Annotated in this window: 227 protein-coding genes, 3 tRNA genes and 3 rRNA genes (2 of these 233 cut by a window edge); 155 read left to right on the forward strand and 78 right to left on the reverse strand. The window is 37.1% G+C overall.

The window, feature by feature from the left end; translation table 11 throughout:
- Window positions 1-640, reverse strand: the 5' end (the start) of a protein-coding gene (locus MZO21_RS02375) for a MacA family efflux pump subunit (protein WP_248101603.1). It extends 680 nt beyond the left edge of the window; the window shows 640 of its 1,320 coding nt (coding positions 1-640); it begins with the start codon at window positions 638-640; the stop codon falls past the left edge of the window.
- Between the two features lie 362 nt (window positions 641-1,002).
- Between MZO21_RS02375 and MZO21_RS02380 the strand changes: the two genes are divergently transcribed.
- The gene (locus MZO21_RS02380) at window positions 1,003-1,452 is read left to right on the forward strand and encodes a bacteriohemerythrin (RefSeq protein WP_154772092.1); all 450 of its coding nucleotides are present in this window, start codon (window positions 1,003-1,005) and stop codon (window positions 1,450-1,452) included.
- Here MZO21_RS02380 and holA read toward each other — a convergent pair.
- The 4 genes from holA to MZO21_RS02400 all read right to left on the reverse strand — a co-directional run bounded on the left by holA (window position 1,449) and on the right by MZO21_RS02400 (window position 6,284).
- Window positions 1,449-2,447 (reverse strand): DNA polymerase III subunit delta, encoded by a 999-nt coding sequence (gene holA, locus MZO21_RS02385; protein ID WP_154772093.1) that lies wholly within the window; start codon window positions 2,445-2,447, stop codon window positions 1,449-1,451. The genes MZO21_RS02380 and holA overlap by 4 nt on opposite strands.
- Before the next feature lie 16 nt (window positions 2,448-2,463).
- Window positions 2,464-2,979: an LPS assembly lipoprotein LptE gene (gene lptE, locus MZO21_RS02390; protein ID WP_154772094.1), complete on the reverse strand. Its 516-nt coding sequence runs from the start codon at window positions 2,977-2,979 to the stop codon at window positions 2,464-2,466.
- Between the two features lie 202 nt (window positions 2,980-3,181).
- Window positions 3,182-5,803, reverse strand: a complete 2,622-nt coding sequence (gene leuS / locus MZO21_RS02395; RefSeq protein WP_154772095.1) for a leucine--tRNA ligase — start codon at window positions 5,801-5,803, stop codon at window positions 3,182-3,184.
- Between the two features lie 160 nt (window positions 5,804-5,963).
- Complete coding sequence (locus MZO21_RS02400) at window positions 5,964-6,284, reverse strand: DUF4124 domain-containing protein (protein WP_248101571.1); 321 nt, start codon at window positions 6,282-6,284, stop codon at window positions 5,964-5,966.
- A gap of 684 nt (window positions 6,285-6,968) precedes the next feature.
- On the opposite strand from MZO21_RS02400, the gene MZO21_RS02405 reads away from it, so the two are divergent.
- The 17 genes from MZO21_RS02405 to der all read left to right on the forward strand — a co-directional run bounded on the left by MZO21_RS02405 (window position 6,969) and on the right by der (window position 22,920).
- A complete protein-coding gene (locus MZO21_RS02405) occupies window positions 6,969-8,696 on the forward strand; it encodes an acetolactate synthase 3 large subunit (RefSeq protein ID WP_154772096.1) in 1,728 nt (575 codons plus the stop codon).
- Complete coding sequence (gene ilvN, locus MZO21_RS02410) at window positions 8,693-9,184, forward strand: acetolactate synthase small subunit (RefSeq protein WP_154772097.1); 492 nt, start codon at window positions 8,693-8,695, stop codon at window positions 9,182-9,184. Before MZO21_RS02405 ends, ilvN begins: the two co-directional genes overlap by 4 nt.
- A 111-nt stretch (window positions 9,185-9,295) precedes the next feature.
- Entirely contained in the window at window positions 9,296-10,312 is a 1,017-nt protein-coding gene (gene ilvC / locus MZO21_RS02415; RefSeq protein ID WP_154772098.1) for a ketol-acid reductoisomerase, read from the forward strand.
- A 72-nt stretch (window positions 10,313-10,384) separates the two neighbouring features.
- Window positions 10,385-10,585 carry a hypothetical protein gene (locus MZO21_RS02420; protein ID WP_216071073.1) on the forward strand — a complete coding sequence of 67 codons (201 nt, stop codon included), beginning with the start codon at window positions 10,385-10,387 and terminating at the stop codon, window positions 10,583-10,585.
- A gap of 23 nt (window positions 10,586-10,608) precedes the next feature.
- A complete protein-coding gene (locus MZO21_RS02425) occupies window positions 10,609-11,232 on the forward strand; it encodes a DUF2971 domain-containing protein (RefSeq protein WP_154772145.1) in 624 nt (207 codons plus the stop codon).
- A gap of 84 nt (window positions 11,233-11,316) precedes the next feature.
- On the forward strand, window positions 11,317-12,591 hold the full coding sequence (locus MZO21_RS02430) for a glycosyltransferase family 4 protein (protein WP_154772099.1): 1,275 nt from the start codon (window positions 11,317-11,319) through the stop codon (window positions 12,589-12,591).
- A 32-nt stretch (window positions 12,592-12,623) separates the two neighbouring features.
- Window positions 12,624-13,175, forward strand: coding sequence for a phosphatase PAP2 family protein (locus tag MZO21_RS02435; RefSeq protein ID WP_154772100.1), 552 nt, complete (start codon window positions 12,624-12,626; stop codon window positions 13,173-13,175).
- A 141-nt stretch (window positions 13,176-13,316) separates the two neighbouring features.
- A complete protein-coding gene (gene iscX / locus MZO21_RS02440) occupies window positions 13,317-13,517 on the forward strand; it encodes a Fe-S cluster assembly protein IscX (RefSeq protein ID WP_154772101.1) in 201 nt (66 codons plus the stop codon).
- A gap of 106 nt (window positions 13,518-13,623) precedes the next feature.
- Complete coding sequence (ndk, locus tag MZO21_RS02445; protein ID WP_120401584.1) at window positions 13,624-14,055, forward strand: nucleoside-diphosphate kinase; 432 nt, start codon at window positions 13,624-13,626, stop codon at window positions 14,053-14,055.
- 124 nt (window positions 14,056-14,179) lie between these two features.
- Complete coding sequence (gene rlmN / locus MZO21_RS02450; RefSeq protein WP_248101568.1) at window positions 14,180-15,412, forward strand: 23S rRNA (adenine(2503)-C(2))-methyltransferase RlmN; 1,233 nt, start codon at window positions 14,180-14,182, stop codon at window positions 15,410-15,412.
- Window positions 15,413-15,430: 18 nt separating this feature from the next.
- Entirely contained in the window at window positions 15,431-16,234 is an 804-nt protein-coding gene (gene pilW, locus MZO21_RS02455; RefSeq protein WP_407061070.1) for a type IV pilus biogenesis/stability protein PilW, read from the forward strand.
- The gene (locus MZO21_RS02460; protein ID WP_154772103.1) at window positions 16,225-17,019 is read left to right on the forward strand and encodes a helix-turn-helix domain-containing protein; all 795 of its coding nucleotides are present in this window, start codon (window positions 16,225-16,227) and stop codon (window positions 17,017-17,019) included. Before pilW ends, MZO21_RS02460 begins: the two co-directional genes overlap by 10 nt.
- A gap of 23 nt (window positions 17,020-17,042) precedes the next feature.
- Window positions 17,043-18,164: a flavodoxin-dependent (E)-4-hydroxy-3-methylbut-2-enyl-diphosphate synthase gene (ispG, locus tag MZO21_RS02465; RefSeq protein WP_154772104.1), complete on the forward strand. Its 1,122-nt coding sequence runs from the start codon at window positions 17,043-17,045 to the stop codon at window positions 18,162-18,164.
- Window positions 18,165-18,167: 3 nt separating this feature from the next.
- Window positions 18,168-19,463, forward strand: coding sequence for a histidine--tRNA ligase (hisS, locus tag MZO21_RS02470; RefSeq protein ID WP_154772105.1), 1,296 nt, complete (start codon window positions 18,168-18,170; stop codon window positions 19,461-19,463).
- Window positions 19,464-19,493: 30 nt separating this feature from the next.
- Complete coding sequence (locus tag MZO21_RS02475; RefSeq protein ID WP_248101565.1) at window positions 19,494-20,195, forward strand: YfgM family protein; 702 nt, start codon at window positions 19,494-19,496, stop codon at window positions 20,193-20,195.
- Window positions 20,195-21,343, forward strand: coding sequence for an outer membrane protein assembly factor BamB (gene bamB, locus MZO21_RS02480; protein WP_248101562.1), 1,149 nt, complete (start codon window positions 20,195-20,197; stop codon window positions 21,341-21,343). Before MZO21_RS02475 ends, bamB begins: the two co-directional genes overlap by 1 nt.
- A 167-nt stretch (window positions 21,344-21,510) precedes the next feature.
- Window positions 21,511-22,920 carry a ribosome biogenesis GTPase Der gene (gene der / locus MZO21_RS02485; protein WP_248101559.1) on the forward strand — a complete coding sequence of 470 codons (1,410 nt, stop codon included), beginning with the start codon at window positions 21,511-21,513 and terminating at the stop codon, window positions 22,918-22,920.
- Window positions 22,921-22,980: 60 nt separating this feature from the next.
- Here the strand turns inward: der and MZO21_RS02490 are convergent, their stop codons facing one another.
- Window positions 22,981-23,754 (reverse strand): SDR family oxidoreductase, encoded by a 774-nt coding sequence (locus MZO21_RS02490; protein WP_248101556.1) that lies wholly within the window; start codon window positions 23,752-23,754, stop codon window positions 22,981-22,983.
- 92 nt (window positions 23,755-23,846) lie between these two features.
- Here MZO21_RS02490 and mazG point away from each other — a divergent pair, with 92 nt between their 5' ends.
- From mazG to yjgA, 9 genes are all read left to right on the forward strand, one after another.
- Entirely contained in the window at window positions 23,847-24,641 is a 795-nt protein-coding gene (gene mazG / locus MZO21_RS02495) for a nucleoside triphosphate pyrophosphohydrolase (protein ID WP_248101553.1), read from the forward strand.
- Between the two features lie 19 nt (window positions 24,642-24,660).
- Entirely contained in the window at window positions 24,661-25,053 is a 393-nt protein-coding gene (locus MZO21_RS02500; RefSeq protein WP_248101550.1) for a ComEA family DNA-binding protein, read from the forward strand.
- A 135-nt stretch (window positions 25,054-25,188) separates the two neighbouring features.
- Window positions 25,189-26,649, forward strand: coding sequence for a polynucleotide adenylyltransferase PcnB (gene pcnB, locus MZO21_RS02505; RefSeq protein WP_248101547.1), 1,461 nt, complete (start codon window positions 25,189-25,191; stop codon window positions 26,647-26,649).
- A complete protein-coding gene (gene folK / locus MZO21_RS02510) occupies window positions 26,646-27,131 on the forward strand; it encodes a 2-amino-4-hydroxy-6-hydroxymethyldihydropteridine diphosphokinase (protein ID WP_154772113.1) in 486 nt (161 codons plus the stop codon). Before pcnB ends, folK begins: the two co-directional genes overlap by 4 nt.
- A gap of 42 nt (window positions 27,132-27,173) precedes the next feature.
- Window positions 27,174-27,983, forward strand: coding sequence for a 3-methyl-2-oxobutanoate hydroxymethyltransferase (gene panB, locus MZO21_RS02515; protein WP_154772114.1), 810 nt, complete (start codon window positions 27,174-27,176; stop codon window positions 27,981-27,983).
- Window positions 27,984-27,985: 2 nt separating this feature from the next.
- On the forward strand, window positions 27,986-28,831 hold the full coding sequence (gene panC, locus MZO21_RS02520; RefSeq protein WP_154772115.1) for a pantoate--beta-alanine ligase: 846 nt from the start codon (window positions 27,986-27,988) through the stop codon (window positions 28,829-28,831).
- A 24-nt stretch (window positions 28,832-28,855) separates the two neighbouring features.
- A complete protein-coding gene (gene rapZ / locus MZO21_RS02525) occupies window positions 28,856-29,707 on the forward strand; it encodes an RNase adapter RapZ (RefSeq protein ID WP_154772116.1) in 852 nt (283 codons plus the stop codon).
- Complete coding sequence (locus MZO21_RS02530; RefSeq protein ID WP_154772117.1) at window positions 29,704-29,973, forward strand: HPr family phosphocarrier protein; 270 nt, start codon at window positions 29,704-29,706, stop codon at window positions 29,971-29,973. The genes rapZ and MZO21_RS02530 overlap by 4 nt, the downstream gene beginning before the upstream one ends.
- A gap of 2 nt (window positions 29,974-29,975) precedes the next feature.
- Window positions 29,976-30,509 carry a ribosome biogenesis factor YjgA gene (gene yjgA / locus MZO21_RS02535; RefSeq protein ID WP_171501209.1) on the forward strand — a complete coding sequence of 178 codons (534 nt, stop codon included), beginning with the start codon at window positions 29,976-29,978 and terminating at the stop codon, window positions 30,507-30,509.
- A 75-nt stretch (window positions 30,510-30,584) separates the two neighbouring features.
- Here the strand turns inward: yjgA and MZO21_RS02540 are convergent, their stop codons facing one another.
- Entirely contained in the window at window positions 30,585-32,225 is a 1,641-nt protein-coding gene (locus tag MZO21_RS02540) for an acyl-CoA synthetase (protein WP_154772118.1), read from the reverse strand.
- A gap of 375 nt (window positions 32,226-32,600) precedes the next feature.
- Here MZO21_RS02540 and thrS point away from each other — a divergent pair, with 375 nt between their 5' ends.
- The 5 genes from thrS (at window position 32,601) to MZO21_RS02565 (ending at window position 36,748) form a co-directional block, all read left to right on the forward strand.
- Window positions 32,601-34,523 carry a threonine--tRNA ligase gene (gene thrS, locus MZO21_RS02545; protein WP_154772119.1) on the forward strand — a complete coding sequence of 641 codons (1,923 nt, stop codon included), beginning with the start codon at window positions 32,601-32,603 and terminating at the stop codon, window positions 34,521-34,523.
- Window positions 34,524-34,528: 5 nt separating this feature from the next.
- Entirely contained in the window at window positions 34,529-35,077 is a 549-nt protein-coding gene (infC, locus tag MZO21_RS02550) for a translation initiation factor IF-3 (RefSeq protein ID WP_171501212.1), read from the forward strand.
- Between the two features lie 267 nt (window positions 35,078-35,344).
- Window positions 35,345-35,962, forward strand: a complete 618-nt coding sequence (locus MZO21_RS02555) for a glutathione S-transferase family protein (RefSeq protein WP_154772121.1) — start codon at window positions 35,345-35,347, stop codon at window positions 35,960-35,962.
- Window positions 35,963-36,025: 63 nt separating this feature from the next.
- The gene (locus tag MZO21_RS02560) at window positions 36,026-36,313 is read left to right on the forward strand and encodes a hypothetical protein (RefSeq protein WP_154772122.1); all 288 of its coding nucleotides are present in this window, start codon (window positions 36,026-36,028) and stop codon (window positions 36,311-36,313) included.
- Window positions 36,314-36,319: 6 nt separating this feature from the next.
- The gene (locus MZO21_RS02565) at window positions 36,320-36,748 is read left to right on the forward strand and encodes a YqaA family protein (protein ID WP_154772123.1); all 429 of its coding nucleotides are present in this window, start codon (window positions 36,320-36,322) and stop codon (window positions 36,746-36,748) included.
- Window positions 36,749-36,797: 49 nt separating this feature from the next.
- Here the strand turns inward: MZO21_RS02565 and MZO21_RS02570 are convergent, their stop codons facing one another.
- Window positions 36,798-37,529: an energy transducer TonB gene (locus tag MZO21_RS02570; protein WP_154772124.1), complete on the reverse strand. Its 732-nt coding sequence runs from the start codon at window positions 37,527-37,529 to the stop codon at window positions 36,798-36,800.
- A 288-nt stretch (window positions 37,530-37,817) separates the two neighbouring features.
- Between MZO21_RS02570 and rpmI the strand changes: the two genes are divergently transcribed.
- Both rpmI and rplT read left to right on the forward strand, forming a co-directional pair.
- Complete coding sequence (rpmI, locus tag MZO21_RS02575) at window positions 37,818-38,012, forward strand: 50S ribosomal protein L35 (RefSeq protein WP_004278281.1); 195 nt, start codon at window positions 37,818-37,820, stop codon at window positions 38,010-38,012.
- Between the two features lie 12 nt (window positions 38,013-38,024).
- Complete coding sequence (gene rplT, locus MZO21_RS02580) at window positions 38,025-38,384, forward strand: 50S ribosomal protein L20 (protein WP_152874823.1); 360 nt, start codon at window positions 38,025-38,027, stop codon at window positions 38,382-38,384.
- 91 nt (window positions 38,385-38,475) lie between these two features.
- On the opposite strand, the gene MZO21_RS02585 is transcribed toward rplT, so the two are convergent.
- Window positions 38,476-39,519: a hypothetical protein gene (locus MZO21_RS02585; RefSeq protein ID WP_154772125.1), complete on the reverse strand. Its 1,044-nt coding sequence runs from the start codon at window positions 39,517-39,519 to the stop codon at window positions 38,476-38,478.
- Between the two features lie 157 nt (window positions 39,520-39,676).
- Here MZO21_RS02585 and pheS point away from each other — a divergent pair, with 157 nt between their 5' ends.
- From pheS to MZO21_RS02600, 3 genes are all read left to right on the forward strand, one after another.
- Entirely contained in the window at window positions 39,677-40,657 is a 981-nt protein-coding gene (gene pheS, locus MZO21_RS02590) for a phenylalanine--tRNA ligase subunit alpha (RefSeq protein WP_154772126.1), read from the forward strand.
- A 146-nt stretch (window positions 40,658-40,803) separates the two neighbouring features.
- Window positions 40,804-43,185: a phenylalanine--tRNA ligase subunit beta gene (gene pheT, locus MZO21_RS02595; RefSeq protein WP_154772127.1), complete on the forward strand. Its 2,382-nt coding sequence runs from the start codon at window positions 40,804-40,806 to the stop codon at window positions 43,183-43,185.
- Entirely contained in the window at window positions 43,182-43,478 is a 297-nt protein-coding gene (locus MZO21_RS02600) for an integration host factor subunit alpha (protein ID WP_004649746.1), read from the forward strand. The genes pheT and MZO21_RS02600 overlap by 4 nt, the downstream gene beginning before the upstream one ends.
- 141 nt (window positions 43,479-43,619) lie before the next feature.
- Here MZO21_RS02600 and MZO21_RS02605 read toward each other — a convergent pair whose 3' ends face one another.
- From MZO21_RS02605 to trxA, 3 genes are all read right to left on the reverse strand, one after another.
- Window positions 43,620-43,853: a hypothetical protein gene (locus MZO21_RS02605; RefSeq protein WP_152874828.1), complete on the reverse strand. Its 234-nt coding sequence runs from the start codon at window positions 43,851-43,853 to the stop codon at window positions 43,620-43,622.
- A 415-nt stretch (window positions 43,854-44,268) separates the two neighbouring features.
- Window positions 44,269-45,537, reverse strand: a complete 1,269-nt coding sequence (gene rho / locus MZO21_RS02610) for a transcription termination factor Rho (RefSeq protein WP_154772128.1) — start codon at window positions 45,535-45,537, stop codon at window positions 44,269-44,271.
- A gap of 327 nt (window positions 45,538-45,864) precedes the next feature.
- The gene (gene trxA, locus MZO21_RS02615; protein WP_154772129.1) at window positions 45,865-46,191 is read right to left on the reverse strand and encodes a thioredoxin; all 327 of its coding nucleotides are present in this window, start codon (window positions 46,189-46,191) and stop codon (window positions 45,865-45,867) included.
- A 267-nt stretch (window positions 46,192-46,458) separates the two neighbouring features.
- On the opposite strand from trxA, the gene ppx reads away from it, so the two are divergent.
- Genes ppx through MZO21_RS02640 form a run of 5 tightly spaced genes read left to right on the forward strand, consistent with a single transcriptional unit; the run spans window position 46,459 to window position 51,574 of the window.
- Window positions 46,459-47,979 carry an exopolyphosphatase gene (ppx, locus tag MZO21_RS02620; protein ID WP_154772130.1) on the forward strand — a complete coding sequence of 507 codons (1,521 nt, stop codon included), beginning with the start codon at window positions 46,459-46,461 and terminating at the stop codon, window positions 47,977-47,979.
- 31 nt (window positions 47,980-48,010) lie between these two features.
- Window positions 48,011-48,835, forward strand: coding sequence for an acetyl-CoA carboxylase carboxyltransferase subunit alpha (locus MZO21_RS02625; protein WP_248101544.1), 825 nt, complete (start codon window positions 48,011-48,013; stop codon window positions 48,833-48,835).
- On the forward strand, window positions 48,772-50,136 hold the full coding sequence (gene tilS, locus MZO21_RS02630; protein ID WP_248101541.1) for a tRNA lysidine(34) synthetase TilS: 1,365 nt from the start codon (window positions 48,772-48,774) through the stop codon (window positions 50,134-50,136). The genes MZO21_RS02625 and tilS overlap by 64 nt, the downstream gene beginning before the upstream one ends.
- A 10-nt stretch (window positions 50,137-50,146) precedes the next feature.
- Window positions 50,147-50,977, forward strand: a complete 831-nt coding sequence (proC, locus tag MZO21_RS02635) for a pyrroline-5-carboxylate reductase (protein WP_248101538.1) — start codon at window positions 50,147-50,149, stop codon at window positions 50,975-50,977.
- Between the two features lie 27 nt (window positions 50,978-51,004).
- Entirely contained in the window at window positions 51,005-51,574 is a 570-nt protein-coding gene (locus MZO21_RS02640; protein WP_154772134.1) for a YggT family protein, read from the forward strand.
- A 145-nt stretch (window positions 51,575-51,719) separates the two neighbouring features.
- Here MZO21_RS02640 and polA read toward each other — a convergent pair whose 3' ends face one another.
- The 8 genes from polA to MZO21_RS02680 all read right to left on the reverse strand — a co-directional run bounded on the left by polA (window position 51,720) and on the right by MZO21_RS02680 (window position 60,538).
- Window positions 51,720-54,485, reverse strand: coding sequence for a DNA polymerase I (gene polA / locus MZO21_RS02645; RefSeq protein WP_248101535.1), 2,766 nt, complete (start codon window positions 54,483-54,485; stop codon window positions 51,720-51,722).
- A 156-nt stretch (window positions 54,486-54,641) separates the two neighbouring features.
- Entirely contained in the window at window positions 54,642-55,562 is a 921-nt protein-coding gene (locus MZO21_RS02650) for a mechanosensitive ion channel family protein (protein WP_154772136.1), read from the reverse strand.
- 8 nt (window positions 55,563-55,570) lie between these two features.
- Window positions 55,571-56,392 (reverse strand): hypothetical protein, encoded by an 822-nt coding sequence (locus MZO21_RS02655; RefSeq protein ID WP_154772137.1) that lies wholly within the window; start codon window positions 56,390-56,392, stop codon window positions 55,571-55,573.
- A 230-nt stretch (window positions 56,393-56,622) separates the two neighbouring features.
- Entirely contained in the window at window positions 56,623-57,015 is a 393-nt protein-coding gene (locus MZO21_RS02660; protein WP_248101532.1) for a DUF4951 domain-containing protein, read from the reverse strand.
- Between the two features lie 93 nt (window positions 57,016-57,108).
- Entirely contained in the window at window positions 57,109-57,933 is an 825-nt protein-coding gene (locus MZO21_RS02665) for a carbon-nitrogen hydrolase family protein (protein ID WP_248101529.1), read from the reverse strand.
- Between the two features lie 24 nt (window positions 57,934-57,957).
- Window positions 57,958-58,476, reverse strand: a complete 519-nt coding sequence (gene gigB, locus MZO21_RS02670; protein WP_154773798.1) for an anti-anti-sigma factor GigB — start codon at window positions 58,474-58,476, stop codon at window positions 57,958-57,960.
- 112 nt (window positions 58,477-58,588) lie between these two features.
- Entirely contained in the window at window positions 58,589-59,557 is a 969-nt protein-coding gene (gene gigA, locus MZO21_RS02675; protein WP_248101526.1) for a PP2C family protein-serine/threonine phosphatase, read from the reverse strand.
- A gap of 102 nt (window positions 59,558-59,659) precedes the next feature.
- Window positions 59,660-60,538, reverse strand: a complete 879-nt coding sequence (locus MZO21_RS02680; protein ID WP_248101523.1) for an MlaA family lipoprotein — start codon at window positions 60,536-60,538, stop codon at window positions 59,660-59,662.
- Between the two features lie 539 nt (window positions 60,539-61,077).
- On the opposite strand from MZO21_RS02680, the gene MZO21_RS02685 reads away from it, so the two are divergent.
- From MZO21_RS02685 to hisG, 10 genes are all read left to right on the forward strand, one after another.
- Window positions 61,078-62,614 (forward strand): 16S ribosomal RNA (locus MZO21_RS02685).
- Window positions 62,615-62,674: 60 nt separating this feature from the next.
- A tRNA-Ile gene (locus tag MZO21_RS02690) sits at window positions 62,675-62,751 on the forward strand.
- A 68-nt stretch (window positions 62,752-62,819) separates the two neighbouring features.
- Window positions 62,820-62,895: transfer RNA gene (locus MZO21_RS02695), tRNA-Ala, on the forward strand.
- A gap of 374 nt (window positions 62,896-63,269) precedes the next feature.
- Window positions 63,270-66,164, forward strand: a 23S ribosomal RNA gene (locus MZO21_RS02700).
- 187 nt (window positions 66,165-66,351) lie between these two features.
- Window positions 66,352-66,466 (forward strand): 5S ribosomal RNA (rrf, locus tag MZO21_RS02705).
- The 16S, 23S and 5S rRNA genes sit together here with 2 tRNA genes alongside, the layout of an rRNA operon.
- Before the next feature lie 196 nt (window positions 66,467-66,662).
- A complete protein-coding gene (locus tag MZO21_RS02710; RefSeq protein WP_248102165.1) occupies window positions 66,663-68,120 on the forward strand; it encodes an RNA polymerase factor sigma-54 in 1,458 nt (485 codons plus the stop codon).
- 172 nt (window positions 68,121-68,292) lie between these two features.
- Window positions 68,293-68,625, forward strand: coding sequence for a ribosome hibernation-promoting factor, HPF/YfiA family (gene hpf, locus MZO21_RS02715; protein WP_248102162.1), 333 nt, complete (start codon window positions 68,293-68,295; stop codon window positions 68,623-68,625).
- A 137-nt stretch (window positions 68,626-68,762) separates the two neighbouring features.
- Complete coding sequence (gene ibaG, locus MZO21_RS02720) at window positions 68,763-69,014, forward strand: BolA family iron metabolism protein IbaG (RefSeq protein WP_154772656.1); 252 nt, start codon at window positions 68,763-68,765, stop codon at window positions 69,012-69,014.
- 7 nt (window positions 69,015-69,021) lie between these two features.
- Window positions 69,022-70,278, forward strand: coding sequence for a UDP-N-acetylglucosamine 1-carboxyvinyltransferase (gene murA, locus MZO21_RS02725; RefSeq protein WP_248102159.1), 1,257 nt, complete (start codon window positions 69,022-69,024; stop codon window positions 70,276-70,278).
- On the forward strand, window positions 70,278-70,973 hold the full coding sequence (gene hisG, locus MZO21_RS02730; RefSeq protein ID WP_154772658.1) for an ATP phosphoribosyltransferase: 696 nt from the start codon (window positions 70,278-70,280) through the stop codon (window positions 70,971-70,973). The genes murA and hisG overlap by 1 nt, the downstream gene beginning before the upstream one ends.
- Before the next feature lie 51 nt (window positions 70,974-71,024).
- Here the strand turns inward: hisG and MZO21_RS02735 are convergent, their stop codons facing one another.
- Window positions 71,025-71,792, reverse strand: coding sequence for a hypothetical protein (locus tag MZO21_RS02735; RefSeq protein WP_248102155.1), 768 nt, complete (start codon window positions 71,790-71,792; stop codon window positions 71,025-71,027).
- 184 nt (window positions 71,793-71,976) lie between these two features.
- Between MZO21_RS02735 and hisD the strand changes: the two genes are divergently transcribed.
- Window positions 71,977-73,281: a histidinol dehydrogenase gene (gene hisD / locus MZO21_RS02740; RefSeq protein ID WP_248102152.1), complete on the forward strand. Its 1,305-nt coding sequence runs from the start codon at window positions 71,977-71,979 to the stop codon at window positions 73,279-73,281.
- Between the two features lie 167 nt (window positions 73,282-73,448).
- Window positions 73,449-74,537, forward strand: a complete 1,089-nt coding sequence (hisC, locus tag MZO21_RS02745) for a histidinol-phosphate transaminase (protein ID WP_248102149.1) — start codon at window positions 73,449-73,451, stop codon at window positions 74,535-74,537.
- Between the two features lie 73 nt (window positions 74,538-74,610).
- Here the strand turns inward: hisC and MZO21_RS02750 are convergent, their stop codons facing one another.
- Both MZO21_RS02750 and MZO21_RS02755 read right to left on the reverse strand, forming a co-directional pair.
- Window positions 74,611-75,909 carry an anthranilate synthase component I family protein gene (locus tag MZO21_RS02750; protein ID WP_248102174.1) on the reverse strand — a complete coding sequence of 433 codons (1,299 nt, stop codon included), beginning with the start codon at window positions 75,907-75,909 and terminating at the stop codon, window positions 74,611-74,613.
- Window positions 75,910-76,066: 157 nt separating this feature from the next.
- Complete coding sequence (locus MZO21_RS02755) at window positions 76,067-76,615, reverse strand: NUDIX hydrolase (protein WP_248102170.1); 549 nt, start codon at window positions 76,613-76,615, stop codon at window positions 76,067-76,069.
- Between the two features lie 124 nt (window positions 76,616-76,739).
- On the opposite strand from MZO21_RS02755, the gene MZO21_RS02760 reads away from it, so the two are divergent.
- The 9 genes from MZO21_RS02760 to MZO21_RS02800 all read left to right on the forward strand — a co-directional run bounded on the left by MZO21_RS02760 (window position 76,740) and on the right by MZO21_RS02800 (window position 85,043).
- Complete coding sequence (locus MZO21_RS02760) at window positions 76,740-77,339, forward strand: CoA pyrophosphatase (RefSeq protein WP_154772662.1); 600 nt, start codon at window positions 76,740-76,742, stop codon at window positions 77,337-77,339.
- A gap of 24 nt (window positions 77,340-77,363) precedes the next feature.
- Window positions 77,364-77,894 carry a gamma carbonic anhydrase family protein gene (locus MZO21_RS02765; protein WP_248102145.1) on the forward strand — a complete coding sequence of 177 codons (531 nt, stop codon included), beginning with the start codon at window positions 77,364-77,366 and terminating at the stop codon, window positions 77,892-77,894.
- Window positions 77,895-78,030: 136 nt separating this feature from the next.
- Complete coding sequence (tsaB, locus tag MZO21_RS02770) at window positions 78,031-78,693, forward strand: tRNA (adenosine(37)-N6)-threonylcarbamoyltransferase complex dimerization subunit type 1 TsaB (RefSeq protein ID WP_154772664.1); 663 nt, start codon at window positions 78,031-78,033, stop codon at window positions 78,691-78,693.
- Window positions 78,694-78,705: 12 nt separating this feature from the next.
- Window positions 78,706-79,530: an undecaprenyl-diphosphate phosphatase gene (locus tag MZO21_RS02775; RefSeq protein ID WP_248102142.1), complete on the forward strand. Its 825-nt coding sequence runs from the start codon at window positions 78,706-78,708 to the stop codon at window positions 79,528-79,530.
- Window positions 79,531-79,535: 5 nt separating this feature from the next.
- Window positions 79,536-80,339, forward strand: coding sequence for a class I SAM-dependent methyltransferase (locus MZO21_RS02780; RefSeq protein WP_407060872.1), 804 nt, complete (start codon window positions 79,536-79,538; stop codon window positions 80,337-80,339).
- A gap of 125 nt (window positions 80,340-80,464) precedes the next feature.
- A complete protein-coding gene (locus MZO21_RS02785) occupies window positions 80,465-81,874 on the forward strand; it encodes a C13 family peptidase (RefSeq protein WP_248102136.1) in 1,410 nt (469 codons plus the stop codon).
- A gap of 17 nt (window positions 81,875-81,891) precedes the next feature.
- Complete coding sequence (fghA, locus tag MZO21_RS02790; protein WP_248102133.1) at window positions 81,892-82,728, forward strand: S-formylglutathione hydrolase; 837 nt, start codon at window positions 81,892-81,894, stop codon at window positions 82,726-82,728.
- 146 nt (window positions 82,729-82,874) lie between these two features.
- Window positions 82,875-83,981, forward strand: coding sequence for a YjgN family protein (locus MZO21_RS02795; RefSeq protein ID WP_248102130.1), 1,107 nt, complete (start codon window positions 82,875-82,877; stop codon window positions 83,979-83,981).
- 12 nt (window positions 83,982-83,993) lie between these two features.
- Entirely contained in the window at window positions 83,994-85,043 is a 1,050-nt protein-coding gene (locus MZO21_RS02800; protein ID WP_248102128.1) for a M48 family metallopeptidase, read from the forward strand.
- A gap of 73 nt (window positions 85,044-85,116) precedes the next feature.
- Here the strand turns inward: MZO21_RS02800 and MZO21_RS02805 are convergent, their stop codons facing one another.
- On the reverse strand, window positions 85,117-85,398 hold the full coding sequence (locus MZO21_RS02805) for a DUF2218 domain-containing protein (RefSeq protein ID WP_248102125.1): 282 nt from the start codon (window positions 85,396-85,398) through the stop codon (window positions 85,117-85,119).
- A gap of 196 nt (window positions 85,399-85,594) precedes the next feature.
- Between MZO21_RS02805 and rpe the strand changes: the two genes are divergently transcribed.
- From rpe to MZO21_RS02850, 9 genes are all read left to right on the forward strand, one after another.
- Window positions 85,595-86,281 (forward strand): ribulose-phosphate 3-epimerase, encoded by a 687-nt coding sequence (rpe, locus tag MZO21_RS02810; protein ID WP_154772672.1) that lies wholly within the window; start codon window positions 85,595-85,597, stop codon window positions 86,279-86,281.
- Window positions 86,282-86,678: 397 nt separating this feature from the next.
- Entirely contained in the window at window positions 86,679-87,122 is a 444-nt protein-coding gene (locus MZO21_RS02815) for a hypothetical protein (RefSeq protein WP_248102122.1), read from the forward strand.
- Between the two features lie 45 nt (window positions 87,123-87,167).
- Complete coding sequence (locus MZO21_RS02820; protein WP_248102119.1) at window positions 87,168-88,940, forward strand: multicopper oxidase domain-containing protein; 1,773 nt, start codon at window positions 87,168-87,170, stop codon at window positions 88,938-88,940.
- Complete coding sequence (locus MZO21_RS02825) at window positions 88,927-89,757, forward strand: copper resistance protein B (protein WP_248102116.1); 831 nt, start codon at window positions 88,927-88,929, stop codon at window positions 89,755-89,757. Before MZO21_RS02820 ends, MZO21_RS02825 begins: the two co-directional genes overlap by 14 nt.
- 232 nt (window positions 89,758-89,989) lie before the next feature.
- Window positions 89,990-90,307, forward strand: coding sequence for a DMT family transporter (locus tag MZO21_RS02830; RefSeq protein WP_248102114.1), 318 nt, complete (start codon window positions 89,990-89,992; stop codon window positions 90,305-90,307).
- Between the two features lie 157 nt (window positions 90,308-90,464).
- On the forward strand, window positions 90,465-90,944 hold the full coding sequence (locus tag MZO21_RS02835) for a methylated-DNA--[protein]-cysteine S-methyltransferase (RefSeq protein ID WP_248102110.1): 480 nt from the start codon (window positions 90,465-90,467) through the stop codon (window positions 90,942-90,944).
- A 295-nt stretch (window positions 90,945-91,239) separates the two neighbouring features.
- On the forward strand, window positions 91,240-92,883 hold the full coding sequence (locus tag MZO21_RS02840) for a nitrite/sulfite reductase (protein WP_248102107.1): 1,644 nt from the start codon (window positions 91,240-91,242) through the stop codon (window positions 92,881-92,883).
- On the forward strand, window positions 92,876-93,367 hold the full coding sequence (locus MZO21_RS02845) for a DUF934 domain-containing protein (RefSeq protein WP_154772679.1): 492 nt from the start codon (window positions 92,876-92,878) through the stop codon (window positions 93,365-93,367). Before MZO21_RS02840 ends, MZO21_RS02845 begins: the two co-directional genes overlap by 8 nt.
- A 187-nt stretch (window positions 93,368-93,554) precedes the next feature.
- Entirely contained in the window at window positions 93,555-94,541 is a 987-nt protein-coding gene (locus MZO21_RS02850) for a diaminopimelate dehydrogenase (protein ID WP_248102104.1), read from the forward strand.
- Window positions 94,542-94,714: 173 nt separating this feature from the next.
- Here MZO21_RS02850 and MZO21_RS02855 read toward each other — a convergent pair whose 3' ends face one another.
- Both MZO21_RS02855 and MZO21_RS02860 read right to left on the reverse strand, forming a co-directional pair.
- Window positions 94,715-95,890: a thiolase family protein gene (locus tag MZO21_RS02855; RefSeq protein WP_248102101.1), complete on the reverse strand. Its 1,176-nt coding sequence runs from the start codon at window positions 95,888-95,890 to the stop codon at window positions 94,715-94,717.
- Window positions 95,891-95,999: 109 nt separating this feature from the next.
- On the reverse strand, window positions 96,000-96,419 hold the full coding sequence (locus MZO21_RS02860) for a GspH/FimT family protein (RefSeq protein WP_248102098.1): 420 nt from the start codon (window positions 96,417-96,419) through the stop codon (window positions 96,000-96,002).
- A gap of 474 nt (window positions 96,420-96,893) precedes the next feature.
- Between MZO21_RS02860 and omp38 the strand changes: the two genes are divergently transcribed.
- Together omp38 and MZO21_RS02870 are read left to right on the forward strand one after the other, a co-directional pair.
- Window positions 96,894-97,937 (forward strand): outer membrane protein Omp38, encoded by a 1,044-nt coding sequence (omp38, locus tag MZO21_RS02865; RefSeq protein WP_248102095.1) that lies wholly within the window; start codon window positions 96,894-96,896, stop codon window positions 97,935-97,937.
- 121 nt (window positions 97,938-98,058) lie between these two features.
- Complete coding sequence (locus tag MZO21_RS02870; RefSeq protein ID WP_248102092.1) at window positions 98,059-98,520, forward strand: OmpA family protein; 462 nt, start codon at window positions 98,059-98,061, stop codon at window positions 98,518-98,520.
- 74 nt (window positions 98,521-98,594) lie between these two features.
- On the opposite strand, the gene MZO21_RS02875 is transcribed toward MZO21_RS02870, so the two are convergent.
- From MZO21_RS02875 to MZO21_RS02885, 3 genes are all read right to left on the reverse strand, one after another.
- Window positions 98,595-100,064: an amino acid permease gene (locus MZO21_RS02875; protein ID WP_248102089.1), complete on the reverse strand. Its 1,470-nt coding sequence runs from the start codon at window positions 100,062-100,064 to the stop codon at window positions 98,595-98,597.
- A gap of 9 nt (window positions 100,065-100,073) precedes the next feature.
- Complete coding sequence (locus MZO21_RS02880; protein WP_248102087.1) at window positions 100,074-101,099, reverse strand: class I SAM-dependent methyltransferase; 1,026 nt, start codon at window positions 101,097-101,099, stop codon at window positions 100,074-100,076.
- 63 nt (window positions 101,100-101,162) lie between these two features.
- Window positions 101,163-102,533 carry a uracil-xanthine permease family protein gene (locus MZO21_RS02885; protein WP_248102083.1) on the reverse strand — a complete coding sequence of 457 codons (1,371 nt, stop codon included), beginning with the start codon at window positions 102,531-102,533 and terminating at the stop codon, window positions 101,163-101,165.
- Window positions 102,534-102,707: 174 nt separating this feature from the next.
- Here MZO21_RS02885 and typA point away from each other — a divergent pair, with 174 nt between their 5' ends.
- A complete protein-coding gene (gene typA / locus MZO21_RS02890) occupies window positions 102,708-104,546 on the forward strand; it encodes a translational GTPase TypA (RefSeq protein WP_154772688.1) in 1,839 nt (612 codons plus the stop codon).
- 154 nt (window positions 104,547-104,700) lie between these two features.
- Complete coding sequence (mscL, locus tag MZO21_RS02895) at window positions 104,701-105,135, forward strand: large conductance mechanosensitive channel protein MscL (protein ID WP_154772689.1); 435 nt, start codon at window positions 104,701-104,703, stop codon at window positions 105,133-105,135.
- A gap of 133 nt (window positions 105,136-105,268) precedes the next feature.
- Here the strand turns inward: mscL and MZO21_RS02900 are convergent, their stop codons facing one another.
- Both MZO21_RS02900 and mutM read right to left on the reverse strand, forming a co-directional pair.
- Window positions 105,269-105,553 (reverse strand): peptidylprolyl isomerase, encoded by a 285-nt coding sequence (locus MZO21_RS02900; protein WP_154772690.1) that lies wholly within the window; start codon window positions 105,551-105,553, stop codon window positions 105,269-105,271.
- Entirely contained in the window at window positions 105,550-106,389 is an 840-nt protein-coding gene (gene mutM / locus MZO21_RS02905) for a bifunctional DNA-formamidopyrimidine glycosylase/DNA-(apurinic or apyrimidinic site) lyase (RefSeq protein ID WP_248102080.1), read from the reverse strand. Before mutM ends, MZO21_RS02900 begins: the two co-directional genes overlap by 4 nt.
- 379 nt (window positions 106,390-106,768) lie before the next feature.
- Between mutM and MZO21_RS02910 the strand changes: the two genes are divergently transcribed.
- The 4 genes from MZO21_RS02910 to MZO21_RS02925 all read left to right on the forward strand — a co-directional run bounded on the left by MZO21_RS02910 (window position 106,769) and on the right by MZO21_RS02925 (window position 110,592).
- On the forward strand, window positions 106,769-108,028 hold the full coding sequence (locus tag MZO21_RS02910; RefSeq protein ID WP_248102079.1) for a carbohydrate porin: 1,260 nt from the start codon (window positions 106,769-106,771) through the stop codon (window positions 108,026-108,028).
- 104 nt (window positions 108,029-108,132) lie between these two features.
- Window positions 108,133-109,242 carry an NADH:flavin oxidoreductase/NADH oxidase gene (locus MZO21_RS02915; protein WP_248102075.1) on the forward strand — a complete coding sequence of 370 codons (1,110 nt, stop codon included), beginning with the start codon at window positions 108,133-108,135 and terminating at the stop codon, window positions 109,240-109,242.
- A gap of 80 nt (window positions 109,243-109,322) precedes the next feature.
- Window positions 109,323-110,255, forward strand: coding sequence for an AEC family transporter (locus tag MZO21_RS02920; RefSeq protein WP_248102070.1), 933 nt, complete (start codon window positions 109,323-109,325; stop codon window positions 110,253-110,255).
- A 91-nt stretch (window positions 110,256-110,346) separates the two neighbouring features.
- A complete protein-coding gene (locus tag MZO21_RS02925) occupies window positions 110,347-110,592 on the forward strand; it encodes a hypothetical protein (RefSeq protein ID WP_248102067.1) in 246 nt (81 codons plus the stop codon).
- Window positions 110,593-110,693: 101 nt separating this feature from the next.
- On the opposite strand, the gene MZO21_RS02930 is transcribed toward MZO21_RS02925, so the two are convergent.
- Together MZO21_RS02930 and MZO21_RS02935 are read right to left on the reverse strand one after the other, a co-directional pair.
- Entirely contained in the window at window positions 110,694-111,497 is an 804-nt protein-coding gene (locus MZO21_RS02930; protein WP_248102064.1) for a tetratricopeptide repeat protein, read from the reverse strand.
- Between the two features lie 315 nt (window positions 111,498-111,812).
- On the reverse strand, window positions 111,813-112,538 hold the full coding sequence (locus MZO21_RS02935; RefSeq protein WP_248102061.1) for a YgfZ/GcvT domain-containing protein: 726 nt from the start codon (window positions 112,536-112,538) through the stop codon (window positions 111,813-111,815).
- A 259-nt stretch (window positions 112,539-112,797) separates the two neighbouring features.
- On the opposite strand from MZO21_RS02935, the gene acnD reads away from it, so the two are divergent.
- On the forward strand, window positions 112,798-115,404 hold the full coding sequence (gene acnD / locus MZO21_RS02940) for a Fe/S-dependent 2-methylisocitrate dehydratase AcnD (RefSeq protein WP_248102058.1): 2,607 nt from the start codon (window positions 112,798-112,800) through the stop codon (window positions 115,402-115,404).
- Window positions 115,405-115,508: 104 nt separating this feature from the next.
- Here acnD and MZO21_RS02945 read toward each other — a convergent pair whose 3' ends face one another.
- The 4 genes from MZO21_RS02945 to MZO21_RS02960 are packed head-to-tail and all read right to left on the reverse strand — an operon-like array spanning window position 115,509 to window position 117,182.
- Window positions 115,509-116,018 carry an NF045616 family extracytoplasmic (lipo)protein gene (locus MZO21_RS02945; protein ID WP_248102055.1) on the reverse strand — a complete coding sequence of 170 codons (510 nt, stop codon included), beginning with the start codon at window positions 116,016-116,018 and terminating at the stop codon, window positions 115,509-115,511.
- Entirely contained in the window at window positions 115,993-116,676 is a 684-nt protein-coding gene (locus MZO21_RS02950; protein ID WP_248102052.1) for a zinc protease, read from the reverse strand. The genes MZO21_RS02945 and MZO21_RS02950 overlap by 26 nt, the downstream gene beginning before the upstream one ends.
- On the reverse strand, window positions 116,669-117,010 hold the full coding sequence (locus tag MZO21_RS02955) for a hypothetical protein (protein WP_248102050.1): 342 nt from the start codon (window positions 117,008-117,010) through the stop codon (window positions 116,669-116,671). The genes MZO21_RS02950 and MZO21_RS02955 overlap by 8 nt, the downstream gene beginning before the upstream one ends.
- 13 nt (window positions 117,011-117,023) lie before the next feature.
- Entirely contained in the window at window positions 117,024-117,182 is a 159-nt protein-coding gene (locus MZO21_RS02960) for a PAAR domain-containing protein (RefSeq protein ID WP_248102048.1), read from the reverse strand.
- A gap of 334 nt (window positions 117,183-117,516) precedes the next feature.
- On the opposite strand from MZO21_RS02960, the gene MZO21_RS02965 reads away from it, so the two are divergent.
- From MZO21_RS02965 to MZO21_RS03025, 13 genes are all read left to right on the forward strand, one after another.
- Window positions 117,517-117,660 (forward strand): zinc ribbon-containing protein, encoded by a 144-nt coding sequence (locus MZO21_RS02965; RefSeq protein ID WP_248102045.1) that lies wholly within the window; start codon window positions 117,517-117,519, stop codon window positions 117,658-117,660.
- 109 nt (window positions 117,661-117,769) lie between these two features.
- On the forward strand, window positions 117,770-118,348 hold the full coding sequence (locus tag MZO21_RS02970) for a DUF4126 domain-containing protein (RefSeq protein WP_248102042.1): 579 nt from the start codon (window positions 117,770-117,772) through the stop codon (window positions 118,346-118,348).
- Between the two features lie 194 nt (window positions 118,349-118,542).
- Window positions 118,543-118,749, forward strand: a complete 207-nt coding sequence (locus MZO21_RS02975; RefSeq protein WP_248102168.1) for a hypothetical protein — start codon at window positions 118,543-118,545, stop codon at window positions 118,747-118,749.
- 84 nt (window positions 118,750-118,833) lie between these two features.
- Complete coding sequence (locus MZO21_RS02980) at window positions 118,834-119,547, forward strand: hypothetical protein (protein WP_248102039.1); 714 nt, start codon at window positions 118,834-118,836, stop codon at window positions 119,545-119,547.
- Between the two features lie 88 nt (window positions 119,548-119,635).
- Window positions 119,636-119,896, forward strand: a complete 261-nt coding sequence (locus MZO21_RS02985; protein ID WP_248102036.1) for a hypothetical protein — start codon at window positions 119,636-119,638, stop codon at window positions 119,894-119,896.
- A 620-nt stretch (window positions 119,897-120,516) separates the two neighbouring features.
- Window positions 120,517-121,359 carry a GGDEF domain-containing protein gene (locus tag MZO21_RS02990; protein WP_248102033.1) on the forward strand — a complete coding sequence of 281 codons (843 nt, stop codon included), beginning with the start codon at window positions 120,517-120,519 and terminating at the stop codon, window positions 121,357-121,359.
- A gap of 87 nt (window positions 121,360-121,446) precedes the next feature.
- The gene (locus MZO21_RS02995) at window positions 121,447-122,112 is read left to right on the forward strand and encodes an RluA family pseudouridine synthase (protein ID WP_154772705.1); all 666 of its coding nucleotides are present in this window, start codon (window positions 121,447-121,449) and stop codon (window positions 122,110-122,112) included.
- 116 nt (window positions 122,113-122,228) lie between these two features.
- Window positions 122,229-122,609: a ribonuclease E inhibitor RraB gene (locus MZO21_RS03000; RefSeq protein WP_248102030.1), complete on the forward strand. Its 381-nt coding sequence runs from the start codon at window positions 122,229-122,231 to the stop codon at window positions 122,607-122,609.
- A 173-nt stretch (window positions 122,610-122,782) separates the two neighbouring features.
- Window positions 122,783-123,127: a zinc ribbon domain-containing protein YjdM gene (locus MZO21_RS03005; RefSeq protein WP_154772707.1), complete on the forward strand. Its 345-nt coding sequence runs from the start codon at window positions 122,783-122,785 to the stop codon at window positions 123,125-123,127.
- A 146-nt stretch (window positions 123,128-123,273) separates the two neighbouring features.
- Window positions 123,274-123,642: a 5-carboxymethyl-2-hydroxymuconate Delta-isomerase gene (locus tag MZO21_RS03010; RefSeq protein WP_154772708.1), complete on the forward strand. Its 369-nt coding sequence runs from the start codon at window positions 123,274-123,276 to the stop codon at window positions 123,640-123,642.
- Window positions 123,643-123,849: 207 nt separating this feature from the next.
- A complete protein-coding gene (locus MZO21_RS03015) occupies window positions 123,850-124,182 on the forward strand; it encodes a YegP family protein (RefSeq protein WP_154772709.1) in 333 nt (110 codons plus the stop codon).
- 257 nt (window positions 124,183-124,439) lie between these two features.
- Window positions 124,440-124,799, forward strand: coding sequence for a nuclear transport factor 2 family protein (locus tag MZO21_RS03020; protein ID WP_321104463.1), 360 nt, complete (start codon window positions 124,440-124,442; stop codon window positions 124,797-124,799).
- Window positions 124,800-124,880: 81 nt separating this feature from the next.
- Window positions 124,881-125,285 carry an NUDIX hydrolase gene (locus tag MZO21_RS03025; RefSeq protein WP_154772711.1) on the forward strand — a complete coding sequence of 135 codons (405 nt, stop codon included), beginning with the start codon at window positions 124,881-124,883 and terminating at the stop codon, window positions 125,283-125,285.
- A gap of 267 nt (window positions 125,286-125,552) precedes the next feature.
- On the opposite strand, the gene MZO21_RS03030 is transcribed toward MZO21_RS03025, so the two are convergent.
- The 6 genes from MZO21_RS03030 to MZO21_RS03055 all read right to left on the reverse strand — a co-directional run bounded on the left by MZO21_RS03030 (window position 125,553) and on the right by MZO21_RS03055 (window position 134,414).
- On the reverse strand, window positions 125,553-126,761 hold the full coding sequence (locus MZO21_RS03030) for an IS256 family transposase (RefSeq protein WP_032028744.1): 1,209 nt from the start codon (window positions 126,759-126,761) through the stop codon (window positions 125,553-125,555).
- A 70-nt stretch (window positions 126,762-126,831) separates the two neighbouring features.
- Window positions 126,832-127,518 (reverse strand): DUF3800 domain-containing protein, encoded by a 687-nt coding sequence (locus tag MZO21_RS03035; protein WP_248104268.1) that lies wholly within the window; start codon window positions 127,516-127,518, stop codon window positions 126,832-126,834.
- Between the two features lie 55 nt (window positions 127,519-127,573).
- Window positions 127,574-128,437, reverse strand: a complete 864-nt coding sequence (locus tag MZO21_RS03040) for an IS982 family transposase (protein WP_248129649.1) — start codon at window positions 128,435-128,437, stop codon at window positions 127,574-127,576.
- 162 nt (window positions 128,438-128,599) lie between these two features.
- Complete coding sequence (locus tag MZO21_RS03045) at window positions 128,600-129,751, reverse strand: IS4 family transposase (protein ID WP_248104258.1); 1,152 nt, start codon at window positions 129,749-129,751, stop codon at window positions 128,600-128,602.
- A 136-nt stretch (window positions 129,752-129,887) separates the two neighbouring features.
- Entirely contained in the window at window positions 129,888-131,171 is a 1,284-nt protein-coding gene (locus MZO21_RS03050; protein ID WP_154772951.1) for a ribonucleotide-diphosphate reductase subunit beta, read from the reverse strand.
- Window positions 131,172-131,582: 411 nt separating this feature from the next.
- Entirely contained in the window at window positions 131,583-134,414 is a 2,832-nt protein-coding gene (locus MZO21_RS03055; protein ID WP_248103909.1) for a ribonucleoside-diphosphate reductase subunit alpha, read from the reverse strand.
- 594 nt (window positions 134,415-135,008) lie between these two features.
- Here MZO21_RS03055 and bfmR point away from each other — a divergent pair.
- Together bfmR and bfmS are read left to right on the forward strand one after the other, a co-directional pair.
- A complete protein-coding gene (gene bfmR / locus MZO21_RS03060; protein ID WP_154772953.1) occupies window positions 135,009-135,725 on the forward strand; it encodes a response regulator transcription factor BfmR in 717 nt (238 codons plus the stop codon).
- A gap of 39 nt (window positions 135,726-135,764) precedes the next feature.
- The gene (bfmS, locus tag MZO21_RS03065; protein ID WP_248103906.1) at window positions 135,765-137,426 is read left to right on the forward strand and encodes an ATP-binding protein; all 1,662 of its coding nucleotides are present in this window, start codon (window positions 135,765-135,767) and stop codon (window positions 137,424-137,426) included.
- Between the two features lie 108 nt (window positions 137,427-137,534).
- Here bfmS and putP read toward each other — a convergent pair whose 3' ends face one another.
- The 5 genes from putP to MZO21_RS03090 form a co-directional block, all read right to left on the reverse strand.
- Window positions 137,535-139,025 carry a sodium/proline symporter PutP gene (gene putP / locus MZO21_RS03070; protein WP_171501287.1) on the reverse strand — a complete coding sequence of 497 codons (1,491 nt, stop codon included), beginning with the start codon at window positions 139,023-139,025 and terminating at the stop codon, window positions 137,535-137,537.
- A 223-nt stretch (window positions 139,026-139,248) separates the two neighbouring features.
- Window positions 139,249-140,103 carry an SPFH domain-containing protein gene (locus MZO21_RS03075; RefSeq protein ID WP_154772955.1) on the reverse strand — a complete coding sequence of 285 codons (855 nt, stop codon included), beginning with the start codon at window positions 140,101-140,103 and terminating at the stop codon, window positions 139,249-139,251.
- A gap of 1 nt (window position 140,104) precedes the next feature.
- On the reverse strand, window positions 140,105-140,590 hold the full coding sequence (locus MZO21_RS03080; RefSeq protein ID WP_248103904.1) for an NfeD family protein: 486 nt from the start codon (window positions 140,588-140,590) through the stop codon (window positions 140,105-140,107).
- Between the two features lie 112 nt (window positions 140,591-140,702).
- Window positions 140,703-141,620: a patatin-like phospholipase family protein gene (locus MZO21_RS03085; protein WP_248103901.1), complete on the reverse strand. Its 918-nt coding sequence runs from the start codon at window positions 141,618-141,620 to the stop codon at window positions 140,703-140,705.
- A 62-nt stretch (window positions 141,621-141,682) separates the two neighbouring features.
- A complete protein-coding gene (locus MZO21_RS03090; RefSeq protein ID WP_248103898.1) occupies window positions 141,683-142,309 on the reverse strand; it encodes a 1-acyl-sn-glycerol-3-phosphate acyltransferase in 627 nt (208 codons plus the stop codon).
- 129 nt (window positions 142,310-142,438) lie between these two features.
- Here MZO21_RS03090 and MZO21_RS03095 point away from each other — a divergent pair, with 129 nt between their 5' ends.
- From MZO21_RS03095 to MZO21_RS03115, 5 genes are all read left to right on the forward strand, one after another.
- Entirely contained in the window at window positions 142,439-143,692 is a 1,254-nt protein-coding gene (locus MZO21_RS03095) for an MFS transporter (protein ID WP_248103896.1), read from the forward strand.
- 155 nt (window positions 143,693-143,847) lie between these two features.
- Window positions 143,848-144,876 (forward strand): IS701 family transposase, encoded by a 1,029-nt coding sequence (locus MZO21_RS03100; protein WP_180039189.1) that lies wholly within the window; start codon window positions 143,848-143,850, stop codon window positions 144,874-144,876.
- Window positions 144,877-144,969: 93 nt separating this feature from the next.
- Entirely contained in the window at window positions 144,970-146,646 is a 1,677-nt protein-coding gene (locus tag MZO21_RS03105) for a phosphoethanolamine transferase (protein WP_248103842.1), read from the forward strand.
- Between the two features lie 3 nt (window positions 146,647-146,649).
- Window positions 146,650-147,327 (forward strand): response regulator transcription factor, encoded by a 678-nt coding sequence (locus tag MZO21_RS03110; protein WP_248103843.1) that lies wholly within the window; start codon window positions 146,650-146,652, stop codon window positions 147,325-147,327.
- Between the two features lie 9 nt (window positions 147,328-147,336).
- On the forward strand, window positions 147,337-148,674 hold the full coding sequence (locus MZO21_RS03115; protein ID WP_248103845.1) for an ATP-binding protein: 1,338 nt from the start codon (window positions 147,337-147,339) through the stop codon (window positions 148,672-148,674).
- Here the strand turns inward: MZO21_RS03115 and MZO21_RS03120 are convergent.
- The 6 genes from MZO21_RS03120 to MZO21_RS03145 all read right to left on the reverse strand — a co-directional run bounded on the left by MZO21_RS03120 (window position 148,640) and on the right by MZO21_RS03145 (window position 153,518).
- Window positions 148,640-149,449 (reverse strand): serine/threonine protein kinase, encoded by an 810-nt coding sequence (locus MZO21_RS03120; RefSeq protein ID WP_248103846.1) that lies wholly within the window; start codon window positions 149,447-149,449, stop codon window positions 148,640-148,642. The genes MZO21_RS03115 and MZO21_RS03120 overlap by 35 nt on opposite strands.
- Window positions 149,450-149,531: 82 nt before the next feature.
- A complete protein-coding gene (locus MZO21_RS03125) occupies window positions 149,532-150,206 on the reverse strand; it encodes a phosphatase PAP2 family protein (protein WP_248103849.1) in 675 nt (224 codons plus the stop codon).
- Between the two features lie 131 nt (window positions 150,207-150,337).
- The gene (locus tag MZO21_RS03130) at window positions 150,338-151,066 is read right to left on the reverse strand and encodes an amino acid ABC transporter ATP-binding protein (RefSeq protein WP_248103869.1); all 729 of its coding nucleotides are present in this window, start codon (window positions 151,064-151,066) and stop codon (window positions 150,338-150,340) included.
- A gap of 14 nt (window positions 151,067-151,080) precedes the next feature.
- Entirely contained in the window at window positions 151,081-151,764 is a 684-nt protein-coding gene (locus tag MZO21_RS03135) for an ABC transporter permease subunit (RefSeq protein WP_248103852.1), read from the reverse strand.
- Entirely contained in the window at window positions 151,764-152,507 is a 744-nt protein-coding gene (locus tag MZO21_RS03140) for an amino acid ABC transporter permease (protein ID WP_248103855.1), read from the reverse strand. Before MZO21_RS03140 ends, MZO21_RS03135 begins: the two co-directional genes overlap by 1 nt.
- A 66-nt stretch (window positions 152,508-152,573) precedes the next feature.
- A complete protein-coding gene (locus MZO21_RS03145) occupies window positions 152,574-153,518 on the reverse strand; it encodes a transporter substrate-binding domain-containing protein (protein ID WP_248103859.1) in 945 nt (314 codons plus the stop codon).
- A gap of 563 nt (window positions 153,519-154,081) precedes the next feature.
- Between MZO21_RS03145 and MZO21_RS03150 the strand changes: the two genes are divergently transcribed.
- Complete coding sequence (locus MZO21_RS03150; protein WP_248103862.1) at window positions 154,082-155,113, forward strand: molecular chaperone DnaJ; 1,032 nt, start codon at window positions 154,082-154,084, stop codon at window positions 155,111-155,113.
- 213 nt (window positions 155,114-155,326) lie between these two features.
- On the forward strand, window positions 155,327-155,437 hold the full coding sequence (locus MZO21_RS03155) for a hypothetical protein (protein ID WP_228273451.1): 111 nt from the start codon (window positions 155,327-155,329) through the stop codon (window positions 155,435-155,437).
- A 56-nt stretch (window positions 155,438-155,493) separates the two neighbouring features.
- On the opposite strand, the gene MZO21_RS03160 is transcribed toward MZO21_RS03155, so the two are convergent.
- Entirely contained in the window at window positions 155,494-156,423 is a 930-nt protein-coding gene (locus tag MZO21_RS03160; protein WP_248103864.1) for a tRNA dihydrouridine synthase, read from the reverse strand.
- 460 nt (window positions 156,424-156,883) lie between these two features.
- Between MZO21_RS03160 and MZO21_RS03165 the strand changes: the two genes are divergently transcribed.
- From MZO21_RS03165 to MZO21_RS03175, 3 genes are all read left to right on the forward strand, one after another.
- Window positions 156,884-157,099 (forward strand): cold-shock protein, encoded by a 216-nt coding sequence (locus MZO21_RS03165; RefSeq protein ID WP_154772970.1) that lies wholly within the window; start codon window positions 156,884-156,886, stop codon window positions 157,097-157,099.
- 107 nt (window positions 157,100-157,206) lie between these two features.
- The gene (locus MZO21_RS03170) at window positions 157,207-157,434 is read left to right on the forward strand and encodes a hypothetical protein (RefSeq protein ID WP_154772971.1); all 228 of its coding nucleotides are present in this window, start codon (window positions 157,207-157,209) and stop codon (window positions 157,432-157,434) included.
- A gap of 65 nt (window positions 157,435-157,499) precedes the next feature.
- Window positions 157,500-157,697 (forward strand): hypothetical protein, encoded by a 198-nt coding sequence (locus MZO21_RS03175; RefSeq protein WP_154772972.1) that lies wholly within the window; start codon window positions 157,500-157,502, stop codon window positions 157,695-157,697.
- A gap of 97 nt (window positions 157,698-157,794) precedes the next feature.
- Here the strand turns inward: MZO21_RS03175 and MZO21_RS03180 are convergent, their stop codons facing one another.
- Complete coding sequence (locus MZO21_RS03180; RefSeq protein ID WP_248103867.1) at window positions 157,795-158,604, reverse strand: cytochrome C assembly family protein; 810 nt, start codon at window positions 158,602-158,604, stop codon at window positions 157,795-157,797.
- A 138-nt stretch (window positions 158,605-158,742) separates the two neighbouring features.
- On the opposite strand from MZO21_RS03180, the gene ffh reads away from it, so the two are divergent.
- Window positions 158,743-160,143, forward strand: a complete 1,401-nt coding sequence (gene ffh / locus MZO21_RS03185; RefSeq protein WP_154772974.1) for a signal recognition particle protein — start codon at window positions 158,743-158,745, stop codon at window positions 160,141-160,143.
- A 133-nt stretch (window positions 160,144-160,276) separates the two neighbouring features.
- Window positions 160,277-161,428 (forward strand): IS4 family transposase, encoded by a 1,152-nt coding sequence (locus MZO21_RS03190; protein ID WP_248104258.1) that lies wholly within the window; start codon window positions 160,277-160,279, stop codon window positions 161,426-161,428.
- Between the two features lie 61 nt (window positions 161,429-161,489).
- On the opposite strand, the gene MZO21_RS03195 is transcribed toward MZO21_RS03190, so the two are convergent.
- The 3 genes from MZO21_RS03195 to MZO21_RS03205 all read right to left on the reverse strand — a co-directional run bounded on the left by MZO21_RS03195 (window position 161,490) and on the right by MZO21_RS03205 (window position 163,764).
- Window positions 161,490-161,780, reverse strand: a complete 291-nt coding sequence (locus MZO21_RS03195) for a hypothetical protein (RefSeq protein WP_154772975.1) — start codon at window positions 161,778-161,780, stop codon at window positions 161,490-161,492.
- A gap of 462 nt (window positions 161,781-162,242) precedes the next feature.
- Window positions 162,243-162,974, reverse strand: a complete 732-nt coding sequence (locus MZO21_RS03200) for a type III pantothenate kinase (protein ID WP_248101750.1) — start codon at window positions 162,972-162,974, stop codon at window positions 162,243-162,245.
- Between the two features lie 10 nt (window positions 162,975-162,984).
- Complete coding sequence (locus MZO21_RS03205; protein WP_248101748.1) at window positions 162,985-163,764, reverse strand: biotin--[acetyl-CoA-carboxylase] ligase; 780 nt, start codon at window positions 163,762-163,764, stop codon at window positions 162,985-162,987.
- 29 nt (window positions 163,765-163,793) lie between these two features.
- On the opposite strand from MZO21_RS03205, the gene MZO21_RS03210 reads away from it, so the two are divergent.
- The 7 genes from MZO21_RS03210 (at window position 163,794) to ftn (ending at window position 173,938) form a co-directional block, all read left to right on the forward strand.
- Complete coding sequence (locus MZO21_RS03210) at window positions 163,794-164,603, forward strand: sulfite exporter TauE/SafE family protein (RefSeq protein ID WP_248101744.1); 810 nt, start codon at window positions 163,794-163,796, stop codon at window positions 164,601-164,603.
- A gap of 139 nt (window positions 164,604-164,742) precedes the next feature.
- On the forward strand, window positions 164,743-165,438 hold the full coding sequence (locus tag MZO21_RS03215) for a GntR family transcriptional regulator (protein ID WP_248101741.1): 696 nt from the start codon (window positions 164,743-164,745) through the stop codon (window positions 165,436-165,438).
- A gap of 10 nt (window positions 165,439-165,448) precedes the next feature.
- Window positions 165,449-168,901 (forward strand): chromosome segregation protein SMC, encoded by a 3,453-nt coding sequence (smc, locus tag MZO21_RS03220; RefSeq protein ID WP_248101738.1) that lies wholly within the window; start codon window positions 165,449-165,451, stop codon window positions 168,899-168,901.
- Between the two features lies 1 nt (window position 168,902).
- On the forward strand, window positions 168,903-169,904 hold the full coding sequence (locus MZO21_RS03225) for a cell division protein ZipA C-terminal FtsZ-binding domain-containing protein (RefSeq protein WP_248101735.1): 1,002 nt from the start codon (window positions 168,903-168,905) through the stop codon (window positions 169,902-169,904).
- A gap of 103 nt (window positions 169,905-170,007) precedes the next feature.
- Complete coding sequence (gene ligA / locus MZO21_RS03230; protein ID WP_248101732.1) at window positions 170,008-172,047, forward strand: NAD-dependent DNA ligase LigA; 2,040 nt, start codon at window positions 170,008-170,010, stop codon at window positions 172,045-172,047.
- A gap of 235 nt (window positions 172,048-172,282) precedes the next feature.
- Complete coding sequence (gene rlmF / locus MZO21_RS03235) at window positions 172,283-173,281, forward strand: 23S rRNA (adenine(1618)-N(6))-methyltransferase RlmF (protein WP_248101729.1); 999 nt, start codon at window positions 172,283-172,285, stop codon at window positions 173,279-173,281.
- Between the two features lie 192 nt (window positions 173,282-173,473).
- A complete protein-coding gene (ftn, locus tag MZO21_RS03240; protein WP_154772480.1) occupies window positions 173,474-173,938 on the forward strand; it encodes a heteropolymeric bacterioferritin subunit Ftn in 465 nt (154 codons plus the stop codon).
- 61 nt (window positions 173,939-173,999) lie between these two features.
- Here the strand turns inward: ftn and phoA are convergent, their stop codons facing one another.
- On the reverse strand, window positions 174,000-175,421 hold the full coding sequence (phoA, locus tag MZO21_RS03245; RefSeq protein WP_248101725.1) for an alkaline phosphatase: 1,422 nt from the start codon (window positions 175,419-175,421) through the stop codon (window positions 174,000-174,002).
- A 172-nt stretch (window positions 175,422-175,593) separates the two neighbouring features.
- Here phoA and MZO21_RS03250 point away from each other — a divergent pair, with 172 nt between their 5' ends.
- The 5 genes from MZO21_RS03250 (at window position 175,594) to bioD (ending at window position 180,257) form a co-directional block, all read left to right on the forward strand.
- On the forward strand, window positions 175,594-176,319 hold the full coding sequence (locus tag MZO21_RS03250; RefSeq protein WP_248101722.1) for a YqiA/YcfP family alpha/beta fold hydrolase: 726 nt from the start codon (window positions 175,594-175,596) through the stop codon (window positions 176,317-176,319).
- Between the two features lie 88 nt (window positions 176,320-176,407).
- Window positions 176,408-177,703, forward strand: coding sequence for an adenosylmethionine--8-amino-7-oxononanoate transaminase (gene bioA, locus MZO21_RS03255; RefSeq protein WP_248101719.1), 1,296 nt, complete (start codon window positions 176,408-176,410; stop codon window positions 177,701-177,703).
- Window positions 177,700-178,857, forward strand: a complete 1,158-nt coding sequence (locus tag MZO21_RS03260; RefSeq protein WP_248101716.1) for an 8-amino-7-oxononanoate synthase — start codon at window positions 177,700-177,702, stop codon at window positions 178,855-178,857. Before bioA ends, MZO21_RS03260 begins: the two co-directional genes overlap by 4 nt.
- Window positions 178,854-179,618, forward strand: a complete 765-nt coding sequence (gene bioC, locus MZO21_RS03265; RefSeq protein WP_248101713.1) for a malonyl-ACP O-methyltransferase BioC — start codon at window positions 178,854-178,856, stop codon at window positions 179,616-179,618. Before MZO21_RS03260 ends, bioC begins: the two co-directional genes overlap by 4 nt.
- Window positions 179,619-180,257 (forward strand): dethiobiotin synthase, encoded by a 639-nt coding sequence (bioD, locus tag MZO21_RS03270; RefSeq protein ID WP_248101710.1) that lies wholly within the window; start codon window positions 179,619-179,621, stop codon window positions 180,255-180,257.
- Between the two features lie 69 nt (window positions 180,258-180,326).
- On the opposite strand, the gene rluB is transcribed toward bioD, so the two are convergent.
- From rluB to MZO21_RS03295, 5 genes are all read right to left on the reverse strand, one after another.
- Window positions 180,327-181,331 carry a 23S rRNA pseudouridine(2605) synthase RluB gene (gene rluB, locus MZO21_RS03275; protein ID WP_248101707.1) on the reverse strand — a complete coding sequence of 335 codons (1,005 nt, stop codon included), beginning with the start codon at window positions 181,329-181,331 and terminating at the stop codon, window positions 180,327-180,329.
- A 40-nt stretch (window positions 181,332-181,371) separates the two neighbouring features.
- Window positions 181,372-181,962, reverse strand: coding sequence for an SMC-Scp complex subunit ScpB (gene scpB / locus MZO21_RS03280; protein WP_248101704.1), 591 nt, complete (start codon window positions 181,960-181,962; stop codon window positions 181,372-181,374).
- A complete protein-coding gene (locus tag MZO21_RS03285) occupies window positions 181,959-182,753 on the reverse strand; it encodes a segregation and condensation protein A (protein ID WP_154772489.1) in 795 nt (264 codons plus the stop codon). The genes scpB and MZO21_RS03285 overlap by 4 nt, the downstream gene beginning before the upstream one ends.
- Window positions 182,754-182,996: 243 nt before the next feature.
- Window positions 182,997-183,614 (reverse strand): L-threonylcarbamoyladenylate synthase, encoded by a 618-nt coding sequence (locus tag MZO21_RS03290; protein ID WP_154772490.1) that lies wholly within the window; start codon window positions 183,612-183,614, stop codon window positions 182,997-182,999.
- Window positions 183,615-183,696: 82 nt separating this feature from the next.
- Entirely contained in the window at window positions 183,697-184,359 is a 663-nt protein-coding gene (locus MZO21_RS03295; RefSeq protein WP_248101701.1) for an elongation factor P hydroxylase, read from the reverse strand.
- Between the two features lie 97 nt (window positions 184,360-184,456).
- On the opposite strand from MZO21_RS03295, the gene MZO21_RS03300 reads away from it, so the two are divergent.
- From MZO21_RS03300 to lysM, 6 genes are all read left to right on the forward strand, one after another.
- Window positions 184,457-185,014, forward strand: coding sequence for a YceD family protein (locus MZO21_RS03300; RefSeq protein WP_154772492.1), 558 nt, complete (start codon window positions 184,457-184,459; stop codon window positions 185,012-185,014).
- Window positions 185,015-185,090: 76 nt separating this feature from the next.
- The gene (gene rpmF, locus MZO21_RS03305; RefSeq protein WP_004279227.1) at window positions 185,091-185,273 is read left to right on the forward strand and encodes a 50S ribosomal protein L32; all 183 of its coding nucleotides are present in this window, start codon (window positions 185,091-185,093) and stop codon (window positions 185,271-185,273) included.
- 189 nt (window positions 185,274-185,462) lie between these two features.
- Window positions 185,463-186,449, forward strand: a complete 987-nt coding sequence (fabD, locus tag MZO21_RS03310) for an ACP S-malonyltransferase (RefSeq protein WP_248101698.1) — start codon at window positions 185,463-185,465, stop codon at window positions 186,447-186,449.
- Window positions 186,446-187,180: a 3-oxoacyl-ACP reductase FabG gene (fabG, locus tag MZO21_RS03315; RefSeq protein ID WP_154772494.1), complete on the forward strand. Its 735-nt coding sequence runs from the start codon at window positions 186,446-186,448 to the stop codon at window positions 187,178-187,180. The genes fabD and fabG overlap by 4 nt, the downstream gene beginning before the upstream one ends.
- Before the next feature lie 82 nt (window positions 187,181-187,262).
- Entirely contained in the window at window positions 187,263-187,499 is a 237-nt protein-coding gene (acpP, locus tag MZO21_RS03320) for an acyl carrier protein (RefSeq protein ID WP_171501244.1), read from the forward strand.
- 174 nt (window positions 187,500-187,673) lie between these two features.
- Window positions 187,674-188,144 carry a peptidoglycan-binding protein LysM gene (gene lysM / locus MZO21_RS03325; protein WP_248101695.1) on the forward strand — a complete coding sequence of 157 codons (471 nt, stop codon included), beginning with the start codon at window positions 187,674-187,676 and terminating at the stop codon, window positions 188,142-188,144.
- 40 nt (window positions 188,145-188,184) lie between these two features.
- Here lysM and MZO21_RS03330 read toward each other — a convergent pair whose 3' ends face one another.
- Entirely contained in the window at window positions 188,185-188,385 is a 201-nt protein-coding gene (locus tag MZO21_RS03330) for a hypothetical protein (protein ID WP_248101692.1), read from the reverse strand.
- A 274-nt stretch (window positions 188,386-188,659) separates the two neighbouring features.
- Between MZO21_RS03330 and sbmA the strand changes: the two genes are divergently transcribed.
- Together sbmA and MZO21_RS03340 are read left to right on the forward strand one after the other, a co-directional pair.
- Entirely contained in the window at window positions 188,660-189,865 is a 1,206-nt protein-coding gene (sbmA, locus tag MZO21_RS03335; protein ID WP_248101689.1) for a peptide antibiotic transporter SbmA, read from the forward strand.
- 103 nt (window positions 189,866-189,968) lie between these two features.
- Window positions 189,969-190,469: a hypothetical protein gene (locus tag MZO21_RS03340; RefSeq protein WP_248101686.1), complete on the forward strand. Its 501-nt coding sequence runs from the start codon at window positions 189,969-189,971 to the stop codon at window positions 190,467-190,469.
- Window positions 190,470-190,547: 78 nt separating this feature from the next.
- Here the strand turns inward: MZO21_RS03340 and MZO21_RS03345 are convergent, their stop codons facing one another.
- Complete coding sequence (locus tag MZO21_RS03345) at window positions 190,548-191,453, reverse strand: NADP-dependent oxidoreductase (protein WP_248101683.1); 906 nt, start codon at window positions 191,451-191,453, stop codon at window positions 190,548-190,550.
- 395 nt (window positions 191,454-191,848) lie between these two features.
- Between MZO21_RS03345 and MZO21_RS03350 the strand changes: the two genes are divergently transcribed.
- A complete protein-coding gene (locus MZO21_RS03350; protein WP_154772501.1) occupies window positions 191,849-192,811 on the forward strand; it encodes a DUF3644 domain-containing protein in 963 nt (320 codons plus the stop codon).
- A gap of 64 nt (window positions 192,812-192,875) precedes the next feature.
- Here MZO21_RS03350 and gatB read toward each other — a convergent pair whose 3' ends face one another.
- Genes gatB through gatC form a run of 3 tightly spaced genes read right to left on the reverse strand, consistent with a single transcriptional unit; the run spans window position 192,876 to window position 196,201 of the window.
- On the reverse strand, window positions 192,876-194,357 hold the full coding sequence (gene gatB / locus MZO21_RS03355; RefSeq protein ID WP_248101680.1) for an Asp-tRNA(Asn)/Glu-tRNA(Gln) amidotransferase subunit GatB: 1,482 nt from the start codon (window positions 194,355-194,357) through the stop codon (window positions 192,876-192,878).
- Window positions 194,357-195,835 (reverse strand): Asp-tRNA(Asn)/Glu-tRNA(Gln) amidotransferase subunit GatA, encoded by a 1,479-nt coding sequence (gene gatA, locus MZO21_RS03360; RefSeq protein ID WP_248101677.1) that lies wholly within the window; start codon window positions 195,833-195,835, stop codon window positions 194,357-194,359. Before gatA ends, gatB begins: the two co-directional genes overlap by 1 nt.
- A gap of 51 nt (window positions 195,836-195,886) precedes the next feature.
- Window positions 195,887-196,201, reverse strand: coding sequence for an Asp-tRNA(Asn)/Glu-tRNA(Gln) amidotransferase subunit GatC (gene gatC, locus MZO21_RS03365; RefSeq protein ID WP_154772504.1), 315 nt, complete (start codon window positions 196,199-196,201; stop codon window positions 195,887-195,889).
- A gap of 135 nt (window positions 196,202-196,336) precedes the next feature.
- Between gatC and MZO21_RS03370 the strand changes: the two genes are divergently transcribed.
- The 6 genes from MZO21_RS03370 (at window position 196,337) to MZO21_RS03395 (ending at window position 201,087) form a co-directional block, all read left to right on the forward strand.
- Entirely contained in the window at window positions 196,337-197,383 is a 1,047-nt protein-coding gene (locus MZO21_RS03370; RefSeq protein WP_171501245.1) for a rod shape-determining protein, read from the forward strand.
- Between the two features lie 15 nt (window positions 197,384-197,398).
- The gene (gene mreC, locus MZO21_RS03375; protein ID WP_171501246.1) at window positions 197,399-198,256 is read left to right on the forward strand and encodes a rod shape-determining protein MreC; all 858 of its coding nucleotides are present in this window, start codon (window positions 197,399-197,401) and stop codon (window positions 198,254-198,256) included.
- A complete protein-coding gene (gene mreD / locus MZO21_RS03380) occupies window positions 198,243-198,734 on the forward strand; it encodes a rod shape-determining protein MreD (RefSeq protein WP_248101674.1) in 492 nt (163 codons plus the stop codon). The genes mreC and mreD overlap by 14 nt, the downstream gene beginning before the upstream one ends.
- Window positions 198,722-199,288, forward strand: coding sequence for a Maf family nucleotide pyrophosphatase (locus MZO21_RS03385; protein WP_248101669.1), 567 nt, complete (start codon window positions 198,722-198,724; stop codon window positions 199,286-199,288). The genes mreD and MZO21_RS03385 overlap by 13 nt, the downstream gene beginning before the upstream one ends.
- A gap of 37 nt (window positions 199,289-199,325) precedes the next feature.
- The gene (gene rng / locus MZO21_RS03390; RefSeq protein WP_248101666.1) at window positions 199,326-200,780 is read left to right on the forward strand and encodes a ribonuclease G; all 1,455 of its coding nucleotides are present in this window, start codon (window positions 199,326-199,328) and stop codon (window positions 200,778-200,780) included.
- 136 nt (window positions 200,781-200,916) lie between these two features.
- Window positions 200,917-201,087 carry a PA1571 family protein gene (locus MZO21_RS03395; RefSeq protein WP_171501247.1) on the forward strand — a complete coding sequence of 57 codons (171 nt, stop codon included), beginning with the start codon at window positions 200,917-200,919 and terminating at the stop codon, window positions 201,085-201,087.
- Between the two features lie 51 nt (window positions 201,088-201,138).
- Here the strand turns inward: MZO21_RS03395 and MZO21_RS03400 are convergent, their stop codons facing one another.
- Both MZO21_RS03400 and MZO21_RS03405 read right to left on the reverse strand, forming a co-directional pair.
- The gene (locus tag MZO21_RS03400) at window positions 201,139-202,500 is read right to left on the reverse strand and encodes a WS/DGAT/MGAT family O-acyltransferase (RefSeq protein WP_248101663.1); all 1,362 of its coding nucleotides are present in this window, start codon (window positions 202,498-202,500) and stop codon (window positions 201,139-201,141) included.
- Between the two features lie 177 nt (window positions 202,501-202,677).
- Window positions 202,678-203,412 carry a phosphoadenylyl-sulfate reductase gene (locus MZO21_RS03405; protein ID WP_248101660.1) on the reverse strand — a complete coding sequence of 245 codons (735 nt, stop codon included), beginning with the start codon at window positions 203,410-203,412 and terminating at the stop codon, window positions 202,678-202,680.
- Window positions 203,413-203,611: 199 nt separating this feature from the next.
- Here MZO21_RS03405 and thrH point away from each other — a divergent pair, with 199 nt between their 5' ends.
- The gene (gene thrH, locus MZO21_RS03410; RefSeq protein ID WP_154772510.1) at window positions 203,612-204,229 is read left to right on the forward strand and encodes a bifunctional phosphoserine phosphatase/homoserine phosphotransferase ThrH; all 618 of its coding nucleotides are present in this window, start codon (window positions 203,612-203,614) and stop codon (window positions 204,227-204,229) included.
- A 59-nt stretch (window positions 204,230-204,288) separates the two neighbouring features.
- Here the strand turns inward: thrH and MZO21_RS03415 are convergent, their stop codons facing one another.
- The 4 genes from MZO21_RS03415 to MZO21_RS03430 all read right to left on the reverse strand — a co-directional run bounded on the left by MZO21_RS03415 (window position 204,289) and on the right by MZO21_RS03430 (window position 208,856).
- Complete coding sequence (locus MZO21_RS03415; RefSeq protein WP_248101657.1) at window positions 204,289-205,422, reverse strand: OmpP1/FadL family transporter; 1,134 nt, start codon at window positions 205,420-205,422, stop codon at window positions 204,289-204,291.
- A gap of 317 nt (window positions 205,423-205,739) precedes the next feature.
- Complete coding sequence (locus MZO21_RS03420; RefSeq protein ID WP_248101654.1) at window positions 205,740-206,897, reverse strand: OmpP1/FadL family transporter; 1,158 nt, start codon at window positions 206,895-206,897, stop codon at window positions 205,740-205,742.
- 402 nt (window positions 206,898-207,299) lie between these two features.
- Window positions 207,300-207,375, reverse strand: a tRNA-Arg gene (locus MZO21_RS03425).
- Between the two features lie 101 nt (window positions 207,376-207,476).
- Window positions 207,477-208,856, reverse strand: a complete 1,380-nt coding sequence (locus MZO21_RS03430) for an amino acid permease (RefSeq protein WP_248101651.1) — start codon at window positions 208,854-208,856, stop codon at window positions 207,477-207,479.
- Between the two features lie 316 nt (window positions 208,857-209,172).
- On the opposite strand from MZO21_RS03430, the gene prpF reads away from it, so the two are divergent.
- A complete protein-coding gene (gene prpF / locus MZO21_RS03435) occupies window positions 209,173-210,363 on the forward strand; it encodes a 2-methylaconitate cis-trans isomerase PrpF (RefSeq protein WP_248101648.1) in 1,191 nt (396 codons plus the stop codon).
- Window positions 210,364-210,572: 209 nt separating this feature from the next.
- A complete protein-coding gene (locus MZO21_RS03440) occupies window positions 210,573-211,481 on the forward strand; it encodes a polyprenyl synthetase family protein (protein WP_248101645.1) in 909 nt (302 codons plus the stop codon).
- Window positions 211,482-211,546: 65 nt separating this feature from the next.
- Here the strand turns inward: MZO21_RS03440 and MZO21_RS03445 are convergent, their stop codons facing one another.
- A complete protein-coding gene (locus MZO21_RS03445; protein WP_154772515.1) occupies window positions 211,547-211,903 on the reverse strand; it encodes a hypothetical protein in 357 nt (118 codons plus the stop codon).
- A gap of 475 nt (window positions 211,904-212,378) precedes the next feature.
- Here MZO21_RS03445 and ndhC point away from each other — a divergent pair, with 475 nt between their 5' ends.
- The 16 genes from ndhC (at window position 212,379) to MZO21_RS03525 (ending at window position 229,363) form a co-directional block, all read left to right on the forward strand.
- Window positions 212,379-212,927 carry an NADH-quinone oxidoreductase subunit A gene (ndhC, locus tag MZO21_RS03450; RefSeq protein ID WP_154772516.1) on the forward strand — a complete coding sequence of 183 codons (549 nt, stop codon included), beginning with the start codon at window positions 212,379-212,381 and terminating at the stop codon, window positions 212,925-212,927.
- A gap of 6 nt (window positions 212,928-212,933) precedes the next feature.
- Window positions 212,934-213,611, forward strand: coding sequence for a NuoB/complex I 20 kDa subunit family protein (locus tag MZO21_RS03455; protein WP_154772517.1), 678 nt, complete (start codon window positions 212,934-212,936; stop codon window positions 213,609-213,611).
- An 86-nt stretch (window positions 213,612-213,697) separates the two neighbouring features.
- Window positions 213,698-215,485, forward strand: coding sequence for an NADH-quinone oxidoreductase subunit C/D (gene nuoC / locus MZO21_RS03460; RefSeq protein ID WP_154772518.1), 1,788 nt, complete (start codon window positions 213,698-213,700; stop codon window positions 215,483-215,485).
- A gap of 14 nt (window positions 215,486-215,499) precedes the next feature.
- Window positions 215,500-216,009, forward strand: a complete 510-nt coding sequence (gene nuoE, locus MZO21_RS03465; RefSeq protein ID WP_154772519.1) for an NADH-quinone oxidoreductase subunit NuoE — start codon at window positions 215,500-215,502, stop codon at window positions 216,007-216,009.
- Window positions 216,006-217,334 carry an NADH-quinone oxidoreductase subunit NuoF gene (nuoF, locus tag MZO21_RS03470; protein WP_248101642.1) on the forward strand — a complete coding sequence of 443 codons (1,329 nt, stop codon included), beginning with the start codon at window positions 216,006-216,008 and terminating at the stop codon, window positions 217,332-217,334. Before nuoE ends, nuoF begins: the two co-directional genes overlap by 4 nt.
- Window positions 217,335-217,345: 11 nt before the next feature.
- The gene (gene nuoG, locus MZO21_RS03475; RefSeq protein ID WP_248101639.1) at window positions 217,346-220,027 is read left to right on the forward strand and encodes an NADH-quinone oxidoreductase subunit NuoG; all 2,682 of its coding nucleotides are present in this window, start codon (window positions 217,346-217,348) and stop codon (window positions 220,025-220,027) included.
- 3 nt (window positions 220,028-220,030) lie between these two features.
- Window positions 220,031-221,047: an NADH-quinone oxidoreductase subunit NuoH gene (gene nuoH, locus MZO21_RS03480; RefSeq protein WP_154772522.1), complete on the forward strand. Its 1,017-nt coding sequence runs from the start codon at window positions 220,031-220,033 to the stop codon at window positions 221,045-221,047.
- An 18-nt stretch (window positions 221,048-221,065) separates the two neighbouring features.
- A complete protein-coding gene (gene nuoI / locus MZO21_RS03485; RefSeq protein WP_154772523.1) occupies window positions 221,066-221,608 on the forward strand; it encodes an NADH-quinone oxidoreductase subunit NuoI in 543 nt (180 codons plus the stop codon).
- Complete coding sequence (gene nuoJ / locus MZO21_RS03490; RefSeq protein WP_248101755.1) at window positions 221,608-222,126, forward strand: NADH-quinone oxidoreductase subunit J; 519 nt, start codon at window positions 221,608-221,610, stop codon at window positions 222,124-222,126. The genes nuoI and nuoJ overlap by 1 nt, the downstream gene beginning before the upstream one ends.
- Complete coding sequence (nuoK, locus tag MZO21_RS03495) at window positions 222,126-222,434, forward strand: NADH-quinone oxidoreductase subunit NuoK (protein ID WP_154772525.1); 309 nt, start codon at window positions 222,126-222,128, stop codon at window positions 222,432-222,434. Before nuoJ ends, nuoK begins: the two co-directional genes overlap by 1 nt.
- Window positions 222,431-224,326 (forward strand): NADH-quinone oxidoreductase subunit L, encoded by a 1,896-nt coding sequence (nuoL, locus tag MZO21_RS03500; RefSeq protein ID WP_154772526.1) that lies wholly within the window; start codon window positions 222,431-222,433, stop codon window positions 224,324-224,326. The genes nuoK and nuoL overlap by 4 nt, the downstream gene beginning before the upstream one ends.
- 7 nt (window positions 224,327-224,333) lie before the next feature.
- Window positions 224,334-225,941 carry an NADH-quinone oxidoreductase subunit M gene (gene nuoM, locus MZO21_RS03505; protein WP_248101753.1) on the forward strand — a complete coding sequence of 536 codons (1,608 nt, stop codon included), beginning with the start codon at window positions 224,334-224,336 and terminating at the stop codon, window positions 225,939-225,941.
- 3 nt (window positions 225,942-225,944) lie between these two features.
- Window positions 225,945-227,438 (forward strand): NADH-quinone oxidoreductase subunit NuoN, encoded by a 1,494-nt coding sequence (gene nuoN / locus MZO21_RS03510; protein WP_154772528.1) that lies wholly within the window; start codon window positions 225,945-225,947, stop codon window positions 227,436-227,438.
- A gap of 120 nt (window positions 227,439-227,558) precedes the next feature.
- A complete protein-coding gene (gene upp / locus MZO21_RS03515) occupies window positions 227,559-228,194 on the forward strand; it encodes a uracil phosphoribosyltransferase (RefSeq protein ID WP_248101637.1) in 636 nt (211 codons plus the stop codon).
- Window positions 228,195-228,277: 83 nt separating this feature from the next.
- Window positions 228,278-228,571, forward strand: a complete 294-nt coding sequence (locus MZO21_RS03520; protein WP_154772529.1) for a cold shock domain-containing protein — start codon at window positions 228,278-228,280, stop codon at window positions 228,569-228,571.
- Between the two features lie 102 nt (window positions 228,572-228,673).
- Window positions 228,674-229,363 carry a cold shock domain-containing protein gene (locus tag MZO21_RS03525; protein WP_248101634.1) on the forward strand — a complete coding sequence of 230 codons (690 nt, stop codon included), beginning with the start codon at window positions 228,674-228,676 and terminating at the stop codon, window positions 229,361-229,363.
- Window positions 229,364-229,443: 80 nt separating this feature from the next.
- On the opposite strand, the gene gigC is transcribed toward MZO21_RS03525, so the two are convergent.
- Complete coding sequence (gene gigC / locus MZO21_RS03530; RefSeq protein ID WP_248101631.1) at window positions 229,444-230,322, reverse strand: LysR family transcriptional regulator; 879 nt, start codon at window positions 230,320-230,322, stop codon at window positions 229,444-229,446.
- 84 nt (window positions 230,323-230,406) lie between these two features.
- Here gigC and MZO21_RS03535 point away from each other — a divergent pair, with 84 nt between their 5' ends.
- Window positions 230,407-230,686 carry the 5' end (the start) of a ferredoxin--NADP reductase gene (locus MZO21_RS03535; RefSeq protein WP_248101628.1) on the forward strand. 482 nt of this gene lie beyond the right edge of the window, so 280 of the gene's 762 nt are visible here — the first part of the coding sequence; its start codon is at window positions 230,407-230,409; its stop codon lies beyond the right edge, outside the window.

Consider the following 230,686-nt stretch of genomic DNA (forward strand, 5'->3'; position numbering starts at 1 on the left):
TGGTCGGTGCGCTTTGGTTTGCATTCACCGTTTGGCCTTCTTCAGTCACAATCGCAACAATAGTGCCATCCATAGGTGCAAGAATTTGTGTATAGCCTAAATCTTCTTTAGCGGTTGCAAGTGTTAAGCGAGATTGCTCAATTTGAGCACTAATAGCAGTGATGTCTGCTTGTGCTGTTTTATAGCTTGCCAAAGCACTTTCTAATTCTGCACGAGAAGTTGCATCTTGTGCATACATTGCTTTTTGGCGGTTATATTCAGATTCTACTTTTACTAAATTTGCTTGTCTAACTGCAAGTTGAGCTTGTTGATTTTTAATGCTTGCTTCTGCCGTTTTTAAATCATTTTCTTGGCGTACAGAATCAATTTGAGCAATAAGTTGACCTTGTTTTACTTGATCGCCCAATTCCACATACATTTTTTTAACTTGACCTGAAACCTGAGCGCCAACGCTTACCATTTTGGTTGCTTCAAGTACACCAGTTGCTAAAACAGCATTTTCAATATCACCACGGCTAACTTCGGCTGTAATGAATTGAGGCGTTTCTTGTTTTGGTTTTAAAAAATACCAAGCAGTAAGAGCAATTGCTAATGCACAAACAGCGATAATAAAGATTTTAGTCGGTTTTATTTTTGGCATGGTCATGAGGAGCATTAAATATAATGTTCTAAGTATAAAAGTTAATTGCGGATAAATCGTGAATTTATATTTGTATATTCATGCAAATAAGAATTATTGGATATTTATAATATATTTAAGTATAACTTGATAAGTAACGTTATTTTTTTTGAAAAAAATGAAATATATTAATAATAACTTAACATTTTCATATATTTATACGCCAAAAGTATAATGAAAAATATCGTAATAAAGTAACATTTTGTATGGGAAATAATCAATTGTGTTTATATGATCTAATTGCCAATTTAACCTTATGGCATTTTTTTTTAATGGTTCATATAAAAATTAGCGTATTGGAATACGTGAATTGGGGATAACAAATGGAATGGAATGATACATTCAATATAGGGATTGACGTGATTGATCAACAACATCGTCAAATATTGGACTATATTAATATTTTAGAGCAAATTCGAGTGACTGGAGATAAGTCTAAAATTAAAGAAGTTTTAGACGATTTAATTGATTATACACAGTCACATTTTACTTTCGAGGAAAACCTTTTAGAACAAGTGAATTATCAGTTTTTGCCATCGCACCGTGGTATACATGAATTATTTGTAAAAAAATTAATTGGTTATCGTCAAAAATTTGATATGGGGATTTCAGTTGAAGGTGATTTACATCGCTTGTTGTCGAAGTGGTTGATTAACCATATTCGTCATGATGATCAAGATTATGTTGATGCTGTTCGTGACAATATGTTGCGTTATTTACGTACACAAGAAGAGAAGAAAGGAAAAGGCTGGTTCGCTCGTTTTTTCAGTTAAGCTGAAAAGGGTTGAAATAGCTCTTTACCACACATACTTGAAATGGCTTGCAATATAAGATGTTCAGGATTTTCGGATCCTGAACCTTTAATAGAGGAATCAATTCTTAATAATAAAGTTGGCCAGTTCAAAAATGCTTGTGGATTGAGTCTGCGTAGTGCTTGCTGATAAGCACTAACCTTAGTTTTCCAAATACCCAACTGTAATGCATTATGAGGCTGTTCAAAAAGCTGCATAAGCAAACGCATTTCTTTGCTAATGCTCCATAAAATAAGGCTAGATGGTTCGCCTGAAGCAATTAAATATTGAAATATTTTTATAGATTGAGCTAAATTTCCAGCCAGTAGGGCATCGCTTAAATCGAACGTGCTATAACGAGATTGATCTTGCAAACATGCATATAAATGATCAATTTGAATAACTTCAGCATCTGCAAAAGTATCTCGAACACGCATTAAACTATTTTTTGCAGCAAGTAAGTTATGTTCATGATGTTGTTCTAGCCATTGCCAAGCATCATTTGCGAGTTGAATTCCTAGCTTTTGAGCTTCAACTGCTAATATTTGCTGACGATCTTTTGGATAGTTTGCAGTTAATGCAACGTTTACACCATTGGCATCAATCACTTGGAAAAAGCTTGTTTTGAGACTACTACTATCTTGTTTTGGCATTACCACTAAAAGTAGGTTTTGCTCATTGTGTTGCAAATAGTTTTTGAGTTCTTTAAGACCGCTCGCATCGGGCTTAATGTTGCCATGAACTTCAATGGCAAGCTGATTAGAAAATAAAGATAAGCTATTTAAAGCATTAAAGACGGTTTTCCAATCGCTCACACTTGTAATGTCGTAGCGTTGACGTTCAATTTCTTGCTTTTGCCAACTGCTACGAAATGCATCTATTAAGTTTTGCTCAAGTAAAGGTTCTTGACCATGTAACACCCAAGCGCCACGAGCTTCATCGATACGTTTTAGTGCTTGAAGATAGTCAAGTTTCATTACTTTAGCCTAGTTTTTATTGTGCAGGAGTAAGCGGTTTTAAGCGGTTAGATGAAATTTGGCGAACAATTTGTTGTGCAACATCATCAACAAGAACTTCAGATAAATAATTGAATTCTTGATCCTCTGTATTTACCGTTTCTTCATTATATTGATAGCTGCGAGTAGCCGTAATAGTACGAGGTTCAGTTAGTGGATTGCCTTGAGCATCATCAATACGGAATGTGATATTTAAACGAATAATGTTTTCACGTAATTTACCTGAAAGTTCTAATTTACGTGGAGAGTAGTCTAGAACATGTAATGTATATGCATCGCTTTCATTACTTAGTTTTACACCTGCAGATGTTAAGTAAAGCGATAATTTTTCTTCTAAAGTATCTGTATTTGCAGGTAAAACGATATTCATTTTTGAATATGCCACAGGAACACTTGATGGGTTTGTACCTTTTAAATGAAAGCCACAACCAACTAAGCCTGCACTTAGACCCAAAGTTAATACAATTGCTGCAACACGTTGTCCTAAATACATGCGATGTCCTCTCATTTATATTCCATTTAAGGAAGAATTTTTTTAAGCGTTATTGATTGTAAAGTCAAAGCCCGTTGGCTGGCAACGGGCTTTGTTTGTGAATTGTGAAATCCTTATGTTCCCCTCTTTTTCAAAGAGGGGTTAGGGGAGATTAAATCCCTCCAAACCTCCCTTTGATAAAGGGAGGCTTCATATGGAGATATTAAACCACCAAGTTCACTAATTTATTCGGTACAACAATTTCTTTTTTGGTTGGGCCAGTTAAGAACTGTTGAACTTCAGGTAATGCTTTTGCTTGTGCAAGAATGTCATCTTTAGATGCATCAACAGAGACTTCTAATTTACCACGAAGCTTACCATTTACTTGAACCACAATTGTTTGCGTATTACGTGTTAACGCAGACTCATCCACTTGAGGGAATAAAGTAGTTGTTAACTCGAGACCAAATTCAGCCAATAAAGTTTGGCTTAAATGTGGTGCAAAAGGTGCAAGTAAAGTTAAAAGTGTGATGATAGATTCACGTGCAACAGCAATGTCATTGTCATCTTGCGCTTCAAACTTGTTGTTCGCATTTAATAATTCCATCATTGCTGCAATTGCAGTGTTAAATGCATGACGACGTTCAATGTCATCACCCACTTTTTGGATGGTTTCATGTGTTTTACGACGTAAATCTTGTGCAGCAGTTGAAAGTGCAGCTTTGTCGATATTTGACGCATTGTTGCCTTTTTCAAGGAAACCTGTTGCTAAACGCCATACACGTTTCAAGAAACGGTTAGAGCCTTCAACACCAGCATCAGACCATTCTAAAGATTGATCTGGTGGAGCAGCAAACATCATGAATACACGTGCAGTATCTGCGCCGTATTGGTCAATAATAGATTGCGGGTCGATACCGTTATTTTTCGATTTCGACATTTTTTCTTGACCGCCAACCACAACTTCTTGACCATCTTCTTTGTATTTAGCAGAAAGAACACGACCTTTTTCGTCTTTTTCAAGTTCGATGTCGGCAGGGTTAAACCAAGTTTTCTTGCCTGAATCTGCTTCGCGGTAGAATGTATCTGCAAGCACCATACCTTGAGTTAACAAGTTCGTGAATGGTTCGTTACCTTGTACTACGCCTTCATCACGCATTAATTTGTGGAAGAAGCGTGCATAAAGTAAATGTAGAATTGCGTGTTCAACACCACCAATATATTGGTTTACAGGTAACCAAGTTTGACCTGCAACAGGATCAACCATTCCGTTTGTAAATTCAGGTGATGCATAACGTGCGTAGTACCAAGATGATTCTACAAAAGTATCTAATGTATCTGTTTCACGACGTGCATCGCCACCACAGCTTGGGCAAGATGTTTCGTAGAATTCAGGCATTTTATTCAGAGGGTTACCTGAACCATCTGGCACAACATCAGTTGGAAGTACAACAGGAAGTTGATCTTCCGGTACTGGTACTTGACCACATGTTGGGCAGTTAATCATTGGAATTGGACAACCCCAATAACGCTGACGAGAAACCCCCCAATCACGTAAACGGAATTGAACTTTAGTGTTCGCAAGTTCTGTTGGTTCTAATTTAGCAAGGAAAGCATCGTATGCACCTTGTAAATCTAAACCATCAAATTCGCCTGAATTTACAAGTTTGCCTTCTTTCGAGCCGTACCATTCTTGCCAGGTGTTTACATCAAAATCGCTGTCATCTGCGCCTTTAGCATCAATGACTTGTTTGATGGTTAAGCCGAATTTATTGGCAAATTCAAAGTCACGTTCGTCATGAGCAGGAACAGCCATTACTGCGCCTGAGCCATAAGACATCAATACGTAGTTTGCAATCCAAACAGGTAATTCTTCACCTGTTACAGGGTGCTTAACTGAAAGACCTGTTGCCATGCCTTTTTTCTCGGCAGTTGCAAGGTCAGCTTCTGCTACAGAACCCATACGGCATTCTTCAATGAATGCAGCTAATTCAGGATTGCTTTCAGCCGCTTTCAGCGCCATTGGATGTTCTGCTGCAACCGCAACATAAGTCACACCCATTAATGTGTCTGCGCGTGTAGTGAAAACAGTTAGGCCATCTGCATAAACTTCAGTATTGGCAGAAGGGAAGGTAATTTCCATACCTTGTGAGCGACCAATCCAGTTGCGTTGCATGGTCAGAACTTGTTGAGGCCAACCATCTTTAAGCGTGTCTAAATCGTCTAATAATTCTTGTGCATAGTCTGTAATGCGGAAGTAATACATTGGAATATCACGTTTTTCTACCAATGCACCTGAACGCCAACCACGACCATTTTCAACTTGTTCGTTTGCTAAAACTGTTTGGTCTACAGGATCCCAGTTTACTGTTGAAAGTTTACGGTAGATCAGACCTTTTTTATAAAGTTGAACAAATAACCATTGTTCCCAGCGATAGTATTCTGGTGTGCACGTTGCAAATTCACGATCCCAATCTACAGCAAGACCTAATTTTTTAAGTTGGTCACGCATGTAGGCAATGTTTTCAAATGTCCATTTTGCAGGCGCAACTTGATGTGCAATTGCAGCATTTTCCGCAGGTAAACCAAAAGCATCCCAACCCATAGGTTGAAGTACAGTTTCACCTTTAAGGCGGTGGAAACGGCTAATTACATCGCCAATGGTATAGTTACGCACGTGACCCATGTGCAGTTTGCCACTTGGGTAAGGGAACATCGAGAGGATATAACGACGTGGACCTTCTACTGTGTCGGCAACTTTAAAGGCTTTGCGAGTTTCCCAGTCCTGTTGGACAGTAGGTTCAATCGCACTGGCTTGATATTCTGGGTCAATGTGAGTAGTCATAAACGTATACTATAAAAACAACGGTTAAAAAGTTTGTTGCACAGCATAGCGCAAAACACACCTAAAAGTGAATTTTGGCTATGTGATTCTTGAGGAAAAATTTACTTATAAAGGACAGAATGTAAAAAACTCTAATCACATTCTTCTATTGCTTCGAGTTTTATTGTGGTTGTTGCTGTGAATTCGTTGCAGGTGCTGGAGATTCAACCTGTGAATTTTGTGTTGTTGGTGCCTGATTGTTTGTAACAGGAGTCGGCTCGTTTTGAGGTGTTTGAGTTGTTGCTACAGTTGAAGATTTTGTACCAAAAGTTTCCACACGGCCTTGTTTTTTAGCGTTTTTAGGCGGAGGAGTTTTTGAATAATGTGTAGAGCCGTTAGCATCTACCCATTTGTAATATTCACGTGCCATTGCAGAAGTTGAGCTTAAACTAAGACAAAGTACTGAACTTAATAAGCAAATATGAATCGTATTTTTTTTCACAACGTGTTCCCCAAAGATAAAAAATAATATCTTTTTATATTCTAACAAAGCTGAAAAAATTTGAAATATTTTAGGGTGTTTTTTATTCAGATTAATGTTCTAAATATTTTGGAAATTAACAGTGATAAGTGTCTTTCAAAAAGGAATATTGGCTTATTTTCACACAAATTACATAAAAATCTTTCTTTTAATTAAATTTATTCATTCTTTATTTTTATGTTTTAAATGCGAAAAAATTATAAGTATAGAAATTAAATTATTTTAATATCATGTATTTATATTAATAATTTTTCTATGTGTGCAAGTAAAGCTGAGTTTCTGATCTCAAAAAAATAGATTCTTTAGGAATATTCAATAAAAAGCCAACTTTTAAACTTGACAAGGGTGCTTGAAACAACAAAAATGCAGTCTAGTTTTATATGCCTTAAATCGATCACCCTTCGAATAAGTGTCATGTCATGCAATGGACAACTTTTCTAGCCGAGAAGCTGCGCAAAATGAATAAAATGTGTTTATCCCAACATATTTTAGGTCTCATATTACTCAAACAGTAAACAGACCATAAATTTTTCCTATTGCTATGAAAACTGTGAAATATGTGTGCTATAACAGTGCAGACAATCAATGAATTAAACATTGCAAATGCCTTCCATTGTGCAATGAAAAAAGATTAGGGTGAATACGTTGGAACTTTTATCTGGTGGTGAAATGCTTGTTCGCGCATTAGCGGACGAAGGCGTTGAACATGTATTTGGATACCCAGGCGGCGCGGTTTTACATATTTATGACGCGTTCTTTCAGCAAGAAAAAATCAACCATTATTTAGTACGCCACGAGCAAGCTGCTGGCCATATGGCAGATGCATACTCGCGTGTTACTGGTAAAACTGGTGTGGTTCTTGTGACTTCAGGCCCAGGCGCAACAAATACTGTAACCCCAATTGCAACTGCTTACATGGACTCAATCCCAATGGTGATTTTGTCTGGTCAAGTTGCATCACATCTTATTGGCGAAGATGCATTCCAAGAAACAGATATGGTGGGCATTTCACGTCCAATCGTAAAACATAGTTTCCAAGTGCGTCATGCAAGTGAAATTCCTGCGATTATTAAAAAAGCATTTTATATCGCATCTTCAGGTCGTCCAGGTCCAGTTGTTGTAGACATTCCTAAAGACGTGACGAATCCTGCTGAAAAGTTTGCTTACGAATACCCTGAAAAAGTGAAGATGCGCTCGTATCAACCGCCGTATCGTGGTCATTCAGGTCAAATTCGTAAAGCAATTGATGAGCTTTTACACGCTAAGCGCCCAGTGATTTACTCGGGTGGTGGTGTTGTACAAGGTAATGCATCTGCACAATTAACAGAGCTTGCTCATGTTCTTGGCTTCCCTGTAACTAATACTTTAATGGGCTTGGGTGCATTCCCTGGCGATGATCCACAGTTTGTGGGCATGTTGGGTATGCATGGTACATATGAAGCAAACATGACCATGCATAATGCAGATGTGATTTTAGCAATTGGCGCGCGTTTTGATGACCGTGTAACCAATAATCCTGCTAAATTCTGCCCAAATGCAAAAATCATCCATATTGATATCGACCCTGCGGCGATTTCAAAAACCATTATGGCGCACATTCCAATTGTAGGTGCGGTAGAGCCTGTTCTTACAGAAATGTTGGCTCAATTGAAACAACTGAATGTTTCAAAACCAAACCCAGAAGATATTGCGGCTTGGTGGGCAAGAATTGATGAATGGCGCAAAGTTCACGGTTTAAGATATACAGATCTTCCAAATGGTGAAATGCGTCCGCAACAAGTTGTAGCTGCATTAGATAAAATTACCAATGGCGAAGCAATTATTACTTCGGATGTTGGTCAACACCAAATGTTTGGTGCACTTTACTATCGTTACAAGCGTCCACGTCAATGGATCAACTCTGGTGGTTTGGGCACAATGGGTGTGGGCTTGCCATACGCAATGGCTGCAAAGCTTGCATTCCCAGATCAACAAGTGGTTTGTATTACAGGTGAAGCATCTATTCAGATGTGTATCCAAGAACTTTCTACATGTAAGCAATATGGCTTAAATGTGAAAATTCTATGCTTGAATAACCGTGCATTAGGTATGGTTAAACAATGGCAAGATATGAACTACGAAGGTCGTCACTCAAGTTCTTATGTTGAATCTTTACCTGACTTTCCTAAATTAATGGAAGCTTATGGTCATGTGGGTATTCAAATTGATCATGCAGATGAGCTTGAAACTAAACTTGCTGAAGCAATGGCAATTAACGATAAGTGTGTATTCATTAATGTAATGGTTAACCGTACAGAGCACGTATATCCAATGTTAATTGCAGGTCAGTCTTTAGAAGATATGTGGTTAGGTAAAGGGGAGCGTACGAAATGAGACATATAATTTCAGTACTCGTTGAAAACGAATCTGGTGCGCTTTCTCGTTTGGTTGGTTTATTTTCTCAACGTGGATACAACATTGAGACTTTAAACGTAGCGCCGACGGAAGACCCAACACTTTCACGTTTAACGCTAACAACTTATGGTGATGATCACAAGATCGAACAAATTACCAAGCAGCTCAACAAATTAGTTGAAGTTGTAAAAGTTGTAGATTTATCTGAAGGTGCACATATTGAGCGTGAACTTATGCTGATTAAAGTGAAAGCTTTAGGTGCAGCACGTGACGAAATTAAACGCACAGCAGATATTTTCCGTGCACAAGTTGTTGATGTAACACCAACGACTTATACCATTCAAGTTGTAGGTACAACTGAAAAGGTAGATGCATTTATTGATGCGCTTGCGGAAAACACCATTTTAGAAGTTGTACGTTCGGGCGTGTCTGGTATTGCGCGCGGTGAAAAAGTTTTAAGCATTTAATATTTTATTTAACAAATTCTCTCTCCTGAAAGGGAGAGAACTAAACCCAGTGAATACAAAAAATCGCAAGGTTTAGTTAAAGGAAACACAAGCATTTTAGCGGAGACAGCAATGCAAATTTTTTACGATAAAGACTGTGATTTATCTATTATCCAATCTAAAAAAGTAGCGATCATTGGTTACGGTTCACAAGGTCACGCTCACGCGCTTAACCTTAAAGATTCTGGCGTTGACGTAACTGTTGGTCTACGTGCGAACTCTACTTCTTGGAAAAAAGCTGAAAATTCAGGTCTTAAAGTTGCTGAAGTTGCTGCTGCTGTAGCGCAAGCTGACGTAGTTATGATTTTAACTCCAGATGAATTCCAATCTTCACTTTATCGTGACGAAATTGAGCCAAACATCAAGCAAGGTGCTACTTTAGCATTTGCTCACGGTTTCTCTGTTCTTTACAACCAAGTTGTTCCACGTAAAGACCTTGACGTAATCATGGTTGCTCCGAAAGCACCTGGTCACACAGTACGTTCAGAATACCAACGTGGTTCAGGTGTTCCTGACTTAATCGCGATTCACCAAGATGCTTCTGGTAATGCACGTAACGTTGCACTTTCTTACGCTTCAGGTGTAGGTGGTGGTCGTACTGGTATCATCGAAACTTCTTTCCGTGAAGAAACTGAAACTGACCTTTTTGGTGAGCAAGCAGTTCTTTGTGGTGGTGCTGTTGAATTGGTTAAAATGGGCTTCGAAACTCTTGTTGAAGCTGGTTATGCACCAGAAATGGCTTACTTCGAATGCTTACACGAACTTAAATTGATCGTTGACTTAATGTTCGAAGGCGGTATCGCTGACATGAACTACTCAGTATCTAACAATGCTGAATATGGCGAATACGTAACTGGTACTGAAGTAATTAACGAACAATCTCGTGAAGCTATGCGTAATGCGCTTAAACGTATTCAATCTGGCGAATACGCGAAAATGTTCATTAACGAAGGTGCTTTAAACTATCCTTCTATGACTGCTCGTCGTCGTCAAAATGCTGCTCACGGTATTGAAGTAACTGGTAACAAGTTACGTGCGATGATGCCTTGGATTCAAGCAAACAAAATCGTTGATAAAGAAAAGAACTAAGTTCTTTATTTAGCTGATTTTTATGCTGTAAAAAGCCCTGCGTAAGCGGGGTTTTTTTTATGGATAAGAATAATGGTTTTGTATAAATACGTAGGTTTTGAAGCAGGATTAAAAATATTAAAAACAAATACTTTAGGTTTTTCGCATTTAGAAGACTTTAATGATCCTTTTGAAGCAACAGCTTTGGCTTTAGTTGAAGATAATTTCCTATTTCTGTACAAACAGGAGCTATCAGAAATAGGTTGTCGAGAAAATATGCTGTTTTATCTTTAACTCGTGCACCTTTAAATCCACTCATGTGGTCTCATTACGCTGATAGCTATAAGGGAATTGTCATTGGTATAGATACAAAATTAGCAGGCTTAGATGATTCTAAAAACTTTGTAATTCCATCAAGTAGAGGGGAGGTTATTTATCTTAATACGCCTCCTAGGCAGTCGCATAGTATCGATGCAGAAACTTTGATGTATATTGGGGATTGCTCGATATTTAATTGGAATAATTTTGAGGAATTTTTAAAACATGCTTTCTTGTATAAATCATTATGTTGGTCATATGAAGAGGAAGTTCGCATAGTAAAAAATATAAGTGTAGCTCCTTTTGGTTATCACTTTTCAAGGATTACTGATGCAGTAATCGATAATCAATCTTGGAAAAGGGTACAGTTACCTACTCGGCCAATTTATACATTGGAACTGCCAAAAGAGTCATTTGTAGAAGTATATGTTGGTAAGAATGCATATATTGATCAAAAAAGGAAGCAGGAGCTAAATGGAATAGTTGTGAACCATCAGGTTGATAATTTTGAAAAATTGAAAGAGATTTGCTCTGGTAGAAATATTCCACTAAATGTGGTCGTCAGCGTTGATTTAGAAAGTTGGTCACTAAAAAGTAAGCAAATTGATTTAAGTGGAAATTAGGCTTTGAACTTTAAGCCATCATCAAACTGTCACACATTTTATCTATGCTCATAAAAACGACATAAAGCATAGATAGGTGAGGCAATGACAACAATAGATGCAGCCTTATTAAAACAATCCATAAATTTTGAAAAAAATCACTTCCAGTTTAAAAAGAAAGAACACATTTCTATTACGCATTCACTTTTAGAAGACTTGGTTCGTCCACGTTTAAGAATCGCAATTGTCACAGAAACATGGCCACCAGAAATAAACGGTGTAGCGCTGTCACTTTTACAACTTTGCAAAGGCTTACAAAAACAAGGCCATAAAATATTACTCATTAGACCTGAACAAAAAAAATCATGCGAAGACTTTCAGCCAAATAAAGAATGCTTAGTAAAAGCACAAAGTATTCCTAAATATCCACATTTGCAATTTGGTTGGCCGCAACTAAATAAAGTGTCTCAAGCAATAGAAAGTTTTGCGCCAAACGTGGTGCATATTGTTACAGAAGGACCTTTGGGTTTTAGTGCATTACGTGTAGCAAAAGCCAAGAAGCTTCCTATTTCAAGCGGCTTTCATTCATCATTTCAAGACTTCAGTCGGTTCTTCGATTTAGCTTTTTTACTCAAACCAATTCAGCATTATTTACGTTGGTTTCATAACAATACCAATGTCACGTGCGTACCAAGTTTAGACACGGAAAAAGCATTAAGAGAATTTGGTGTGAAATGCCCTTTGGTTGTTGTAGGGCGTGGCGTAGATACCATTCGCTTCTCACCTGAATTTAGATCGGAAGTGCTTCGTGCAAAATGGGGAGCAGATAATAAAACACGAGTATTACTTTGTGTGGGACGTTTATCTCCTGAAAAAGAAACTGAAGTTGCTATTCATGCATTTCAAAGCATGAAAAAGACCGAGAAATATCCATCTAAATTAGTGATTGTAGGCGATGGACCAGATAGATTAAGGCTTGAATCTCTTTGTAATTGTAATGATGTGATTTTTATGGGGAGTTTAAGCGGAAGACGACTTTCAGAAGCTTATGCAAGTGCAGATGTATTTGTTTTTCCAAGCCAAATGGAAACCTTTGGAAATGTTGTGCTTGAGGCGCTTGCAAGTGGTTTACCTGTAGTTGCATACGATTATGCTTGTGCACATTTACACGTTACACATGGATCAATGGGTTGGTTGCCTACACTAGGAAAATCGGTCGACTTTTTTAAATACGTACAAGACCTTCCTTCTAGAAAAGAGCTAGAAGAAATGGGGGAATGTGCAAGAAATAATGTGAAAAATATTGGTTGGAATCATCCTGTTCAGCAGTTTGAGCAGGCTTTATATGCGGTGGTTAAGGAGACGCAAATGACGTCCTAAACTTTTAAGCACAAGCTTAATGGAGAAATAAAATGAATTTTAAAAACGTAAAAATAAGAATGTTAGATTTAGATTTAAAAGGTTGTTTGTATCTTAATCAATTTTCCCATGAACAAAATATCGCATATTTTTTTAAAATAATTAGCAAACTTGGCGATGGTGTTTTTTGGTATGTCATGCTTTTTGCTGTATGGATTTTGCAAGGGATTCAATATAGTGTTCAAATGTTGTATTTGATGCTTGGTGGATCTGTTGGAACGGGTATTTATAAAGTTCTAAAAAGTAAAACAGTGCGTCCTAGACCGTATCAAGTGCATCAGGTGATTCGTTTAGGTGAAAGACCACTCGATCATTTTAGTTTTCCGTCGGGTCATACCTTGCATGCAGTTATGGCAACTACAATTTTTGGATATATTCAGCCTGTTTTACTTATGCTGATGTTGCCATTTACAGTTTTGGTTGCACTTTCAAGAATGGTTTTAGGTTTGCATTATCCGAGTGATGTTGCTGTTGGAGCATTAATAGGTGCTACGGTTGCAAGTGTAATTATTTCATTGGCACCATTTGTAGGATTAATAATTTAATAAATAATATATTGGTAAAGATTATTTATCTTCAATATAAAGGGTAAAAATGTTGCTAAAGAAGAATAAAGTGATGAAAGCATCTACTGATATTTAGTTTTTTTGATAAAATAAAGAATATTTTGCGCATTAGGAAAACCCATGGGTTTACGTTGGACAGATACCATAGACATCGCTATTGAGCTTTATGAAGCACATCCAGATGTCGATCCACAATGGATACGTTTTACAGATTTACATGCTTGGGTGTGTGCATTACCACAATTTAGTGATGACCCAACAAAATCGACAGAAGGTTTGTTAGAAGCAATTCAAATGGCTTGGATTGACGAAGCAAGCTGATTTTCACATTAAAAATCAAATTATTTACATATCAAAAGCGGAAAAAAGCACATTATTCGGTATAATGCGCAAAATTTCGTGTCTACATTGACCTAAGGAGCCTATCATGGCTATTGAACGTACATTATCTATCGTTAAACCAGATGCAGTTGCTAAAAACCACATTGGTGACATCTTTGCTCGTTTCGAGAAAGCTGGTCTTCAAATTGTTGCAACTAAAATGAAACATTTGACTCAAGCTGAAGCTGAAGGCTTCTACGCTGAGCACAAAGAACGTGGTTTCTTTGCTGACTTAGTTGCTTTCATGACTTCTGGTCCAGTTGTTGTTTCAGTTCTTGAAGGCGAAAACGCTGTTCTTGCTCACCGTGACATCCTTGGCGCAACTAACCCTAAAGAAGCTGCTGCTGGTACTATCCGTGCAGACTTCGCTGTAAGCATCGACGAAAATGCTGCTCACGGTTCTGACTCTGTAGCATCTGCTGATCGTGAAGTTAACTACTTCTTCGCTCAAACTGAGATTGCTCCACGTACTCGTTAATTCGCAGTATTCAAACCAGATAAGTGTTATTATACTTATCTGGTTTTTTTATTCCTTTAAGAAAACAATTTGCTCGAATATTGAGCTTCTCCTTTCATCTTTAGATATAGCTTAGGTAAAACACATGAGTACTGAAGTAGTCGCTACATCAGCAATTTCTGATGCACAGCCACAATCTCCATCCGCTCCAACACAGAAATCTGTGGAGAAAGTGAACTTACTTGGCTTGTCACGTCCGCAAATGGAAAAATTCTTCGAAGAAATTGGAGAGAAAAAATTCCGTGCAGGACAGGTGATGAAGTGGATTCACCAATTTTTTGTTACAGATTTTGCAGAAATGACCAATATTTCTGGAAAGCTACGTGAAAAATTGGAAAAAATTTGTGTTATCGAAGCACCAGAAGTTGTTCATAAAAACTATTCTAAAGATGGCACGCGTAAATGGGTTTTCCGTGTAGGCGATGGTGAAGGCTCTTTAGTTGAAACAGTGCTTATTCCAGCAGATGACAAAACAGGTGCACGTAAAACATTGTGTATTTCATCTCAAGTGGGGTGTGCGCTAGATTGTTCATTCTGTTCTACAGGCAAGCAAGGTTTTCAGCGTGATTTAAATCAAGCTGAAATTATTGGTCAGCTTTGGATGGCAAACTATTCTTATATGGAAGATATACCCGTTCTAGAGCGTGAACGTTCTGTAACAAATGTCGTAATGATGGGAATGGGTGAACCACTTCTTAACTACGATGCTGTACTTAATTCAATGCGTATTATGCTTGATGACTTTGCATACGGCATGTCTAAGCGTCGCGTGACTTTGTCTACTTCGGGTGTAGTGCCAAAAATTGATCAAATGGTGAAAGATATTGATGTTGCGCTCGCAATTTCACTTCATGCTCCAAATGATGAATTACGTAACGAACTTGTACCAATTAATAAAAAATATCCCTTAGAGCAACTTATTGCTGCATGTCAGCGTTATATTGCTAAAGATGGCAATGAAAGTTCACGTAAGCACGTTACGATTGAATATGTTATGTTAGATGGCGTGAATGATAGTTTGACGCACGCGCAAGAAATGATTAAGTTATTGAAAAACTTACCAAGTAAAATTAACTTAATTCCATTTAATCCATTCCCGCATGCGCCTTATGGTCGTTCAAGCAGAAATAAAATTATTTCTTTCCAAAAAGCTTTGTCTGATGCAGGATTTGTGTGTACGATTCGTCAGACACGTGGTGATGACATTGATGCGGCATGTGGTCAATTGGTTGGGCAAGTTGCAGACCGAACACGCCGTGCAGAACAGTGGAAAAAGAAAGTTGCAGCGCAAAACGAAATTATACGCTCGCAAGGATAACGAAACAGGGGAAAACAATTGCGTAAACCTAATCTGAAAATATTCATCTCATCATTTATTGTGGGTGCTACTTTTTTAGTTGTGGGTTGTCAGACAGTATCTGATCGCAAGGTTGATCCTGAAAAAGCAGTTCAAGCAAGAACGCAGTTGGCTGCTGAATATATTCGAACTGGCGACTTTGATGCAGCAAAACGTGAATTAGACCAAGCCATGCAGGTTAATCCACGTAATGCACTTGTAAATATGATGATGGGTGTGTTGTTGCAACGGGAAGGTAGTCAGCTCAATATGGAAAAAGCTGATCGCTACTTTAAAGCAGCCATTTCAGCAGATCCTAAAAATGCACAAGCTCGTAACAACTATGGTACTTATTTGTATCAAGCTGGTCGTTATAATGAAGCATTAACGCACTTAGAGATTGCAGGTGCAACATTAGGTTATGATCAGCGTTATACTGCATTTGAAAGTGCGGGACGTATTTATTTAAAGCTAAATGATGTTAATAAGGCTGAAAATAGCTTTAATCAAGCTTTAAAAATTAGCCGTAACTCATATATCTCAATGGTCGAATTGGCTGAGATATATTATTTAAGACAAGATATTCCTGCTGCGACTAGACTTTATGAAAATTCTGTCAGTTTAGCTGGACAAAATAATCAAAATGCACGTGCTTTGTGGGTGGGTATTCGACTTGCACGCGCAAATGGTAATCCTATGCAAACACAGGTTCTTGTGAATCAATTACGTGCTTTGTATCCGGATAGTCCAGAATACCAACGCTATTTGCAATTACAGTACAGTACTGAGGTCGTATGGAAGTAAATCCTAATTCACAGCAACCGACAGGTTCAACTGCCACAACAAATGCATTAGGAAATGTACAGCGTCCAGGTGAGTACCTACGTCAAATTCGTCTGAATCAAAAAAAAGAACTTTCAGATGTTGCGGCTGAACTAAAGATCTCAGTAAAAACTTTAACGGCTTTAGAAAAAGATGAATATACGTCTTTACCTGAAGCGACGTTTATTAAAGGCTATTACCGTACGTATGCAAAATTTTTGAATGTTGATGCAACAGCTGTTATTCAACGTTTTGATGAAATTTATACCAATGATACGGGCTTACTTCCAAACCACGCTTTAAATAATTCACCTATTAAATTTATGGGTAAATTGCCTGGTTCTAATAGCGAACGCAATCGTAAATGGTTAAAACGTTTTGCATTGCTTGTTGTGATTGTTGTTGTTATTTGGGGTTTAATAGCAACAATTCAGAATTTCACAAAATCTAATGATTCAGAAAAAGCAGAATTAAGTTCATCGCAACAGTCAGATGTTCAAGTTTTAACAATGAATGATTCTGCTGTTATTTCAGGTGATCAACTGGTATTAAAATTTAGCCGTCCTACATCGGTACATATTGTTGATTCAACGAACAAAGTACTTGCGACAGGTCGTCAATCATCAGAACTTACACTTCATGGTGAAACACCATTCCAAATTCGCTTGGATGATGCATCGGCAGTATCTTTAAGTCTTAATAATGAAGATATTTCATTGTCTCCATATACCGTAAACGGCAAAGCAGAATTCCGTTTATCACGTTAATGGATTGAGAGTAGAGCGAAATAATGATTGTAAACCCAATTAAACGCCGTCCAACTCGTAAAATTAGAGTGGGTTCTGTGTATGTTGGTGGTGATGCACCAATTAGCATCCAAAGTATGACCAATACAGAAACATGCGATGTCGATGCAACTGTTGCACAAATTCAACGTTGTGTTGATGTTGGTGCGGATATTATGCGTGTATCTGTTCCATCTATGGAAGCTGCTGCTGCATTTGGTGAAATTCGCAAACGTGTAACTGTGCCTTTGGTTGCGGATATTCATTTCGATTATAAAATTGCACTTGCTGTAGCCGATTATGGTGCAGATTGCTTACGTATTAACCCTGGTAATATTGGTTCTGAAGCCAAAATTCGTGAGGTAGTTGCTGCTGCACGTCATAACGATATTTCAATGCGTATTGGTGTGAATGCGGGTTCACTCGAAAAAGACATTCAAAAGAAATATGGCGAGCCAACAGGTGAAGCATTGCTTGAATCGGCAATGCGTCATATTGATATTTTAGATCGTTTAGATTTTCACGAATTTAAAGTATCAGTAAAAGCATCAAATGTGTTTTTAACTATGGATGCTTACCGTTTATTGTCAGCTCAAATTGATAATCCTATGCACTTAGGTGTAACTGAGGCAGGAATTTATCGTACAGGTTCGGTGAAGTCGGCAATTGCCTTAGGTGGTTTGTTGATGGAAGGTATCGGCGATACCATGCGTATTTCCTTAGCTGCTGAACCTGAAGAAGAAATTAAAATTGGTTTTGATATTTTAAAATCTTTAGGGCTTCGTTCAAACGGGATTAACTTTATTGCTTGTCCAAGTTGTTCGCGCCAAGAATTTAATGTTATTAAAGTGATGCAATCGCTTGAAGAGCGTTTAGAAGACATTCGTACACCAATGGATGTTTCGGTCATTGGATGTAAAGTGAATGGCCCAGGCGAAGCTAAAGAAGCCGATATTGGTATTGTAGGTGCAGCACCTCGTTCTTTGGTTTATCGTAATGGTGAAAAGAGTCATTTAATCGATACCAACCAATTGGTTGATGAAATCGAAAGTATGGTTCGTCAACGTGTTGTCGAGCTTGAAGAAGCAAAATCTAAAGAGATTATTCGCACAAGTTTTTCTGAGTAGATCATGAGTTCAATTGTAGCAATTAAAGGTTTTAATGATATTCTGCCAACGCAAACACCTGCTTGGAGACGTCTAGAGCAACATTTGTCAGCTTTGATGGATGCTTACGGTTATCAACAAATCCGTTTGCCTATTGTTGAGCAAACAAATTTGTTCAAGCGCTCAATTGGTGATGCGACTGATATCGTAGAAAAAGAAATGTACACCTTTTTTGATAAAGGTAATCCACCTGAGTCTTTGACTTTACGTCCTGAAGGTACAGCAGGTTGTGTACGTGCAATGCTTGAACATAACTTACTTCGTGGTGCTACACCGCGTGTTTGGTATGTCGGACCGATGTTCCGTTACGAAAAACCACAAAAAGGTCGTTATCGTCAGTTCCATCAATTTGGTGTGGAAACTTTTGGTGTTGCAACACCAGATCAAGATGCTGAACTTATTTTAATGACTGCACGTTTGTGGAAACGAATGGGCGTGGCAGATAAAGTTCAACTTGAACTGAATACGTTAGGTGAGTCTGACGAACGTTCTGCATATCGTGCAGCATTGGTTGAATTCTTAGAATCTCATAAAACAGATTTAGATGAAGATTCACAACGTCGTTTGTTGACAAATCCATTGCGTATTCTTGATTCTAAGGATGCAAAAACACAAGCAATTTTAGAAAATGCACCAAAACTTCACGACTTTATGGGTGAAGAAACTTTGGCTCATTTCAACCAATTACAACAATATTTGACAGATGCTGGCGTAAGCTTTGTTATCAATCAAAAATTGGTACGTGGTTTAGACTATTACAACAAAACTGTATTCGAATGGACAACAACACATTTAGGTTCTCAAGGAACTGTATGTGCGGGTGGCCGTTATGACGGTTTAGTTGGTCAGCTAAAAGGTAAAGCAGATCAAACTGTACCTGCGGTTGGTTTTGCAATGGGTATGGAGCGTTTATTGCTTCTTCTTGAGCAAGTTGAAGATAATAAGCCTGTACGTGATTGTGAAGTATTCTTATTGGCAGATCCTGCATATCAAGGTAAAGCGCTTGTACTTGCAGAAACTATTCGTAACCAATTAGAAAACTTAGCAAGTCCTATTCGTTTCAAGGTGGGTTCACAAGGTTCTATGAAGAGCCAAATGAAAAAAGCCGATCAGTCTGGTGCTATTTTCGCGTTGATTTTAGGTGAACGTGAATGGGATGCTCAGATCGTTAATGTTAAAGAGTTAGCAACAGCAGAACAGACTGAAGTTGCAATTAATGAAATCGTCCCTTTCATTATTGAAAAACTTTCTTCAAAATAAGCCAAAAAATACGAGGAATAAGGTAATCACATGAGCGCATTAAGTGAAGAAGAACAACTTGATAGTTTAAAATCTTTTACTAAGAAATATGGTTCTGCCATGATTAGTGGGGTTTTAATTGCGTTGATTGCCTTTTTCGGTTGGCAATGGTGGCAAAAAAAGACTTTGGCTGAAAATCAAATGAATACAGCCAAAGTTCAACAATTAATGGATGATGCTGCAAATGCAGAATCTAATCCAAATGCATTTAATGATTTAGTTGCTACGGCTGACAAAATTGTAAAAGATGCACCAGATTCAGCTCAAGCAATTCAAGTTCAATTGCTTATGGCTAAACTTGCGTATGATAAGTCTGATTATGCTGGTGCTGAAAAAGCATTAAAGAAAGTTGAAAACTCAAAAGTAAAAGACGAAGGTTTGGTTTCCATTTTGAAACTTCGTTTGGGTTATGCTCAACTTGCACAAAACAAATATGATGAAGCTTTAAAAACATTTAATTTGGTAACAGAGTCAACATTTAAAGCGGTTGTAGAAGAAGCGCGTGGCGACGTATATGTTGCTAAAAAAGATATTGAAAATGCAAAAAAATCATATCAAAGTGCGTGGAACGAGTTATTAGAACAGAAACAAGATCGTCAAATTTTACAAATTAAACTCGAAAGCGTTGGCGTTTTAGTAGAAGATGCAGATATAGAACGCCCAATATTAGACACTCAAGTGGATGAGACTTAATGAGCAGAAATAATAAAATACCTTTAGTACTGACAGTTTTAGCACTTGCGTTGGCTGGATGTTCTGGCAATAAAGTAAAAGTTGAAGAAGTAAAACCAAATCCTCTTCCGAAAATTACACAAACAACTAGTCTTGTTCCTGTGTTTTCGCAAAGCGTTTCTGCAACTTCTGAAAAAGATCCATTACGTTTACAACTAGATGTAGCTGATGGTGTTATTTTTGCTGTTGATCCTAAGGGGAGTGTAACTGCTTATCGTGGCAAACAAAAAGTTTGGCAAAAACAAGTCACTAAACAAGGCTTAACTGCTGGTGTTGAAGCTGGTGAAGGTATTGTTGTTGTTGGTAATGAAAAAGGTGAGCTTTTTGCTTTAGATCAGGCAACTGGCGAGCAAAAATGGGCTGTAAATATTTCAAGTGCTATTTTAGCGCCATCTTTGATTATTTCTAATCGTGTGATTACTGTTGCAAATGACGGTACTGTTTACGCGCATAGTGTAGAAAATGGTCAACAATTTTGGACTTATGACTTACCAAGCCAACAGTTAAGCTTACGCGGTACAGCATCTCCAGTTGAAATTGATCCACGTACAGTTTTAATTGCATCTTCAAATGCTTATATTTATGCATTAGATGTTTTAACGGGTACACCACGTTTGCAACGCCGTGTTGCTGTAAGCGATGGTCGTTCAGATATTGAAAAATTAAATGACATTGATGGTGATCCTGTTGTTGCAGGTCAATTTGTTGTAACGACAAGCTATCAAGGTCAAGTAACAGTATTAGATTTAGCTTCACAACAAGTTGTTTGGAGTGAAGATTCAAGTAGTACAAAGCGTCCGGAAGTTGTAGGTAATGGCGTATTTGTTGCATCTACCGATGGTAAATTGACAGCTTACGAAATTACAACAGGTCATAAATTATGGGAAAATGATAGTTTACTGAATCGTAAACTCAGCAATCCTGTAATTTTGGGTTCACAATTGGTTGTAGGTGATCTAGACGGTTATTTACACATCATTGATCCACAATCTGGACAGTTAATTGGTCGTTCAAAAACAAGTGGTGAAGTACGTTCATTACGCGTAATTGACAACCAACTTTATGCATCTACTCAAAAGGGGGCGTTGACAGTTTGGCAGAATCGTTAATTTTTTCTTCGCTTATGCTAAACTAAGCGAATATCCGTATTTTTTAACGCGGGGTGATTGAAAATTCAATGCCCCGTGTTTTTATTTAGATTATTCATCTATTTTTCTTCCAAGTTTCTGATGTTCAGGCCACTCAAACTGGCTGATCTTGTTTTAAAGGTTAATCTATGAAACCCGTAATTGCGCTCATTGGTCGTCCGAACGTCGGAAAATCAACGCTGTTTAATCAGATAACCAAGAGTCGTGACGCATTAGTTGCAGACTTTGCAGGTCTTACACGTGACCGCAAATATGGCGATGCTGTGTTCCAAAATAAATCTTTCATTGTTGTTGATACTGGGGGTATTGGCGAGAATGAAGGCGGTATTGATTCATACATGGCAGAACAGTCAAAGACTGCAATTAATGAAGCCGATATTATTGTATTTGTTGTAGATGCTCGCGCAGGTTTACTTGCTTCTGATGAGCAAATTGCACGTGAACTTCGTACTTTAGGTAAAAAAGTTTATTTAGTTGCAAACAAAGTAGATGGCGTACATGCCGAAGCTGCTTTAGTTGAATTCTTTAAGTTAGGCATGGGCGAACCAATGCAAGTGGCAGCAAGTCACGGGCGTGGTGTTCAGCAAATGCTTGAAGATGTACTTGCAGAAGTTCCTGAAGATGAGTCTGTTGAAGAACACGACAAAAATACAGGTCTACGTTTAGCAATTATTGGTCGTCCTAACGTAGGTAAATCTACACTAGTAAACCGTTTATTAGGTGAAGAACGTGTTGTTGCGTTTGACCAACCTGGTACAACGCGAGATTCGATTTACATTCCTTTTGAACGTGATGGTCGTAAATACACATTAATTGACACAGCAGGCGTACGTCGTAAAGGTAAAGTGGATGAAATGATTGAGAAATTCTCAATTGTAAAAACACTTCAAGCGATGAAAGATGCTCATGTTGTTGTGGTTGTTGTTGATGCGCGTGACGGTATTGTTGAGCAAGATTTACATTTAATTGGCTATGCTTTAGAAGCTGGTCGTGCCATGGTTATTGCGATTAATAAATGGGACAACATGTCTGATTATGATCGTAAGCAATGTAAATTAGATGTTGATCGTCGCTTTGACTTCATTCCTTGGGCTAAAATTCATTTAATTTCTGCGTTACATGGTACTGGTGTGGGTGACTTATATCCTTCAATCCACCGTGCATATGATTCATCACACTTGAAAGTATCACCTGCAAAAATCACACAAATTTTGCAAGATGCGACAGAAGCTCATGCGCCACCAATGGTTCAAGGTCGTCGTATCAAAATGCGTTATGCACATATTGGTGGTCAAAACCCACCTACAATTGTTGTGCATGGTAACAAAGTTGATAAAACACCTGCGGATTATCGTCGTTACTTAGAAAACGTATTCCGTAAAGTGTACAAGCTTGAAGGTACGCCAGTACGTATTGAATTTAAAACTTCAGAAAACCCATTTGAAGGTCGTAAGACTGTTATGGATGAACGTGTTGCAGCGCGTAAGCGTCGTTATGTTCAGAAGTTTAAGAAAGCAGAGAAGAAATTTAAACGTTAATTTCTGCAGGCTAAACGTATAAAAAAGCCGACATGATGTCGGCTTTTTTAGCTTAAATAGTTATTTTCGCTTAGCTAAATATGCATTAGAAAGACGATTTATAAATTGAGGCGTTAAACCTGAAAGCTTAAATAAAAGTTTAGATTTAAAACCTACGCCTTGGTGCGTAGAGGTGAAAATAGAATCTTTAACTTGCGATCGTCTATAAATTTCTTGTGCTACATCTTCCGCTGTTAAGTGAACACCCATATTTTGAATAGTGCCTGCATCCATATCTTTAACCATTGCAGTTTGTACAAATAAAGGCATCACATCTAAAACGCGAATACCGTATTTTTGCCATTCAATATCTAAACCTTCTGTAATACCACGAACTGCAAATTTACTTGCAGAATATGAAATTAAATCGGGTTGTCCATAAATAGCAGAAGCCGAAGACAAATTAATGACGCGAGCAAATGATGCTTTTTTTAGGTAGGGAAGTGCTGCATGGCAGCCATTAATAACGCCATTTACATTAATGTTAATCGTGTGATGATGAGCTTCAATATCTGTATCTTCAAAAGTTCCTGAATATAAAATACCTGCATTATTCACAAGAATATTAATCTGACCTGCCCAGGCATTAAATTCAGCTAAAGCACTATGCCATTGAGTGTAGTTAGACACATCTAGTAATCCTGCTTTTGCATGTTCACCTAAATTATTTGCAAGTTGTTGTGCTTTTTCAGTGTTTAAATCATAGATGCCAACCTTATAACCTTGCTTGTAGAATAAAGTTGCAACGGCTGCACCAATCCCTTGTGCTGCACCACTAATAAAGATACTGTTCATTTACTTCTCCTTGTATTGCTTTAATTATTTGAATTTTCATTTAACTTGAGCATATCAAAAAATAAGCAAAATCGTATAGTCAGAGTGTTTTTATGGAACAATTATTGAAAATCATGCAACAGTTACGTGCTGAATGCCCTTGGGATCAAGCGCAAACTCCTGAATCTCTTACAAAATATGCGATTGAAGAAGCTTATGAGGTTGAAGCTGCTGTACGTTCAGGTCAGGTAAATGATGTAAAAGATGAGCTAGGTGATTTACTGCTTCAAGTGGTTTTTCAATCTCAAATGTACAGCGAGCAGGGGTTATTTGGTTTTAATGATGTGGTTGAAGTAATTAGCCAAAAGCTAATTCGTAGACATCCTCATGTATTTCAAAAAGAAAAGTTTGCCAATTTAAGTCCTGAAGATGTTTCTGAGTTGTGGAAGCTAATTAAACAAGAAGAAAAGAAAGATAAACCTAAGCATCGTTTAGATAATGTAAAACATGGTCCTGCATTACAGCAAGCACACGAAATTCAAAAAAATGCAGCACAAATAGGTTTTGATTTTCCAAATGTGCAAGATGCCTATGGAAAATTAGAAGAAGAGCTTGAAGAGTTTAAACAAGCGATGCGGGAAAATAATTCCGATGAAATACTCGATGAATTTGGTGATTGCTTGTTCTCATTGGTGAATGTTGGACGTAAACTTGGGGTTTCGAGTGAAATGGCGCTTTTAAGTACCATTCATAAATTTAGATCTCGTTTTGCTTTTATTGAAGATCAAGCTGCTATTCAAAATAAGAACATAGAAAATATGTCTTTAGAAGAAATGGATGAACTTTGGGAGCAAGCGAAAGTTTATTTAAAACATCAGGTTCAAAATGATAATAAAAAAGAAGAGTAAAATTTTTAAAACGTTATGTATGGCTTTATTTTTCAGTTCTGTTTCAAATTTGGCACTTGCACAAAGTGCCTATGAACAAAAATATTCACAATGGAAGGCTGAGCAAGCGCAGCAAGATCAGCGTTTAAAGAATAGAGCAGATACGAATTCCAATCATTATTTATCAAGACCAAGTACATCTATAGCAAGCTCATCAACATCAAGTGGGTCAAATAGTAGTTCTAAAGTTCGGTTAAATTCTGCAAATATTGAGCAGCTTATGCAGCTAAATGGCGTAGGGAAAAAGAAAGCGGAAGCAATTATTGAGTATCGTAATAAAAATGGGAAGTTCAATTCTGTAGATGATTTCATGGAAATTAAAGGGGTTGGTCCTGCATTATTCAATAAAAACAAAGCGAAATTGGCTTTATAAACAAATATAAATATATGAAATGATGTCTGAATGGTATATCAAGAAATTGATAATCAAATTGCCCTTTGATGGTGTAAGAGCTATCATTAGCGACATCTTATATATTTTACGTTCAGACGTAGGAGACAGCGTCTTTTGCAAACTTTGCGCGCGTCAAAATGTGGTTTATCAACCGCTCAATTACCTGCTTACATTTTAGATGTTATTGATGCTTTAACAAAAGCAGGTTATGAAGCCTATATCGTAGGTGGTGGTGTACGTGACTTAATGTTGGGGCTAAATCCGAAAGATTTTGATGCCGTTACCAACGCGACACCAGCACAAGTTAAAGAAGTTTTTGGTCGTCGTTGCCGTATTATTGGTCGACGCTTTGAGCTTGCTCATGTGTATTCTGGTCGTGAATTGGTTGAAGTTGCGACTTTCCGTGCTCCGCCGAAAAAAGAAGTGACTTCTGCGGCAGGCATGATTTTACGTGATAATAATTGGGGAACCATCGAAGAAGATTTTGCTCGTCGAGATTTTTCAATTAATGCAATGTACTATCAGCCACGTAAGGGCATTGTTCTCGATTTTTGTAATGCAGTTGAAGATATAAATAATAAAACATTACGTTTATTGGGCGATCCGAAAACTCGATTTGAAGAAGATCCTGTACGTATGTTGCGTACATTGCGTTTTGCAGCCAAATTAAACTTCAATATTGCCAATGAGATTTTAGACGTATTCACGCCTGAGTTAACAAACTTATTACGTGATGTTTCTCCGCATCGTTTATATGATGAATCTCAAAAATTATTCACTATGGGACACTTAAATCGTGTGCTTCCAATGTTGATTGATTTTGGAATTTGGCAGCAGTTGTTTGCGGAAATTAATCCGAAAGTAACCACGTTTATTGAAAGAGCTGCTAAGAATACAGATCAACGTATTTCTATTGGTAAAACCATCAACCCTGCATTTTTCTATGCGGTGTTGTTGTGGGAACTATTCTTAAAGCGTAGCGAAGGTTATTTGGCAAAAGGTGTAACGCCTGCTGAAGCGCGTGCACAAGCGGGTTTAGATGTACTTAAACGTCAAGGTACACGTACTATTATTCCGCGTTTTGCTGAAACCTTTATTCGTGAAGTTTGGGAAATGCAAACACGTTTGTTAAATCCAAAACCACAGCAAATTGCAGCATTGTCTAATCATGCACGTTTCCGTGCAGGTTTCGACTTTTTGCTTTTACGTGAAAAATCAGGCGATACCAATACTCAAGGTATGGGCATGTGGTGGGATAGCTACCAAAACATGACGTCTGATGAAAAAGAACGTGCGATTGGTCAATATAACCGTCAACGTGCGAAAAATCGTCGTAAAGCTGCTACACAAGACGATGTTGTTGATACGCGTGCGCAGGTTCAAGCTGAAATCGAACCATTGGTGAATGAGCCTGAGACACGCAATCGTAGAACACGTAAGCCTAGACAGCATCAAGAAAATAGAACTTCAGTTGCTTCTACAGTAAAAGGTGAAATTGGTGCAGATCATCCAATTTTAAAACGCCGCCGTGTAAAACGTGATTTAGCAGAAGTTGTATTTGGACCAACTCAATGAGTGTAGTGACTTATATTGGTTTGGGTAGCAACTTAGGCGATTCTCGTCAAATTTTGACAGAAGCTGTGCAAAATCTTGCGACTTTAGGGCAAGTGAAAACATCTAAGCTGTATGAAAGTCCACCAATGGGCCCTCAAGATCAGCCAAATTATTTAAATGCTGTTGTGCGTTTAGAAACAGATTTGGAGCCTTTGGCTTTATTAGATGAATTGCAACGCTTTGAAAATGAGTCTGGTCGTGTGCGTTTACGCCGTTGGGGTGAACGTACACTCGATTTAGACTTACTTATTTATGGTCAAGAAAGCATTCAAAATGAGCGTTTAACTGTGCCTCATGTAGGCATACTTGAGCGTGATTTTGTAGTAATACCATTGTTAGATTTAGATGCAGAAATGCAACTAAAGGGACAAGTCTTAAAGAGTCTGCCTATTTTAGAACATCCAACTGTTACAGTTTTGGATAATGAAGACTGGGCACATTGATCATTTAACACGTGGTCTATGCATTTTTAGAGGAATATCTTCATGATTAGTCTCAGCGACTTAAAAAAAATTAAAGCCGAAGGACGTAAGTTTTCTTGCCTAACTTGTTACGATGCAAGTATGGCGAAAGCTATGGAAATTGCTGAAATTGATAGTATTTTAATTGGTGATTCTTTAGGGATGACTGTTCAAGGGCGCGATTCTACGCTTCCTGTGACAATTGAAGATATGGCATACCACACGGCTGCTGTACGTCGTGGAAATAATCATTCATTTATTATGACTGATTTACCTTTTATGACTTATGCCACTTTAAATGATGCCTTAGTCAATGCAAAAACAGTGATGCAAGCTGGCGCACAAATGGTAAAAGTTGAAGGCGGTGCGTGGTTAAGTGAAACAGTTGAAGTGCTTACACGTAATGGTATTCCTGTCTGTGTGCATTTAGGTTTAACACCACAATCTGTTCATGTATTTGGTGGCTATAAACTTCAAGCACGTACACGTGAAGCTGCAGATAAACTCATTGCAGATTGTCGTGCTGTAGTTGAAGCTGGTGCTGCATTATTGTTGCTTGAATGTGTTCCTGCACAATTGGGTAAAGAAATTACTGAACTGTTCCCAGAAATTCCTGTAATTGGAATTGGGGCAGGTCATGAAACCGATGGACAAGTTCTCGTTGTACAAGACATGTTGGGTTTAACGTTCGGTCGTGTTGCAAAATTTGTTCGTAATTTTATGAAAGAACAGTCAGGTGAAACTGCTATTTTAGATGCATTTAAAGCGTATCACGCTGCAGTAAAAGATGGTTCATTCCCAGCGCCTGAACAAACTTTCCAAGTAGAGCTGTAAATATGAAAATTGAATCTACCATCCAAGGTTTATCTGAATCGCTTAAAACAGCTCGAACGAATCAGAAAATAATTGGTTTAGTTCCTACAATGGGGAACTTACACCAAGGACATTTAAATCTTGTTCGTGAAGCACGTAAAAAATGCGATATCGTTGTTGTTAGTATTTTTGTGAATCCAATTCAATTTGGACCAAACGAAGATTACGATAGCTATCCACGTACTTTAGAGCAAGATAGTAAACTTTTGGAAGAAGTGGGTTGTGATTATATTTTCGCCCCAACTGTTGAGCAAATGTATGGCAATCAACCACGTTTAACCAATATTTCTGTAAGCGGAATTACAGCAGATTTATGCGGTTTACAACGTCCAGGTCATTTCGATGGTGTAGCTGTCGTTGTAACGAAACTATTCAACATTGTACGTCCTGAAATTGCGTTCTTTGGTGAAAAAGATTTCCAACAACTTGCTGTTATTCGTCAGTTTGTACGTGATTTAAATATGCCAATTGAAATTACGGGTGTGCCAATTGCACGTGCGGAAGATGGTTTGGCGTTAAGTTCACGTAATGGTTATTTATCTGAAGAACACCGTAAAACTGCACCAATTATTCATCAATGTTTAAAAATTGCAGAGCAAGATTTACAACAAGGTAAAAAATTGGCTGATGTTTTGGCAAATATTGCATCTACATTAACGCAAGCAGGTTTTGTTATAGATTATGTTGAGGCTCGTACGCCAGAACTTCAGAAAATTGAAGAATTTAATCAAAATATCGTGCTTTTTATCGCGGCAAAAATTGGTACAACACGTTTAATTGATAATTTACAGGTTCAGCATAACGCATAACTTGCTTTTAAAGGACAGCATGCCATGAAGCGTATATTGATCGTTACAGGACAATCGGGTTCAGGAAAGTCATCTGCATTGCAGGTGCTTGAAGATTTAGGTTATTACTGTATAGACAACTTACCGCTGGCATTGCTTCCTGAAATTGTTGCGAAATTAGATAGTGAAAATAATTTAGAACAACTCGCTTTAGGTGTAGATGTACGAAGTACTCGTGCAGATTTGCAAGAATTTGATTTGGTGTTTGAGCAACTGCAAAAACATGGCTCAGTAGATGTCATCTTTTTAACAACTCAAGATCAACAACTTATTGCAAGATTTAGCTCTTCACGTCGCCCGCATCCGTTATCCAATCGTTTTAATAGTTTGACTGAATGTATTGAACAAGAAAAAACACTACTTATTCCTATTCAGTTCCGTGCGACTATTCAAATAGACACGACAGATAAAAGCGTACACGATTTAAAACATATGCTGTTGTCTAGACTTGGACAAACTGATAACTTAATTGTAATTTTACAATCTTTTGGTTATAAGCATGGTATACCTCTAGATGCCGACTATGTTTTTGACATGCGACATTTGCCCAATCCACACTGGGAATTAGAGTTGCGTAAGTATTCGGGTTTAGATGAACCAGTCCAAAAATTCTTGGAATCGAGCAGTCAAACGACTGAAATGTTTCAAGATGTTTATAAATTTTTAGAAAAATGGTTGCCTGCTTTTGCCGAAGGTCATCGTCATTACATCACGATTTCAATTGGTTGTACGGGTGGGCAGCATCGTTCAGTTTATATTGTGGATAGACTCAAAAAAGCTCTTGAGGCAAAATGGTCTATTCAGGTTTTACATAGAGAAATGAAGCACTGGTCATGATTGACACAACTGTTGACGTAATTAATAAACTAGGGTTACATGCGCGTGCGTCTGGAAAACTCATCGAAGTTACTACTAAATTTCGTTCATCTATTCAAATAGGAAAAGGTGATAAACTAGTAGACGCAAAAAATATTATGTCCTTACTTATGCTTGGTGCAGGTAAGGGCACAACTCTACGCTTGGTGATTGAAGGAGCAGATGAAGAAAAAGCTTTATCTGAAATTCAGGCACTATTTGCAGCAAAATTTTACGAGGCAGATTAATCGTGGCACGTCGCACACAACGTTTTACTGAAGAAGATTTTGATTCTTTAGAAGGGCGTGCAAGTAAAACCGAACAAAAGAAAGCAGTTCAACGTATGGCTGCTTTAGGTGAACAATTAGCAGAGTTAAGTGCTAAACAAATTAAAAACCTTCCTGTGGAAGAACGTTTAATTGAAGCATTGGAAGATGTAAAGCTCATTACTTCGGGTGAGGCCCGTCGTCGTCAATTTCTACGTATTGGTAAATTACTACGTAATGAAGATGAAACAGTTATTCTTTCTTACTTAACGCCAAAACAAGGTGCTAAAAAAACTGCACAGTTAAATCGTTGGGTAGATCGTATGGTTGTTCAGGGCGATCCAGCAATCAAAGAGTTTATGAAAGCGCATAATGCGGCGGAACATCATCCTATTCGTCAGCATGTTTTACGTATCAATCGTGATATTACAAAAAAAGCGTCTGAAGATGAAATTGCTGCATCTAAGTTGAAATTATTTAACTACATTCAACAAGTAGCGCTTATTTCAGATAACTAATTATTTAGTTGTTTTCTATGTAAAAAAGCGACCTCATTGGGTCGCTTTTTTATTGGTTATCTATAAGGTTTTAATTTAATTAAATTCTGCAACCGAACGTTCTTTTGCCCACTCACGTAATACAAATTTTTGTAGTTTACCTGTCGAAGTTTTAGGAATCTCTGTAATAACTACATCTTTTGGAACTTTAAAGCGAGCAAGATGTTCTTTGCAATATGCAATAATTTCTTCAGGTGTTGCGGTTTTTCCAACTTTTAATTCAATAAATGCACATGGAACTTCCTGCCAAACAGGATCGGGCTTAGCCACAACTGCCGCAGTTAAAATTGCAGGATGTTGATATAAAACTTCCTCAACCTCTAATGATGAAATATTTTCACCGCCTGAAATAATTACATCTTTAGAACGGTCTGTGATTTTTGCATAGCCATCGGGTTGGCAAACAGCTAAATCACCTGTATGGAACCATCCGCCTGCAAAGGCTTCTGCTGTTGCTTTAGGATTCTTTAAGTAGCCTTTCATCACAATGTTGCCACGGAACATAATTTCGCCCATGGTTTGTCCATCTTTGGGCACAGGTTGCATGGTTTCGGGGTCTAAAACTTTCATACCATCTTGCAGTGGATATGGAACGCCTTGTCGTGAATGCAATTGTGCTTGCTCTTTAATGGAAAGATTCGACCAACCAGCTTGTGATGCGCAAAGTGCAGAAGGGCCATATGTTTCAGTTAAACCATAAACATGTGTGACATTGATACCAATATTTCGCATGCCTTCAATGATTGCAGCTGGAGGTGCAGCACCTGCCACCATAACTTCTACACGATGTTCAATTTTAACTTTATGTTCATCTGGTGCGTTAATAAGCATAGATAAAACAATTGGCGCACCACAGAAATAATCAACTTTATGTGAGTGTATTAATTTAAAAATGAGTTCTGGATCAATTTTACGTAGACAGATGTTTGTGCCGCCATTTGCAGCAATTGTCCAAGCAAAACACCAACCATTACAATGAAATAATGGGAGCGTCCAAAGGTAAGTTGCCCGAGGTGTCATACCGCAAGCAATAATATTACTCGCTGCATTAATATATGCACCACGATGATGATAAACCACACCTTTAGGATTTCCTGTTGTACCAGAGGTATAGTTTAAGCTAATTGCATCCCATTCATCTTGGGGTAATTGCCATTCAAAATCAGCATCACCTTGAGCAAGCCAATCTTCATATTCAACTTGCCCAATTTTTTGATTTTCACCATCGAATTCAATATCTGCAACATCAATAATATAAATTTCTTGAGATATCAGAGATAAAGCTTCTTTTGCTACAGGTACAAATTCTGGATCTACCAACAATACTTTTGATTCTGCGTGCTCAAGCATGAATGCCAATGTTTTTCCATCTAAACGTGTATTTAGCGTATTTAGAACTGCACCCACCATTGGAACTGCAAAGTGCGCTTCAATCATGGCAGGAATGTTTGGAAGTAATACTGATACGGTATCGTTTTTACCTACACCTATTTTTTGTAATTGATGTGCAAATTGACGACAACGTGTATAGGTTTCGCGCCAAGAGATATGTCTTGAACCGTGAATAATTGCATCTTGGTTGGGGTAAATATAAGCAGCGCGTTCTAAGTAACGTAAAGGTGACAGTGCAACAAAATTTGCAGGTGTTCGAGGCAATTGATCATATGCGCTAACCATTTTTTATTACTCCATGTAATTTATTTTATTGTTCCTTTTATTGAAGATATGCGTATTTTGATTAATTTACATTCATTCTTTGGTCGAGTATTTGGTTAATTTTAATAGATGAATTCTTGTACTTAATATCGTTATTTAAATGCCATATTAAAAGATTGAAAGAGCTCTTTTAGGTTGTGATTGCTGTCAAAAGTATGTTGATACAGGATTCATTGACTTAAAAAGGCATTAACGGTTTATTAAAATGGCTAAGAGGTGTAAAATTCTAGCTGATTTTTATTTATCCACCGTTTTTATATTTTGAGGGTTTCCCTCGATCATAATCTCGCGGTGATATGCTCCATTGTGCGGGGCATCACTCCTTAAGGATTTTTTATGCCTATTATTACTTTGCCAAATGGCGATCAAAAACAATTTGATCATGCTGTTTCTGTTATGGATGTTGCATTAAGTATTGGTCCTGGTTTGGCAAAAAATACAGTTGCTGGCCGTGTAAATGACCGTCTTGTAGATGCAAGCGACTTAATTACAGAAGATGCAACACTACAAATTATTACGCCTAAAGATGACGCTGGTGTAGAAATTATTCGCCATTCTTGTGCACATTTAGTAGGTCATGCTGTTAAGCAACTTTTCCCAGAAGCTAAAATGGTTATTGGTCCTGTCATTGAAGATGGTTTCTACTACGATATCTTCAGTGCAAAGCCATTTACTTTAGATGACTTAGCAGCAATCGAAGAGCGTATGAAAAAGCTCATCGATCAAGATTACGATGTTGTTAAAAAAATGACACCGCGTGACGAAGTCATTGCAGAGTTCACTAAACGTGGTGAAGACTATAAATTACGCTTGATTGCAGACATGCCTGAAGAAACAGAAATGGGCTTGTACTACCATCAAGATTATTTGGATATGTGCCGTGGTCCGCATGTGCCAAATACAAAATTCTTAAAATCATTCAAGCTTACTAAAATGTCAGGTGCATACTGGCGTGGTGATGCAAAAAATGAACAATTACAACGTATTTACGGTACAGCTTGGGCAGATAAAAAACAGCTTGCAGCTTATGTAAAACGTATTGAAGAAGCAGAAAAACGCGATCATCGTAGAATTGGTAAAGCTTTAGATTTATTCCATATGCAAGAAGAAGCACCGGGTATGGTGTTCTGGCATCCAAATGGTTGGACAATTTACCAAGTATTAGAACAGTACATGCGTAAAGTTCAACAAGACAACGGTTATGAAGAAATTCGTACACCACAAGTTGTTGATTTCACGCTTTGGGAAAAATCGGGGCATGCTGCAAACTATGCTGATGGCATGTTTACAACGCATTCTGAAAACCGCAACTATGCAATTAAACCAATGAACTGTCCTTGTCATGTACAAGTGTTCAATCAAGGTTTAAAATCGTACCGTGATTTACCAGTGCGTTTAGCAGAATTTGGTTCATGTCACCGTAACGAACCATCAGGTTCATTACACGGTATTATGCGTGTACGTGGTTTCACACAAGATGACGCACACATTTTCTGTACTAAAGAACAAATTGGTACTGAAGTTGCAGACTTTATTAAACTCACTTTAGATGTTTATAAAGACTTTGGCTTTGAAGACGTACAAATGAAACTTTCAACACGTCCTGAAAAACGTGTAGGTGATGACAAACTTTGGGATATGGCTGAAAAATCTTTAGCAGATGCTTTAGATGCAGCAAGTCTTGAATGGGATCTTCAACCAGGCGAAGGTGCATTCTACGGTCCGAAAATTGAATTCTCATTAAAAGATTGCTTAGGTCGTATCTGGCAATGCGGTACAATACAATGTGACTTCAACTTACCAGAACGTTTAGATGCATCTTATGTAACTGAAGATAACGATCGAGATCAACCAGTTATGTTGCATCGTGCAATTCTTGGTAGTTTTGAACGTTTTATTGGTATACTAATTGAACACTACGCAGGATTTATGCCACCATGGTTGGCACCAGTTCAAGCGTGTGTGATGAATATTACAGATTCACAAGCAGTTGCGAGTGAGTCAGTCGTCGCAAAACTTAAAGAAAACGGTATTCGAGCTATTTCAGACTTGAGAAATGAGAAAATCGGCTTTAAGATTCGTGAACGTACATTAGAGCGTATTCCTTACTTATTGGTTCTAGGTGACCGCGAAGTAGAGGAAGGTACAGTAAACATCCGTACTCGCTCGGGAACAAATTTGGGTACTATGTCTATCGATGCTTTCGTTGACTTAGTAAAAGCAGCCGTAGCCGAACGCGGCCGGTACATTGTGGAGTAACAGCGATTAAACAGCCTGACCGTAATCAACAGGGCGGAAAATCAAACCGTCCTGCTTTGAATGATGAAATTCGTGCAAAAGAAGTCCGTCTTGTAGACGAAAATGGTGAGCAAAAAGGTATTGTTAGTCTTGCAGAAGCAGTTCGTGCTGCAGAAGCAGTCGAACTAGACCTTGTTGAGATTGTTGCAAATGCAGAGCCACCTGTATGCAAAATCATGGACTTTAACAAGCATTTGTTTGATCTTAAGCAAAAGCAGAAAGAAGCGAAGAAAAAACAACATCAAGTACAGGTGAAAGAAATCAAGCTACGCCCTGGTACTGATGTAGGTGATTACAACGTAAAATTACGTTCAATTATCAAGTTCCTTGAAGAAGGTAATAAGGTAAAAATCACTTTACGTTTCCGTGGTCGTGAGATGGCTCACCAACAGCTTGGTTTGGCTCAATTACAAAAAATTGAAGCAGATGTTGTTGATGTTGGTATTGTTGAGCAAACGCCAAAAATGGAAGGTCGTCAAATGGGTATGCTTCTTGGTCCTAAAAAGAAAAAGTAAGTATCTCTTGATAAAAAAGCACTGCACTTGCAGTGCTTTTTTTATGCATAAAATGCATTGTGTTGGTATGGCTTTAATTATATAAATAGAAAATATTAGAAATTCATATCTTATATTTTGCGGTGTTAGGTGTTTTTTTATAAAGGTAAAAGATGAAGAGTCATCTTTATTAACGAGTGAAATTTAAAGTTTTAGCTACAAATAAAGCTTATAAACTGTGCTATAACTTTTATGTTGAAAATATAGAAAGAATGAAAAGGATAGAAAATGATAGATCTATATTATTGGGGAACACCCAATGGCCTGAAAATTTCGATTGCTTTAGAGGAAATGGGTTTAGATTATCAAGTCACTCCAATCAATATTTTAGAAGATGATCAGTTCCAACCTGACTTTTTGAGAATCTCTCCAAATAATAAAATTCCAGCAATTGTTGACCAAGATGGTCCAAATCATCAGGCTATTTCTGTTTTTGAATCTGGTGCAATTTTGCAGTATTTAGGTCGTAAAACAGGATTGTTTTATCCCCAAGATGAACAAGCACGTGTTGAAGTTGAACAATGGCTAATGTGGCAAATAGGTGGATTTGGTCCAATGTTGGGACAGAATCATCACTTTAATAAATTTGCATCGGAAGAAGTTCCTTATGCAGTTGAGCGTTTCATGAAAGAAACAAAGCGCTTATATTCTGTTTTAGAAAAGCAGCTCATTGGACAGCAATTTGTAGCAGGGGAGTATTCAATTGCAGATATTGCAATTTATCCTTGGATTAGACGTTGTGAATGGCAAAAAATTAATTTAGAAGATTATCCAAATGTAAAAGCGTATATGCAGCGTATAGAAGCCCGTCCTGCGGTACAGAGAGCATTGGCAATACAGGTTTAGCTTTTCATTTGTGCTAAGATAAAAGACCACCCCAATGCGGTGGTTTTTTATTGGATAAATTGTATGCAAGATTTCATTTTAAACTTCACACGAATTTTAGAAAAAAACCCTAAAATATATTGGAGTATTATTATTGGTATTGTTGGATGTTTAGCTTTATTTGTAGTGGAAGCATTCCATGTGCAAAATATTTTGGCAACGTTAAATACCAAAGACCAAGCTTTGATGAAAATCACAATTGATCCTATAGCGACGATCTACTTTTGGGTGCGAATAGCTTTGCTTTTCATTGTGATTATTTGGTCAAATTTAGAATATCTTAAAACGAAAAAACAACTAGGTTTAAAATAAAACCCAATGTGGGCTTACTTTCTGCTGTTTGTATCGGCTTTTGGGGCTGCAACTTTATTGCCTTTACAGTCCGAAGCCGTACTTCTAGCATTGCTTGCGGAAGGAAGCAAATCTGCTTTTTGGTTAATTGTTGTTGCGAGTTTAGGGAATGTTTTAGGCTCGTGTGTGAATTGGTATTTAGGCCTAAAAATAGAACAATATAAAAATAAAAAATGGTTTCCTATTTCTGAAAGTAAAATGTTTCAAGCACAAAATATTTATCAAAAATATGGTTTTTGGTCTTTATTACTGAGTTGGGTGCCTATTATTGGGGATCCTATTACTTTAATAGCAGGGCTTTTAAAAGAAAACTTTGTCCGATTTTTATTCATCGTAACAATAGCTAAAGTTGGCCGTTATTTATGTGTTTATTGGATATTTCTAGGAATTTTCTAATTTAAAAGAAATGGATGGTTAAGTGATTTAACCATCCATATAAAATCATTTAAACACAGCCATCTTGCTTAAATTGAATCTCATCTTTTAAATTTGTTTTTTTATAAATCCAATATTTACGTGGTACATCAATTTTAGCTTTGGAAATTGCTTGAATGACTTTTTGGTCTAAGTCATAAACACCTGAGCCTTTTTTGATTTTTACTTTTTTAACATCGCCGTGTTTATTCACTTTAAAGCTAAATGTTACGCTACGGTTATGACCTTTTAAGTCTGATGCCTTAAGTAGAATTTGTGGCTGAGTGCGATATTGAAAGGATGTTTTATTTTCAGATTTTTGCGCAAGCCAATTTTTAGAATTGAAAGCATATGCACATTGAACTTCATCTTCTTCAATAAAGCGTAAATTGAATGTTTGAAAGCCAATAGTTGCAACTGCATTATCTTGTTCGATATGTGGTTTTACTTTAGATGCGCGAACAGCTTGAATTAAAATATCATCTAAATGTTTTAAACCTGTACTTTCTTGTACATTTGCTTTCGTGACATTACCAGTTTCATCTGCATAAACGCGTAAAATAGCTGCACGATTTTTTTCTTTTAAATCTTCATTTTTATATTTGGGTTGTGGAAATTGTTCCCATTGAATACGAGTCGTTAAATGTGCGGGAAGTGCAGCACTTTTTTGAGTACTCAATTTTTTAGATGTATTATTTTCTTGGCTATATGCTGTAGAAAAAGGTAATACAAGCAGTAAAGTAGCACATAGGACATTTTTCATAATTTGAGTATCTTAATCGAGTTGTATGTCGAAAATAGTGAATTAAACTTTGTAAGTATTTCCTGAATTAAAAATACTCGCAAGTATTAAATGATTTTTAGTGTGATTTCTTAGTTTCTATTATCTTCAATTGTATTGCTGAAAGCATTTGACATTCGTAAAACTTATCTGAATAGAAAGAAGTGCTTTTGTTTTGAGCGGGGATATATTAGAATATGCGCTCCCTTACCTGCAGGTCGTTTTTGCAATGGTGCAAACGTTCCGAACAGGTGTTCAAAAGAGGTTGTTATGCCTAAGATGAAAACTCGCCGTGGTGCAGCTAAACGCTTTAAAGCAACTGCAAACGGTTTCAAGCGTAAACAAGCGTTCAAACGCCACATTTTGACCAAAAAATCTGCTAAACGTATCCGTCAATTGCGCGGCTGTGTAATGGTTCACGTAAGTGATGTTGCTTCAGTTCGTCGTATGTGCCCATACATCTAAGGAGATTTATAAATGGCTCGTGTAAAACGTGGTGTTCAGGCGCATCGTCGTCATAAAAAAATTCTTGCTCGTGCTAAAGGTTACTACGGCGCTCGCTCACGTGTATATCGCGTAGCGTTCCAAGCAGTAATCAAAGCTGGTCAATACGCTTACCGTGACCGTCGTCAAAAGAAACGTCAATTCCGTGCTTTATGGATTGCGCGTATCAATGCTGGCGCACGTCAAAACGGTTTGTCGTACAGCCGTATGATTTCTGGCTTGAAAAAAGCTCAGATCATCATCGACCGTCGCGTACTTGCTGACATCGCTATGCATGATTCAGTTGCATTTGCTGCTATCGCTGAAAAAGCGAAAAGCGCATTAGCTGCTTAATCGTCTTAGATGATTTAAAAAAGACCGCTTTTAGCGGTCTTTTTTATTGCTTAAAATTTAGTGGGTAAAGTATGAATTTTTCCGACTTTATTTAAAGACCAAAATAATAGCCAATTAAGCAAATAATAATAGTAATGCAAATAAGTGTGACAACTCCCGATTTTCCAGAAGATTCTTCTTGATTAGGTTTACTTTCTTTTTTGAAATTTAGGATATTGCTTGTTGGTGGTTCTTCTAAAGGATTTTCTTTTACGAGGACAGGTGTAAGTTGCGCTGTTTGATAATGATTGGCAACTTTAGTAATGAATTTGGCGTGTAAATCATCAATATGTTGAGCAAAGTTACGAATATTTAATTGTTCATCTGGGGGGATTAAGCTGCCATCATGATGATATGGATGTTGGATTTTTTGCTGAATAAATTCAGAAAGAGCCTCAATGTTGTGTAGGTTGCTGTGTGCATAATCTGCTTGGTAATCTGTAGGCAATAAAGAAAGCTGATTTTCTTTTGATGATTCATCTTCATCAAAAGAAGTTTTATTGGATTGATTTAATCCTGTGTAGGGCATATTCACGTTTAATGAGTTTTGAAAACCTTCAGCATAAGGATGGTTAAATAGCTCACTTGTCATAAATGCTTGGATGTCATCCCAATTCGGTTGTTTAAAATCTACATCAAGTTGTTTTATGAGTTTTGAATTGAGTTCATAGCGCCATAAAATTTCATGACGTAAATGACTCGATTGCATTTTGGGTGCTTTATAGTCATCTTCAGATAAATACCATTCAGGTAGTTCTTTACCAAAAATCCATGCAGTTTTTTTATTATTTGCATGACTCACAATAAAATGGGGAAAGGCGAGAAGCTCTACATTCACATTTGGATTTTTTTCATCACTTAATATACTTGAGTTATGTAAGCTTAAGCGTTGAACGCCTTGTTTTTTTAGGCCTTCTAGCCAAATATGAAAATGTTGAGCTAATAAATGCTGAGAAATTAAATCACGAAATAGAAAAATATGTTGATCGAAAATAGCGTGGTTAATCCAACGGTTAAAGTTTAAATCTTGATTTAAAAACTCATTTCCATAGGTAACTAAGGCAAGTTGTCGCTTCCAAATTTGATCTAGTGCCATCGTGAGTGATCTCGTAGTTATTGTCTTTATCTTATACTTTTTATAAATCTATATGCTAATCAAATTTTACTTACAGCATAGCTTCATAAAAGTCACTAAAAACTGTTAGAATGTATGGTTTTATAATATTTTTTAAATTGTTGCTTTGAGAGTTACTATGTCACTGGAAGCCCTGACCACTGAAGCGCTTGCTGCGATTGCAGCAGCAGAGGACCTTGCTACACTCGATCAAGTACGAGTGCAATTTACAGGGAAAAAAAGCCAGCTTGCTGAACAATCGAAGTCGCTTGGTAAGATGGATCCTGAAGAACGTAAAGTTTTTGGTGCCCAAATTCATGCTGTGCGTGAAGCAATTACAGGCGCATTAACTGAGCGTCAAGCCGAATTGCAAAAAGCAGTCCTAGAACAAAAACTTGCAAGCGAAACTGTAGATATTACATTACCAGGTCGCGGTCAAGCTATTGGTAGTATTCACCCTGTTACTCAAGTACAAGAGCGCATTTGCCAATTCTTTACGAAAGCAGGTTTTACTGTTGCGACAGGCCCAGAAGTTGAAGATGATTATCACAACTTTGAAGCATTGAATATCCCAGGTCATCACCCTGCACGCGCAATGCACGATACATTCTATTTTGATGTAAATCATCTTTTACGTACGCATACTTCTGGTGTGCAAATCCGTACGATGGAAACTCAACAGCCACCAATTCGTATTGTGTGCCCGGGTCGTGTGTATCGTTGTGACTCAGATCAAACGCATTCACCAATGTTCCATCAAATTGAAGGTTTATACGTAGCAGAAAATACCAGCTTTGCAGAGTTAAAAGGCTTGTTGGTTAATTTGCTCAATGAGTTCTTCGAAAAAGATTTGAAAGTACGCTTCCGTCCATCGTACTTCCCATTCACAGAGCCAAGTGCTGAAGTGGATATTATGGATGAGCGCGGTAAATGGTTAGAAGTTTTAGGTTGCGGTATGGTGCATCCTAACGTATTACGTTCTGCGGGTATCGATCCTGACAAATATAAAGGTTTTGCATTTGGTTTAGGTGTAGAGCGTTTTGCAATGCTTCGTTATGGCATTAACGATTTGCGTATGTTCTACCAAAATGATGTGCGTTTCTTACGCCAATTTGCTTAAACAGATTTTTTGTAAATCCTCTCCTAACCTCTCCTTTATAAAAGGAGAGGAACTTCTCGAAATAAATTAAAAGTAGAGAGGTTCTCCATCTTCATTGAGAGGGAGTTAGAGAGGGATTAAGAATTTAGATATATAGGTTTTTATAAATGAAAATTAGCGAAAATTGGTTGCGCACATGGGTAAACCCTGCAATTGATAGCAACACACTATCAGACCAGCTTACTATGCTTGGTTTAGAAGTTGATGATTTATCTCCTGCGGCAAAACCGTTTACAGGTGTTGTTGTAGGTGAGGTGTTAACGGTAGAACAACATCCTGATGCAGATCGTTTACGTGTAACAACTGTAAATATTGGTACGGGTGAGCCATTACAAATTGTTTGCGGTGCGCCAAACGTACGTGCAGGTATGAAAGCTCCTGTAGCAACTATTGGTGCTGTATTACCTGGCGATTTTAAAATTAAAAAAGGCAAACTTCGTGGTATTGAATCACAAGGTATGCTTTGTGGTGCATCTGAAATTGACTTAGAAGACAAAATTGATGGTCTTTTAGAACTTCCTGCTGATGCGCCTGTAGGTGTAAATATTCGCGAATATTTAGATCTTGATGATAACGTTATTGATATCAGCATTACGCCAAACCGTGGTGACTGTTTCAGTATTCGTGGTATTGCACGTGAAATTGGTGTAATTAACCAACTTCCTGTAACAGCACCTGAAGTTAAAGAAGTTGCTGCAACAATTACTGATGAGAAAAAAGTAATTATTGAGACAGATGGTTGCCCACGTTATTTAGGTCGTGTGATCAAAAACGTAAATACTAAAGCACCAACACCTGTATGGATGGAGCGTGCGCTTGCTCGTTCGGGTATTCGTCAGCACAGTATTCTTGTTGATATTACCAATTATGTGTTGATGGAACTTGGTCAGCCTTTACATGCATTTGATGGTGGTAAAGTTGAAGGTGCGGTGCATGTTCGTCAAGCAACTGCTGCTGAAAAATTAACTTTGTTAAATGAACAAGAAGTTGAGCTTTCAGAAAAAGTAATGGTCATTGCAGATGATAATAAGGCATTGGCAATTGCAGGGATCATGGGTGGTTTATCTTCAGCTGTTTCAGATACAACGACTGAAATTTTCTTAGAATCGGCATTCTTTGATCAACTTCATATTGCAGGTCGTGCGCGTAGCTTTGGTTTACACACAGATGCATCTCAGCGTTATGAACGTGGTGTAGATTTTGAGTTACCAATGATTGCAATGCACCGTGCGTCTCAATTGATTGCTGAACTTGCTGGTGGTGAATTTGGTCCAATCACTGTTGCAGAAAAAACTGAATATTTACCAAAACGTGATGCAATTGAATTAAACCAAGCGCAAGTAGATCAATTGCTTGGCTATAAAGTTGAATCTGATTTTATTACAGGTGCATTAACTCGTTTAGGTTGTGTTGTAACTGTTAAGGCGGAAGGTGAGTGGAGAGTTGTTCCGCCATCGCACCGTTTTGATATGGTTATTTACCAAGACTTAATTGAAGAAGTTGCACGTATTCATGGATACGACAATATTCAAATTAGCTTGCCTGTGATTGATGTGAAGCTTGCGAAATACCAAGATCAATTTGAACTTGCACAATTACGTCAAACTGTTGTTGCACTTGGCTACCAAGAAGCAATTAGTTTTAGTTTTGCTGACTTGAAACTTGAAAAACAATTGAATCCTGCGGTAAATCCATTGGCGTTGGCGAATCCAATTTCAAGTGATTTAGCGGTAATGCGTTCTACATTGCTTTCTAGCTTAATTCCTTGTGTTCAACACAATATTAACCGTCAGCAAAGCCGTGTACGTTTCTTTGAATTAGGTTTGCGTTTTGATTATCAAGATGCAGCATCAATTCATGACTTAAAGCAAATTCCAACGTTGGCTTTAATTGCTGTAGGTTCAAAAACTGTTGAATCTTGGCATGGCAAACCACAAGCTATGGATTTCTTTGATTTTAAAGGTGAAATTGAGGAAGTTTTAGCTGCGGGACGTTTGAACGTTGAATATGTACGTTCAGAAAAATCTTGGTTACATCCAGGTCAATCTGCTGAAATTTTAGTAGATGGTCAATCAATTGGTTATTTAGGTCGTTTACATCCATCTTTAGAAAGTGCACTAGATTTGGGCACAACTTGGGTTGCTGAACTCGATCAAAAGGCTGTTTTGCAAACTTATGTATCTAATTTTACAGAATTATCACGATTTCCATCGGTTAGACGTGATATTGCGCTTTTAATTAATGATAAGATAAATGTTAGCGAAATTCAGAAGCTTATCGAAAAAACAGGCGGAGAGTTATTAGACTCTACTTGGTTATTCGATGTGTACACTGGTCAAGGTGTTGAAGAAGGCAAACGCTCATTGGCATTTGCATTGTTATGGCAACATCCATCACGTACATTAGAAGATGCTGAAATTAAATCTGGTATGGATAACATACTTCAAATTTTAGAACAAACTTACCAAGCAACATTGAGGGCCTCATGACAGCACTAACAAAAGCAGAAATGGCTGATCATTTAAGTGAGCTCACGAGTTTAAATCGACGTGAAGCAAAACAAATGGTCGAGTTATTCTTCGATGAGATTAGCCAAGCGCTAATCTCTGGGGAACAAGTTAAACTTTCAGGTTTTGGGAACTTCGAACTACGTGACAAGCGTCAGCGTCCAGGTCGTAATCCTAAAACTGGTGAGGAAATTCCGATTTCCGCTCGCCGTGTAGTTACCTTCCGTGCGGGACAAAAATTCCGCCAACGTGTTGGGAATGAGCAGATCGATTGATCTGCTTTTTTAATGCCTAGAATTTAATGGGATGTATATAAAGTACGTAATGTAAATTTGACTTGTTATATGTTTTATAAATTACAGGCATAAAAAAAGAGAACCGTAAGGTTCTCTTTTTTTGAGTAAATAATCGTTAGATTATTTAGCTTCAGAAGCAGCAACTTCAGAAGCAGCATCGATAGCTTCAGATGCAGCAACAGTAGCTTCAGAAGCAGCAGCTTCAGCTTGAACAGCAGCGTCAGATGCAGCAGCAACTTCAGAAGTAGCAACTTCAGATGCAGCAGCAGGAGCTTCTTCAGTTTTTTTAGCACAACCAACGAAAGCTAAAGTAGTAGCAACTGCAGCAGCAATAGCGATTTTTTTGAATAACATGGCATCACTCTCTAAAAAGAATTAGATTAAAAATAACCTGCGTTAGCCTGTAGTTTGCTTTTATTATCCTAAATTTGTTAGGCAGTAACAATGCATGAGCAGTCTAACTGGTCTGCGGGTATCCTATCATTGAGTATTGTGAATTACTACTAGAGAATAAAAAAAAATGCTTAAATAATGAGTATTTTTTTGATTTTTTAACAGAAAATAACTATTAATAATTAAATATAGATAGGATAAGTACTCGATAAGCTTTTAAAATCACTGGGGTTTTATTTAAATTAATTATAATAATCATTAACTTGATAATGAAATTACCTAAATTAACAAGCAATGTTTCTTTATGTAAATAGTGTCAACCAAATAAAAAAGCCATCATTTTGATGGCTTTTTTATGGAAAAAATTAAGTGAATCTTAGTTTGAAGCTTTACGTTTCATTTGATCGAAGAAATCATCATTTGTTTTTGTTTCTTTCATACGATCAAGTAAGAATTCCATTGCTGCTAATTCATCCTGAGTATGAAGAAGCTTACGTAAAATCCATACTTTACGAAGGTTATCTTCGCTCATTAATCGCTCCTCACGACGAGTACCAGATTTCTTGATATTCATAGCAGGGAATACGCGTTTTTCAGCAATACGGCGATCAAGTGTAATTTCTTGGTTACCTGTACCTTTGAACTCTTCGTAAATTACCTCATCCATTTTACTGCCTGTTTCAATTAATGCAGTAGAAATGATTGTAAGTGAACCGCCTTCTTCAATATTACGTGCAGCACCAAAGAAACGCTTAGGGCGTTCTAATGCGTGAGCATCTACACCACCTGTTAATACCTTGCCTGATGAAGGAATTACTGTGTTGTAAGCACGAGCTAAACGAGTAATAGAGTCAAGTAGGATAACAACATCTTTTTTATGCTCAACAAGACGCTTCGCTTTTTCAATGACCATTTCCGCAACTTGAACGTGACGAGCAGGTGATTCGTCGAAGGTAGAAGCAATAACTTCACCACGAACCGTACGCTCCATTTCAGTTACTTCTTCTGGACGTTCATCAATCAGTAAAACAATAAGGAAACATTCTGGATTGTTACGAACAATTGATTGAGCAATGTTTTGAAGCAACATTGTTTTACCCGCTTTTGGCGGAGCAACAATAATTGAACGTTGACCTTTACCAATAGGAGCAACTAAGTCGACAACACGTGCGGTTAAATCTTCCGTTGTACCGTTACCTAATTCCATAACCAATTGTTCAGTTGGGAATAAAGGTGTTAAGTTTTCAAATAAGATTTTATTACGCGCATTTTCAGGCGTGTCGTAGTTAATTTGGTTTACTTTTAATAAAGCAAAATAACGTTCACCTTCTTTAGGAGGGCGAATAGTACCGTTAATGGTATCACCTGTGCGAAGGTTGAAACGACGAATTTGAGATGGGCTGATATAAATGTCATCAGGGCCAGCTAAATACGAACCTGCAGCCGTGCGCAAGAAACCAAAGCCATCTGCTAGAATTTCGAGAACGCCATCACCAAAGATCTCTTCGCCATTCATTGCATGACGCTTTAAGATGGCAAAAATGATGTCTTGCTTACGGTTACGAGCCATTCCTTCGAGACCCATAAACTCTGCAATTTTAATGAGTTCGCCAATCGGTTTTTTCTTGAGTTCTGTTAAATTCATATGTGGTCAGATAGAATGTGAAATTCTGAGGTACAGGTTAGATAGGAAGCACAAATAGGCCGCAGACATGCAAAAAACGAAAGTAATTGATTCGCACAATAACAATTCAGAGAACTGAAATTTTATTAAAAAGAAGTGTGAAAAACAATTTCTGTTGCCGAGCGGCATCTTATGTGTTGTGTCTTGTAAGAACTAAGGGACGAGAAACCCTATATTTCTTGAATATGTAATATAAGAGAGAACAGAACATTTGTCAATTTATAGTCGAAAAAAATACGCTATATTTTATAGCGTATTTTTTTCATTTAAATAACTAAATTTAATGATTTAGATATTTTCATCGATAAAAGCAGTCAATTTAGATTTTGGTGCAGCACCAACTTGTTGAGCTACAACTTCACCATTTTTGAACATTAACAAAGCAGGGATGTTGCGAATGTTGTAGTTCACAGCAGTTTGTTCGCATGAAGTTACATCAACTTTAACAATTTTAACTTTGCCTTCGTATTCAGTTGCAAGAACTTCTAATACTGGTGCAATTGCTTTACATGGCGCGCACCAGCCCGCCCAAAAGTCAACAAGTACAGGTGTATCAGATTCTAATACGTCTGCTGTGAAGTTTGCATCTGTTGTGTTTACAATGTTGCCAGACATGGGTTTTGCTCCGATATAATCTTTTTAAAGATGGTGTTAATGTTATTAGTATTACATAGCCATCTTTAACAATGTAGGGGTATAGGTAAATTTTCAACTTTTCTGCATATTTTGTCTAATTGATGCTCACGATGATGATTATCGTGTAACACAATTGTCATAAACAGTAAAAACTTCAAGATGTTCAAAAAACTCACTATAAATGGCTTTTAAATTGTATGTATGTGAATTACTCTAGGCACAGTTCTGGATAGGTTAATTTGTAGAATGTCTGATTTTTTAATTGATGAAGAGTTACTTGCAGCTATTGATATGGGGTCAAATAGCTTTCATTTAGCTATTGCTCGTGTTGATCACGGAGAAGTAAAAAAAGTTGCGTCAATGTCAGAAAAGGTACAATTGGCAGCAGGTTTAGACGAAAATAAAAACTTAACAGAAGCAGCTCAGCAGCGTGGTTTAGCATGTTTAGCACGTTTTGTTGGTCGCTTAGGGTCGGTTCAACCAAATCGTTTGCGTATTGTTGCAACAAATGCTTTGCGTCAAGCGAAAAACGGTCATGAATTTATTCAAAAAGCGGCTGAAATTTTACCAAAACCTATTGAAATTATTGCAGGTCGTGAAGAAGCCCGTCTTATTTATTTGGGCGTATCTCACACTATGGAAAATAGTGGGCGTCGTTTAGTTGTCGATATTGGTGGTGGTTCTACAGAGCTCATTATTGGCGAAGAATTTGAACCTATCCATACAGAATCTTTACAAATGGGTTGTGTAGCATTCACCAAAAAATTTTTCCAAGATGGTGAAATTAGCCCGAAAGCTTTTGAAAAAGCATTGGTGGCTGCGCGTAAAGAATTATCAGGTATTGCCAATACATATAAAAATGAAGGTTGGGATACTGTTGTTGGTTCAAGCGGAACAATTAAAGCGTGCCGTCAAATTATTGTAAATATGGGCTGGAGCGATGAGAAAGAAAGTCTTACTCGTGAAGGTCTAGATAAATTAAAAGATAAATTATTTAAATATAAGCATGTTTCAGATATGGAATTTGATGGTCTTAAAGAAGATCGTCGAGCGGTTTTACCTGCGGGCATTGCCATTTTATATGCTGTATTTGACGTATTAGAAATTGACTCACTTTTATACTCTGATGGTGCATTGCGTGAAGGCGTAATGTATGACCTATTAGGTCGTTTCCAACATGAAGATGTACGTGATCGAAGTGTTCAGGCTTTAATGGGGCGCTACAATTCAGATCCGAAGCAAGCAGAGCGAGTGGTTCAAACAGCACAGCAATTATTTGATAATGTCGCTCAAAAATTAAATTTAACAAGTGATGATAGTGATTTACTTCGTCGTGCTGCGTATTTGCATGAAATTGGTTTGGCAATTAGTCATGCTGGTTATCATCGCCATGGTGCATATTTATTGCAACATTCTGACATAGCGGGCTTTTCGCAAATTGACCAAAACCATCTTTCACATTTAGTTGCACATCATCGTCGAAAGCTACGAAGTGATGCTAAATTTGACATTATGAAGGTGGGTGGTAGCAAATTACTGCACTTATGTCTATTGCTTCGATTATCTGTTTTATTAAATCACAGTCGTAGCGATGAGATGCTTCCTGCCATTGAATTGGTGGTACATAATGCGCAACAATGGCAACTAAGTGTTTCTGGCGATGCAAAACAGTGGCCTTTACTTGTTGCAGACTTGCATGATGAGCAAGTGCAATTTAAGCATTGTGACATTGAATTGAATATTCAGGCGGAACAATTCATTCATTAACGTACGGTTAATTTAAGGATAAGGTCGACCTATGAAAAATAAAACAGCTCCATCTAAGGCATGGGCAACAGTTCAAATTGCACGTCATCCTGAACGTCCGCAATTCTTAGATTACGTTGGTGAAATTTTTACAGAATTTGATGCCTTGCATGGTGATCGCTTATTTGGTGATGATGGTGCAATGGTTGGTGGTTTAGCTCGCTTTGATGGTCAACCAGTTATGATTGTTGGTCAGCATCGTGGTCGTAGCACACGTGAAAAATTACAGCATAATTTTGGTATGAGTAACCCTGAAGGTTACCGTAAATCTCAGCGTCTTTTAGACATGGCAGAGCGTTTTAATATTCCTGTTTTTACTTTTATTGACACAATGGGCGCATACCCAGGTGTTGGTGCAGAAGAGCGTGGTCAAGCTGAAGCAATTGCAACAAGTCTTGCTCAATTGTCCAACTTGAAAGTACCTGTTATTGCAACTGTACTTGGTGAAGGTGGTTCGGGCGGTGCTTTAGGTATTGGTGTTGCAGACCGTGTGGTTATGCTTTCACACAGTATCTATTCAGTGATTTCACCTGAAGGCTGTGCATCTATTTTGTGGAAAACTGCTGAAAAAGCTGAACAAGCAAGTGAAGCACTAGCACTTACAGCTGAAAAATTGAAAAAAATTGGCATTGTTGAATATGTTGTGGATGAAGGTGAGGGTGCTCACTTAAATCCAGAACAAGTTATGCAAAGCCTTAAGTCTGTGTTAAAACAAGCACTTGAAGAATTGCAAGCAATGGATGCGAATGAACGATGCGAAGCGCGTTACCAGCGTTTAATGAAGTTTGGCAGCAACAATTTAGGTCTAACTTCTTAAAAAAGCTTCAGAATTTTCCAGAAAATTCTTCGTTTTTAATTGGATGTAGCGGTGGCATGGATTCCATGTTGCTTCTGCATCTAATGTCATTTTTATGCCCTGAAAAAGTTCGTGCAATTTATGTCGATCATCAATTGCAGTCTTCAAGTGAACAATGGGGAGAGTTTGTTTTGGCGCAATGCCAACAACTTAATATTCCATGCATCGTTCAAGCCGTAAATGTGGCTGAAGGCAACTTAGAAAGCCAAGCCAGATCAGCTCGATATCAAGCCTATTCACAACATATACAACCCAACGAAATTCTATTGCTTGCACATCATCAGCAAGATCAAGCGGAAACACTCATGCTTCGCTTATTGTCTGGTGCAGGAATTCATGGTTTATCTGCTATGCGTGAAATAGATTGTCGTGAAAATTTAACCATATGGCGACCGCTTTTAAATATTTCACATGAGCAAATTTGCCAATGGGCAACTCAATTGAATGTGCAAAATATTCAAGACCCAACAAATAACGATACACATTATGATCGAGCATGGTGCCGTGAAGAGTTGTGGCATATTTTGCAATCCCGCTTTCCAAAAATGCAGCAAGCTTTAAGTCGCACAAGCTATTTAATGCAAGATGCTGAAGATATTCTTCATGAAGTTTTACAGCAAGATTTATCTGCGTGTGGAAATGACATTGAATTAGATCTTAAAATTTTTAATCAGTTTAATGCTCCAAGACAACGTCAATTGTTATCTTCATGGATGAAAGGTGAAGGTCAATATCGTCCATCATTTGATATGGTTGAGCGTATTCAAAATGAAGTTATTCATTCTAAAAAAGATGCTCAAGCATCATTGCATTGGAATGGCTTTTACTATGTACGCTATCAAGAGAAGTTGTATCGAATTGCCAAAGAAGATTATTTAGCTGAAAAAACAGTAAGTGGTGATTTGGAAAATATCCAATTTCAACTCAATAGAGAAATTCCTTTATTATCTGGTGTTTATAAAATTCAATCAGAAAATATTGGGCTGTCATCTGCATTATTAAATGAAAAATTGATTATCGAACAACGTAAAGGTGGCGAGAAAATTCATTTGTATGGGCGTATTGGTTCTTGGCCGTTAAAGAAAGCAATACAAGAAGCACATATTTTTCCGTGGCAACGTCATACAATTCAAATATTAAGCATAGATAATGTTATGCTAGGTGTGTTTACACCGAAAGGTTTTTGGTTGGCACAATCTGTGTATTGTGAAGCGGGTGGTTGGCAACCAAAGTTAATGAACAAAGATCAAACTCATAGATGAGCGTGAAAAAATGACGGCAGTTTTAGATTGTAATATTAGTTTTATTGGTGGCGGTAACATGGCTCAAGCCTTAATTGGTGGCTTGATCGCAAGAGGATTACCTGCAACACGTATTACAGTTTCAGATCCAGTAGAACAAGTACGTCAGTTATTGCAAGAAAAGGATGTGCAAGTTACTGAAGATAATGTGGCAGCAATTCAAACAGCAGACGTTGTTGTATTTGCAGTAAAACCACAAGTTTTGGCACAAGTTTTAAAGCCTTTAAATGGCTTATTTGCTGGTAAGTTGGTTATTTCAATTGTTGCTGGTGCAGAAATTTCAACAATTTCAAAATTACTTGGCACAGACCAAGTTGTACGAGTAATGCCAAATACACCTGCATTGGTTCAAACAGGTGCACATGGTTTATATGCAACAGATGCAGTCGCTGAAAAAGATCGTAACTTAGCAAGCCAAGTTTTGGCAGCGACAGGTTTAACCATTTGGGTAAATACAGAAGCTCAAATTGATGCTGTAACAGCAGTTTCAGGTTCTGGCCCTGCATACTTTTTCTATTTAATGGAAAGTATGATTCGTGCAGGTAAAAATTTAGGTTTAGATGAAAAAGTAGCAACAGAACTTACTTTGCAAACTGCATTGGGTGCAGCGCAAATGGCAATTACAAGTTCAAATACGCCCGCTCAATTGCGTAAAAATGTGACTTCGCCAAATGGTACAACACAAGCTGCAATTGAAGTGTTTGATCATGGTCAAGTTTCACAAACCATTCAAGCTGCGTTGGCTGCTGCACAAAAACGTAGCCAAGTACTTGCACAAGATTTAAGTGATAGCGTTAAATAAGATTGATTTAATTAGGAAAGTTTAGATATGGGTGCAAATTCTGCGCTAATTTTTGGCATCATCATTAACGTAGCGATTTTGCTCGTATTTTTCCGCTTTTTAATGCAATTAGCAGCGGTAAGCCCTTACAACCCAGTGGTGCTTTCAACTGTTAAAGCGACAAAAATTGTAGATGTTTTTAGTCGTATTTTTCCAACGGTTGCAAATGGTCGTGTAAATTTAGCAGCACTAGCATTAGTTGTTCTGCTGTATTTACTGAAAATTTTTGGTGTAATGTATTTGTCGGGTGCAATGCCAAATAGTCCAATTCATTTGGTTATTTTGACATTTGTAACGATGATTCAAGACTTAATTCGCTTCTGTCGTTACTTAATTTTTGCAACAATTATTTTAAGTTGGGTAGTGATGTTTACGCAATCACGCTCACCTTATATTGAGGTTATTCAAGAATTGGCTGAACCTTTACTTGCACCATTTCGTCGTATTTTACCGAATATGGGAATGATTGATTTATCTCCAATTGTTGCTTTCTTGGCTTTGTTTGTAATTGAAATTATTATGAATCAAGTTGCAATTGTATTGCTTACTGGTCTTTAATCTGACCGAATAAAAAAGGACGCCTCAGCGTCCTTTTTTTTGTTAAAGTGAAATTCCCTCTCTTTTAGGAGAGGGTTAGGGAGAGGTCTTAGGTTGAAATACCTCCATCCCAACCTTCCTCCTTGTAGGAGGAAGGAGCTTTACATTAATGCGCTTCATCCCAGTTTTTGCCTTTACCGACTTCTACAATAAGTGGTACTGAGATTTGTAAAACAGATTGCATGACTTCAGCAAGTTTTGGTGCAAGCTCATCGGCAATGTTTTCATCAACTTCAAATACCAATTCATCGTGTACTTGTAAAAGCATTTTGGCTTGGTCTTTTGGCAACATTTTTTCAACTTCAATCATTGCCATTTTAATGATATCTGCTGCTGAACCTTGAAGTGGAGCATTAATAGCTGCACGTTCTGCTGCTTTACGTACCATCATATTTCGAGCATCAATATCTGGTGTATATAAACGACGACCTAAAATGGTTTCGACAAAACCTTGTTCCAATGCAACTTGACGCGTACGTTGCATATATTCGTAAATGCCTGGGTAGCGATGGAAATACTGCTTAATATAATCTTGCGATTCTTGACGCGTAAAACCAAGTTGACGAATTAAACCAAATTCAGACATGCCATAAAGTAAACCGAAGTTTACTGCTTTGGCTTGACGACGTTGATCATTGGTCACATCTTCAAGTGCAACATCCAAAACTTCGGCAGCTGTACGACGGTGAACATCTTGTCCGTTATTAAAGGCATCTACTAAGGCAGCATCTTGTGAAAAATGTGCCATTAAACGTAATTCAATTTGCGAGTAATCGGCTGCAAGTAAAATACGACCTTTTGGTGCAACAAATGCTTTACGAATTTGACGTCCAATAGTTTCACGTACAGGAATGTTTTGTAGGTTTGGATCTGTAGAAGATAAACGACCCGTAGCAGTTAAAGCTTGATGGTAGCTTGTGTGCACACGATGAGATTCATCATTCGCCTGTTTTAGCAAACCATCTGTATATGTGCTTTTAAGTTTTGATAAACCACGATATTCCAGAATTAAACCTGTAATAGGGTGATCAATTTTTTCTAAAACACTTTCACTTGTACTGTATTGCCCTGTAGAGGTTTTTTTGCCGCCTTTTAAGCCTAACTTATCAAATAAAACTTCACCTACTTGTTTCGGTGAGCTGACATTGAAGCTTTCGCCTGCAATTTCGATAATTTGATTTTCTAAATCTTGAATTGTGTTGGCAAAATCTACACCTAACTGATCTAAGAAACTTAAATCTAGTTCAATGCCGTTTTCTTCCATAATAGTAAGAACACGAGCAACAGGCATTTCAATATTATGAAGAAGATTTAATAGTTCAGGATGCTTGCGTAATTTCTCATCTAAAACCTCATAAAGACGATAAGTCACATGTGCGTCTTCAGCGGCATAATGCGCTGCTGTTTCAATTTCAATTTGATTAAATGTTTTTTGTTTAACACCTTTACCCGCAACTTGTTCGTAAGTTGTAGTTAAGTGACTTAAATATAAACGTGAAACATCATCCATACCATGACGTGTTGCAACCGAATTTAATACATAAGATGCAAGCATGGTATCGAAATACCAACCTTGTAGATGAATGCCATGATTTTCTAAAACGTGTGCATCATATTTTAAATGATGACCAATTTTTTGAATTTCAGGATTTTCTAAAATTGGCTTAATTTGAGCCAAAACAGTTTCACGGTTTAATTGCTCAGGTGCACCTTCATAATCGTGTGCAAGCGGAACGTAATATGCATCTTTAGCATCAAAGGCAACAGAGAAACCTACAATTTGTGCAATACGATAATCTAAACTTGTGGTTTCAGTATCAAAAGCAAAACGTTTTTCTGTGCTTAAGCGTTGGAATAATTTATCCCAATCTGCTTGAGTTAAAACAGTGTGATATGTCGCTTCGCCCAATTGATCATCCACACTTGTAGTGGAAGCATGATCTTCATTTTGAGTCGGTGCTTCTTCAGTTGTATTTTTTTCAATGGCTTTAGTTGTTTGCTTATATGCTGCATTATTTGGATTGTTTGGATGATCTAGCGACTGTAACTGTGTACGGAACTCTAGCTCTGTATATAAATTACGAAGTGCATCGACATTTGGATCTTGAAGTTTTAAATCTTCATAGCCAAAGTTTAGATCTAAATCAATCACAATACTTGCAAGTTGATGGTCTAAGGTAATGCCTTCAACGCTGTCTTTAATATTTTGACCAACTTTGCCTTTAATTTTATCGACATTTTCTAAAATGCCACCAATAGAACCATATTCGGTTAAAAGTTTTGCTGCAGTTTTTGCACCAACACCGGGAACACCCATAATACCGTCAGATGCATCGCCCATAAGGGTTAAGTAATCGATGATTTGATTTGGCCAAACACCAAATTTTTCAAAGACACCATTTACATCAAGCGGACGTTCTTTAAAGCTATCTTCTAAAGTTACTTTATCTGTTACAAGCTGAGCCATGTCTTTATCTCCTGTAGAGATAAGAACTTGATGACCTAAAGCTTCTGCACGTTTTGCTAAAGTACCAATCACATCATCGGCTTCTGCACCTGGGAGGGTGTGCAATGGAATACCTAAAGCACGAATAAGTGCGTGCAAGTATGGAATTTGTTGAGATAATTCATCAGGCATACTTGGGCGATCACCCTTATAAATGGGTGAAAGTTCATGTCTGAAAGTTGGTTCTGGTGTATCAAAAATAACAGCCATATGTGTAGGCTGAATTCGACGCATTAATTTTTGAATAGCGGAAATTGCACCACGGACTGCATTGGTTTGCAAACCTGTTGACGTGGTTAATGGGGGCACAGCGTGAAATGCACGAAATAAAAAGTATGAGCCATCGACCAAGACAAATGGTGGCATTGATAAAGTCCTTATTCAAATAACAGCGTTATTGTACGTGATTTTTGAAGTTATCGCAGAAACATGATTTTAACGTTAGATTATCGAATATTTACGGCAGATAAAATATTTGAATTTAGATGAGTTAAATAAAAATCCCTCCGAAGAGGGATGCTTTTATTTTAGATCAGGCTCACGCTTAATTTCTTTAGCATTTGCATATTGATCAATATCTTCTTGTGATAATGGTCTAAGCGGATGATCAACAAAACCCATTTTAGGTACAGGAATTTCAATTTGATTTTCAAGGAAACCATTTCGAATACGTTCTTGCATTTCATCACGAACTTTTAAGAAGTTTTGTTGTTGGCACCAAACGGCAAACAATAACTCAATAGAAGACTCACGGAATGCCGTTACCGTAACAGCGGGTTTTGGGTCAGTCAGCACAAGCGGATATTTATTGGCAACATCCAATAAAACTTCACGAACTTTAATAATGTCTTCATGGAAGTTAATTGCAAGCGTAATTGGAATTCGCCGTATGGGGAACTTTGATAAGTTTTGTACGGGGGCCCGAATAAGTTGTTCATTCGGTAAACGCACATAAATATTATCTTGGGTAAGAAGTTTGACTGAAAGTAAGTCAATCGAAATCACTTCACCTTCAATGGTGTGTCCACGAATAAGGGTAATTTGAATGGTATCGCCAATTTCAAATGAACCTTCACCAATAAGGAAAATACCGCTAATTAAGTTAGATGCAGATGTTTGCGAGGCAAAACCCAATGCAACCGTTAAAATACCTGCGGCACCTAAAAATACGCTAAGTTTAAATCCTGCTTCTTTTAGACTTGTCATAAAGAATAACAAGAAAATAAAGTAGAAAATTCCTCGTCGCCAAATAAGGCGTTGGTGTGCGTTAAAGCGCGAACCAATGGTGCGAATAAATGTGTTTGAAATAAATCGTGCGATTAAAAAACCAATCAAACACAATATGACAGCAACTAAAATTTCAGTTAGACGGTCTGTATTAATATTGGTAAATAAACCTGTAATTGTTTGGGTAACGTCTTTTGTAATTTGAGATTCAGCCATGTTACCCTCTAGAAAAATGATTCAAACATATTAAATAACATACCTGCTGGCTCACGTGGTGGATGTAAATAAGTTACTTCACCAGCAAGAGGAGGGGTTCTATTTTCTAAGCGAATTCGTGGTGGTTTATCTAAACCTTCATGCAAGACCTTAATTTGAGATGTCCATAAGCGCCCTGTCGTTTCGCTATAAAATAAAGGTAAAGCGGGAACAGGAACATTCATACGGTCAAAGCGAAGTTGTTGATTGCTCGTATTGTGAAATTCAATAGGTGTTACAGCGCGAAAGGCACGACGCGTCAGATTTTTTAATTCTGTTCTACCGTCAATTGCAGTGGCATAACAAATTTCACCTGTACGTGGATTAGGACCAAACCAAGTATCTTTTGGTAAAATAATGGGTAAATCAAAAATAGGTTCTTTATAGCCTTCAATAAAACCAGATAACCATAAAGGTGTGCTGATATACAAAGTTCCACGCTGTCCTGCAGGAATATAAATAGGATCTACAGGTTTAATTACTACTGAGCGATTTGCTAGGCGAGGTAAGAGGCGTAATTTACTTTCTGTTTTTTTGAACATGTAGCGTTCAATTTCAACAGGTAGTGGAAATCCAAAATTAGGATCTTCAATTTTATGCCATGTTTGCTCATAATCGTATTGAACTTGTGGGCGATGATATTCCAAGCGCCATTCTTGCATGCTACGTGTAATGCGAAATAATAAAGAACCAAATTGCCATGCTTGAGGAATATTGAGCTCGAATTCTTTTTCTCCCCACCAATGAATATCGTGAAGATTAGACTTTAAGAAAGTATTATTTTCTGACAATTCAATATCCCTTTCATTTTCAGAGTTCAAACAAGCTTATTGTTGCTACAGCTTTTAAAGTATACGTAAATTGAATTATTTCACTATTATTATGGAAGCAAGAAAACGCAAGTTAAACAATAACAAATCAGTAAATATCAATATATAACACAAATTTTGAAAAGTGCTGATTTCTAGACATAAAAAATCAGCAGCCAATGCTACTGATTCATTATTTTGTTGATGAGGTTTTACCACAATTCAATAATTTTTTTCATCAGTTTTGCACGAAGTGGAGCAGTAGGGTTTCCTGCATTTCGATTGGTTTCATTTTCATAAAATTTTTGCCAAGTTTGAATCATCGCTAACGTTACATTTTGAGTTTTTAATTTTTCCACATCATTTTTTGTAATGTTGTTTAAGCGATTTTCTGCCCCATCAGGACCAGTTCCCCAGCCAATTACGCCTTGTCCAAAGGAAGGGAGGCTTATGTTATTTGGTGTAGGTGGAATGTCTAATCGTTGAATATTTGGATTTACTAAAGATGTAATTTGCGGTCTAACTTTTTCTGAAACTGAAAGTTCTGCAAATACTGATGATGAAATGCAAATAAGTAGAGAGCTAATGATTGTAGTTTTAAACATAATAAAAGGTATATCTATAAATGATAATCATTATTATATATGGGGTAGGTATAAATTAAAACGTAAATATAGTTCTAAGTAGGCTTCTAAAAATTAATATTCAACTAATACGCGGTGATTCATTAGAGGCATAGAATTGCGAATGAGTTGTTGCTCTACGAGATCAAAAGGAACTGTAATAAGCTGAGCGCCTTCGTTTTCTATGCTTGCAAGAACTTTTCCACGCGAGTTTGTTGCCGCCGTATGTCCCCAAGTTTGACGCTTTTCGCCGTGCCAACCTTGTTGAGCTGCGCCTAAAACTTGACATTGGCTATCCATCGCACGTGCTTGCAATAAGAGTTGCCAGTGCATTTCGCCTGTTGTGTAAGTGAAAGCAGAAGGTGCGGTTAATATGTTTGCACCTTTATTACGAAGCGTTAAAGCAAGTTCAGGAAATCTAAGGTCATAACAAACCATTAAACCAATATTACCAAAAGGTGTTTTTGCCACAACAACCTCTGATCCTGGTTCAAAATGTTTAGATTCTTGATATCCACCAACAGCATCGCCAACTTGAACATCAAATAAATGAATTTTATCGTAACGAGCTTCAGTTTTTTCAGGGCTAATACATAAGCTAGATGTTCTCACTCGACCATCTGAAATTACGCTACCGTTTGGACGAAATGGGCATGGGAGAGTACCTGCAATAATCCAAATTTGATATTGATGTGCTAAATCTTCAAGACGTTTTTGAATACTTAAAAACTGCTCGGCAGTATCTCGCTGTTTACCTGCGGCAAAACAAATAAAGTTTTCGGGAAATACGATGAGTTCTGCGCCATCTGCTTTACTTTGTTGAATTAATGATTCAACAACACTGAAGTTTGCTTCAATGTCGTTTTGGGAGTTCATTTGTACAACGGAAAGTAAAGTCATGGCAGGAGATACCTAAGAATGAGATTAAACGTTTTGATTTGACGCTTGTTCTAGGTTGTCTTGTTCTTTCTGAAGCTGTTTAACCAAAGGCTCGAACATGTTTTCGTTGCTTTCGTTAAGCTCCATTAAAGTTTTGTGAGCATCTAATACTGTAGTGAGCATTGCACTATGAGTAATGTGTTCTTCCATTAATGCAAGCGTGCATACAGATGGATCACCGCAATAATTCAAAATAACAAAAACCTGACCTAAACCCATGCTGTTTGCTAGTGTTGTAATATCTGGATTTGTAGAGAGCATGACAGCTTGAATTTGGTGAACTTGCTTAAGTTTTAAACCTAATTTTGCTAAAATACCCAAAACTGTACTATCTATAAACGTTGTTTGCGTCATATCTACGATAGCGCCAACAACGTTTTGTTGCTGTTCAATTTTACTAAGAAGTTTGTCTAAACTGATGCAAGATTGGGCACGCACTTCGCCAATAAGCTTAAATATATGCGTACCATTCAAGCTTGCGTATTCAACATGACCTGTTGACATATAAATGCCATTTGCAGAAAAGGATAGAAAATTATCCCATAGCCAATCTGTAGACTCAAGTATTAAACAGTCGTATATAACAAAGTTGAATTATAAGTTGTTGAAAATAATATTAATTTATTCGCTTTAAACTCAGAATAGCAATATCGTCGGCAACATGCTCAGGTGCTTGAAATGATTGATTTTTTAAATGATAGACTAACTGTTCGAATTGTTCGCTTAGTCCACCATCAAAAGGCTCAAGTGCGCCATCTGAACAAATAATGAATCGAGCTTGTTTGTTTAATGTACATTCAAACTCTTCCACTTCAAGGTCTGCTGTTAAACCTAATGGAAAGCTACTGGTATTTAAAACTTTAGGCGCTTGGTTTGGTTCAAAAATAATAGCAGGTGGATAATGTCCTGCACTAGACCAGCGAAGGGAATGTGTTTCTAAATTCAAAACACCACTAATCATGGTGATATGCTTTTCAATATTTTCTTGAACAAGCATGCCATTTAATTTTTTAATTAATTCTCTTGGAGATTTTGAACGACCATGAAATGCCGCCATCCAAGAGGTTAATAAGCTACTTGTTACGCCATGTCCAGAAACGTCCGCTAAGTAAAACATCAGTTCTTTATCACTGATTTTCCAATAATCAAACCAATCGCCAGATAAATAAGCTGAAGGTTTAAATAAGGTTTCAACTTTATAGTTAGTTAATTCAATAGGATTTGGCAGTAAACGTTTTTGTAATTCTGCTGCTGAAGGTAAGTCGCGGCTATCTTGATTACGTTTATATTGCGCATCAATTTTAGAAAGCGCTTTATGTGGATTGCTTGGTAAGTTATTCCATAACCATCCTGCTAAAGCACCTATTTCCCAAGCTTGTGCTAATGCAATACCTTCGGAATCAAAAGCTAAAACAATGGTTGGTAAAGACCATTTATGTGTTAAATAATCTTGTACATCGGCAATTGCTATAATAGTTGGATCATACAAATCAATATCTTCTATACGAATCATTTGCACACTCGGAAGCGTCTCAAGTACGTAATCTAATTGAGGGATGTCACGGGTGGGTTGAATGAAATACATATAAAGTGCGTATTAGCCAATGATTGAAAAGATAAAAGTACTATAACAATAAGATGGAGAATTACTAGAGATTGTTAATAATCTCCATCATGATTGATTTAGTTATTGGTTATTTGATGAATCATCTAGATCATCTTCAGGAACATCATCAATAAAGCTAACACCACCAGCATCTAAGCCTTTTTTCTCTGCAATAACAAAGTTCTTACGCTGTAAATAAATATCTCGCATTGCGGAATATTTATCACCTTGTAAAACACTTTCTAAATCGAGGAGTTGTGAACGAGCATCTACAGCACGTAATGTTTGATCTGCCCAATAAGCGCTGTTTTTATCTAAATAGTTTTGTGGGCGACCAAAAGCATCGACAGCTAAGCCAAAACCATCACGAATAGTGCTTGGACCAAAAATAGGTAAAACAACATAAGGACCAGATGAAACACCGTAATAACCTAAGGTTGTACCAAAGCTTTCATTCTCGTTATCTAATCCTATTCTACGAGCTGGATCGGCAAGACCTAAAGTGGTAATCGTATTAAAAGTAAAACGACCTAAAGTTTTTAGTGCACGTAAGGGACGACCTTGAATAGTTTGATTTACTGCATTCCAAGGTTCACCTAAATTCGAACGGAACTGTTGGTGAGATCCGCGAACTTCGCTTGGAATTTTAGTTTGATATTGAACAGCAATAGGACGAACAATAGTTCTATCAATTACATCATTAAATGCAAATACTTTACGGTTTAGTGGTTGAAGAGGATCTTTTACTTCATCAGGTTGTGCCGCATTTGCATCAACTTTAAAATTTTTCGCTTTTATATTTTTTAAATCTTTAATTGAACTTGATGTAGGAGAGAGTTCGTCTTTATTTATAGCTTGGGTTTCACTAGCTGTATTTATATTGCTATCCGATGCATGGCTAAGGCCTGAAAATAAACCAATTGAGCACAGGGCTAACCAAATAATTTTTTTATCTTGCATAAGTAATTCCAGTGCTTTCTATATAAAAAGCAAATGAAGAAAATAGTAAAAACAATAATAACAGTATTTTTGATGTTCGTAATGCTTTCAAAATAAGCAAATACAATAAAAAAAGCATCACTTTGATTAAAAAAAAAACAGACAGTGCTTTTTGTTTAAAAAGGGGGTTGTATTGGATTGTGAATGCTGTAGAATGCACATCCATCGGCGGTGATGAAGATTAAAACTTTTTGATAAACAGTAACTTAGCACAAAGTGTTGAGATTAGGTTTTGAAAAGAAAGTTTAAAAATAATTTGAATTACTGATTGACTTTCTGAAAAGAAAGCGTAATATAGCCGACCTAGCTTGCTGGTGACGAACCAACAAGAAGATCATTAAGAGATTATGAAGAACAACTTGTGTGGATTTTTACTGATTGATCAATCGAAATTATTTTCATTGATTTGAAGGTAGAAATTACTCGAAGTTTATTTGAGAAATATTTGTCAGAAAATTGATGAGCCAAGATTGGTACCCTTTAAAGGTACTACTGATTTTAAACTGAAGAGTTTGATCATGGCTCAGATTGAACGCTGGCGGCAGGCTTAACACATGCAAGTCGAGCGGATGAAAGTAGCTTGCTACAGGATTCAGCGGCGGACGGGTGAGTAATGCTTAGGAATCTACCTATTAATGGGGGACAACAGTTGGAAACGGCTGCTAATACCGCATACGCCCTACGGGGGAAAGCAGGGGATCTTCGGACCTTGCGTTAATAGATGAGCCTAAGTCAGATTAGCTAGTTGGTGGGGTAAAGGCCTACCAAGGCGACGATCTGTAGCGGGTCTGAGAGGATGATCCGCCACACTGGGACTGAGACACGGCCCAGACTCCTACGGGAGGCAGCAGTGGGGAATATTGGACAATGGGGGGAACCCTGATCCAGCCATGCCGCGTGTGTGAAGAAGGCCTTTTGGTTGTAAAGCACTTTAAGCGAGGAGGAGGCTACCGAGATTAATACTCTTGGATAGTGGACGTTACTCGCAGAATAAGCACCGGCTAACTCTGTGCCAGCAGCCGCGGTAATACAGAGGGTGCGAGCGTTAATCGGATTTACTGGGCGTAAAGCGTGCGTAGGTGGTCTTTTAAGTCGGATGTGAAATCCCTGAGCTTAACTTAGGAATTGCATTCGATACTGGGAGACTAGAGTATGGGAGAGGATGGTAGAATTCCAGGTGTAGCGGTGAAATGCGTAGAGATCTGGAGGAATACCGATGGCGAAGGCAGCCATCTGGCCTAATACTGACACTGAGGCACGAAAGCATGGGGAGCAAACAGGATTAGATACCCTGGTAGTCCATGCCGTAAACGATGTCTACTAGCCGTTGGGGCCTTTGAGGCTTTAGTGGCGCAGCTAACGCGATAAGTAGACCGCCTGGGGAGTACGGTCGCAAGACTAAAACTCAAATGAATTGACGGGGGCCCGCACAAGCGGTGGAGCATGTGGTTTAATTCGATGCAACGCGAAGAACCTTACCTGGTCTTGACATAGTAAGAACTTTCCAGAGATGGATTGGTGCCTTCGGGAGCTTACATACAGGTGCTGCATGGCTGTCGTCAGCTCGTGTCGTGAGATGTTGGGTTAAGTCCCGCAACGAGCGCAACCCTTTTCCTTATTTGCCAGCACTTCGGGTGGGAACTTTAAGGATACTGCCAGTGACAAACTGGAGGAAGGCGGGGACGACGTCAAGTCATCATGGCCCTTACGACCAGGGCTACACACGTGCTACAATGGTCGGTACAAAGGGTTGCTACCTCGCGAGAGGATGCTAATCTCAAAAAGCCGATCGTAGTCCGGATCGCAGTCTGCAACTCGACTGCGTGAAGTCGGAATCGCTAGTAATCGCGGATCAGAATGCCGCGGTGAATACGTTCCCGGGCCTTGTACACACCGCCCGTCACACCATGGGAGTTTGTTGCACCAGAAGTAGGTAGTCTAACCGCAAGGAGGACGCTTACCACGGTGTGGCCGACGACTGGGGTGAAGTCGTAACAAGGTAGCCGTAGGGGAACCTGCGGCTGGATCACCTCCTTAACGAAAGATTGACGATTGGTAAGAATCCACAACAAGTTGTTCTTCATACGATGTACCTGAGGGTCTGTAGCTCAGTTGGTTAGAGCACACGCTTGATAAGCGTGGGGTCACAAGTTCAAGTCTTGTCAGACCCACCACTACTGACGAAGCAATTAATTGCAGAGTAAGACAGAGAATCAGAGACATTGAATCTATATGATAAGCTGGGGACTTAGCTTAGTTGGTAGAGCGCCTGCTTTGCACGCAGGAGGTCAGGAGTTCGACTCTCCTAGTCTCCACCATATATCGTTTACGATATATAAGCTGAGAGATTATAGAATTTAGTAAATTAAACGATAGAGTTTAAGTTTATTAAGTTCTGTGATTTATCACAGTTTCTAGACCTGACGAAGGCTAGAAAAATCATTAACAGAATATATTTGAGTTGAAATAATTTGTTCATAACTCATCAAACTTAAAAACGAAGAAGCAATTCTGAGTTTACGAGAATGATGATTTACTAGCGATTAAACTGAATCAAGCGTTTTGGTATATGAATCTAATTGAAGCTGTACAGTGCTTAAGTGCACAGACGCCAACTGTATGATTGACTAACTTGTTAGTTGATCTGTTGCTAATCCTACTTGTAGGGATTAACGACTGTTTGGGGTTGTATAGTCAAGTAATTAAGTGCATGTGGTGGATGCCTTGGCAGTCAGAGGCGATGAAAGACGTAATAGCCTGCGATAAGCTCCGGGGAGGCGGCAAATATCCTGTGATCCGGAGATTTCTGAATGGGGAAACCCACTTACCATAAGGTAGGTATTGCAACATGAATACATAGTGTTGCAAGGCGAACGAGGGGAAGTGAAACATCTCAGTACCCTTAGGAAAAGAAATCAATTGAGATTCCCTCAGTAGCGGCGAGCGAAAGGGGAACAGCCCATTAAGTCATATAAGTTCTAGTGGAATGCTCTGGGAAGTGCAACCATAGTGGGTGATAGTCCTGTACACGAAAGGGCTTATATGATGATGTCGAGTAGGGCGGGGCACGTGAAACCTTGTCTGAATATGGGGGGACCATCCTCCAAGGCTAAATACTCCTGACTGACCGATAGTGAACCAGTACCGTGAGGGAAAGGCGAAAAGAACCCCTGTGAGGGGAGTGAAATAGATCCTGAAACCGCATGCATACAAGCAGTGGGAGCCGGCATTGTGTCCGGTGACTGCGTACCTTTTGTATAATGGGTCAGCGACTTATGTTCAGTAGCAAGGTTAACCGAATAGGGGAGCCGTAGAGAAATCGAGTCTTAATAGGGCGTTTAGTTGCTGGGCATAGACCCGAAACCAGGTGATCTATCCATGAGCAGGTTGAAGGTTGGGTAACACTAACTGGAGGACCGAACCCACTGTCGTTGAAAAGCCAGGGGATGACTTGTGGATAGGGGTGAAAGGCTAATCAAACTTGGTGATAGCTGGTTCTCCCCGAAAGCTATTTAGGTAGCGCCTCGGACGAATACCATTGGGGGTAGAGCACTGTTTCGGCTAGGGGGTCATCCCGACTTACCAAACCGATGCAAACTCCGAATACCAATGAGTACTATCCGGGAGACAGACTGCGGGTGCTAACGTCCGTAGTCAAGAGGAAAACAATCCAGACCGCCAGCTAAGGCCCCAAAATTATAGTTAAGTGGGAAACGATGTGGGAAGGCATAGACAGCTAGGAGGTTGGCTTAGAAGCAGCCACCCTTTAAAGAAAGCGTAATAGCTCACTAGTCGAGTCGGCCTGCGCGGAAGATGTAACGGGGCTAAAACTATATGCCGAAGCTGCGGATTTGCAATTTATTGCAAGTGGTAGGGGAGCGTTCTGTAAGCCGATGAAGGTGGATTGAGAAGTCTGCTGGAGGTATCAGAAGTGCGAATGCTGACGTGAGTAACGACAAAACGGGTGAAAAACCCGTTCGCTGAAAGACCAAGGGTTCCAGTCCAACGTTAATCGGGGCTGGGTGAGTCGACCCCTAAGGCGAGGCCGAGAGGCGTAGTCGATGGGAAATTGGTTAATATTCCAATACTTCTGTGTAATGCGATGAGAGGACGGAGAAAGTTAAGTCAGCCTGGCGTTGGTTGTCCAGGTGAAAGGTTGTAGGCATGTATCTTAGGCAAATCCGGGGTACTCTATGCTGAGAACTGATAGCAAGCTAATTTATTAGCGAAGTGGCTGATACTATACTTCCAGGAAAAGTCTCTAAGCTTCAGTTACACAGGAATCGTACCCGAAACCGACACAGGTGGTCAGGTCGAGTAGACCAAAGCGCTTGAGAGAACTCTGCTGAAGGAACTAGGCAAAATGGTACCGTAACTTCGGGAGAAGGTACGCTGCTGACGGTGATGGAACTTGCTTCCTGAGCTATCGGCAGCCACAGAAACCAGGCCCCTGCAACTGTTTATTAAAAACATAGCACTCTGCAAACACGAAAGTGGACGTATAGGGTGTGATGCCTGCCCGGTGCTGGAAGGTTAATTGATGGGGTTAGCGTAAGCGAAGCTCTTGATCGAAGCCCCAGTAAACGGCGGCCGTAACTATAACGGTCCTAAGGTAGCGAAATTCCTTGTCGGGTAAGTTCCGACCTGCACGAATGGCATAATGATGGGGGCGCTGTCTCCAGCAGAGGCTCAGTGAAATCGAATTCGCCGTGAAGATGCGGTGTACCCGCGGCTAGACGGAAAGACCCCGTGAACCTTTACTGCAGCTTGACATTGAACTTTGATCTTACTTGTGTAGGATAGGTGGGAGGCTTTGAAACCGCGACGCTAGTTGCGGTGGAGCCAATCTTGAAATACCACCCTGGTAATATTGAGGTTCTAACTCTGCTCCATAATCTGGAGCGAGGACCATGTCTGGTGGGTAGTTTGACTGGGGCGGTCTCCTCCTAAAGAGTAACGGAGGAGTACGAAGGTGCGCTCAGCGTGGTCGGAAATCACGCGTAGAGTATAAAGGCAAAAGCGCGCTTAACTGCGAGACCCACAAGTCGAGCAGGTACGAAAGTAGGTCTTAGTGATCCGGTGGTTCTGTATGGAAGGGCCATCGCTCAACGGATAAAAGGTACTCTGGGGATAACAGGCTGATACCGCCCAAGAGTTCATATCGACGGCGGTGTTTGGCACCTCGATGTCGGCTCATCTCATCCTGGGGCTGAAGCAGGTCCCAAGGGTATGGCTGTTCGCCATTTAAAGAGGTACGCGAGCTGGGTTTAGAACGTCGTGAGACAGTTCGGTCCCTATCTACCGTGGGCGTTGGAAATTTGAGAGGATCTGCTCCTAGTACGAGAGGACCAGAGTGGACGAACCTCTGGTGTACCGGTTGTGACGCCAGTCGCATCGCCGGGTAGCTATGTTCGGAAGGGATAACCGCTGAAAGCATCTAAGCGGGAAGCCTACCTCAAGATAAGATTTCCCTAGGACTTTATGTCCTCTAAAGAGCCGTTGAAGACTACGACGTTGATAGGTTGGATGTGGAAGCATAGTGATATGTGAAGCTGACCAATACTAATTGCTCGTGAGGCTTGACTATACAACACCCAAACAGTTGTTGTATAAAGCTCAATTGATTCGATATTAAGCAAAATAGCTTGATTCAGAAGAAAGTTAGTAAGACAATGTTCAACTCAGATATACCTGTTAATGTATTCTATTTGGTACGAAGTAAGGCATACATCAAATGATGTAAATAAGACCCGAACAAGTCCATAAACAGTTGTGCTGGCGACAATAGCAAGAGTGAACCACCTGATCCCTTCCCGAACTCAGAAGTGAAACCTCTTTGCGCTGATGGTAGTGTGGGGTTACCCATGTGAGAGTAAGTCATCGCCAGCTCATTAATTCTAAAAACCCCCTCCAATACGGAGGGGGTTTTTTTATGTGGGGAAATAAATAATAAATAGTAAATAAAAGAGGGAAAATGGTTTATTATTCATCTAATTTGTATAAAAAATATTAAAAACGTGATATAAAAATTTAAAGCGGCATAGATATTGCATTAAACGAACGCAATAAAAAGAGAAAGGGTTTTATGAAGTTATCGGTTGGGATTAAAGTTGCAAACTCGTTGTCATTAACACCTCAATTGCAGCAAGCAATTCGATTACTTCAATTATCAAGTTTGGAGTTAGAACAAGAAATACAATTACAGCTCGACAGTAATCCTTTATTAGAAAAAATTGAAGAACAAGAAAGTAATATTGAAAGTTTAGAGCATATAGAAGCTCAAGAAAGAGAAGATAAAGATTTAACCAATGAATTAAATGCAGACTTTTTACCTGATGATCTTCCCGTAGATACAGACTGGGATGATGTATACACACATCAGCCAACAAGTTTAGGTTCGATGGAATATGAAGAGCGCGAGGATAATCGTCAGGGATATTTGACTTTGCAAGAACATATGCAGGAGCAAGTAAATCTATTACATTTTTCTTTGGTGGATAAATTAATTGCGCATTGCATTATTGATTCGCTTGATGAAAAGGGTTTTTTAGATTGTGTAATTTCAGAGATTACAACGTCTGTTCAGCATCTTTTAGAATCGATGGATTATGATGATGAAGTTGAGGATGATGAAGTTCTTGCTGTATTAAAATTAATTCAGCGGTTAGATCCAATTGGTATTGGTTCTAGAAATTTAGCAGAATGCCTATTACTACAATTAGAAAGCTTACCAACAAATACGCTTTATAAAAATGAGGCGATTATGTTGCTTAATCATTATGAATTCTTGATTTCAAATGAATTATCTAAACTTGTAAAACAAACAGGAATGAATACAGATCAATTAAAATCTGCTATTGCATTGTTAAAAAGCTTAAAAGCTTATCCTGGCGCAGATTTTGAAAATAAAAATTTAGATTATCAGGTTCCTGATGTTGTTGTATTAAAGAAGGATGATCGTTGGTTAGTACAATTAAACCCTGATATTCTTCCAAAACTAAGAGTAAATCCTTTTTATGCGGGAATGATTCGTAGAGCAGACCAGAGTGATGATAATCAATATTTAAGAAATCAGATGCTTGAAGCTAAGAATTTTATTAAAAGCGTAGATGAAAGACACAAAACTTTATTAAAAGTTGCGACTTGTATTGTTGAACATCAAAGAAGTTTTTTTGAAATTGGTGCTGAGGGAATGAAGCCTTTAGTTTTACGAGAAATTGCAGAAGAAGTTGAATTACATGAATCGACAATTTCACGCGTAACAACCAATAAATATATGCTGACACCGCGCGGTTTATTTGAATTGAAATACTTTTTTTCAAGTCATGTTGGAACGACATCGGGTGGAGAAGCATCTTCAATTGCGATTCGAGCAAAAATCAAAAAAATTATTTCAGAGGAAAATGTACGTAAGCCATTGTCTGATAATGTGATTGCGAATATGTTAAAAGAAGATGGTATTGATGTTGCTCGACGTACTGTTGCGAAATATAGAGAATCGTTACATATTCCCTCATCTTCTGAAAGAAAAGTCTTGATCTGAAATTTAAAATCTGATTATTCTAGAGGCTCATTATGACATCATGATGAACCTCTTTTTATTTAAGGAATTGTTAAAATGATTTAATTGTATTTGTGAGAACTTTTATTCTTTCGCTCAATTGAATCGTCTTAACTATGACTTTTCGACTCCTAAAAAGGTGAGGGATAGAACTATGCAAATTATAATTCGTGGTCATCATTTAACTATCACCCCAGCAATAGAAGAAGATATTCGTTGTAAATTCAATGATATGACAAAGCATCTAGATCAAGTTAATAGTATGCAAGTAAAGCTATCTAAAGATCATCAAGTGGATAAGCATTCAAAGGGCGGTAGTTTAAATCATATTGCAGAAGCAATTGTTCGTTTGCCAGGTATTGAGTTATTTGCTCAAGCAAGTGCCGATGATATGTATACATCTATCAAGAAAATGACGGAAAAATTAAAGCGTCAACTTGAAAAACATCGCAAAATGCAACTGACATATCAACCATTAATTGTATAGTTTAATGTTTAAACTAAAAGAGGTTTTAAATAACCTCTTTTTTTATTGGTATAATGCAACTGACAGATGAATTATTTTTTGTATTTATAGTAAAATGGCAGGTTTTTACACCGTCGGTCCTATAAGAGGTCTTTGTGATGAATAGTGAACAGCTCACTGAAATTTTAAAAGCGGCTTTTCCAGAGGCTGAAGTTGCTGTAAGTGGGCAGGGCGGAAAATTTGATCTTCGCGTTGTTGATGAACAATTTGAAGGTAAACGTCCCGTTGCACGTCAACAATCTGTTTATGCACCTTTAAATACATATATTGCCAGTGGTGAAGTACACGCAGTTACTATTCGCGCAATGACTAAAGAAGAATGGCGTAAAGCAAGCTTATTCGGAGCTTAATAAATTAATGGATAAATTTTTAATTCAGGGCGGTGTTAAGCTCGAAGGTGAAGTGCGTATTTCTGGTGCAAAAAATGCAGCATTACCACTTTTAGCAGCAATGATCCTTGCGGAGACGCCAACCACATTAACCAATGTACCTAATCTTAAAGATGTAAATACATTGGTTAAGTTAATTGCTGGTCTTGGTATCACCATGAAATATGAAGGTGATACGGTTACTGCAGATACATCTACATTAAACAATCAGTTTGCTCCATACGAACTTGTTAAAACAATGCGTGCATCTATTTTAGTGCTTGGTCCATTGTTGGCTCGTTATGGTAGTGCTCAGGTTTCATTACCGGGCGGTTGTGCAATTGGTTCTCGTCCTGTTGATCAACACTTAAAAGCATTAGAGGCTTTAGGCGCTGAAATTCAAGTCGAAAATGGTTATGTTCATGCCAAAGTTGACGGTCGCTTAAAAGGTGGCGAAGTTGTTTTTGATATGGTTACCGTTGGCGGTACTGAAAATATCTTAACGGCTGCTGTATTGGCTGAAGGTGTTACGACTATTCGTAATGCTGCGCGTGAACCTGAAATTACAGACCTTGCGAACATGCTGATTGCGATGGGTGCAAAAATTGAAGGTCTAGATACAGATACTTTAGTGGTTACAGGCGTTGAAAGCTTACACGGTTGTGAATATGCAGTTGTTGCTGACCGTATTGAAACAGGTTCATATCTAGCTGCTGCTGCTATTACAGGCGGTCGTGTTAAAACAACACATACAGATCCTAGCCTAATGGAAGCTGTGCTTGATAAGTTTGAAGAAATGGGTGCAGAAGTAACCCGTGGTGATGACTGGATTGAGCTAGATATGATGGGTAAACGTCCGAAAGCAGTAAGCTTCCGTACATTGCCACATCCTGACTTCCCTACAGATATGCAAGCACAGATTATGGCGGTTAACGCAATTGGTCGTGGTTTTGCAACTGTGTCTGAAACGATTTTTGAAAACCGTTTTATGCACGTACCTGAATTGGCACGTATGGGTGCAAACATTCAGGTTGAAGGTAATGATGCGGTTGTAACTGGTGTAGAAAAACTTTCTGCTGCACCTGTTATGGCTACAGATTTACGTGCTTCATTCTCTTTAGTACTAGCTGCTTTAGCTGCTGAAGGTGAAACGATGATTGATCGTATTTATCATATCGACCGTGGATATGAAAATATTGAAGCAAAATTACAAGGTATTGGTGCCCAAATTAAGCGAGTAGATTAATGAGCGATATGAGAAACGATGATCCTAATTTTGATGTAATGGGGAATTTTGATCATGGTTTAACTTTAGCATTAAGTAAAGGACGTATCTTAAAAGAGACTTTACCGTTGCTAGAAACAGCAGGGATTAACTTATTAGAAGATCCAGATAAATCGCGTAAGTTAATTTTTCCTACAACACATAAACATGTACGTATTTTAATTTTACGTGCATCTGACGTACCAACTTATGTAGAAAATGGTGCTGCTGATATTGGTGTTGCAGGTAAAGACGTACTCATGGAGCACGGTGCGCAAAATGTTTACGAGCCATTAGACCTGAAAATTGCTGTTTGTAAATTAATGACAGCAGGTAAGGTTGGAATGGAACGTCCGAAAGGTCGTTTAAAAATTGCCACTAAATATGTAAATTTAACACGTCAATATTATGCAAGCCTTGGCGAGCAAGTTGATGTGATTAAACTTTACGGTTCTATGGAGCTTGCTCCACTAGTTGGCTTGGGCGATTACATTGTCGATGTTGTAGACACTGGTAATACGCTTCGTGCTAATGGTTTAGAACCACTTGAAGAGATTTGCAAAGTGTCTTCTCGTTTAATTGTGAACAAAGCAAGCTTTAAACGCAAGCAAGCTTTGTTGAACCCGATTCTTGCGCAACTTGAAAAAGCTGTAGAAGAGCGTGAAGCGAAAAAATAAGTTTTAAACTTATTTAAAGAACCGCCTGAAAGGGCGGTTTTTTTATGTGTATTAGTTTAAGGGTTTTATTATTTCAAAACTTATATGAGATGTATCGGCTTTATAAACTTTAAATACAGCACTTTTATACGAATATGTCTCATTAGGTCTGTAATCTAAATACACATCTTGTGTGAATGATGGCTTTATGTATCCACTATTTGTAAATTCATTATAAGTAAATCGTATTTGTCCACGTGAAACTCCAGCATACGTGACGGTAGCCGTTGGACTTTTAGAATTATAACCATTATTTAAAGATTGAATTTTAGTGTCTTTTATTCCTTTAATTGGTGTGGATAAATTTTTAGTGTATACAATGGGGCGGTTAAGTTGCTGCAACTGCCAATTCCAAAAAAACTTAGTAGCTTCTAAAGAGTTTGTTGGTATAAATAAACCACCTATAGTGGTAGGTGTGCCTTGAGCGGTTTCAATGAAAGTGTTTGATTTAAAATATGAGCCATCATTTGTTTTATTAAATAGAATATATTCACCTGGTTTAATATAAAAGGTAAAAGTCTTTAATTTATGTTTTACATTAATAGTCTGAAACTCATTAATTATAAAAATCTCTTGTTTGACTCTTGAAGCTTCCTTTGAATATTCACCTGCAGTAAACATTACCTCACCGACAGCGGCTGTATTTTTTTGTTTTAAAGGAAGAAAGTTACCAGATATTCTTTCAGGACTATAATTTTTTGCAAAGTTCATTGTTGTAATATCAGTTGTACAGCCAACTATTAAGAATGCTAGTGAAATAAAAACTGATCTTTTAAACATTATTATTACTCTGAACATATGAATTATATTATGAATTGTAATGTATTGAGTTGATGTTTTCTATTTTGATTTTTTTTTGTAATCAAAATTATAGTATTTCAAATGAAAAAATATTTATCGATCAAAACCTAAGTTCCACAAGCTAATCAAAACAAGGTAAACTAAATCTTTCCTAACTATCCGTGTGGGTAAATTGATGCGACGTTTATCGACTCAAGAGCCGAACTTCAAGCAAGTATTTAAAGACTTGTTAGCTTTTGAAACTGTGAGTGACCCTGAGCTTTTAAAAACTGTAGACCAAATTATTGCAGATGTACGCCAACATGGTGATGCACATGTACTTAAACTCACTCAACAATTCGATCGACATCCAGCACATCAATTTTCAGAATTAGAATTAACTCAAGAAGAGTTAAAAGCTGCATTCGATGGTTTAACAACAGAAACTCGTGAAGCTTTAGAACTTGCTGCAAACCGTGTGCGTGAATTTCACCAAGCACAAAAGCAAGATGGCTGGACTTATGTAGATGCTTTGGGCAATACATTGGGTCAAAAAGTGACACCACTTGACCGTGTTGGTATTTATGTACCTGGCGGTTTGGCATCATATCCATCTTCAGTGTTAATGAATGCAATTCCTGCGCATGTTGCAGGTGTCGCTGAAATTATTATGGTTGTACCAGCTCCAAGTGGTGAATTGAATCCGCTAGTATTGGCAGCAGCGCATTTAGCGGGCGTACACCGTGTATTTACAATTGGTGGTGCACAAGCTGTTGCAGCCTTGGCATATGGCACAGAAACCATTCCTGCTGTAGATAAAATTACAGGTCCGGGTAACCGTTTTGTAGCTGCGGCTAAACGTGCGGTATTCGGTCAAGTCGGTATTGACATGATTGCAGGTCCTTCTGAAATTTTAGTGTATGCAGAAGGCAAGAATAATGCTGAATGGCTTGCGATGGATTTATTATCACAAGCAGAGCATGACACTGTTGCACAAGCTGTTTTCATTACGCCTGATGAGCAATTATTAAATGACGTTGAACAGTGGATTGAAAAGCATTTAGAAGCTTTACCAAAAGCTGAAATTGCACGTACTTCAATTGTGAACCGTGGTGCATTGGTATTGGTTAAAGACCGTGCAGAAGGTGCAGAACTCATTAACCAAGTTGCACCTGAACATTTAATGTTATGTTTAGATGAAGCTGAAGAAATGTCTCAAGATATTCGCCATGCAGGTGCAATTTTCATGGGACGTTATACTCCTGAAGCGATTGGTGATTACTGTGCAGGTCCTAACCACGTACTACCAACATCAGGTACAGCACGCTTCTCATCTCCATTGGGTGTGTATGATTTCCAAAAGCGTTCGAGCTTAATCATGTGTTCTGAAAATGGCGTGAAAACCTTAGCGAAAACAGCAGATATTCTTGCACAGCAGGAAAATCTAGATGCACATGCACGTTCCGCTCGTTATCGTTATCAAGATTAATTTGTTTGGTTCATCGTTTAGATAAATTTTTCTGAAAAAGGAAAAACTAAAACTAGATGAATTTAATTTAGAAATGAATTGTTCCTCTCCCTGTGGGAGAGGTTAGGAGAGGGATTATGACCTCACCCTAACCCTCTTCTAGAAAGAGAGGGAACTAGAGATAAAAAATGAATATTACAAATGAACAAATGCGTTTTTGGAGTCCTGAAGTACGTGAATTAGAACCGTATGTTCCGGGTGAGCAACCAAAAATTCAAAACTTATTAAAGTTAAATACCAACGAAAATCCGTATCCGCCATCGCCTAAAGTAGTTGAAGCGGTTCAAGCTGTTTTAGCAAATTCAGCGGATGCACTTCGTTTATATCCTGACCCTGATGCTTCTGCATTAAAACAAGCCATTGCGAAACAGCAGAATGTTGCTGTTGAAAATGTATTTGTGGGTAATGGTTCTGATGAAGTTCTAGCACATATTTTTAAAGCATTTTTCATTCAAGATTTGCCTGTGCTTTATGCTGATATTACTTATAGTTTCTATCCTGTTTATAGCCAATTCTTTGGTGTGAAAACAAAAGTTTTACCATTGAATGATGCTTTTGAAATTGTGGTTGATGACTACAAGCAGGCCAATGGCGGGATTATTATTACCAATCCGAATGCACCAACCAGTATTGCATTAGGACTATCTGCAATTGAGGAAGTGCTTCAAGCGAACCCAAATTCCGTGGTTGTGATTGATGAGGCTTATGTCGATTTTGGTGCAGAATCTGCGGTAAGTTTAGTTGAGAAATACGAAAACTTAGTAGTTTGCCAAACAACGTCTAAATCGCGTTCTTTAGCAGGTTTACGTGTTGGTTTTGCGATTGCTCAGCCACATTTAATTACTGCACTTGAAGCTGTAAAAAACAGTTTTAACTCGTATCCAATTGATCGTTTTGCCATTGCTGCTGCGGTTGCATCATTTGAAGATCAAGCATATTTCGAAGAGCAAAATGTTAAAGTGATTGCAAGCCGTGAAACCTTAGTTGCTCAGTTAAAAGAAATTGGCTTTGAGGTTTTACCTTCAAGTGCGAACTTCATATTTGCAACTTTACCGAACAAAGATGCAGGTGAGTTAGCTGCTGAATTACGTGAGCGTGGCATTATTGTGCGTTACTTTAACAAGCCTCGTATTAATCAATACTTACGTATTACGATTGGTACAGATGAGCAAAATCAGCGTTTAGTCGATACGTTGAAGAACGAGATTCTAGGTTAATTAAATTCTCGCCTTGAGGAGCCTTGTTTCGCAAGGGCGAGATTCAAAAAGCGACTCAAAAGAGTCGCTTTTTTTATTTAGGTTTTTGCCAAGTATTGAGCAAATCTAAAAGTGCAGAAACTTTATCGAAGCATTCTTGATATTCAGCATCACAATCTGAAGCAATGGTGATACCACCACCAGCCCAAACAGAAAGTTCATTTTGGAATTTTTGAATTGAACGAATAAGTATGTTCCAAGAACCTGTACCATCTGAATTGAAGTACCCCATTGAACCGCAATAAGCACCGCGTGCACCTTGTTCAAGTTCATTAATAATTTGCATGGCACGAATTTTCGGTGCACCTGTAATTGAACCACCCGGCAACGCAGACATTAAAACATCGAAAGGTTGAATATCTTCTTTTAACGTTGCTTCAATTTCACTGACCATGTGATGAACTTGGTTGAAGCTTTCAATGTTAAAGAGTTTTGGTGTTTTTACAGAGCCAACTTCTGCATAAACACTTAAATCATTTCGCAATAAATCGACAATCATGACATTTTCAGCCTGATCTTTTTTCGAATGTTTTAAGGTGTTTTTTGATTGTTCATCTAAAATTGGATCGCTATAACGTGGCATTGTGCCTTTGATTGGCTTGGTAATAATCTTTTTATTGGCTTCAAAATCAATAAATAATTCAGGTGAACAACTAAGTAATTCAAACTCATTGATACGCAAATAACCTGCATAAGGTGCGTTGGTGAGTGTCCAAAATGCATCGGCAGTTGAAAGTAATGTACCTTTTGCTTGTGCTGTAAATTCTTGCGTTAAATTAATTTGATAGCAATCGCCTGCAATAATGTAATCTTGCACTTTTTGAAATGCATTTGTGTATTGAGTTTTATTCCAACGGCTTTGGCACGGTGCTTGTAGCTCAAGTTTTTTTGCAGATACTTTATTTTGAATAAGCTGTTCAATTTCTTGAAAAGTATTTAAAACTTGAGTGTCAAAACTATTGAAATACCATGCATCATTTTCAAAGCTTAAATAATGCTGAAATTGACCCAAAAACAAACTTGGTTGAGGTTTTGTTTGTGCTTGAACTTGTTGATTTACTGCATAGTCATAGCTGACAAACCCCATTGTTAAACAAGGTTCTTGAGTATTTAAACTTGCATTAAAAAAATCATTTAATGATTTGAATTTTGTAGATGAAAAATGCGTTTGATTTTGTTGAATTAAAACGCTATGTTGCGCTGAAAAGCCAATGATTGGTTGATGGTTATTATTTAGAAAAACAACATGATCAAAGCTCTGCAAACATTCAAGAAGTTCCTGAGTAGAAAACGCTTGTTGAGATAAAACTTGTTTGAATGTAGGGGAGTTCATCATATACAGCAAAACACATCATTGAATTTCACCGTCATTTTACATGAAACCAATATTTAGACACGATAAAAGCAATACAAATTAAACATCCGCACAGCTAAATAAAATAAAAGCTCACCTATTAGATGAGCTTGAATATATAAATACAATGAGATGATTAACCTGTGTGGTCTAAACGTGAACCTAAGGTTTCTAAATGTGTTGGAAACTCATTGGTTTTACGATCTTCAAAATAATGACGTAAAGTACGTTCTACACTTGGGAAAGCAAGTTCATTCCAAGGAATTTCATCTTCACTAAATAAGCGAGATTCAATGGTTTCTTCACCTGCGCCAAATTTTCCATCAATAATATTGGCTTTAAACAGCACGTAAATTTGACCAATACGTGGAATGTTATACATGCAATAAAGTTTTTCTATCTCAATTTCAGCTTCAGCTTCTTCACGAGTTTCACGCGCTGAACCTTGTTCCATAGTTTCAAATAGTTCCATATAGCCCGCAGGCAACGTCCATAAACCATAACGTGGTTCAATAGCTCGACGGCACAATAAAACTTTATTTTCCCACAGCGCAAGTGCGCCACAAATTACTTTCGGATTCACATAATGAATACTTCCACATTGTGTACAAACACGACGAAGCTGATGATCACCTAAAGGGATTTTTTCAGTTGTTTTATGTCCACAATTGCCACAGAAATTCATAGTTATCGTCACGGGTAAAGATGCTTTCAGAATAACTGAATTTTAGGACTTTGGCATCATCTCTCTTTCATTGAGTAGAAATTCAGCTATGATGGAGTTAAGGCAAAAAAAGGATAAAAATTTTATGGACCATAGTTCATTGACACAATTATTACAGGAAAGATTGCGCTTTGAGGCGAAAGCCAAACAAGCTCAAGCGGCTGTATTAATTGCGATTACCAATGAGCAAGATCCTAAAGTTTTATTAACACGCCGTTCAATTTTAATGAATAGTCATGCAGGCGAAGTGTCTTTTCCAGGTGGAAAACGAGATCCTTCTGATACCAGTAATATTGTGGTCGCGCTAAGAGAAGCGCAAGAAGAAACAGCATTAAATCCGTTTGATGTTCAGCTTATTGGCGATTTGCCGATGCAAAAATCTAAAAATGGATTAACCGTAAAACCCATTGTTGGATTAATTCCACCACATATAGAACTTCAGCCACAGCCAACCGAAATTGACCGCATTTTTTTTGCATCTTTAAAAAGTTTAATGGATGCACCGACTATTCCGTATGAAGTGCAATATGCACAACAAAAGCTATATTTTCCAAGTATGCAGGTGGAAGATGAAGTGGTGTGGGGATTAACAGCGCGAATGTTGGTTTCATTATTTCAAAATGGTTTAGATTATAAAAAAGAATGGCCCTTACTTGTAAATTCACCAAATTTGAATCTTAAATAAAATATCTAATTTCAGGAAGAAATCATGTTATACAAATTTCAAGGACATCAACCTAAGGCAACACATTTACCGTGGGATGGTTGGGTTGCAAATAATGCAACAGTTTTAGGGCAAGTTGAATTAGGCAAAGAAGTTAGCGTATGGTTTGGTGCTGTCATTCGTGGCGATAACAGCAAAATCAAACTTGGTGATTTTACCAATGTTCAAGAAAACGCCGTAATTCATACCGATGCAGGTATTGAGGTGAATATTGGAAATTATGTGACCATAGGACATCAAGCAATGTTACATGGCTGTACTATTGGCGATAACAGCTTAATAGGTATTAATGCGGTTGTGCTGAACAATGCTGTAATTGGTAAAAATTGCATTATTGGTGCAAATGCATTAATTTCTGAAGGCAAAATTATTCCCGATAATTCTGTGGTGATGGGTTCACCCGGCAAAGTGGTCAAAACTTTAGATGAAACTGGTGAAGCAATGTTGAAAAGAAGCGCATTGCATTATACAGAGCATTTTAAAAAGTTCATTCATTTAGAAGAAGTGAGTCTTTAAATCTATTAACTTAGTATTTTGGAAGCTATAAAATTTAAGCGAGTTTTAAGTTTCACTGATTAGAATGTCTCGCGAACAACGTATGAGTGGAGTATTATAGCCACCATATTTATCAGATTTATTCTTAAGGTCGTGCATGAAATTGCTGGCATTGGAAACTGCCAATGAGCAGTGTTCCGTTTCAATTGTAGATGAAGCTCAAGCGTTATTTTTTCAGTTAGATACAAGAGCAAAAGCCCAAACGCAAACCATCTTACCCATGATTGAGCAGGGTTTTGCACAAACTGGAATTCAAACATCCGACTTGACCGCAATTGCATTTAGTCGTGGACCAGGTTCGTTTAGCGGTGTTCGTATTAATGCTGCAGTAACACAAGCTTTGGCTTGGTCAAATGATATTCCTGTAATTCCTGTATCTACACTGCAAGCTTTAGCACAAAATGCGTATAGAGAAGCAGGTTTAACAGAAGTTACAGCCGTTCTTGATGCACGTATGAGTGAAGTTTATATTGCAAGTTTTAAGCTTGATGAAAACAACATTATGCAAGCTGTAGATGATGAGCAACTACTAAGTTATGAGAAAGCACAAAATGCTGTGAAATATCAACTTATAGGCTCGGGTGCAGGTTTGGTGAATGAAGAACAAATACAATACAAAGGCTTAAGTGCAACAGCAGAAGATATTGCTACTATTGCCCGAGAATTGGCGAAGCATGGAAAATGGTTAGATGCAGAACTTGCATTACCCGTATATTTACGTGATGACGCTTGGAAGAAAATCCCAGAACAGGGCAAATAATTAGGATTGTCTATGGATCTTTTACTGCTGCTCAAAGCGGCGATTATGGGTATTGTAGAAGGTATCACTGAATTTTTACCGATTTCGAGTACAGGGCACTTAATTTTAGCTGCTGAACTTATGAATTTTTGGACAAAAGAAAAAAGTGATGTATTCGTAATCGCTATTCAAATAGGTGCAATTGCAGCTGTAATTTATGAATATTGGGCACGCCTTTGGGGTGCAGCAACAGGCTTAATTACAGGTGAGGAAAAAGGTCGCCGTTTAGGTTTAGGACTTATTTTTTCATCTATTCCAATTATGTTGGTTGGGCTGACTTTTGGTCAAACAGTAAAAGCATTGTTGTTTAATGATGTTGCAGTCGCAATTGGTTTAATTGTGGGCGGTTTCATTATTATTTGGATTGAAAAAAATCCACCTATCGTTCGTGCAAAAGAAGTTGAAGATTTAACATTTAAAGATGCGATTTGGATTGGCTTAATTCAGGTTTTATCTTTAATTCCAGGAACTTCACGTTCAGGTGCAACCATTATTGGTGCAATGTTCTTAGGTGTATCTCGTAAAGCGGCAACTGAATTTTCCTTTTTTTTAGGAATACCTGTGATTATCGGGGCAGGCTTACTTGACCTTTACCAAAGCTATGATGTGTTCCAAACCAATCAAGACTGGATTGTTCTTGGGGTAGGTTTATTGGTTTCGTTTATTTCCGCGCTTGTGCTTATTCGAGTATTGGTTGCGTATGTTGCTAAGCGAGATTTCATGGTTTTTGCGTGGTATCGCATTTTCTCAGGTTTATTGATTTTACTCTTTGTATTTACAGGCTGGAAATTATGGTAAGCGAAATTCGCTTATATACAGAACAAGAATTCCAAGAGAAAGCACAACAGTACGCTGTTGTGCTTTCTTCTCGTGGGGTACAGGTAAATATTGAACTAGTTGAAAAACTAAATGCTCGTTTTTTACGTTTAAACCCTGAACTTGCTTTATGTGTAGATGCCTGTGGATTATGGCTATGTGCCAATGGCATGAAAATGCAACCCGATTGGAAAGCCGAAGTTGGACGTTTAAAAAGAGCATCTTTAAAGTCTGAAATGATTGCTCGCGCTTGTAATTTAGGTGAAAAACCTAAGCTTATAGATGCAACAGCAGGGCTTGGGCATGACAGTTTACTTATGGCACAGTTAGGTGCAGAAGTAACACTTGTAGAACGTCATCCTGTTTTATTTACTTTATTGGAAGATGCACATCGAATGGCAATGGATGATGCTTTTTTAAATAAAGCTGTGAGCCGAATTCAATTGGTATTTTCAGATTCAGCCCATTATTTAGAGCAGCAAGCAAAACTGAACAAAGTTTTCGATGTTGTTTATTTAGATCCAATGTTTCCACAACGTGACCAAAATCAACAAGCGGAAAAGAAACAAGCGCAGGTGAAAAAGCAAATGCAGTTGCTGCATTTAATTTTACCTGAAGATGGTGAAATGGATTTAGGTGATAACTTACTTGAATTGGCGCAAAAAATTGCAAAACGAGTTGTGGTAAAACGCCCAAGACTTGCAGTATTTTTAGCAAATAAAGAACCAAATCATCAGTGGCAAGGAGATGCCTGTCGTTTTGATGCTTACTTCCAACATGATCTTGTTTAGTATTTTGGTAATTACTTCAAAAAACTATAAAGATTTGAGATATAGTGAAAAAACGTCATTGATAAAAAAATTATCAGGCATAAACTTATTATTCAAATTGCGGTCTATAACAACACGTTGAACCTATGATTGATTTCAAACCCTCCATAAATTTTTGGCACGATTTTAAAAGCAATCAGACCGCAGGGTTATGGCTATTCTTAGGTTCTAGACGCTCATTACAAATTGTACATCCATCTATTTTTCAGCTCATTTTTTGGGGAATATTAGGTGGTGCTGCAAATACCTTATTCAGTTGGTTAAGTGCAGGTGAAATTGGCGATTTTAACCCGCAAGGTTTAGTTAGTTATGCACTTTGGCCCTTTATTGCACTTATTGTTGGTATCTTTTTATCTCAACGTGTAAATAACCCACGCTTAATGCTTGTTCCTGCCTTACTTTGGTTGGTTCTAGATACGCACATTGCGTTATTACAAAGCCTTATTCAATATTTAGGCATGATAGATGTATTGCCTTATGCACTTTACGACTATTTACCTATTTTGTTTATGGTGCTGTTTGTATGGCAAAGTTTGGCAGTGGTTTGGGTATTTGCACGTGAGCTTCAATGGCCGTGGTGGGAACGCGCACTTATTATTGCAGCAACTTTATTTACTTTAGTTGTGTGGCAAATGTCTGTGAAAAGTCAGCCAATTTGGAAGGTTGAAGATGTTCCGCCATCTTTTAGTGAAGAATCTTTTTATACGCAAAATAGAATTTTAAATAAAGCACTTGAAGGCATTGAATTTGGTGAATTTGCACAATCGCATTGGTACTTTTTAGGCGTTGCAGGTGCAAGTTATCAAGATGTGTTTATGTCTGAAGTCGAGCGAATAAAAGAACAATTCGACACACGTTTTGGCACTTTTTCACGTTCTATGATTCTTGTGAATAATCCAATGACACGAAATGTCATCCCTATTGCAACAAGAACAAGTATGGAAATGGCGCTACGCCGTATGGGACAGCAGATGAACCGTGAAAGTGATGTGTTGTTTTTATATATGACATCACACGGTCTGCCAAATCAATTTGAAATGGAAAATGCGCCATTAGACTTGAAACAAGTCGATCCTAAATGGTTAAAAGACACTTTAGATAAGTCTGGAATCCGTTGGCGTGTTATTGTGATTTCAGCATGTTATTCAGGCAGTTTTGTCTCTGAATTACAAGATGAAAATACCTTGGTGATTACTGCATCTGCAGCAGATCGAGCATCATTCGGATGTTCAAATGAAGCAGATTATACTTATTTTGGTCGAGCTTTCTTTGATCAAGCAATGCGTGAACAACACTCTATGTTTGATGCATTTAATCAAGCAAAAGAGACGGTTGCTAAGTGGGAAAGCGCGCAAGGATTTGAGCCATCTGAACCACAATGGGCAATTGGTAAAAATATGGAATTGATGTTGCCACAATTAGAGCAACGCTTATTTCCACAGGTAAACGCTGTAAAAACGACACCAAATGTGGAAATGCCGTTAAATATTCATTAATTAAAAAGGGGAATCGAGTGGAATTAATCCAAAGTAATAGATGTTTTAATGGCGAACAGCGCATTTATAAGATTAATTCTAAAAGCTTAAAAGGCGAAAGCAAATTCGGTATTTATCTTCCTAAAAAAGCTTTGAATGGTGAAGCTTGTCCTGCATTATTTTTTTTAGCAGGTTTAACCTGTACAGAAGAAACTTTTGCAATTAAAGCACATGCACAGCAATTGGCTGCTCAACTCAATCTTATTTTAATTACACCAGATACGTCACCGCGCGGTGAAAATGTAGAACAGGGTGATCATTGGGATATTGGGCAAGGTGCAGGTTTTTATATTAATGCGATGCAAGCACCTTGGAGTGAGCATTTCCAAATGGAAACGTTTGTTGCAGATGAACTTTATAGCTTGGTGAACCAAGAATTTTTAATTGAGCAAAATAGAATAGGAATCTTTGGTCACTCAATGGGTGGTCATGGTGCTTTAACACTTGCGTTGAAATATCCTGAAAAATTTAAATCTGTTTCTGCATTTGCACCAATTTGTGCGCCAAGCCAATGTCCTTGGGGTGAAAAAGCATTTTCAAATTATTTAGGTGAAAATAAAACAGAATGGTTAAAGCACGATGCAACAGCATTGGTTGAGGAAAAAGGTGCTTTATTTACAGATATTTTAATTGATCAAGGCTTAAAAGATCAGTTTTATTCTCAGCTAAATCCTGCATTATTTGAACAATCATGTAAACGCGCAGGGCAAAAACTCACATTGCGTGAACATGAAGGCTATGATCATGGCTACTACTTCATTCAAAGTTTTATTGAAGATCATTTGAAATTTCATCACGCCCAATTACACGCTTAAATATAGATTGCTCAATCTCTTATTTGTAAGTTTTTTATGATTCATAGATAATGCGTTTGATCTTAATAGGGTTGAACGCATTTTTTTTGATCTATATAAAATAGATTATTTTTCTGATAACAAAATTAAAAACAACTGGATTTTTCATGCAAACACCAGAAAGTAATATAGTCAATGAACCATTTATAGAGCCACCATTTCCACCGCAATTGCCACCTGAACAAAATGAAGTGACGCGTTGGAGAAAGAAACAATCTTTCTATTTTCATGGGAAAGCATCTGAATATTTTGGTATTTGGATTGTCAATATTCTTTTAACCATCGTTACTTTAGGCTTATATGCACCTTGGGCAAAAGTACGTCGTTTACGCTATTTTTATGGAAATACAGAGTTTTTTAAACGCCGTTTCGACTTTACAGGTATTCCACGTAAAATCTTGATTGGTCGTTTAATTGCTTTGGCGCTTTATATTGCTTTTACAGTCGTTTCAAATTATTCATGGAAAGCGACTTTAATTGGTTTTTTGGTTATTTATTTTGTGATGCCGTGGTTAATTCGCTCAACGCTACGCTTTAAAGCAAGAAATAGTAAATTTGGTAATAGCCGCTTTTATTTTTCAGGAACTAATAAAGAAATTTATTTGGTTTTTTTCAAAGCAGTTCTACTGACTATTTTTACATTAGGATTATTTTATCCAGTCGCAGTTTGGTTATTCAAAAAGTATTCTTTAGATAATTTATACGTTGGACAATTAAGATTTAAATTACGTGCAGAATGGTCTGCATTTATGGGTGCATTTTATTATCCATTTTTAGCCTTTATTGCGCTTATTGGTATTTCAGGCGTTGTACTGTGGATGTTCTCTGGTTCATTGTTAAATCTTGGTGCACAAACGATAGGATATATTTTTGTCGGAATTTATCTCACTGGCTTATTGTTTATTTGGCCTTTAATTTCTGCACGAACTTTTATTGCAACTTGGAACAATACAACAGTAAGCCGAAGTGAATTTCAAACTACTTGTAATCAGTGGCGTTATGCTTGGATTATTGTAAGTAACTGGTTTATGAAAATTATCACTATTGGTTTTATGACACCTTGGGCAGCAATTCGATTATATAGATACCAAGTTGAATCACTCAGCTTGCATTTGAAAAATGATCCAGACTCAATGATTAACCGTATTCAAGAAGATCATAGCGCCATTGCTGAAGAAATTAGTGATGTGTTTGATTTTGATGTTTCACTATAACGGAAGCCAAATATGACAACATCAAACGTAGAAGTCGTATTTTATGATGGTTTCAGCTCGAAGCCACAGCATGCTCAAATTCATGCTGTAGATGAACAAACAGTTTTAGTTCGTTATGGTGAACAGCTTGAATTGGAGCGTCGTTATCCATATGAAGACATGACGCTTATTGGCGCACTTGGTAAAATTCATCCTGTTATTGAATTAAAAGATGATGCCCGATTAGAGTTTCAAGATGTTTTACCTGAATGGTTTCAGATGAATACTAAAAAGACATATCACTCTATTTGGAAACTTGAAAAATCGCCAAGTCTAATTTTATTTAGTGCGATATTTGTGGCAGCGCTTATTTTTGCAACCGTGAAATGGGGCGTACCAACGGTAGCATATTATGTTGCGAAAAATTTACCAGCAGATACGCTCAAGAGTATAGGTGATGAAGCTGAAGAATATGTGGTATCTGTGACAGGTGAAACGACTTTATCGGATGCGCGTCAAAAGCAAATTCTTGCTAAATACAATCGAATTATTGCAGAAGATAAGCCTGCAAAAGTGATATTTAGAGCTGGGAAAAGTATAGGTGCAAATGCTTTAGCCATTCCAAATAACACCATTATTTTGACTGATGAGCTGGTTGAACTTGCAAAAAATGATGATGAAATTATAGGTGTTCTTGCGCATGAACAAGGACATTTAGTTGAACGTCATAGTTTGCAACAAACCTTATCGAGTTTAGGCTTTAGTGTGATTTTAATTGCGATTACAGGAGATGCATCAGATTTAGTGACGACAGTTCCTGTTGCATTAATTGGTGCTAAATATTCACGTGATTTTGAATCTGAAGCAGATCGCTATGCTTTAAACACCATGCATCAACATAAAATTCCAACTGTTCATTTTGCCAATTTTTTACAACGCTTAGAAGGTGACAGTACAGATGAATCATCTAAGAATGAAAAGGATGCAGATGAGTCTTCAGTATTCGACTTTTTGCAGAGTCATCCTGCAACTAAGGCACGTATTGATGCTGTGAAAGAATTTGATGCTCAAACGCAAAAATAGATTGCAGTAAAAGCGATTAAAAAAAGGGAAGCTAAAGCTTCCCTTTTTATTGTTTGTAAATTCACTTTAAAGTTTAGCTGCGTGACCATTCAGCATTTAATTCTTCTTGTCCCATTCGAACTAAATGATCAATTACAACTTGTTCTAGTCTAATTTGATCGACATCATTTGTTTTAAAGTCAATTTCTACATGAAGAAGATTTTCTTTTGGACTAAGTGAAACAGTGGCTGAAGGCATAAAAATTTCGTAATGATCTTCCGTATTGGCAACATCAAATTTATGTTTCCAATGATTGAGTAAACGTTTGGCAATTTTTGCAGCTTGTAGTGTTTGAATATTTGAAATACTTTTCATCTTAAATTGTCTTTTTCATTCATATATAGGGCTATATTAGGAAAAATTATAAATAAGAACAATTCTCGTTTTGAAACATTATGTAATAGAAATAGAACAGCTTATGGAATGCTCATAATAAAAATCAAAGGCACGAAGTAATTCACAATTTGCTATAATCTAAGGATCAATCCAAATACCAGCAAGGTTCCCTTACATGTCCAAGCCATATTTAATTGCGCCATCAATCTTATCGGCAGATTTTGCACGTTTAGGCGAAGAAGTTGAAAACGTTATTGCTGCAGGTGCAGATGTCGTTCATTTTGATGTTATGGATAATCACTATGTACCAAATTTAACTTTTGGTGCAGGCGTATGTAAGGCACTAAAAAACTACGGAATTAAAGCACCTATTGATGTGCATTTAATGGTTTCACCTGTAGATCGTATGATTGGTGATTTCTTAGATGCTGGTGCGGATATTATCACTTTCCATCCTGAAGCATCAGATCATATTGATCGTTCTTTACAACTTATTAAAGCAGGCGGTGCGAAAGCTGGTTTAGTATTTAACCCTGCAACACCATTACATTATTTAGACTATGTTATTGATAAAGTTGACCAAATTTTATTGATGAGCGTGAACCCTGGTTTTGGTGGTCAGAAATTCATTCCAATGACTTTAGAAAAATTACGTGAAGCACGAAAAATTATTGATGCTTCAGGTCGTGATATTCGCTTAGAAGTTGATGGTGGTGTTACTCCTGCAAATATTCGTGAAATTGCAGAGGCAGGTGCAGATATGTTTGTTGCAGGTTCAGCTATTTTTGGTAAGCCTGATTATCAAGCTGTGATTAACGAAATGCGTTCAGAACTTGCAAAAGTAGGCTCAGTTCAAGCATAAGACTATTTTGAATAAGTTATCTACAATCTGTGGATAACTTTGTTTATAACTATATGGATATCTGTGTTTATAACTATATGGATAACTCGATTAATTTATAAACATATGTGCATCAATAGTTTGAGAATTATACAAAATATGTCTAAAAAGGATTCAATTGAATCCTTTTTTTTATTTTGAGAGCTTGTGAAAGGCTGTTTGTTTATTGAGCTTTAGCTTAATAATTGGCTGGTGAATAAATAGCTTTATTGTTTTAATCACAGTTTTTCACTTTGTTGCTGTATTGTTAATTATAAATTTAAAAATTGTGTAAAAAACAACACTCCGTTATTCTCAAACACGAATGAGGAACAACATTCAGCTAATAGACCTGAGCTATTTTTATAAGGCTATACCTATGCAGTTCATGAAAAGTAAAAGCATTACATTTGTTTTACTTGTAACGTTTGTTATGAGTTGGACAGGTATTGCCTTTGCTTTCGTGCCTGCATCTTCAAATGTTCATTCTGTATCAATGCAAACCCATCATAAGTTTGATTCTGAGCATTGTGAAAAGCTAGCTGATATACAAACAAATCATGTAAATCAAAATGATACAAATCTTTCATCATCACATTGTGAACATGTTGAAAAGAGTCATTTAAATCATCAAAACTCACATGTGCGGTGCCAAGATTGTTCAACACTTCAATGTCATAATTCTGTCTCTAGTTTCAATTTATTAGAAACACATTCATTTAATTTTTCGGCATTTAATTCGAATGACGTATTAAATACGGTTTATGGAATATTCCATTCTTCCGACTTTAAACAAGATATTCTGCGCCCTCCACAAGCTTAATCCTGATTTTTAGAAATTTCATTTTTCAAAATTCAAGGATAAGTCATGTCTTTAAAATTACATCAGCACCTCGTTATTGTGGTCGGTTTATTAGCATCATCTTTTGCTTTTTCAGCAGTGAAGGAATATCACCTTAATATTGATGAACAAACGGTAAATATCACAGGAAAAGCAGTTAAACGTATTACTGTGAATGGTCAATTTCCTGCACCTAATTTAGAATTTGAAGAGGGTGATGATGCTGTTATTCATGTACATAATCATCTAAAAAAGCAAGATACTTCCGTGCATTGGCATGGGTTATTGTTGCCAGGTTTAATGGATGGAGTACCAGGTTTTAATCAATTTAAAGCGATAAAACCCAATAAAGATTTCACCTATAAATTTAAGGTTCGCCAAAACGGAACATATTGGTATCACGCACATTCTAAAGGGCAAGAGCAAGATGGCTTATATGGCTCTTTAGTGATTTATCCTAAAAATAAAAAACCACTGGTGGCGCATGAAAAAGTAGATCGCGATTATGTGATTATGCTGTCCGATTTTCATGAATCTTCAAGTGCGCAAATTATGGCGAACTTGAAAAAATCTTCTGAGTTTTATCAAAATAAACGTGAAACATTAAAAGATGTTTTTGCTCAAATTAAAAAAGATGGCTTAAAAAACACATGGCAAGAGCGTTCTATGTGGAATCAAATGCGTATGCTAAAAACGGATATGTCTGATGTTACAGGCTATATATTTTTGGTGAATGGTAAAACGCCCGAACAGAATTGGACTGGAATGTTTAAACCCAATGAAAAAGTACGCTTAAGAATTATTAATGCTTCTGCAATGTCATTTTTTGATGTGCGTATTCCTAACTTAAAAATGACAGTTGTAAGTGCAGATGGACAAGCTGTTCAGCCTGTAAATGTAGATGAATTTCGTATAGGTGCTGCTGAAACTTACGATGTCATTGTTCAGCCAAAACTAAACCATTATCAAATTCAAGCAGAATCAATTGATCGAACAGGCTTCGCTTTGGCATCACTTCAAAATGAGCAAGTTCCATCATCTTATTCAGTCCAAATCCCTCAATCTCGACCGCGTGCATTATTAACAATGGAAGATATGGGGCATGGTGCAATGCATGAAATGAGCCATGATGCTGCAGATATGAAAATATCGATGCAAGATGATCAAATGGATCATTCAAATATGAAGCATGAACAATTAGAAGATCAACATGAACAGAAAAATGACGACGTAAAAATTGTGCAAGGTTGGGCTAATGCATCTACGCCTGTGGGTAACAAAGCACTGCAATATGCAGATTTAAAATCATTAAAAGTACAGCCAGATACACGTGAAGCCACACGTGAATTAGAAATTCATTTAGGCGGAACAATGGAGCGCTATATTTGGACAATTAACGGTAAAAAGTTCAATGAAGCTGAACCCTTAAAAGTGAAATATGGTGAGCGCATTCGCTTGAAATTTGTCAATGACAGCATGATGGCGCATCCAATGCATTTACACGGCATGTTTATGCAGTTGGAAAATGGACAAGCGTTATCCGACTTACCGAATAAACACACGATTGTCGTACCGCCAGGTAAATCGATGACGGCATTATTAACAGCGAATGAATTGGGCGAATGGGCAATTCATTGTCATCTGCTGTATCACATGAGTGCAGGTATGATGAGTAAATTAATTGTAGCGAATGTAGATGAAGATGCTAAGAACAAGGGGCTTGAGCCTAAAACAATAAAAAGTTCAACAAGTCTTCATCAGAGTACAACAACAGAGGGAGGTCAACATGAACATCATTAATGTGAATAAGCATGTTTTAGGCATATCGGTTTTATTGGCAAGTGGGCAGATTTTTGCTCAGGTAGACAATGAAATGCTGACTCAACAACATGATCATTCATTCATGCAACCTATGGTAAAACATGAACCTCCTTCACATGAAATATCTTCATCAGAACATATGAATGAACATGGTGGAGAAATTTATCAATCAAGTGAATTTACAAGCAAATGGTTGAGTGATGATACGGGACAAGGTGTTTGGCAAACACAATTGGAAAGTCGTATTGGAACAGATGAAAACAAACTTTTTGTGCAGTTAAATGCAGAGAAAACTGAGTCTGAAAATACCAATTACGATACTAAATTTATGTATAGCCGTGCGATGGCAGATTTTTGGGATATTCAAGCAGGTATTCGATATATCCGTGATACTGAAAAAATGGAGGAAAAAAATCAAACTTATACTGCATTTGGTTTGAATGGTCTTGCGCCATATTTTTTTGATACTGATATTTATATGTATATCGGAAAAGATCAGCAAATGTTTGCAAGCTTAGAAACAGATCGTGATTTTTTAATTACGCAAAAACTGGTTCTAAAGCCATATTTAGATGCTGAAGTTGTAATAAGTGATGAATCTAAATATGCGAAATCCAATGGTTTAACAAGTTTAAGCTTGGGTTTAGAAACGCGTTATGAAATCACCAAAAACATCATGCCATATATTGATGTTTCATACGGTTATGAAAAAGGTGATAAACAGACCAACTGGCAAGATGAATCATCTTCTGAAAAGAAATGGTTATATGGCGCTGGTATTCAGTTTAACTTTTAATAACTCGAACCATGTTATTGAAATCAATAGCATGGTTCATTTTTTCATATACAGCTTAGTGTTTTTAAATAGTCAAAAAATGTAAAAGAAAGATCAATAAAAAGAAGGAATAATTTATACTTAGCGTATTCAAAGGGACGACCCCTTATTCGGAAAATCATTACAGCATTTTCTAATAAGTATTAAAAAGTCAGGACGACCTGACATCTACATAATTTGTGGAGACAGGCACATGGCTTGGATTACTTTACTATTAGCAGGACTTTTTGAAATTGTTTGGGCTTATTCTATGAAGCTTTCAGATGGTTTTACTAAAGTTACACCAACGGTTGTTACAATTGGATTTATGATTTTAAGCTTCGGTTTGCTTTCATACGCAATGCGGACTTTACCTTTAGGTACGGCTTATACAATTTGGACAGGAATTGGTGCTATTGGTTCGTTTCTTATTGGTATTTTTATTTTAGGTGAACCTGCAACAGCAATGCGTATGCTTGCAGCAGTGCTTATTATTTCTGGTCTTGTATTGATGAAACTTTCCTCTTCATAAGTTTAGAAATAAGCAAAAAAAATCGTCAGTTTTTACTGGCGATTTTTTATTTGAAGATGATTTAAATTTATGCGGAATTCATACAATTCAGAATTTATTATTTTGTATTATGTTGTATGAAAGTTAGTATCTTCTTCAAGTTAATGTGAGATTTTGTATGCAGCTTTATAACAAGAAAATTCAAACACCCGTTGGGCAGTTGACCTTGGTTGCACATGATCAAGCTTTGGTTGCTGTGCTTTGGGAAAATGATGATCCTATGCGTGTTAAACTTTCTGAAAGTTTTGAACAGAATGAACATCCTTTATTAGTAGAAATAGAAAAGCAACTTGTAGAATATTTTGCAGGTCAAAGAACTCAATTTACTATTCCATTAGATTTTCAAGGTACGGCATTTCAAAAATCCGTATGGTCGGCATTACTTCAAATTCCATTTGGAGAAACTCGAAGTTATAAGCAAATTGCGGAATCTATTGGTAATGTGAAAGCGGTACGTGCTGTAGGGGCTGCAAATGGTAAAAATCCAATTTCTATTATTGCGCCTTGTCATCGTGTGATTGGTGCCAATGGAAAGCTTGTTGGTTTTGCAGGTGGCTTAAAAAATAAAGATATTTTATTAAATTTAGAGTCTAAATAAAAAAGAAGTTTTAGAAAAGTCATGGCAGACCAATCGAGCTCATGTCAGTAATTTAAGAAATAAACGAGATGTTTCTTAATTAGATTTTCTATATATATAAAAGTGCTAAAGAATTTATAAAAAGATCAATTGAGGTGAATAAGTATACGAATGTTGGTAAATCACCATATATCAGTGATTCTTAGGCATGCTTATCAAAAAAACCGCTATGAAATATGTAAAAAACGCATTTTGTTGATAGATTAAATGTCGTTATGCTGTGTTTCGATATAATAGAAACTACTAGCTGTACGCCATGTATTTATATACTGATTTTGATCAGCAACTGATCAACGAACGTGTTGCACAATTCCGTGATCAAACGGAACGTTATTTAGCGGGTAAATTGACGGAAGATGAATACCGTCCGCTACGTTTACAAAATGGATTATACGTACAACGTTATGCGCCAATGTTGCGTGTAGCTGTGCCTTACGGTCTAATGAATTCTAATCAATTACGCAAAGTTGCGGCATTGGCAAAAGAATATGACCGTGGTTATGCACACGTATCTACACGTCAAAACATTCAGTTTAACTGGCCTGCGCTAGAGAATGTTCCAGATATGTTGGCTGAGCTTGCGACTGTACAAATGCATGCGATTCAAACATCTGGTAACTGTATTCGTAATACAACAACTGACCAATATGCAGGTGTAGTTGCGGGTGAAATTGCAGATCCACGTCCAACGTGTGAGTTAATTCGTCAGTGGTCTACATTCCACCCAGAATTTGCTTTCTTGCCACGTAAGTTCAAAATTGCAGTTTCTGCACTTGAAGAAACTGACCGCGCTGCAACTTCATTCCACGATATTGGTGTTTACATTGTTCGTAATGAAGCAGGCGAAATTGGCTACAAAATTAAAGTGGGTGGCGGTTTAGGTCGTACTCCAATTATTGGTAGCTTTATTCGTGACTTCTTGCCACGTGAAGATTTAATTGCTTATTTAGAAGCGGTACTTCGTGTATATAACTTACATGGTCGCCGTGACAATAAATACAAAGCACGTATTAAGATTTTAGTAAAAGCTTTAACACCTGAAGTATTTGCAGAGAAAGTTGAAGCAGAGTTTGCACATACAGTTCAAACTTTAAAAATTCAGCCTGAAATTTTGAAAAAATTAGACGAAGAATTTACACCATTTAATTATCAAGATTATGCAGATGAAGACTTTACAGAATTGTTTGCTGCTCATCCTAAATTCAAACAATGGTTTAACATCAACACCAATGCACATAAAGTTAAAGGATATCGTATTGTTACGATTTCACTTAAACGTGCAGGTATTGCACCGGGTGATATGACCACTGAAGAAATGAATGTTATTGCAGATCTTGCAGATAAACATACATTTGGTGAGCTTCGTACAACGCATGAGCAAAACATTGCTTTGGTTGATGTACCACAAAAAGATTTATTTGAAGTTTGGCAAACGCTTGAAGCGAACAACTTGGCACGTGCTCATATTGGTTTCATTACCGATATTATTTGCTGCCCAGGTGGTGATTTCTGTTCATTAGCAAATGCGAAATCTATTCCAATTTCAGAAGCAATTTCACGTCGTTTCGATGACTTAGATACAATTTACAATTTAGGTAAATTAGATCTAAATATTTCAGGTTGTATGAACGCGTGTGGTCATCACCATGTTGGTAATATTGGTATTTTAGGCGTAGATAAAAAAGGCGCAGAATTCTACCAAATTACTTTAGGTGGTAATGCAGATCATGATGCTTCAATTGGTGATATCTTAGGGCCATCGTTTGCAGCAGACCGTGTACCTGATGTTGTAGAAGAAATATTGAATACTTATCTTGATTTACGTCAAGAAGGTGAAGAGTTTGTAGAAACTTATCGCCGTGTTGGCATTCAACCATTCAAGGAGCGTGCATATGCTTAATACCGCACTTCAAGTGCTCTCTAAGGATGGCACAATTGCAGACAACACTTACCAACTTATTGGTGAAGATGGCGTATTGCCACAAGGTGATGTTGTTTTAACAGTAGAACAGTTAGATCAACTTGCAAATGTATCGGGTAAAAAAGCATTGTACTTAACAGTTGATGCTTCTCCTGAAACAAATGAATTTCCACTTGATCAGTTAGATGCAATCTTTATTGAGTTTGCTGGGTTTAACGATGGTCGCGGTTATTCATTTGCAGCATTGTTACGTCGCCAAGGTTACCAAGGCGAACTTCGTGCAACGGGTGATGTATTTAAAGATGTTCTAAATTACATGAAGCGTGCAGGTTTCGATACTTTCATTATTAAAGAAGGTAAAGATATTGCTGAAGCTGCTGCTGGTTTGAATGATTTTAAAAATCCGTACCAAGCATCAACTGCGGTTATGAATGCGGGTTATCAAACAGGTTCGCAAAAGTAATTGCACCTTCATAAAAAAGCCTGCTTTAAAGCAGGCTTTTTTATTTCATTACTAACTGATTTCTTATCTATATGCTTAATTTACTTTAAATTTGTAGATAGTACTGTAGTATAAGATTCACTATGTTGATCATTTTTGGTGCAACATAGATTCATAAGCCTTTTATTTATTCAGTGACACTGTGGTTATGCAAAATTTGATTCGTATTGGTATTGTGGGTTACGGCAACCTTGGTCGTGGCGTAGAAACATCTATTCAAAAAAATCCAGATTTACAGCTCGTTGGTATTTTTACACGTCGTGCGCCTGAAACGGTTAAGCCATGTTTTGCAGAAACTTCTGTATTTCACATGGATTCACTTTCAGAATTTAAAGATAAAATTGATGTGCTTATTTTATGTGGTGGTTCGAAAGATGACTTACCACAACAAACACCTCAATTAGCAAGCCAATTTAATACGGTTGATAGTTTTGATACGCATGCACGTATCCCTGAATTCTTTGATGCTGTAAATGCGCCAGCACTTGCAAACAAGAAAACAGTGATGATTTCGATTGGTTGGGATCCTGGTATGTTCTCAATTAACCGTTTATTTGGTGAAGCATTATTACCAGATGGTGAAACATATACATTCTGGGGCAAAGGTCTTAGCCAAGGTCATTCAGATGCGATTCGCCGTGTAGACGGTGTAAAAGCAGGTGTTCAATATACAATTCCATCTACAGATGCAATTGAAAAAGTACGTAGGGGCTCGCGTCCACAATTAAGCACAAAAGATAAGCACACACGTGAATGTTATGTTGTGCTAGAAAATGGTGCAGATGCAAAAGTAGTTGAACAAGCAATTGTCACCATGCCAGACTACTTTGCAGACTACAACACAACAGTTAATTTCATTGATGAAGAAACACTGCGTAAAGAACACAGCAGCATGCCTCATGGCGGTTTTGTGATTCGTAGTGGTAATAGTAGTGCTGAACAAAATCAAGTGATTGAGTTTTCATTGAAGTTGGATAGTAATCCAGAATTTACGGCAAGTGTTTTAGTTGCTTATGCACGTGCATGTTACCGTATGAATAAAACAGGGCAGTACGGTGCTAAAACAGCATTTGATGTTGCACCAGGTTTACTTTCTATGAAATCACCTGAGCAATTACGTAAAGAAATTCTTTAAGCATTAAAGTTAAAAGTTCTACTTTTAATTTGAATGATAAAAAAGCCTCCATTTAGGAGGCTTTTTATTTTAAAAATTTCCCTTTCTCATTAAAGGAGGGGGTAAGGGAGGATTTCTAAAATCCCTTTCCTTACGAAGCTGTACTTCTTACCTTAAAAAAGGGAGGCTTTTGATTAAAGTAACTCAATTGCCACAGCAGTTGCTTCACCACCACCAATACAAAGTGATGCAATACCGCGTTTACCGCCAGTACGTTTAAGCGCATGAATCAAAGTTAAAATAATACGAGAACCTGTAGACCCAACAGGATGACCTAAAGCACAAGCACCACCGTTAATATTTACTTTTTCAGGATCTAATTTGAAATCATCAATTGGGCACATGGTTACCATTGCAAATGCTTCGTTAATTTCCCAAAGATCAACATCTTGAGCATTCCAACCAGTTTTATTTAAAACTTTTTGAATTGCACCTACAGGAGCAATAGTAAATTCAGATGGATGTTGAGAGTTAGAAGCATAAGCTACAATTTTAGCTAAAGGATTTAGTCCTTTATTTGCGGCTACATCACTTGAAGTTACAACAAGTGCAGAAGCACCATCTGAAATTGAACTCGCATTTGCTGCAGTAATAGTTCCATCTTTTGCAAAAGCAGGGCGGAGCGTTGGAATTTTTTCAATATTGGCATTAAATGGCTGTTCATCTTTATCTACTACAACATCACCTTTACGAGTAGATACAGTTACAGGTGTAATTTCATCTGCAAAATAGCCTTCATTAATTGCTGTTTGCGCGCGTTTTAGTGAACGAATCGCAAAGTTATCCATTTGTTCACGCGTGTAGTGACGACTATTTGCCATATCTTGTGCAAATGAACCCATAAGACGACCTGTTTCAGCATCTTCTAAACCATCTAGGAACATATGATCTTTAATTTCACCATGTCCCATACGGTAACCACCGCGTGCTTTAGGTAAAACATAGGGTGCATTGGTCATAGATTCCATACCGCCAGCCACAACAATTTCGGCAGATCCTGCTTTAATCATATCAGCTGCTTGCATAACAGCTTTCATACCAGAGCCACAAAGCTTGTTAATTGTTACAGCACCAGTTGAGTCGGGAATACCTGCTTGACGCATTGCTTGACGCGCAGGACCTTGCTTTAGACCTGCGGGTAGAACACAACCCATAATGACTTCTTCGATATCAGTTGGTTGTAAACCCGAACGAGAAATTGCAGCCTTAATCGTTACCGCGCCTAATTCGGGTGCAGTTACGCTTGATAGACTTCCTTGAAAGCCGCCCATTGCAGTACGAGCACCATTTACAATTACGATATCTGTCATTGTTGTATCTCCGTTTAAGTTCTAATCAATATTTTTCAGTTTTAAGCAGTATATAAAAAAAAGTTGATGAATAAAGTTAAAAACAACAGATCCTTTGGACTAATGAGTTCTAACAATTTTTACTATCCTCTATTCGAATATGTCCCATTTTGCTCAAAACAATGCGCTTATTGGATAAATTGTGAAAAGAGCAATAGAAGAAACTTCCGTTAGAGCCTATTGGTAATCCATCATGTTTTGCCATAAAAGTTATATGAGGAGATGAAAGCGTTCCGCGCCAATCTAAAGTGCCGTACTTCAGTTTGGTTTTTTCATACAAGATAATTTTTTCATTCGAATCAACTTGCTTGTTTTGATTCGTATCTTGAAAAATTAACAGACCAGTACGCCACTGTGCTTTTTGACATTGCTCACCATTATCTGTCGAGCAAATAACAACATTGGCTCTATATGTTGAAGCATGACTTTTTGCAGTTAAATTACTATAACTCAGTAATTTTTTAACTTTTTTTATTTCTTCTTGCGCCATATATTGATGGAAATAAGGAATAGTATAGAAATAGATAATCGAAATTATTATGGAGCAAATTACAATCTCTATTAGAGAGAATCCTGAATATTTTTTATAAAACATAATGTTATAAGACTTTTTGGTAATAGGGTAAATGATTGTTTAATATTAAAGCTTTGTTTTTTAATGTTTTTTTTGTTAAAATAATTGTTACTTAAATTTTAATAAAAATGTTAGAATTAAAGACAAGTGAAAATAAGCGATTTGCGCGTATAATTGGATAAATAATTACCGAATTACAACGGAAATTGTAAGTAATTTTGTCATAATTTGTTCGATTTACTAATTCAAGCACTTGGAAAACGTGAAAAGTGTTTGTATGATGCACGTGAATAGCTTAAAAAAACAACTGGGGTATAAAAGCCTATCTCAGGATAGATATAATTTAGGCTTAAACTTGAAAACAATTGTTTATCTCTGGAGGATAAATCCATGAAAATGAGTCGTATTGCACTAGCTATGCTTGTTGCTGCTCCGTTAGCCGCTGCAAATGCAGGCGTAACTGTTACTCCATTAATGCTTGGTTACACATTCCAAGATACTAAAAACAACAACGGTAAAGATCATTTAAGCGACGCTTCTGGTGCTGATTTAAAAGATGATTTATTCGCTGGTGCAGCTGTTGGTGTTGAATTAACTCCATGGTTAAACTTTGAAGTTGAATATAATCAAGTTAAAGGTGACCTTGAAGGTAGCGCTAACGTTGTAAATGGCGAATACAAACAAACTCAAATCAACGGTAACTTCATTGTTACTTCTGACTTGATCACTAAGAACTACGACAGCAAGTTCAAGCCTTATGTATTAGCGGGTGCTGGTCACTACAAATACAAATTCTCAGGTGTTGATGCTGCTGACTTAGGTCGTTCGGATCTTAAAGAAGAAGGTACTTTAGCTAATGCTGGTATCGGTGCATTCTATCGTTTAAATGACGTTTTATCTCTTCGTACAGAAGCTCGTGGTACTTATAACTTCGACGAATCTTTCTGGAACTATACAGCTTTGGCTGGTCTTAACGTAGTTTTAGGCGGTCACTTGAAGCCAGCTGCGCCTGTTGTTGATGTAGCTCCAGTTGCTCCAGTTGCTCCAGTTGCTCCACAAGAGTTAACTGAAGACCTAAGCATGGAACTTCGTGTTTTCTTTGATACAAACAAATCAAACATCAAAGATCAATACAAGCCAGAAATTGCTAAAGTTGCTGAAAAGTTAGTTGAATATCCAAACGCTACTGCAAACATCGAAGGTCACACAGATAACACTGGTCCACGTGCATTAAACGAACGTTTATCTCTAGCTCGTGCTAACTCTGTTAAAACTTCTCTTGTAAACGAATACAACGTAGATCCAGCTCGTTTGTCTACTCAAGGTTTCGCTTGGGATCAACCGATTGCTGACAACAAAACTAAAGAAGGTCGTGCTATGAACCGTCGTGTATTCGCGACTATTTCTGGCAGCCGTACTGTAACAGCTGAATAATCTGTTAAAGTAAAAAAAACGACTCTTCGGAGTCGTTTTTTTTTGGAAAATTTGTAAAGTTGTAAAAGTATGTTATATTTTTTTTGGTTATTAATTAATCAACTAAAAGTAGAGTATTAATATGAATAAGAAAATATTAGCTGTAATTGTAAGTAGTGCTTTTTTTGTGGGGTGTGCTACAACTTCAGGAAATAAAAATACTACGGATGAAAAAGCAGAAGTACAAAATGCTTTAACAGAATTAAAAAATGGGGTTTCTATTCATTTTGCAAACAACTCAAGTCAAATTGATCCTCAATATCAACCTTATCTTTTATCAGCTGCTAAAGGTTTAGCGCAAAGTCCAGATTTTAAACTTAAAATTGATGGGCATACCGATGGTTCTGGTACTAAGGCAGTAAATCAAAAATTGTCACTTGCACGTGCAAATTCTGTTGCAACAGTATTAGTTACAGAACACAGTGTTAACTCAGATCAGTTAATCACAGAAGGTTTTGGTTCAACACAACCGATTGCTTCAAATTCGACAGCAGAAGGGCGTGCAACAAATCGTCGAGCAACAGTAACCTTAGTGACACCTTAAATAACGTTTATTATTTTAGATAAAATCACAGACATAAAAAAACAGCCAATTGGCTGTTTTTTTATGTTCAAGGATTATTCACGATCTAAATTGGCTGGTTGAACATCCATCTCGTTATATGGAACAAGTTTCGTTTTATATTTCCATTTATAACCAAACCAAATAGCAAGGAATAGTGGAATACTAATATAAGTAGAAAGTAAGCCTAACCAATCAATTTTACCGCCAATAAGTGCTTCATAGTTTTGTCCAAGAATAATAATTGAACATAAAATGAAAGCAAACCAAGGTGCAAATGGGAAGAATTTTGCTTTATAAGCTAAGTCATCTAACTTGTAACCTTGAGCAAGGTAGCCTTTACGGAAACGGTAATGTGAAATCGCAATACCTAACCATACAATAAAGCCACACATACCTGACATGTTAAGAAGCCAGTTAAATACGGCTTGCTCACCAATGAAAGTCGTCAAGAAACATAGCGCTGCTACAGCAGTTGTTGCGTAAAGTGCATTCATTGGAACGCCACGTAAATCTAATTTTGCAAATAGTTTAGGTGCTCGTCCTTCACGTGCCATACTAAATAGCATACGTGTAGATGAATACATGCCAGAGTTACCAGCTGAAAGAATTGCCGTTAAAATTACAGCATTCATTAAGCTTGCAGCAAAAGCAAAACCAGCTTGTTCATATAGCAGTGTAAATGGTGAAAGTGCAATATCTTCGCTTGCAGCAGCTTGTAATAAACGTGGATCATCATAAGCAACTAAAGTACCGATAATGAAAATACACACGATATAAAACAATAAGATTCGCCAAAAAATTTGTTTAATGGCAACAGGAATCGTCTTTTTCGGATTCTTAGATTCACCTGCGGCAACACCAACCATCTCTGTTCCTTGGAACGAGAATCCGGCAATCATTGCAACACCAATCAGTGCTTGAAAGCCGCCAACAAAAGGTGCATCGCCTTTAGTCCAGTTAGTAAAAGTGCTCATACCCGGTGTCATCATGATTTTTGCAATCATGGCGATACCAATAATAATAAATACAATAATTGCTAGAACTTTAATGAGGGAGAAGAAAAACTCACTTTCGCCAAATCCTTTGACAGTAAGTGCATTAATTCCAAAAAGAATAGCAAGGAAGATAGCACTCCAGTAAAAACCGGGAATGTCTGGAAACCAGAACTTCATAATAAATTGGACAGCAACCAATTCAAAAGCAACGGTAATTGCCCAGTTGTACCAATAGTTCCAACCTAAGGCAAAACCAAAACCACCTTCAACGTATTTAGTACCATAAGTAAAAAATGCGCCAGCAGTAGGGTTGTGCGTTGCTAATTCACCAAGGCTTGTCATTAAAAAGTAAATCATAATGCCAATAAGACCATAAGCAAGCAAAGCACCGCCTGGTCCTGCATTGGCAATAGTTGCACCAGATGCTAAAAATAAGCCTGTACCAATAGAACCACCAATGGCGATCATATTCAGATGGCGTGCACTAAGCTTGCGCTTTAGTTGCTGTGTTTGACCTGTTTCGCTCATTGAATTTCCTTATGATTTTTTTTGAGTGTTAGCGAATAACACTTTAAAGCCTTGTTGGTCGGCTTTTGTTGTACATTGACCAAAATTCTGTTCAATCAATATTGGGTAGTTTAAGAAGCGGTTTGCAACCACCCATAATTCTCCACCAGATTTAAGATGACGACGTGCAGTTTTACATAAGTTTTCACTGGCATTGTAGTCTGTCTTAATTCCTTGGTGAAAAGGAGGGTTACTTACAATAGCATGTAAGAAGAGAGGTGCATCCTCAATTCCTGTAACAGCTTTTACTTCAAGTTGTTCAGTGACTAAATTGTTTTTAGCAAAAGTCATACGTGTAGATTCAAGTGCAAAAGCATCTACATCCATCGCAAAAATACGATTTTTAGGATTAAGTTTTGCTAAATAAGCACTAATTACACCTGCACCACATCCAAAATCAGCAATTTTCCCTGAGGTTACTTGAGATAAATATGGAAGTAGAACAGCAGTACCAATATCTAAGCTTTTTTGACTAAATACGCCTGGGAGAGCGCAAATAGTTAAATCACCATTTGGTGTTGGTACTTTATATTCTTGAGCCCAATCTGCCAATGATTTTGCGATAACTGACTTTTCAACTGTCATTTGCCACATTTGGCAATGACGTGCGCTATCAAGTTTTAATGCAGAACCAAAAGGAAGTAATTGTTTTGCTGCGCGCTCAACACCACCTTTTTTCTCACCAACTAAGAAAATAGATGCACCAGCATTTAAACGGCTTACCACATTATGTAAAACATAATTGAGTAATTCTTTAGATTTTGGTACGAAAACAATTGCTTGATCGAACGTACTTTCTGGGAGATCAACACCAAAATGAACGTTGGCTTGTTGATTTTGAAAGTATTGGAATTCGTTAAAGTTCCAAGTCCAAACAATCGGCTCGATATCTTTATCTAAATTCGAAAGCAAATCATCTGTGGGAGCGTTAACTAATAATATGCGACCAGAAAGATATTCATGCTGTCGAATGACAACTTCACTTCTTGGATCCATTTTGTCTCTCCATCGAACAATTATGCCCAGACAATGCTGGGCATAGTTGATACTGAAATGAAATTATTTCTTCGTTTCAGGAAGAATAATGTTTAATAACAAGGCTGCAATACCACCTGTTGCAACACCAGAACTGAAGATGTTGCGGAATAATTCAGGAAGATGCTCTAAAATTTGTGGAACTTGAGCAACACCTAAACCAAGCGCTAAAGAGATTGCAATAATAAGTAGTGCGCGACGGTCTAAGTGAACACCTGATAAAATATTAATACCAGATGCTGCTACTGCGCCAAACATCACCATAACAGCACCGCCAAGTACAGCTTGAGGTACAGCTTGAATAATGCCTGCAACAGCAGGGAATAAACCTAATAATATTAATAATACCGCAATCCAGATACCAACATAGCGGCTAGCAACACCGGTTAACTGAATTACACCATTATTTTGTGCAAATACAGAACTTGGGAATGTGTTGAAAATACCCGCTAGGAAAGAGTTTGCACCATTTACAAGTACACCGCCTTTAATGCGTTCCATCCATTTAGGACCATCTACAGCTTGGTTAGATAGTTTAGATGTCGCGGTGATGTCACCAATTGCTTCTAATGAAGTAACAATATAAATAAATGCCATTGGAATGAATAAGCTCCAAGAGAAGCTTAAACCAAAATGCATAGGTGTAGGAATTTGAACTAAAGGTGCATCTTTTAAACCATCAAAGTTTAAATGTCCCATAAAGCCTGCAAGAATATAACCAACAACTAATGCGATTAAAATTGCCGAACTTTTTACCCAAGTCACACGAATACGGTTCAAAATAATAATGAGGGCAAGAACTGTACAAGACATAATAAGGTTGTCAGCATTTGCGAAAGTTTTATCGCCCATTGCCTGATAACCACCGCCCATACTAATTAAGCCTTCTTTAATAAGCGTTAAGCCAATAAGAAGAACAACAATACCTGTCACTAATGGTGTAATCAGTTTTTTTACCCAAGGTAAAATTTGGGACACACCCATTTCAATGAATGAGCCCGCAATTACAACACCAAAAATAGCAGCCATAACAGATTCAACAGGCGTGCCTGCTGCAACCATTGCAGAACCAATACCAATAATTGGACCGATAAAGTTAAAACTTGTACCTTGAACAATGAGCAAACCTGCGCCAAACGGGCCAACTTTTTTACATTGAAGGAAGGTTGCAATCCCTGAAATTACCAAAGACATCGATAAAATCATGTTGGTATCTTCTTTTGAAACTCCTAAAGCCAAACAAATAAGTAGGCCAGGGGTCACAATTGGGACAATAATTGCAAGAAGATGTTGGAAAGCGGCAAGAAAAGCGATGAATGGTTTAGGTCGATCATTTAGACCGTAGACTAAATCGAGTTGATCTTTTTGATCAGGAGAATGATTTAAATCGGACATGAATCAAGGCAAATAGTGGCAAGATGGCGCTATTCTAATCGAGATAGACCGCATATCAAAACCAAATAACGATGGAATGTTAAAAAAAATCGGTAATGTCAATAAACTGTCACTATAAAAACTGAATATTTTTCTGTATAATTTGCCCTCAAATTACATATGCATTGAATTTACATGTCAGATATTAAAACTCTCCGTAACATCGCCATTATTGCGCACGTCGATCATGGTAAAACCACTCTTGTAGACAAACTTTTACAACAATCAGGTGCTCTTGGTGATCGCGCAGGCGAGATCGAACGTGTGATGGATTCGGGCGCTATTGAAAGTGAACGTGGTATTACCATTCTTGCAAAAAACACTGCAATTAAATGGACTGATGCACGTACAAACACTGAATATCGTATTAACATCGTAGATACCCCAGGACACGCCGACTTCGGTGGTGAGGTTGAACGTGTAATGTCGATGGTAGATTGCGTACTTCTTCTTGTAGACTCTCAAGAAGGTCCAATGCCACAAACTCGTTTCGTAACGCAAAAAGCGTTCGCACGTGGTTTAAAACCAATCGTAATTATTAACAAAGTAGACAAGCCAAGCGCGCGTCCAGACTGGGTTATTGACCAAGTATTCGATTTATTTGATAACCTAGGCGGTACTGACGAACAGTTAGACTTCCCAGTTGTATATGCATCAGGTTTACGTGGTGTAGCGGGTCCTTCTCCAGAAGAATTAGCTGAAGATATGACTCCATTGTTCCAAACAATTGTAGACATCGTTGAACCACCTGCTGTTGACGTTGATGGTCCATTCCAAATGCAAGTGTCTTCACTTGACTATAACAGCTTCGTTGGTGTTATCGGTGTTGGTCGTATCCAGCGCGGTTCAGTTAAATTGAATACTCAAGTAACTGTTATCGATAAAGATGGTAAAACACGTAACGGCCGTATCTTAAAAATCATGGGTTACCATGGTCTTGACCGTGTAGACGTTGAAGAAGCATCTGCAGGCGATATCGTTTGTGTAACAGGTATTGATGCGCTTAATATTTCTGACACAATTTGTGATCCGAAAGCAGTTGAAGCACTTCCAGCACTTTCTGTAGATGAACCTACAGTGACAATGACATTCCAAGTAAACAACTCACCGTTTGCTGGTAAAGAAGGTAAATTCGTAACTTCACGTAACATCCGTGAACGTCTTGACCGCGAATTAATTCACAACGTAGCACTTCGTGTTGAAGATACTGATAGTCCAGACCGTTTCAAAGTTTCTGGTCGTGGTGAACTTCACCTTTCAGTTCTTATTGAAAACATGCGTCGTGAAGGCTTCGAAATGGGCGTATCTCGTCCACAAGTAATCTTGAAAGAAGTTGATGGCGAAAAACAAGAGCCGTACGAAAACGTTACTTTTGACGTTGAAGAACAGCATCAAGGTTCTGTAATGGAGCAAATGGGTCACCGTAAAGGCGAAATGACAAATATGGAAGTTGACGGTAAAGGCCGTATCCGTATTGAAGCAACTGTTCCTTCACGTGGCTTAATTGGTTTCCGTTCAGAATTCCTTACTATGACTTCTGGTACTGGTATCATGACGTCAAGCTTCTCGCATTACGGTCCTATGAAACAAGGCACTGTTGCGAAACGTCAAAACGGTGTGTTGATTTCTATGGTTCAAGGTACTTGCCTTGGCTATGCGTTATTTACACTTCAAGACCGTGGTCGTCTATTCGCTAAACCTCAGTTAGAAGTTTACGAAGGTATGATTATTGGTATTAACTCACGTTCTGACGACATGACAGTTAACCCAACTAAAGCAAAACAGTTAACAAACGTACGCGCGTCTGGTACTGATGAAGCGTTAACGTTAGTTCCTGCAATTGAATACACGCTTGAACAAGCGCTTGAATTCATTGAAGATGATGAGTTAGTTGAAGTAACACCTAAGTCAATTCGTATTCGTAAGCGTCACTTGACTGAGAACGAACGTAAACGTAACCGTTCTGGTAAATAATTTTACTTTTTAAGTAATTTAAAAAACCGCTAACGCATGTTGGCGGTTTTTTTTGTTAAAAAATAACTAAATCCAAGGAAATTGCACGGAAATAATTTAATCAATAATGTATGCTTAATCACATTAAATTTGATAACAAAAAATTGGAGAACACATGAGCGTTATTCAAGAATTCAAAGAATTTGCTGTAAAAGGCAATGTTATGGATTTGGCCGTTGGTGTAATTATTGGTGGTGCATTTGGTAAAATTATTGATTCAGCAGTTGCTGATTTATTAATGCCATTAATTACTTGGATTTTGGGTGGCGATGTTGATTACTCAAATTGGTTCTTAGTGTTGGGTGATAATCCAAATAGTATTACGAATTTAGCTGCTGCAAAAGAAGCGGGTTTGAATGTATTTGCTTATGGTAACTTTCTCACAATTTTAATTAACTTTATCTTATTGGCTTGGGTTGTATTTTGGTTGGTTAAGTTAATGAATAAAATGCGCCGTGAAAAAGCGGCAGAAGAGCCAGCTCCAACTGCTACACCTGAAGATATTGAATTACTTCGTGAAATTCGTGATGAATTAAAACGTAAAGGTTAATTCATTCAAAATAAAAACGGTGCGAAATGCACCGTTTTTTTATTTTCAGCCTGATGAGAGATGAGTAGCATTACTTCTAGAGATTTACCTCTCCCTAACCCTCTCCTAAAAGGAGAGGGGATCTTAAAGGAACTTAAAAATCCATACGGAATTTAATCTCTAATAAATGCCAACCAAACTGGCTTTTAATAGGACCATGTAATTCACGTTCAGCTAAAGTGAATACAGCCTTGTCAATTGGAGCAACTAATTGCCCTTTTTTGATATCGCCTAATTCACCACCTTTTTTAGCCGATGGACAAGTTGAATGTTGCTTTGCAATTTTTGCAAAATCTGCACCATCTTTAATTTTTTTCTTGAGCTGTTCTGCAAGTTCTTTATCTTTCACTAAAATGTGGCGAGCAATTGCGCTTTTCATTTTTTACCTCGTGGAATCTGTTTTACTTTCTTTAATGGCTGACATTGTGGGCAAAATGCACTTGCTCGTTGTCCTAGCTTAATGTTTTCTAGAGTGGTTTCGCAGTTCACACACATTTCACCAACGCGCCCATACGCTAAAAGCGTTTGTTGGAAATAACCATTTTCGCCCATTGCATTGCTAAAATCACGTAAGGTTGAACCGCCTAAATCTATAGCTTGTTTCAAAATTCGCTTAATTTCAATCACAAGCTTTTCAATTTGAACTTTGCTCAGCGATGATGCAGGTTGTGCAGGATGAATACCTAAATTGAATAAGCTTTCCGTTGCATAAATATTGCCAACGCCAACAACAACATGGTTGTCCATAATGGCAACTTTAATTGCGGTACTTTTCGACTTTAATTTATTTGCTAAATAATCTGCATTGAAGACATCGCTTAAAGGTTCTGGCCCTAGCGTATCAATGAGTTTAGTTTGGGATTGGTCATCTAACCAAAGAATGCAACCAAAACGACGCGGATCGTGATAACGAAGTTCCATATCTTCAAATTGAATAATGAGGTGGTCGTGTTTGCGTAATTCTTCAGTGGTTTCACAAATACGGAAACTTCCTGACATACCCAAATGCCAAAGCATAGAGTCTTGTTCAAACTCCGCCAAAATATATTTGGAACGTCTAGAGAGTTTAATGAGTTTTTGCCCAATTAACTTTTGAATATCATTTGGAATTGGCCATCTTAAACTCGATTGATGAACAGTCACTTGAATAACTTTTTCATTCAAAAGAGGCAATAAGCTGGTTTTGGTGGTTTCAACTTCAGGTAATTCAGGCATCTGACATTAAATATATGAGGATGTGACTAATATCGGGTTATCGCTTTCAGATTACAAGCCTAAATTAAAAATGACTGAAGATAAGTGAATGTAAGTACTTAAATAATAAAAATAAAGAGTAAATTTTAGATGCTGTAAATTTATTTATTAAAAATGCTTAATCGTTAACAAAGATAAGTTTTAATTTTAAGTTACTGAAATATATGTAAATTAATAATTTTATGAAAATTAATTTAGTCTTTTAATCAATTGTATAAATAAAAGTATGCAGACTAATAAAAATAAAGCTGAGCAAAAAATAGAAAAATTAGGTAGTTTTCACGTGAAATTTACAAAGAAAGTCTTTTGTAACAGGTATTTATCCTACTAGGTTCCCATTATGAAGAAAATTAGTTTAGCAATTTTGCCAACTGTTTTAATGACAGTTATGTCTCAGGCTCACTCAGAAGATGCTTTTGATTCGAAAGGTCAATATATGCTTGGGGATTGGTCGGGTAAGCGTACTGAGCTTGCACAACAAGGTGTTAAGTTTGAAGCGAATATTGCAACAGACACAGCTTATTTAGCAAATGGTGGACGCAATGAACATGCTGATCCTACTACTGCAGGTCAATTGTGGTTAGGCACAGCTTTAGATATGGAAAAGCTTGCAGGATGGAACGGTGTAACTGTTCGTGCGGTAATGACCGCACGTCAAGGTAAAAGTACTTCAGTAGATGATATTTCAGGCGAAGTTCCACAAATGGCAAACGTTCAAGGTACTTATGGACGTGGTAACCAAAAAAGTCGTTTAAGTGAATTATCTGTTGAAAAGAATTTTAAAGATCAAGGTTTAAGTATTAAAGCTGGTCGTTTAGGTCTAGGCATGGACTTTAACGTAATGGCGTGTGATTTTGCTAATACTGCATTTTGTGCTGCGCAAATGGGTAAATGGCAGGGCGGCATTTGGATGAATACACCTGTTTCACAGTGGGGTTTACGTGTAAAACAACAATTAACCACTGACGTTGCCGTTCAAGTGGGTGTTTATGAATTTAACCCTGAAAATGCGAAAGAACGTCATGGTTGGAATTTAGATACAAAGAATGCCGATGGTGTGACTATTCCTGTAGAAGTAATCTGGCAGCCAAAATCATTGGTGAATGGTTTAGCAGGTAGTTACCGTTTAGGCGCAATGTATAACACAGCGGATAATCCTGAAAACCAAAAAGATATTCAAACAGGCGCACCTGAAGACCGTACATTTGCAGGTTGGTTGGCTGTAGAACAGCAATTAACATCTACAGGTTCTGGCAAACAAGGTTTACATGGTTTTGCAAACTTTACATGGCATGATCGCACAACAAATAAAGTAGATAACACACAACAAATTGGTTTGAAATATGTAGGTTTATCTACTGCATTGCCAAATGACTATATTGGTTTGGCTGTAAACCGCGTACACGTAAATAATCGTCTTTCAAGTGTGAAAGAACCATTTAATGCAAGCGCTGAATATAATGTTGAGTTGAACTATAGCTACAATCCAACAAAATGGTTGATGTTAAGACCAAACTTACAATATGTGATTAATCCAGGTTCTACAAATAATGTAGATGATGCATTTGTATTGGGTTTAAGCACTAAAGTTGTTTTCTAAGTTATAAAATAATCTAAAAATAAACAGGTTCTTCGGAGCCTGTTTTTGTTTTTCTAAGCTAGAATAAAATTTGAAAAATGAATGATTAAAATGAGGGGATTTTAGTGTCTTTGTTATTTCAGCCAATTCAATTTGGAACACTTAACCTAAGCAATAAAATTATTATTGCACCGATGTGTCAATATTCTGCAACTTCAGATGCAGAGGTGACATTTTGGCATGAGCAACAATGGGCAAAATATGCATTATCGGGTGCAGGTTTAACCATTGTAGAAGCAACGGCTGTACAAGCTGAAGGACGTATTAGCCATGCAGATTTAGGTTTGTGGAACGATACTCAAGCTGAAAAAATGAAATTGGCATTGAATAAAATAAAAGCAATTTCACCTATGCCATTTGCTATTCAATTGGCGCATGCAGGGCGAAAAGCATCTACAGATTATCCTTGGACTGGAAAAGGGCAGTTACACCCGCAGGATACTTTAGGGTGGCAAACAGTTTCTGCAAGTGAGTTAGCTTTTAATGAAACAGATACAGCGCCACATGCACTAACAACGCATGAAATTGAAAAACTCATTCAAGATTTTGCAGATGCAGCAAAACGGGCAGTAGATGTTGGTTTCGATTTAATAGAATTACATGCTGCACATGGCTATTTATTGCATCAATTTTTATCGCCTATTTCAAATAAACGTACAGATGAATATGGCGGGAGTTTCGAAAACCGTATTCGTTTGACGCTAGAAGTATTTCAAGCCATTAAAAATGCTGTTCCACAAGATTATCCTGTTGGTATTCGTATTTCTGCAACCGATTGGATGGATGGCGTAGAAAGTTGGAATGTGGAATCTTCAGTTGAATTATCTAAAGCTTTAGAAGCATTAGGTGCTGTATATATTCATGTTTCAAGTGGCGGATTAGATGCCAAACAAAACATCGATATTCACAGTTGCTACCAAGTTCCATTTGCACATGCGATTAAAAAAGCGGTGAACATTCCTGTGATTGCTGTAGGTTTAATTGAAGAGCCAATGCAGGCAGAAGGAGTGCTACAATATGAACAAGCAGATGCTATTGGCATTGCACGCGGTATTTTGTATCAACCGAATTGGCCGTGGCAAGCAGCCGCAGAGTTGGGTGCAAAAATAGCAGTATCGCCACAATATTTACGTTGCCACCCACATGGTTTAAAAGATTTATTTACATCATTTTAAGTTGAATTACTTTTAAAAAGAGAGCAGATTAAAAATCTGCTCTTCTTTTTTTGAAGTGATTTTAATAGGACACTTTTTTCATGATTATGACGATAATTGGACCAATTTTCTTACTTTTAGCGCTTGGCTATTTGTCTGTAAAGTTGAACTTATTATCTAAACTGCAAATTGCTGCGGTGGGTGCTTTTGTTATAAAAATCGCTTTGCCTGCTTTGTTGTTACAGTCTTTGGCAGCCAAAGATTTACATGAAATTTGGTTTCCTGAATATTTTGCAGTTTATGGCGGTACAACTTTTATATTATATGTTGCTGCTTTTTATATTCTTGCGCATTATTTTAAAAATCCTAAAGCAGATATAGCCATCTTGTCATTAGGTGCATCTATGTCTAATACAGGCTTAATTGGTGCAGCGGTGCTTACACTTTTAATGGGTCAAAAAGCGATGACCTATATTTCCCTTGTGGTTATTATTGAAAGTGTATTTTTAATTCCTGCTGTGTTGGTTTTGGCAGAGCTGAATTCTAAAAATTCGAAGTCTGTGAATGTTTCTAAAATTATAAAAAATACAGTTTTAACTTTAGTAAAAAATCCTTTATTTATGGCGGTTGTGTTCGGAATACTATTTTCGGCATTACACATTGAAATTCCACATCAAATAAACCAAGTTTTGTTAATGCTTGGGCAAACTGCATCTCCATTGGCTTTATTTGCAATTGGTGGAGGCATAGTAGGCTTGAGCTTAAAATATGTGAATGCGCAAAGTATGTATTTGGTTATTTCAAATAATCTAATTTTTCCACTTTTGGTATTTTTAGGCTTAACTTATCTTACAAATGTAAGCCAAGAAATGGTGTATGCAGGAACTATTATCGCATCGCTCCCTATGCCAACAATATTTGCAATGCTCGGGCAGGCTTATGGTTTAAGTGAAAAAACCTTAACACCGTTACTTATGAGTACCATTGTTGGATTTATCGTGATGAGTATTTTAATTGCTATGTGGTGGGCATAAATATAGTTTTTGCACTTAGATGATCGTGCAAAGTGAATGCTTTCGGTTAAACTTAGCGTTGTTTATAAAAGTAAAGAAGTGAGTTTTTAAGATGTTTATCAAAGGTATTAAACGCAATTACGATAAAATTAATGCCGATGAAAGTATTGCAGATGAAGACAAAATTGATGCTTTACTTAAAGCCTTAGGTAAAGATTATCTAGTAAGTTCTGAAGATCGTGTTTATGTATTTCAAAAAGACGACTTAACTGTAAAATTTGATGCAAAACATGCACGTGCATATCACTTTAAAGATTATGTTGTGAAAGATATGAATAAACTATTTCATGGTTTTTAATTTATATTTATACGTAAATTTCATGAATCAAAAATCCCTTAAGTTATTGCTAGCTTAAAGGATTTTCTTATTTAAGTTGAACTGTATTTACTTTATTCAACTTAACCTTTTTTAGCTGTAGAAGCTGGCGCTTTCGCTTGTTGAGCCATTAAGTTTGTTACGGCATCTAAAGCTTCTTTTGCGTGCGGAACATTTTTCTCTGCAAGCATTCCAAAGATTTTTTTCGCTTCTGGTAAGTTTTGTTTAACCAATTTACCTGTTGCTAAAATATTACCTACTTCCATAAGTGCAGGAACATAACCTTTTTGTGCAAGTGCTTGAATGCTGTCTAAGCCTGCTTTAACACTCGCATCTTTTTTCTCTTTCATGCCTGTGTTGATGTCATACAAAGCACGAAGATGAACCGCTTGAGGATTGCCTTTTTTCACAAGTGGATCTAAAAGTTTAAGTGCTTTCTTTGTTGATGCATCTTTGTTTTCACCAAGATAAAGTGCAGCTAAATCTACATTTGCCTCTTCAATACCTTGTTTTGCAGCTTTCTCTAAATAGTTTATTGCTGTTTTTTGGTCTGGCTTAACACCTAAACCACCTGAAATATAAGTTTTACCTAAAAGGTAGTTTGCCGTTGGATAGCCTTTATCTGCAGATTGTTTGAATAGTTCAAGCGCTTTAGCATCATTTTTAGTTGTGCCTTGACCTGCTTGAGTTAAAAAACCAAGATCATAAATCGCTTGTGCATTACCTGTTTGGGCAAGTTTGTCTAATTCTTTATATGCTTCATTAAAGTTTTTTGCTTTTACTAAAGTTTCAATTTTTGCAAAAGCAGGGTCAACTTGTGGAGCGTTGTCTGCTAGTGCAAATTGAGAAGAAACTGCGATTAAACTTGCTAGAAGTATTTTTTTCATAAAATTAAAAACCTTAAATTAACGATAAATATTCAAGCTAAGTATTTAATATAAAAGATGGTATAGCGTTGAAATATATATTAAGAGTAAAAAATTATTCAGTTTGCGAATAACTTTAGGAATATCTACCAAGTTAAATTAATGTAAAAAACTTAATAGAATATTAATGTTATGTTTCTTAGCGTGTGTTTGGCTGAAATGTGTTTACATTGTTTCCAATGTATAAGAATTAATAACAAGCCTTGAAAAATAAGGCAAAAAAAACCTCCTTTTGAAAGGAGGCTTAATTTTCTACATATTTAGAAACATTTAGATTTATGACTGCGGGCGTGCAACATCACCATTTAAAGCTTCAGGTAAATCTAAAACTGTTAAGCCTAGCTCAACTAAAACCTCAGGTTTAGCCACAACTAAAGCTTTATAACCACCATCTACACCAATACTGTTTACAACAGTTGTGTTTGGACTTAGCTGAGTTGCAGATGCAGGAACATCTCCTGTACCTTGAACCAAATGCAACCAACTTTTCGGTTTTGCTTTAAACCAAAGGCGCGCCACAATTTCTTGACCTAAATAACAACCTTTGTCGTAATGAACGCCTTCACGTTGATGCAAACGTAATTCTTGCGGTTGGAAAAGTTCCGATGTATTGGCTTCAATCCAAGATTGACCCGATTCAATTGCCTGTAATTGCCAAGCTTCAATATCTGTTTCAGCACTTCCAAATACAGTGTGAATACCCTCAATTGTTGGGTAAACCGTACCAGCTTCTTCAAGCTTCATTTTAGAAAAAGCACCAAACTTTTTAATATGTTTACTTAGTGCTTCGGCTAAGTTTGCAGGGCTAATAATTTCAAAGCTTTCTGCACTAATTTTTTTTAGCCAAAAACCGTATTGAATACGACCTTTTAGGCTACAAATACCTGTGTAACGAGTTGTTCCTTCAGTAAGTTTTTCAACATTCAAAGTCACTTGACCTTGTAGGAATTTTTGCGCATCTACACCCATTAAGGTGAAAGAAGAAAATGCAGGTAAGCTCATTTTTTAATCTCTAAAACTATATCTAATACTAAAGAATGAGGTCTATTTTCCGCTATTTTTTGAAAAAAATCACATTTAACAGCTAAATTTTGAGATTGATATTCAAAAATATTAAAAAAACAGCAGTTTTTAAACCTAAGTTTATGAAAAATATAACATTTGGGAAATGGTGTTTTGGCAGTGTAGTATGCCTGAGATGGATTGAAAAACAAGCAACAACAAAAGCTGATAAAAGATTGAATTGAAAGGCAGGCAAGCTATGAATAACAACTTCCGTAAACCACTGCAAGGCACCCAGCTAGAATATTTTGACGTGCGACAAGCCGTAGAAAGCATTGAGCAAGGCGCTTATGAAAAACTTCCTTATACCTCTAAAGTGCTTGCAGAACAGTTAGTACGCCGTTGTGATTCCACAATATTAGAACAGTCTTTAAAAGAACTTATTTACCGTAAACAAGACCACGATTTCCCTTGGTATCCTGCACGAGTAGTGTGTCACGATATTTTAGGGCAAACCGCTTTGGTCGATTTAGCAGGTTTACGAGATGCAATTGCAGAACAAGGCGGTGACCCATCTAAAGTGAATCCTGTTGTGCCAACACAGCTCATTGTCGATCATTCATTGGCGGTGGAGTTTGGTGGTTTTGACCCAGATGCTTTTGAAAAAAACCGTGCCATTGAAGACCGTCGTAATGAAGACCGTTTTCATTTTATTGAATGGACAAAAACAGCTTTTGAAAATGTCGATGTGATTCCTGCGGGCAACGGCATCATGCATCAAATTAACTTAGAAAAAATGTCACCTGTTATTCAAAACCGTGGTGGCGTTGCATATCCTGACACTTGTGTAGGAACAGATTCACATACCCCTCATACAGATGCTTTAGGTGTTATTTCAATTGGTGTGGGCGGACTCGAAGCTGAAAATGTCATGCTTGGTCGTGCATCTTGGATGCGCTTGCCAGACATTATTGGTGTAGAACTTGTAGGACAACGCCAAGCAGGTATTACTGCAACAGACATCGTTTTAGCATTGACTGAATTTTTACGTAAAGAACGTGTTGTTGGTGCATATTTAGAATTCTTTGGCGAAGGTGCAGACAGCATGTCTGTAGGAGATAGAGCGACTATTTCCAACATGACACCTGAATATGGCGCAACTGCGGCAATGTTCTATATAGACCAAAACACCATAGATTATTTAACACTTACAGGTCGTGAGCCTGAGCAAGTAAAACTTGTTGAAACTTATGCCAAAGAAATTGGTCTTTGGGCAAGTGACATGACCAAAGCGGAATATCCACGTGTTTTACGTTTCGATTTATCTACCGTAACACGTAACATTGCAGGGCCATCAAACCCACATGCGCGTGTATCAACAGCAGACTTAAAAGCGAAAGGCATTGCAGGTGTTGTAGAAAACCGTACAGATGGTTTAATGCCTGATGGTGCAATTATTATTGCTGCCATTACTTCATGTACCAATACATCTAACCCACGAAATACGGTAGCAGCAGGCTTACTTGCACGTAAGGCAATAGAACTTGGTTTAGTGCGTAAACCTTGGGTGAAATCATCTTTTGCACCAGGTTCTAAAGCGGCTGCATTGTATTTAGAAGAAGCAGGCGTTTTAAAAGATTTAGAACAACTTGGCTTTGGTATTGTGGCGTATGCATGTACCACCTGTAACGGTATGTCGGGCGCATTAGATCCGAAAATTCAGCAAGAAATTATTGACCGTGACCTATACGCAACTGCGGTACTTTCAGGTAACCGTAACTTCGATGGTCGAATTCATCCTTATGCGAAGCAAGCATTTTTAGCATCTCCACCTTTAGTAGTTGCTTATGCAATTGCAGGAACAATTCGTTTTGATATCGAAACCGATGCTTTAGGAAACGATAAAGATGGTAATCCAATTTATTTAAAAGATATTTGGCCGTCTGATGCTGAAATTGATGCTTTGGTTAAAGAAGCCGTGAAGCCTGAACAATTTAAGAAAGTTTATATTCCAATGTTCGATTTAGGTGTCAATGAAAAATCGGCAAGTCCTTTATACGATTGGCGACCGCAAAGTACGTATATTCGTCGTCCGCCATATTGGGAAGGGGCTTTGGCTGCACCTCGTACTTTAAGCCAAATGCGTCCGTTGGCTATTTTGGGCGATAACATCACCACAGATCATTTATCTCCATCGAATGCGATTGTTTTAGACAGTGCTTCGGGTGAATATTTGAAAAAGATGGGCGTGCCTGAGGAAGACTTTAACTCTTATGCAACGCACCGTGGCGACCACTTGACGACGCAACGTGCAACTTTTGCCAACCCGAAATTGTTTAATGAAATGGTGGTTCGTTCGGATGGCACAATTAAGCAGGGTTCAAAAGCGCGTGTAGAGCCTGAAGGCGAAGTGATGCGTATGTGGGAAGCCATTGAAACTTACATGAACCGTAAACAGCCTTTAATTATTATTGCAGGGAAAGATTACGGACAAGGTTCTAGCCGTGACTGGGCGGCTAAAGGTGTTCGCCTTGCAGGGGTGGAAGTAATTGTTGCGGAAGGTTTTGAGCGTATTCACCGTACAAACTTAGTAGGTATGGGCGTGTTACCGCTTGAGTTTAAGGTAGGAACTGACCGTAAAACTTTAGGTTTAGATGGTACGGAGTTGTATAGCGTGATTGGCAACATTGCACCACGTTCGACTTTAACTTTGGTGATTGAGCGTGCCACGGTTGATGGTTTGAATGAAATTGTGGAAGTGCCTGTAACCTGCCGTTTAGATACGGAAGAAGAGGTTCATGTGTATGAAGCGGGTGGTGTGTTACAACGCTTTGCACAGGACTTTTTAGAAGGGAATGTGGCGTAAAGCTAACGTAAAAAGAATCTAAAATAATTAAAAGCCCTAATCGTGATGGTGTAGTGGGCTTTTAATTATTGAGATTATGATTTTCATAGCATCTAAATTATGTATCAAAATAAAAATGAAAACACCTTATTAAAAAAAGACTTTAGCTTTTTCCAAAAACTTAATTCTTTGTCTACACATTTATCATTTTTGAAATCATAATCTTGTACAACATAGTCTTCATTTTTCTTTGTAATACAAAAATCATTTTCATAAGCAATTTTTATATCACTTAAAGTAACACTATAATAAGTATCGAGCTTTAGATTTGAAGTTGAAAAATTGTTAATTACAACACAATCATTTTCATTTTTAAAATCTCGTTCATAGTTACTTTCATATGACCAAATTTTGGGAATTTCTGGGTTTTGTAAATTATCTTCATAAATAACTATATTAAATCCCCCTTTTTTTTCAAGACTATTATTAATAGTAAAACAAGGATTATTATTTTTAATGGAAATAATAACCTCACCACCTCTATAAGGATTAGAAATAGCATACGAAAAACTTGGGAGAAATAGTAAAAATGTTATGTAGTAGATTCTTCTAATATTGGAGAGGGTCTTTTCCATAATAGAGTTTCCCGTGGTTCTTTGAGATTAGGTCTTTATTGTTAGGATTCTGTAGAAACCCTGCGAGCACTTTTTTCAAAGCAAATTTTTGTTTTTCATTTTTACTGCGTTGCTTTGGCGCATTATGCCCTTCTTCTGGTAAGTAAAAAGCATCAAAATAATGACTTATAATTTCAGCTTGTTGCTCAAAATTAAATTGATTAAATTCTCGATACTGGTCATCACAAATTAAATCATAATCATAACCTTTAGCTTGAGAATAACCTCCTCGGATACCCATTTCTATCCCTCTTAAAGCAACACTTAAACCTAATGTGTGTTGCCAAACATGTGCCATTTCATGAATAAACCAGATTTGATGCGATGGTTTAACTTTAGCTGTTAATTTAGAAAAATCTTTAATTTTTTCATAATCTTCTTTCGGGAAATGTATATTTCCAAATGGTACCATTGCAAACTTTGTTTTATTTGGAATCCCTAAAAATCCTCCATTAATAATTCTAACTTTTGAGTAATCAATTGAATCTTTATAAATTAACTTAGCTAAAGCTATTTCTCCACTGGTTAAATATCTATGACTATCTACTTTAAGTACTGTCGGATTTTTAGCAGCTTCTTCTTTCGCTTTTTTTAATACAGCTTGATACCATTCAGTCATTATCACCACCAACGATACGAATTTCTATTTTTTCACCATCAGTGCCTGTAATAAGCTCCGTCATCCCATTTTCATCCGTTGTGCCTTTTAAAACGAGCTGTCCATTTTTATAAACCTCATAATTACCATTACGTACAGGCTCATTTGTTTTTTCACTTTGCAATAAAAAACGTTCAGCAAATTCATGACTTTCTTTATTCAGGACAAGGCTGTTAATTAAATTCATACCAAGCGCCTTACTGCCTGTTGTACTAAAAGCAAGAGTTTGATTACCAATAAAAGTTGCACCGCAACTGGTTTTATCACCCTCAAAAACCATTTTTTTACCCATCACGATTTTGGTGCTATCAGTACCAATAGCCGAAACTGTTTTTTTTACATAATGGGCAATAATGTGTCATACCATCTAAATGAATTTTTTTACCGTCGATAGAAAAATTATCGAATACTTCTGAAACCACACCGCCATGAGTTGTAGTTGCACCTTGAGTAATAATTGCTTTCATGTGTTTATCTTCATTTTTGTAAATATTAATTTTTGTTAAAGCTATCACACTAAAATAATATTTTGTTAATTGGTGTATTTTTACTGTATTGAGCATAATATGGGAGCATGTTTAAGGTAATTTGTCTAAAAATAGGTAAGTAATTTGATTTTTATTGTGTATTAAAACTTCTCACTATGAGCGTTTTAATAAATAAGTTAAAAATATTCATTGTATTATTCGTAGTAGAACTCCTTCGCCCATCTGACATCATCATTCGACTAAATGGCTAATTGAAAGTCATAAATATTCGGTTATATTGGTCTCACCATTTCTAAACCCAAGGAGAGCAAAAATGGTTCAAGCTGGTCAAAAACCTGGCACAGGCTTCTATTTTTGTGTGCAATGCGGACACCGCGCCTACTTAGAAATTGGTACAGACCGTTTACCCCCGTGTACCAAATGCCATGGCGTTCAATTTAACAATAAGAATGCCTAAGCCACACGACTAAAACAGCACTTACTGTTTTAAATAAAAGCCCTATCACCCGATGGGGCTTTTTTGTTAACGTATAAAACAATAGAAAAGAAAAACAAAGGAACACCACATGGAAACCATACTTGGCTTATGTATAGGCATTGGACTTAGCGCAGCCTGCGGATTTCGAGTATTCGTACCACTATTGGTTATGAGTATTGCATCACTTTTAGGATGGTTCGAACCTATGAAAGGCTTCGAATGGCTTGCAATGCCATCGGTCTGTATTGCGCTTGCAGTCGCAACCGTATGTGAAGTTGCCGCTTACTACATACCGTGGGTAGACAACATGCTAGACACCGTAGCAACTCCCGCAGCTATGATTGCAGGCACACTTACGACTATGGCGGTAAGTAGTGGAGAAATGTCGCAATTCGCAAGTTGGGCAGCAGCCATTATTATTGGTGGAGGTACAGCAGGCGCAGTACAAATGAGCACAGTTGCAGTTCGTGGCGTATCAACAGCAACAACAGGCGGAGTAGCAAATCCACTTGTATCAACAGGTGAATGGATTGGAGCATTTCTACTTTCAATATTGTCTTTAATTGTGCCTGTTCTTGTGGTTGTTCTAATTATTGTGCTGGCTATTTTTACAGTAAGATGGTTTCGAGAGAAAAAGAAAAATACAATAAATTCAGAAATATCATAGTAAATAAAAACAAATGTTTATCTGTTCATGTTTTTTGAAATTTACATGAAAAATAGTTTAAATTTCATGCAAGAAAATGATTGATTTTCACCCATAAAAGACATATTTTTAATATGTGATTTATAAACCATAATAATTTTATGGATTTGTTCATATTTGAACTTTAAAAGTGTTTTGGGGGGCAAAAAATGCAGATGATAAAATTTATAGTCGATGAAAAGCCTGCGGAAAATGGTATTAATAAAATACATAATGCAACAGCAGGTTGTGAAAACTTACCAAAATTAAGCGACCAAATTTTAATAGGCTATTTTGCAAATTATGAACTGGCATATAAAAGAGCAAGAATGAACTGGCCAAGAGAAAAAGTAGAAGCATGTGAAAAATGTTGTGATGTTTAATAAAACAACATATTTTAAACCCACCAATTGGTGGGTTTTATTTATATAAATTCCATAATTTATAAATTGAATAGAATGAAGATAATGAGAAAAATCACAATAAGCATTTTACTTGCTGCTACATGTTTTACAGGGCAGGCGGTATTTGCTCAAGCATCATCAGAAAATATAGCTACGCAAAGTTTTGAAGAAATTAAGCTAAAAAAAGACAATATTAAATACAAAGCGTATTTACCAAAAAACTATGTGTTATTTGAAGCTATAGAAGGCGACTTAAATAAAGATGGTAAACAAGATTTAGTTTTAATTGTAAAAGGTACAGACGCAAAGCAATGGGTAGAGCATGAGTATCAAGGGAAATTAGACCGCAACCGCCGTGGCATATTGGTGCTTTTAAATGAAAATGGTGCATATAAAAAGATCGTGCAAAATTTAAGTGCCTTTTCATCTGAAAATGAAGAAGGTGGAGTTTATTTCCCACCTGAACTTAGTGTGGAAATTAATAAAAACAAATTGTTTATTCATTATGGACATGGGCGTTATGGATGGTGGGGCTATAGTTTTAGACTAGAAAATAATGATATGCGCTTAATTGGCTATGAAAATTCAAGTAATTATGGCCCTTATGTTTCAAGTGAAACGAGCATAAATTTATTAACAAGAAAAAAGTTGTATCGTAAAAATATGAATGAAGTGGGAGATGAAGATCCTCGCTTTAAAGAAACATGGTCTAAAGTTAATTTAGAACCTATCTATTTATCTAAAATTAAAGACTTTGATGAATTGATGATGGAATAACTTCATTTTTCACAGCATAAATGGCTTAAAAATTGCTATATAAAAACCATATTTGGCTTTTAATAAATGAAAAAATAGTAGGTAAAATATGGAATATGTAGAAACTTTAGAAAAAGCCCCTTTAGCTAAAAAGGCACATTTTATAGCGGCTTGGCCATTATTATTGGTTCTGTTTGGTGGAGCTATTGGCGGTGCTTTAGGCTGTGTCGCTTATATTCTTAATCTTAAAGTTTATAAATCTCAAACCTTAAGTAAATTGCAAAAAGTTTTGGCAAATTTATTATGTGGTATGTCTGCTATAAGCTTATGGTGGTTTATTGCAACGTGGGTACAAAGTACAATTTCTTAAAAACCCGTTAGATTATTCTCTATAAATACATCAATTAATATATGTAAGTGTAGATTGTAAGAATTCCTGAATAAGCATCATTAAATAGATAAAAAATGTCGAATTGGGTTCTTATTGAAAAATATTTTCTATATGTGAGTGTTTTGTGGAAATTATTTTTATATAAGCTAGAAATTAAAAGATCTTAGGAAATTAATTTCAGCGACCTTTCACTATTATATGTTTCAAGGGTGTGACGGGAATCGAAAAGAGTAGCATGCTGTGAGCGGCGCAAAACGCGAGTGCAGTACTTACCCAAAAGGTCTCGATTCGACTTAGGACGCTATAGATCACAAGTTTATAGGCTATAAGATCATAACTTACAAAGTCATGATAGTTGAAGTAAACAAAACACTGTTTTTCCCAACACCCTAAAAAATTCTTCCGAATAAAATATAAAAATAATTTCTCAATTTATTATTCAAACATTCATTAAATCTTAATTAAATTAAATACCTGGAAAACTTAATATCTAATTTTTAAGTTACATTTAAGTTGTTAAATTTTAAGCTATTAGGGTAGGGTATTTTGAAATATTGCATTAAGATGATGATTAATAGATAGTGTTCTGGATATTTTAGATGCTTACTCAGGTTGAAAAATTACTTTCAGGACGTGCATTGACTCGCCGAAGTATTATTATTTTATTCACACTTATTATGGGTTGGATAGATCTTGCTACAGGCTATGAATATTCCTTTTCAGTGTTCTATTTAATTCCCGTTTCTGTCGCTGTTTGGTATGACAACACTAAAGTAACTGTTCTTTCTATATTAGGCGCAACGTGCATGTGGTTATATGCAGATTTTAGCTCGGGACATCAATATACGCAGACACTTGCGCCATATTGGAATGCTTTTGTTCGCTTAGCATTTTTTAGTGTAGTGGCTATTTTGCTATTTAAAGTACGTGGAAGTTTAATTGCAATGACTAAAATGGCAATGAGAGATAGCCTAACTGCTTTAAGTAATTCTCGTGCATTTCAAATGCAATATGATGATATTCGAAGAAATTCACATAAATCTTCACATGGTTTTGCGGTAGGTGTAATAGATTTAGATGGCTTTAAAAAAATCAATGATTCTTTAGGGCATTCTAAAGGTGACGACGTGTTAGTTGCGTTTGCAGAAATTTTAAAAAAAGCCACTAGAAGTACTGATATTGTTGCGCGAATGGGCGGAGATGAGTTTATTGTTATATTAAAAAGAACAGATGCCAAAGGTGCTGAAGAGTATTCTGCACGTTTAAGACGCGCTTTTAATGAAAGTGGTTTAAAAGAGCAGTCGGGTGTAGATTTTAGTATGGGAATTATTTTATTCGATCATCTTCCTGAAGATTTAGATGATGCAACACATGCAGCAGATATGCTGATGTATAAAGCCAAAGCACTTGGTAAATCACAAACGACAATTCAAATTGCTTAAGAACTGTTAAGGCTAAATGAGCTGAAAGATTGACAGTCGAAATGCATCTTGCTACTTTGCGTTTTTTCCTCCCTATGCTGTAATTTCATGCCTTTAGACGATAAATTTGTATATATGCCTCCGCAAGAACCACTTTCTATTGTCTATGAAGATGATGATTTAGTGGTGATTGAAAAGCCTGCGGAATTGTTGTCTGTACCTGGGCGTTTACCTGAACATCATGACAGCGCATATTTACGTGTTTTGGAAAAATATCCAAATGCAAAAATTACACATCGTTTAGATATGGCAACCTCGGGTATTTTAATGTTTGCTAAACATAGAGATGCTGAAGTAGCCATTAGTAAGATGTTTCAAGCGCGAACCGTAACGAAGAACTATATTGCTTTGGTTCAAGGGAAGCTTGATGGTGAGGGAAGTGTAGAGGTTCCTTTAATTACAGATTGGGAAAACAGACCACGTCAGATGGTGCATTTTGAGTTGGGGAAATCTGCAAAAACTTTGTATAAAGCTTTGGAATATAATGTAGAAGAAGATATTACTCGTGTTTTACTTACGCCAATTACAGGGCGTTCGCATCAACTTCGTGTGCATATGATGCATATTGGTCATCCTATTACTGGCGATAAAATTTATCATCCTGAACCAGATTTAAGTTTATTAAATAGAATGGCGTTGCATGCAAGTTATTTGGCGTTTAAGCAACCTTTAAGTGGTAAAGAAGTTGAAATTAAAGGCAATGTGCCGTTTTGATATTGTTCATTGCAAAATCAATAGTTAATTGTACGAAGTCGTAATTAATCTCCAAATTGAAACATATATAGGCTAATCTAGACCATAGAAATATATGTTCAAAATAAGGAATAAAAATGTCACGCGATTATCAACAATTCCCAGATGATGACAACGGCAACGTACTTTGGCAAATGGCTGAAGACGGTGATGATTTAACTGTTGCTCATGAAATTGAATATTCAATTGCATTTAAAAACCAAGAAACTGCGGAAAAATGTGCACTGTTTTTATTAAATGAAGAGCAAAAAATTTCGTTATTCCAAGACGAAGAAACAGATGAATGGTTCATTACAATTTATGTTTATATGGAACCAGACTATTCAGATATTGTAGATTTAGAAGAATGGTTCACTAAAATTGGAACTGAGTATAATGGCGAATACGATGGTTGGGGCTGTATGGCTTACGTCTACGATGATGAAGACGAAGATTTAGACACAGAACAACCTGCATAAAATGCTAATTTAAGTATTATTAAAAGCATGTCCATAGACATGCTTTTTATTTTATTTATATATTTAAAAAATAAAAAACCATACTTTAAATAAGACTTTTCACTACATCAAAGAAATATAAAAATGTTATAGTGTATTTTTATATTTTTTCTTCTTTTTTTTTGAGATTTTTTATGTCTTTACCAAATTGCCCACAGTGCCAATCAGAATATACATACGAAGATGGCGACCTACTTATTTGCCCTGAATGTTCACACGAATGGAAAGCTGGCGAAACTTCAGAAGCAGAAACTGACGCTATTATTAAAGATGCAAATGGCAACGTACTTGCAGATGGCGATACCGTAACTGTAATTAAAGATTTGAAAATTAAAGGTTCATCATCTGTAGTCAAAGTTGGTACTAAAGTTAAAAATATTCGCCTATTACCAGATGCTGCTGATGGACATGATATTGATTGTAAAATTGATGGCGTTGGCGCAATGAAATTGAAGTCAGAATATGTGAAAAAAGCATAAGCTTTTTTTAAATAAAAGCACAGTCATTCAATGCATTGTGCTTTTTTATTGCCTATCAAAATATAAAGTAAGTGATATGGGTTTTAATGCAGATTTACTAAAATGAACATGGTATAAATTAATTAAAATATTTTGAAGATTATCCTATGCCACACATTCATCTTGAATATTCAGACAATATTGAAAATTTAGAAGTAAAACCATTATTAATTTCATTGAATCAGGCCTTAATTCAAGGCGGATATGCTCAAGCGGGATTAGACATAAAAAGCCGTGCAATCTGCCAAACAGATTATGTAATTGGTGATGATGAACAAAATCAGGCATATATGCATCTTAAATTGTCTTTGTTAACAGGACGATCTGCTGAATTAAGAAAAGAAATTGCAGAAAAATTACTTGAAGTTCTTTGTGAAAAAGCGCCTAAACAATCTAATGTCACAGTTCAGTTTTGTGTGGAAGTTTTGGAAATGCAACGTGATATTTATGCAAAAAAAATTGTAAGTTCAAACTAAAATTTAAAGGCAAAACTTATAGGTGGTTTTGCCTTTTTTCGGACATTTATAAATAAAAATATTGAATAAAGTGATGTGTAATAAACACTTATTTTAATAAGCTACTTTTCTATTCATAAAAAGTCATTTATATTTCATATGAATAGAATAAATTGTGATTAGTCTATTTAAATACACATAAATAAAAGCAATTAGAAGAGGTGTGGTATGTCAGGATGGTTTGAAATCACTCAAGCGAATGATGGTCAATATCGCTTTAGTTTAAAAGCAGGTAATGGAGAGGCTATCCTTACAAGTGAACTTTATAAAGCAAAGCCATCGGCACTTGTGGGTATTGAATCGGTTCAAAAAAATTGTATAGATGATTCTCGTTATGAACGTTTGACTGCAAAAAATGGAAAACCTTATTTTAATTTAAAAGCAGCTAATCATCAGGTCATTGGTACAAGTCAGCTTTATTCTAGTGAGCAATCACGAGAAAAAGGCATAGATTCTGTTAAAAATAATGGAATACAAACAGTTATTAAAGATTTAACCTGATTCTTCGTTGTAGTGAATTGAAAATTGCATGCTTAGGCATGCTTTTTTTATTATTGAGAAATGAATATTTTAAGATTTTGTTTTACTTATAAGTAGAATAAGGCTGGCGTAGATGTTTAAAAATACATGATAAGTAACATATTTTTTATTGCATTTATTGATAAGTTAAACTAAATAATAAGGATTTGGATGGGGTAAATCTTTTGTTTGTTCAGTTAATTGGCGATAAACATAATGCATAAGAAATTTTATTTAAAATAAAACAATGGGATAGGGCTATTGAAAGTTTAGATTTACAAGCAATAACTGATATGTGTTCAGATCATTTTAAGGTGTTTGACGTGAGTAGTCAGCAAAATAATGTTAGTGAATTTAAACAATTGTGGGAAAAGTATAGTGGTGATTTTGTCGATGATGTACGTGTATATAGACGAAAAGTAGAAATTCATGCGAAATCGGATTTAGCCTTTATGCATTGTTATTCCAAAATTGATTATGCTGATACAACGCGAGCGTTAAATTTACCTTGGTGTCGAACAACGTTTTGTTTTGAGAAAATTCAAGGTAAATGGAAGGTTGCGCATCAACATATTTCTATACCGAACTCACTACATTAAAGGGTAATGAAGGTATTTGTAATACTTATTGTATTTATTTTACTGTGTAAATTTTAAATCTAATTTAAATTGGGAAAAAATATGGCATTTGACGATTTTTATAGGCTAAGTTCACATGCCGTCATACTCAATGAAAATAATGAAGTTCTATTGCTAAAAGCAACTTATACCAATTGTGCTTGGGGATTGCCTGGTGGTGGGTTGGATATGGGGGAAACCATACATGCTGCACTTATTCGTGAATGTAAAGAAGAGTTAGGCTGCGATATACATATAGACTACTTATCTGGTGTGTATTTTCACTCTGCGGTAACCTCACATGCATTTTTATTTAAATGTCATTTAGCTGAAAATTCAAATATTAAATTGAGTTCAGAGCATTCTGAATTTAGATGGTTTTCTGTAGATGAGTTAAGTTCTGTGCAGAAACAACGCGTACAAGATTGTATTTTATTTAATGGGGAAGTGGTAAGTCGGGTGTTTTAATTGTTATTCATTTTGGGAGATTTTTGGAATGAGAGAGTTGCTTAAATAAAAGGACAGTAAGTCGATTTTTAGATTTTAGTAGACGGTAGGGTTATAGAGGTTGATTTAATAAGTATAAAAATCCCGCTTAAGTAACGGGATTTTTTCTAATATGGGAAAAGTTTTAAACCATAACCATCAAAATTCTTACCAGTATGATTACGTCCACCTTTGCAATAGAATTTATTCGAGCCTGTAAATAATTTTGTGTAATTGCTTTTCATAAATTTAAAGGTGATTGCTTAAGCGGTCACCGAATTCAATAATAAAGCGGCTCATGGCTAAACGCCAGTCGCGAATAGGCATATTCCACTTTTTAGACGCTGCATCAATTGCCAGGTAAATCACTTTACGTACAGAATCATCCGTTGGAAAGACTTTACGCTTTTTGATCGCCTGACGTATTACGCTGTTTAATGATTCGATCGCATTGGTGGTATAGATGGCTTTGCGTATCTCGGCTGGATAAGCAAAGAAGGTATTTAGATTCTCCCAGTGTGTACGCCAGCTTTTGCTGATCTGTGGGTACTTGTCATCCCATGTTTGGGCGAATTGATCCAAGGCCATCAAGGCTGCCTCTTCAGTAGGTGACTGATAAACGGCTTTTAAATCCTGAGTGACGGCCTTGTAATCTTTCCATGATACGTATTTCAAGCTGTTACGCAGCATATGGATAATGCACAGCTGGATATGGGTTTGCGGGTATACGCTGTTAATGGCATCAGGAAAGCCTTTTAGTCCATCCACACAGGCGATCAGAATATCCTGCAACCCTCGGTTTTTAAGCTCAGTCAGGACATTCAGCCAGAACTTTGCACCTTCATTCTCAGCCATCCACATGCCGAGCAGTTCTTTCTGTCCATCAAGATTAATGCCTAAGGCAAGGAATACAGCCTTGTTGATAACACTGCCATTATGACGGACTTTAACTACAATACAGTCCATATAGACGATGGGATAGAGTGCATCCAGCGGACGGTTTTGCCATTCAGCGACTTGCTCCTTAACAGCATCAGTCACCTTGGAAATAAGCGTTGGCGATACATCAGCATCGTACATTTCTTTGAAAGTAGCCACGATTTCACGGGTAGTCATGCCTTTGGCATAAAGGGATAGAATTTGGCTATCCATTTGCGTGATACGAGTCTGATTCTTTTTAATTAGCTGTGGCTCAAATGTGCCATCACGATCTCGTGGTGTGGTGATCTCAATCTCACCATCATCGCTCAGCACGGTCTTACTGGAATAACCGTTACGAGCATTTGAACCGTTCTTACGAGCATTCTTTTCATGTCCGAGATGTTCGGTAAGTTCGGCATTGAGAGCCGTTTCAACAGTGAGTTTAGTCAACAATCGGGTGAATTGATTGAGATCGTCTTCTGTTTTGATTCCTTTAGCAAATTCTGCTGCAAGGTCTTTTAGTTTTTGTTCGTTCATCATGTTGCCTGACTCCGTTGTGAATATGAACATAGCAAATTCAGGCAATTACACAATTTAATTTACAGTCTCATTTATTCTCAAGAGATCTAAAATTTTGATGTAATTTTTCAGGTCTTAAAAATTTACAACGAATTGGTTCTGCTACTAAATCTGCAATTTGTAAACCAGTTGAGTTCGATTTTTTATTTACAAATTCAATTTCAAAATTAAATGAAGACTGATTCCAGTTGTCGCCATTTTTTATTTTAACAAATGCATTTTTTAATCTTTCATTAGATTTAGAATCTCTAGACTCAACGATAATATGGGCTATTTTATTCTCTTGATTTCGTTCATGTAAAAAGCTTTGAACCCTTTCTAATGAATATTTGAGAGCAAGATCATATGGATTTTGAGCATTAACATATCTGTCAATTAAACGCTTTTTATCTATTACTGTTGAAATCAATATAAAATTAGTAGATTCGATAATTTCAGTTAACCTATTTAAAAAAACATTTTTAATTTTAGAATCCTGCAAGCATTCAAAGTCCCCAATACAATTCATCATATCGTAACCATGTATTATTTTCTGATCATGACCAAATGTATCAAATTTAAGTTTTTGAAACTTAGGGACAGCTTCTTGTGAATAGTAGTTTTTATCAAAGATGCAGAATGCTAAAACAAAATATCGATCATCATCTTTAAAGTTTTTTAAACTGTCAGTTCCGCTTTCATCTACAAAGATTGTATAAGCACAGTACTCTTGCATTAATTACTCAACTATATGATTTATATTAAATTAACCTGAGTTCGATGAAATCCACTTAACCTTTTAGCATATTTTGGAAAGTTGGCTTATTGGGGTTCAAACAATAAGCCACTACAGCAGCCATGATATTCACCATGAAGTTATTTACCGAACGATGACGTGAATGTTCAAGTTGATGTAAATTTTTTAATTGATCATTCACTGTTTCGATCAATCCTCTTCTGTAAAGTAATTGTTTTTCTTCTTCAGTTTGGATGGGTTTATTTTTCATATTCCGACGTGATGGGGTCAATATTTTCAGTCCTCTTGCTGCTAAAGCTTCGGCTTTTGCTTTGCTCAAATAGCCTTTGTCTCCGAGTAGGATCCCTTTTAATTCTTGAGTTAAAGATTCTAATATAGCAACATCATGAACATTTCCCGATGTCAGCTTGAGATTAATAATTTCACCTAAATTATTGATAACGAGATGTAATTTAAAACCATAAAACCAACCCGTGCTACTTTTTCCACGACCGGCCAAGCCTTTAAATACACGATGCCTTTTAATCCGAAGATTATGGCAAACTACCAATTTAGTGGAGTCAATGATACTGATTCCCGTATCTTTTCCTTTCACCTGATGGAAGAAACTACTCAGAGCTTGCAAACAACGGGGCATGATTTCAATAAATCGGTTGTAGCTAAGCAGTTTAGGAAAAGCAGATTTCCAGAATGGAACGATCATTTGGCAATAAAAATATTTGAAGAATCTAAAACCGGATTGATGAAATAAAATGACAATGGTCATTGCTTCAGACAAGCTTAAAGCTGACTTTTTCAACCTGGTTTTTTGATTAGAAATTAAAGCTTTCTCTAAAGATTCATTAAATTTTTTGCAGAAATCATCCAAAATACAAAATAATTCGGTAATATGATCCATTGAGAAGCCTTGTTTTATAACATTTTGTCTTGAGAACCAATATGTTACAAAAACAGGGCTTTTTTTCTACTCTTTTTTTATATCGAACTCAGGTTAAATTAATAAAATTTTCCTTATGAGGTAAAAAAGGGAGGGATTAACCCCACTGCTGTCCCACAATTTTTATAAGAGGAAGCTCACATGAGCTTCCTCTTGTTTGATGGGGATTTTATCGGGTGAAAATAACGCTTTTAAGGTTTTTATTTCAAATAAATTCACCTGAATTATTCTGAGTAAGCGCTGAACTGTCCAGCCTTTTTTCCCTAAATGTTGAGCGAAACTTACTAGTAAATAGGCGATCATCGCAATCCAGATTTGTGTCTGAATTGCGTTCCTGCTGCGGCCTAGAAACGCTTTTAATTTGAGATTTTGCTTAATCGCCTTAAAGAACAGCTCAACTTTCCAACGATCTTTATAAATCGCCGCAATGGTGGAGGCGGCTAAATGAAAGTTATTGCTGAGAAAGCTAAAGTGCTTGCCACTTTGCTGATCTCTATATTCAATTCTTCTTAACACTGGGGCTTTTCTTTTTAGGGCATGTGCGCTATTCAGCTGAATGGTTTCATCTTTTAGAATACCTTTGGATTCAAGCACTGGATGTTGCTGGATCACCTGATACACAGATTTAGGCCTAAAACGTGTGACAAATCCAATGTTTTGAGCAGTCAGATTTGCATACCATTGGTAATCGACATAGCCTTTATCAAAAACTACAATGCTGCCAGCAGGAAACTGGAATTTGCGGCCTTGTACCATGTCATTTTCTTTGCCATTTTCAACTGCAACAAACTCAGGAATATCATTGCTGTGATTCAATCCTATGCTGAGTTTCATGCTGGCTTTTGAGTCGTGAACTTTGGCCCATTCACATAAGGAAAGCGACAGGTCAATATGACTGGCATCCAAGGAATACAAGGGATTCTTAAAGCGAAATTTATGAGCTACTTTTGAGTGTTCATAGTATTTAAGCAACTTGTAAAATAGCTGTTGATACAAGGCAGCAGGCTGCTGCTCATTGATTCGTGCCAGTGTACTTCGGGGTATAGACTTTGCTCCGAGATGACTCAGTTTTTCCTGCTGGCACTCCAGATTGGATTGAATATCTCTCAGACTTTGCCTGCAGGAAAGTTGAGACATCAATATGGCAATAAACTGATCCCATCTTGAGGCCGCTCTAAATTTCTGTCCAACATGGTGTACTTTAGCAAGTTGTTCAAAATCCTGTCGCACGACGGGTTTAATCAGCTGATGAAATACGGTATTCTGATGTGACAAAACCTGAATCCTGGTCGTTAAAGTGTTGGTTCGTACTCATATTTTAACTGTTAGGACTCAGGTTTTTTATTTAAATCAAACTATGGGACAGCAGTGGGATTAACCCTCCCTTTTTAGAAATAAATCTAAAAAGCTATTACCAGCTTAACGCACCACCAGTTTGATAGTCAGTTACGCGAGTTTCAAAGAAGTTTTTTTCTTTACGTAAATCCATCATTTCAGACATCCACTGGAACGGATTCGTTACACCAGCAAATTGTTCAGGTAAGCCCAATTGAGCTAAACGACGGTTTGCAATGAACTTCAAATACTCTTCCATCATTGCAGCATTCATACCCAATACACCACGTGGCATAGTGTCACGCGCATATTCGATTTCAAGCATCGTACCTTCAAGAATCATTTGAACGATTTCTTCTTGGAATTCAGCAGTCCAAAGACTAGGGTTTTCGATCTTGATTTGGTTAATCATATCGATACCAAAGTTCAAGTGCATAGATTCATCACGTAAAATGTATTGGAATTGCTCAGCAACACCGTTCATCTTATTACGACGACCCATAGATAAAATTTGGCTGAAACCACAGTAGAAGAAAATACCTTCAAGAACACAGTAGAATGCGATCAAGTTGCGAAGCAAAATTTGGTCGTTTTCAGGTGTACCTGTTTTGAAAGTAGGATCGCTTAAAGATTGAGTGTATTTCAAGCCCCAAGCTGCTTTACGAGCTACAGAAGGAACTTCACGGTACATGTTGAAGACTTCGCCTTCATCCATACCTAAAGATTCGATACAGTATTGGTAAGCGTGCGTATGAATCGCTTCTTCAAATGCTTGACGTAAAATGTATTGACGGCATTCAGGGTTAGTAATATGACGATAAATCGCAAGTACTAAGTTGTTTGCAACCAATGAGTCGGCAGTAGAAAAGAAACCTAAAGAACGCATAACAATAGTACGTTCGTCTTCAGTTAAGCCATTTTCAGACTTCCAAAGCGCGATGTCGTGGTTCATGTTAACTTCTTGAGGCATCCAGTGGTTTGCACAACCGTCTAGATACTTCTGCCAAGCCCATTCATATTTGAATGGTACAAGTTGGTTCAAGTCAGCACGACAGTTAATCATTGCTTTGTCGTCAACTTGTACACGCTGAGCACCCATCTCAAGTTCTTCAAGACCAGGCGCAACATCTAACGTTTCTAGAGCGTTAGATGCTCTTGCCAACGGATCGGTTGAATCTGTTGATGTTCTTGCAGCGGTGCGAGCGGGCTGTGGAGCTGCCACACTCGACGGTTCGTTGCGCTCATCAGATACAATCTGCGAATTAGTCGTTTTTTGCGGTTCGACGGGCGCAGACTTGTGTTCAGGTGCAGCCGGTTTTTGCGAATCATCTTCGAAATCGTCCCAACTTAGGATAGACATATTAAATTCTCTCTTCGTTGCTTTATATCTTTTATTTAGACATCTAACTTACGAAGTTCAGATGTCCCTACTATACGCTTAATTTGTGTAAGCAAAATTAAGTTTTACCAAGCTTTGTTTTAATCTTGTTCGAAAAAAGCAAAGTTCCACACTACTTATTTTGATTACGCTTTTGTTCTCTTGCTTTTACCCAAATGTAGCCAAGCGGGATATAAAACAAAACAAAAAAGGAAATGACCAAGGCTGCTAGTCCTAACATGTAGTTATGAGTCATATGAAGCATCGGTATTTCCTTTTGTTTGTATTTTTTAACCTCCCTAAATCCCTCTTTAAAAAAGAGGGACTTTCACACCTTAAGATTAGTAGATGTGATCCCCCTCCTTTTAGGAGGGGTTAGGGGAGGTTGTCAGCTTACTGACAAGCCTCACAATCAGGGTTGTCAATTGAACATGCCATTGGTACAGGAGCTGCTTGACCAAAACCTTCTTCTTCAACAGCTTCAGGTTTTTTCGCTTCTACTACAGGTGCTGCAACAACAGGAGCGGCAGTTGCAGTTGCTTTAACAGCATTTAACGCGCCAGTGTTAATTGTAGATTTCTCTGCAGATGTCGCACCTAATGCACGAAGGTAATAAGTTGTCTTAAGACCACGTAACCACGCCATTTTGTACGTCATATCCAATTTCTTACCGTTTGCACCAGAGATGTAAAGGTTAAGAGACTGTGCTTGATCGATCCATTTTTGACGACGAGATGCAGCGTCAACAATCCAACGTGGTTCAACTTCAAATGCAGTTGCGAAGATTGCTTTTAATTCTTCAGGAATACGAGAAATCTTCTGAACAGAACCTTCGAAGTGTTTAAGGTCGTTCACCATTACAGAATCCCAAAGACCACGATCTTTTAACGCACGTACTAAGTACGGGTTGATCACTGTGAATTCACCAGAAAGGTTAGATTTCACATAAAGGTTTTGGAAAGTAGGCTCGATAGACTGAGAAACACCACAAATGTTAGAGATTGTTGCAGTTGGAGCAATCGCCATTACGTTAGAGTTACGCATACCGTCTTTTTGAACTTTGGCACGTAAAGTGTCCCAATCCAAACGAGTTGTACGGTCAACTTCGAACATGCGTTCTGGGCGTGATTTTGCAACAAGGTCTAATGAGTCAATTGGTAAAATACCTTGATCCCATAATGAACCTTTAAATGTTTCATACGCACCACGTTCAATTGCTAAATCGCTAGATGTTGCAATTGCGTAGTAAGAAATCACTTCCATAGATTCATCTGCAAAATCAACCGCTGCATCTGAACCGTAAGCAATTTGCATTTCGTATAAAGCATCTTGGAAGCCCATGATACCCATACCCACTGGACGATGTTTCAAGTTCGAGTTGCGAGCTTGTTCAACAGCGTAGTAGTTGATGTCAATTACGTTATCTAACATGCGAACAGCAGTTTTTACTGTACGAGCAAGTTTTTCACGGTCTAAAACACCACCTTGAACGTGTTGTACAAGGTTAATCGAACCTAAGTTACATACCGCAATTTCGTCTTGGTTTGTATTAAGCGTGATTTCTGTACATAAGTTAGATGAGTGAACTACGCCAACATGTTGTTGTGGTGAACGTAAGTTACAAACGTCTTTGAATGTGATCCACGGGTGACCTGTTTCAAACAACATAGAAAGCATTTTGCGCCATAAGTCTTTTGCACGTACTTTCTTATGAAGCATGTCAGTTTCTTTGGCAATTGCTTCGTAATGTGCATAACGTTCAGCAAATTCTTTACCTGTTAAGTCATGCAAATCTGGAGTTTCAGATGGCGTGAATAGTGTCCATTCAGCATCTTCAAATACACGTTGCATGAATAAGTCAGGAACCCAGTTCGCTGTGTTCATGTCATGTGTACGACGACGGTCGTCACCAGTGTTCTTACGAAGTTCAAGGAATTCTTCGATGTCTAAGTGCCAAGTTTCTAAGTATGCACAAACTGCACCTTTACGTTTACCACCTTGGTTTACCGCAACAGCTGTATCGTTTGCCACTTTAAGGAATGGAACAACACCTTGAGATTTACCGTTTGTGCCTTTGATATACGAGTTCAATGCACGAACAGGTGTCCAGTCGTTACCTAAACCACCCGCCCATTTAGAAAGAAGGGCATTGTCACGCATAGAACCATAAATGTTGTATAGGTCATCTGCGATTGTAGTTAAGTAGCAGCTAGATAGCTGTGGACGTAAAGTCCCTGAGTTGAACAACGTAGGCGTAGAAGCCATGTAGTCAAAGCTAGACAATAAGTTATAGAACTCAATTGCACGATCTTCACGGTTTTCTTCGTTTAATGACAAGCCCATTGAAACACGCATGAAGAATAATTGCGGTAATTCAAAACGAACATCATCTGAATGAATGAAGTAACGGTCAAATAAAGTTTGAAGACCTAAATATGTAAATTGGTTAGAGCGTTCAGGTTTAATTGCCGCTGCCAATTTTTCAAGGTCAAAGTTTAATAATTCTGGAGAAAGAAGCTCAAGCTCAACACCTTTTTTCAAGAATGTTTCTAGAGCATCATTTTCTAAAGTATCTGTAGATAAACCTAAGAACTCAAGACCAGTTGCAACTAAGTTGTCACGTAATAAACGCGCAGTTACATACGTGTAGTTTGGTTCTTGTTCAATACGAGTACGCGTAGCCATCATCATTGTTGTAGAGATGTCAGTCGCTTTTACACCGTTATAAAGGTTTTTAACTGTTTCTTCGATAATCGCTTGAACATCAATACCTTCTAAACCTTCGCTCGCTTTTTCAATTGTTGCTTGAAGGCGGCTTAAATCTAAAGGTGCAAGCTGACCATTTGTACCTGTAATTTGTAGCGTAGGGTGATGATGCTCATTTGTTTGCTTACGTGCTTCAGCGCGTTGTTCACGATAAATTACATAAGAACGTGCAACTTTTTGTTCCCCAGTGCGCATAAGTGCAAGTTCTACTTGGTCTTGAATTTCTTCAATATGAATAGTACCGCCAGAAGGCAAACGACGTTTAAATGTGTTTAATACCATTTCTGTAAGCTGAGAAATACGGTCATGAACTCGGCTAGAGTCTGTGCTCTGTTGGCCTTCAACCGCTAAAAATGCTTTACCAATTGCAACGGCAATTTTTTCTGCATCAAAAGCAGCAACATCACCGGTGCGTTTAATCACCTGAATTTGGCCGGGTGTTGATGTGATTACGCTCATTGTCAGCATAGCTCCATATGTCATCTATTTTTATGTTTATGGACCATTTGAACTGGGCGAAAAATAGGCCACAGTGTGTGAGGGATAAACACAAGACTTAGTGGTTTAAAGTTGAATTAGACACAAGATACGGGAAAAAATAGCTTAGATCAATATTGACATTTCTCTTTTTTCTTTCGTAGTTTTTTAATCTTTATTTACAAAAAAATAATCATTTTTTGTGTGTGGCTTGATGATGTCTTATGACACAAGGACATAGCATAACAAAGGTCGTATTAAGTGCTTATAGATAAACTTGTGGATAAGTAAAAAAGGATAAGAACAAGCAGACAGTTTCTGATCAAATAATGAAATAGATCAAATTTAATACTAATTGTAAAATTTTATTTCTAATAAATAGGTCAAAACCCCTATAAAAATGAAAACTTTAAATAATTCAATGCGTAAAGAAATATAACAAAATACAACTTTGATGTATCAGTTTGGTGAACGGAATCTTGTTTACAATGTAAACGTGTGTATATTGCAGATATATATTTAAGCGTATCTCTTGGATTTATAAAGAATACGTAATGACTAATAAAGGGGCACCTAATGAGCCAAGAAGAAAAGTTACCTAAAATTTTGATTGTTGAAGATGATGAGCGTCTTGCACGTCTGACTCAAGAATATTTAATCCGTAATGGACTAGAAGTTGGGGTAGAACCAGATGGCAATCGTGCCATTCGTCGCATTATTGCAGAACAACCAGATATGGTTGTACTCGACGTTATGCTTCCTGGTGCAGATGGCTTAACCATTTGTCGTGAAGTGCGTCCGCATTACCATCAACCTATTTTAATGTTAACTGCACGTACAGAAGATATGGATCAAGTACTTGGTCTTGAAATGGGTGCAGATGACTATGTTGCTAAACCAGTTCAACCGCGCGTACTTTTAGCACGTATTCGTGCATTGCTTCGTCGTACAGACAAAGCGCCTGAAGACGAAGTTGCACAACGTATCGAATTTGATGACTTAGTTATTGATAACGGTGGCCGTTCAGTAACTTTACATGGCGAGCTTGTTGACTTTACAAGTGCTGAATATGATTTGTTATGGTTATTGGCTTCAAACGCAGGTCGTATTTTATCTCGTGAAGATATCTTCGAGCGTTTACGTGGTATTGAATACGATGGTCAAGACCGTTCAATTGATGTACGCATTTCGCGTATTCGTCCAAAAATTGGTGATGATCCAGAAAACCCTAAACGTATTAAAACAGTACGTAGTAAAGGTTACTTATTCGTTAAAGAAACCAACGGTATGTAATTGAATTAAGCGTTTTCTGGTCTAGAACAGGACATTCTCGTGTTTAAACACAGTATATTTTTGCGCATATATGGCGGTTTGGTCATATTGGTGGTTTTGGTCGCACTTTTCGGTTATCTGTTGGTGCAGATCATTAACTATCAACGTGCGCAAGAATATAGAGAATCTTTGACAGATGGTATTTCTTATATCATTACAGAAGGTATTTCTAGACAACCGAATGCGCAACAAAAGTTAGACTGGATTTCAGATGCATCTGACTTATTGGAATTACCCATATATTTTGTTGATGCAAATAAAGTTAGTTTAACCAGAACCGAAAAAAAACGAATAGATGAGCAAAAAGCCGCTGTTCGTTATGATGCAAGTAATGCTGTTACTTATGTCATTTTAGGAATAAAAGATGATCCTAATCATTATATTTACATACGTGTAGATAATTTTAATGAGCGTCAAATGAAAGCTTTACCCGTTTTCATTATGGATTATCTTGTTTATTATCCTGGTCAAGAAAAAGAATATCTTCAGAAGCTGCAATCTAAATTTTCATACTCTGTCAGTATTGAAAACATTCAAAATTTACCCTTAGATTCTGAGCAAATTGGTCGATTACGTTTAGATCATAGTATTGTGCTGTATCGTGATAATGCGACAACGCGTGGTACTAATGTTTCTATTGTTTCGCCAATGTCGAACTCCTATTCACAAGTTTTGGTTTTAGGGCCAATTCCACTGTTTAATTGGATGCCAGTTCAATTGGCAGCGGGTATTACGTTACTTAGTTTGTTTGTTTTAAGCCTCGGTGTATATGGTTTGCTCGTTCCAATGCAACGTAAAGTGCGCCAGGTAAATCATGCCCTTAATGGAATGAAAGCAGGTGATATGAGTATTCGATTGCCTGTTGATGGTTCTGATGAAATGGCAAGTTTGGCATCAAGCTATAACAGCATGTCCGACCATATTCAGCGTTTAATTGAAGCACAGCGTGAATTAATGCGAGCGGTTTCGCATGAGTTAAGAACACCTGTTGCTCGAATCCGTTTTGGTATGGAAATACTAGCCGAAGATGATGACTATGACAGTCGACTTCAGCAAGTTGATATGATCGATAAAGATATTGAAGCGCTAAATAATCTTATTGATGAAATTATGACCTATGCAAAATTAGAGCAAGGTACGCCATCATTCGATTATGAAAAAGTAGTATTGCTTGAGGTTTTAGAGCAAGTTGCAACGGAAACTGAAGCATTAAAAACGCAAAAAGAAATAATATTGAATGCACCTCCTGAATATTTACAAGTGGATGCCGAATATCGTTATTTACACCGTGTTGTTCAAAACTTAGTAGGCAATGCCATTCGTTATTGCGATAACAAAGTAATGATTAGTGGTGGTGTGAATGATCATGGTAAAGCTTATATTTGTGTTGAAGATGATGGTGCTGGTATTCCAGAGCAAGATCGAAAACGTGTTTTTGAAGCATTTGCTCGTTTAGATGATAGCCGTACTCGTGCATCGGGTGGTTATGGTCTAGGTTTATCTATTGTAAGTCGTATTGCATATTGGTTTGGCGGTGAAATTAGAGTAGATGAAAGCCCGACTTTAGGTGGTGCAAGATTTATTATGACATGGCCTGCAAAGCGCTTTAAATCAGAAAAAAAGAACTATTTAAAAGGTATGATAGACGGTAAATCTGAATAATTAAGTTTTAAAACTCTGAGTATTTAGATGTGTTTTAAATAGTTGAAAATGTAAAAAAGCCAGTTAGAAAACTGGCTTTTTTTGTTTCATTTAAAAGAAAGCTTTAAATTATTTAGTTGAATCTATATATAACTGATCCGCTTCATTGAAACGATCTGTAATATCTTGGCTTGGTTCTTTATCTAATAAACTCACCACAATAATGGCAATGAATGAACAAATAAAGCCAGGTACAATTTCATAAAGACCTGTTTCGCCAAAGAAGTTTTTCCAAATAATTACAATAGCAGCACCAAGTACCATACCCACTAAAGCACCATTTAAAGTCATACGTTTCCAGAATAACGATAAAATAATAAGTGGACCGAATGCAGCACCAAAACCAGCCCAAGCATAAGCCACTAAACCAAGTACTTTAGATTCAGGATTTGCAGCTAACCAAATTGCAAGAACAGCAATAAGAAGAACCATTAAACGACCTACCCAAACCAACTCATTTTGAGATGCTGCTTTACGGATAAATGTTTTATAGAAATCTTCAGTTAAAGTGCTTGAACATACAAGTAATTGGCAGCTTAATGTACTCATTACTGCTGCTAAAATTGCCGCTAAAACAATACCTGCAATCCATGGGTTAAATAAAATTTTAGTTAATTCCATGAATACGGTTTCAGGGTTTGCATTTACAACCGCAGCCAATTCAGGATGTTGTTGGAAATAAGCAATACCAATAAAACCTGCAGCAACTGCACCACCTAAACATAAAATCATCCATGTCATGCCAATACGACGCGCATTTGGAATAGATTTTACAGAGTCCGCAGCCATAAAGCGTACAAGAATGTGCGGTTGACCAAAGTAGCCTAAGCCCCAAGCAAGTAATGAAATAATGGCAATAAAGCTTAAATCACCCATGATATTCATGGCTTGTGGACGAGCTGCTTCAAGTGCCATTGTTACTTGAGATAGGTCAGAGAACGTTAAAATAGCAACAATTGGTGTTAGTAAAAGCGCAAAAATCATTAAGCCAGCTTGAATGGTATCTGTCCAACTTACAGCCAAGAAACCACCAATAAATACATAGCTAATGGTTGCTAAAGCACTTACCCATAATGCTGTGCTATAAGACATTTCAAACATACTTTCGAATAAACGCGCACCAGCAACCATGCCTGAAGCACAGTAAATTGCGAAGAAAATTAAAATAATAAATGCAGACGCAATACGTAAAATTTTCTTATTGTCGTTAAAGCGGTTGGCAAAATAGTCTGGCAGGGTAAGAGCGTTATTTTGAACTTCAGTATGTACACGTAAACGACCAGCAACTAAATACCAGTTGATCCATGCACCAATAATAAGACCAATTGCAATCCACGCTTCAGAAAGACCTGCAAGATAAATCGCACCAGGCAAGCCCATGAGTAACCAACCACTCATGTCAGATGCACCTGCTGAAAGTGCAGTAACGAAACTACCTAAGCGTCTTCCGCCAAGAATATAATCTGAGAAGTTAGTGGTTGCGCGGTAAGCCATTAGGCCAATGAAAACCATGGCGACGATATAGAATAAAAAGGTTATTAATGTAGGATTTAAATTCATAACTATGTCCATGTCAGGATATATAGAAACTGTGTTTTAAAGTGAATTTTTTAAGGCTTTTAATTAGCTTCACTTAAAACTTGTTTGCTAATCATATATAAGTTTAAAAATAAATAGTAATTTTATACAAAATTTATTAATAATTGCCGTGTTATCGTAAGCAAAAAAAATATGGGCAGCAAATTTGCTACCCATATTGTGTGAAGTTAATAGCTTTAGTTTTTTAGTTGCCACGCCCCATAATGCCGCGAATAGTACTTAAAATATCGGCAGGAAGCACAACAGTTTTTGCATTATTCGATTTAGACATATCTTGCATAGCTTTTACATATTGTTCACCTAATAAGTAAGCAACAGGAATCTCTTTATCGCCAACCGCTGAAGTTACTAATTCAATTGCACGTTGTGAAGATTCCGCTAAAACAATTTGTGCTTCTGCATCACGACGAGATGCTTCTAAACGACCATCTGCTTCAAGAATAGCAGCTTGTTTTTCACCATCAGCTTTCGTTACTGTTGCACGACGTTGACGTTCTGCGGCAGCTTGTTCTTCCATCGCAGTTTGCATGGTGTGAGATGGCTTAATATCTTGAATTTCTACAGTTTTAAGCGTAATACCCCAATCTGCAATATCATCTGAAATAGCAGCTTTAAGCTTTGCTTTAATATGGTCACGTGAAGATAAAGCATCATCTAAGTCCATTTCACCTACAATTGAACGTAGTGATGTTTGAACCATGTTTTGAATTGCCCAGGTGTAGTTTTCAATACCATAAACGGCTTTTTCAGGCGTTGTTAAGTTAATGTACGCAACAGCATTCATTAAAAGAACCGCGTTATCACGTGAAATTACTTCTTGTGATGGAATATCAAGTACGATGTCTTTCGTTGTAACTTTATATGCAACTTCGTCAATATAAGGAATAACAAAGTTTAGACCAGGACCAAGTGTTGTATGGTATTTACCTAAGCGCTGTACAATCCATTTATAACCTTGCGGAACAATACGTACGCCTTTAAAAATTGTTATTGCAACAAAGGCTAAAAACGCCAATACAATAATAGAACCAGCTGACATTTTATTTACTCACTTTTTCATTTTCATAATTGGTGGTGTGTGCTTGTACAACTAAATCGTTGCCTAAAATATCGATTACACGAACGCGATCGCCAACTTGTACATACGATTGTGTACGGCAATTCCATTCATCAGAACCTAATACAGGCATTGGGAATCGAACTTTAATTTGGTCATGCTCTAAGTTATTTTGAATGACCATTCCAACTTGTCCAATTGTTGCTTCACGAGATAAACCTGCTTTGGTTTTATCTATGGAAAGCGGTTTTATGTATTTAAACCAAAAGACAGTTGCTAGAACGGAAAGGATAATCCAAGTAATAATTTGAGCTGTTTGCCCCATAGATGGAAATAGCCAAAGTAAAACTCCGACTAAAATAGCGCCTATGCCAAACCAAAGTGCAGCAAAAGCTGGAAGCATTAATTCAGATAAAATTAAAGCAATACCCAATACAAACCAATGCCACGGTTCCAAAATTAATTCCATACATTTTCTCTTTGTATTAGTAATGAATAAGGAAATGTTTGATATAGATGACGAGTCATCTATATCAATTTAACAGATGCAAACCTATGTGCATATAGCAAATTTCTTGATTTTAAAATTTAGCTCTAGGCGCGGGTTTCAATGCAACAGGTGATTTTTTGAAATCTGCAATAGCTTTATTAATGGCATGAATTTTGAGCTGAGTCGCTTTCTCACCCGCTAAAATGGTTTCATGGCTTGCTTTTAAATCGAGCGTTCCAATATGACCAACTTTAGGTTGAATCACGATATTGGCTTGTTTGAGCTCTTCATTAATACTTTGTTGTCCCATAATATTAATGGTTTGGTCGAGTAAACCAAACATACTTGTGGCTTTTCCACCTTCAGGGCGAGCAGAAATATCGACTGCAATTACAAGGTCTGCACCCATATCTTTTGCAGTTTTTACAGGAATTGGGCTCACTAAACCACCATCTACATACTTAACACCTGCAATGGTGGCAGGTACAAATACGTTAGGAATGCTGCAAGATGCACGAACAGCTTGTCCTGCATTGCCTTTAATAAACTCAACTTTTCTACCATTGTCTAAACGTGTAGCAACGGCAGCAAAGCGAATTGGAAATTTTTCCATAGGTTTATTTGCGACATTTTTATTGACATAGTCTTGTAGCTTTTGACCAAGCAAAATGCCTTGTCTATTTAATGTTAAATCTCGAATATCTGATTCTTTAAAATTCAACGCAATTTGCTGTAGTTGATAAGGTGATTTTCCGCTTGCATATAAACTACCAACAAAACTACCTGCACTTGTTCCTGTCACAATTTTGGCTTTAATGCCATGAGATTCAAGAACTTTAATGACGCCAATATGAGCAAAACCTTTTGCACCACCACCACCAAGAGCAATAGCAATAACGGGTTCACGTGCTTTAATTGCTGTAGTTTGCGGTGTTGTTTTCGTTGCTTTGTCGCAACCAAATAAGCTTAAACCAAGAATGGCAAGAAGGGGGAGATGCAATAATTTCATAAATTAAACAAAATGAATTAAACAAATAATGAGCACATATCACCAAAAAGTAGAGTATTTTGCTAGTCTTTTTTCCAATGCTTTTGTAACGGCTTTGCTAACCACTTTTCATGTTTAGGTGAAAATTTACCTTCATAAATCTTTAATATGCTTTCTAAGTCTTGCTCATAATTGCCTGTTGTTTCAAATGTTCCTAAAATTCGAATAATTTTATGTTGATAGTCAAATGCAAACATAACAATTGGAATTTGAGCTGTATCGGCAATATGATAAAAACCGCTACGAAATTTTTCTGCTTCTTTACGTGTACCTTCGGGTGCCATTCCTACCCAAATTTGCTCTTTAGATGCAATAATATCTGCAATTTGTTGTGTATGTCCTTGTGGCGAATTTCGTACCACAGGAATCACGCCAATCCATTCTAAAATTGGTTTTAACGGTGTTTTAAACAGTGAGTGTTTACCAAATATAGTAATTTTTATATTTAAACCGAGTAAAGCTAGAAAACCGTACCAAGCGTCTATATTAGATGTATGCGGAGAAATAATAGCGACGGCTTTTGGTAAGTTTGGAAACTCACCATGCATTTCCCAACCTTGAGCTAGAAAAATACGTTTAAACATCATTTGTGTATAAACACTCGAGTTTCGATGTGGAACTAAAGGCGGTAATGTAGGAAATTTTTTCATATTATTTTTATCTTAATTGAAAAGTAAGATTATATATAAATTTTAAGCTTTAATATGGATATGATCATTGGCAGAATACGATATGCCTTATGTGTATAAGTACAAAAATATTATCTGCTTGGGAAATTCATGTCTAATTTACGTAATGTTTATCTTATTTTGTTTTCATTATATTGGGCGCAAGGTTTACCTGTAGGTTTTATGACACATGCTTTACCTGTCATTTTAAGGGCTCAGGGTGTCTCACTTGCACATATTGGTGGCTTTGGTTTACTCATGTTGCCTTGGTCAATCAAAATACTTTGGGCGCCATTGGTCGATAAATTTGGACATCAAAAATTAGGTCATTATAGATCTTGGATTATTCCAACACAGTTATTAACTATTTTTGTGCTTATTGCACTTTCATTTATTCCAATCGAATCTTTAAATCAGCCAGTGTATTTATTGGCATTTTTTGTTGTTTTGCTCAGTATGAATTTAATTGGAGCTACGCAAGATATTGCAACAGATGGCTTGGCTGTAAATATTTTAAAAAATGAACAACAACAATGGGGGAATACCTTTCAGGTTATCGGTTCAAGATTAGGCTTTATTGTGGGTGGCGGTGCAATTTTATGGGCTTTAGATTGGCTCAATTGGCAAATGACGTTTTTAGTATTGGCAGGCTTAGTTGCTTTAAACACACTTCCTATTTTATTGACGAAAGAACCACAGCATAAAAGTAAGCTACAACAAAATAATAAGATTCAATTTGAGTGGGCAAATGTAAAAGCATATTTATCTTATTTTACTCAAACGCCTTTGTTGATGTCATGGTTGATTGTTCTTGTAACTTTTAAAGTTGCAGATGGTTTATCTGGACCATTATTGAAGCCATTAATGGTTGATATGGGGTTAAGTTTTTCGCAAATTGGTATTTATGTGACGATGCTCGGTGCTTTCGCTGCGCTTGTCGGTGCAGGAATAGCAGGACTAAGTTTGAAATTTATTTCTAGAACAAATGCATTGCTGAGTTTTTCAATTTTAAAAGTTTTTAGTTTGTCCGCATATGCATATTTGGCATATTTATTTGAAGCAAAAATACAAATTTCACGGTGGTTAATTTATAGCGTGAATGCATTAGAGGATATGGTGTCTTCTATGTTGTTAGTCGTAATGCTGACTTTGGTAATGCAATATAGCCGTAAAGATTTCGCAGGGACAGATTTCACTTTTCAAGTCGCAATTATGGCAACTGTAAGTGGTGCTTTATATAGTCTGAGTGGGATTTTGGGTGATATTTTTGGCTATAAAATCTATTTATGTATAATATGTTTGATTGCGTTAATTACAATTATGCCCATTATCAAATGGTCAAAACTAAATAAATCACCCTCTTAATAATTAAGTTTATCACTTAATGAATTCTATAAAAAAATAAGAAACTTATCCATAAATTAAGCTTCTAAATATTTTTATTATTTCCATATAAATTAAAAATAGGACTTACGCATTGACGGATTCAAAAAAGTATTAAAATACTTTATAAAGTATCTGTGATCAGACGAATTAAACATGCTTCTACAGCAACTTGTACATTACCCATTTATATGGGCTTTCTCATGACAGAACCGAACTCTATTAGCTGCACACAACTTGCCGAGACTTATAATATCTCGCATGATAGTGTAAATCGCTTTCTAGAGCGTGAAGACTACACACCTCACGACCTATATCAAGAATCAATTCAACATATTGATAATAATAAACTTATAGTCAGTATTGATGATACTGTTTTAGATAAACCATATAGTCAACATATGGACTTGGTTAGCTATTTTTGGTCAGGCAAACACCACCGATCCGTCAAGGGTATTAATCTCATTACCTTGTATGCGACAGATCAAAATGGTCAAAATATTCCAATTAATTTCCGAATTTATGACAAATCTGAAAGTAAAACCAAGAATGATTACTTTATGGATATGTTAAGTGAAGTACTCAGTTGGGGTGCAAAGATTCAATTTATTACAGGTGATAGTTGGTATTCATCGACTGGAAATCTAAAAACCATAAGAAAATATGGTATTCGATTTATGTTTGGTATCGACTGTAACCGTAAGGTTTCCCCAGAAAAAGGACAATGGTTTCAACTGCGTTTATTGCCAGATTTCCATCAGGGTCAAGTGATCTGGCTCAAAGATTTTGGCTTTGTACAATTATTTAAGACTCAGTTAAAAGAACAGCAGAGGTTTTATATTGTGCATCAAGATGAAGATGATTTATTGTCCTTTGAGGGTTTTCATGAATTACATTCAAGTCATTGGAAAATAGAGCAATATCACCGGGTGATTAAACAGGTTTGTCATATTGAAAAGTTTCAAGTAAGACGATCTAAACTGATTTTGAATCATATTTTTTCAGCCTTGATGGCCTACGTTGAGATACAAAAGAACCAGTTTGAGCGGATCTTTGAAAATGTATATCGTTGGCAGAAGAAATTATTTAGACCAGTTATCAAAAACTTCATTGATGACTTTATTCTCGATAAAAATCATCTGCTACCACAGAGAATCTATAAATAATAGTGCGTAAGTCCTAAAAAATTCTAATTTAAGTATTTTTTAAGTTTTAAATTTTACCTTAAGTCATTGGATTTTCCCTTTGATAAAATTTTTATGCAAAATTTAAAAGCAAAATTAAGCCAGCTAAGAAATAAAATTAAGCCTATTAGCTTAGGTCAATTCAATTTATTGATCGCTTTATGGCTTGGTATTATTCTAAATATTGGATTTTATGAAAAAGTAAATGAACTCACGCCATATCAAGGTTTTAAAGCTGGTCTTTTTATTACAGCAACAATTTGTATTGTCATCGCTTTTTATAATCTTGTCATGCAACTTTTTGCTTGGAAGTGGACTGCAAAAGTATTCGCAATAATTTTAATTGTTATTGGTGGATTTAGTTCATATTTCGTGAATAGCTTGGGAATAATAATAACTTCAGACCAAGTTCAAAATATGATGCAAACTGACATAAAAGAAGTAAATGACTTACTTTCACCACAGCTTTTAACTTGGATGTCTGGTGCAATTGTTTTGCCAGTTTTTGCTATCTTACTTGTCCGCTTAAAAGATGAAGCTGCACTTAAAATGCTATTAAAGAAAGCTGTTTATAGTTTTGCATCTTTAGCTATTATCGGTGGATTATTATTTAGTTTTTATGTCGATTTTGCAGCAATCTTTCGCGAGCATCGTGACCTAAAAGGAATGATTTCACCGCAGAATGCAATTGCCTCTACAACATCATATTTTCATAAAAAAGCACCTAAAAAGAACTTACCATTACTAACTTATGGCGATGATGCACATTTGGTTGAAAAAATAGGTAGTTTAAATACACCTAAACTGATGGTGTTAGTGGTTGGTGAAACAGCACGTGCAGAAAGCTTTTTATTAAATGGTTATTCAAAAAATACAAATCCAAAGCTATCTAAACAAGACATTATTAATTTTAGTCAGGTGAGTTCTTGCGGTACAGCAACAGCTGTTTCAGTACCTTGTATGTTTTCTGGTATGCCAAGAGATGCTTATGATGAAGAACTTGCAAGTCACCGTGAGGGATTATTAGATATTGCTCAACGAGCAGGATACAAGGTGACTTGGATAGATAATAACTCTGGTTGTAAAGGCGCATGTGATCGAGTTGAAGAATTTGAAATACCTAAAGAATTAAAGCAAAAGTGGTGTGATAACTCGGGTGAATGTTTAGATGGAATTTTGGTTGATAGCTTAAAGCTGTACTTAGGAAAAATTCCTGATAAAGATAAAGCACCACGTTTAATTGTATTGCATCAAATGGGTAGTCATGGTCCTGCATACTTTAAGCGCTCAACAGATGAGTTTAAAAATTTCAAACCAACATGCGATACAAATGCCATTCAAGGATGTAGTCAAGAAGCTTTAATTAACTCTTATGACAATACAATTTTATATACAGATCATGTATTAAGTGAATTAATTGATACCTTAAAACAGGATACAAAATATCAAACAGGTTTCTGGTATTTGTCAGATCATGGTGAATCTACAGGTGAAAAGGGGCTATATTTGCATGGTGCTCCTTATGCAATTGCACCAAGTCAGCAAACCCATGTTCCAATGTTAATGTGGTTTTCACCTCAATGGAAACAATCAATTTCGCATGAATTGGATTGTTTGAATCAACGAAAAAATCAACAATTTAGTCAAGATAATTTATTTCCATCAATGTTATCTTTACTTGGAATTAACACAAAAGTGTTAGATTCAAAGCTGAATATGTTTAATCAATGTAATGCCAAAACACGAGCATAAATTATGAGTAAAGTTCTCATTATTGAAGATGATTTTATGATTGCAGAATCCACTCAAACTTTATTGAAATATCATGGATATGAAGTGGAGTGGGTGAATAATGGTTTAGAAGGATTGCGCTGTCTGCAACAGAGTCAATTTGATATAGTTTTGCTTGATTTGGGCTTACCTATGATGGATGGTATGCAGGTTTTGAAGCAGATACGCCAAAATTATGCACATTTGCCTGTACTTATAATCTCTGCAAGAGATCAGTTGCAAAATCGTGTAGATGGTTTAAATCAAGGCGCGGATGATTACTTAATTAAACCTTATGAATTTGATGAATTACTAGCCAGAATTTATGCATTATTACGCCGTGCAGGTGGACAAAACTCAAAGTTTGAAAATACTAATATTATAAAATATGGCGATTTAATTTTAGATATTGAACAACATATAGTGAAATTTAAAGGTGAATATATTGACCTGTCTAATAGAGAGTGGGCAATTCTTTTACCTTTAGTTAGCCATCCAAATAAAATTTTTTCAAAAAGTAATTTAGAAGATAAGTTATATGATTTCGATACAGAAATTAATAGTAATACGATAGAAGTTTATATTCATCATTTACGTAATAAGTTGGGTAAAGACTTTATTCGTACGATACGTGGTTTAGGCTACAGACTTGGCCAACTTTAGGACACTTAAATGAAGGCTCATTACTCTTTAAAAAAACGCCTGATAATTTATGTTTCCATATTTAGTGTGGTATTAGGCTGCTTACTTATTTTTTCTGCGTATCGAATTGCACTTGAAGAAATTGATGAAATTTTAGATGCTCAGATGCAAAATTTGGCAGAACGTGTAGCAGACCATCAGCCTCAGCCAGCACGAAGTGATTTTGATGCACATGAGCGTTATCACGAAGAAGATTTATTTGTTGATGTTTGGGCTTATGATCAACAAGATCACTTAAATGATGAATTAAATTTATTGGTAGCACCAGTTAAGAAAAAGGGCTTCTATTCACATAATACAATACATGATGAGTGGCACACATATGTGCTTCCATCTGAAAAATATCAAATTCAGGTAAGTCAACAAAACTCAGTTCGTAAGAGCTTAGCTTTTGAGTTGGCGCTAAATATGTTTATTCCATATGTGCTATTTTTACCTTTTGCATTATGGAGCTTAATTTGGGTTATTCGTAGGAACTTAAAGCCTTTAGATGATTTTAAAGATGAATTAATAAAGCGAGGTGCATACGAATTAAAACCTATTCAAGCGAATCAATATCCTGAAGAAATTACCCCAACCATTCAAGAAATGAACCATCTTTTTGAAAGAATTTTATCTTCACAACAAGAACAAAAACAGTTTACAGCAGATGCTGCACACGAGCTTAGAACACCAATTACAGCATTGAATTTACAAACTAAAATTTTATTGCAACAGTTTCCAAATGATCCTGCAATTAAAAATTTAAGTAAAGGTTTGGTACGTGTTCAGCATTTGGTGAGTCAGTTATTGAGTTTAGCAAAACAGGATTCATCTGTTTATAATGAAGAAGCACAATTATTTGATTTAAATCAGTTAACAGTCGGTTGTGTGGAACAGTTAATTCAGTTTGCATTACAAAAAGAAATAGACTTAGGAATGGATGAACAGCAAAAAATTGAGCTGTTTACACAAGAATACGCTGTGCATTCTATCATTTATAATTTAATTGATAATGCGATTAAATATACACCTGAAAAGGGCATTATTAATGTTTCTATTTCACGAGAGAATAGCCGAGCCGTTATTATAGTAGAGGATAGTGGTTCAGGAATTGATGTTTCGCAATTTGATAATATTAAAAAGCGTTTTTATCGCATACATAATCATAATGAAATTGGCAGTGGTTTAGGCTTATCTATTGTAGACAAAGCCATTCAACACTTGCGGGGAAGTTTAGAATTTTCAAAGAGCGAAAATTTGGGTGGTCTAAAAGTAACTGTAAAACTACCAATTATGAAACATAATTTAATTCACGCTGATTATTAAGCATTTTAAGTATGGAAATACACTTTGTAAGCCGTTTTCCATCGTTTCCTAATTTTTCCGGTTTTAGTTTAAGTAACCATGTGATTTTGCGCCCAACACGACAAATATCATTAAATACATCTGGATTGGATTTAAGTGTATTAACAAGTAGTTTAGAGGCTTGATTAAGTTCATGCTCTTCAAAGCGGTGAGTGGTAGAAAAAATAAAACATAGCCAATCACGAGTATGACAATCTTTTAAACTTAAATATTGACCAGGATCAGTTTCAAAATCAATGAATGAAAATTCTTGATCTGTGCCCACTAAAATATTTCGAGCAAAGGCTTCACTTAAATAACTATTTTTCTGATGGATGTTTTCAAGAGCTTTAATAGCCTTGCTAAATAATGTTAAGCGTTGTTCTGATGTTTCTTGGATTGAAAGCGCATGTTCAAGTTGAGTTACAGGCTCTCCATTTGGAGATGCATCTTTTAATATAAAAGCATTATTTTGATGTGCAAGAATGTCTGGAACATGAATATCTAATTTTTTTAATGTTTTAATGCGGCTAATTTCACAAGCAATTGCTTCTTCACCACCATGATTCGGTACAGGTGCAAGCATGCTTAAGCCAAGCAATTTTGAAAACCATTGTAAGGGAAGGTATATCCACGTTGAGTGGCGTTGAGATGCTTTTTTAAGCCAAATTTTTTGATGATTAATTATATAAGATTGAACAGAATTTTCTTGTTCTGAAGCATGTTCTTTTAAAAAATTAGCATAAATTCTAAGCACTATTTTACCAATGTAAATTAAATTGAACTATATTTTAACTAAATTCAATTAATGGGTCATGGAAAGCTACAAATATCATCATTTAAGTTTTTAGTAATTTGAATAAATGGATTGAAATATAGCTAATGAAATTGATAAGCCATATAAACCAAGCTGTCCATAAGTTATGGCTTAAAAAATGTGCGCCACGCATCATTTGAGCCCATCCCATTGCAAAGCCTAAAATAAGCCCTGAAATTAAGAAGAAGTATGCTCGTTTTGAGTCTGTTTTAAAATACAAAAAATAACCTGTCATTAATGCAAAACCTGTGGATGCATGACCACCAGGAAAGCAATGGCCATCGATTGCGTTAAAATTCCATGTAGAACCTGTAGCTGTGGGTATCGTCATATCCCAAGGGCAAGCATGTGCTGAATGCGCTTTTATAATGCCTATTAAAATAGTACATAGCATTGAGATAAAAAAGAAATATGCATAATCGTGACGTAGTGGTTTAAATTTTGGAAACTTAAAAGATGTCACCCATGCAAAAAAATAATAACTGTAAATTAAGATAATAATATTTTTAACATACCGATGATTTAAGGTTGCTAAATACCAATTATCTCTTAGAGGGAATTTTCCAAGCACATCTACCCAAGGGGAAATGAGATATAAATCTAAACTACCGCCTACAGGGATGTAAAACCACAAAATGGAAAAACTTATAATTAAGATTGCACTTTGTATTAAAAAAAATTGGCTTAGTTCTTTCATAATATAAATGAAAATAAATAAGATGAATTAAACAAAACACGCCTTAAAAAAAGCTTAAAAACTCATCAAATATCATAAAAGGTATAAAAAAAGCAGATCATTTGATCTGCTTTTTTATTGTTAAGATTCAATTAGTGAAGAATCTTATCTAAGAACTGTTGAGCACGATCACTACGTTTTGTTGTAAAGAATTCGTCTTTTGTACAGTCTTCTACAATTTTACCTTGATCCATGAAGATCACACGGTTTGCAACCTGACGAGCAAAGCCCATTTCGTGTGTTACACACATCATGGTCATACCTTCTTTTGCAAGCTCAACCATTACATCAAGTACTTCATTAATCATTTCAGGATCTAGAGCAGATGTTGGTTCATCGAACAACATTGCAATAGGGTCCATACTTAATGCACGTGCAATAGCAACACGTTGCTGTTGACCGCCAGAAAGTTGAGAAGGGAATTTATTTGCATGCGCGCTTAAACCAACGCGGTCTAAGTAAGCTAAGCCTTTTTTCTTCGCTTCTTCTTCAGATCGACCAAGAACTTTAACTTGAGCAATCGTTAAGTTTTCCGTAATGCTTAGGTGAGGGAACAACTCGAAGTGTTGGAACACCATACCTACGCGACTACGTAATTTTGTTAAGTCAGTTTTAGGGTCATTAATGGAAATACCATCTACCGTAATTTGACCTTGTTGAAATGGTTCTAAGCCATTTACTGTTTTAATAAGTGTCGATTTACCTGAGCCAGATGGACCACAAACAACAACCACTTCACCTTGACGAATTTGTGTTGTGCAATCAGTAAGTACCTGAAAGTCTTTGTTGTACCACTTGCTCACATTTTGGAGGTCAATCATTACTTTACTATCTGTCATACACTTAACCTCCTTTGTAATTTTTTAACGGCATAAGTTGCGATCATACTTACAGTGAAATATACCAAGCCCGCGAATAGAATATATTGCGTAAGTAGTGCCATAAGGTCACCACGGACATAGTTTGTGCGGAAGAAATCAAGCAAGCCGATGGCATAAACCATGGTCGAATCTTGGAATAAAATAATGGTTTGCTGTAAAAGCAAAGGCGTCATTTTACGGAATGCTTGAGGGAGAATAATGAGTCGCATAGATTGACCGTAAGTCATACCTAATGCTTGAGCTGCTGCTGTTTGCCCACGTGGGATAGATTGAATACCTGCACGGACAATTTCAGAGAAATAAGCAGCTTCAAAGAGCATGAATGCAACAATACTTGAAACCAAAGCAGTATCGATGGTTAAGTAATTTCCAGTGATTGCGGTATATAAAAATGGAACCGCAAAATAGAACCACATCAATACTAAAAGTAATGGAATCGAGCGGAATAAATTGACATAACTTTGTGCAATAACATTCAAAATCTTATTAGATGATAAACGCATTAACGCAAGGATTGTACCAATCGCGATACCACCAATTGTTGCAATTACAACAACTTTTAGTGTGATTGAAAAACCATGCCACAAAGCTGGTGCTGATAATTGAAGGTCAGTGAAAAATGCAGTGAGCCATTCCATTATTTATCTCCTGCAATTAGACCAGGAACACGCAAACGCTTTTCAAGCATCAACATTCCCTTAAGTAGGCAAACGTTAATCACAATGAAAATGATGGTGATAAAGGTATAAATTTCGATGGTATTTTGAGTGTATTCACTGATAGTTTTCATTTGTGAAATAATTTCAGATACACCAACCAAAGACGCAACCGATGTATTTTTTACACAGTTTGTAAGTTCAGAACTTAGCGGCGGTAAAATAGTACGAAACGATTGAGGGAGAATAACGTAGCGATACAACTGGAATGTGCTAAAGCCCATTGCATAACCAGCATTGATTTGACCTTGCGGTAGAGCTTCAATACCTGTACGCACTTGTTCGCAAACACGAGCAGCAGTAAATAAACCAAGACCAATACTTGCAGAAATAAGGGCAGTTGTATTTGCACCTAAATCTGTAATCCACCATGAGTGAATTGGGCCTGGTAAGAAATTTGGTACGACATAGAACCAAATAAATAATTGTATTAGCAAGGGTACGTTACGGAAAATCGTAACATAAGCTGAACCGATATTTCGTGCAGTTTTATTGGGTAAAGTACGCATAATCCCTAAGATGCTTCCAAGCACCATAGCAATAGACCATGCAACAATAGCAATCACAAACAACCAGCCAAGTCCTGTAAGAACCCAATCTAGGTAGGTTGTGCTACCAATGCCAGTGGACTGAAATAAAACTCCCCAGTTCCAACTATAATTCATAGTGACTCCGAAAATAGTCAGGCAAAATAGAATTTTGCCTGACGTATTTATTTATTATTTTAAAGCTTATTTATCTCGGTCATGCGGATTGGAAATTAATGCTTTTAATTGATCAGACATTTCGAAATTTAAGTTGATATTTTTTGGTGGAACTGCAGATTGGAACCATTTTTTGTACATTTCGTTGATTTGACCTGATTTGTACGTTTCAGTAATTGCACCGTCAACAACTTGCTTAAAGCCAGTATCACCTTTACGAAGCATACAACCGTAAATCTCTTGAATTGGTGCAGTACCAACAATTACCCATTTTTCAGGATTAATTGCTTTAGATTTTTCACCAGCAAGTAAAATGTCATCCATCATAAATGCAGCAGCACGGCCACTTTGAAGCATTAAGAAAGATTCAGCATGGTCTTTAGCAGAAATAATTTCGCCAATGCCTAACTCTTTTTCATGCTGACGGATATAACGTTCAGAAGTTGTACCCGCAGTTGTTACAAGTTTTTTACCTTTAAGATCAGCAAAATCTTTAACACCAGAATCTGTAGCTGTAAGTAAGCGAGAACCTACTTGGAAGAAACCTACTGAGAAGTCAACTTGCTGTTGGCGTTCTTTATTATTTGTTGTAGAACCACATTCTAAGTCAACAGTACCGTTAGAAACTAAAGGAATACGATTTTGGCTTGTTACAAGGTTGTAGCGTACTTTTAGGTCTGGAAGGTTAAGTTCTTTTTTAACTGCTTCAACTACTTTCAATTGTAGGTCGTGTGCATAACCAACAGGTTGTGTTGGATTATCTGCAATATAAGAAAATGGAATAGATGAGTCTCGGTAGCCAAGAACAATAGTTCCAGATTTTTTGATTTTGTCTAATGTCCCCGAAGTAGCTGCAGTATCAGATGATGCTGAGTCTGTAGCAGCAGGAGCTTTGTCATTGCTACATGCGCTTAGACCAAGCATAAGAGCACCTGTACAAAGAACAGATAGAGTGGTGTGTTTGAACTTCATGTATAAACTCCGTTTCTATAATTATTTCTGTTTTGGTTTTGATGTATTAAATACGCTTTTTGTATAAAAGATGTATTTAATATTGCAAATAAGTAACCCGTATTTATCTTATGCGAGTTATTACTCTTTGCTCAAGGAAAATAATTTCACAGTTTATTTGAGGCTAAATAGTGATCAAGTTGTCATTTTGTTTTGTAATAACCCTTAATTTATATGCCTTCCGTGACAATTAATTTTCAAAGATTGTTGTTAAAATATACATAAATTCGTGTATAAATACACCATTATGAGAAGCTAGTTACATTTTGTAACTAATATGTTTTGGCTACAAAACTATTTAAATGTAGAAAAAATGAATAATTCTCTCTTAAATGAAAGAGATAATTATAAATCTAATATTTTAGTTATCGTTTTTATGTATTAATAACACATTGAAAGTATTTGAAATAATTTTCTAATTTTTAGAATTTGTTTATAAAAAAATCTATTTTTATTGATTGTGTTATTCATCTTATTATTTTTGATCATGCGCTATAATTAGGTTTTCATCTTGCTCAAAATGTATGTCTTCTGAACTTAAAACCACGTTTCAAACTGTTCTTGAAGTTTCACCGCAGCATCAAAAGCTGAAGCGTTTGATTGATGAAATTGAGCAGCAAAAATTATTACTTGAAGAATGGAAACAGGCGCAAGCTGATATTCATAGTTATAGTCAAAAAGCGTTGATGCCTGCTTATCGTAGTTTATATGTAACGTTATTTCAGCAAATGCAGGTGCTTTGGAATAGCTTAAGCGTTTATGGTTTAAGTAAGTTAGATAAAGCTCAAGTTGAAACTAAAATTCAGACTTTGGTAAAGCTCTTAAAAAATTCAAAATTTTTAGATCAAACTCAGTCTAAAGAAGTTGATTCGCTATTTACTTATTATGAACAAGCTGAAGAATATGCAAAGAATAAGAAAAGCAAAAAGAAAATTCAGGAGTTGGATGGTGATTTAACGCAAAGTTTGAATCCTCATGATGATGTTGAAAAATGGAATACCGATGAATATGTTCAAGCACGTGAGCAAGCTAAATTAAAACGTCAGCAAGAAAAACAAGCCAAGGCTTCAAGGCTAGTGAATCAATCGCTTAAAACTGTATATTTAAAAATTGCCGCTATTATTCACCCTGACCGTGAACTTGATGAAAGTAAAAAAGTTGAAAAGACCGAGCTTTTACAACGTGCTAATGAAGCATATGAGCAAGAAGATTTATTCTTTTTACTAAAGTTTCAACTAGAAGTAGAGCAAAATAAAAATGGTTCAAATAAGGGTTTAAGCGCAGAACAAGTGAAGTTTTATCAGCAATCTTTAGAAGCACAAAGCCAAGCGTTGAAAATGCAGATTCAGGAATTAATCGATTCGTTAGTGTGGTCAAATAAAGCCAAAATTTTGGTGAAAAAATCTAAAGGGCAACTGAACATTATGGATTTGTATAAGCAGATCGATGTGGATGTGTCAGCAGTGAAACAGCAATTTAAAGCTGAGAAGCAAAGGCTTAGTTTTATGGGGAAAGAGAGTGGGTTGGAAATGTTATTAGAAAAAGGTGTTTTGTAGCATTTAAAAATGTTCTAAATAAACTCACAGTGGGTAACTTTAATGTCAGAAACAGTGTGTTAGTTTGGATATGTTCAATAATGGAGTATCTTTTTTGATAGTAAAATCTAATTATAAAGAAATATCATATAGCTATTAATACTTTTGAATTAAGTACTTAACTAAAAAATGCGCTATGATGAAGCACTTTTATTTTTTATATGGGGCAGTAGAATGAATTTTCTAAAGAAGAAAAATAAAGCAAGCTTTGTATTTTTCATTCTGGTGCTCTATTCCTGTATAGGAACAGCAGTAGGCTTTTTGTTTATCGATTATCTTCTGTAAGAAATTTAAAAATACTATAAAAAGAAAAAAGCCGAATATTGAATTCGGCTTTTGTTTTAATACGACTTCAGTTTTTCAATAATTTCATCTAATGGTCTTACGCGTTTTACATCATCCCATAAGGTTTTTGCTTCAGGATAATGCTTAGACATCATGCCTAACCATTGTTTATAACGACCAACCATATTCATTTCTTTTTTATATGAACCATTCAAGAAACGAATTTGAAGTTCCAATAATTCATTCCATGTAATAAGTGGTTCATCTGTATTTTGGCGAATACATTGTGTTAAATCTGGTGTTGTTACAGCACCACGACCAATCATTAAGTCTTCACAACCCGATTCTAGTTGGCATTGTTTTGCATCTGCATTTGTCCAAATTTCACCGTTGGCAATCACATTAATTTTAAGTGCTTCACGAATAGGATTTAACTGATCCCAAAAAGCTGGTGGTGTATAACCATCTGCTTTGGTACGTGCGTGAACTGTTACCCATGCTGCGCCTGCATCTTCAATTGCATGTGCATTTTCAAGCATGAAGTTTCTGTCCATATAGCCTAAACGCATTTTTGCAGATACAGGAATATGACTTGGTACAGCATCTCGCACAGCTTTTACTAGTTCGTGTACAACTTCAGGTTCATCGAGTAAAACAGAACCGCCACGGTGTTTATTGACTGTTTTTGCAGGGCAACCAAAGTTCATATCAATGGCAGGTGCGCCAAGTTCTGCTACACGTGCTGCATTGGCTGCGAGCATTTCAGGATCATTTCCTAAAAATTGAACATGCACAGGTGTTCCTGCTGCCGTTTTGCCATCGTTGAGTAATTCTGGGCAATATTGATAAAAGATATGGTCGGGTAAAACAGAGTTGGTGACACGAATGAATTCGGTTACACACCAGTCGAAACTGCCTACGGATGTAAGTACATCTCGCATAATTGGGTCAGTTAAGCCTTCCATGGGTGCAAGCACAAGTTTCAAAGTGTTTTACCTGATGATGAAAAAAAGGGTGTTATACGTTTTTTTAGAGTAGATGTCTAGGGAAAGGTATGGATAGGATTATTGTGTGAAATTTCTTAACGTAATTTGACAATATTTAAGAGGAAAAATCCATTTGATGATGGTTTATTTATAGCCTTTATCTAAGATGAGTGAATGTTGTGTTGAATGAAACTTGTCTTAAGTTAATGTAGATGAAGGTTTTTAAACTTTTTACAAAATAATTAAATATATATATAAGAAAACTTGATTAAATGGTTTTTTAGTGTATAGTTAACTTAACTAGAAAAAAGTCTCGTTTCGGTAAATCTTCTTTAAGTATCGCAGTTTTAGTCATAATCCTTCGTTTTTTCAGATTTTAAGTCTCATTCTTTATTATTTCAAAGTTAAAGCTAGTCAAAAAACATTGGCTTAAAATTATTAAAAATTAGTAGGATATATTATGTCAAACTCAAATGTTGTTAAAGGTACTGTAAAGTGGTTCAACGAAACTAAAGGTTTTGGTTTCATTCAACAAGAATCAGGTCCAGACGTTTTTGCTCATTTCAGCGAAATTTCAAGTTCAGGTTTTAAAACACTTATTGAAGGTCAACTTGTTGAATTCAGTATTGCTCAAGGTCAGAAAGGACCGAATGCTGTAAATATTGTTGCTATCTAAGTAACAATAAGCAGTAATAAAAAGCACTTTCGAGTGCTTTTTTAGACTTTAAAATTTAATTTTTTAGTTGTTTTTTTAATTTATAAAATTCAAATATAGGAAATAAGTTGCTAAAAATAAATGATTTAATAGCAAAATCAAAAAATGGTACTGAAATTATTGTTTCATTAATTCCACTGAATAGATTACAAAATACGCGTCAAGGTTTAAAGTCAGTTGAAGTGGGTAAACGAGTTCTTTTATCTTCTGGTATAGAGGTTGATTTGAATTTAGATGGCTGTAGCTTTTATACATCTTTACACCAATTATTTAAATTAAATCAGAAATTTAATTAGAAATAAAATTAAGAAATATTAAATTTAATTCATTTTTGAACATTACATTATTATTAAGGGAATATATGTTAAAGCAAAGTATTTACGTTAAAGATCAGTTTGGTGTTAAACATGCAATTCAAGCGACAGTCGATTCTGAGTTTGTTAATACGCAATCGCACTCAAATATCAAACATATTACAGTCGATGGTGAAGATATTAGACCAAGCTTTGAAATGTTTTTTCAAAGTGTTTCGAGTGGTAGAATTTTTAAAGTGATTTAAATATATAAATGACGATAAATAAAAAGCCCAATTTTTTAATTGGGCTTTTTTTGTTTTTAATCGTTTGAAAGTTATTAATACTTGAAATAGGGGAGAGTTATCTACCTAAAATCATTTCCAATACAAATTTAGAACCAATAAAACCAAGGGCTAATAAGAAGAATCCCATAATGGTAAAGCGAATGGCTTTTTGACCACGCCATCCAAATTTGTAATGTCCAATAAGTAGCGAGCCATAAATGAACCAAGACACAATACTAAATGCGGTTTTGTGCGCTAAATGTTGACCAAAGAAGTTTTCAATAGTGAAGAAGCCAAAGCCTAAAGCAACAGTTAATAAAGCAAACCCTGCAATCAGCATATCGAATAATAAGGTTTCCATTGCTTGGAAAGATGGCAATAAACTTACCCAAATGCGACGTTTTTGTTTGTTTTTTAATTCTCGATTTTGGAACCACAAAATAACGGCTTGAATAGTCGCCATTAATAGAACGGCATAAGCAGATAAAGAAAGAATAATATGAATATCTAAATAAATAGAAGAATATTCAATGAGCTGTTTATCTTTGCTAAATGCAAAACCTAAAATTAAACCCGTTGCAGCAACAGGAATGCCCAGCAAATTCATAGCAGCAACAGGGCGATAAGTACTAAAAAGCGCACTGAGCAATAGCATCAAGCCTGAGGTAAAAGATACAAGATTGAAAACATCATAATTAATTCCTGCTGGCGTTAACATATCGTTATATAAAACAGCGCCATGCAGAACTAAGCCTAAACCTAGTACAACACCAAAAAACCATTGGTTTGTATTATTTTTTGATATTAAATGACTTAATAAATACCAAAAAGCAGTTACGTATGCGACCAAAGCTAAGACTGTATAAACCAGAGGCAGGCTAATCATGACAAACCTTTTTCAGGATGATGAATATTCATTTATATAAATTCTACTCGAACTAAAGTATCCTATAGCATTCTATGCATAAATTTTCTATTTTAAGAAACATTTTTTTGCTACTAGTTATTTTAAGCGGATTTTGCAATGTTTGATACCTTAACAGAACGACTCACGCAGAGTTTAAGAAATGTTACTGGCTCCGGGCAGCTAACCGAAGACAATATTAAAGATACGTTACGTGAAGTGCGTATGGCACTTCTGGAAGCCGATGTTGCATTACCTGTAACTCGTGAATTCATCGCGAAAGTTAAGGAAGAAGCATTGGGTCAAGAGGTGATGACGCAGTTATCACCAGGTCAAGCCTTCGTTAAAATTGTACATAACGAATTGACCAAAATGATGGGTGAGGCGAATGAAAGCCTAGACCTAGCAGCAAAACCACCAGTTGTTATTTTATTGGCAGGTTTGCAAGGTGCGGGTAAAACCACAACCGCTGCAAAACTTGCACGTTTCTTACAAGAACGTCAAAAGAAAAAAGTGGCAATGGTTTCTGCCGATGTTTACCGTCCGGCGGCAATTAAACAGTTACAAACTGTTGCTGGCGAAGTAGGCGCAATTTTCTTTGAATCTAGTGCAGATGAAAAACCAATTACTATTGCAACTCGTGCAATTGAGCAAGCAAAAATCCAATTTGCTGATGTTTTAATTGTCGATACAGCAGGTCGTTTACATGTCGATGAAGACATGATGGACGAAATTAAAGAGCTTCATACTGCAATTAAGCCAACTGAAACCTTGTTTGTTGTAGATGCAATGACCGGTCAGGATGCTGCAAATACAGCAAAAGCCTTTAATGATGCATTACCGCTTACAGGTGTAATTTTAACGAAAACTGATGGTGATGCGCGCGGTGGTGCGGCACTTTCTGTTCGTGCAATTACAGGTAAGCCAATTAAATTCTTAGGTATGGGCGAAAAGCTTGATGCCTTAGAACCATTCCATCCTGAACGTGTTGCACAACGTATTTTAGGTATGGGTGACGTACTTTCTTTAGTCGAAGAGCTTGAGCGTAAAGTCGACAAAGAAAAAGCCGAAAAAATGGCGAAAAAATTGCAAAAAGGCGGAAGCTTCAACTTTGAAGATATGCTTATGCAATTTGAACAAATGAATAAAATGGGCGGCATGATGGGCTTCTTAGACAAGTTGCCAGGTATGAGCAATGCAGGTCTACAAGACGCACTTGCACAAGCTAACCCAGAAAAACAAGTGAAGAAAATGGAAGCGATTATTCAGTCTATGACACTGAAAGAACGTCGCAATCCAGATTTGATGAACCCAAGCCGTAAAAAGCGTATTGCTGCAGGTTGTGGTATGGATGTTTCAGAAGTGAATAAACTGATTAAACAACATGCTCAAATGGCAAAAATGATGAAGAAATTTGCGAATCCATCAGGTATGGCAAAAATGATGCGTTCATTGGGGGGCTTGCAAAAGCAATTCGGTGGCGGTGGTGGTATGGGTCCACTATTTGGTAATAAGAAATAATTATCGAATTTAAATCATAAAAAAGGCGCTTAATGCGCACTGCTGTCCCATAGTTTGATTTAAATAAAAAACCTGAGTCCTAACAGTTAAAATATGAGTACGAACCAACACTTTAACGACCAGGATTCAGGTTTTGTCACATCAGAATACCGTATTTCATCAGCTGATTAAACCCGTCGTGCGACAGGATTTTGAACAACTTGCTAAAGTACACCATGTTGGACAGAAATTTAGAGCGGCCTCAAGATGGGATCAGTTTATTGCCATATTGATGTCTCAACTTTCCTGCAGGCAAAGTCTGAGAGATATTCAATCCAATCTGGAGTGCCAGCAGGAAAAACTGAGTCATCTCGGAGCAAAGTCTATACCCCGAAGTACACTGGCACGAATCAATGAGCAGCAGCCTGCTGCCTTGTATCAACAGCTATTTTACAAGTTGCTTAAATACTATGAACACTCAAAAGTAGCTCATAAATTTCGCTTTAAGAATCCCTTGTATTCCTTGGATGCCAGTCATATTGACCTGTCGCTTTCCTTATGTGAATGGGCCAAAGTTCACGACTCAAAAGCCAGCATGAAACTCAGCATAGGATTGAATCACAGCAATGATATTCCTGAGTTTGTTGCAGTTGAAAATGGCAAAGAAAATGACATGGTACAAGGCCGCAAATTCCAGTTTCCTGCTGGCAGCATTGTAGTTTTTGATAAAGGCTATGTCGATTACCAATGGTATGCAAATCTGACTGCTCAAAACATTGGATTTGTCACACGTTTTAGGCCTAAATCTGTGTATCAGGTGATCCAGCAACATCCAGTGCTTGAATCCAAAGGTATTCTAAAAGATGAAACCATTCAGCTGAATAGCGCACATGCCCTAAAAAGAAAAGCCCCAGTGTTAAGAAGAATTGAATATAGAGATCAGCAAAGTGGCAAGCACTTTAGCTTTCTCAGCAATAACTTTCATTTAGCCGCCTCCACCATTGCGGCGATTTATAAAGATCGTTGGAAAGTTGAGCTGTTCTTTAAGGCGATTAAGCAAAATCTCAAATTAAAAGCGTTTCTAGGCCGCAGCAGGAACGCAATTCAGACACAAATCTGGATTGCGATGATCGCCTATTTACTAGTAAGTTTCGCTCAACATTTAGGGAAAAAAGGCTGGACAGTTCAGCGCTTACTCAGAATAATTCAGGTGAATTTATTTGAAATAAAAACCTTAAAAGCGTTATTTTCACCCGATAAAATCCCCATCAAACAAGAGGAAGCTCATGTGAGCTTCCTCTTATAAAAATTGTGGGACAGCAGTGGCTTAATGCGCCTTTTTTATTGGGGCTAAGAATTGTTAAAGACTAGAAAAGACTAAAGCTAACATGTCCTTCATCTACAGTATCTTGTTTCTTGGTTTGAGGACTAGACTGCTCTTCATCATCATGAAGATCTAGTGCTAATTTTAAACGAATTGCGTACCCTTGTAATTCTGCGTCATTTGTTTCTAATGCTAAATTTGCGGCATGAAGTGCATATTCAGGATTTTGCATTAAATAAACAACATCAATAACCCGACTATTCACTTTTCTTAAGCGTGCATAAAGCAAGGTTGCTAAAGAAAAGATGTTTTCATCTCTTGGGTGTTGGCTCATTGAATTTCTTCCGTGTAACAATCAATATACTTAAAAATCGAATGTTATCAGCCTGTTAAAATATTTTTGTATTAGCGTAATTATTTATAAAATTTATGTGCGTAGTCATTTTCTATCATTGACACTAATATAGTGGTTATGAAGATTATGCCGATGATTAAAAAAATAATAGATGAAATATCTAATTGTGAGAATAAATATGAATTATAAAAAGTAGATATGTTGTATTTATCAATAAATTATAATTTATAGAATAAGAAAATGTATGCTTAAAATAAGATAAAGCCAAACAGATGACTAATAAAATTTTAATCAGACATAAAATATTTGTTTTGATATTTAATTTATATATCAGAGTTTCTTAAGTTGTTGGGAGTAATATTTAATTTAGAGGATAAACACCTAAAAATACTAAGTTTAATTAAATCTTTAGGTGTTAATTACTTACAAAGATAAATGAGTTTAATTTTGATGAAGAATATATTTTTGTAAACCTTGAAGTAATAAATCAGGTTCTATAATTGGATTATATTCAGCCAAAAACTTAGCAAATAATGGTGCATCGCCACCTGTTAAAATAAGTTTTCGTGGGCTTTGCTCAAGTACATTTTTAATAATACTGACTAAACCTAATAATATGCCATGATGAACTGCATCAATCGTATTTCGACCTGGACTAAGCTCATCAAAAGCAGCATCTGGAATTTTAATGCCTTTGGTATTTTGAATAAGTGAGTCACGTTGTAAATATAAATTTGGCAGAATATAACCACCTAAATGATTTAATCCGTCTGCTAAATCAATAGTTAAAGCTGTACCACAACTAATCACACAATATTTTTCATCTGTATTATGAGCAACCGCAAGAACTTGTAGCCAACGATCTATACCTAACTGTGTTGTGTTGTCATATCCGCAACTTAAACCTGCATATTCTGCGTGAACTTTTGCACAAATAATCGGAACGTTAAGTTGCTTTAAAATGTTGCGAATGCGTTCATTACTTTGTAAATCTTGAACAGAAGATACGCCAGCTTGATGAATGCCTAAATTTTTAAAATGTTGAATTAATCCTAATAATAAATCGGCAGGAGATTGTAAATGTAATTCTGCGGCATGTTCAACGACTTGATTATTTTCAGTGACCCAATATTTAAGTCGAGTATTACCAATATCTAACCATAAACTTTTCATTGCTTATACTCTATTTAATTGGGTTAAGTAGGCGCATACGTCCTTGGTAAAAAGATGATGTTTCTGTTTCAGATTTTAAAATAATAGCACCATCATTTTGAATTCCTAGAAACTCGCCAGAAGTTTTTATACTTCCATTCTTTAATTCCAAGGACTGATGTTCAAATTCTATTGTTTGATTTATAAATGCTGCATGATGATTAAATCGGGCTGCTAAATTATAGCAATTGTGATTAAACCATTGTCCCGCTTGTTGAATGGCTAAATACAATTCTGCAATTAAAGTTAAGCGATCAATTGGTTTTAAGCCAATTTCCTCAAGTGATGTAATATCTTGATGAATTGTAGAATCTTTAACAGGTGAAACATTAATTCCAACACCTACAACTGCTTGGTGTGATGAGATCGGCTCTACTAAAATTCCGCCTAATTTTTGATGATTAAAGTAAATATCGTTAGGCCATTTTACTTTTAAACCAAGCGCATCAAAGCTAGGCATTTGAATGATATTTAGCGCAATTTCGAGTGCTAGCCTACCATCTATGGGTGTTTGTAAATTTAGCAATGTGCTTAAATAGATATTGCCTTCGGGTGAAATCCACGGTCTTTGATTTTGACCTCTTCCTTGCGTTTGTTTGCGACTGCAAATTAAAACGCTATTAATCCCTTTTAAAGCCACTTCACGTACATCATCATTGGTGGATGTTGTGACAGGCTTTAGGATTAAAACTTCAGGAAGATGATTTGCTTCTGTGAGTTTTTGTTGAAGTAGGCGAGTATCTAAATCCATTTGAATTTTTAAATATGGGAAAGTAAAACATGGAGTTAATCATATATTTGTTGATTGGTGCAATTGCAGGATTTACCGCAGGCTTATTTGGCGTGGGTGGTGGTTTAATTATTGTACCAATTCTCTATGTTGTATTTACCCATTTAAATTATGATCCAAGCGTCATTATGCATATGGCTGTTGGAACATCTTTGGCAACAATTATTGTAACTTCAATAAGCTCTGTATCTGCCCATCATAAAAAAGGCGCTGTACTTTGGAATGTTGTTCGTAATTTAGCACCAGGTTTAGTTGTGGGGGCTTTTTTAGGTGCAGGTATTGCAGATTTACTTTCAGGGCAGGGTTTACAGCTTCTGATTGGCTTCTTTGCACTTTGGGTTGCTTTCAAAATGTTTACAGGTGCAAATGCAGTTGTTGATCCAACAAAACATTTACCATCTACGGGTGTACAAGTTTTAGCGGGTGGTGGTATTGGTGTGGCATCTGCAATATTTGGTATTGGTGGTGGCAGTTTAACCGTGCCATTTTTAAATAAATGTGGTGTGGTAATGCAAAAATCTGTTGCGACTTCTGCTGCATGTGGCTTGCCTATTGCATTGGCAGGTGCTTTAGGGTTTATGTGGTTTGGTCATGCGACACGTGTAGAAGTACCAAATACCATTGGCTATATTCATATTTATGCATTTATTGGCATTAGTGTGATGAGTTTTATTACAGCAAAAGTTGGGGCAAAAGTTGCACACATTTTGTCACCAGCAATGTTAAAAAAATGTTTTGCAGGCTTGCTGACAACAGTTGGGCTATATTTTGTTGTGAAAGGTTTATCTAGTTTCTTTTAATAGATTTTTTTGAGTTGACTGTATAGACAAGAAATTGTCTAACAATGTCATAGTTTAATGTTGTTTTTATCTTTAAATATAGATGAATGGTTAATTAAAACCAGCATGTGCATCTATATAAAAACAAGATAGGAACAGTATGCAACAATATGAAACAGATAGCTTATCTGAGCAGATTTCACAGCATATTGCTGAACAGATTATCAATGGTGAATTGGTTGAAGGTGAGCGCATTCAAGAAATACGTTTTGCGGATGAACTTGATGTAAGTCGAGGTTCTATACGTGAAGCTTTACTTTTGTTGGAGCGTACACATTTAATTGAAATTTATCCACGCCGTGGTGCTGTTGTGTCGGAAATGTCGGCACAACAGGTTTCTGCTTTGTTTGATATTTTGGGTATATTGCTAGGAAAAATTGTAGAGCGTTTAGCAGATACTTTGCCTGCATATGAAATTGAAAATTTAAAAAAATTATTAGAAAAATTAACTAAAGAATGTAATTTAGGGCATACGGAAAATTTTTACGATTTAATATTTAATGAGTTATTCAAACATCAAGAAGAAGTGAATAATTCGTATTTGATGAAATATTATAAAGAGCTGTTACCATCACTGCGTAGAAGCTATTTTTTAACATTAAATACTTCAAAAACAGAACTACAAGAATCGTTAGAATTGTTTAAACTTGTGGTGATTGAGATTGTAAGTAGAAATTCGCAACAAGCAGCCATAAATATGCAAGATTTTTGTCGACACTTGCGTGATTTAGTGTTGGAATCTCTAACACGAATGAAACAAATAGAACTTGCGTGGGCAAGACGCTCGCGCCGTTAATTAGGACATTATGCGTTTAAGCAGCTTAAAACTTTCCGGCTTTAAATCATTTGCCGATAGCACAACACTAAATTTTAAAGCAAACCGTACTGCAGTTGTGGGGCCAAACGGCTGTGGTAAATCTAATGTAATTGATGCCATTCGTTGGGTAATGGGGGAGTCCAACGCTCGTCAATTACGTGGCGGTAGTATGCAAGACGTTATTTTTACAGGAACAGTAAAGCGTAAACCTGTTGGGGTGGCAAGTGTAGAGCTTCGTTTTGACAACACTTATGGAAAATTAGGTGGAACGTATAACGCTTATAATGAACTAGCTGTACGTCGTCAGGTGAACCGTGATGGTAAGTCTGAATACTTTTTAAATGGAACAAAGTGCCGTCGTCGTGATATTACCGATATTTTCTTAGGAACAGGATTAGGTCCTCGTTCTTATGCAGTCATTGAACAGGGCATGATTAACCGTTTAATTGATGCAAAACCTGAAGAAATGCGGGTGTTTATTGAAGAGGCAGCTGGGGTTTCACGTTATCAGGCGCGTCGTCGTGAAACGATGTTGCACTTAGAACACACAACACAAAATTTATCTCGTTTAGATGATATTGCATCAGAACTTCGCTCACAATTAAAAACCTTAAAGCGTCAGTCTGAAGCAGCAGTTCAATATAAAGAATTAGAAACTCAAATTCGTACAATCAAAATTGAAGTTTTATCTTTCCAATGCGAACACAGCACACGTTTGCAGGAAGAATATACGGTTCATCTAAATAGTTTGGGTGATACTTTTAAATTGGTGCGTTCAGAACTGAATACGCTTGAACATGATTTAACGGCAACAAGTGAATTGTTCCAACGCTTAATTCAGCAATCAACGCCATTACAAAATGAATGGCAACAGGCAGAGAAAAAACTGGCTGAGTTGAAAATGACTTTGGAACAAAAGCAAAGTTTATTACAACAAAACACCTCAACATTGTCTCAATTAGAAGAGCAGAAAGTTCAAACTAAAGAACGATTACAACTTATTGAATTGCAGTTGGAGACCTTGCAAGAACAGCAAGAAAGCCAAACTGAGCAATTGCAAACTCAAGAAGGTCAAAGTCAAAATCAATCACAAGGTTTTAATGATTTAAAAGTACAGCAACAACAAGCAGTTCAACAATTTGAGCAAATTAAGGCGCAAGTTGAAAAGCAACAGCAGCAAAAAATGCAAATGATTGCGCAAAGTGAACAGCTAACGAAAAATATTGTTCGAATAGAACAGCAAAAGGAAACGTTGCAGCAACAAGCACAACAAATTCAAAATCAATATCAGCAAGATGATGTTGATCAGTTAGAAAAAGATAAAGCGCAATTTAGCCAAGAAATAGAAGCTTTAGAATTGGCGCTGCAAAGTAAGAAAACGGAATTAGAGACAGTACAAGAACAGTATTCACAGCAAAAAACTGCTGTGAATCAGCTTAAGTCTGAAATTCAAGTTTTAGAATCTGAACAAAAGAATTTAAATCAGCTCATGATTAAAAATAGCCCTAAAACTAATGTTCAGGGCGAACAACTTATGCAGAGCTTAAAGCTAAATGAAGATGGTAAAGCTCAAGCTAATTTAATTGAAAAGTTCTTATCTAAATGGTTGTCTGCACAGGTTCTAGAAGCTCCAAATATGTTTCAAGAAAGCATTGCACGTCAGTTAAAACCTTCTGTATTGCGAGATAAAATTCAGTTAGAACAGCTGTCTTGTTTAGCAGATTGGATTGAAACGCCACAACATTCATTGTGGCAACAGGTGGCAGTTGCGGAAAATTTAGAGCAAGCCTTGAAGCTCCAATCTAAGCTTTTAAATGGTCAAAGTATTTTGACTTTAGATGGTTATCATGTCGGTTCAGATTGGGTGATTGGACTGTTTTATGATGATGCATCTCAAGCAGGGCAAGGTGCGTTAAGCCATAAAATTCGCTTAGACGAAATTGACCAGATTTTGGCTAAAAAAGTAAGCTTGCTTCAACAAGCAGAAGCTTTATTGCCTGAAATTTTAGAGCAAATTCAAGCTTTACAAAAAACCATTCAAGACCTGCAAGAACAGCTTAAACAAGCACAAAAATCGTTGCAAAATGCAGATTTGAGTTTGGCTAAAGTACAAAGTGCAGCGCAGGTTTTTAGTGTGCAAAAGCAACAATTGCAAAATCAGCTACAACAGCTTGATGAGCAATTAGAAGAAGATGCCATGCAAAAAGATGATTTAGAAATTGATTTGCATTCATTGAATTTAAAGCTTGAGCAGGTTTTACCAAACTATAAAACCATGCAGTTTCAGGTAGATGAGCTGAATGAACGTATTGAAAGTTCACAGCAAGATTTACAACATTCACAACAAGAATTAGAACTTGTACGCCGTCAATCTGTACAAACAAAACAGCAAGTTGAACTTTTAGAAAAAGATGCATCGTTCTTAAAGGCGCAATATCAACAAATTTTGGCGCAAATGGAACAAGCAAAAAAGTTTGTAGATCCTGTACAGTTGGAGCTTCCTGCGTTGCAAGATCAATATGCTGAACAGTTCGAAAAAACAGAAAAATTGCAAAAAACTTGGGGTGAATGGCAAGTTGAACTAAACAATATTCAAGAAAAACAACAAAGTTTGACTGAGCAACGTCATCAGCATCAACAACAAGATGAAAAGCTTCGAACTGAACTTGAAGGGAAGCGTTTGGCTTGGCAGGCAGCAAAATCTGATTTACAGCATTATTCAGATCAGTTAAAAGAGTTGAATAGTGAAGTAATAACAGGCTTAAATATCGACTTAGTTTCACATCAACAGAAGCTTGAAAAAGTTCAACAGCAATTTGAAAAAATTGGTGCGGTAAATTTAGCAGCTTCTGAAGAATATGAAGAAGTATCGGCACGTTATGCAGAACTAAGTCATCAAATTGAAGACTTAAATAAAACGGTTGATCAATTGCAAGCGGCAATGAAAAGTATTGATCAAGAAACACGTAAATTGTTTATGACGACTTTTGATCAAGTCAATGCAGAGCTTCAAAACCTATTTCCAAAAGTGTTTGATGGTGGGGAAGCAAGTTTAAGTTTAGAAGATGATTGGCAATCTGGTGTTAAACTGATGGCACGCCCACCAGGTAAAAAGAACAGTTCACTTGCTTTACTTTCTGGCGGTGAAAAAGCATTAACTGCGCTTGCATTGGTTTTTGCAATTTTTAGACTCAATCCTGCGCCATTTTGTGTGCTTGATGAAGTTGATGCACCTTTAGACGATGCAAATGTAGGTCGTTTTTGTAATCTTGTAAAAGAACTATCGGAACAGGTTCAGTTCATTTACATTACACATAATAAATTGGCAATGACTATGGCAACAGATTTACTCGGGGTAACCATGCCAGAGCCAGGAACATCAAAATTAGTGACCGTAAATTTAGAAGAAGCAGCTGAATACGGCTTAGTAGCGGAGGCATAGAATGGAAATTACTACACTTGTCGGAATTGCAATTGCTGTTGTTGTTATGGCGTTTGGCTTAAAACTTATTTTTAAAAAACCAAGAGATACGGCACCATCTTTAGAAAGTGAATTGCAATTTAATGAAGATTGTCAAAAGCCAATTATTCCAAGACATGTTCGTGATCAGTTACAAATAGCCGATTCAGAAGAAAAAGTTCGTGTTGAACCAACTTTAGATACTCAACAAGTTCAGGCAGAGTTCGAATTTGATAAAGACGAACCTAAGCTGAATGAAGACTTAGCAAAAGCATCTGAAAGTGTAGTGAATGAAGAAATTACTAAAGAAAAATCAACAATTGAAAATGATGAAGAATCATCTAAAAAAGTTGAAAATTTAGCTGATGATATTGTGAAAGAAGAAGCTCCTGCAAATGAAGCTGTTGTAAGTAAAGATGCAAAAGCAGAACCTACTTTTAGCTTAAATAATAATATTGAAAAAGCGGAAATTTCTGAATTTTCAGAAGAAAGCAGTATTTTAGATGCGCATTTATATGAACAAAAAATGGTAGATGATGAATGCGCTTTAGTGACAGCAGAATCATTTATTGCTTTGAATATCTTGGCAAAAGGACGAGTTCTTTCGGGCGAAAAAACATTAAAAGTGTTGCTTAAATACGGTTTACGTTTTGGCGAAATGAAATGTTTCCATCGTTATAATGAAGATGGAACGAAGTTGTTATTTTCTGCATTGAAAATTGTAGACTCTGAATTAGGCACAGAAGGTTTTGATTTAGAAACCTTATCTACTGAAGAAGTAAAAGGTTTGGCATTGTTCCTTGCACTTCCGCATGGCGATGTTCAGCATGCCTTCGATACAATGGTAAGTATCGCAGGACTTATCGCACGTGAAATTGAAGGTACTGTGTACGATCAAGATAATTTTGAACTTACACCACAACTTAGAGAATACTGGCGTCATCAAGCAATTGATTATCGTTCGGGTCAGTCTGCAAAAGCTTAAGCGAATTCGTTTAAGTGAATTGAAAGCTGACTTTTAGCTTTCTATAATATGCATTATGCAAAAAACTTTAGGGCGGAATACCGCCCTTTTTTATGGTGAATATATGACACAAAATTCGGCTGTCGTTGCGCAAATGCGTCAATTGATTCAATTACTGGCTCAGCACAATCATGCTTATTATGTAATGGATCAACCAACTATCGAAGACAGTGAATATGATCAGTTATTTCATCAATTAAAAGCTTTAGAGCAACAACATTCAGATTTAATTCAGCCAGATTCGCCTATAAATAAAGTGGGTGGGAAGCCATTATCAAAATTTGAAAATATTACCCATGCTGTTCCAATGTTGTCTTTGGGAAATGTCTTTAATCAAGAAGATTTATTTGCCTTCGCACGACGTATTGAAGAACGCTTACCAAATCAAAAAATTGAATATGATGTTGAGCTAAAGTTTGATGGTTTGGCAATTTCATTGTGGTATGAAAATGGTGTTTTGGTGCGTGGTGTAACCCGTGGAGATGGCGAAACTGGTGAAGATATTACGCAAAATGTAAAAACGATTCGTAATTTGCCAAAAGTTTTATCTTCAGAAAAAGGTGCTATTCCTGAACTTTTAGAAGTTCGCGGTGAAGTGCTTATGCCTAAATCAGGCTTTGAAAAACTCAATGCTGAAAATGAAGCAAAAGGCGAAAAAACTTTTGCGAATCCACGTAATGCGGCAGCAGGAAGTTTACGCCAGCTCGATCCAAATATTGCAGCTTCTCGTCCGCTTGCATTTTATGCTTATGGAATTGCACAGTGCGTACCGCATCATGGTCAAACGACCATGTCTGCAAGTTTAGACTGGCTTACACAATTTGGTTTTGCTGTAGGTGAGCGTCATTTTGTTTGTGAAAGCATTCAAGACGTTCAAAAAGCTTATGAACAAATTAATGAAGAGCGCCCAGACTTAACAGTTGAAATTGATGGCATGGTCATTAAAGTAAATGACCTGAATCAACAACAAAAATTAGGCTTTTTAAGTCGTGAACCACGTTGGGCAACTGCGTATAAATTTCCTGCGGTCGCAGCTTTAACAACAGTAGAAAATATTGATTGGCAAGTAGGGCGTACAGGAACACTTACACCTGTTGCACGTTTAAACCCTGTTGCTGTGGGCGGTGTAACCGTTTCAAATGTCACTTTGCATAATATTGGTGAAATTCATCGTTTAGATGTGCGTGTAGGCGATACAGTCAGCGTTTACCGTAGTGGCGATGTGATTCCGAAGGTTGAGAAAGTTTGGCCTGAATTCCGTCCTGTCGATACAGTAGAAGTTCATTTACCTGAATCTTGTCCTGTGTGTTCTTCACCTGTGGTAATGCCTGAAGGTGAAGCTTTGGCACGTTGTTCGGGTGGTTTGTATTGCGCCGCGCAACGTATTGAAGCCATTCGTCATTTTGTTTCACGTAAAGCGATGGATATTGAAGGCTTGGGTGATCGTTGGGCGGAATCTTTATTACATCTAGATTTGCTTAAAGATGTTGCCGATATTTATCATTTGCATGAGCATCGTGAAAAATTACTCACTATTGAAAAAATGGGTGAAAAGTCAGTTCAAAATCTTATCGACTCAATTGAAAACAGTAAGAAAACAAGCTTTGCGAGTTTTATTTTTGCATTGGGTATTCGTGGTGTAGGTGAAACAACAGCACGTATGCTTGCCAATACCTTTCAATCTTTAGAAGCACTTCGAGCAGCAGATTTAGAAGCATTAAAGAAAACACCAGATGTCGGTGATATTACTGCTGAATGGATTATCGACTTTTTTCAAGCGCCACATAATTTAGAAGTGGTTGATCGTTTAATTGCGGCAGGTATTCATTGGGATGCGCCTGTTGCGCCAACACGTCAGCCATTGAATGGTGAAAGCTGGGTGGTTACAGGTACGCTGAGCTCAATGGGACGTGATGAAGCAACACAACTTTTACAAACCTTAGGCGCGCGAGTAAGTGGCAGTGTTTCTAGTAAAACCAAGTGTGTTGTTGCTGGTGAAAAAGCAGGTTCGAAACTTGAGAAAGCAGAAAAATTGGGTATTCCAGTTTTAAATGAAGAACAGTTTATTGCTTTGATGAAAGAGCATGGTCAAATCGAGGGTTAATTTTTCTCTACAATGACTTGAATTCAAAAGACACTGAGGATGATGAATCTTTCGGTGTCTTTTTTTATGGCTATTGCAGAATGCTAGGATTTAGTCATTGTATTTTGAAACAGACAAATAAAAGGATAAATACAGGGTCAGCATTGTGAACTGAATTCACGTACAATATCGATTCATTTGCAGGTATAAATCCTGCCTTACAAATTCTGTTCTCCCGTTGATGATTGGCATACACATGGCGCAAGCAAAGAAATCTTTTCCGCAACAAAAATCGGAATTACATGCACGAAATCTGCATCGTAGTCGTTATGATTTTCCGCAGTTAATTAAGAGTTGTCTGGAACTTGCGCCTTTTGTTAGTCCAAATCAATATAATGATCTTTCAATTAATTTTTCTGATCCACTCGCTGTGAAAATGCTGAATAAAGCATTGCTCAAGCATTTTTACGACATTCAATATTGGGATATTCCTAAAGATTATCTTTGCCCACCAATTCCGGGTAGAGCTGACTATATTCACTATTTGGCTGACTTATTGAGTCTGAATAATAACGGTCAGATTCCAACTGGACATGCCGTTCACGTATTAGATATTGGGGTTGGCGCAAACTGTATTTATCCAATTATTGGGCGTCAATGTTATGGTTGGAAATTTGTCGGTTCAGATATTCATTCTGCATCGGTGAAAAGTGCTCAATTTATTGTGGAAGCAAATCCGAATTTAAAGAAAGGCATTCAGATTCGATTGCAGAAGACACCGAGCAATATTTTTAAAGGTGTGATTAAACCTACAGATCGTTTTGATTTGACTCTGTGTAACCCACCATTTCATGCCTCGCAAGATGAAGCAAATGCCACAGCAACTCAAAAATTAAGAAAACTTGGTAAAACAGTTGATCGATCGAAGGTAGTGTTGAACTTTGGCGGGCAAAAGAATGAATTATGGTGTGACGGTGGCGAAGAGCGCTTTGTCTGTCAAATGGTACAAGAGAGCACACAATTTGCTGAGCAATGTCTGTGGTTTAGTACATTGGTTTCTAAGAAAACAACATTGCCTATGCTCCTAAATACCTTGCGTAAGAGCGGAGCAGTGGATGTGAAAACCATTAAAATGGCGCAGGGGCAAAAAGAGAGTCGCTTTGTAGCTTGGACTTTTTTAGATTCTAAGCAACAGCAAGCGTGGAAAAATGCACGTTGGATTAATGTTACAAATTTTAACCAATCCAAAAATTAAGGATTTTATTTCCTGAAGTAAACATCATGATTTGCAACATATTGTTTTATAAGCGGGTATTGATTAAACACAACTGCGAATGCAAGTACTTCTCATTTTAATTTTATAAAAATCATTAACTTACAATTTAAAAGCTTTGCAAGTAGATGGTGAATTGTCCATAATACTTGCATAAATGTATGGAGTATTAAAATGCGTGGCAATCCAGAAGTCGTAGACTATCTAAACATGTTAATTGGTGGTGAACTGGCTGCTCGTGACCAATACCTTATTCATTCACGTATGTATGAAGATTGGGGCTTAACAAAAATCTTCGAACGCATTGATCATGAAATGCAAGAAGAAGCTCAACATGCTGATGCTATTATCCGTCGTGTATTGTTCCTAGAAGGAACACCAAACATGAATCGTGAAGATATTGAAGTAGGTACAGATGTTGTATCTTGCTTAAAAGCAGATTTAAAACTTGAATATCATGTACGTGAAAAACTTGCACAAGGCGTAAAACTTTGTGAAGAAAAAGGCGATTACATTACTCGTGATATGCTTCGTCAGCAAATGGCAGATACAGAAGAAGATCATACTTACTGGTTAGAAAAGCAAATTCGCTTAATCGAATTGATTGGTCTGCAAAATTATATTCAATCTCAAATGTAAAATTGAGATGAATAAAAAATCCCGCCAAGCGCGGGATTTTTTATTGCTCAAACTTTATGAATTATTTAATGCCTAAAGCATTTTTCATAATAAAGAACATATCAGTTTGATCAATTAAACCCGAAATATTGGCAGCATGTGGACCATAAGCAGCAGTATGAACTTGAGCACCTGTATGTTCTTGGCTTTCCGTTGTAGACGTTGCATAGTTAATGGTCATTGGTGCATTGTCTTTAGTAAGAAGCTTGACTGTTTTACCTGGGCTTTTCGATTCATTAGGAATAATTTGACTTGTATGTGCATGGTCGCCCGTCACAATAATTAAAGTGTCTGGATTATTCTTTGCAAACTCAAGTGCTACTTGAACTGCATCATCTAAAGCGACAGTTTCACCAATTTGACCACAAGCATCGGCAACATGATTGGCTTTATCAATAGAGCCACTTTCAACTTGTAAGAAAAAGCCTTTTTCATTTTGTTGAAGTAACTCAATTGCTTTTGCAGTCATTGCTTTTAAGCTAGGTGTAGATACGCTACGTTCAGGATTGATCTTACATTTTTCAGCTGCACGTAAATTGCCATTTAATTCTGCATTTGGTCCAACCCAAGATACGGGTAAATTACCATCTGCAAATAAGCCTAAAACTGGTTTATTTTGATTAGCTTCTTGAAGGGCATTTAAGCCATCTAAGTCTTGTATAACTTGATAATTTAAAGATTTTGCCTGATCTAAAAGTGTTTGATCCTTAAACTTTCCAGCTTTTGCTTTTTCATTAAAAGTTGTAAGTCCTCCACCTAAAGTGACATCTGCACGTGCTTGTAAAAGCTGTTCAGTGACAGAACCTAAGCCACCATTTTCGAGTGCGTTTGTAGGACATTTTTCAGAAGTTGCTTTTGGACCATAGCATTTACGTGATGTGACATGCGCGATAAGTGCCGCAGGTGTTGCATCTTGAAGTTCAGTAGTGGTGACGTTACCCGTCGCATATCCTGCTTTTTTTGCCAAAGAGAGAATGGATTCATGCGGTTTAGCATGAATATCTATTCCTAATGCGCCGTTATAGGTTTTTGTGCCTGTTGCCCAAGCAGAAGCAGAAGCGGCAGAATCTGTTACGTAATTAATTGTTTTATCTTTATCAATAGAATAATTTGTGTATGAGCCTGTAAATGGTAATACATCTAAACCTTTAAAATAGCCCGATGCACCTTCTGCATAGTTACGAGCAGATGTGAGTTCAGAATCGCTTGTACCATCACCAATAAACAAAATGACATGTTTTACGGGGCGGTTATTAATAGATGCTTTTAACGCTTCAGTACGATCTTCTTTTAAACGCGTTGCACCGCCAAAGCTTGTTAAATCGCCTTTTGCTGAAGGTTGAAGTGTTGTTTGTGCATTGGTTGCATTTGTAGATGTATTTACAGTGCTACATGCAGAGAAACTCGTGATTAAAAAAGGAAGGAGTAATAATTTAAATTTCATTGGGACTGTAAACTTTTGGTTGAATATTTTCCAATTAAGCTAAGGTGTTTATATTTAAAAATGATTACAACAGTATTTATAGTTTTTAATGAATTGGTTGTTTTTGTTTTGCTGTTGAAGATATCTCCTGAGATAATCAGCAGATAGAACAATTTAAGCATATGGAATTATTTTGAAAAAAAATGTTTTGCTCATTACAGGTTGGGGCGGTGGAACAAAACTTTTACAGCCTTTAAAACAACAACTTGAAGCAATAGATTTTCAGGTTAAATTGTTGAATATTTTTGATGTTTTAGATGCAGTAACCTTGCAGAAAAATATTGAAGTCGCAAAAGAATTTGATGTTCTAATCGGTTGGTCTTTAGGTGGTCAGCTTGCCACAATTTTGGCAGATCAAATTTCAAAACAATATCAGCAAAATAAAATTCTCATTACTTTAGGTTCAAATCCGTGCTTTGTTGCCAATGAAAACTGGCAAACAGCAATGGATCAACCGATATTTCAAGCCTTTAAACAGTCATTTAAAACAGATGCAGTTGCAACCTTAAAGAAATTTGGTTTTATGGTGTGTCAAGGAACAGAAAATACCAAGCAAGATTTCTTAATATTGCAAAGTTTAATACAACCACAAAATTTAGATGTTCTAAATGCAGGATTAAATTGTTTGGAGCAGTTAAATAATGTAGATATCTTAGAAAAATATACAGGTCATCAACTGCATATTTTTGCAAAACAAGACTTCTTAGTTAGTTACAAAGTTGCAAGAAATCTTCAGAAATTATCTGCAAACTTTTTAGAGGTAGAGCTAATTTTGGGATCACATGGCTTCCCAATATTTAATACCGAAGATGTAATTAGCAAAATATCCCAATATTTAAGTAAAATTAAACAAATCTGAACATAACTGGCTTTTCTCGCAATTTATTTCTTCTTTGTGCAGGTTTAAGATGCCTCAATGAAAAAAATATATCTGCATGGAGTGTGGGATGAGTGAATTAACAGATTTAGAATTTGACCAACAACATCTGTGGCATCCCTATACGTCTATGATTAATCCTTTGCCGTGTTTCAAAGTGAATAGGGCGGAGGGTGCACGTATTTATCTTGAAGATGGTCGTGTTTTGATTGATGGTATGTCATCTTGGTGGTGTGCAATTCACGGTTATAACCATCCTGAACTTAATAAAGCGGTGACAGAACAATTAGAAAAAATGTCACACATGATGTTTGGTGGATTAACTCATGATCCTGCTATTCAGTTAGGGCGTTTACTTTTAGAAATTACACCGCCCAATTTAACCAAAATTTTCTATGCAGATTCAGGTTCGGTCGCGGTTGAAGTCGCGCTGAAAATGGCAGTGCAGTATTGGTCGGCAAGAAATAAACCTGAAAAAACTAATTTTATAACAACACGTTCGGGTTACCACGGGGATACTTGGAACGCGATGTCTGTTTGTGATCCTGTCACAGGAATGCATCAAATTTTTGGAACAAGTTTACCTAATCGTATTTTTGTTTCAGCACCTAAAACTAGCTTTGAGGATGAATGGAACTCTCAAGATATTGCAGAGTTAGAGCAGGCTTTAGCACAACATCATCAAAACATTGCCGCTTTAATTATAGAGCCAATTGTGCAAGGTGCAGGAGGTATGCGCTTTTATCATCCTGAATATTTACGCCAAGCCAAATTATTATGCGAAAAATATAATGTGTTGATGATTTTTGATGAAATTGCCACAGGTTTTGGGCGCACGGGTAAATTATTTGCTTGGGAACATGCCCAAGTTCAGCCTGACATTATGTGTATAGGGAAAGGCTTAACAGGTGGCTATATGACACTTTCAGCAACCTTAACCTCTACAGAATTGGCTGAAACTATTAGTCAAGGTGAAGCGGGTGTGTTTATGCATGGACCAACTTTTATGGCAAATCCGCTTGCATGTGCCGTTGCATTAAAAAGTACGCAAATATTATTGTCACAAAATTGGCAGGAAAATATTCAAAGAATTGAGCGAAATCTCAAAGCAAAATTAGCATGTCTAGCATTACTTTCTTATGTGGAAGATGTACGTGTTTTAGGTGCAATTGGTGTGGTAGAGCTGAAAACCTCAGTGGATATGAAAACACTACAAGCACAATTTGTTGAACAAGGAATTTGGATGCGCCCATTCGGAAAATTGGTGTATGTAATGCCACCTTATGTCATTGCTGATGATGAGTTGAATGTGTTGCTCAATGGCGTGGTGCATGTTGTGAAAGCTATGCAGGAGCAAGAGTCATGAGCTTGTTAAATCATTATGCAGAAGTTTTAGATGGGCTTAAGAAACAAGGTAATTTCCGACAGTTTAAATCGAACATTCAACGTGGTCGTTATATTGAAATCAATCAGCAGAATATGCTGAATTTATCTTCTAATGACTATTTAGGTTTGGCATCGAATGAACAATTACGCGAACAATTTTTTGATGAAACACCAAATTCTCAGCGTGTAATGAGCTCGTCATCTTCAAGATTACTCACGGGTAATTTTCCTGAATATGAACAGCTTGAGCAAAATTTAAGTCAACTATTTCATGGGCGATCTGCATTGTTATTTAACAGTGGTTATCACATGAATATTGGTATTTTACCTGCTATTTGTGATGGTAAAACTTTGGTGTTTGCCGATAAATTGGTACATGCCAGTATTATTGATGGTATTCGTTTATCTTCTGCGAAATATGTGCGTTATCGTCATAATGATTTACAGCATTTAGAGAATTTGCTTGAAAGCTACCATGCAGATGAAAGCATTCAACGCATTATTGTGGTCACTGAGTCCATTTTTAGTATGGATGGTGATGAAACGAACTTACGTGCTTTGGTTAATCTGAAACATCAATATTCAAAAGTCATGCTTTATGTTGATGAAGCCCATGCAATCGGTGTGCGTGGTCAACAAGGCTTGGGCTGTGCTGAAGAATATGATGTTATTGATGATATCGACTTTTTAGTGGGAACATTTGGTAAGGCACTTGCATCGGTAGGTGGTTATTTAATTTGTCATGAAATTATTCGTGATTATTTAATTAATACTATGCGCCCCCTAATTTTTAGTACCGCACAGCCACCTATTTCTATGGCATGGACTCAATTCATATTAAAGCATGTTATCACTATGCAAACAGAGCGAAAGCATTTGCAAAGTATGAGTAAGCAATTAATAGATCAAGTGAAACAGAAAGGGTTTAATTGCCCATCTACATCGCAAATTGTGCCTGTGATTATTGGTGATTCTCAAGAAACGGTAGAAAAAGCACAGTACTTACAGCAAGCAGGTTTTTATATTATGCCTGTGCGTCCACCTACTGTACCTAAGGGAAGTTCACGTCTACGCATTTGTCTAAACACACATGTTAAAGATGAAGATTTAGCACAGTTGGTTAAGTTGCTATGAATGTTGTAAATCATGTAAAAGTTGCACAACATTTTGCACGTGCACATGAAAGTTATACACAAAATGCAGTAGTACAAAAGCAAATTTGTGAACATTTATTGGCACTTATTTCAGAGCAAAACATACCTAAACAGCAAGATCGAATCTTTGAAATTGGTTGTGGCACAGGAAATTTAACCCGTTTAATGTGGCAGTACTTCAATAGCCAAAAATATATGCTGAATGATTTGTATAGTGCAGTGAAATCGAATTTTTTAGAGGATTCACCACAGTGTATTGAATGGAAAGTTGGCGATATTGAACAACTAGAACTTCCTCAACAATTAAATGCAATCGTTTCTGCTTCTGCGTTGCAATGGGTGAATGACTTAAGTCTTGTTTTGGAAAAGTCTAAGCAAGCATTGCTGCCTGATGGTTATTTTATTTTTTCGACTTTTGGTGAGAAAAATCTACATGAAATTAAACAGCTAACAGGACAAGGTTTAAATTATTTATCTCCTGAAAGTTTACAGAAACAATTAAAGAATGCAGGTTTTAATGTGCTTTTAATGCAGGAAGAAACAATAAAAATGAGTTTTCAACATCCTCAAGAAGTTTTAAAGCATTTAAAAGCGACAGGTGTAACGGCAACATCTAATCAGTTTCGTTGGACAAAGCAAAGTTTGCAAAATTTTTATGAAAGTTATGAGCAATTTAAGTTGGAAAATCAACAATATTCACTGACTTATCACCCTATTTATTGCATTGCGCGGAGCATCTAAATGTCTAAAGTCTTTTTTGTCAGTGGAATAGATACGGGTATTGGAAAGACCTATTGCACAGGTTATTTAGCAAAAATGTGGAATGCAGAAGGTGTTCGAACCATTACGCAAAAGCTTGTGCAAACAGGCAATGTTGATATTTCAGAAGATATTGAAAAGCATCGTGAAATTATGAATATGGGGTGGTTTGCTGAAGATGAAACTAAACTTACCATGCCTGAGATTTTTAGTTATCCTGCATCGCCACATTTAGCGACACAAATAGATGGTCGTGAAATTGATTTTGCTAAAATTGAAGATGCGACTTTGCAACTTGCAAGTCAATATGATCGAGTTTTACTCGAAGGTGCAGGGGGTTTAATGGTGCCCTTAACGAAAGATTTACTTAGTATTGATTATATTCATCAACAACATTTACCTGTTATTTTAGTAAGTTCAGGGCGTTTAGGCAGTATTAATCATACCTTATTAAGTTTAGAGGCGTTAAAAGCACGGGGTATTGAGTTGTATGCACTAGCTTATAATTTAGCGCATGAATCTCAAGATGCGTTAATTTCAAAAGATACTGCTGAGTACTTAAAAACGTATTTAGCTAAGCATTTTCCAAGCACAAAGTGGATTGATATTCCTATTTTATAAACCTGAAAAATCACCCATAAAAAAGCCACTCATTTGAGTGGCATTTTGTTTTTTAATTTCTATTAGAAATTAGAACTTTTTAAAGCCTTTATTTGCGCCATATGGTTTGCGAGGTGCATTTTCGTCACGACGCTCACGGTTACCAAAGTTGTCATCACGACGTTCACGACGAGCAGGAGCATTGTCGCCACGACGGTCAAAGTTCGGTTTAGCTTCAACTTCATCTGTGTCACGACGTTGTTGACGTAAGTAACCACCACGACGTGCAGCCATTGGTTTGTCTTGCATACGTTCGTTACGACGTTTAGCCATACCAAATAAGCCAGTACCTTGACGTGGTTTAAGTTCTACAGATTTTGTTAAGTTGTCGATGTCTTGTTTATCCAGCTCCATCCAACGACCTGTGCGTAATTCACGTGGAAGAATAACTGTGCCGTAACGTGTACGAAGTAGGCGACTTACTTTTAAACCTTGAGATTCAAAAATACGACGAACCTCACGGTTACGACCTTCTTTCACTACAACTTGGAACCAACGGTTAATACCTTCACCGCCAATTTCAGAGAAAGATTCAAACTTCGCAGGACCATCATCTAATACAACACCATTGGTCATGTTTTTAACAATCGCAGGCGTTACTTCACCCATTACACGAACAGCATATTCACGTTCAATTTCATTTGAAGGGTGCATTAAGCGGTTTGCAAGTTCACCATCATTTGTGAAAAGTAATAAACCTGTAGAGTTAATATCTAAACGACCGACCATAACCCAACGATCACCTGGAATTTGCGGTAATTGTTCGAATACAGTTGGACGGTTTTCAGGGTCGTTACGAGAACAAATTTCACCTTCTGGTTTGTAATAAATCAGAACACGACGACGAATTTCATCTTCAATTTGAAACTGCACTTTACGACCGTCGATGCGAAGCTCATCGGTAGGTTCGATGCGTTCACCCACTTGGGCTACTTGACCGTTGACGCTTACACGACCAGCAGCAATGACTTCTTCCATATAACGGCGAGAACCCAAACCAACGCGTGCAAGCACCTTTTGCAATTTTTCACTCATGACAGCATAACCTTAGAAATAATCATAACAGTTCACCTATTTACGACTTCGGTGCATTTGCATCGAGTGCCATAAAAGCTTCCTTGGCATCCTGTAAGGGAGGCAATTGACCAAGAGACGACAGGCCAAAAGCATTTAAAAATTGTGACGTTGTGACTAACAACGCAGGTCTTCCAGGGAGTTCACGAAAACCAGATTCTTTAATCCAGTTCCAATCAAATAATGTACGCAAAATTTGACTATTTACCGTAACTCCACGAATTTGTTCAATATCTGCGCGCGTAACAGGTTGGTGATACGCAATAACAGATAGTGTTTCCAACATAGTTGGAGACAAGCGCACAGGACGTTCAGGCCAAGTTTGAGTAATTAAGTTTCTATACTTTGCTCTAACTTGGAAACGATAACCTTGTGCTGTTTCAATTAATTCAATAGATCGACCATGTTGTAACATGGCAAGCTGTTGTAAAAATTGACTTAATTGTTTCTTTGTAAATTGATCTTGGAACGCTTCTTTCAGTCTTGCTAAAGACACAGGAGATTCACTTGCAAAAATGATGGCTTCAAGCTGCATTAATATTTCATGATGATTTTCACCTTCACTTAAAGGTATGATTGTTTCATCATTCATACGTGTGCTCCTTGAATTGCAAGCGGTGCATCTATACCTGTTGCGACAATTGAAATTTTTTGCTGACGAGTAAGCTCTAAAATCGCCATGAATGTAACAACCATGCCCATACGACCTTGGCTTGGCTTTAAAAGTTCTTCGAATTGTAGTACTTCACCAGATTGAATTTTATATTCGATATAAGCAATTCGTTCTTCAAGCGCAACAGGTTCTTGTAAAATTTGATGCGTTACAGGTTCAGGTCTATTAAAAACACAAAGCAAAGCATCACGTAATTGCTCTGCCGCATAACCCACATTATTCACATTCACTTGTCCAAAGTTTACATTGGTCGGGAATGTATCACGGTCTAGAACAGGCATTTGACCTAAACGTTCAGCCGCTTGTTTAATGCGTAAATATGTTTCTAAGCGATCTATTAATTCTTGTTTAGGATCTTTTTCAATTGCAGAAATAGACGGTGCTTTTGGTAGGAGCAAACGAGATTTTAAATCTGCAAGTAAAGCTGCCATCACCATATAATCTGCGGTTAACTCAATATTTAAAGTTTTCATTGCATCCATATAAGATAAATATTGAGAGGCAATAGGTGCGATATCAAGTTGTAATAAGTCGAAACCGCTTTTTTGAATCAGGTAAATTAAAAAATCGAGTGGTCCTTCGAAATGTTCTAAAAGAATTTCGAATGCAGCAGGGGGAATGTATAAATCTTCGGGAATGGTATCTTGCCACTCATCCATTACGCGGATGTGTTGTGGTTGTTCCACCAATTCATGGACAGTTTGAGTCATTACAATTATAGGCCACGCGAATTTTCAAAAGCATGAAAGCTATGCTGCTCGGCTTATTAAGGGAGTGCTGAGAGATAGCGAAGAAATAAAACACATACAGTTTAATGGATTTTTGCTTTTAAATAAATCAAATTACCTGAACATTTGTATAAAAATCGGAAATAAATACATGGTATTTACTTCCGTAATAATAAAGAACTTTATTTTTATTGTTACTTTTGAATGAATTAAATTCACTCAAACTCATTCAAAAGCACTCACATCACCAACACCACGACGAATAATTTCTGGGTTGCTGCCAGATAAATCGATAATGCTTGTTGTATTTAATGTGCCTAAGCCGCTATCAATTAAAACATCTATCCGTTTTGAAAGTTGCATTTCAATATCGTATGGATCATCAATTGGGTCAGATTGACCGGGCAAAATAAGCGTACTGGTAATTAAAGGTTCACCTAACTCTTTTAAAAGCATTTGGCAAATTGGATTGCTTGGAATGCGTAAACCAATCGTTTTCTTTTTAGGGTGCATTAAGCGTTTAGGAACTTCACTTGTTGCAGGTAAAATAAATGTAGTTACGGCAGGGGTATTGTTTTTAAGTAGTCGATACATGGCATTATCAACTTTTGCATAAGTTGAAATATCAGATAAATCTGCACAAATAATGGCGTATTGATGTTTTGGACCTAAACCACGAATTTGTGAAATACGCTCCATTGCATTTTTATTACCAATTTGGCAACCAATTGCATAAGCAGCATCGGTAGGGTAAACAACAACATCACCTGCACGAATGCGTTCAACAGCTTGACTAATAAGTCTTGCTTGAGGATCTTCAGGATGGATTCTTAAATGCAACATATTTTATTCTCCTGATGATTTTTCACTCATTATCTCTTGAGATTAAATAGTGTTTCAAGAGATGAATTATGGATTGTAAAAATTAATCTAATAATTCACGAATAAACTCATCACTTTGTAATCTTTTGCCACCTCGAACGCACATGCAAATATATTCAATAAATAGTGCTGCATCGCGTGGAAGTTTGGCTTCTCCTGAAAAATAACGTTGAACTTGGGCAAATACATTGTCTTTAAATGTAGCACCATTACCACCTTCACCGGTTAAGTTATCTAAAGATACACGGAATCTACGACCAAAAGATTGCGCAAATAACCATTCAATAGCTTGTGGTTTAATTTCAACTTGTTCAAATAAAGCTTGTTGATCTGCTGTTCGACCATCGGGAGCGTACCAATACCCTAAGTCTGGAAGCAGGCGACGCTTATCTCCTGCAATAGTCCAGTGGCTAATTTCATGCAAAGCACTATTGAAAAAACCATGTGCAAATTGAATACGTGCAGGTGCTGTTTCTGTTGCAGGAAAATACTCGGGTTCAAAATCACCTTTAACAAGCGTCACATTAAGGTGGGAAAACCAATGATTAAAGTGTAAGATGAGCCAATCAACTTGTTCTGCTTCTGATGATAAATTCACCCATGAAGAAAGTTGCACTTGCTCGAGTGAACTGTCAGAATCAGCGGTTGGAAGTGTGCTAACAAGTGATGAAATACTCACTTCTGTTTGCGGCTGCAACAGATGCATGACTGAATTTACCCAATTGGTCTGTCTAAATAAGTACAAAATTGTATCTTAATCTTTGACAGAGTACTTATGAATTTGTAGAATTGCCGCCTAAATTATGTCAGCAAATACCTTTCCGGCACAGATTGAGCCGTTTAAATGGGCCGAACAAGGCTTCGTATGGGCAGGAACACTGCCACTATCTCGTTTTGTTCGTATATCCCGTGAAGCTGTTGGATCAATTGATGATCAATTGATTAACATAGACTGTAAGCTATCAATGGATGCATATCATCGTATTGTGTGGCTAAGTGGTCATGTTGAAACGAAAGTTTCAGTAGAATGTCAACGCTGTTTGAACCCTGTTGAAATTAACCTCGTTTCAGATTTTCATTTAGCTCTTGTAGATGATGAGTCACTGATAGAGCGCTTGGATGAGGATGCTGATTTCATCGTACTAGGTGAGAGTGAAGCAACGACTAAAGGTAGCTTTGATGCGCCTGCAACCGCTGATTTACTTTCTCTTATGGAAGATGAATTGTTATTGTTGATGCCTTTGTCTGCGAAACATGAGTTTTGTGAACATAAGCACCAACCTGCCGTAGAAGAGCTTGCTGAAGAAAAACGAGATAACCCGTTTGATATTTTGGCAAGTTTGAAGGGTAAACTTAACTAATTTTTGTGTTATACTGATAAGTATAAGACAACTGAATTTGTTCTGATCCATTTTTCGATATTTGTAAGGAGCCATCATGGCCGTTCAGCAAAACCGTAAAAGTCGCTCTCGCCGTGACATGCGCCGTTCACATGACGCTTTAACTGAGAATGCATTAACTGTAGACCAAGCTACTGGTGAAACTCATCGTCGTCACCACGTATCTAAAGACGGTATCTACCGTGGTCGTCAATTATTCGCTAAAGCATCTGCTGAATAATTGAAGATGTATTAAGCGTTAAGCTTAATGAGAAAAAGGGAGCGAAAGCTCCCTTTTTTTGTTGCATTTGGCAATTACTAAAACAAAAAATAAGTGTTAAATTCCTTTCCGAAAATAGGCTTACATAAGAGTTTGTTGATTATTTAATCGTTTGTTAAATAATAATTGCTCTTCATTCAAGGATTTTTTATGTCTGCTAACCAACTAGAACAAGCAGCTCAAGCAACAAAAACTGCATTTGTGTTTCCTGGTCAAGGTTCACAAAAAGTAGGAATGCTAGCTGAAATTGCAGAACAATTTAGTAGTGTTCAAGAAACTTTTGCTGAAGCATCTCAAGCAGTTGGCTTCGATTTATGGCACATTGCGCAAACTGGTGAAGGTTTAGATCAGACAGAATTTACACAGCCTGTATTACTTACAGCGAGCGTTGCATTATGGCGCGTTTGGTTGGAGTCGGGTGGTGTTGCACCAAAATATTTAGCGGGTCATTCACTTGGTGAATACAGCGCATTGGTTGCTGCAGGTGCATTAAGCCTAGGCGATGCTGCAAAGTTGGTTAACTTGCGCGGTAAGCTTATGCAAAGTGCCGTGCCACAAGGTTTAGGTGCTATGGCTGCTATTCTAGGTTTAGAAGATGCAAAAGTACTAGAGCTTTGCGAACAAATTAACGTACAAGGTCGTGGCTCAGTAGAAGCTGCGAACTACAATGCTGCTGGACAAGTTGTTATTGCAGGCGATAAAGCTTTAGTTGAAGCGGTAATGGCGGCTGCTAAAGAAAATGGTGGTAAAGCAATTGGCTTACCTGTTTCTGTACCATCGCACTGTTCATTAATGAAACCTGCAGCGGAACAGTTTGCAGAAGCGTTGGAACAAACTGCCATTGAGCTACCTCGTATTCCTGTAATACAAAATGTAAATGCGGGAATTGCAACAGATGTTGCAGGGTTACGCCAAGCACTTACAGCACAGTTATACCAATCTGTACAATGGACAAAAACATTACAATTCCTTCAAGATGAAGGCGTTGAGTACATTGTAGAGTGCGGTCCAGGTAATGTATTGGCAAACTTAGCAAAACGTTTACCAAAAATTGAGAAAGCATGTCCACTTGATACAAAAGCTCGTTTGGAAGATGCACTAAATGCCATTTTAGTGGCTGAAGGGAAAATTGCATGACACAGGAACGCAAAGTCGCATTAGTGACAGGCGCAAGCCGAGGAATTGGCGCTGCCATTGCTCAGCAACTTATTAAAGATGGTTATTTTGTTGTAGGTACTGCAACATCAGAAGCGGGTGCAGAAAAGCTTTCTGCTGCTTTTGCTGAAAATGGTGTGGGTAAATTACTAGATGTGCGTGATGGCGCTGCTATTGATGTATTGGTAACAGATATCGAACAAAACTATGGTCCAGTCCTTGCTTTAATTAATAATGCAGGTATTACCAAAGATAATTTATTATTACGTATGTCTGAAGATGATTGGGATGACATCCTAAACATTCATTTAAAAGCCGTTTATCGTTTATCTAAACGTGTTTTAAAAGGCATGACAAAAGCTCGTTTTGGTCGCATTGTAAACATTAGTTCTGTTGTTGCGCATTTTGCAAACCCTGGTCAAGCTAACTATTCTGCTGCAAAAGCAGGTATTGAAGCATTTGGTCGTAGCCTTGCAAAAGAAATGGGTAGCCGTCAAATTACAGTAAATGCTGTTGCACCTGGTTTTATTGCAACAGAAATGACTGAACAATTAAGTGAAGAAATTCGTAAAAAAATGAGTGATCAAGTGGCATTAAACCGTTTAGGTGACCCACAAGATATCGCGAATGCAGTGAGTTTTCTTGCAAGTGAAAAAGCAAGTTATATCACTGGAACTGTTTTACATGTAAATGGTGGTTTATACATGAACTAAGTCATGTATAAACTTTCAATATTTTCTAGATTCAATTAAACTAACGGCATTAAAAACGCCACAAGCAATGAGGAGAATTCCTGTGAGCGATATCGAACTACGTGTTAAGCAAGCAGTTGCAGAACAACTTGGTCTTAAAGCAGAAGAGATTAAAAACGAAGCATCTTTCATGGATGACTTAGGTGCAGACTCTCTTGATCTAGTAGAATTAGTAATGTCTTTCGAAAACGATTTCGACATCACTATTCCAGATGAAGATTCTAACGAAATCACAACTGTTCAATCTGCTATTGACTATGTTTCTAAGAAACTTGGTTAATTGTCGATTTCAGCTTTGCTGAATAAAAAGCCACCTTTTAGGTGGCTTTTTTATGCCTGAATAATGATCTTTACATAAAATAACGTTTTTTTATCTGATGTTGGTATTCAAGAGTAGGTTTAAAAGTTATAAAAATAGAGCGATAAATATTTAAAATACAATAAGGAGAAAATAATGGGTCTTTTTGATTTTGTGAAAGGCATTGGTAAAAAAAACACAGCAGCCGCAGAGCCGCAAGTAGCACCGGTGGCAGCAGAACCAACTGCTCAAGAAGTTGCAAATAAATTGCTTGGACATATCAAAAGCTTGGGTTTGCCTATTTCAGGTTTAAGCGTGTCTTATAATGCGACAACAGATTTGGCTACAGTAGTTGGACAGGTTCAGAATCAGGCCGATAGAGAAAAAATTATTCTTGCTGTGGGTAATATTGACCATGTTGCACAGGTAGATGATCAATTAACAGTAGCAACACCGGAACCAGAAAGTAAGTTTTATACAGTTAAATCGGGTGATAATTTATCTAAAATTTCAAAAGAATTTTATGGTGATGCAAACAAGTACAATAAAATTTTTGAAGCAAATAAACCTTTGTTGAAAAATGCAGACGATATTTTCCCAGGACAAGTTTTACGTATTCCTGAGTAAATGCATCAACTAAATAAAAAAGGCGCAATATGTGCCTTTTTTATTCTTTGAAATTTCTCCAGACTTTATTTTCTTCTGAAGTGTGAATTGTGAAATTAAAACTTGAGTCTGAAGATACAAGAAGTGCAGAAGGTGTTTGCATAAGTACTTTAAGAATTGTGCCTTTTTCAAATGTAATAGGTGGACAGTCTTCTTTTGTTAAGACAATTTCTTCTAATAATTCTATAAGATATGTTTCCATAAATACCTCTGTCTAGATATTGAGTTGGATATAATGTTTGTTATTTATACAGTGTACATTATATGCTATTTTTTAAAATAGTGTGAAATATATCGTGTTTATATAATATTTTTTAAATTCAGATTGAATCAAAGCTAAAACTTAAAGATTAATGTTTAGAATTGAGGTTAATCAAATATATACAAATAAAAATAATTCGTTTCTATCGTTTATATTTTTTGGCATTATGATGCATACGTTTTAGAAATTAATAATAAAGGTCTAACTAAATTAAATGTTTAAATCATTCTTCCCAAACCCAAAATGGTTTTTTGGCTCACTCATTTTATGGTTCATTATTAACTGTGTATTGTGGTATTCAGGTGGTAATACTTGGGGGCAATATTTAGGTTTTGCAAAAGACTATCATGAAGCTGTTTTACCAATTGGTGTTTCACGCTTTTGGTCTGCGCAATTCATTTGGTTTTACTTGTGGTTTTTTGTTTCAACAACAATTTTTGCAATTTTCTGGAAATTCAAATCTGATAATCCTTGGCAGGGTTGGTCGGTTTGGGGTTCTGCATTTATTTTATTTAATATTTGGTTCTCGGTTCAAACAAGTTTAGTCATTAATGCTTGGTATAGTCCATTTTATGACCTAATTCAAAAAATGCTTGGTAGTGGTGGTGGAGATATTCAAGACCTTTACACAGGTACGCTCACATTTTTATACATTGCAATGGTTTATGTCACAATTGCAGTGTTCAACCTATTCTTTGTGAGCCATTATATTTTCCGCTGGCGTACGGCAATGAATAATTATTACACAGCACATTGGGAGCAATTGCGTCATATTGAGGGTGCATCGCAACGTATTCAGGAAGATACGATGCGTTTTGCCAAAACCACTGAAGCATTGGGTGTAAGTTTTATTCAAGCATTAATGACTTTAATTGCTTTCTTACCTGTGTTGTTCCAATTGTCTGATCATGTGAAATCTTTACCAATTATTGGTGAAATTCCACATGCGCTGATGTGGGCTGCAATTGGTTGGGCGGTATTTGGTACTGTGGTTCTTATGCTTGTAGGTATTAAGCTTCCTGGTTTGGAATTTAATAACCAAAAGGTTGAAGCGGCTTATCGTAAAGAGTTGGTTTATGGAGAGGATTATCATGAGCGGGCAGATCCTCAAACTTTAAAAGATTTATTTTCAAAAGTCCGTTTTAATTATTTCCGTTTATATTTCCATTACGCTTACTTCAATATGGTGCGTATTTGGTACATGCAACTTGATAATTTATACGGTTTATTCGTGTTGTTCCCAAGTATTGCAGCAGGTGCAATTACGCTTGGTTTAATGATGCAAATTAGTAATGTATTTGGAAAAGTGCGTGAGTCATTCCAATATTTAATTGAATCTTGGCCTGTTATTATTGAATTACTTTCAATTTATAAGCGTCTAAGAGCATTTGAGTCTGTATTGGAAGATAAACAAAACTAAAAGAATTTGCCCGCATATTGCGGGCTTTTTGTTTTATATTGAACATAGCTTTTAAGCATATTATTTATATTTTGGCATTAGAAAAATGAAAGGTTTTAATATTATGAATTTTACAAAAAAATGCACGAAATTCGGTTCATCTTTATTGGTAGTTTCGGCTTTAATGGGTGCAACGCAAATGGCGTCTGCGAGTGCTACGGTAGATAACTTAAGTAATTGCTTAGTGAAATCTACAACAGATGCTGATAAAAAAGTCGTACTTCAATGGACGTTTGTGGCGTTGTCTGCGCATCCTGATTTGCAAAGTTTTAGTCAGGTTACAACCGAACAGCGTGATGGTTTAGATAAAAACTTAGCGCAAGTTTTACAGCGTATTTTGGTAGATCAGTGTTCTGCTGAAACAAAAGCTGTAATTCAGACAGATGGCTTGCAAGCGGTGGGTGATAGCTTTCAAGAGTTAGGACAGGAAACAGGTGAGCAGATTTTAAAAACACCTGAAATTAAAGATCAGTACAAAGGTTTGGTTCGTTATTTAGATTTGAGTAAGTTGGTTGCGACTTTTTTAACACCTGAATTGTTTAATAAGTTGGGTGTTACACGTTAATTATTGAGTAAAAAACAGAAAAGATAGTGATTATTCCATCTATCTTTTTTGCTTTTGAGATTTAATGATTTGGTAAAATTAGTCGTTAAAGATTAAGACGCTTTTTCCTTTGGTATGACCGTCTAGAATATCTGCATAAGCTTGTTGAGCTTGCTCAAATGGATACTCGCGACTTACCACCCATTTAATTTTTCCTTCCGCTATACCATTTACAACATATTTTAAATTGGCAGGATTTCGTTTTACCCAAACAGGTTTAATTTTATTTGAACTCAATTTACGACCTGCAATAGTTCCCATAAAACCACCTGATTTTACTGTTTTAAGAGAAGCTTGCGTTGCTTCTTCATTACCAACCATATCAATTGAAACATCAAATTTTTCAGGATGTATTGCTTCTAATCTTTCTGATAATCCATCGCCATAAACAACGGCTTTTGCGCCCAATTGTTCTAGGTGTTCTTGGTTTTTTGCAGAGGCTGTTGCAACCACATGAATACCTTTATTGACTGCAAGTTGAATAAGAATGGATCCGACACCACCTGAACCACCATGAATTAGTAGTGATTGTGCGGGACCCATTTCATTTAAAATGGTCATTGCTGTTTGTGAAACACCTGCTAATGTTCCTGCGGTTGCCCAATTTATATTACTTGGTTTTTGAATAAGATTTTCTACAGGAACGTCAATAACGGTAGCGTGTGTAAATGCACCGCCAGAACCTAGTACTTCATCGCCAACTTTCCATTGTGTTTGATTTTCTTCAACTTCTGTAATAATGCCTGCGAATTCTGTACCAAAGGTTTGGGGGAGGGCTGCATGTTTGAATTCACCTGTCATACGACGTGCATCAATTGGGTTAATGCCTGAGGCTTTGACTTGAATGCGTGCCATGCCTTTAGCGAGTTTTGGGAGTGTATGCGGTTCTAATTCAAGTACGTGAGATTGTCCGTATGCATGTGCAAGGAGTATTGTTGTGTTCATGAGTGTGTGCCTAGTTCTTAAGTTATGTTTTGGATTATAGAAAGGCGATTTGTGCAACTACAGTGCTAAAAATGGGACGGTGTTTTCTTTTTTTATTAAATCCTCTCCCTAGCCCTCTCCTTTAAAAAGGATAGGGAATATCCATTATAAAGCTCATTACGTTATTTAATTAGCAATGAAAGTTCCTTCTCCTTTAGGGAGAAGGCGGGGGATGAGGGGATTTTGAATACGTCTTAAGTCCTCTTATTGCGTAATAGAGGACTTTTTATGGTCATGTTTTTTTTGTGTGAACTGTTTGGAAAGTTTTATGTACTTTTAAATATTATAAATTTAGCATTGAAGATTAATACTTAAACACCATATTTCAATTAATTAAAATAATTTTTGGGGGTGATATGAGTGGTAGAAATAGAATTATAGGTTCTGTGAAAAATGAATTAGTTAAAAAGTCGAGAGAGTCTGCATTAGCGGCAGTACAGATATTTAATAACCCTAGTATGTCTTTCAAGTCAGAAGCATATATAGTTTTAATGATTATTGCGTGGACTTATTTGTTGCACGCTTATTATCGTAAAGAAAATGTAGAATATAGATATTTTGAAATGCAGGGGACTAGGAAGAAATTTCATAAAACAGCTAAAGGGGCATTTAAATATTGGGAGTTAGAACGCTGTTTAAATTGCGATAAATCACCAATTGATAAAGATACAGCAAACAACCTAAGATTTTTAATTGGTTTACGTCATGAAATTGAACATCAAATGACAAATCGGATAGATGATTTGTTGAGTGCTAGATTTCAAGCTTGTTGTCTGAATTACAATGAATATTTAAAAAAGTATTTTGGTGATGATTTAGGAATTGAAAAACATCTATCATTTAGTCTTCAATTTTCATCTATTGATGAAGAGCAGAAAGAAATGCTAATTGATCAAGAGGGATTACCAAAAAACATTTCATCTTTTATATTAGATTTTGATCAAGCACTTAGTGATGAAGATTTTGCTAATCCCAAATATGCATATCGAATTTTATTTGTGCCTAAATCTACGAACAAGAAAGGGCAGGCAGATAAAGTTATCGAATTTGTTAAATCTGACTCACCTTTAGCAGAGGGGTTAAATAGACAATATGCTGTTATTAAGGAAACTGAAAAGATTAAATACCTACCAGGTCAAGTAGTTGCGAAGATGGCTGAAGAGGGATTTACTAATATAAATATGCATAAACATACTAAATTAGTAAATCAATTTGATGCACGTAATCCCGCTAAGGGATTGAGTGTGTTAGTTGCAGATAAGCAGTACTATTATTATGAAAAATGGTTGGATACAGTTCGAGCCGAACTTCGAAAGTAAGTTTAATTTAATTATTAGCAACAAAAAACCCGCTCTAAAGCGGGTTTTTTTAAATTAATCAGGTTTAACCAATCAATTTCTTCATTAATTCATTCACTTGAGCTGGGTTGGCTTTGCCTTTCGCGGCTTTCATTACTTGACCAACAAGACCGTTAAAAGCTTTCTCTTTACCAGATTTATACTCTTCAACCATCTTCTCGTTCGCAGCAAGCACTTCCTTAATAATTGCTTCAATTGCGCCTGTATCAGTTTCCTGTTTCAAGCCTTTTTCAGCAATAATTTCGTCCGCAGTTTTGCCTTCATCCCACATAAAGCCAAACACTTGTTTCGCAATTTTGCCGTTAATTGTGTTGTCTACAATACGTGCAATCATGCCGCCAAGTTTTTCAGCAGATACAGGAGAATCTGTTAATTCTAAGCCTGCTTTGTTTAAAGCACCCGAGAATTCACCCATTACCCAGTTTGCAGCAACTTTGCCTTGTGCAGCGCCACCAGAAGATGCAACTACAACTTCATAAAAGTCTGAAAGTTCACGTGTAAGCGTTAAAACGTGAGCATCGTACTCAGTTACGCCAAAGTCCGCTACAAAACGCGCACGACGTGCAGCAGGAAGCTCAGGCATAGTCGCTTTAATTGCTTCAATTTGCTCATCTGCAATAATCACAGGCAACAAGTCTGGGTCAGGGAAGTAGCGGTAATCGTTCGCTTCTTCTTTAGAACGCATTGAACGCGTTTCCATTTTCACAGGGTCGAACAAACGTGTTTCTTGGTCGATTGTGCCATCCCATTCCAAAATTTCCATTTGACGTTCAATTTCAACATTGATCGCTTGTTCAATGAAGCGGAATGAGTTTAAGTTTTTAAGCTCACAACGTGTACCAAATGGCTGACCCGGACGACGTAAAGACACATTACAGTCACAACGGAATGAACCTTCCGCCATGTTACCGTCAGAAATACCTAACCAACGAACAAGCGTGTGAATCGCTTTAATGTAGGCAACAGCTTCTTCAACAGAACGCATATCTGGTTCAGATACGATTTCTAAAAGTGGTGTACCTGCACGGTTTAAATCGATGCCTGACATGCCTTCGAATTGGTCATGAATCGATTTACCTGCATCTTCCTCTAAATGCGCACGGGTTACACCAATACGTTTTACAGTGCCATCTTCAAGTTGAATGTCGATATGACCCAAGCCCACAATCGGGTTGTCCATTTGGCTAATTTGGTAGCCTTTTGGAGAGTCAGGGTAGAAGTAGTTTTTACGTGCAAACACAGAAGCTTGGTCGATGTAAGCATCGATACCCAAACCAAAGCGAATTGCTAAATCTACAACTTCTTTGTTGAGTACAGGTAACACGCCAGGCATTGCTAAATCTACAAGGCTTGCTTGTGTGTTTGGATCGTTACCAAAAACAGTTGAAGAACCTGAGAAAATTTTAGAATTTGTTGCAAGCTGTGTGTGAATCTCGATACCAATAACGACTTCCCAGCCATCAATCAAAAGAGATTTTGGTTTAGCTGTTTTTTGAGCTTGAGCCATTATGCATTCTCCTCTGCAATTGCCGCACGTTTGGTATGCCAATCTGTTGCTTGTTGATACTGATGTACCACAGACAATAATTGTGATTCTGACCAATAGTTACCAATAAGCTGTAAGCCAACAGGTAAATTGTTTTTGTCGAAACCAACAGGCGCGTTAATTGCAGGTAAGCCAGCTAAGTTCACTGCCAATGTATAAATGTCGCCCAAATACATTTCAGTTGGGCTTAAATTTGCACCAATTTTATATGCAGTTGTTGGTGCAGAAGGTGCTGCAATCACATCTACATTTTCAAAAGCTTTTAAGAAATCTTGTTGAATTAAACGACGTACTTTTTGCGCTTTCACGTAGTACGCATCGTAGTAACCCGCAGATAGCGCATAGGTACCAATTAAGATACGACGTTGAACTTCTGTACCAAAACCTTCTGAACGAGAACGTTTGTACAAGTCCATTAAGTCGACAGGGTTTTCACAGCGGTAGCCGTAACGAACACCGTCAAAACGTTGTAAGTTTGAAGATGCTTCAGCAGGTGCAATGAGGTAGTAAGTTGGAACATAAGCTTCAGTCATGTTGAGATTAATCTCAACAAGAATTGCACCCATTTCTTCTAACTTTTTAAGAGATTTTTCAACACGTGCTTTAACGTCTGCATCTAAACCTTGAACATTGAAGTACTGTTTAGGAATACCAATACGTAAACCTTTTACAGATGTGTCATTTAGGTTTGAAACATAGTCATCAACTTCTTTTTGTACAGATGTTGAGTCTTTTGCATCGTGACCTGCCATTACGTTCATCAGGTATGCACAGTCTTCAGCAGAACGCGCCATTGGACCACTTTGGTCCATAGAAGATGCATAAGCGATCATACCAAAACGAGATACACGACCGTATGTTGGTTTAAGACCTGTTAAGCCACAGAAAGATGCAGGTTGACGAATTGAACCGCCAGTATCTGTACCTGTAGCAAAAGGTGCTAAATCGGCAGCGACAACCGCAGCAGAACCACCTGAAGAACCACCCGGAACATGTTCTAAGTTCCAAGGGTTTTTTGTAGAACCAAAATGCGGGTTCTCAGAGGTAGAGCCCATGGCAAATTCGTCCATGTTTACTTTACCAAGTGTTACTAAGCCCGCAGCTTTACCTTTCGCTACAACGGTTGCGTCGTAAGGAGAGATAAAATTATCCAGCATTTTAGAACCAGCAGTGGTTTTAATGCCTTGGGTACAAAAAATATCTTTATGTGCAATTGGTAAGCCTGTAAGCGTAGTTGCATGACCTGCTTTAATAGCAGCATCGGCAGCATCGGCTTGTGCTAAAGCTTGTTCGGCTGTAACCGTAATATAAGATTGAACTTGCGTATCAATTTTTGCGATACGCTTTAAATAATGTTCGGTAAGTTCTCGTGATGAGAATTTGGCTTGTGCTAAACCCTCTGAAAGTTCACGAATCGATAAGCGATGTAAATCTGACATATGAAGTATTCTTTACGTATATATGGAATAAATGGTCAACTGAATAAAAAATTATTCGATCACACGAGGAACTAAGTACAAGCCTTCCTGAACAGCAGGAGCTACAGCTTGATACTCTTCGCGGTGATTATTTTCAGTCACCACGTCTTCACGTAATGGTTGAGGATTGTCAAATGGGCTCTTTAAAGGCTCTACACCGTCAGTGTCGATGCTCTTTAACGTGTCCATCATTCCTAGAATTTTATTTAAACTTTCAGCGTATTCAGTAGATTGTGCGTCATTTAAAGAAAGTCGCGCAAGATGTGCAATCTGTGATACGGTTTGTGCATTTAAATCTTCAGAATGCTGTGCATCTGATGTAGACATAACATCACCTAAAATCAGTATTAAAAAAAAATCAAAAATATCATGCGATATAATAAGCGATTGACTTGTTCAAATCATCACATTTAGTTAAAGTTGTCGCTTGCGCTCACATAACGATTAATAGAGAACGACTCCGTGATTCTAAAACGACTAATTGGCTTGTTTTCACCAGACTTGGCCATAGACCTTGGTACAGCGAATACCCTTATTTATGCTCCAGGACGGGGCATTATATTAAACGAGCCCACAGTTGTGGCAATCCGTCATAGTGGTTCTCAAAAAATCGTTGCTGCTGTAGGCCTTGATGCTAAACAGATGTTAGGCCGTACGCCAGCAAATATTTCTGCAATTCGCCCAATGAAAGATGGCGTTATTGCTGACTTTGAAGTCACAGAAACTATGTTGAACCAATTTATAAGTAAAGTACATGAAAAACGTTTATTTCCACCAGCACCTCGTGTAGTGGTTTGCGTTCCATGTAAATCTACATTGGTTGAACGTCGCGCAATTCGTGAAGCAGTATACAATGCTGGCGCACGTGATGTGCGATTAATTGAAGAACCAATGGCAGCTGCTATTGGTGCAGGTATGCCTGTTGAGCAAGCTTGTGGTTCTATGGTTGTAGATGTTGGTGGTGGTACCACTGAAATCGCAATTATTTCTCTACAAGGTTGTGTATATGCAGATTCACTACGTATTGGTGGTGATGTGTTTGATGAGCAAATTATTAACTATGTACGTAAAGCGCATGGTTGTGTAATTGGTGAAACAACTGCAGAAAATATTAAGAAAGAAGTAGGCATGGCAATGCCAAATGAAGGTGAAAAACCTTTAGAAATTGAAGTTCGTGGTCGTAATCTTGCAGAAGGTGTGCCGCGCTCAATTACTGTAACTTCAGATGAAATTTCACAAGCTATTTCAGACCCGTTACAAAGTATTGTTCAAGCGGTTAAATCTGCACTTGAACAAACACCTCCTGAATTATCTTCAGATATCGCAGAACGCGGTATTGTATTAACAGGTGGTGGTGCATTACTTCGCAATTTAGACAAGCTTCTAGCGCAAGAAACAGGGTTGCCTGTTGTTGTTGCGGAAGAGCCACTGACTTGCGTAACACGTGGTGGTGGTAAAGTACTAGAACTATTCGATAATCCAAACCACGATATGTTATTTGTAGGCTAATAAAAGGAAAGGCGGGTGCAAGCAAATCTGTTTTCAAGACAACCGCCATCTTTTCGCTCTTTTATTATTGCGGTAATTACGTGTTTGGTTGTGCTATTTTTTAATTGGCGCATGCCACACGTAGTTCAACCTGCAAGAGATGTCTTGTCTACGGCTTTTAATCCAATATATGCCGTGGCAAGTTATCCTGTATTGTCGAGAGAATGGCTAAGCCGTCAAAGTAAGTCTGAAGCTCAATTGCGCCGTGAAAATACAGCAATGCAAGCTGAACTTTTACAGGCAAATGTACGCTTACAAAAACTTTCAGAACTTTCTGCCGAAAATACCCGCTTAAGAGGTTTATTAGATACGCCCCTTATTTTAGATGGTCGTATGGAAATTTCTGAAGTTATTGGAACAGATGCAGATCCTTTACGTCATATTATTGTGATTAACCGTGGTTCTCATAATCAGTTAAAGGTCGGACAAACCGTACTTGATGATAAGGGGATTATGGGGCAAATCATTTCAGTATTACCTCGTAGTAGTCGTGTTATGTTGTTATCCGACAAAGAGCATTCATTATCTGTGCGTTTAGAACGTAGTGGAATGCGTGCAATTGTGTCTGGTACAGGCGATTTAGGTATGCTGAAAATGGAGTATGTTCCAACAAGTGCCGATATTAAAGTGGGTGAGAAAGTTTATAGCTCTGGTTTAGGTGAGAGCTTTCCTGCGGGTTATTTGGTGGGAACTGTAGCAAAAGTAAGTCGGCATAACACGGGTGAGTTTGCGCATATTGATATTACACCTGCGGCTCAATTGGCAGGTGGTCATCATGTGGTTGTGTTATTTTCAAATTCTTTAGCGCAGGAGCAACCAGATGCCGATCGCTAAATTAGCCACAAAAAAACCATCTGATCCATTATTTCCAATTATTTTTTCAGTAATTCTTGCTTCTGTATTAACTGTTTATCCGTTGTCGTATGATCTTTCAGGATGGCGTCCTGCATTTATGTTCATGGTAATGCTGTTTTGGGTGATGTGTCAGCCAACATGGTGTGGTGTTTGGTTTGCATTTGGAACAGGCTTGTTTGCAGATTTACTCATGGATGCGCCTTTGGGCTTAAATGCTTTAAGTTTTGTCTGTATTACTTTTTTTGCTCGATACTTTACTCGTGAACGACGAATCCTGACATTTGCGAATATTTGGGTCATTGCATTACTGGCAATTACAGTCCACATTGCTTTTATATTTATATTACAAGTGTTGTGGGGGGTGAATTTCCCACTCGCACGTCATTGGCAACCATTGCTTAGTACAATTTTAGTTTGGCCAGTTTTTTATTATATGTTTAAAAAATGGCGTATATAATTTTAGCCTCGAGTTCACCACGCAGACGTGAACTTTTACAGCAACTTGGTCTAAATTTTGATATTCATAGTCCAGATATTGATGAATCTTTTTTAGAACAAGAATCTGTTAAGCAATATGTTGAGCGTTTGGCTTGCACAAAAGCTGAGGTGGTTTTTCAGCAATATCCAGACTCAATTGTTATTGCCGCAGATACAACTGTTGCAGTGGATCATCATATTTTAGGTAAGCCCGAATCTAAACAACATGCTTTTGAAATGTGGCAATTAATGTCAGGGCGAAAGCATAATGTTTTTACTGGTGTATGCGTACACACAAAACAAGAAAAATTAAGTATAGTGGTATGCACAGAAGTGGAGTTTCAAACGCTCAGTCTTAATGATATGGAAAGTTATTGGGACACAGGTGAGCCAATAGGAAAAGCAGGGGGCTATGCAATTCAAGGTATTGCAGCTCGCTATATTTCAAAGATTTTAGGTAGCTATACCAATGTGGTGGGCTTGCCATTGCATGAAACAGCACAGTTATTACAGACAGTTAAGGCACTAAATTAACTGCTGAAAAGAATTTTATAATGTCTTGAGTTTTGTTATGTCTGAAGAGTTACTGATTAATGTAACCCCAATGGAGTGTCGGGTTGCATTAATTCAAAATGGCACAGTCAATGAGCTGTTCGTTGAGCGTGATGCTAAACGTGGTTTAGTGGGTAATATCTACAAAGGTAAAATTGTTCGTGTGCTACCAGGTATGCAAGCTGCGTTTGTGGATATTGGTTTATCACGTACGGCATTTTTGCATATTAACGATATGGTTTGGCCTAAGAATCAACCAGCACCGAATGTTTTTGATCTTTTACATGTTGGGCAGATTTTAACTGTTCAAGTTATGAAAGACATGTTGGGCACGAAAGGTGCTCGTCTAAGTACTGATCTTTCCATTCCATCTCGCTATTTAGTTCTCATGCCTTATGGTAATCATATTGGTGTGTCGCAACGTATTGAGTCTAGCGAAGAGCGCGATCGTTTAAGAAGCATGATTGAGCGTATTCAGGAAACGCATAAGCTACCTGGTTCTGTTATTGTTCGTACCGCTGCAGACGGTGTGGAAGAAGAAGCTATTGCACAAGATATGGCGTATCTTGCGAAGCTTTGGGAACATATTCAGCGTAAGCAAAAAAGTATTGCTGTACCTTCCTTAATATTCGAAGAATTGCCACTTCCACAGCGTGTAATACGCGATTTAGCAAATGAAAATACAGCTAAAATCCATATAGATTCACGTGAAGTTTTCTCTAAGCTTCAAGAGTTTGTAGAAGAGTTTGTACCAAATATGAAGGATCGTCTTCTTCATTATCCTGGTGAGCGTCCAATCTTCGATTTATACAATGTTGAAGAAGATATTCAAAAAGCACTACAAACACGTGTGGCTTTAAAGTCTGGCGGTTATTTGATGATTGATCAGACCGAAGCAATGACCACTATTGATGTAAATACAGGGTCATATGTAGGTGGTCGATCTTTAGAAGACACAGTATTTAAAACCAATATGGAAGCTACGCAAGTTATTGTGCGTCAGCTACGTCTGCGAAATTTAGGCGGCATTATTATTATTGACTTTATTGATATGCAAGAAGCACATCATAGAGAAGAAGTTTTATCGCAATTTGAGCGTATGCTAGAACGCGATCATGCAAAAACAAAAATTACGCAAGTGTCAGAGCTTGGCTTGGTTGAAATGACGCGCAAGCGTACACGTGAATCACTTGAACATTTGCTTTGTGAGTCGTGTCCAACCTGTCAAGGGCGTGGATATGTGAAAACAGCGGAGTCAATTTGTTACGAAATATTTCGAGAGATCATGAGATATGCACGTGCATTTGAATCTCAGAGTGGCTTTACTGTCGTTGCCCATCCTTTGGTAATTGATCGACTTTTAACGGCAGAGGCGACAGCTGTCGCAGATTTAGAGCATTTTGTGAATCGTGTAATAAAATTCCAAGTCGAGAATTTATATACGCAAGAGCAATATGATATCATTTTAAGTTAAAATTGTAACAGAATATCGCTAAACAGTTGTTACATCTCTGATTTTACTTTTATTTGTGAATTACTAATACTTAACTCATGTAATAGCCAAAGCTATTTCAGCATTCGAAATAGCTTAAGCAAGTGAGATAAAAAAGATGAGTATGAGCAAAGCAATTGTAAAAAAAGGCTTAAAAGTTTTAGATTCAACAACAAAAAATCATTCATATTTAGTGGATGCTGAAGGTAAAGAAGTACAAATTACGTCAACAATGGTGCGTAATGTATGTACTCAATTGTTAAATCAATGTCGTAAAATTAAGAATTAAAAATAAGGGGCTTTTTATACCCCCTTATTTTTTGTCTTTAATTCTATGTTTTTAAATTTCTATATCTTTAATTAATAATTCAAACTTTTGAATTTCTTCTTCTAAGTGGGTAAGTAAGTTCTGCATTTTAGGCAAAGCATTGCGACATGCAGTTAAACCAACTTCCAACTTATCTAAATAGCTTGTCATTGTAATATTAAGTGCCTGACCATCTAACACAATAGAAGCAGGGTACAAGGCATCTAATTTTGCACCATTCCAGTATAAAGGCTCAGATGGCCCTGGAACATTCGAAATAACAAGATTGAATGCTTGACGCTTTGGCATTAAGCCAGATGCAATATTCAAACCTGCTGCACTATAAACAAAAGCACTATAATTTAGAATTTGACTTGAGTTCATACGCTTAAATTTTTGTTTCGCATTTAACATACTACGACGAATTATTTGTAAGCGTTCTAAAGGCTCTTCTTTATGTGTACCTAAATTTGCCAAAATCATGGTGATACGGTTTGATAGGTCTGAATTATCATCACGCACAGACGCAGGTACCATGGCAATTAATGGTTTCTTTGGCAAAGCATTTTGGCTAATTAAATATTCTCTTAAAGCACCTGAACATACGGCAAGAACAACGTCGTTAATTGTGACATTGAGTGCTTTTGCAATCGCAGTTAAGCGTGAAAATTCATAAGATTGAGCAGCAAAACGACGTGATGAACTAACACGTTGATTTAAAATACTACTTGGTGCTTGAAAGCTAGAAACATAATCAGGGTTACGACCAATATCTTTGGTAATAGTTTGAGATAATTCGTAAAGCACGCCAGGAGTCGATTCTAATTGGCTTTTTACCGTAGAGATAAAGCCTTTAATTTTGCTCGATTTAGGCTGTTTTAAGCGTTTTGCACGAGGTCCTTCAACACACCAAGGCGGAACAATGCTTTTCGCATCTGGATCGTGTGATAAAGATTTTTCAACAAGGCGCATGCCTGCAATACCATCTACCATTGCATGATGTATTTTGAAATACATTGCAAAGCGATTGCCTTCAATACCTTCAATAATATTGCATGTCCATAAAGGCTTGGCACGATCAATTAGTGCGCTGTGTTCTTGTGAAATATAAGTGAGTAATTCACGAATACGACCAGGTTGTGGAAGTGCAATATGTCTAAAATGATGATCTAAATCGAACTCTTGGTCTTCATCCCAAAATAATCCATTCAATTTATTGTTAAAAGGCGGAATAGGAATAGATTTTGAAGTGCGAATGTCGGCAACTAAGTCTTGAATAAAAGAAGTAGGCGCATTATCTGGAATTTGGAATAAAAAAAGACCGCCTACATGCATAGGTTGTTGACGTTTTTCTAGGGAAAGAAAAATAAAATCAATCGGGTGTAATGGACGCATATTGCTGGTTGCCTCATTGCAATGCTAACGCTACTCCTGTATGAGCGGCCTTATTAGTATTATTTAAATATTATGAAATTATAGCGGTTATTTGATAAAAAAGAATGAATTAATATGTATGCATAAGTCTAAAAAACCACGATAAACGTGGTTAATTTTAGAAATATCTATTTGGGATTATTTTTTCAAGTTGCCCGAATGCAAACCACATTCTTTATGTGTTGCTTCTTCCCACCACCAACGACCTTCACGTTCATGTTGATTAGGTAAAACAGGGCGTGTACATGGTTCACATCCAATAGAAGTAAAACCACGTTCATGTAATGGATTATATGGAATTTCCATCATACGAATATAATTCCAAACATCAGCACTAGACCAGTTTGCAAGCGGATTATATTTAATAAGCTGCTTACCTTCGCCTGAAAATCCTACATCATGTTGAATAACAGGAATTTCTGTACGAGTGCCAGGGCTTTGATCTTTACGTTGACCTGTAATCCAACCATCTAAAGTTGCAAGTTTTTTACGAAGTGGTTGAACTTTACGAATACCGCAACATTCTTTGTGATCATCTTGATAAAAACTAAAGAAGCCTTTATTTGTTACCAATTCTTGAACTGCACTCGATTCAGGAAAACATATTTCAATATCAATTTTATAATGTTTACGAACTTGGTCTATAAATTGATACGTTTCAGCATGAAGGCGACCAGTGTCTAAACTAAAAACACGAAAGGGTTTACCTAAATGTGATGCCATATCAATAAGAACAACATCTTCTGCACCTGAAAATGAAATGGCAATTTCACCTTCTTGGCTAAGTGCAAGTTCTAAAATTTCATTAGGAGATTTGTCTGTATATTCAGATGCAAGAGCATCGACAAGATCAATTGTAGGGATAGTTGTCATGAGTGTCCTGGCTATAGGCTTGGCTACATCTAAACCTATATTAATTTATTTCACATGCATTTTAATAGAAATGAAATAACAGACTTATCACTAAAAAATAAATACTTATGAAGAAAATAGATTTATAAAGCAATACTGTTATTAAAATGCTTCAGTTATGATAGTGCTAAATTTTTCATGCAGATAAAAGGGGAATATCATGGAAGTTGTTTGTCTTGATTTAGAAGGGGTTTTAGTTCCAGAAATTTGGATTAATTTCGCAAAAAAAACTGGAATTAAAGAGTTAGAAGCAACAACACGTGATATTCCAGATTATGATGTTTTAATGACTCAACGTTTGAATATTTTAAAAGAGCATGGTTTAGGCTTAAACGATATTCAAGATGTAATTGCTGAAATGGGACCTTTTGAAGGTGCTAAAGAGTTTGTTGAATGGGTAAGTACACATTTTCAACTCATTATTTTGTCAGATACATTCTATGAGTTTGCTCATCCACTCATGAAGCAATTGGGTTGGCCTACAATTTTCTGTCATAAATTAGAAACTGATGAAAATGGCGTTATTACTAATTATAAACTTCGCCAGCCAGATCAAAAGCGTAAAGCTGTTCAAGCATTACATGGTTTGAATTTCCGTGTGATTGCTGCAGGCGATTCTTATAACGATACAACTATGCTTGGCGAAGCAGATGCAGGCTTCTTATTTGATGCGCCTGAAAATGTGATTGCGGAATTTCCACAATTTCCACCTATTCACGGCTATGCTGCATTAAAAGAAGCAATTCGTAATGCTTCAAACCGTGATATTCCTGCTTAATTTATAAAAATGAAGCAATAAAAAAGGCGCATTAAGCGCCTTTTTTAATATTTAAAAAATTAGAAACGGTAGCCAATTTTCATACCGTAACCAAGTGCATAGTTATTAGAGAACTCACCAGCAGTATTACCACCAGTTTGTGCAGTTGCATCGCCTAACCAGAAGTATTTAACACCAGCTTGAATGAAATAGTTTTCAGCAGGGCTATATTGACCACCTAAGCCAACACTCCAATAACCTTCAGTTGGACCAAGTGTGGTTACAGGGTTGCCTGCGCCAGAGTCATAACCTACAGCAGCAGTAGCCGCCCATTTGCTATTGAATTTATGTGATGCGCCAATAGTTGCTGAGTATTGATCATCTGAATAAGAGATAAGATCTTGACCTTGACTTCCAAGAAAAGCAGGGCTTACTACAAATTGATCCCAATGTACCCAACGTAAATTAGCGAATACTAAAGTATTTTGTGAAACACCAGTTTGTAAGTCAATATTTACAGATTGTGGGGTAACAGCTTCTACAGATGAATAAGTATCATATAAAGGTGTAGCATTGTGATTTTCGAAAGATCTTGCTTTGTGCTTAATTTCAGAACGATAAGTTACAGCTGCTTTTAAAGCAATTTCAGGTTTTGAATAAGCAAAACCTGCTGCCCAACCATAGGCTTCTTTTTGATCTACTTGGATGTTATAACCGCTAAGTGTTTTATTTGGATCTGATCCATATGCATAACCACGTAATGAAATATCAGCTTCAACAGTTTGCCATACTGGACCTGCATAAAAATTCCAGTTCTTTGTAGGTTGGTAACCAACTAAAGCGGTAATGTTATTGGTACGAACTTTTACGCTAGTGCCTTCAGTACCATCACTGAAAATTGAACCATCAACACCATATTGTGCATCTGCGCCAAAAGGTTGGTCGTATAAAAGACCAAATGAAATCTTATCCGTTGCTTGAATTTTTACAGCAGCAGAAGCAAAGACATAGTCATCACCCATATCGCTAACGCTTTTACCAGTGGCATCTTTACCCTTTACAGTTGGGTCTAATACAGAAAGACCAGCTTCTGCATAATTACCAGGCTGTAAAAATGCTGAAATAGATTGACCTGAACGGTCTAAGCCTGCAGCCATTGTGCTTAAAGGCAATGTAATTAGTGTAAGTGCAAGACAAAGTTTGTTGAGCTTCATGGTCTTTCCCTGATGCTATTTGTAACTAAAAGTGGTGGAAAAGTAACATAAATAGAAAAAGAGTAAATACTCGAATTTATAAAAATATAGACTTACTAGGTCAAATAAATAAAGATATAGAGTAATTAATCTAAAAAATAAATCTATGTTTATGATTAATAAGTAGAATTATATAAAAGTTGAACTCATGAAGTTTGTTGTTTGATTGGTTGAAATTTCAACAAATAAAATATGAATATAAACACTTATTCTTTTGTAATAAAAAAACCATTCATTTGAATGGTCTTTTTATAATTTTTAACTAGGTGGTAAATTTCTTAGAATTTGTAACCAAATTTCAAGCCATAACCAATTGCATGGTTGTCTTTAAATTGACCTACATTATTTTCGATAGCTGTAAGACCTTGAGCATCGCCTAGCCAGAAGTATTTGACACCACCTTGAATAAAGTAGTTTGATGCAGGACTAAATTGTGCACCTAGACCTAAGCTCCAATAACCTTCAGTTGGACCAAGTGTAGTTACAGGGTTACCTGCACCAGAGTCCCAACCCACGGAAACAGTACCCGACCATTTTTCAGTAAATTTACGACCTACACCTGTGTTAATGGTCCATTGGTCTTTATTGTATTCCACAAGTGAAGCATTCGGTACGTTTTGACCGAAAAGAGGTGGGGTAATTGAGAAACCATCCCAATTTACCCAGCGAACATTAGCAAAAGCTACAGTATTCTCCATGATTCCAGTTTGCAAATCTAAATTTACCGATTGTGGTGTTGTAACTTCAGTAACACCATCAAAACCACCAATTGATATGTTCCGGGCTGTATTTTCATTAGAGCTTAATTCATGTTTTATTTCAGAACGATAGGTTAATGATGCTTTTAGTGCTATTTCAGGAATTTGATATGCAACCCCCGCAGCCCAACCCCAGGCATCATCATTTTTCATATTGGCATTATATGCTCCTGCACCTAAGCCTCCATAAGCTAGGCCTCTTAAGTGTACTTCACCTTTTGCTTGTTGCCATACAGGACCAGCATAAAAGTTCCAATTTGCATTTGGTTGGAAGCCTAAAAGTAAAGTTAAGTTTTCTGTTGTTACTTCAGCAGAGGTACCTTCTTTCACACTAGTGATAGGGTTAACACTTGAAAAATTATGATCACCTGTGTTGTATTCAGCTTTTGCACCGAATGGTTGGTCGAACAATAAGCCTACTGAAATATTATCTGTTGCTTGAATTTTTAAAGCGGCAGAAGCTGAATGATAAGAGCTTGCCATATCACCGGTGTTATTACCATCAGCATCTTTACCAGATACATCTGCATCTAGGACTGAAAGACCTGCTTCTGCGTAGTTACCTGGTTGTAAGAAAGCAGAAATTGATTGACCTGTACGATCCATTGCTGCAGCAAAAGCGCCAGTCATTGGTACAGTTGCAAGAATCATCGCTACGCTAAGTGTTTTTAATTTCATAGTTCATTGTCCCTTGAATGTAATTCTTTATCACTTATTTGTTTAGTTTGTGGTGATTGGAGATAACGGCTTTACAAACCGTAATCAAAAGTTACTCCATGCAATAAAAGTATCACAATTAAAATAAGAGTAAATACTCTAGAAAATACATATTTAGTAATTTTTGATCGTTTTTGGGTATTTGTGTTAATTTTTTAATACTCTATTTCGTTTAATTGTTGATTTATATTGGTTTATTTTTTGAACTATAGGGTCTATAAAAAAATTAAAATATTTATTTTTTTGTAATAAATGGGCTTTTTTGAGGCGAAAGAATGCTTGATATATCACATTTTAATATATAGGTAGAAAAAATTGATTGTTTATAGCGCTAAAAGCTTTGATTCTTTTAAATGAAAAGGGTGGTGCGCCCTGCGGGATTCGAACCCACGTCTGTCACTTAGGAGGCAACAGCTCTATCCAATTAAGCTAAGGGCACAAAGTTGGATTATTATTTTAGATGGCTACTTTAGCTTAAAAAAATGCAAAAAAAAGTTACTACCGAAGTAATAACTTTTTAAATTTTATATACTTTTTAACTTAATCGCTTTCGACTTTTACATCGCTTAAATCTTTAGGATTTAATCTATCGAAAAGCACTAACATGAATGTGATCCAAATAGGAATCATAATCACAGCGCCCATTAAGCCTTCTTTCCACATAATGAAAAGAATAAGTGCAATAAAGATTAAAACAATATAGTTACTAATAGGTGCCCAAAGCGCAGTATAAGAAGTTTTAAAGTTCAAAATACGTTTTGCACGTCTAAATTGTAAATGGGTAAGCGTAATCATTGCCCAGTTTAAAACAAGCGCACCAACAACAATATAAATAAGATTGCTTAATGCTTTTTCTGGCACAAAGTAGTTTAAAAGTACACAGCCAAAAATTAACGCAGCAGAAAGTAATACAGCAGGAATTGGTACACCTTGTTTATTTACTTTAGCAAATACTTTTGGTGCATTACCTTGTTTTGCTAAGCTATAAAGCATGCGGCTATTGGCATACATACCACTGTTATAAACAGAAAGCGCAGCAGTTAAAATAATGAAGTTAAGTAAATGCGCAGCCCAGTTAATACCAAGTTGGCTAAAAATCATCACAAATGGACTTTTATCTAAACCGCCAAGTTCTAATTGATTCCAAGGCACTAAAGATAAAAGAATTGTAAGTGAACCGACATAGAAAATTAAAATACGGAAAACAACTTGGTTAATTGCTTTCGGAATTGTTTTCTTAGGATTGTCAGCTTCAGCAGCAGCCATACCAATAAGCTCAATACCACCAAATGCGAACATGAGGAAGGCGAGCATAAAGAAAAGACCTTCAAATCCATTCGGGAAGAATCCACCTTGTGTCCAAAGATTACTAAACGATGCGCTTGAATTTGCATCTGCGGTAAAGAGTAAGAAAATACCGAAAATAATCATAGAAACAACGGCAGCTACTTTAATAATAGACAGCCAGAATTCTGATTCTCCATAAAACTTCACATTGCCTAGGTTAACAAGGGTAATAATAATGAAGAAGAAGAGTACAGAAGCCCATGCAGGAATATGAGGCCACCAGTAATTAATATATTTTGCAACAGCGGTAAGCTCTGTCATTGCAACTAAAATATATAGAATCCAGTAGTTCCAACCTGTTAAAAAGCCTGGAAATTTACCCCAATATTTATATGCAAAGTGACTAAATGAACCTGCAACAGGTTCATGAACAATCATTTCGCCCAATTGGCGCATAATTAAAAAAGCAATAAAGCCACCAATTGCATAACCCAAAATAATGGATGGACCTGCAGATTGAATGACATGAGCGGAACCTAAGAATAAGCCCGTACCAATTGCACCACCCATGGCAATTAATTGGATATGACGGTTCTTTAAGCCACGCTGAAGTTCAGTAGTATTTTTATTCAAGTTTTTCAGCCCGACAATGAATAAGTATTGAGATTGTAATAGATCGCTTGTATTTAGCCTAGTAGAACGCTAAATGTGAACTAAAGTTATGATATTGATAAAAAATATTTATAAATAAAATATATATAAAGATGATGATAATCAAGCAAATAAATTGAACTGAAGGTGCAAACATTAAAATAATAATTTAATTATTTTTTGAGTATGTTGGTTTTTTATACTTAAGTCATGTGTGCATACAATAAAATTAAAAACACAGTATGCTAGTTTTGAGACATAGAATAATTGTCATAAGAAAGATTATAGGGATATTTAAATGAGTTTTGCAGCACAAATCAAAATTCCAGCAACATATATGCGTGGCGGTACAAGCAAAGGTGTTTTTTTTAAATTAGAAGATTTACCCCAAGAAGCTCAAGTTGCAGGAAAAATAAGAGATCAAGTTCTACTTCGTGTAATTGGAAGCCCAGATCCCTATGGAAAACAAGTAGATGGAATGGGTGGGGCAACATCAAGTACAAGTAAAACAGTAATTTTGGCTAAAAGCACGCAAGAAAATCACGATGTAGATTATTTATTTGGACAAGTTGCTATAGATAAACCTTTTGTAGATTGGAGTGGTAACTGTGGAAATTTAACCGCTGCAGTTGGTGCTTTTGCAATTAATAATGGATTGGTTTGTGCGAAAAAAATTCCTGAAAATGGTATTTGTACGGTTCATATTTGGCAGAAAAATATTGGGAAAACGATTCTTGCGCATGTACCTATTACAAATGGTCAAGTTCAAGAAACAGGTGATTTTGAATTAGATGGTGTGACTTTTCCCGCTGCTGAAGTTCAAATTGAATTTTTAGACCCAGCAGATGATGGTGAAGATGGCGGTGCAATGTTTCCAACAGGAAATCTTGTAGATACTTTGGAAGTGCCGAATATAGGAACATATCAAGCAACATTTATAAATGCGGGTATTCCAACTATATTTCTAAATGCATCAGAACTTGGTTTGGATGGAACGGAACTACAAGATGTAATTAATAGTGATACGAAAATTTTAGAAAAATTTGAAACTATTCGTGCCTATGGTGCAAAACAGATGGGGCTCATTCAAGATATTTCTGAAGCGGCTAACCGTCAACATACGCCTAAAATTGCATTTGTTGCGCCATCAAAATCTTATACATCTTCAAGTGCAAAGGAAGTTAAAGCTGAAGATACAGATTTGTTGGTTCGTGCGCTTTCTATGGGGAAACTTCATCACGCAATGATGGGGACGGCTGCGGTTGCTATTGGTACAGCAGCTGCTATTCCGGGAACATTAGTAAATTTAGCTGCAGGTGGTGGTGAGCGAGAAGCGGTCCGTTTTGGACATCCATCTGGGACTTTACGTGTAGGTGCACAAGCAATAAAAGAAAATGATCAATGGGTTGTGAAAAAAGCAGTGATGAGCAGAAGTGCAAGAATATTGATGGAAGGTTGGGTAAGAATTCCTGCCGATAGTTTGAAATAGTAAATATTGAAGATTTTAAAAACACCTCTTTTATTGGAGGTGTTTTTATTTGCTTAATTAAAAATGAAGAAGTGTGATTGTAGATATAAGTTAATGCAGTAAAAGGAAGGAATGAATATCTATTTATATGTACAATAGCCAGCAGTTAAATTGGCTATTTATAAACTGGTTAATTTTAAGTTGGGATTTATAAAATTATAGAGGCTCACGTGTCATCATCACTAGACATACAAAATAATGTACTTTCCGCAGCGCAGCAAAGAATTCAACAAGATTTGTTAATGGCTTTGGATGCTTTTGCGATTCCTGAACCTTTAAAAGGTGCGGTGCATCATGCGGTAATGTTGGGTGGTAAGCGTGTTAGACCTGCATTGGCTTATGCAACAGCATCTATAAAACCAAATTCAAACTATGCTGCTGTACGTCGTGCCGCTGTTGCAATTGAACTAATTCATTGCTATTCGTTAGCACATGATGATTTACCATGTATGGATAATGATTTATTACGTCGTGGTCAGCCGACGTGTCATGTTACTTATGGTGAAGATACAGCCTTACTTGCAGGTGATATTCTTCAATCTATGGCATTTGAGATTTTGGGTAGTCGCTTGTTTGATCAAGGGCCTGCGGTAGATGCTTCAATTGTTTTAAAACAAATGCAAATTTTAGCAACGGCTTCATCGAAAATGGTTTGTGGTCAAGTTTTAGATTTGCAAGCAGAAGGTAAGCGTGTAGATCAAGAAGCTTTGGAGAATATTCATCGCAATAAAACAGGTGCATTAATTTCTGCTGCAGTCATGATGTCTGCAATTACTATATTTGATGGTGTGGATGTTGCACTACCGAAGTTGCGTGAATATGCACAAGCGATTGGTTTGGCATTTCAAGTTCAAGACGATATTTTAGATATTACTGCTGAAACTGAAGTTTTGGGCAAAACAGCAGGTAAAGATGAGCTGGTAGAGAAATCGACTTATCCTGCACTTATGGGCTTAGATAAAGCTATTGAATATGCAAAAAAATTGCATGATCAAGCTTTTGAAACCTTAGAATACTTTGGCGATTCTGCTGAAGAGTTGGTATCTATTTCGAAATTTTTATTAGAACGTAAAAAGTAAAAGTTTCAATTGATTATTTTAGATGTAAAAAAGCGTGTTATTTAAACACGCTTTTTTTTAATTTTTTACTCTGTAATTGTCGCATCGGGAACAATGATTTTCTTGCCTGCCTTAATCGCTTGAAGGGCATCGGGGTCGAAATCAATTAATAATGAGTTATCTGCAACATTAATCGCGTACTTACTAATGAGCTTTTTATCGCCATTTAAAGTTTCAACTTTGTATTCATCTGCAATATTTAAAATGCCATCTAAATTGGTTGTTGAAGATGCTTTATCTTGACGAAATAATTCGTAGATATCACGCAGATCGAAAATCGCATTTTCTGCATCTGGGTGTTTGCTAACGTAATTTTCAATATGTCGAATAATAAGTTGTGCGTATAAAAAATAATTTGGTTTATAAGAAATATCTAACTTCATGTATTTACGCCCTTATTGTCTAGTTTTAATTGAATAATATAGAAATAGCATACTTCTGTTGAAGAGTTAAACAGCTTTAATGATGGTTTTGCAAAAGATTACAAAAAATAAATTAGATCTAAAAATCATAAAATGATAATAATTATTAGTATTGTTAAACATTGGTTTTAAATATTCTTTTTGAAATCATATTTTAAGAAAATAAAGAATAAAATAATATTTTTACAGCTGTGAAAATAAATTTACATTTTAAATTTTTAAGGAATATAAGTGATTCAAAGCCTTATAAGTGCACATAAATTAAAAAAAAGATAGAAAATGATGAAAAAATCATCCGAAAGACTAAGTGTTATAAGCTAGCAAGTGAAATCATAAATCAGGTACAATTGGCGGGATTAATTTTGTGTTTGGTGTATTTGAAGGCCAATACATACATTCTTTGTTAATAAATAGGCCTGCCAGGAGTTATCCCCGCATGAGTGCCATTACTCCATACGAATGGGCAATTATTGCCTTCGTGATCGGCGTTACATTTTTATGCGTTTTTATGCTCACTGTCCCGTTACTCCTTGGGGGTAAGTCGTGGGGTCGAGCTAAGCAAGAACAATTCGAGTCTGGTGTTGTAGGTGCCGGTGGTGCACGTATTCGCTTGTCTGCTAAATTCTATTTAGTGGCAATCTTCTTTGTTGTCTTCGACTTAGAAGCTCTTTATCTATACGCATGGGCTGTTTCAGTTCGTGAAGTAGGATGGGTTGGTTTTGCTACAGCTGCTGTATTTATTTTAGTTTTACTTGTTGGTTTGATTTATGAATTATCAACTGGCGCACTTAACTGGGCTCCATCTGATAAGCGTAAAGCTGCTGGTATTAAAGCTAAAATCGGTTCTCCAAATATGGATATAGCTGAAATTACACGCTTTAATTCAATTGAAGAGTTGGTAATGGATCCTACGGGTCAAATTCCAGCGCAATCTTCTGGTCGTGTGAAATCTAAAACACCGACTGCATCATCTGACAAGGAGTAATACGGGATGAAATACACCTTAACCCGTGCGAATCCGGATGCTGATCAATATCCACTTCAAGAGCGTCAAATCGTTACAGATCCGCTTGAAGATGAAGTGAATAAAAATGTGTTCATGACTCGTTTAGAAGATTTGGCACATACAGCAGTAAACTGGGGTCGTAAAAACTCAGTTTGGCCGTTTAACTTTGGTACATCTTGCTGCTACGTAGAGTATGCAACGACTTTAACAGGCGTGCATGACTTGTCGCGTTTTGGTGCTGAAGTAATTCGTGCTTCGCCACGTCAAGCCGATTTGATGATTGTTGCAGGTACTTGCTTTGTAAAAATGGCGCCTGTAATTCAGCGTTTGTATGAACAAATGCTTGAGCCTAAATGGGTAATCTCGATGGGTGCATGTGCAAACTCGGGTGGTATGTACGACATTTATTCAGTAGTACAAGGCGTAGATAAAATTATTCCAGTGGATGTTTATATTCCTGGTTGTCCACCACGCCCTGAAGCTTTAATTCAAGCTTTAATGTTGTTACAAGACCAAATTCAACTCGAGCGCCGTCCACTTTCAGCGGTGATTGGTGATGATCTTAAGCCAGTGTATAAGCCAAAGATGCAGCCAGAACGTGATCGTAAGAATGCAGAGCGTATTGCTGTGAAAAACTTACGCTCGATGGATGAAATTAAATAATTTAAGTGACAAATTTTTGATGCACCTGTAAGGGTGTAGTTGTCGTTTTAATTGACTGAATTTGTATAAAATAGGAAGCCAAGCCAATGGCTGAAACTGACATTGCTATGCCAGAATCAACTCCAGTTGATTCACGCCCTGCATTTGCAATTGTAGAAGAGCTCAAAACCAAATTTGGTGAGAACTTCTATGTGCAAACGACTTTTGAAGATTTTCCAACAGTCTGGGTTGAGCGCGCGCGTGTACAAGACGTTTTAATGTTCTTGCGTAAAGTTGATCGTCCTTATGTGATGTTATTCGACTTATCTGCTGTAGATGAGCGTTTACGTACACACCGTGACGGTTTACCTGCATCTGACTTTACAGTGTTCTATCACTTGTTATCGTTAGAACGAAATAGTGATATTCGTATTAAAGTTGCATTAAGTGAGAATGATGTAAATCTTCCTACAGCAACCAACATTTGGCCAAATGCCAACTGGTACGAGCGTGAAGCTTACGATATGTTCGGTATTAATTTCGAAGGGCATCCAATGCTCCGTCGTATTTTGTTACCTACATATTGGGAAGGTCATCCACTTCGTAAAGAATACTCTGCACGTGCGACTGAATATACGCCGTACATGCAAAACCAAGCGAAACAAGATTTCGAACAAGAACATTTACGTTTTGTACCTGAAGATTGGGGTCTAAAACGTGGAAATGATGATGAAGATTTCATGTTCTTGAACTTGGGTCCTAACCATCCATCTGCGCACGGTGCATTCCGTATTGTCTTGCAGTTGGACGGTGAAGAAGTGAAAGACTGTGTGCCTGACATCGGTTATCACCACCGTGGTGTGGAAAAGATGGCTGAACGTCAAACTTGGCATTCATTCATTCCGTATACAGACCGTGTCGACTACCTAGGTGGTTGTGCTCAAAACATGCCTTATGTAATGGGCGTAGAGCAAATGGCAGGAATTACTGTTCCTGACCGTGCACAATGTATTCGTGTAATGATGTCTGAATTGTTCCGTATTAATAACCACTTATTGTTTATTGGTACAGCGATTCAGGATGCCGGCGGTATGACACCAGTATTCTATATGTTCGCCGATCGTCAAAAGATTTATGACGCAATTGAAGCGATCACTGGTTACCGTATGCATCCAGCTTGGTTCCGTATTGGCGGTACTGCGCACGATCTTCCAAATAACTGGCAACATCTCATCCGTGAAATCCTTGATTGGATGCCGAAGCGTATGAATGAATACTACACAGCTGCTTTACGCAACTCTGTATTCATGGGTCGTACACAAGGTGTAGCGCAATATGATGCTAAATCTGCATTGGCTTGGGGTGTAACTGGTACTGGTTTACGTGCTACAGGTATCGATTTCGACGTTCGTAAATATCGTCCGTATAGCGGTTACGAAAATTATGACTTTGATGTGCCATTAGAGTACGAAGGCGATGCTTATGCGCGCGTAATGGTTCACTTCCGTGAAATTGAAGAATCACTGAAAATCATTAAGCAATGTTTAGATAACATGCCTTCTGGTGCTTATAAAGCTGATCATCCATTGGCTGTTCCACCACCAAAAGATAAGACATTACAAGATATTGAAACTCTAATTACGCACTTCTTGAGCGTATCTTGGGGTCCTGTAATGCCTGCAGGTGAAGCATCTGTAATGGCTGAAGTGGTAAAAGGTGCGTCTAACTACTACTTGACTTCTGATAAGTCAACAATGAGTTACCGTACTCGTATTCGTACACCAACCTTCACGCATTTACAGCAAATGCCTTCTGTGATTAACGGCAGCTTAATGTCTGACTTGATCATTTATTTGGCGACAATTGACGTCGTAATGGCTGACGTGGATCGCTAAGGGGTAAACGCATTATGATGATTTTGACAGATAAAAAACCACGTGTGACGGTTGAAGGAATTTTAACTTCGGAAGAAATTCATGAAATTGAACATCACATTGGTCACTATCCGTACCCACGTGCTGCATGTTTAGATGCATTGAAGTGTGTACAACGCCGTAATGGTTGGGTAGATGATGCGCAAATGAATGCAATTGCTCAAATGTTAAGCATGACAGTTGCAGATTTAGAAGGTGTTGCTACTTTCTATAACCGTATTTATCGCCAACCTGTAGGTCGCAACGTAATTTTATTATGTGATTCAATTGCATGCTTCTTAATGGGCGCGGAAACTTTAGCAGAAGCTTTTCAACGTGAATTAGGCATTTCATTTGGTCAAACTACCGCTGATGGTCGTTTTACTATTTTGCCAATTTGCTGTTTAGGTAACTGCGACAAAGGTCCAACCTTAATGATTAATGAAGATACTCACGGTTTAGTGGAAGTTTCTTCAGTTAAACAGTTATTGGAGAAGTATGTATGAATACTGAACCAAAACCAATTTATGGCGACGGCAACCCAGAAACTCATCCATTAACATGGCGTTTGAGTAAACAGGAAGCAGTACGCAGTGCAGACGATTACGAAGCTTTAGAAGGTTATGCAGGCTTTAAAAAAGCATTAGGCATGAAACCTGCTGAAGTATTAGATGTAATTAAAGCTGCAACTGTAAAAGGCCGTGGTGGTGCAGGTTTCCCAGCAGGGATTAAATGGTCATTGATGGCACCAAATGATGGTGGTCCTCGTTACCTGATCTGTAATGCCGATGAAATGGAACCGGGTACTTTCAAAGACCGTTTGTTGATGGAAAAACTTCCACATCAATTGATAGAAGGTATGTTGATTGCAGGCTATACGCTTGAAGCAACACAAGGTTATATCTTCATCCGTGGTGAATACATTGAAGCTGCTCAATACTTAAATGAAGCATTAGAGCAAGTTCGTGCTAAAGGTTACTTAGGTGACAACATCTTAGGTACAGGTTGGAACTTCGATTTACACGTACATACTGGCGCGGGTCGTTATATTTGTGGTGAAGAAACTGCATTAATTAACTCGCTTGAAGGTCGTCGTGCAAACCCTCGTACTAAACCACCATTCCCACAAGTTGCAGGTGCTTGGGGTCGTCCTACAATTGTGAACAACGTAGAGACGTACAACAACTTACCAGCAATTATGCTTCGTGGTCCTGAATGGTATATCGGTTTATCTGAAGGTAAATCGAAAGATCCAGGCACAAAAATTTATGGTGCATCAGGTAAAGTGAAATTCCCTGGTTTATGGGAACTTCCATTTGGTACAACTGCGCGCGAAGTGATCGAAGATCATGCGGGCGGTATGCGTGATGGCTTAAAGCTTAAAGCATGGTTACCAGGTGGTGCTTCGACTGATTTCTTAGCGGCTGAACACATTGACTTGCCAATGGATGCTGAAAGCATTATGAAAGCAGGTTCACGTTTAGGTACGTGTTTGCTTATGGTTGTTGATGAAACTCAATGTATGGTTTCTGCAACACGTAACTTAGAAGAATTCTTTGCACGTGAATCTTGTGGTTTCTGTACACCATGTCGTGATGGTTTACCTTGGGCTGTTAAAGCGCTTAAAGCACTTGAAGATGGCACAGGTAAGAAAGAAGATATCGACCACTTACAAGAACTTACTCGTAAGCTTTGGATTGGTAAAACTTTCTGTGCTCACGCACCTGGTGCGATGGAACCGCTTATGGGCGCACTCAAACATTTCCGTGGCGAATTTGAAGCAAAAGTAGTTGATGCTGCTGCTCAAATTAGCAACGTAGAACAAGCTTAAGGAATTCGACTATGGCTACAATTCATGTCGATGGCAAATCGTATGAAGTCGATGGTTCAGAGAACTTGCTACAAGCATGTTTGTCTTTGGGTATTGATATTCCATACTTTTGTTGGCATCCATCCTTAGGTTCTGTCGGTTCTTGCCGTCAATGTGCTGTGACCCAATATGCGAACCCGGAAGATACACGTGGTCGCTTGGTTATGTCATGTATGACGCCTGCGTCTGACAATACCTATATTTCGATTGAAGACAAAGAAGCAAAAGATTTTCGTGCTTCTATTGTTGAATTTTTAATGACAAACCACCCACACGACTGTCCAGTATGTGAAGAAGGTGGTCATTGTCATTTACAAGATATGACTGTGATGACACAGCATGATCGTCGTCGTTACCGTTTCACAAAACGTACGCATTACAACCAAGAGCTAGGCTCGTTTATTTCTCATGAAATGAACCGTTGTATCGCATGTTACCGTTGTGTTCGTTACTACAAAGATTATGCCGGTGGTACAGACTTTGGCGTGTATGCAAGTGCATCACGTGTTTACTTTGGTCGTCCAGAATCAGGTACTTTAGAATCTGAATTCTCTGGTAACTTGACTGAAGTATGTCCAACAGGTGTGTTCACAGATAAAACTCATTCTGAACGCTACAACCGTAAATGGGACATGCAGTATGCGCCAAGCGTATGCCAAGGCTGTTCTTCAGGTTGTAACATTTCTCCGGGTGAGCGTTATGGCGAATTACGTCGTGTAGAAAACCGTTTCAACGGTGAAGTAAACCAATACTTCCTATGCGATAAAGGTCGTTTCGGTACAGGTTATGTGAATAACGCTGATCGTCCTCGTCAACCACAATTCCGTACAGGTGACAACGTAACTACAGTTTCTGTAGACAAAGCACTTGATACAGTTATTGAAAATATCCAAGGAAAAAAAGTATTGGGTATTGGTTCACCACGTGCATCTCTTGAATCTAACTTCGCGCTTCGTGAATTAGTGGGTCAAGAAAACTATTCAACAGGTATGTCTCAAAAAGAGCAAAGTCTTGTTGAATTAGCAGCTTCAATTATGCAAACAGAGGGTGTTTACAACCCGAATATGCGTGAAATTGAAAGCTATGATGCTGTGTTGATTTTGGGTGAAGATTTAACTCAAACTGCGCCACGTATGGCTTTATCTGTTCGCCAAGCTGCGAAAAATAAAGCAAAAGAAATGGCTGCAGAACGTCGCACTCAAGAATGGTTGGCAGAACCTGTTCAACGTATTGGTCAAGATGAAAAATCTCCAATTTACATTCTTGCTGCAACGCAAACACGCTTAGCGGATGTTGCAACGGGTGAAGTTGTTGCTTCTCCTAACGATATCGCGCGTTTAGGCTTTGCGGTTGCTGCTGCAGTTGTTGGTGAAACAGTTACTGGTCTTGATGAAGATGCAAAAGCATTTGCTCAAACCATTGCTGACACATTAAAAGCTGCGAAAAAGCCATTGATTATCTCTGGTACAAGCTTACAAGACGCTGCAATTATGGAAGCTGCTGCACAAGTTGCGCAGAATCTTGGTAATGCAGGTCTTACATTGACTGTTCCTGAAGTGAACTCAATGGGCTTAGCAATTTTAGGCGGTAACAGCCTAGAGCAAGCATTTGCACAAGATTATGATGCAATTATTGTTGTAGAAAATGACCTTTACCGTCGTTTACCAGCAAAACAAGTGGATGCAGCTTTAGCGAAAGCGAAAGATGTGATTGTGCTTGATCATGCTGAAACAGCAACTGTGAAGAAAGCATCTGTTGTTCTTTCTGCTGCAAGCTTCGCTGAAGGTGATGGTACTGTGGTATCGCAAGAAGGCCGTGCACAACGTTTCTACCAAGTGTATGACCCAAGCTACTACAAACCTGAACTTGCAATCAAAGAATCTTGGCGCTGGTTACACGCTTTAGAAACAGGCGTGAAAGGCAAAGCGATTTCTTGGACTGTTCTTGATGATGTCATTGAAACGATTACGAAAAACGTACCTGCTTTAGAAGCAATTCAAGATGTAGCGCCAGATGCTGGCTTCCGTGTACATGGTCTTAAAGTTGCTCGTGAACCACGCCGTTACTCTGGTCGTACATCTATGCGTGCGCCATTGTCTATTCATGAGCCTAAGCAACCTACGGATAAAGATTCTGCATTAACTTTCTCTATGGAAGGTTATGTAGGTAATCAAACTCCGTCTCCGCTTGTACCATTTGCATGGTCTGCAGGTTGGAACTCTCCGCAAGCTTGGAACAAATTCCAAGATAAAGTGGGTGGTTCATTAAAAGGTGGTGATTCAGGTGTTCGTTTATTTGATCGTTTAGCTAAACGTCCTGTGCGTACTTTCGTAGCTCCAGCACCTGTGCTTGTGAATGCCGAAAGCTTCCGCCTTGTACCTATGCATCATATCTTTGGTTCTGGTGAATTTACTGTGAAAACACCTGCAATGGAATCGCGTATTCCTGATGCAGTATTTGCAGTAGGTGAGCAAGATGCAGCACGCTTGAATGTCCAAGATGGTCAAACAATTACTGTTAAAGCAGGGGACACTTCAATTGTTCTTCCTGTTCAAGTGATTGAATACTTACCAACAGGTTATATTGGTTACCCAATTGGTCTAGCACCAACGGTATCTCTTGCAGAGCCTGTTTCAGTCGCGGTAGGAGCGTAATTCATGGAACAAGAATTAATCCGTCAAACGCCGATTTGGGCTGAAAACTGGCCAATCGCCTATTCAGTTCTGCAAGCGATTGTAATCTTACTTGTTGTAGTACTGATTGCAGCTTTGATGTCTTTTATTGAGCGTCGTTTACTGGGCTTATGGCAAGACCGTTATGGTCCGAACCGTGTAGGTCCGGGTGGTATGTTCCAGATTGTTGCCGACATGCTTAAAATCATGTTCAAAGAAGACTGGACACCAAAATTCGTAGACAAATTAACTTTCCGTATGGCTCCAGCAGTTGCGATGGCAACTGCGGTGCTATCTTTCATGGTTATTCCTGTATCACCTTATTTAGGTGTTGCAGACATGAGCATTGGCTTATTGTTCTTTATGGCAATGGCAGGTATTGCAGTTTATGCAGTACTTTTCGGTGGTTGGTCATCAAATAACAAATATGCGTTACTTGGTGGTTTACGTTCTGCGGCTCAAACTATTTCTTACGAAGTGTTCTTGGGTATTTCACTAATGGGTGTGGTTGCAATTGCAGGCTCATTCAACATGCGTGAAATTGTAGAAGCTCAGAAAGATGTTTGGTTTGTGATTCCACAATTCTTAGGTTTCTTAATCTTTGTGGTTGCGGGTGTTGCGGTAACTCACCGTCATCCATTTGACCAACCAGAAGCTGAACAAGAATTGGCAGAAGGTTACCATGTAGAGTACGGTGGTATGAAATGGGGTATGTTCTTCGTTGCAGAATATGTGAACGTGGTACTTATTTCAGCACTTATCGTAACTTTGTTCTTTGGTGGTTGGTTAGCGCCATTCAACTTAGATATTCCATTCATTCCAGCTGCATTCTGGTTCATCATTAAAACAGCATTCTTTGTAATGATGTTTGTATTGGCACGTGGTTCATTAATGCGTCCACGTTATGACCAAGTAATGAATTTTGGTTGGAAAATTTGCTTGCCATTGGCATTGGTAAACCTTTTGGTTACTGGTGCTATGATTCTGATGAATCAGGCCTAAGACAGCAGGGAGAATAAAATGTTTAAGTTTCTAGCTGGATTTGGGTCAATCGTTCGTTCGTTATTTATGGTGTTTAGCCATGTGACACGTAAACGTGACACCATTTTATATCCGGAAGTGAAAGCTGAAGATATCGTGCCACCACGTTTCCGTGGTCGTATTGTGTTAACACGCGACCCAGATGGTGAAGAGCGTTGTGTTGCTTGTAACTTATGTGCGGTTGCTTGCCCAGTAGGTTGTATTTCACTACAAAAAGCAGAAAAAGAAGATGGTCGTTGGTACCCAGAGTTTTTCCGTATCAACTTCTCACGTTGTATTTTCTGCGGTATGTGTGAAGAAGCATGTCCAACGACTGCAATTCAAATGACACCTGATTTCGAATTAGGTGAGTATGTGCGTCAAGACCTTGTATATGAGAAAGAAAACTTACTTATTTCAGGTCCTGGTAAATATCCTGACTATAACTTCTACCGCGTAACGGGTATGGCTGTAAACGGTAAAGATAAAGGTCAAGCGCAACGTGAAAGTGCGCCAGTTGATGTACGGAGTCTATTACCATGATGTGGCCATTTTATTTGATGGCACTTGTGGCCATTGTCTCTACAGTTCGTGTTGTAACAAACACGAACCCTGTACACGCTTTATTAAGCTTGATCGTGTCATTACTTGCTGTTGCAGGTATGTTCATGATCGTTGGTGCACCATTTGCTGGTGCGCTTGAAATTATTGTTTATGCTGGCGCGATCATGGTGTTATTCGTGTTCGTTGTGATGATGCTTAACCTTGGTCAAGATACAGTTGAACAAGAAAGCAAATGGTTAACATCATCTGCATGGGCATATCCTGCATTAATGAGCTTCTTAATGGGCTTATTACTTGTTTGGATGCTTGGATCTGACTACACACAAAGTGTTGCACTTATGGGACAAGAAATTGTTGGTCCTAAAGAAGTTGGTCAAGCGCTCTTTACTCACTACTTATTGTTGGTTGAAGTTGCCGCAATGTTATTGCTAGCAGCACTTGTTGCAGCATTTCATATCGGTAAACGTGAACCAAGTGCTGAAGAGGAAAAAGAATAATGGGTCACATTCCTTTAGAACACGGTTTGATCGTTGCGACCATTCTTTTTGCACTTGGTTTTTACGGTGTAATGGTTCGACGCAACCTATTATTTATTTTAATGAGCCTTGAAATCATGATGAACGCTGCTGCTTTAGCGTTTGTATTGGCAGGTAGTGCATGGGCACAACCAGATGGCCAAATCATGTTCATCTTGATCTTAACGCTTGCTGCGGCAGAGGCGTGTATCGGCCTTGCGATCGTGCTTCAGTTTTACCATCGCTTCCATCATTTGGATGTGGATGCTGCTAGTGAGATGCGCGGATGAGTTATTTATATCTAACAGTATTATTTCCGCTCATTGGTTTTATCCTTTTAGCGGCAGGACGCAACAAGCTTCCTGAAAATGTAGCTGCAATTATTGGTGTAGGTTCTGTTGGACTTTCAGCTTTATTTGCACTTATTGCAGGCATCGATTTTGTAAATAATGGATCGGTTGCAACAACTCAACATCTTTGGACTTGGTTCAATGTTGCAGGTTTAGCACCAGGCTTTAGTTTACATTTAGATGGTCTATCATTATTAATGATGGGCATGATTACAGGTGTGGGTTTCTTAATTCACATCTTTGCATCATGGTATATGCGTGGTGAAGAAGACTTCGCGCGTTTCTTCTCTTATTTCAACTTATTCGTAACAAGCATGTTGCTTTTAGTATTAGGCGACAACTTAGCATTGTTATTCTTAGGTTGGGAAGGCGTTGGTCTTTGCTCATACTTGCTTATTGGTTACTACTACCAAACACCTGCAAACGGTTTTGCTGCAATTAAAGCATTCACTGTTACGCGTGTTGGTGACGTATTCTTACTTATCGCACTGTTCTTGTTATATCAACAATTTGGTACGTTAAATACGCAATACATCGTAGAAAATGCAGCAAATGTGATGACACAAAGTTCATCTATTACCATTTGGACAGCTTTAATGTTGTTCTTAGGTGCTGCTGGTAAATCTGCTCAAATTCCATTGCAAACATGGTTGGCAGATGCGATGGCTGGTCCTACACCAGTATCTGCATTAATTCACGCAGCAACAATGGTTACAGCGGGTGTTTACTTATGCTGCCGTATGTTCTCAGTATTTGAACTTGCGCCAGAAGTGATGTTATTCATTTCTGTAACAGGTGCTGTGACATTACTTGTAGCTGGCTTTGCAGCATTGGTTCAAACAGACATCAAACGTATTTTGGCTTACTCAACAATGAGTCAGTTAGGTTATATGTTTATGGCTGTTGGTGCTGAAGCGTACCAAGCAGGTTTATTCCACATGCTTACTCACGCATTCTTTAAGGCATTATTATTCTTGTCTTCAGGTGCGGTGATTCTTGCTTACCATCACGAACAAAACATCTTCAAAATGGGTGGTTTGTTCAAGCGTAATAAATTCTTATTCGCTTGCTTCGCGATTGGTGGCGGTGCATTGGCAGCGATTCCATTCTTAACGATTGGTTTCTTCTCGAAAGATGCAATTTTAGCTGCAGTTTGGACACAAAGTCATATTGCAGGTATTCCACTTTATAACTGCCTATATTGGGCAGGTGTAGCAGGTGCTTTCTTAACTTCAATTTATACATTCCGTTTAATTTGGGTTGTATTCTTTGGTGAAGAAAAAACTGCATATCACGAAATTAAAGGCGTGACTTATTGGTTGCCTTTATCAATTCTTGCTGTGCTTTCTACTGGTGCTGCAATTGTATTGAAAGCGCCTGTAATGAGCATTCTTGATGCAGCTCGCATTCCAGCATTTATTATTCCAGAAGCTTTAGAAGCTGGTGCACATGGTGCTGAATATGTCGCTATTGCAGTTGCATTAACAGGTCTTGTGGTTGGTGTAATCTTATTTGCTTTTGCATATAAAGCAGTTCAAGCATTTGCAAACACTTGCTTCGGTGCTGGTCTTGTAAATATCTGTCGTAATGCACTTGGTTTTGATGCGCTGTATGACATCGTATTTGTAAAACCATACTTACTTCTTGCGAAGATTTTAGGTCGTGATCCAATTGATGGTTTGTGGTTAATGCTACCAGCTATTGTTAAAGGTGGTCATAGCTTTACAAGTTCACGTCAAACTGGTTCGTTACGCGAATATGCATCAAGCATGGCTTTGGGCATTATTGTGTTATTGATGATTTTGATCGTGACTCAGGTTGTGGGGAAATAAGATGGAAATCACAAACAATTGGATTTTACCCGCACTGATCCTTGTACCGTTCATTGCAGGTTTTGCATGTTGGTTAGTCGACAAGGTTGACCAACACTTACCGCGTTACATCGCACTTATTGGTATGCTTGTTACATTAGTGCTTACCGTTGTGCTTTGGGCTCAGGGTGGTTATGACTATTCTTTACAGTCAACACCAGTTTGGGCAGCAGAATTCCATCTTGAATGGATTAAATCTTTAGGCATTAACATTCACTTAGCTGTGGATGGTTTATCACTTCTTATGGTTGGTTTAACTGCATTACTGGGTGTACTTGCAGTTGGCTGTTCATGGGGTGAAATTCAGAAGAATGTTGGCTTCTTCCACTTAAACCTTTTATGGTCTTTAGGTGGTGTAATTGGCGTATTCTTAGCAATTGACTTGTTCTTGTTCTTCTTCTTCTGGGAGATGATGCTTGTACCTATCTACTTCTTGATCGCACTTTGGGGTCATTCAGGAGCAGATGGTAAGTCACGCGTTTATGCTGCAACTAAATTCTTCATTTATACGCAAGTCGCTGGTCTAATCATGCTTATTGGTATTTTAGGTCTTGTGATCTTTAATGCGATGGCTGTTACAGGTCAAATTAGCTTTGCTTATAATGATTTATTAATGGCTGCTCACCAATTAGAAGCGACGTATCCTGCATTTGCTTATGGCTTCATGATCTGTTTATTTATCGGTTTTGCGGTAAAACTTCCTGTTTTCCCATTACACGGTTGGTTACCAGATGCGCATGCTCAAGCACCTACAGCGGGTTCTGTCGATCTTGCAGGTATCTTAATTAAGACTGCTGCTTATGGTTTATTACGTTTCGTAATTCCATTCTTCCCAGCGGCTTCTGCACAATTTGCAGATATTGCAATTATTCTAGGTTTAATTGGTATTTTCTACGGTGCTTGGTGTGCATTCCAGCAAACAGATATGAAACGCTTACTTGCGTACACATCTATTTCGCACATGGGCTTCGTATTACTTGCAATTTATGCAGGTAATGTCCTTACGTTCCAAGGCTTAATGATCATGATGTTAGCGCATGGCTTATCATCTGCTGCATTGTTCATTATGTGTGGTCAAGTGTACGAGCGTTTACATACACGTGATTTACGTCTTATGGGCGGTATTCGTGGTCAATTCCAATATTTACCATTCTTCTTAATGTTCTTCGTTGCTGCACTTGTGGGTATTCCTGGTTTAGGTAACTTTATTGGTGAATTCCTGATTCTTATGGGTTCATTCGCTAAGTTCCCAGTATTCACAATTATTGCTGCTGTAAGTTTAGTGTTTGCAGGTCTTTACGGTTTAATCCTGATTCACAAAACATTATTTGGTACGCCAAATGAAGAACAAAAACAACATTATGCAAGTCCGTTAAAAGACTTAAATGCGCGTGAAGTTGTTATTCTTCTAGTATGTGCTCTTGGTCTTGTATGGCTTGGTATCTACCCACAATCATTCCTTGATATTTCTAATTCAAGCATGGCGTGGTTGGCTCATAGCTACATCCCAGTTCAAGAAGTCGTTGAAGTTGTTCAACAAGCAGCTATTCAACCTGAAAATGTGGGGATCCAATAAGTCATGAACTTCACAATGTCATTTTCTGAGCTTATGCCATTGGCTCCTGTGATGATCGTAGCGTTGACTATGATCGTCGTGATGATTCTCACTGCAATTAAACGTAATCATAATTTAATTGCAACAGCTTCAGTGGTTGGTTTAAACCTTGCTGTTGGTTTAATTTTAATCACAATGTTTGGTGGCTCATTTACGCCATCAAACGTGATGGGCATGTTTATGGTTGATCCATTTACAATGCTTTATCAGTTGTTAATTTTAATTGCAGCACTTGCTTGTTGTACTTTGTCTCATGCTTATATTGAGTCATATAAAGACAACCGCGAAGAATTGTATATTTTAATGTTGGGCTCGGTAACGGGTGCAATGTTAATGGTTGCAAGTTCTCATTATGCTTCTTTCTTCATTAGCCTTGAGTTAATGTCGATTCCTGTATATGGCTTATTGGCATATACGCATCAGCGTTCTAAATCTTTAGAAGCAGGTGTGAAGTATCTTGTACTTTCAGCAACAGCTTCTGCAATGCTATTAATGGGTATGGCATATATTTATGCGTACACAGGTTCATTATCATTCTATGATTCTGTTCAAGCATTGTTGCAAAACCTAAATCAACCGCTTGTGTTGATTGGTATGGCATTCATTATTTTTGCTGTAGCATTTAAATTGTCTCTTGCGCCATTCCATAAATGGACACCAGACGTTTATGCCGGTGCTCCAGCGCCAATCGTAACTTTCTTGGCAACAGCTGCGAAAGTTGCAACAATTGGTTTGTTTGTACGTTATTTACTTTCTTCAGGTGCAATTGCAGTTCAATCTGTAGTAACAATTTTAACTGTTATTGCTGTGTTATCTATTGTTGTAGGTAACTTACTTGCAGTTCGTCAAGTGAACTTAAAACGTATTTTAGCTTACTCTTCAATTGCTCATTTTGGTTACTTGTTAATTGGTTTAATTAGCTTAACGTTTGCAAGCCTTGGTAATGTATCTGTTTACGTGATTACGTATGTAATTACTACAATTGGTGCATTTGGTGTTGTAGCGCTTATGTCTAGCCCATATAACAATTCAGATGAAGCAGAGAGTCTTGCTGAGTACCGTGGTTTATTCTGGCGTCGTCCAGTATTAACTGCTGTATTAACAGTAATGATGCTATCACTTGCTGGTATTCCATTAACAGCAGGCTTCATTGGTAAGTTCCTTATTGTAATGGCTGCTGTTACAGCTCAACATTGGTTCCTTGCTGCAATGATTGTGTTAGGTTCAGGTATTGGCTTGTATTACTACTTACGTGTAATTATCGTAATGTACATGACACCACCAGAAAACCCACGTATTGATGCTGTAGATCATTGGGGTCAAAAAGTGGGCGGTATTATGGTGTTGTTAGCTGCTCTAGCTGTATTGGTGATTGGTATTTATCCAGATCCAATTATTAGCTTAGCTGTACAATCTGAAATTTTATCTCCGCTACATATGATGATGAGTTCACGTTAATCTAGATAAAAGATCGACGTAATTTAAAAAAGCCTCCAAATTGGGGGCTTTTTTATTTTTTCAAAAGGCAAAATACATTTATAATGGTGAAAATTTATTTACCCTTTTAGGTGTTCTCCCGTGGCTATCCATGAAATTCAACATCCATTAATTCGACATAAACTTGGTTTACTTCGTCGTGCTGAAATTAGTACTAAAAACTTCCGTGAGCTTGCTCAAGAAGTAACAATGTTACTTACTTATGAAGCGACTAAAGACTTACCAATGTGCGATCATGAAATTGATGGTTGGGCTGGTCCAGTGACAACTCAGCGTATTGCGGGTAAAAAAATTACAGTTGTACCAATTTTACGTGCTGGTATTGGCATGTTAGATGGTTTCTTGAACCTCATTCCAAGCGCAAAAGTTTCGGTACTTGGTTTAGAGCGTGATGAAAAAACTTTAGAAGCACGTACATATTATAAAAAATTAGTACCAGATGTAGAAAACCGTATTGCAATGATCATTGATCCAATGCTTGCAACAGGTTCATCTTTAGTAGCAGCAATTGATGTATTGAAAGCAAGTGGCTGTAAAGATATTCGTGTTATGGTTCTTGTTGCGGCACCAGAAGGTATTAAGCGCGTAGAAGAAGCACATCCAGATGTAGTAATGTTTACAGCTTCAATTGATGATGGCTTAAACGAGCAAGGTTATATTGTTCCTGGTCTTGGTGATGCAGGCGATAAAATCTTTGGTTCTGTACAAAAAGATTAATTTTAAGATGAATTAAAAAAGGGGCTTCTACAGCCTCTTTTTTATATAATGCATAGATTGGTTTTAAGAATAGGGTAATGAATATGAAAGATGAAGTTCATCAGGGTAAAATTAAACAGTACGATTCTGCTAAAGGCTTCGGCTTTATTGGTACGGCTGAAGGAGATATCTTTTTCCATATTTCAGATTTTCCTGCTGCCGAAGGCGAACCTAAGCGTAACGAGCGTGTACAATTTATTGCTGTTGAAAATGGCGATAAATTTAAAGCTGTAAAAATTGCACGTGTTGAAGATAAGTCTGCAAAAGCGAAAAAAACAAAGATCGCAACACATAATAAGTCGATTACAACATCGCTATTATCAAACTTCCGTAAATAATACTGATGTTATTTAAGTAAATTTATAAAATAATGAATTTTAAAAGAGGCGATATGCCTCTTTTTTTATTAGAATAATAAACTATAAAAATAGGGGGTATTTATGTTTTCTGAGGGGAAAGTTAAGAGTTACCATCAAGATAGAGGATTTGGTTTTATTGAAATAGAAAATGATGATAGAGATTTATTTTTTCATATTAAAGATTTTCCAAATAGACAAGTTGAGCCACAAATTGGTGAATCATTAAAATTTCGTATTGCGGAAGAATTTGGTAAACGCAAAGCTGTTTATATTGTGCGTGCAGATTATAGCGATTCAGAATTAGATGCTATTGATGTGATGCATGAAGAATATCATCAATATAAATCTAGAGAGCCTAGAGAATCTAAAGGCTATTTAGGGAAAATCATTACTATAATTGGTTTAGTTATTATTGTTGTATTGGGTTACAAGGTTTACGAAAAATATCAAACTTATCAGCTTAATCAACAAGCTAAAGTTGAACAGTTGAAAGAAGAGCAGCTACAAGCAACAGAAAAAATAAAAGAAGGTTTAAGTCATTTACCAGATATTGTTCCATTACCTGAAAAAGAAGAGCGCAGAGTTCAATCTGTTTATATAGAAAGGCAAAAGGCTGTAGAAAAGAATCAGTCATTTAGCTGTGATGGTCGAACACATTGTTCACAGATGCGTTCTTATGAAGAAGCCGTATATTTTTTAAGACACTGTCCAAATGTGAAAATGGATGGCAATAATGACGGTGTGCCGTGTGAAAGACAGTTTGGGCGATAGTCTATGGATTTTTCAGTTTTAGTTATTTATTAGATAATAAAAAAGTGCCATGAAGGCACTTTTTTATTTAATTTTTTAGATTATTCGTCGCAATATTTCATAAATGCTTTTAGACCAGGGCCTTGGTATTTTTGACGATGGACGAGCATGTATAATGGTCGAGCCAATTGCCAAAAAGGTGTTTCTAAAATAACAAGCTGCTCTTTTTCAAGTAAAGGCTCAATTGCAAGTTTAGAAATACAAGACATTCCCAAACCGCCTGCAACAATTTTTAAAATTGCTTCGTTATGGCCTAAGGTTAAACGAATGTTTGCATCGGGTAGGTCTTTTAAAATGGCATTGTCGAATACTTCACGTGTACCTGAACCTTCCTCACGTAAAATCCATTGCACATCTTTAAAATCATTAATCGTTAATGCACGATTTAATTTTGCTAAAGGATGATCTGGTGAGCAACATACAGCTAATTCATCATCACGCCAATGAATACATTGCAGTTGAGGTAAATGACATGAGCCTTCAATGAGCGCTAAATCAAGCTGGAATTGATTAACAGCTTCAATCATTTGACGCGTATTGCCTACTTGAAGTTGTAGGTGAGCTTGGGGCTGAACTTTTAAGAAATTCGCCATAAGATCAGGCATCAAATAATCACTAATAGTCAGTGTTGCACCCAGTCTTAAATCGATACTTTGAAGCTCGCCTTTCGCTGCTTGTTCAAAAGCATCACATCGACCTAAAATTTCGAGGGCTTGGGGAAGCAAAAAACGACCTAAGTCATTAAGTTGCAGTCGTTTACCTAAGCGGTCAAACAGAGGAGCACCTAAGCCATCTTCTAGGTCTGCTAAAGCCATACTTGCAGCACTTTGAGTGAGCTTTACTGCATCACTAGCTTTAGTGACTGTACCTTCCTGAGCGACTGCTACAAAAACAGCCAATTGGCGTAATGTCATGCGCATGGGTTGAGCCTTAACATTTAAAGTTATTCACAAATTATAATGCCATGCTAACATGAGCGCAGTCTTTCATGCCACGTACAAATCATGTCATTTGAAAAATTTAGTCTAGAAAAAGTTTTATCTGTACATCGTTGGACCAATACACTCTTTAGTTTCACCATGACACGTCCATCGCATTTTAAATTTACAGCAGGTCAATTTGCTCGTATTGGTTTAAAAGTGGGAGATGAGCTTGTTGTACGTGCATATTCAGTGGTTTCTTCACCATTTGATGAAACATTAGAGTTTTTTTCTATTGTCGTACCAGATGGCGCATTTACATCGAACTTACAGCACTTAAAAGTAGGCGATGAGCTTTATTTAG

The organism is Acinetobacter portensis (assembly GCF_023158935.1).
GTDB lineage: Bacteria > Pseudomonadota > Gammaproteobacteria > Pseudomonadales > Moraxellaceae > Acinetobacter > Acinetobacter faecalis.

Excerpts from the sequence above, each read along its gene's own strand:
- hpf (WP_248102162.1), top strand. The coding sequence starts at position 68,293 with ATGCAAATTATAATTCGTGGTCATCATTTAACTATCACCCCAGCAATA.
- MZO21_RS03010 (WP_154772708.1), top strand. The coding sequence starts at position 123,274 with ATGCCACACATTCATCTTGAATATTCAGACAATATTGAAAATTTAGAA.
- MZO21_RS02640 (WP_154772134.1), top strand. The coding sequence starts at position 51,005 with ATGGGTGCAAATTCTGCGCTAATTTTTGGCATCATCATTAACGTAGCG.
- bamB (WP_248101562.1), top strand. The coding sequence starts at position 20,195 with ATGAGCAGAAATAATAAAATACCTTTAGTACTGACAGTTTTAGCACTT.
- bfmR (WP_154772953.1), top strand. The coding sequence starts at position 135,009 with ATGAGCCAAGAAGAAAAGTTACCTAAAATTTTGATTGTTGAAGATGAT.
- MZO21_RS03105 (WP_248103842.1), top strand. The coding sequence starts at position 144,970 with ATGCAAAATTTAAAAGCAAAATTAAGCCAGCTAAGAAATAAAATTAAG.
- phoA (WP_248101725.1), bottom strand. The coding sequence starts at position 175,421 with ATGAAATTTAAATTATTACTCCTTCCTTTTTTAATCACGAGTTTCTCT.
- MZO21_RS02825 (WP_248102116.1), top strand. The coding sequence starts at position 88,927 with ATGAACATCATTAATGTGAATAAGCATGTTTTAGGCATATCGGTTTTA.
- panC (WP_154772115.1), top strand. The coding sequence starts at position 27,986 with ATGAAAATTGAATCTACCATCCAAGGTTTATCTGAATCGCTTAAAACA.
- MZO21_RS03110 (WP_248103843.1), top strand. The coding sequence starts at position 146,650 with ATGAGTAAAGTTCTCATTATTGAAGATGATTTTATGATTGCAGAATCC.
- MZO21_RS03200 (WP_248101750.1), bottom strand. The coding sequence starts at position 162,974 with ATGAAAAGTTTATGGTTAGATATTGGTAATACTCGACTTAAATATTGG.
- MZO21_RS03420 (WP_248101654.1), bottom strand. The coding sequence starts at position 206,897 with ATGAAATTAAAAACACTTAGCGTAGCGATGATTCTTGCAACTGTACCA.
- MZO21_RS02735 (WP_248102155.1), bottom strand. The coding sequence starts at position 71,792 with ATGTTTAAAAGATCAGTTTTTATTTCACTAGCATTCTTAATAGTTGGC.
- leuS (WP_154772095.1), bottom strand. The coding sequence starts at position 5,803 with ATGACTACTCACATTGACCCAGAATATCAAGCCAGTGCGATTGAACCT.
- MZO21_RS03165 (WP_154772970.1), top strand. The coding sequence starts at position 156,884 with ATGTCAAACTCAAATGTTGTTAAAGGTACTGTAAAGTGGTTCAACGAA.
- ffh (WP_154772974.1), top strand. The coding sequence starts at position 158,743 with ATGTTTGATACCTTAACAGAACGACTCACGCAGAGTTTAAGAAATGTT.
- ilvN (WP_154772097.1), top strand. The coding sequence starts at position 8,693 with ATGAGACATATAATTTCAGTACTCGTTGAAAACGAATCTGGTGCGCTT.
- MZO21_RS03015 (WP_154772709.1), top strand. The coding sequence starts at position 123,850 with ATGTCAGGATGGTTTGAAATCACTCAAGCGAATGATGGTCAATATCGC.
- MZO21_RS03445 (WP_154772515.1), bottom strand. The coding sequence starts at position 211,903 with ATGAAGTTAGATATTTCTTATAAACCAAATTATTTTTTATACGCACAA.
- MZO21_RS03075 (WP_154772955.1), bottom strand. The coding sequence starts at position 140,103 with ATGTCAGCTGGTTCTATTATTGTATTGGCGTTTTTAGCCTTTGTTGCA.
- MZO21_RS02840 (WP_248102107.1), top strand. The coding sequence starts at position 91,240 with ATGTATTTATATACTGATTTTGATCAGCAACTGATCAACGAACGTGTT.
- MZO21_RS02755 (WP_248102170.1), bottom strand. The coding sequence starts at position 76,615 with ATGAATTTCTGTGGCAATTGTGGACATAAAACAACTGAAAAAATCCCT.
- rplT (WP_152874823.1), top strand. The coding sequence starts at position 38,025 with ATGGCTCGTGTAAAACGTGGTGTTCAGGCGCATCGTCGTCATAAAAAA.
- MZO21_RS02800 (WP_248102128.1), top strand. The coding sequence starts at position 83,994 with ATGACAACATCAAACGTAGAAGTCGTATTTTATGATGGTTTCAGCTCG.
- bioA (WP_248101719.1), top strand. The coding sequence starts at position 176,408 with ATGAGTGAATTAACAGATTTAGAATTTGACCAACAACATCTGTGGCAT.
- nuoC (WP_154772518.1), top strand. The coding sequence starts at position 213,698 with ATGGCTGAAACTGACATTGCTATGCCAGAATCAACTCCAGTTGATTCA.
- MZO21_RS02490 (WP_248101556.1), bottom strand. The coding sequence starts at position 23,754 with ATGAACAGTATCTTTATTAGTGGTGCAGCACAAGGGATTGGTGCAGCC.
- mscL (WP_154772689.1), top strand. The coding sequence starts at position 104,701 with ATGAGCGTTATTCAAGAATTCAAAGAATTTGCTGTAAAAGGCAATGTT.
- MZO21_RS02855 (WP_248102101.1), bottom strand. The coding sequence starts at position 95,890 with ATGACAGATATCGTAATTGTAAATGGTGCTCGTACTGCAATGGGCGGC.
- gigB (WP_154773798.1), bottom strand. The coding sequence starts at position 58,476 with ATGTCAACAGGTCATGTTGAATACGCAAGCTTGAATGGTACGCATATA.
- nuoE (WP_154772519.1), top strand. The coding sequence starts at position 215,500 with ATGATGATTTTGACAGATAAAAAACCACGTGTGACGGTTGAAGGAATT.
- MZO21_RS03155 (WP_228273451.1), top strand. The coding sequence starts at position 155,327 with ATGAATTTTCTAAAGAAGAAAAATAAAGCAAGCTTTGTATTTTTCATT.
- folK (WP_154772113.1), top strand. The coding sequence starts at position 26,646 with ATGAGTGTAGTGACTTATATTGGTTTGGGTAGCAACTTAGGCGATTCT.
- nuoN (WP_154772528.1), top strand. The coding sequence starts at position 225,945 with ATGAACTTCACAATGTCATTTTCTGAGCTTATGCCATTGGCTCCTGTG.
- gigC (WP_248101631.1), bottom strand. The coding sequence starts at position 230,322 with ATGCGCATGACATTACGCCAATTGGCTGTTTTTGTAGCAGTCGCTCAG.
- mreD (WP_248101674.1), top strand. The coding sequence starts at position 198,243 with ATGCCGATCGCTAAATTAGCCACAAAAAAACCATCTGATCCATTATTT.
- MZO21_RS03330 (WP_248101692.1), bottom strand. The coding sequence starts at position 188,385 with ATGGAAACATATCTTATAGAATTATTAGAAGAAATTGTCTTAACAAAA.
- proC (WP_248101538.1), top strand. The coding sequence starts at position 50,147 with ATGACGGCAGTTTTAGATTGTAATATTAGTTTTATTGGTGGCGGTAAC.
- MZO21_RS03215 (WP_248101741.1), top strand. The coding sequence starts at position 164,743 with ATGCAACAATATGAAACAGATAGCTTATCTGAGCAGATTTCACAGCAT.
- gatC (WP_154772504.1), bottom strand. The coding sequence starts at position 196,201 with ATGTCTACATCAGATGCACAGCATTCTGAAGATTTAAATGCACAAACC.
- MZO21_RS02600 (WP_004649746.1), top strand. The coding sequence starts at position 43,182 with ATGACAGCACTAACAAAAGCAGAAATGGCTGATCATTTAAGTGAGCTC.
- typA (WP_154772688.1), top strand. The coding sequence starts at position 102,708 with ATGTCAGATATTAAAACTCTCCGTAACATCGCCATTATTGCGCACGTC.
- polA (WP_248101535.1), bottom strand. The coding sequence starts at position 54,485 with ATGCCACCATTTGTCTTGGTCGATGGCTCATACTTTTTATTTCGTGCA.
- MZO21_RS02760 (WP_154772662.1), top strand. The coding sequence starts at position 76,740 with ATGGACCATAGTTCATTGACACAATTATTACAGGAAAGATTGCGCTTT.
- nuoJ (WP_248101755.1), top strand. The coding sequence starts at position 221,608 with ATGTGGCCATTTTATTTGATGGCACTTGTGGCCATTGTCTCTACAGTT.
- trxA (WP_154772129.1), bottom strand. The coding sequence starts at position 46,191 with ATGTCTGGCAACATTGTAAACACAACAGATGCAAACTTCACAGCAGAC.
- MZO21_RS02990 (WP_248102033.1), top strand. The coding sequence starts at position 120,517 with ATGCTTACTCAGGTTGAAAAATTACTTTCAGGACGTGCATTGACTCGC.
- MZO21_RS02565 (WP_154772123.1), top strand. The coding sequence starts at position 36,320 with ATGTGGGCTTACTTTCTGCTGTTTGTATCGGCTTTTGGGGCTGCAACT.
- MZO21_RS03295 (WP_248101701.1), bottom strand. The coding sequence starts at position 184,359 with ATGCATCTGTTGCAGCCGCAAACAGAAGTGAGTATTTCATCACTTGTT.
- hisG (WP_154772658.1), top strand. The coding sequence starts at position 70,278 with ATGAGCGATATGAGAAACGATGATCCTAATTTTGATGTAATGGGGAAT.
- ligA (WP_248101732.1), top strand. The coding sequence starts at position 170,008 with ATGACACAAAATTCGGCTGTCGTTGCGCAAATGCGTCAATTGATTCAA.
- thrS (WP_154772119.1), top strand. The coding sequence starts at position 32,601 with ATGCCTATTATTACTTTGCCAAATGGCGATCAAAAACAATTTGATCAT.
- MZO21_RS03285 (WP_154772489.1), bottom strand. The coding sequence starts at position 182,753 with ATGACTCAAACTGTCCATGAATTGGTGGAACAACCACAACACATCCGC.
- bioC (WP_248101713.1), top strand. The coding sequence starts at position 178,854 with ATGAATGTTGTAAATCATGTAAAAGTTGCACAACATTTTGCACGTGCA.
- rapZ (WP_154772116.1), top strand. The coding sequence starts at position 28,856 with ATGAAGCGTATATTGATCGTTACAGGACAATCGGGTTCAGGAAAGTCA.
- MZO21_RS02650 (WP_154772136.1), bottom strand. The coding sequence starts at position 55,562 with ATGGCTGAATCTCAAATTACAAAAGACGTTACCCAAACAATTACAGGT.
- gatB (WP_248101680.1), bottom strand. The coding sequence starts at position 194,357 with ATGGCTCAAGCTCAAAAAACAGCTAAACCAAAATCTCTTTTGATTGAT.
- ilvC (WP_154772098.1), top strand. The coding sequence starts at position 9,296 with ATGCAAATTTTTTACGATAAAGACTGTGATTTATCTATTATCCAATCT.
- rpe (WP_154772672.1), top strand. The coding sequence starts at position 85,595 with ATGTCCAAGCCATATTTAATTGCGCCATCAATCTTATCGGCAGATTTT.
- gatA (WP_248101677.1), bottom strand. The coding sequence starts at position 195,835 with ATGTCAGATTTACATCGCTTATCGATTCGTGAACTTTCAGAGGGTTTA.
- MZO21_RS03415 (WP_248101657.1), bottom strand. The coding sequence starts at position 205,422 with ATGAAGCTCAACAAACTTTGTCTTGCACTTACACTAATTACATTGCCT.
- MZO21_RS02750 (WP_248102174.1), bottom strand. The coding sequence starts at position 75,909 with ATGAACTCCCCTACATTCAAACAAGTTTTATCTCAACAAGCGTTTTCT.
- MZO21_RS03085 (WP_248103901.1), bottom strand. The coding sequence starts at position 141,620 with ATGAAATTATTGCATCTCCCCCTTCTTGCCATTCTTGGTTTAAGCTTA.
- fabG (WP_154772494.1), top strand. The coding sequence starts at position 186,446 with ATGACACAGGAACGCAAAGTCGCATTAGTGACAGGCGCAAGCCGAGGA.
- MZO21_RS02775 (WP_248102142.1), top strand. The coding sequence starts at position 78,706 with ATGGATCTTTTACTGCTGCTCAAAGCGGCGATTATGGGTATTGTAGAA.
- thrH (WP_154772510.1), top strand. The coding sequence starts at position 203,612 with ATGGAAGTTGTTTGTCTTGATTTAGAAGGGGTTTTAGTTCCAGAAATT.
- nuoL (WP_154772526.1), top strand. The coding sequence starts at position 222,431 with ATGAGTTATTTATATCTAACAGTATTATTTCCGCTCATTGGTTTTATC.
- MZO21_RS02540 (WP_154772118.1), bottom strand. The coding sequence starts at position 32,225 with ATGGTTAGCGCATATGATCAATTGCCTCGAACACCTGCAAATTTTGTT.
- lysM (WP_248101695.1), top strand. The coding sequence starts at position 187,674 with ATGGGTCTTTTTGATTTTGTGAAAGGCATTGGTAAAAAAAACACAGCA.
- MZO21_RS03130 (WP_248103869.1), bottom strand. The coding sequence starts at position 151,066 with ATGATTGACCTCCAAAATGTGAGCAAGTGGTACAACAAAGACTTTCAG.
- MZO21_RS02820 (WP_248102119.1), top strand. The coding sequence starts at position 87,168 with ATGTCTTTAAAATTACATCAGCACCTCGTTATTGTGGTCGGTTTATTA.
- MZO21_RS02605 (WP_152874828.1), bottom strand. The coding sequence starts at position 43,853 with ATGTTATTCAAAAAAATCGCTATTGCTGCTGCAGTTGCTACTACTTTA.
- MZO21_RS02570 (WP_154772124.1), bottom strand. The coding sequence starts at position 37,529 with ATGAAAAATGTCCTATGTGCTACTTTACTGCTTGTATTACCTTTTTCT.
- MZO21_RS02420 (WP_216071073.1), top strand. The coding sequence starts at position 10,385 with ATGGTTTTGTATAAATACGTAGGTTTTGAAGCAGGATTAAAAATATTA.
- MZO21_RS03055 (WP_248103909.1), bottom strand. The coding sequence starts at position 134,414 with ATGAGCGTAATCACATCAACACCCGGCCAAATTCAGGTGATTAAACGC.
- MZO21_RS02475 (WP_248101565.1), top strand. The coding sequence starts at position 19,494 with ATGAGCGCATTAAGTGAAGAAGAACAACTTGATAGTTTAAAATCTTTT.
- MZO21_RS03050 (WP_154772951.1), bottom strand. The coding sequence starts at position 131,171 with ATGTCTATCCTAAGTTGGGACGATTTCGAAGATGATTCGCAAAAACCG.
- iscX (WP_154772101.1), top strand. The coding sequence starts at position 13,317 with ATGGGTTTACGTTGGACAGATACCATAGACATCGCTATTGAGCTTTAT.
- MZO21_RS03025 (WP_154772711.1), top strand. The coding sequence starts at position 124,881 with ATGGCATTTGACGATTTTTATAGGCTAAGTTCACATGCCGTCATACTC.
- MZO21_RS03180 (WP_248103867.1), bottom strand. The coding sequence starts at position 158,604 with ATGATTAGCCTGCCTCTGGTTTATACAGTCTTAGCTTTGGTCGCATAC.
- MZO21_RS02860 (WP_248102098.1), bottom strand. The coding sequence starts at position 96,419 with ATGGCGCAAGAAGAAATAAAAAAAGTTAAAAAATTACTGAGTTATAGT.
- MZO21_RS02765 (WP_248102145.1), top strand. The coding sequence starts at position 77,364 with ATGTTATACAAATTTCAAGGACATCAACCTAAGGCAACACATTTACCG.
- MZO21_RS02880 (WP_248102087.1), bottom strand. The coding sequence starts at position 101,099 with ATGGATCCAAGAAGTGAAGTTGTCATTCGACAGCATGAATATCTTTCT.
- MZO21_RS03520 (WP_154772529.1), top strand. The coding sequence starts at position 228,278 with ATGAAAGATGAAGTTCATCAGGGTAAAATTAAACAGTACGATTCTGCT.
- MZO21_RS02530 (WP_154772117.1), top strand. The coding sequence starts at position 29,704 with ATGATTGACACAACTGTTGACGTAATTAATAAACTAGGGTTACATGCG.
- MZO21_RS02995 (WP_154772705.1), top strand. The coding sequence starts at position 121,447 with ATGCCTTTAGACGATAAATTTGTATATATGCCTCCGCAAGAACCACTT.
- MZO21_RS02945 (WP_248102055.1), bottom strand. The coding sequence starts at position 116,018 with ATGGAAAAGACCCTCTCCAATATTAGAAGAATCTACTACATAACATTT.
- MZO21_RS03140 (WP_248103855.1), bottom strand. The coding sequence starts at position 152,507 with ATGAATTATAGTTGGAACTGGGGAGTTTTATTTCAGTCCACTGGCATT.
- murA (WP_248102159.1), top strand. The coding sequence starts at position 69,022 with ATGGATAAATTTTTAATTCAGGGCGGTGTTAAGCTCGAAGGTGAAGTG.
- MZO21_RS02835 (WP_248102110.1), top strand. The coding sequence starts at position 90,465 with ATGCAGCTTTATAACAAGAAAATTCAAACACCCGTTGGGCAGTTGACC.
- MZO21_RS03340 (WP_248101686.1), top strand. The coding sequence starts at position 189,969 with ATGAATTTTACAAAAAAATGCACGAAATTCGGTTCATCTTTATTGGTA.
- MZO21_RS03210 (WP_248101744.1), top strand. The coding sequence starts at position 163,794 with ATGGAGTTAATCATATATTTGTTGATTGGTGCAATTGCAGGATTTACC.
- MZO21_RS02710 (WP_248102165.1), top strand. The coding sequence starts at position 66,663 with ATGAAGTTATCGGTTGGGATTAAAGTTGCAAACTCGTTGTCATTAACA.
- MZO21_RS02930 (WP_248102064.1), bottom strand. The coding sequence starts at position 111,497 with ATGAAAAAAATACTTCTAGCAAGTTTAATCGCAGTTTCTTCTCAATTT.
- MZO21_RS02805 (WP_248102125.1), bottom strand. The coding sequence starts at position 85,398 with ATGAAAAGTATTTCAAATATTCAAACACTACAAGCTGCAAAAATTGCC.
- MZO21_RS02985 (WP_248102036.1), top strand. The coding sequence starts at position 119,636 with ATGGAATATGTAGAAACTTTAGAAAAAGCCCCTTTAGCTAAAAAGGCA.
- MZO21_RS03195 (WP_154772975.1), bottom strand. The coding sequence starts at position 161,780 with ATGAGCCAACACCCAAGAGATGAAAACATCTTTTCTTTAGCAACCTTG.
- fabD (WP_248101698.1), top strand. The coding sequence starts at position 185,463 with ATGTCTGCTAACCAACTAGAACAAGCAGCTCAAGCAACAAAAACTGCA.
- MZO21_RS02625 (WP_248101544.1), top strand. The coding sequence starts at position 48,011 with ATGAAAAATAAAACAGCTCCATCTAAGGCATGGGCAACAGTTCAAATT.
- MZO21_RS02965 (WP_248102045.1), top strand. The coding sequence starts at position 117,517 with ATGGTTCAAGCTGGTCAAAAACCTGGCACAGGCTTCTATTTTTGTGTG.
- MZO21_RS03090 (WP_248103898.1), bottom strand. The coding sequence starts at position 142,309 with ATGAAAAAATTTCCTACATTACCGCCTTTAGTTCCACATCGAAACTCG.
- MZO21_RS03525 (WP_248101634.1), top strand. The coding sequence starts at position 228,674 with ATGTTTTCTGAGGGGAAAGTTAAGAGTTACCATCAAGATAGAGGATTT.
- MZO21_RS03035 (WP_248104268.1), bottom strand. The coding sequence starts at position 127,518 with ATGCAAGAGTACTGTGCTTATACAATCTTTGTAGATGAAAGCGGAACT.
- MZO21_RS02380 (WP_154772092.1), top strand. The coding sequence starts at position 1,003 with ATGGAATGGAATGATACATTCAATATAGGGATTGACGTGATTGATCAA.
- omp38 (WP_248102095.1), top strand. The coding sequence starts at position 96,894 with ATGAAAATGAGTCGTATTGCACTAGCTATGCTTGTTGCTGCTCCGTTA.
- MZO21_RS03290 (WP_154772490.1), bottom strand. The coding sequence starts at position 183,614 with ATGTTGCATTTAAGAATCCATCCTGAAGATCCTCAAGCAAGACTTATT.
- MZO21_RS02500 (WP_248101550.1), top strand. The coding sequence starts at position 24,661 with ATGGCTTTATTTTTCAGTTCTGTTTCAAATTTGGCACTTGCACAAAGT.
- MZO21_RS02910 (WP_248102079.1), top strand. The coding sequence starts at position 106,769 with ATGAAGAAAATTAGTTTAGCAATTTTGCCAACTGTTTTAATGACAGTT.
- MZO21_RS02950 (WP_248102052.1), bottom strand. The coding sequence starts at position 116,676 with ATGACTGAATGGTATCAAGCTGTATTAAAAAAAGCGAAAGAAGAAGCT.
- prpF (WP_248101648.1), top strand. The coding sequence starts at position 209,173 with ATGAGTTTTGCAGCACAAATCAAAATTCCAGCAACATATATGCGTGGC.
- MZO21_RS02925 (WP_248102067.1), top strand. The coding sequence starts at position 110,347 with ATGTTTATCAAAGGTATTAAACGCAATTACGATAAAATTAATGCCGAT.
- MZO21_RS02795 (WP_248102130.1), top strand. The coding sequence starts at position 82,875 with ATGCAAACACCAGAAAGTAATATAGTCAATGAACCATTTATAGAGCCA.
- acnD (WP_248102058.1), top strand. The coding sequence starts at position 112,798 with ATGAATAACAACTTCCGTAAACCACTGCAAGGCACCCAGCTAGAATAT.
- ftn (WP_154772480.1), top strand. The coding sequence starts at position 173,474 with ATGCGTGGCAATCCAGAAGTCGTAGACTATCTAAACATGTTAATTGGT.
- nuoK (WP_154772525.1), top strand. The coding sequence starts at position 222,126 with ATGGGTCACATTCCTTTAGAACACGGTTTGATCGTTGCGACCATTCTT.
- MZO21_RS03225 (WP_248101735.1), top strand. The coding sequence starts at position 168,903 with ATGGAAATTACTACACTTGTCGGAATTGCAATTGCTGTTGTTGTTATG.
- holA (WP_154772093.1), bottom strand. The coding sequence starts at position 2,447 with ATGAAACTTGACTATCTTCAAGCACTAAAACGTATCGATGAAGCTCGT.
- MZO21_RS03095 (WP_248103896.1), top strand. The coding sequence starts at position 142,439 with ATGTCTAATTTACGTAATGTTTATCTTATTTTGTTTTCATTATATTGG.
- rho (WP_154772128.1), bottom strand. The coding sequence starts at position 45,537 with ATGAATTTAACAGAACTCAAGAAAAAACCGATTGGCGAACTCATTAAA.
- rpmF (WP_004279227.1), top strand. The coding sequence starts at position 185,091 with ATGGCCGTTCAGCAAAACCGTAAAAGTCGCTCTCGCCGTGACATGCGC.
- ppx (WP_154772130.1), top strand. The coding sequence starts at position 46,459 with ATGTCTGATTTTTTAATTGATGAAGAGTTACTTGCAGCTATTGATATG.
- MZO21_RS03260 (WP_248101716.1), top strand. The coding sequence starts at position 177,700 with ATGAGCTTGTTAAATCATTATGCAGAAGTTTTAGATGGGCTTAAGAAA.
- MZO21_RS02785 (WP_248102136.1), top strand. The coding sequence starts at position 80,465 with ATGATTGATTTCAAACCCTCCATAAATTTTTGGCACGATTTTAAAAGC.
- ndhC (WP_154772516.1), top strand. The coding sequence starts at position 212,379 with ATGAGTGCCATTACTCCATACGAATGGGCAATTATTGCCTTCGTGATC.
- hisC (WP_248102149.1), top strand. The coding sequence starts at position 73,449 with ATGAATATTACAAATGAACAAATGCGTTTTTGGAGTCCTGAAGTACGT.
- MZO21_RS03115 (WP_248103845.1), top strand. The coding sequence starts at position 147,337 with ATGAAGGCTCATTACTCTTTAAAAAAACGCCTGATAATTTATGTTTCC.
- MZO21_RS02960 (WP_248102048.1), bottom strand. The coding sequence starts at position 117,182 with ATGAAAGCAATTATTACTCAAGGTGCAACTACAACTCATGGCGGTGTG.
- tsaB (WP_154772664.1), top strand. The coding sequence starts at position 78,031 with ATGAAATTGCTGGCATTGGAAACTGCCAATGAGCAGTGTTCCGTTTCA.
- MZO21_RS02665 (WP_248101529.1), bottom strand. The coding sequence starts at position 57,933 with ATGACTTTACTTTCCGTTGTACAAATGAACTCCCAAAACGACATTGAA.
- MZO21_RS03350 (WP_154772501.1), top strand. The coding sequence starts at position 191,849 with ATGAGTGGTAGAAATAGAATTATAGGTTCTGTGAAAAATGAATTAGTT.
- MZO21_RS02830 (WP_248102114.1), top strand. The coding sequence starts at position 89,990 with ATGGCTTGGATTACTTTACTATTAGCAGGACTTTTTGAAATTGTTTGG.
- MZO21_RS03400 (WP_248101663.1), bottom strand. The coding sequence starts at position 202,500 with ATGCGTCCATTACACCCGATTGATTTTATTTTTCTTTCCCTAGAAAAA.
- MZO21_RS02680 (WP_248101523.1), bottom strand. The coding sequence starts at position 60,538 with ATGCAAGATAAAAAAATTATTTGGTTAGCCCTGTGCTCAATTGGTTTA.
- MZO21_RS02850 (WP_248102104.1), top strand. The coding sequence starts at position 93,555 with ATGCAAAATTTGATTCGTATTGGTATTGTGGGTTACGGCAACCTTGGT.
- gigA (WP_248101526.1), bottom strand. The coding sequence starts at position 59,557 with ATGTATTTCATTCAACCCACCCGTGACATCCCTCAATTAGATTACGTA.
- MZO21_RS03125 (WP_248103849.1), bottom strand. The coding sequence starts at position 150,206 with ATGAAAGAACTAAGCCAATTTTTTTTAATACAAAGTGCAATCTTAATT.
- MZO21_RS02425 (WP_154772145.1), top strand. The coding sequence starts at position 10,609 with ATGTGGTCTCATTACGCTGATAGCTATAAGGGAATTGTCATTGGTATA.
- MZO21_RS03395 (WP_171501247.1), top strand. The coding sequence starts at position 200,917 with ATGAGTATGAGCAAAGCAATTGTAAAAAAAGGCTTAAAAGTTTTAGAT.
- MZO21_RS03405 (WP_248101660.1), bottom strand. The coding sequence starts at position 203,412 with ATGACAACTATCCCTACAATTGATCTTGTCGATGCTCTTGCATCTGAA.
- MZO21_RS03175 (WP_154772972.1), top strand. The coding sequence starts at position 157,500 with ATGTTAAAGCAAAGTATTTACGTTAAAGATCAGTTTGGTGTTAAACAT.
- smc (WP_248101738.1), top strand. The coding sequence starts at position 165,449 with ATGCGTTTAAGCAGCTTAAAACTTTCCGGCTTTAAATCATTTGCCGAT.
- MZO21_RS02885 (WP_248102083.1), bottom strand. The coding sequence starts at position 102,533 with ATGTCCGATTTAAATCATTCTCCTGATCAAAAAGATCAACTCGATTTA.
- nuoI (WP_154772523.1), top strand. The coding sequence starts at position 221,066 with ATGTTTAAGTTTCTAGCTGGATTTGGGTCAATCGTTCGTTCGTTATTT.
- bioD (WP_248101710.1), top strand. The coding sequence starts at position 179,619 with ATGTCTAAAGTCTTTTTTGTCAGTGGAATAGATACGGGTATTGGAAAG.
- MZO21_RS03135 (WP_248103852.1), bottom strand. The coding sequence starts at position 151,764 with ATGGAATGGCTCACTGCATTTTTCACTGACCTTCAATTATCAGCACCA.
- sbmA (WP_248101689.1), top strand. The coding sequence starts at position 188,660 with ATGTTTAAATCATTCTTCCCAAACCCAAAATGGTTTTTTGGCTCACTC.
- pheT (WP_154772127.1), top strand. The coding sequence starts at position 40,804 with ATGAAAATTAGCGAAAATTGGTTGCGCACATGGGTAAACCCTGCAATT.
- panB (WP_154772114.1), top strand. The coding sequence starts at position 27,174 with ATGATTAGTCTCAGCGACTTAAAAAAAATTAAAGCCGAAGGACGTAAG.
- MZO21_RS03150 (WP_248103862.1), top strand. The coding sequence starts at position 154,082 with ATGTCTTCTGAACTTAAAACCACGTTTCAAACTGTTCTTGAAGTTTCA.
- MZO21_RS02870 (WP_248102092.1), top strand. The coding sequence starts at position 98,059 with ATGAATAAGAAAATATTAGCTGTAATTGTAAGTAGTGCTTTTTTTGTG.
- rlmN (WP_248101568.1), top strand. The coding sequence starts at position 14,180 with ATGAGTACTGAAGTAGTCGCTACATCAGCAATTTCTGATGCACAGCCA.
- rng (WP_248101666.1), top strand. The coding sequence starts at position 199,326 with ATGTCTGAAGAGTTACTGATTAATGTAACCCCAATGGAGTGTCGGGTT.
- MZO21_RS03205 (WP_248101748.1), bottom strand. The coding sequence starts at position 163,764 with ATGGATTTAGATACTCGCCTACTTCAACAAAAACTCACAGAAGCAAAT.
- rluB (WP_248101707.1), bottom strand. The coding sequence starts at position 181,331 with ATGAGTGAAAAATTGCAAAAGGTGCTTGCACGCGTTGGTTTGGGTTCT.
- MZO21_RS02460 (WP_154772103.1), top strand. The coding sequence starts at position 16,225 with ATGGAAGTAAATCCTAATTCACAGCAACCGACAGGTTCAACTGCCACA.
- MZO21_RS03455 (WP_154772517.1), top strand. The coding sequence starts at position 212,934 with ATGAAATACACCTTAACCCGTGCGAATCCGGATGCTGATCAATATCCA.
- MZO21_RS03080 (WP_248103904.1), bottom strand. The coding sequence starts at position 140,590 with ATGGAATTAATTTTGGAACCGTGGCATTGGTTTGTATTGGGTATTGCT.
- nuoH (WP_154772522.1), top strand. The coding sequence starts at position 220,031 with ATGGAACAAGAATTAATCCGTCAAACGCCGATTTGGGCTGAAAACTGG.
- MZO21_RS03145 (WP_248103859.1), bottom strand. The coding sequence starts at position 153,518 with ATGAAGTTCAAACACACCACTCTATCTGTTCTTTGTACAGGTGCTCTT.
- MZO21_RS02435 (WP_154772100.1), top strand. The coding sequence starts at position 12,624 with ATGAATTTTAAAAACGTAAAAATAAGAATGTTAGATTTAGATTTAAAA.
- lptE (WP_154772094.1), bottom strand. The coding sequence starts at position 2,979 with ATGTATTTAGGACAACGTGTTGCAGCAATTGTATTAACTTTGGGTCTA.
- MZO21_RS02815 (WP_248102122.1), top strand. The coding sequence starts at position 86,679 with ATGCAGTTCATGAAAAGTAAAAGCATTACATTTGTTTTACTTGTAACG.
- MZO21_RS02560 (WP_154772122.1), top strand. The coding sequence starts at position 36,026 with ATGCAAGATTTCATTTTAAACTTCACACGAATTTTAGAAAAAAACCCT.
- MZO21_RS03385 (WP_248101669.1), top strand. The coding sequence starts at position 198,722 with ATGGCGTATATAATTTTAGCCTCGAGTTCACCACGCAGACGTGAACTT.
- mutM (WP_248102080.1), bottom strand. The coding sequence starts at position 106,389 with ATGCCTGAATTACCTGAAGTTGAAACCACCAAAACCAGCTTATTGCCT.
- MZO21_RS02430 (WP_154772099.1), top strand. The coding sequence starts at position 11,317 with ATGACAACAATAGATGCAGCCTTATTAAAACAATCCATAAATTTTGAA.
- hisS (WP_154772105.1), top strand. The coding sequence starts at position 18,168 with ATGAGTTCAATTGTAGCAATTAAAGGTTTTAATGATATTCTGCCAACG.
- MZO21_RS02980 (WP_248102039.1), top strand. The coding sequence starts at position 118,834 with ATGAGAAAAATCACAATAAGCATTTTACTTGCTGCTACATGTTTTACA.
- ispG (WP_154772104.1), top strand. The coding sequence starts at position 17,043 with ATGATTGTAAACCCAATTAAACGCCGTCCAACTCGTAAAATTAGAGTG.
- MZO21_RS02555 (WP_154772121.1), top strand. The coding sequence starts at position 35,345 with ATGATAGATCTATATTATTGGGGAACACCCAATGGCCTGAAAATTTCG.
- MZO21_RS02875 (WP_248102089.1), bottom strand. The coding sequence starts at position 100,064 with ATGAGCGAAACAGGTCAAACACAGCAACTAAAGCGCAAGCTTAGTGCA.
- MZO21_RS03040 (WP_248129649.1), bottom strand. The coding sequence starts at position 128,437 with ATGGATCATATTACCGAATTATTTTGTATTTTGGATGATTTCTGCAAA.
- putP (WP_171501287.1), bottom strand. The coding sequence starts at position 139,025 with ATGAATTTAAATCCTACATTAATAACCTTTTTATTCTATATCGTCGCC.
- ndk (WP_120401584.1), top strand. The coding sequence starts at position 13,624 with ATGGCTATTGAACGTACATTATCTATCGTTAAACCAGATGCAGTTGCT.
- MZO21_RS02845 (WP_154772679.1), top strand. The coding sequence starts at position 92,876 with ATGCTTAATACCGCACTTCAAGTGCTCTCTAAGGATGGCACAATTGCA.
- pheS (WP_154772126.1), top strand. The coding sequence starts at position 39,677 with ATGTCACTGGAAGCCCTGACCACTGAAGCGCTTGCTGCGATTGCAGCA.
- MZO21_RS02660 (WP_248101532.1), bottom strand. The coding sequence starts at position 57,015 with ATGTTTAAAACTACAATCATTAGCTCTCTACTTATTTGCATTTCATCA.
- MZO21_RS02585 (WP_154772125.1), bottom strand. The coding sequence starts at position 39,519 with ATGGCACTAGATCAAATTTGGAAGCGACAACTTGCCTTAGTTACCTAT.
- ibaG (WP_154772656.1), top strand. The coding sequence starts at position 68,763 with ATGAATAGTGAACAGCTCACTGAAATTTTAAAAGCGGCTTTTCCAGAG.
- nuoF (WP_248101642.1), top strand. The coding sequence starts at position 216,006 with ATGAATACTGAACCAAAACCAATTTATGGCGACGGCAACCCAGAAACT.
- MZO21_RS02970 (WP_248102042.1), top strand. The coding sequence starts at position 117,770 with ATGGAAACCATACTTGGCTTATGTATAGGCATTGGACTTAGCGCAGCC.
- MZO21_RS03300 (WP_154772492.1), top strand. The coding sequence starts at position 184,457 with ATGTCAGCAAATACCTTTCCGGCACAGATTGAGCCGTTTAAATGGGCC.
- MZO21_RS02920 (WP_248102070.1), top strand. The coding sequence starts at position 109,323 with ATGATTATGACGATAATTGGACCAATTTTCTTACTTTTAGCGCTTGGC.
- scpB (WP_248101704.1), bottom strand. The coding sequence starts at position 181,962 with ATGAATGATGAAACAATCATACCTTTAAGTGAAGGTGAAAATCATCAT.
- MZO21_RS02900 (WP_154772690.1), bottom strand. The coding sequence starts at position 105,553 with ATGAAAAGCGCAATTGCTCGCCACATTTTAGTGAAAGATAAAGAACTT.
- rlmF (WP_248101729.1), top strand. The coding sequence starts at position 172,283 with ATGGCGCAAGCAAAGAAATCTTTTCCGCAACAAAAATCGGAATTACAT.
- MZO21_RS02975 (WP_248102168.1), top strand. The coding sequence starts at position 118,543 with ATGATAAAATTTATAGTCGATGAAAAGCCTGCGGAAAATGGTATTAAT.
- MZO21_RS03000 (WP_248102030.1), top strand. The coding sequence starts at position 122,229 with ATGTCACGCGATTATCAACAATTCCCAGATGATGACAACGGCAACGTA.
- mazG (WP_248101553.1), top strand. The coding sequence starts at position 23,847 with ATGGAACAATTATTGAAAATCATGCAACAGTTACGTGCTGAATGCCCT.
- MZO21_RS03345 (WP_248101683.1), bottom strand. The coding sequence starts at position 191,453 with ATGAACACAACAATACTCCTTGCACATGCATACGGACAATCTCACGTA.
- nuoG (WP_248101639.1), top strand. The coding sequence starts at position 217,346 with ATGGCTACAATTCATGTCGATGGCAAATCGTATGAAGTCGATGGTTCA.
- rpmI (WP_004278281.1), top strand. The coding sequence starts at position 37,818 with ATGCCTAAGATGAAAACTCGCCGTGGTGCAGCTAAACGCTTTAAAGCA.
- MZO21_RS02935 (WP_248102061.1), bottom strand. The coding sequence starts at position 112,538 with ATGAGCTTACCTGCATTTTCTTCTTTCACCTTAATGGGTGTAGATGCG.
- MZO21_RS03005 (WP_154772707.1), top strand. The coding sequence starts at position 122,783 with ATGTCTTTACCAAATTGCCCACAGTGCCAATCAGAATATACATACGAA.
- MZO21_RS03030 (WP_032028744.1), bottom strand. The coding sequence starts at position 126,761 with ATGAACGAACAAAAACTAAAAGACCTTGCAGCAGAATTTGCTAAAGGA.
- tilS (WP_248101541.1), top strand. The coding sequence starts at position 48,772 with ATGCGAAGCGCGTTACCAGCGTTTAATGAAGTTTGGCAGCAACAATTT.
- der (WP_248101559.1), top strand. The coding sequence starts at position 21,511 with ATGAAACCCGTAATTGCGCTCATTGGTCGTCCGAACGTCGGAAAATCA.